Origin of the sequence: Rhodococcus sp. Leaf247 (genome assembly GCF_001426185.1) — a bacterium.
GTDB lineage: Bacteria > Actinomycetota > Actinomycetes > Mycobacteriales > Mycobacteriaceae > Rhodococcoides.
Window position 1 is genome coordinate 242 of the sequence record NZ_LMRP01000001.1, and the last position, 230686, is coordinate 230927.

The window sequence follows — 230686 nt, forward strand, 5'->3', positions numbered from 1 at the left end:
GGAAGTCAATGAAAACTAGAGAGCCAAATCCAGCAATAAAACTCACGCCAGCAATAACTCCATTGCTGACAAAAAAGAACCGGTCCCTCCCCGACGGGAAGAAGGAGAAGAACCAGCAAACCAAAACAAAATATTGGCACTGACATTCATCGACACACTGTTGAGTTCTCAAAGAACACGCACACACCACCACCACCCACACACAGCGGGARGATCCGGGGCAACCGTTCCAGCCTAACCNGACATTCATCGACACACTGTTGAGTTCTCAAAGAACACGCACACACCACCACCACCCACACACAGCGGGAGGATCCGGGGCAACCGTTCCAGCCTAACCGCGTCCGATCGCCTTGGTCAAGGACCGCGATCGGAGTACGAAGTAGGCAGTCATTCGCGTCTCGGGCTTACCATAACTCCAGGCCTTGCGGGCCTGGCTGGTGTCCGTGTCGCTCTGACTTGAAGAAAGTTACGCGACGGATAACAGTGCGTCAAATCCGCAGGTCATCCTTGCGTCGGGGTCACGAACGAGCAGGTCGGACGCATCACGGGCGCCGGCGCCCGGTCAGTCGGATCCCGGACGGCCATGTGACGCCGAACACCGGGACCCATCCGTTCAGGACAGACGCCGCACTCCTGCCATGTTCTTCTTGCCGCGTCGCACCACCAGCCACTCGCCGTGGAGAAAGTCGTCTGCGCCGGCAACCCAGTCCTCAGTGCCGATCTTCTGGTTGTTGACCGACACCCCGCCTTCCTTGACCACGCGTCGCGCAGCCCCCTTGCTGTCGCACAACTTGGTCTCGACGAGGAGGTCGACAATCGTCGGGGTCTCCCCAGCGCCGATCTCCGCGACATCGGTTTCCGACAACGCGGCAGCGAGAGTGGCAGCGTCGAGATCACGGAGCTCGCCTCGGCCGAACAACGCAGAACTGGCGAGCTCGACCGCGGTCGTGTTGGCCTCACCGTGGACGAGGGTCGTCATCTCCGCAGCGAGGCGCCGCTGGGCGAGTCGTGCCTGCGGCTTCTCGGCAGTGGCGGTCTCCAGTTCCGCGAGTTCGTCACGGTCGAGGAACGTGAACCACCGCAGGTACTTGACGACGTCGGCGTCCGCGGTATTCACGAAGTACTGGTACCAGGCGTACGGCGATGTCATCTCCGGATCCAGCCACAGGCTTCCGCCACCCGTGGACTTCCCGAACTTGGTCCCGTCGGCGGCGGTCACCAGCGGAACGGTCAATCCATGCACCGCATCACCGTCCATCCGACGGGTCAGATCGATGCCGGCGACGATGTTTCCCCACTGGTCCGACCCACCCACCTGCAGTGAGCATCCGTGCTCCCGGTGCAGATGCAGGTAGTCCTGCGCCTGGAGCAGCATGTAGCTGAACTCCGTGTAGGACATGCCGTCCGACTCGAGTCGCTTCTTCACGGTGTCCCGCGCCAGCATCACGTTGACCGAGAAGTGCTTCCCGATGTCGCGAAGGAAGTCGATGGCCGACAGCGGAGCCGTCCAGTCCAGGTTGTTGACGATGACGGCGCCCGCAGGCCCTTCGAAGTCGACGAACCGGGACAACTGACCCTTGATGCGGTCAGCCCACTCGGCGACCGTGTCGGTCGAGTTCATGACACGTTCCCCGACATCCCGAGGATCACCGATCAATCCGGTCGCTCCACCTGCGAGAACGACGGGTCGGTGGCCTGCACGTTGGAAGCGGGACAAGACCAGCAACGGCACCAGGTGGCCTGCATGCAGACTCGGGCCGGTCGGATCGAATCCCGCGTACAGCGTGATCGGGCCGTCATCGGTCGTCGCGGTCGACAACGCGTCGATGTCGGTCGACTGGGCGATCAGCCCACGCCAGGTCAGGTCCTCGATGATGCTCACCGGACGATCTTCCCGTATCCGCGCTGTCACGTGGACGGCGGCCTCGGTGTCTCGGCCCCCGGAGACTGTGCGCGTGGACTCCGCCTATACGCCGACACGGAGGGTGAATCCGGGAGCCAGAAGCGCCACGGTCTGTCGGCCGCTGTCGACACCCCGACTCGTGGGCCGGACCGGACGTCGGTCGTCACGACGTCGGGTGCGGTGAAGGTGACCTCGGACCCTGCACGGGCGACACGGCACGCATTGTCACCGAGGGAGAGCGCGAGAGTACTGCCGACGTTGCCGGGACCGCGAGCCATACCGGGGATCGGCGCAGCGGGACGGCGACCACGCGCAACAGAAAGACCGTCGATGACCTCACCTGCACGGATGAGGACAGCTCCCGCTGTTCCCTCGGGCCCGCAGACGATGTTGGCGCAGAGATGCATGCCGTAGCTGAGATAGACGTACAACCGCCCGGCCGGCCCGAACATCACAGCGTTCCGGGGCGTCGGCCCGCGGAAAGAGTGTGCGGCCGGGTCCGGCCAGGGGCCGTCGGGGTCACCGCCGTACGCCTCGACCTCGACGACTCGGATCGTGACGCCGCGTGACGTCATCACCCCACCCAGAAGCAGACGCGCAGCCGACACCGGGTCGGCCGATGCGAGTGCACTCTCGAGTGAGCTCTCCATCGCCCGTCTCCGACCGACGGTCAGTCGGCGACGGCTGCCGGTTCGACGGCCCTGGCGACGATATCGGCGTGTTCTGCCTCGTCGGCGTCCCGCGCGTCGTCGATCAGCAACACGGGAATTCCGTTCTCGATCGGGTAGACGCGCCGCAGACGCGGGTTGTAGAGCAGTTCGTCCTGGATGAGCAACAGCGGGCCCTTGTCCTGCGGGCAGGCAAGGATGCTGTGAAGGCGAGCATCGACGCTCAACGGGACTCCTCGAATCGGGGTCGGTCGAATCGACCTGACGGATGCCTGCGACCTTACTGCGGAACCGAGAACCGCTCCGCCGCCACTGCCTTGGTGAGCCGCTTGTACTCCCCCGACGACGACGCGAGATACCACGTCTTCACACCCGGCGCCGGAAGACCTGCACTGCGCAGCGCAACGTCGAGAGGACGGAACGCCCGACTGAGCGCGATGTCCTTTACCACGTGCACCAGGTCGGGCCGTTCTGCCGGATCGAGGGCCAACAGCGCCTCCGAAACGGTTGCCGCCGTGAGGTTCTCGCCGGAGCGCACGGTCACAGCACAGATCGACCACTGCGACCCGTGGTCGCCGATTCCGTAGGCGACAGCGAGATCGACCGCGGACGCATCACCCATGGCGTCGACGATCGGTTGCGGGTAGATCGGACCGCGCGCGGTCGCGACGATGGACCGCTTGTGTCCCAGCAGCCAGTAGTCCCCGCCCTCGTCGCGTCGGAACAGCAGTTCGGTGGGGGTCCACACGTCGCCGGCGCTGAAGACACCTCGCATGAAGGCACCACTGGCGTCGTCCAGGCCGGGGCGCCCGAGAAGCAGCCCCGGCTCCCCCGGTTCGCTCTGTCGCACGAAGCCACGATCGTCCACCAGGTACCGGCCGGAGACCGGGTCGTAGGCAGCGAGCGCGACGCGAGCACTTCCCGGAAGGGGTCGACCCTTGGCGCCGACCTTGGTCCCCGCGACGTTCGCCAGCACGACGTCACCCTCGGTCGAGGCATAGAACTCGAGCACGCGGGCGGGCGCGAGCCGCTCCAGGCTCCGTCGCCACAGGTTGGTCGGCATGCCCGAACCGATCAGCAGGCGGATCGCGTGCTGTCCCCGGTGGGGCAATCCCGGGTAGTCGAGCAGTTCTCGCATCATCGTCCAGGTGTAGGAGACGACGGTGACGCCGTAGCGCTGGATCTCGTCGGCGAAGCGCTCGGGTTCGAGTCCGCGGGACAACGCGATGCGCGAGCCTCCCACCAGCGCACCACCGACGGCGACCAGTAGCCCGGCCGAATGGTGCAAAGGCGCGAGGCAGTACACGGTGTCGCTACGCGACAGACCCGCGGAACCCGCGGTTCCGAAAGCCGACAATGCCCATCGGTAGTTGGTGATGAACTTGGCGTCGAGTGCATCCTCGGTGCCGCTGAACAGGACGAACGCCAGCTCACGTGCGCGACCGGGGTTGGGTACGTACCACCCTGGCAGTTCCACTGTCGACGGGTCGATCTGCTCGAGGTCGACCACAGCGTCCTCGTCGTCGATGTCGAGAGAACGGGATTCCCCGCCGCCGAGCACGAGGACATCGAGTCCGTAGGCAGCCGAGCCGGCCAGGTTGTCCGGATCGACGATCAGCAGGCTGACGCGGCCCAGCTTGATCGCCGCGGACAGATCCCCGGAGGGTTGCAACATGACGGCGACCGCGCCGATGCGTGACAACGCCGCCACCGCCGCGAGAGCGCTGGGGCGGGTCTCCATCAGCACACCGACGTGCATCGCGGGGCGCACCCCGTTGACGATCAGGCCGCGGACGACATTGTCGATGCGCTGGTCCACGGCGGAGTAGGAGTACACGCGATCGTCGAAGACGAAGCATTCGCCCTGACTCGCCCGACGTGCTTGTTCAGCGAGCAGACGACCGAGCGACACCTGTGAATGTGGTTGCAGCTGACCGAGTCTCGCGAGTCGGGGCAACGTGCGCGCCGCCTCGGACGAGATCTCCCGAGATCCACGGACAGCACCGGCGGCCGCCGAGGCGAACCCTCGGCCGAGCCCCAGACCGACCTCCGCGATGGTGGCGGCCGTGTGGACCAGTCGGTTCGCCACCGACACACCGCTTTCCGACGCAGGATGCTCGTCGTACGCCATCTCCTGCGCTTCGATCGGACGCGGCCCCAGTCCCTCGCGCCAGCGGATCCAGGCCGATGTCGTCGGCCACGTCTGCGTTGCCGCAGTGCTTCCGACCACCAGACCGAAGTGGCCCGCACGAAGACCGGCCTCGTACACCTCTGCACGCGGTGCGGCCTTGCGGATACCGCGGACGGCGAGCGGCTGACCGATGTCGTCGACCTCGCCCACGAACGCGAGAATCGGCATCGTCAGCTCGGCCAGCGACACGACCTTGCCGCGGATGGAGAATCCACCGGTCATCATGCGGTTGTGCACGACGAACTGGGTCAGAAGCTCGGCGACCGCGGGACCCGACCACGCCACCCAGCCGTCCATCGCCAGGAACCGACGCTGCGATTCACGCGGCAGCAGGGCATCCCGGTCGTGCAGTTGCAGAAGAAAGTCGATACGCGACTTGACCGTCTTCGCCGGGTCCAGGAGTTGGAAGCCCGTGCGCGCCATCCAGTCCGTCACGTCCAGACGGGTGAAGACGTGCTCCGCCAGGAACTCGGCTCCCTTCGTCGCGACGTTGGCCGGGATGCCGAGTGGCAGAGCCGCCAGTGTGTCGACGGGACTTCCGAACGTGATGATGCTGGCGATGTTGCGGCTCGATCGGTAGGCAGCCGCCTGGTAGCAGAACATCCCGCCCTGCGAGTAGCCACCGAGGTGCACGTCGCGACCCGTACGGTCGGCGACGATGTCGATGATCTCGCTGATGGCGACGATGTGGTCCGCGAGCGTGCGGTTCCACCCACCCTCTTCGGTGGCCGGAGAACCGAAGTCGACGACCCACGGATCGAGGCCGGCCTCGTGCATGATGCCGACGCCGCCCTGATCGCGGGTCACGTCGTACACGTCGGCGGACATCATCATCGGCGGTACCAGAACGACGGGTGGTCCCGTCTGGTCCGACTCCGGGAAGTAGCGCCGCAGCCGGTACATGCGGTCCCGCGCCACCACGGTGAATTCCGACGGCACGGCGTCGGTCTCGAGCCCCCCGAGTCGGATGACCTCGAGACCGTTCTGCGCCGTCGCGACGACACGTCGCAACGATGTCGCGACCGACCCGGTATCGATACCCAGCAACTGAACTCCTCGACGCGTTCCTGCTCGACCCTCGTGTCCCCCGACGAACTAGGTCGATACGGGCTTAGCGTCTCATACCCGTCCGACGCCGAGAACGGCTCGTCCGGGTACCGCGCGTCAGGCGGTCGTCCAGGTCCTCAGTTGTGCCGTGAGGCCGACGACGACCGAGATCTGTTCGGCCACTCGAACCGGTGCGGTGCCGCCCCTGCTGTCGCGAGATCCGATGGATCCGTCGACGGTCAGGACGGCGCGCACATCCGGGGTCAGCGCGGAATCGATCTCCGCGAACTCCTCGTCCGTCAGCTCGTCGAGTCCGACGCCACGAGCCTCGGCGCGGCGAACGCAGTCCCCCGCAACCTCGTGCGCGTGGCGGAACGGAACCCCCTGGCGCACCAGCCACTCGGCGATGTCCGTCGCCAACGTGAAACCGGCCGGGGCGAGCTGACGGAGCCGATCGGTGTCGAACGTCAGTGTCGAGACCAGGCCGGTGAGGGCCGGAAGGAGCATCTCGAGCTGGAGGACCGAGTCGAACACCGGCTCCTTGTCCTCCTGCAGATCCCGGTTGTACGCCAACGGCTGCGCCTTCAGCGTCGCCAACAACCCGGTGAGATTGCCGATCAGACGACCCGTCTTGCCGCGCGTGAGTTCGGCGACGTCCGGGTTCTTCTTCTGCGGCATGATCGAACTGCCGGTCGACCACGCGTCGGCAAGCGTCACGTATCCGTATTCGGGCGTACTCCACGACACGATCTCTTCCGCCAGTCGGGAGAGGTCGACCGCCGTCATCGCCAGGACGAACGCGGCTTCGGCGGCGAAGTCGCGGGAACTGGTCGCATCGATCGAGTTCTCCGCCGACCCGTTGAATCCGAGCTCGGCCGCGATCTTCTCCGGATCCAGGCCCAGAGACGACCCGGCCAGAGCCCCGGACCCGTACGGCGACACGGCCGCACGACCGTCGAAGTCACGGAACCGCTCGACGTCGCGCAGCAGCGGGTGGGTGTGTGCCAGCAGGTGATGCGCGAGCAGGACCGGCTGCGCCGCCTGGGAGTGGGTCTTCCCCGGCATCGCGGCATCCGGATGTGCGACGGCCTGCTCGGTGAGTGCGCCCACGACATCGAGAACACCGGCCGACACACGACGGACGGCATCGCGGAGCCACATGCGGAAGAGGGTCGCCACCTGGTCGTTGCGGGATCGACCCGCACGCAACCGGCCACCCAGCTCAGGTCCTACCTGCTCGATCAGTCCACGCTCGAGGGCACCGTGCACGTCCTCGTCGGACTCGGCCGGCCCGAACGCGCCGGACTCGACGTCGGCGGCGAGCCGATCGAGTCCGGCGAGCATGGCCTCGAGATCCGGGGCAGTGAGCAGTCCGGCCGAGTTCAGCACGCGAGCATGAGCTTTCGACGCCCTGATGTCGTACGGCGCCAGTACCCAGTCGAAGTGTGTCGACTTGCTCAGTGTCGCCATCGCCTCGGCCGGACCCGACGCGAAACGGCCACCCCAGAGAGCGCCGGCGTTGGTGCCGTGAGCGGGTGAGGTCACAGGTCCGACTGACCCTGCGCAGCGACGGCCCCGCGATCACGACTCGCTGCGATCTTCGCGGACAGACCGTGCAACTGCACGAAGCCCTTCGCCGACGACTGGTCGAACGTGTCACCGGCGTCGTAGGTGGCCAGGTTGAAGTCGTACAGCGACTCGCCACTGCGGCGGCCGTTGACGACGATCGTTCCTGCGTGCAGCACCAAGCGGATCTCACCGGTGACGTGCTCCTGCGTGTGCTGGACGAACGTGTCGAGCGCACCCTTCAGCGGTGAGAACCACAGGCCGTCGTACACCTGCTCGGCCCACTTCTGGTCGGTGTGGCGCTTGTACCGACCCAGCTCACGCTCGATGGTGACGTGCTCGAGTTCCTCGTGCGCACGGATGAGGACCATGGCGCCCGGAGCTTCGTACACCTCACGGCTCTTGATTCCCACCAAGCGGTCCTCGACCACGTCGAGTCGGCCGACGCCCTGCTTGCCGGCGCGCGTGTTCAGTTCCTGGATGGCCTCGAGCACCGAGACCGGACGTCCGTCGATCGCGACGGGACGCCCCTTGTCGAAGGTGAGTACCAGTTCGTCGGGTGCGTTGAAGTTGGCCGTGGGGTCCTCGGTGTAATCGTAGACGTCCTTGGTCGGCGCGTTCCACAGGTCCTCGAGGAAGCCGGTCTCGACGGCGCGTCCCCACACGTTCTGGTCGATGGAGAACGGCGACTTCTTGGTGACGTTGATCGGGATCGCGTTCTCCTCGGCGAAGGCGATGGCCTTCTCGCGCGTCCAGGCGTAGTCGCGCACGGGCGCCAGCACCTCGAGCTCGGGCGCGAGGGTGTTGAAGCCGACCTCGAACCGGACCTGGTCGTTGCCCTTGCCGGTGCAGCCGTGAGCGACGACCGTGCCGCCGTGCGAGCGGGCGTTCTCCACCAGGTGCTTGACGATCAACGGACGGGAGATCGCGGAGACCAACGGGTACCGGTCCATGTAGAGCGCGTTGGACTGGATGGTCGGGAGGCAGTACTCGTCGGCGAACTCGTCGCGCGCGTCGACGACGACGGCCTCGACGGCGCCGCAGTCGAGGGCGCGCTGACGGATGACCTCCATGTCCTCACCACCCTGACCGAGATCGATCGCGACGGCGACAACCTCCTTGCCGGTCTCGCGGCCGATCCAGCTGATGGCGACAGAGGTGTCGAGACCACCGGAGTAGGCGAGGATGACGCGTTCGGCCATGAGGTATGTGCTCCTTCGTTGTGTTCGATATATGAGCGTGCTGGATGTGGTCAGCGTGCAAGGTGTTCGATGCGGTCCGCGATGTCGCGTCCCGACATCGGTTCGCGTGCGATCACGAAGATGGTGTCATCTCCCGCGACCGTTCCCACAATCTCGGGCAGGGACGCACGATCGAGTGCGCTCGCGAGATAATGCGCCGCGCCGGGCGGCGTGCGGAGAACGGCCATGTTGGTGCTCGCATCCGTGGAGACGAGCAACTCCCCGAGAAGTCGGGACAGTCGGTCGGTGCCCCCGGACACGCCTCGGACCGGGCTCCCGTCCTCGGGGACCACGTAGACGCCCGCTCCCCCGTCCGCGGCACGGAGCTTGACGGCTCCGAGCTCGTCGAGGTCGCGGGACAGCGTCGCCTGGGTGGCGTCGATGCCCTCCGCGGCGAGGAGAGTCTGCAACTCGGGCTGGGACCGGACCTGGTGCGTCGACAACAGCACGACGATGCGGGCCTGACGCCCCGCGCGTGTGGAGGAGGTCACCGGGCCCGCAGGCTCGGATCGCACCGATCCGGCGTCGTCGACGATCACGGCGTCCGACGACCCGCACGCTCGAGAAGCCAGACCAGGACCGCTTTCTGGGCATGGAGTCGGTTCTCGGCTTCGTCCCAGACGACACTGCGGGGTCCGTCGATGACCGTGTCGCTGATCTCCTCGCCGCGGTGCGCGGGAAGGCAGTGCAACACCAGCGCCTCCGAGTCGGCGTGGTCCACCAGCGCCTCGTTCACCTGGAACGGCCGCAGCGGGCCGACGCGATCGAGGCCGTCGTTCTCCTGGCCCATCGACGTCCAGGTGTCGGTCACCAGAACGTCGGCTCCGGTTGCGGCGGCGACGGGATCGGTGGTGACGGTGACGTTCGCACCGGTCTGTTCACCGCGAGCGCGGGTCGCCGCGAGAACCGCGGCATCGGGAACGAACCCTTCCGGCGCCGCGATCGTGACGTCGATTCCGGCCGTCACGCCGCCGAGCATCAACGAATGCGCCATGTTGTTGGCGCCGTCGCCGAAGTAGGACAGGCGAAGACCCTTCAGCGACCCCTTCCGCTCGGCGAGCGTCTGCAGATCCGCGAGGATCTGACACGGATGGAAGTCGTCCGACAGCGCATTGACGATCGGCACACTGGCACCGGACGCCATCTGCTCGAGCCGCTTCTGTCCGAACGTGCGCCACACGACGGCGTCGACGTACCGCGAGAGCACCCGGCCGGTGTCCTGCAGAGTCTCCTCACGGCCGAGTTGTGTACTGCGGCCGTCGACGACGACGGCGTGTCCACCGAGCTGGGCGATACCCATCTCGAACGAGAAACGCGTTCGCGTCGAGTTCTTCTCGAAGATGACTCCGACGCCTCGGGGACCCTCGAGTGGTCGCATCGAGAACGGGGATTTCTTGAGTTCTGCTGCGAGAGCGAGGATCTCGGACTGCTCGTCCGGTGTCAGATCGTCGTCTCGCAGGAAGTGCCGCAGTGTCATGACGTTGCCTCCGTGCTGGTGGCCTGTTCCGCGGCGGTGCGAGATACGCGGTCGAGGACGGCAGGTAGTGCCTGGACGAGGGCCGATGCCTGCTCGTCGGTGATGATCAGGGGCGGGGCCAACCGGATGACGTTCGCTTGCGCGGCATTGACCAGAAAGCCCGCGTGCCGGGCCTCGGTCTCCACGTACGCCGCCACCGGTTCGGTCAGCACGATGCCGAGCAACAGTCCGGCTCCCCGGACATGGTCGACGAGGGGATGCCCGAGGGCCTCGATGTCGTTGCGCAGGTTCTTGCCCAGTCGGTCGGCCCGACTGAGCAGATCGTCCGAGGCGATGGTGCGCAGCACGGCCAACGCCGCGGCGGAGCAAACCGGATTGCCGCCGAACGTGGTGCCGTGCTTGCCGGGGGTCAGCATGCTTGCGGCGCGGCCGATTCCGATACAGGCACCGATCGGCAGGCCACCACCGAGACCCTTCGCCAACGTGATCACGTCGGGCACGATGCCGAAACGCTGATGGGCGTAGAACCATCCGGTGCGGCCGATGCCGGTCTGGACCTCGTCCAGGATCAGCAAGGCGCCGTGTCGCGCCGTGATCTCCCGCGCCGCCGTCAGATATCCCTCCGGAGGAACGACGACACCTCCCTCGCCCATGATCGGCTCGAGGAACACCGCGGCGGTGTTCTCGTCGACGGCAGCCTCCAGCGCAGCGACATCGCCGTAGGGGACATGGGACACGCCGCCGGGCATCGGTTCGAACGGTGCACGCTTGTCGGGTTGACCCGTCAGCGCCAGGGCGCCCATCGTCCTACCGTGGAACGCGTTCTCCGCGGCGATGATGTTCGGGCGTCCGGTGAGCCTCGCGATCTTGAACGCTGCCTCGTTGGCCTCGGTTCCGGAGTTGCACAGGAACACTCGCGCGTCACCACCGGCCGCATGACCGAGGTGCTCGAGCAGGTGCTCGGCCAGTTCGATCGACGGCGGGGCCGCGTACAGATTCGACGTGTGGCCCAGGGTCGACAACTGGGCGCTCACCGCGTCGATGATCGCCGGATGCGCGTGACCCAGGATGTTGACGGCGATACCGGCCAGGAAGTCGATGTACTCCTTGCCGTCCGCGTCGGTCACCACCGCGCCCGCGCCGCCGACAAGGGCGACACGGGGCACGCCGTAGTTGTTCATCAACGCATTCGAGAAGCGTTGCTGCAGCATCTCCGTGCTCGTCATGCTCGTCCTCTCGTCGCCAGTTCGTGTTCGCCCTCGTGGACCATGGTTCCGATGCCCTCGCCGGTGAAGAGTTCGAGGAGCACGGAGTGTTCGAGTCGGCCGTCGATCACGTGGGCGCTCGGAACGCCACCACGTACGGCGCGTAGGCACGCTTCCATCTTCGGCACCATTCCGGCGTCGAGCGAGGGCAGCAGCTCGTCGAGCAGGTCGGCTTCGATCTCGGACACGAGGGAACCGCGGTCCGGCCAGTTCGTGTACAGGCCTTCGACATCGGTGAGCATGACCAACTTCTGCGCGCCGAGTGCCTCGGCCAACGCCGCGGCTGCGGTGTCGGCATTGATGTTGTGCACGACACCGTCGGCGTCGGGCGCGATGGTCGAGACCACCGGAATGCGTCCGGCGGCGATCAGGTCGAGCACCGCACCGGGGTTCACACTGGTCACGTCACCCACCAGTCCGATGTCGGTGGCGACACCGTCGACCATCACCGAGCGCCGGGTGGCGGTGAACAGGTGCGCGTCCTCGCCCGAGATACCGACCGCCAACGGGCCGTGCGCGTTGATCAACCCGACGAGCTCGCGGCCCACCTGCCCGAACAGCACCATGCGGACGATGTCCATGACCTCGGGCGTCGTCACACGGAATCCGCCGCGGAACTCCCCCACGAGTCCCAGACGGGACAGCATGGCAGTGATCTGCGGCCCGCCTCCGTGTACGACGACGGGGTGGATGCCTACTGTGCGCAGAAATGCCATGTCGGCGGCGAAGGCGGCCTTGAGCCGGTCGTCGACCATCGCGTTGCCGCCGTACTTGACCACGACCACCTTGCCGGTCCACTGCTGCAACCAGGGCAAGGCACCCGCGAGAATTCGGGCGGTCTCGTGCGGATCGCCGACCGTGTCGTCCGAGCGTGTCATGACGAGTACGCCGAGTTCTCTTCGACGTAGGCGTGCGAGAGATCGGTCGTTCGAATGGATGCGGTTGCGGACCCCACACCGAGATCGACGTCGACCGTGATGTCGACGGCCGACAGATCGACGTCGCGAGCACCCGGCGCGCCCATACCGTCGACGCACACGGGACTGCCGTTGAACGAGACGACGATCCGGTCCGGGTCGAGAGCAACCGGTGCGATACCCACCGCGGCGAGTACGCGTCCCCAGTTGGGGTCGGAGCCGAAGAGAGCCGTCTTGACCAGAGAATCTCGCGCGATGGTCCGGGCAGCGACCAGAGCGTCGTGCTCGGACTCCGCTCCCCCCACCGTGATGCGGATACGTTTGGTGACGCCCTCGGCATCGGCCATCAACTGGTCGGCCAGGTCGTCGCACACGGCCAGCACGGCAGCGTCCAACTCCTCCTGCGTCGCCTCGACACCGCTGGCACCGGACGCCAGCAACAGCACCGTGTCGTTCGTCGACGTCGCACCGTCCACGTCCAGCCGGTCGAAGGACATCGCCGTGGCCGCGCGAAGTGCACGATCGAGTCGGTCCGAGGTGGCGACAGCGTCGGTGGTGACGACGCAGAGCATCGTCGCCAGCGAGGGCGCCAACATGCCTGCGCCCTTGGCCATTCCGCCGACGTTCCAGCCGTTCTCGTGATGGATCGCGGCTTGTTTGGGCTTGGTGTCGGTCGTCATGATCGCGTACGCCGCGTCGGTACCGCCCGAGATCCCGCCCGCAAGCTCGTGCACGACGGACGTCACGCCGGGCAGCAATTTGTCCATCGGGAGCCGGTCACCGATCAGTCCGGTGGAGCACACGGCGATCTCGCCGGCACCGGTCTCTGTTCCCCAGTCGCTCAGTGTGGCGGCGAGGTGCTCCGCGGTCCGGTGGGTGTCCTGGAAGCCCGGAGCGCCGGTACAGGCGTTGGCTCCGCCGGAATTCAGGACGACCGCGCGCAGGGCGCCGGACGTCAGGACCCGCTGGGACCACAGCACGGGGGCGGCTTTCACCTTGTTGGTGGTGAAGACTCCGGCCGCTGCGAGGTCGGGCCCCTCGTTCAACACCAGTGCGACATCCGGCCCGCCCTTGGCCTTGAGTCCCGCCGGGACACCTGCAGCCCGGAACCCGGCAGCCGAGGTGACACCCTGCGTCCGGACGAGGACGCCGTGACTCCGGGTGGGTTCTTCCTGCGTCATGGCGCCGTCCCTACGGTCGAGAGGCCGTCGGTCTCGGCGAGACCGAGGGCCAGGTTCATCGATTGCACAGCGGCACCGGCGGTGCCCTTGGTCAGGTTGTCGATCGCGGAGAGCACCACCAGCACGCCGGCGTCCTCGTCGACCGACACCTGGAGGTGGACGGCATTGGATCCCACCACCGAACCGGTCTGCGGCAGAAGGCCTTCCGGCAGGAGATGGAGGAACGGCTCGTCCGCGCAGAACTCCTCGTAAACCGCTCGCGCGTCGCCGGCCGTGACCGTGGTGGGCGCCGTGCACGTCGCCAGGATTCCCCGCGGCATCGGAGCCAGCACCGGGGTGAAGGAGACGACGACGTCCGTTCCGGCGATCGCCGACAGGTTCTGGCGGATCTCCGGCGTGTGCCGATGTGCGCCGGCTATCCCGTAGGCCCGCACCGACCCCATGACCTCGGAACCCAGCAGGTCGGGCTTCGGGGCCTTTCCAGCACCGGACGTACCACTGACCGCGACGACGGTGACCCTCGGCTCGACTATTCCTGCGGCAACCGCGGGTGCCATCGCGAGCGAGGCTGCGGTGGGGTAACAACCGGGCACCGCGATACGCGTGGCACCGATGAGCGCGTCCCGTGCGCCGGGGAGTTCGGGCATGCCGTACGGCCAGTGGCCCGCGTACTCGCCGCCGTACCAGCGGTCCCACGCCGACGCGTCGGTCAAGCGGAAGTCGGCACCGCAGTCGATGATCAGCGTCGACTCGGGGAGCTGCTCCGCGATCTCCGCGCTCTTACCGTGCGGGAGCCCGAGGAACACGACGTCGTGGCCGGCCAATTCCTCGCCCGTGGTGTCGACCAGAACCCGATCGGCCAACGGCACCAGATGCGGATGATGGCGGCCGAGCGTCGACCCGGCATTGCCCCCCGCGGTCAGAGCGCCGATGGTCATCCGACCGTCGACGACAGCCGGATGCGCGAGCAGCAGGCGCAGGATCTCTCCCCCTGCGTACCCACTGGCGCCTGCGACGGCGACCTTCCAGCCTGCCGATGTCGATGCACTATCCATACGATGATTATGCACGACGGTGCAAGCTCATTCGTCAGGCGGGTTCAGTGACGCAGTTCAGCTCCCACCGCGTCGGTCGCAGCGGCGACTGCAGCGTCGCGCGCAGCACTCGCTTCGGCCTCCGTGAGAGTACGGTCGGGCGCCCGGAAACGCAGAGCGAACGCGAGCGACTTCCTGCCCTCACCGACCTGCTCACCCGCGAACACGTCGAAGATGCGGATGTCCTCGAGCAGCGGACCGGCACCGGCGATCAACGCCTTCTCCACCGAGGCGGCCGGTACCGACATGTCGACCACCACGGCCACGTCCTGCAGGACAGCGGGGAACGGCGAGATCGACGGCGAGGGCAACGGCTCGATCGTGGGGACCAGATCCAGATCGATCTCGACCGCGCACGTGCGCGGCGGAAGACCCGCGCGCTCGAGGACACCCGGATGCAGTTCACCGGCCCACCCCACGACGACGTCGTCGAGAACGATCTCGGCGCACCGACCCGGGTGCCACGGAAGATGCTGTGCCGCACGGAGTTCGACCTCCACGCCCGATGCACCCGCGATGATGCGCGCGGCAGCGAAGGCGTCCCCCGCTTCGGCCGGACGACCTGCGCCCCACGGCCCGGGTGCGGTGACCGCACCTGACAGAACGACCGCGACATGCAGGGGCTGCACGGGCAGAGACTGTTTCAGCGCGGTGATCTCGTCGTCGGTCGGTCGCCGGTCGACGGCCAGGGCGTCGATGGGCCGTGTGCCCTCGCCGGGCTGCACGACCTGCGCGACGGCGAACAGTGCGAGATCGCGCTGACCACGGGAGACGTTGCGTTGCGCCGTTTCCAGAAGTCCCGGCAGCAGTGTCGTGGCGAGTTCGGGGCGATCCGCCTCGAGCGGATTGAGAACACGGGTGGTGACACGACGTGGATCGTCGGCATCGAGTCCCCACACGTCGAACACGCCGGCGGGAAGGAAGACGGGAGCGAGAACCTCGACGTGTCCCGTGTAGGCCAGTGCTCTGCCCACAGCGCGACGCCGACGCTGCGACGCGGTCAGTCCGCGTCCTGCGGGCGCCTGCGGAAGAACGGACGGGATCGACTCCAGCCCCTCGAGGCGCAGCACCTCCTCGACCAGATCAGCCGGTTGGCGCAGATCCGGACGCCATGTCGGCGGTGTGACCACCAGGACCCCGCGGCCGGATTCCGAGACGTCGACCTCCACGGTGCAACCCACCTGGGACAGGCGACGAACTGCCGTGCCGTTCGCGTACGTGACGCCGGCGACGCGATCCGGAAGATCCAGTTCCATACGGACGGGGTCCGGCGTCGAGGCGCCGCCGACGTCCGTGAGCAGCGGTTCGACGCGTCCCCCGGCGATCGACGCCAGCAGCGACGCCGCGCGGTCGAGTGCGCGGACAGGCAACGCCGAGTCGACGACGCGTTCGTATCGTCGGCTGGCCTCGCTGGGGAGTTTGTGGCGACGGGCAGTACGGAAGACCGAGAGCGGACTCCAGATCGCCGCTTCGAGCAGAATGTCCGTGGTCTCGGCACCGACCTCGGTCGACGCGCCTCCCATGACGCCGGCGAGCGAGACGACTCCGGAGTCGTCGGCGATCACGACGTCCTCGGGATCGAGCGTGCGCTCCACGTCGTCCAAGGTGCGCAGGGTCTCCCCCGCCGCGGCGCGGCGAACGACCAGTCCACCCGAGAGAGCAGCCGCGTCGAACGCGTGCAGCGGTTGGCCGAGTTCGAGCATCACGTAGTTGGTCACGTCGACAGCCGGAGAGATGGGCCGCACTCCCGACAGCAGCAGCCGCCTCTGGATGGACCACGGCGTCACTGCCGCCGGATCGATGCCGACGACGCGTCGAGCCGCGAATCGCGTCGCGCCCGAGTCGGAGTTCACCTCGACGCTCCACGCGTCACCCTCGGACGCATCTGCGGAGACGACGGGCCAGGACGCGTCGGCGGGGTCGGTGAAGTCGAGATCGAAACCGGATGCGAGTTCCCGACCGAGTCCGCGCACACTCAGCGCGTAGCCGCGGTCGGGTGTCACGTTGACGTCGAAGACGGTGTCGTCGGTACCGAGAACCGTGCGGGCATCGTCGCCCGGCCGAGCAGTTCCCTCCGGCAGCACGAGGATGCCGGAGTGGTCGGAGCCGATGCCCAACTCGGAGACCGAGCAGATCATCCCGTCGGACGTCCGTCCGTAGGTCTCCCGTGCAGCGATGGCGAACGGGCCCGGCAGAACACTGCCGGGAAGTGCGGCGACGATGAGGTCACCCTCCGCGAAGTTCCGCGCGCCGCAGACGATTCCGCGCGGCTCGGCTTCCCCCACCTCGACGAGGCAGAAGCGGATCGGCTTCTTGAACTCGGTCAGTTCCTCGATGGAACGCACACGACCGACGACGAGAGGGCCCGTGATCGGGGGCAGAGGGATGACGTCCTCGATCTCGAAGCCCACCGACACGAACCCCGCGTCGAGTTCCTCCGCGGTGACACTCCACCCGGGCGCTGCCTTCTGCACGACCTCGGTCAGCCAGGACTGGGGCACTCGCACGACTTCTCCACTCTTCTTCGCTGCTGAAACGTCTTGTGACCGACCGGAAAGGCTGGATCAGCCCTGCACACCGAACGGCAGGCTGAACCGCACATCGCCCTCGACGATGTCGCGCATATCCGGTATGTCGTTGCGGAACTGCAGCGTTCGTTCGAGACCCATCCCGAACGCGAAACCGCTGTACACCTCGGGGTCGACACCGCACGCCCGCAGGACGTTCGGATTGACCATGCCGCATCCGCCCCACTCGACCCACCCGGCGCCACCCTTCTTGCGGGGGAACCAGACGTCGACCTCCGCCGACGGTTCGGTGAACGGGAAATAGTTGGGGCGCATGCGGGTACGCGTATCCGGACCGAACAGCGCGCGCGCGAAGGCATCCAGCGTGCCGCGAAGATTGGCCAACGTCAGCCCCTTGTCCACGGCAAGTCCCTCGACCTGGTGGAAGACAGGAGTGTGCGTGGAATCCAGTTCGTCCGTGCGGAACGTGCGGCCGGGGCACACCACGTAGATGGGGAGCTCGCGTTCGAGCATCGACCGCACCTGAACCGGCGAGGTGTGGGTGCGCAGAACCTGCCGTGAGCCTTCGGGCGCGACGTGGAACGTGTCCTGCATGGTGCGGGCAGGATGATCGGGGAGGAAGTTCAGCGCGTCGAAGTTGAAGTGCTCGGTCTCCACTTCCGGCCCCTCGGCGACCTCCCACCCCATGGCGACGAACACGTCCGCGACCTGGTCCGCGATCACGGTGATGGGATGACGCGCGCCCACCGGCCGACGGACGGACGGCAGGGTGACATCGATCGCCTCCGCCACCAGGACCGCCGCGTCGCGCTCGGCCAGAAGAATCTCGCGCCGGGCGTCGAACGCAACCTTGACCTGGTCACGGGCGGTCTTGACCCGCTTACCGGCGTCCGACCTCTCGGTCTTCGGCAGTGATCCCAGGGCGCGCTGCGCCAAGGCCAGGGGCGCCTTGTTCCCGATGTGGTGGATCTTCGCCTCGTTCAGAGCGTCCACATCGGTCGCCTCGTCGAACGCGGTGCGAGCACGGCCGACGGCCGAATCCAGAGCGTCGTCCGTCAGCAGGGCCGCATCCGCTGCCGCCTGATCCGTCGGCGCTGATCCGCCGGTCACGGACTCGCCGTCGTTGCGCTCCACGTCCACACACTCCGTTTCGTCTCGATGTCGCCCGTCCCGTTCGGGGGACGACGCGTCGGTCGACAAGGTCGACTCGACAGGGCCGATCCTAGGTGATCGGCCCGACGGTTCATCACGCCTCGTGTGCGCCCGGACGCCGTCGATGGACGCGGGCACTGGTGTACAGACAGACGGCTGCGGCCGTCGCCAGGTTCAGGCTCTCCGCTCGGCCGTGGATAGGAATCCGGATGCGGTGGTCCGCGGCAGCGGACACCTCGCGGTCCAGCCCGTGGGCCTCGTTGCCGAAGAGCCATGCTGTCGGCCCGGCCAGCACCTCGTCCGCATCGTCCAGGTCCAGTTCGCCGTCCACCGTCGTCGCGACGACCGACGCGCCCGTCGCGCGAACCGCGTCCAGAACTGCCGACACCGACCGCTCCCTCGCGACGGGGAGATGGAACACGCTTCCTGCCGAGGCGCGCACACATTTGCCGTTCAGCGGATCGACGCTGTCGCCGGCGAAGACGACAGCCCCCGCCCCCGCGGCGTCGGAGACACGGAGCACGGTGCCGGCGTTGCCGGGTTCGGCGACGTCCACGGCGACCGTGATCAACGACGGTCCGGACGCCAGAGCATCCGCCACGGAGACGACGATCGACGTGCACACGGCGATCAGGCCCGGAGGAGTCACCGTGTCCGACAGCGACTTCGCAGCGCGTTCGGTGATCAGCTGCGGCATGATTCCCGACGCTGCCGCCTGCTCGAGCAGTCCTCGACGCTCGTCGAACCACCTCTCGGTGGCGTACAGCTCACGGACGACACCCGTGGAGACGGCCTCGGACACGGCGTTCTCACCCTCGGCGAGGAAGAGGCCGGTCTTCTTCCGCTCGGCACCCCGCTGGAGCTTGACAGCCGAAACGACCCGCGGAGTCCGCTCGGTGAGCGGTACCGCGGGTCGTGACGGAGAGTCGTCGAAGTGCCTGATCAGGCTGCTTCTCCAGCCGGTGCGTTGACATCGGCGGGCAGTGCTGCCTTGGCGATGGCGACCAGCGCGGTGAACGCAGCAGCATCGGACACGGCGAGCTCGGCGAGGATCTTGCGGTCCACCTCGACCTCGGCGATCTTCAAGCCCTGGACGAAACGGTTGTACGTGATGTCGTTCGCACGAGCTGCAGCGTTGATACGCGTGATCCACAGCTTGCGGAAGTCACCCTTGCGCGCACGACGGTCGCGGTAGGCGTAGGTCAGCGAGTGGAGCTGCTGCTCCTTCGCCTTGGTGTACAGACGTGAGCGCTGTCCGCGGTATCCGCTGGACGCCTCGAGAATCGAACGGCGCTTCTTCTGGGCGTTGACCGCCCTCTTTACGCGTGCCACTGGTAAATCCTGTCGATCTGGGGCTCACCGAGCCCGGGTGGGAAAGAAGTCAGATGCCGAGAAGTCGCTTGATGCGCGGCACATCGTTGGGGCTCACGACGGCGACACCGTCGAGGCGACGCGTGACGCGTGAGGACTTGTGCTCGAGCAGGTGGCGGCGGCCGGCCTTCTGGCGCAGGATCTTTCCGCTACCGGACACCTTGAAACGCTTGCTGGTGCCGCTGTGAGTCTTCGACTTGGGCATGAATCCTCAGTTCTGTGTTACTTCGGTCGGTGGAGCTTGCGGAACCGGAACGCTCAGGCGCCCGGCGTGGCTGGTGCAGACGGTGCCTGCGGTGCTGCCTCGGCAGCTTGTGCAGCGTCGACCGTCGACGGCGCGGAGGCCGGCGGCGGCACGGTGGCGCGAGGGGCGTTGGACGCCTCTGCTGCCTTCGCCCTGGTCTTGGCACCCTTGTGCGGCGCCAGGACCATCGTCATGTTGCGCCCGTCCTGCTTGGCGGAGGTCTCGACGAAGCCGTGCTCGGCGACGTCCGCACCCAAACGCTGCAGCAGTCGGTAACCCAGCTCGGGACGCGACTGCTCGCGGCCACGGAACATGATGGTCACCTTGACCTTCGACCCGGCCTCGAGGAAGCGGACGACGTGGCCCTTCTTCGTCTCGTAGTCGTGGTCGTCGATCTTCGGGCGGAGTTTCTGCTCCTTGATGACCGTGAGCGTCTGGTTCTTGCGCGACTCACGAGCCTTCTGGGCAGCTTCGTACTTGAACTTGCCGTAGTCCATGATCTTGCAGACCGGCGGACGGGCGTCGGGTGCGACCTCGACGAGGTCGAGATCGGCTTCGACAGCCAGGCGGAGTGCATCTTCAACACGCACGATGCCAACCTGTTCACCGCCAGGTCCGACGAGCCGGACCTCGGGAACTCGGATGCGATCGTTGATGCGGGTCTCAGTGCTGATGGGGCCTCCTCGGTAGTGCGGTGACGGATGGTGGTGCTTGACCCGGCGCCGCGTGCCGTCCTCTACGCACGCGATGCTGGCGCTTGTGATCTCCGACGTCCCTCGGCACCGGTTCGCAGGACGGCTGCACAGCCGCCGAGCGACGAAAACCCCGCGCCACGAACGAGTCGTGAACAGCGGGGTCCGGTACCGACCGGTGCACGAATGTCGCCATTCGCGGGCCACCACGCCGTCGGGCGAGGCGACACCACTTCCCGCGCTGGGCGGGAAGGACCGGACCGCTACACGTCGAACCGTGTGGCGGTGGGAGTCGGACTCCACTTGCTGCCTCCGGGCACCGTGTCCGCCGTACGCTGTCGAGCACACGCACATGGACACACCTGAAGGCGGTCGTTGAACAAGAATAACACCACGACCTCTCACACACCGAATCGGTGCGACGCGGGTCGATCGCTGTCGGAGCGCCGTGGCATCGTTTCGGACATGACCACGCACGACGATGCAGCAGAGTCCGGCCGCGAGCCCGACGTTCGAGAATTGGCCGAGGTTCCCGCGGTGGAGGTGATCAGCAGGGCGGCAGTGATGTTGATGAGCTCGGCGGCCGAGAAGCTGGGCCTGTCCGACGCCGATCCGTCCAGCAGCCCCCACCTCGACCTCGACGAAGCACGCCGCGTGATCACGGCACTGGCCGGACTCGTGACGGCATCCGTCGAATACCTGGGCCCGCACGCGGGACCGATCCGCGAGGGTCTGCAGGCACTGCAGAAGGCGTTCCGCGAGCAGTCCGCACACCCCGATGCGCCCGGCGCCGGGCCCGGCGAGAAGTACACCGGGCCCGTCTACTGACGGAACGTCAGGACACCGCCACCGGCTTCCGCCGTCGGGCCCGCTTCGCGGGGACCGGCGGGGCGGTGGCCGCCTGCAAGGACTCCTGCAAGAACTTGCCGGTGTAGCTCTCCGCCACGCCGGCGATCTGTTCCGGTGTTCCCTCGGCGACCATCGTGCCGCCGCCCGATCCACCCTCGGGGCCCATGTCGATGACCCAGTCCGACGTCTTGATCACGTCGAGGTTGTGCTCGATGACGATGACGGTGTTGCCCTTGTCCACCAGACCGTTGATCACCAGCAGCAGTTTGCGGATGTCCTCGAAATGCAGTCCGGTGGTCGGTTCGTCGAGGATGTAGACAGTGCGGCCCATCGACCGCTTCTGCAGCTCCGCAGCCAACTTCACCCGCTGTGCTTCACCGCCGGACAGCGTGGTCGCCGGCTGCCCCAACCGCACGTACCCCAGCCCTACCTCGTTCAGAGTCTTCAGGTAGCGGTGGATGGACGTGATCGGTTCGAAGAAGTCGGCGGCTTCCTCGATGGGCATGTCGAGAACCTCGGCGATGGTCTTGCCCTTGTAGTGCACCTCGAGAGTTTCCCGGTTGTAGCGCGCACCGTTGCAGACCTCGCACGGCACGTACACGTCGGGTAGGAAGTTCATCTCGATCTTCAGAGTGCCGTCGCCGGAGCACGCTTCGCAGCGGCCACCCTTGACGTTGAAGGAGAACCGTCCCGGCTGGTAGCCGCGGATCTTCGCCTCGGTCGTCGCGGCGAACAAGGTCCGGATCTTGTCGAAGACACCGGTGTACGTCGCCGCGTTGGATCGCGGTGTGCGACCGATGGGCGACTGATCGACGCGCACCAACTTGTCCAGCTGGTCCAGCCCGTTAACACGGGTGTGACGGCCGGGGACCTGACGGGCACCGTTGAGCTTGTTGGCCATGACGGTTGCCAGGATGTCGTTGACCAGCGTCGACTTGCCCGAGCCCGAGACGCCGGTCACCGAGGTGAGCACTCCCAACGGGAAACTGACGTCGATGTCCTGCAGGTTGTGCTCGCGGGCACCGATCACGGAGACCTTGCGCTTGGGATCGATCCGACGACGGACCTCCGGGACCTCGATGGCCGAACGACCGGACAGATACGCGCCGGTGAGGCTCTCCGGGTTGGTGAGAAGCGCCTCGTACGTACCGCTGTGCACGACGCGACCACCGCGCTCACCGGCGAGCGGGCCGATGTCGACCACCCAGTCGGACGTCCTGATGGTGTCCTCGTCGTGCTCGACGACGATGAGCGTGTTGCCCAGATTGCGAAGCCTGGTCAGGGTGTCGATGAGACGGCGGTTGTCGCGTTGATGCAGACCGATGGACGGCTCGTCGAGCACGTACAGAACGCCGACCAGACCGCTGCCGATCTGCGTGGCCAGGCGGATGCGCTGAGCTTCTCCACCGGACAGCGTTCCTGCGGCTCTCGACAGCGTGAGGTACTCGAGTCCGACGTCGAGCAGGAACCCCAGCCGGGCCTGGATCTCCTTGAGCACCTGGCCGGCAATGGCCTCCTCACGCGGACCGAGCGTGAGCGTGTTGAGGAAGTTCGAGCACTCCGAGATCGAGAGCGCGCAGACGTCGGCGATCGACTTGTCGCCGAAGTCCCCGGCGGCGATGGTGACCGACAGGATCTCCGGACGGAGGCGAGCACCCTGGCAGACCGGGCAGTCGACCTCGCGCATGTACCCGTCGTAGCGTTCCTTCATCTGCTCGGACTCGGTCTGGTCCATCCGGCGATGCAGGAACGGCATCACGCCCTCGAACTCGGCGTAGTACGAGCGAGTGCGGCCGTACCGATTCTTGTAGCGGACGTGTACCTGATGCTCACTGCCGTCGAGGACAGCTCGCTTGACCTTGGCGGGCAGCTTGCGCCACGGCATGTCGATGTCGAAGCCCATCGCGTCGGCGAGCCCGGACAGCAGCCGGCCGAAGTACTCGGACGTCTGACCCATCGACCACGGTGCGATCGCACCGTCGGCGAGGCTCAGATCCGGGTCCGGGACGACCAGCTCCGGGTCGACTTCCTTGCGGATTCCGAGACCGACGCACTCGGGGCAGGCGCCGTACGGAGAGTTGAACGAGAACGCACGGGGTTCGAGCTCGTCCACCGAGAGCGGATGTCCGTTGGGGCAGGCGAGACGCTCCGAGAAGCGGCGCTCACGGTCGGGCGCGTTCTCCTCGCGGTCGACGAAGTCCAGGACCAGGATGCCGTCGGCGAGCCGTAGAGCCGTCTCCACCGAGTCGGTGAGGCGCTGCTTGGACGACGCCTTGACCGTGAGGCGATCCACCACGACCTCGATGTCGTGCTTGTCCTGCTTCTTGAGCTTGGGCGGATCGGTGAGCTGGTGGACCGTGCCGTCCACGCGGATCCTCGAGTAGCCCTGTGTGTTCAGCTGCTCGAACAGGTCGACGAACTCACCCTTGCGGGTACGCACGACGGGCGCGAGGACCTGGAAGCGGATGCCCTCCTCCATCGCCAGCACCTGGTCGACGATCTGCTGGGGCGACTGCTTGGCGATGCGCTCGCCGCACTGCGGGCAATGGGCGGTGCCGGCACGCGCGTACAACAGTCGCAGATAGTCGTACACCTCGGTGATGGTTCCCACGGTCGAGCGCGGGTTGCGGTTGGTCGACTTCTGGTCGATGGACACCGCCGGGGACAGACCCTCGATGAAGTCCACGTCCGGCTTGTCCATCTGGCCGAGGAACTGCCGCGCGTACGCCGACAGCGACTCGACGTAGCGCCGCTGCCCCTCCGCGAAGATGGTGTCGAACGCGAGACTCGACTTGCCCGATCCGGACAGACCGGTGAACACGATGAGACTGTCCCGAGGGAGGTCGATGTCGACGCCCTTGAGATTGTGTTCACGCGCGCCCTGCACTACCAGGCGATCCGCCACGGTTGTCCTTTCCTGGTGTCACGACCCGATCGGGTCGTGAACTCGTCTGTTCACTCTTGTCGGACGTGTTCCGGCGCCGCCGAGAACTCGTGCCCACACACGGTGCGTGTGTTCACGGAGTTCGTACAAGACGGGCTACACGACCATATGCCGCACCACCGACAGGTTCGGACCGTCGCGGCGTCCGCGCTCGACCGGTGAGGCGTGGGTAATCTCACCTCATGGACTCTGCCGCACCGACCATCTCCGACGACTACACCGGTGAGGTGACCGCCGGAACGGGGTCGCAACGTCGCACGCTGTCACACGCGAGCATCGTCAAGACCTCGGTGGGCCCGATGGACAACAACGCCTATCTCGTCGTTTGTTCCTCGACCGGCAAGTCGTTGCTCATCGACGCCGCCAACGAGGCCGACACACTGCGGTCGATCGTGACGGCCGTCGCTCCCGACGTGTCGATGATCGTCACCACCCACCAGCACTTCGACCATTGGCAGGCCCTGGCGGAGGTCGCCTCGGCTACGGACGCGCCGTCCGCGGCTCATCCTCTCGACGCCGAACCTCTCCCCGTTCCGCCCACCCGCCTGCTCGAGGACGGCGATTCCGTCGAGGTCGGCGACGTCTCACTCGACATCATCCACCTCCGCGGGCACACCCCGGGATCGATCGCCCTGGCGTTGACCGACCCAGCCGACGGCCGCGTCCATCTGTTCACCGGGGACTCGTTGTTCCCCGGCGGTGTCGGAAAGACGGACGGGGACGCGAACTTCGCCTCGCTTCTCGACGACGTCGAGTCCCGGATCTTCGGCCGGTACGACGACAACACGGTCGTCTATCCCGGTCACGGCAAGGACACCACGCTCGGGGTCGAACGCCCGCACCTGCACGAATGGCGAGAGCGCGGCTGGTGACCCGTCACAACGGATGCCGGTCGGCACGTCGACCGGATTCAAGCCATGGCCGCAGGGGTATGGATACAGTTCGACCTCGGGTGCGGTGCGCCCGAGTACTTGTTCAGACCACAGCCGCAACGCAGGAGGCTCAGTGATTGTCCGCCGGATCGCCCGACCGATGCTCGCATCGATATTCATCGCAGGAGGCGTGGATGCACTGCGCAACCCCGCCGGAAGGGCCCAGGCCGCGAAGCCACTCATCGAGAAGAGCCAGGACGCTCTTCCCGACGAGGTGACGCAGAACGTTCCCACCGACCCCGAGACCCTGGTGAAGATCAACGCCGGGGTGCAGATCGGCGGAGGGCTGCTGCTCGCGACCGGTCGCGCACCGCGCCTCGCGTCGACCGTGCTCGCCGGCAGCCTCGTTCCCACGACCCTCGCGGGCCACTCGTTCTGGAACGAGACGGACCCGGCGGCCAAGGCGCTGCAGCGCACGCAGTTCATCAAGAACGTCAGCCTCCTCGGCGGCCTGCTCATCGCAGCCGTCGACACCGAGGGCAAGCCCTCCGTCGCATGGCGCGGCCGCAAGGCGGCCAAGCAGGCCAAGATCGCCGTTGCCGGCGCCCTGCCCCTGGTCTCCTCATCGGACAGCACCGAGACACTCGCCCACGCCGGCGAGCGCGCGAAGGAACTGGCCGGCGTTGCCGCCGAGCGGGCACAGCCCCTCGTGGAGATCGCGTCGCAGCGTGGATCCGAGCTGGCGGAGGTCGCGCAGGATCGCGGCGGCAAGCTGGCCGAACTGGCCAAGGAGCGCAGCTCCAAGTGGGCCGATCTGGCGGCCGCACGCGCGTCGGAGTTCGCCGACGTCGCCCAGGATCGCGGAAGCAAGTATGCCGAGATCGCTGCGGCACGCGGTGCGGAACTGGCCGAGAAGGCCAAGAGCGACGGAAGCGACCTCGTCGACAAGTACGGCAAGAAGGCTCGTAAGCAGGCCAAGAAGTCGGGCAAGGACGCTCGCAAGCAGTTCGACGCCGCTCGCAAGGATTACAAGAAGCAGTACAAGGCCACCAGCAAGGACGCTCAGAAGCAGTTGCAGCAGTCCTTGAAGGACGCCGAGAAGCGCGCGAAGGCTGCGCGCTCACAGATCGAGGGCACGGTGCATCAGTACATCTGATCCACAGTTCGGCGCAACGGCCGGTGTACCCGAGGACTCGGGTACACCGGCCGTTGTCGTCGGATGCCCGTAGACTTTTCTGGCGCTTCGATGCACCTTCTCGACGCGTGACAGTCCGCTTCACCCGCCCCACTCTCGCTCAGGAGAACATGTGCCGGATCAGGGCACCTCGACACACGCGCAGGACACCGACCTCGACGTGGAACAGCAGCGCGTCACACTGCTCTACGACCGCCTCGACGCTCTCCGCGACTACGCGAAGAACCGGTTGAGTGCGGTACTGCTGCAGACCGGTGGGACACCGCAGGCCCGCAGCGAACGTGAATCGTTCTCCGCCCTCTACAACGACGACATCGCGAAGTACGACGCCTCCGAGAACGGCCTCTGCTTCGGCCGTATCGACGTCGAAGACGACGCATCGCGGTACATCGGTCGCGTCGGCATCCTCGACGAGGACAACGACTACGAGTCCCTGCTCTACGACTGGCGTGCGCCGATGGCCCGCCCGTTCTATCTCGCGACACCCGCCGCTCCCGAAGGGGTCGTCCGCCGACGCCACATCAGGACTCGGAGCCGCCGCGTGACGGGCGTTGCGGACGAGTACCTCGACCTCACCACCGCGCAGCGGGCCGGCGTCGACACCGGGTCCGACGGAGTCGCCGGTGAGAGCGCGTTGCTGGCAGCGTTGAACGCTGCCCGGACCGGTCAGATGAACGACATCGTCGAGACGATCCAGCGCGAGCAGGACGACATCATCCGGTCCACGCACCGGAGCGTGCTGGTGGTGCAGGGCGGACCCGGTACGGGCAAGACCGCGGTGGCGCTGCATCGAGCGGCCTACCTGCTGTACACGTACCGCCAGCAGCTGGACAAGAGCGGCGTGCTGATCATCGGGCCCAACAGCACGTTCCTCGACTACATCGGGCAGGTACTTCCCTCGCTGGGTGAGACCGGCGTCCTGCTCTCCACCATCGGTGATCTGTACCCGGGCATCGACTCGAGCCGGGAGGACACGGCTCGTGCAGCCGAGCTCAAGGGCTCGCTGACGATCGTCGATGTCCTGACCGCCGCTGTGCGCGATCGTCAGGAGCTCCCCGCGGAGCCGCTCCACGTCGACTTCGACACGTACACGCTGCGCATCGACAAGAAGATGGCGACACGGGCCCGAGGTCGCGCACGGTCGTCCCGGCGACCTCACAACCTGGCTCGCCCCATCTTCGTCTCGACCATGGTCGACCTGCTGGCCGACCAGTTCGCCGCGATCGTCGGCGGCGACGTACTCGACGGGTCCAATCTGCTCAGCCGCGACGACATCGCCGACATCCGTGACGAGATGCGTGAGAACACAGAGCTGATGGCCGCGGTGGGAGGGCTGTGGCCGGAGCTGACCGCCCAGGACGTCCTGGCCGGTCTTCTCGCATCACCCGAACGATTGAGGACGGCAGCGCCTCGACTCTCGCCCGACGATCGAGCCGCGCTCGAGCGATCGGACGACGGTCGGTTCAGCGCTGCGGACGCACCACTGCTGGACGAGCTGGCGGAATTGCTCGGTATCGACGACGCGGCGGAGCGTGAACGGGAGCAGAAGAAGTGGCGCGCCCAGATCGAGGATGCGCAGGGCGCACTGGACATCTTGACGGGCTCTGCCCCGCAGGATCTCGAGGACGAGCTCGACCCGGAGATCCTGATGGCGTACGACCTCATCGATGCGGATCGACTGGCGCAGCGACAAGGTCACGGTCGGCGCCTCACCGCGGCGGAACGTGCCGCGGGCGACCGGACGTGGACCTACGGACACGTGATCGTCGACGAGGCGCAGGAGCTCTCCGAGATGGCGTGGCGAATGGTGATGCGCCGCATACCCAATCGATGGATGACCTTGGTGGGCGACGTCGCGCAGACGGGCGATCCCGCGGGAGCGTCGTCCTGGCAGGACGTCCTGGGTCCGTACGTCGCGCAGCGATGGAAACTCTCCGAGCTGACGGTGAACTATCGCACCCCGGCCGCGATCATGGAGATTGCTCACCGTGTGCTCGCGGAGCTGGATCCGACTGCGTCCATCCCCAGATCGGTACGCGACAACGGTGAGATCCCCCGCGCTGATCACGTCGCGGACAAGGATGTTCCCGCGGCTGTGCAACGACGGGTCGACGTCCATCCGCGACCGGGCATGTCCGCGGTGCTCGCGCCGGCGGAGCTGGTGCCGTCTCTCTCACATCTGGAATCGGAGTCGGTGCGCGTGTCGACGGTCCGAGATGCGAAAGGCCTCGAGTTCGACTCGGTGCTGCTGGTCGAACCGGCGCGCATCGTCTCGGAGTCGTCTCGCGGTCTGAACGACCTGTACGTCGCGCTCACCCGCGCGACTCAGCGCCTGGACATCGTCCACAGTTCGCCGCTACCCACCGTGCTCGGGCCCATCACCACGTTCGACCAGTGAGCCGTTCACTGTGCGACCTACTCGCACAGTGAACGGCTCCAAGGGGCTTCGACCGTGATCAGTGCGTGGTGTGGACGATCAGGACGTCGCAGCGCGCCTTACGCGCGGCGTCCGAGGGCACCGAGCCGAGCAGCCGACCTGTCAGCGAGTTGAGTCCCCGGTTGCCCACCACGAGCAGGTCGGCCTTCACCTCGCCGACCAGTTCGAGCAGCGAGTCGACAGGATTGCCGACCACCGGGCGCTCCTCGATGGAGGACGCTCCGGCAGCGACGGCGCGTTCCTTCGCGGTACGCAGAATCTCCTGCGTCGGAGCGGATCCCGTGATCTGGTAGGCATCCTCCTTCAACGCATCCGCATCCTGCGAGGACGACTTCGAGTCCGCAGGGTAGTAGGCACAAGCGATGTAGAGCGTCGCGTCGGAATCCCCCGCCAGCGCTGCTGCTTTCTCGACGGCCCGCAGTGACGAATCGGATCCATCGGTTCCGACGACGACGTTGCGGTAAGCGCTCATACATTCCTCCAGTAGTCATGTCCCGACTGTGATCGGGGGTCGATTCGAGACATTAGTCGCAGCGGGTACCGACCGACGCAGCTTCCGGCCGAAAGCACGTGTCGTCACCCTCGCCTACATTGAACGAATGCCACGCCTGCGAATCCGGTTGCCCGGACGTGCCTCGACGCTCGGCCGACCGGCGGTGATCGCTGTCGCCGTTCTGCTGGTCCTCGTCGTCGCGGTGGCCTCGTTCGTTCTCCTCCGTGACACGGACAGCGCTCGCGGTGCAGTGCGGACCGAGGAGTCCGTTCGTTCCCTGCCCGAAAGTCCGGGAAGCAGCGCCACCGTGGACATCGACACCACGCTCTACCTTCCCCAGACGTCGGCACCGGCCCCCGCGGTTCTGCTCGCACACGGATTCGGTGGCGACAAGAACTCCGTCGCCGACCAGGCTCGCGATCTGGCGTCACGTGGTCTCGTCGTACTCGCGTACAGCGCTCGCGGATTCGGAGCCAGCACGGGAACCATCGGACTGAACGACCCCGATCGCGAAGTGGCGGACGCACGGGGCCTCATCGACTATCTGGCCACGCGGTCGGAGGTCCAGCTCGACGCTCCCGGCGATCCCCGAGTCGGCGTCGCCGGCGGATCCTACGGTGGCGCACTGGCTTTGATGGCCGCCGGCACCGACCCCAGAATCGACGCCGATGCCGCGTCGATCACGTGGAACGACCTGAACCAGAGTCTCTTCCCGAACTACGCCGTGCCGGGCGACACGGCCGTGGACGGGTCGACTCCCGCTGTCTCCGCGGGCAGTGACGCGGGCGTCCTGAAGCGGGGATGGGCAGGCATCTTCTTCGGAGCGGGCGCCGCTCCGGCCCCCGCGGCCGAGGGAGCCCCCGAACCGACGTCGTCCCCAGCCGGAGCATGCGGACGCTTCGCGCTCCAGGTATGCCTGGCGTACGCGGACTCCGCGGTGAGCGGCCAACCGTCGGCTGCCACCAGCGAACTCCTCCGCGCTCGGTCCCCCATCTCGTTCGCATCGTCGATCACCGCACCGACGCTGTTGGTCCAGGGTCAGCGCGACACGCTGTTCGGGCTCGACCAGGCCGATGCGACGGCCCGTCAGATCGCCGCTGCCGGGGGGTCGGTACAGGTCCGTTGGTTCGACGGTGGCCACGACGCGGGCGGCACAGACGCCGTCGCGGACGGTGCAGTCGCCGACTTCCTGATGCAGCACCTCACCGGTGATCGCGATGCGGCTCCGTCCTCACCGGCTCCGTTCACCTACGCCCTGGCCGGTGACCCCACCGACCAGGGTGATCGCGCCCGCGATCTGACGGCCACCGACTACCCGGGTCTGACCCCCGACGCCGCCGAGTCGCCCACCGCTCGTGAAGATTTCGCGCTCACGTCCACGACGGGCACCGACACGCAGACGATCATCCGGCCTCCCGGCGCATCGCCGTCGGCGTTGACATCCCTGCCGGGTGTCGGATCCGCGTCCGCACTCGGCGGGGCGGCCGCCCTGGCGGGCGGCGCGGCGAGCGCCCTGCTCACCGGGGACATCCCCGGACAGACCGCGTCGTTCGCGACCGAACCGTTGACGTCCTCGTACACGATCACGGGTACATCGTCGGTCGGGGTCACCGTGGGTCCGACCGCGGCTGCCTCCGGCACCGTACTGTTCGCCAAGTTGTACGACGTGGCCGACGACGGTCGACGCACCCTTCCCGAGGGCCTGGTCTCCGCGTTCCGGGTACCGCCGTCGGACACACCGACGACGGTGCGGGTCACGTTGCCGGGCATGGCATATCAGGTAGCGGCCGGCCATCGCGTCGAGGTGGCGTTCTCCACCACCGATCAGGCCTACGCGGTTCCGCTCGATCCGGCAGCGGTGTCGGTCACCCTTGCGGACGCGACGCTGTCCCTGCCCTCGGTGCCGGCCGAGAACACCGAGTCGACGTTCCCGATCGTTCCCGTCGTGGGTATCGCTGCACTCGCACTGCTCGTCGCAGCGCTCGTGACCGCCACGTCGATCACGGCGCGCAAGCGCACCGTCGCCGAGGTGGACGAATCTCTGCGTGACGTTCCGCTGGTCATCACCGATCTGGCCAAGAGCTACGCCAACGGGTTCCGCGCTGTGGACGACGTGTCGTTCCGAGTCGGCGCGGGTCAGGTTCTTGGTCTTCTCGGTCCGAACGGTGCGGGTAAGACGACCACACTGCGCATGTTGATGGGTCTCATCACCCCGTCTGCCGGCGAGATCCGCGTGTTCGGCCATCTGGTCACCCCCGGTGCACCGGTGCTGTCCCGGCTCGGGTCGTTCGTCGAGGGATCGGGGTTCCTCCCCCACCTGTCCGGCATGGAGAACCTCGATCTGTACTGGCGAGCCACCGGCCGACCCGCGGAGGACGCTCATCTCGAGGAAGCGCTCGAGATCGCCGACCTGGGCTCGGCCATCCACCGCAAGGTCCGGTCGTACAGCCAGGGCATGCGGCAACGCCTCGCCATCGCACAGGCGATGCTCGGACTTCCCGACCTGATGGTCCTGGACGAGCCGACCAACGGGCTCGATCCGCCCCAGATCCGCACCATGCGTGACGTCCTGATCCGGTACGCACAGACGGGCAGGACGGTTCTGGTCAGTAGTCACCTGCTGGCCGAGGTCGAGCAGACGTGTACGCACGTCGTCGTCATGAACAAGGGAGTCGTGATCAGTTCCGGAACAGTGGACGACCTCATCGGCGCCAGCGGTCCCGTGGAGTTCCGCGTCGACCGGGTCACGGACACGGTGGCCCTGCTGCGAGACATCGACGGCATGGGCGAGGTCACCGAGGTCGAACCCGCGGGCACCGTCAAGGCGCAACTGGGAACACTCGATCCCGCAGTCGTGATCAGGGCCCTCGTCGACGCCGGCATCGGTGTGTCGTCCGCGGCCCGATCGACGCGTCTCGAGGACGTGTTCCTCGACCTCGTGCACGACGACACGGATCGGCTGAACGCCGCTGCACACGAAGGGGTGGGGGTATGAGCCGCGACGAGTCTCTCGCGACGTCCGGGTCGGCCGTGACGCCGGCGCACCTCGACGGCCGTGTTGTCGGCTACGACGCGTCGTCGACGTTGTCGGTCCGCACCGAGATCACCCGCCAGTTCACTCGCCGCCGGACGCAACTGGCGCTCGGGTTCTTGGCGCTGCTCCCGGTCATCATGGCGATCGCGTTCACCGTCGGCGGATCGGACTCCGCCACGGCGAGCGGCAGTCTGATCGATCTGGGGACGCAGAGCGGTGTGAACTTCCTCGTGTTCGCGCTGTTCGTATCGGTGGGATTCCTGCTCATCGTCGTGGTCGCGCTGTTCTTCGGAGACTCGATAGCCAGCGAGGCATCGTGGTCGAGTCTGCGGTACCTGCTCGCGGTCCCGGTGCCGCGTGGACGGCTGCTCCGTCAGAAGGCCGTCGTGTCGACGATCCTGTCGCTGGCCGCCTTGATGACGCTCGTCCTGGTCTCACTGATTCTGGGCAGTGTCCTGTACGGCGTGGGGTCCCTGGTGTCGCCGTTCGGCGATGCACTTTCCTTCGGATTGTCGATCGGACGGCTGGCCATCGGCGTCGTCTTCATCGCCATCAATCTGAGCTGGGTGGCCGGGCTGGCGTTGGCCCTGTCCGTCACGACGGATGCACCGCTCGGGGCGGTCGGTGGCACGGTGATGGTGTCGATCCTCGCGCAGATCCTCGATCAGATCACCGCGCTCGGTTCGCTGCGCAACTTCCTGCCCGGTCACTACTCGACATCGTGGACGGGGGTTCTGTCTCCGACGTTGGCGTGGAACGACTTGCTGGACGGCGCATTCTCGTCCCTGGCCTACGCGACGGTGTTCGGGATCATCGCGTGGCGACGCTTCGCCACGAAGGACATCACGAGCTGACACGACGAAGCCCGGTACCGATGTGTCGGTACCGGGCTTCGACGGTTCAGGACAGGCCCGCGGCGTCCATTCCGCGAAGTTCCTTCTTCAAGTCCTGGATCTCGTCGCGCAGGCGCCCGGCGAGCTCGAATTGCAGTTCGCGCGCCGCGTTCATCATCTGGTCGGTGAGCTGCTTGACCAGGTCCGCCAACTCGGCGCGGGGCATGGTCGAGACGTCGCGTCCCTCCACGACACCGCTGCTTCCGGTGCGGCCCGCCTCGCCGGGCGCACGACGTCCACGGCTGGCATTGCGGCCCGACCCGCCGATGTCGACATTCGCCTCGGTGTCCTCGGCCTCCTCGTAGACCTGGTCGAGGATGTCGGCGATCTTCTTCCGCAGCGGCTGAGGGTCGACCCCCATCTCCAGGTTGTAGGCCACCTGCTTCGCACGGCGCCGATCCGTCTCCTCGATCGCGTACTTCATCGAGTCGGTGATCTTGTCCGCGTACATGTGCACCTCGCCGGACACGTTTCGAGCCGCACGGCCGATGGTCTGCACCAAGCTGGTCCCGCTGCGCAGGAACCCTTCCTTGTCCGCGTCGAGGATTGCCACCAACGAAACCTCCGGAAGGTCGAGACCTTCACGCAGCAGGTTGATGCCGATCAACACGTCGTACTCGCCGAGTCGCAGCTGACGAAGCAGCTCTACACGACGCAGGGTGTCGATGTCCGAGTGCAGGTACCGCACACGGATGCCGAGCTCGAGGAGGTAGTCGGTCAGGTCCTCGGCCATCTTCTTGGTCAACGTCGTGACCAGGATGCGCTCGTCCTTCTCGGTGCGCTGCCTGATCTCGTGGACCAGATCGTCGATCTGGCCCTTGGTCGGCTTGACCACGATCTCCGGATCGACCAGCCCGGTCGGGCGGATGACCTGCTCGACCACCTCGCCGCCGCTCTGCCCCAGCTCGTACTTGCCGGGGGTGGCCGAGAGGTACACGGTCTGTCCGATGCGCTGCGTGAACTCCTCCCACGTCAGCGGCCGGTTGTCCGTCGCCGACGGCAGCCGGAAGCCGAACTCGACGAGATTGCGCTTGCGCGACATGTCGCCCTCGTACATGGCGCCGATCTGCGGCACCGTCACGTGGGACTCGTCGATGACCAGCAGGAAGTCGTCCGGGAAATAGTCGATCAGCGTTGCCGGCGCCGTCCCCGCGGGACGACCGTCGATGTGCCGGGAGTAGTTCTCGATGCCGGAGCAGAACCCGACCTGCTTGATCATCTCCAGGTCGTACTGGGTCCGCATACGCAGCCGCTGCGCTTCGAGCAGCTTGCCCTTGCCCTCGAGATCGGCGAGACGCTCCTCGAGTTCGGCTTCGATGTCGCGTACCGCCCGCTCCATGCGCTCGGGCCCGGCCACGTAGTGCGTCGCCGGGAAGATGCGCACGGTGTCGACCTGGCGCACCACGTCACCGGTGAGCGGATGGAGGAAGTACAGCGCTTCGATCTCGTCGCCGAAGAATTCGATCCGGACGGCAAGTTCCTCGTAGGACGGAATGATCTCGACGGTGTCGCCGCGCACTCGGAACGATCCGCGGGTGAACGCCATGTCGTTGCGGGTGTACTGCACGTCGACCAGCAGCCGCAGGAACTTGTCGCGCGGAACTTCCTGGCCCACCGCGAGGTGGACGGAGCGATCCACGTACGACTGAGGCGTGCCCAGACCGTAGATGCACGACACGGAGGCGACGACCACCACGTCACGACGTGAGAGCAGATTTGCCGTCGCGGAGTGCCGGAGCCGCTCGACGTCGTCGTTGACCGACGAGTCCTTCTCGATGTACGTGTCGGTCTGGGCGATGTACGCCTCGGGTTGGTAGTAGTCGTAGTACGAGACGAAGTACTCGACGGAGTTGTTCGGCAACATCTCCCGCAGCTCGTTGGCCAGCTGCGCCGCCAGCGTCTTGTTGGGAGCCATCAGCAGCGTCGGGCGCTGCACCTGCTCGATGAGCCATGCCGTGGTGGCCGATTTACCGGTACCCGTCGCGCCGAGAAGGACGATGTCCTTCTCCCCCGCCTTGACGCGCTTGGTGAGCTCTGCGATGGCGGTCGGCTGGTCTCCGGCCGGCGAGTATTCACTGACTACCTCGAAGGGCCGGTCACTGCGCTCGATGTCGCCCACGGGGCGGAACTCGGAATGCGCGAGGACGGGTTGTTCAGCTGCAAAAGCCATGTGTCCAGAGTAGGCCCGACCACCGACAAACTCTGCGGGCGTCGTCACTCCCCCGTCTGCGCTGTCGGACCCGAGCGCAACAATGGCCTCATGCTGCTCGCACGCGTCGTCGACACCTCGGCCGCCGTCTCCGCCACCCGCTCCCGCAAGGCCAAGGTGCTCGCCCTGTCGGCCTTGCTGTCCGAGTGCGACGTCGACGAGGTACCGCTGGTCACCCGCTATGCATCGGGGTCGTTGCGCCAGCGTCGGACCGGCCTCGGCTGGCGGAGCGTCGCCACGCTCCCGCCCGCGTCGGCCGCGCCCACGCTCGCGGTGGACGCGGTGGACGCAGCCTTCGAGGCCATCTCCTCGATGTCCGGGCCCGGATCGCAGGCCACCCGCGCGGCGGCTGTCACCGCACTGTTCGCGGCCGCGACCGACACGGAGCAGACGTGGCTGCGCGGCGTGGTCACCGGCGAGGTCCGCCAGGGCGCACTCGATGCCCTCGTCCAGGAGGCCGTGGCGTCCGCTGCGGGTGTTCCACTTCCGGCGGTCCGTCGTGCGGCCATGCTGTCCGGGTCGACCGTCGACGCGGCCACTGCGGCCTTCTCCGGCGGGGAGGAGGCCCTCGGCGCGGTAGGACTCACCGTCGGGCGGGCCGTGCTGCCCATGTTGGCCTCGAGTGCACCCACGGTGGCGGACGGTGTGGTCAAGGCTGCGGGCGCAGCTGGTGGCCCGGTCGCTCTGGACACCAAGCTCGACGGAATCCGCATCCAGGTCCACCGCCGGGAGGACGAGGTCCTGATCACCACTCGCAGCCTCGACGACATCACGGCTCGGCTGCCCGAGGTCGTCGACATCGTTCGCGCGCTGCCCGTGTCGTCGGCCGTCCTCGACGGAGAGGCCTTGGCCCTCGACCAGAACGGGCGGCCACGGGCCTTCCAGGACACCGCGTCGCGCACGGCGCAGTCCACCGGAGTCGTGGTCACGCCGTACTTCTTCGACATCCTTCATCTGGACGGCGACGACCTGCTGGATCGGCCGCTCGAGGAGCGCGTCGCCGTCCTCGACGCTCTGGTGCCGCCGGCGCACCGAGTGCCGCGTCTGGTGACCGACGACGCCGGCGCCGCGGACGACTTCGCGCGGTCGGCCGTCGCGGCGGGCCATGAAGGCGTCGTGGTCAAGAACCTGACCGCGGCGTACGACGCGGGTCGACGTGGATCGGCGTGGGTGAAGGTCAAACCCGTCCACACGCTCGATCTGGTCGTCCTGGCAGTCGAGTGGGGATCGGGCCGTAGATCCGGTCTGCTGTCCAACATCCACCTCGGTGCCGTGGATCCGGCGGGCGGTTTCGTCATGCTCGGCAAGACCTTCAAGGGCATGACCGACGAGATGCTGGCGTGGCAGACCGAGCATTTCCTCGCACTCGAGACCTCCCGGACGGCCCACGTGGTGCATGTCAGACCGGAGCAGGTGGTGGAGATCGCCATCGACGGTCTTCAGCGATCGACGCGGTACCCGGGCGGCGTCGCCCTACGCTTCGCGAGAGTCGTGCGGTACCGCGACGACAAGTCACCCGCGGAGGCCGACACCCTCGACGCCGTGCGGTCCATGTTCGCCACCGAGACCACCCCGGGGGACGATTCCGACGAGCGGTGACCGACGCGGCACCAGCGCCGACGGTAGCGTCTCCGGCATGGCTTCAGCCGGTTCGGTCCACGTCCATCCGCCCAAGGTCGAGGTGTTCGACACGCTCGGACGGACCAACACCGATCCGAAGGGTTTCGTGCGGCCCGTCGACGTCTACGAGGCGACGGACTGGGGCCTGTACATGGCGCGGCCCTCCGACCACCCGTCGTTCGACTACCTCGAATCGTGGATCATCCCGTCCCTGGGTATCCGCGCATCGGTCTTCCACTACGTACCGCGTCACCGACGCGATCAGAACTACTACGTGGACATCGGTGACTTCACGCGGGACGCGGAGACGTGGCGGTCGGTCGACCATTATCTGGACATCGTCGTCCGCACCGGGCGTGATTCGGAACTGCTGGACGTCGACGAACTGCTGGCCGCACACACCACCGGGCTGCTCGACGCCGGGACCGTGGAGACCGCGATTCGTACCGCCACGGCGGCGATCGACGGGATCGCCTCCGCCGGGCACGACCTGGACCGGTGGCTGGCGTCACTCGGGATGCCGACCCGCTGGCGCTGACCGGAGTCAGTCCGCCGACCACCCTGTCCGTGTCGCCCACGACAGAACTGTCGGATACACACCCTCGAAGTAGGGGGCCTTCGCTCGGACGTACGCATCGATAGCCGCGCTGTAGTCGTCGTGCTGCGCTGCGAGTGTCGACGCGCGCTCCTTCACCGTCAAGTACTCCTCGCGTGCCGACGCGTCGGCGCGGAGCCAATCACGGAACATGAGCGCGAACACCTGTCCGGGCCACCCGTCGACACGCACGTGGATGTTCACCGGCCGTCCGGGGTCGGCGGCACCGTGCAAGCGCTTCTCCCACAGCGCAGGGTCGGCTTCACCGGGTACCGCGGACGGCATCGGGTCGTCGGTCACGATGTGCTCGATCCGCGGGAACGTGGCAGCGGTCAGTGATTCGCGAAGTGCGTCCGCCGTGGTCAGGTCGGCGACCGTGACCTGAATGTCCAGCACGTCCTTCGCCGGGAAGTCCGGAACCGCGGTGGAGCCGATGTGGTCGACACGCAGCGCTTTGTCACCGCACGCCAGACGGATCCGGTCGGCCACCCGCCGCGCCTGCGCGGGCCACGTCGGATCGGCGGGAACGACAGCGGGCGCAGACCGAGCAACCGCGGCGGACCGCACGTTCCGGGCGAACGGTTCGAGCCGGTTCGACCACAGCTCGTGTACCGCGGATTCCAGGGCTTCCTGAGTTCCCGAATTGTCGAGCCACACATCGGCCGCGTCCCGGCGCTGCTCGTCGGTCGCCTGGGCAGCGATCCTCGAGCGGGCGTCCTTCTCGTCGAGCCCACGGGAGGCCACCAGCCGGCGCACGCGCTCCTCGGCCTCCAGATACACGACCACGACGAGGTGAAAGGCTGCGGCCGAACGGGATTCGACGAGCAACGGAATATCGTGCACCAGCACACAATCGTCCGGTGCACTCTCGATGAGTTCGGTCGTCCGCCGACCGATCAACGGATGCATGATGCCGTTGAGAGCGAGACGTGATTCCTCGTCACCGAATGCCCTGGCGGCCAACGCGGGCCGAAGGAGTGTTCCGTCCTCGGCGAGGATGTCGTCGCCGAAACGCTCGACGAGCGCTGCGAGTCCGGGTGTTCCGGGCTCGACGACCTCCCGTGCGATCTTGTCCGCATCCACTACGACGGCACCGAGACTCGCCAAGGTGCGGGACACCGTCGACTTGCCCGCACCCATTCCACCGGTCAATCCGATTCTCAACACACCCACAGTGTGACCGAGTCAGCGACCCTCCGCATCGAACACGCCGCGAATCACCAGTCTCAAATGCACCATGTTTCCCAACCTGTCGGTTATCTTCGAGGCGCACAACAGGCTTTCGTACTTTCTTCGCCGACTCCCTCGCCGGATCGGCCGAGCAAGTACTCGACAGGTAAAGGACGGGCATGAACACCATTGCGGGAGTGGGAGTCGGGCGGATGCAGCCCGGGCGGCACCGCCTGGGAATGTCCGACGGCGTGCACTGCATTCTGATTCCTCAGGTCGCCGACGCGTTGGCGGAGCACCGCCGCAACTGGTTCACCTCACTCATCAGCCCGGCACGTCACAGCTTTGCCTCCATGCGTAAGCGCAGTGCTCAGATGAGCACAGGTTGGGGTACCGCTGTAGCGAGCTGATTCGCGGCGTACCAGACACGGCCGAAGGCCCGATCCGTCATGGATCGGGCCTTCGTCGTCGGTATGTGCAGTGCCCCGCAGCGAGATGCTCGCATCACGGGAAAGGCCCCGAACCGCATGCGGTTCGGGGCCTTCTCGTGGAGCGGTAGATCAGCGGATCATGCTCCGCCGGACAGCTTCTCGCGCAGTGCGGCGAGCTGAGCGTCACTGGCGAGCGATCCGCCGGTGGACTCGGGAGCTGCTGCAGCCGGTGCACCCTGTGCAGACGGGGTACCGGTCTCGGAGGAGTAGCCGGCCGCTGCGTTGGCAGCTTCCTGCGCCTCGTCCGCGGCGGTCTTCTCCATCTGAGCGGTGTGCATCTTGTGGCGACGCTCCGCCTCGGCGTAGCGGCCTTCCCACTCTTCACGCTGCTTGTCGAAGCCCTCGAGCCATTCGTTGGTCTCGGGATCGAAGCCCTCGGGGAAGACGTAGTTGCCCTGGTCGTCGTACGAGTCGGCCATGCCGTACTTGGACGGATCGAACTCGGCGGCGTAGTCCTCGTTGGCCTGCTTCAGCGACAGCGAGATACGGCGACGCTCGAGGTCGATGTCGATGACCTTGACCAACGCGTCGTCTCCGACGGTGACGACCTGGTCCGGGACCTCGACGTGGCGCTCGGCCAGCTCCGAGATGTGGACCAAGCCCTCGATGCCCTCTTCGACCCGCACGAATGCTCCGAAGGGAACCAGCTTGGTGACCTTGCCCGGGACGATCTGGCCGATCGCGTGGGTGCGGGCGAACTGACGCCACGGGTCTTCCTGCGTTGCCTTGAGCGACAGGGAGACACGCTCGCGGTCCAGGTCGACGTCGAGAACCTCGACGGTGACCTCGGTTCCGACCTCGACGACCTCGGACGGGTGGTCGATGTGCTTCCAGGACAGCTCGGACACGTGCACCAGGCCGTCGACGCCGCCGAGATCGACGAACGCGCCGAAGTTGACGATGGAGGAGACGACGCCCTTGCGGACCTGTCCCTTCTGGAGCTGGTGCAGGAACTCGCTGCGAACCTCGGACTGTGTCTGCTCGAGCCATGCGCGGCGCGAGAGGACGACGTTGTTGCGGTTCTTGTCGAGCTCGATGATCTTGGCCTCGATCTCCTTGCCGACGTACGGCTGGAGGTCGCGGACACGACGCATCTCGACGAGCGAGGCGGGAAGGAAGCCGCGGAGGCCGATGTCGAGGATGAGACCACCCTTGACGACCTCGATGACGGTGCCCTTGACGGCCTCGTCCTTCTCCTTGAGCTCCTCGATGGTGCCCCAGGCGCGTTCGTACTGTGCGCGCTTCTTCGACAGGATCAGACGACCCTCTTTGTCCTCCTTGGTGAGGACGAGAGCTTCGACCGCATCTCCCACGGAGACGACCTCGTTGGGGTCGACGTCGTGCTTGATGGAGAGCTCGCGAGAGGGAATGACGCCCTCGGTCTTGTAACCGATGTCGAGAAGAACCTCGTCACGGTCGACCTTGACGATCGTGCCCTCGACGATGTCGCCATCGTTGAAGTACTTGATCGTTGCGTCGATCGCGGCGAGAAAATCCTCGGCGGAGCCGATGTCGTTGACGGCTACCTGCGGCGAGGTGACGGTGGATGAGGCCATGTGGTGAGTTGCTCCGGACGGGTTGGGGTCGGTGGATGGATGTTCGGTCGGACAGACTCACGTTCTCGCGGACAGGACACGCGTACTGCCGTATCTTGGGCGCTGGTTCGAGAGCCAACGACGAACGCCTCCGGACACGCACCTGCGGATCGCTGACAGCGGGACCGGTGAGTACGCACGCGCGAAGGCGGACATTCGCGTATCGAAGACTACTCGGTGCCGTGTGCGGCGAGCAAACCCGGTTACGGTGTTGCGCGTGTCCGCAGAAACCCCCGCCGATCTCGGTGACCAGACCACCGCGAGCACCGGTGAGCACGTCGATCCGCCCGCCTCCTCGCCTCGTCGTCGAGGAGTCGACTCGGTGACGTCGGAGCGCGCGTCGCGCTCCTGGTGGGACCATGATTCCGCCGAATACCACCGTACCCATGGGGAGTTCCTCGGCACCGCCAGCGCGGGGGGAGAATTCGTCTGGTGCCCGGAGGGTCTGCACGAGGGCGACGTCCATCTGCTGGGTGACGTCGAGAACCGCGACGTCCTGGAGATCGGGTGCGGATCCGCCCCCTGCGCCCGATGGCTGGCGGGACACGGCGCCCGCGCAACGGCGCTCGACATCTCCGCGGGAATGTTGGCGTACGGAGCCGAGGCGATCGCGGCGCGCGAGGCCGTGTCGCCGGGCAGTCCGGCACCCGCGCTCCTGCAGGCCTCGGCCGAGAACCTGCCGTTCGCCGATGCGTCGTTCGACATCGCGTGTTCCGCCTTCGGCGCCGTCCCCTTCGTCGCCGACTCCGCGCGCGTGATGCGAGAGGTGCATCGGGTGCTGCGGCCCGGCGCACGGTGGGTGTTCTCGGTGAACCATCCGATGCGGTGGATCTTCCCGGACGACCCGGGACCGGTCGGCCTCACCGCGACGATCCCGTACTTCGACCGCACCCCGTACGCCGAGTTCGACTCGGACGGCACGGCGACCTACGTCGAGCATCACCGCACCGTCGGCGACCGCGTCCGGGAGATCGTCGCCGCGGGACTCACGCTGGTCAACATCGTGGAACCCGACTGGCCCGAATGGCTGGACCGTGAGTGGGGTCAGTGGTCACCGCTCCGCGGTGAACTGTTCCCCGGCACCGCGATCTTCTGCTGCGTGAAGTAGCGAGATCAGGCCCCGCGGACGACGTGCGCCGTCACCGTCTCGAGGAACTCGCTAGTGGACGCGAGCCCACCGATGTCGGCCGTACCCACTCCCGACGCGATCGTCGTGTCGACGGCGCTGCGGATGCGTCCACCGACATGCGCGAACTCGGACGGTCCGTCGCCGGCCGCCAGGTGCTTTAGCATCGCCGCGACCGAGAGCAGAACCGCCGTCGGGTTCGCACGGTTGTGTCCGGCGATGTCCGGCGCCGCGCCGTGTGCCGCCTGAGCCATGACTTTCGAATCGGACGCATTGATCGACGGCGCCATACCCAGTGACCCGGACAGCTCACCGGTGAGGTCGGAGAGGATGTCGCCGAACATGTTCTCCGCCACCAGAACGTCGAAGTCTCCACCCGACCGGACGAGCTTGGCAGTCACCGCGTCGATGTGTTCGTAGGCGACGCTCACGCTCGGGTGGCGTTCGCCGACCTCGGTGCAGACGTCCTTGAACAGACCCGTGGTGAGCCGTAGGACGTTGGTCTTGTGGACGACGGTCACGTGGCGACGTCGACTCTCGGCGATCCGGAAGGCCTGCTCGGCGATACGTTCGCATGCCCTGCGCGTGAAGACGCCGACCGCGAGAGCGACGTCGGGCGTCGGCATGAACTCGCCCGATCCGACGAACATGTTGCGGTCCGCGTAGAAGCCTTCGGTGTTCTCCCGCACGACGACCAGATCCATGGTGGGCGACACTGCCTTGACTCCCTGCAACGCCTTCGCCGGCCGGATGTTGGCGTAGAGGTCGAACTCCTTCCGGATGCGCCCGCCGGGAGTGAGTCGGCCTCGCAGCTCCTCCGGGTACGAGGCGCTGTCGTGCGGTCCCAGCACCCACGCGTCGAGTTCGGCCAACGCCGCCATGGTGTGCGCGGGCACGGCATCGCCGTACTCGTCCAGGGCATCGCGGCCGAACGGCAGTCGCTGCCAGTCGATCCGAGGCGCCGACATCGATTCGACGGCCGCGTCGACGATCCTGACGGCACCGGGAACGATCTCCTTGCCGATGCCGTCTCCGTCGAGAACTCCGATGGGATGGCCACCGCGCGAGGTACCCGACACGGACCCGGAACGTCGTTCGTTCGTCATGGCCGCCATCATTGCTCATCATGGTGCAGTCGGTGGAGCTCCTCCTGGACTCCGGTAGTGACGAATCGATCCGTCGTGAATGGAATTACCTCGCGGAACTGGGACTTCCCAGCCAGGCTCGACACACGGGGTCGTCGAACCGTCCACACATCACGATCGCGGTCGCCGCGAGTATCGACGACGATGCCGAGCGGCGGCTGACCGCGCTGATCGTGGACGGACGAGAGAACGGTGCGTGGCGATTCCCCGAGGCCGTGCGGCTGGGCGGGCTGGTGATGTTCGGCGGGTCACGCGCGGTACTCGCCCGTACGGTCGTCCCGTCGCCCGAACTACTCGACCTGCACGCCCGGGTCCACAGGATCCTTGCCGACTCCCCCGGCATCCCCCCGCATCTCGAACCGGGCCGCTACACGCCGCACGTGACCCTCGCGATGCGTATGCGACCGGACGACATCGGTTCCGGGAGTTCCCATCTGATCACCGACCTCCGCGACATCGAGGCGGAGGTCTCTGCTGTCCGGCGCTGGGACGGCGACGCGCGGGAGGACTGGCTCATCGGCTGACCGTCACCACCGCGGGGGCCGCGCGACGACGCGTCGTCACCAGAACGCCGACGATGATCAGGGCCGTTCCGATCACCGCGTTCCACGTCACCGCCTCCCCCAGCACGGCGGCACCGAGGGCGATGCCCACCACCGGGCTCAGATAGGTCACCGTCGACGCTGCAGCCGGACCCCACCCCGTCACGACGTTGGTCATCCACAGGAAGGCCAGGCCGGTCCCGGCGCAACCCAGTGCCAGCATCGACGCGACCACCGGGACGTCGAGGTGCACGGCCTGTCGGGCCACGACAGGCGTCGCCACCACCATCGCGACCGCTGCGATACCGATCTGCATCGTCGCCACGGCCAAGGCCGGTACCCGCAACGGGACGACGAACTTGCGCAGGTACACGAGAGCGATGCCGTACGACGCAGTTGCTCCCAGACACGCCATCTGCGCGCCGACGCTGCCCGCGAGCCCGGCCTGCCACGGCGAGAACACGGCCAGGATGCCGACGAATCCGAGCAGGAGTCCGACCGACCGCATCGCCGTCGGACGCTCGGCAGGCAGCACCACGAATGCCAACACGGTGGTCATGAGCGGCGTCGTCGCGTTGAAGATCGCCGCCGTCGCCGAGTCGATGTCCTGCTCCGACCACGCGAAGAGCAACCACGGGACGATGCACTGGAAGACCGCTAGGAAGCACGAATGCGCCCACACGACACCGCGGCGCGGCAACCGAACGTGCATGACGCGCAACAACACTCCGAGCGTGAGTGCTCCGAGGACAAGTCTCGCGAGAACCACCTGGGGAAAGCTCAGGCCTTCGAGCCCGATCTTCATGAACAGGAAGCTGGCTCCCCAGACGAGTGCAGCAGCGACGAATTGGAGACCCAGCACGTCAGAAACGATAGTCGCCGTGCTGGGTCACCTCGTCGTGAGTGTCCGGTACCCGACCGGCCGTCGCGAGCGATGCCAGCAGCACCAGAACCACCAGGAACCCCGAGAGAAGAACGAAGAATGTCATGCGAGAAATAGTCCGCCGCAGCGCTTTCCGGGAACAGTGGCAGGAATGACATATTTCATCGTTTTTCTGCCATACTGACTGCATGTTGTCGAAGGTCGTCGTTCCCCTGCTCCCTCTGACGGAGGCGTTCGAACTGGGCGTGGCGTGCGAGGTGTTCGGATTCGACCGGTCCGACGAGGGACTGCCGGTCTACGACTTCTCTCTCGTGGCGGCGGTCCCGGATCCGATACGGACGCGCTTCGGCTACACCATCGACGTCCCGCACGACCTCGACCGACTCGACGACGCCGACCTGATCATCGTTCCCGCCGGCGGCACCTCCGTCACGTTCGACGGGTCCTTCACATGCGGCACCGAGCACACGTACGACCTGGAGCCACTCCTGAGCAAGCTCCGCGCGGCGGTCGCGCGAGGAGCACGAGTCGCCAGTTTGTGCACCGGAGCTTTCGTTCTGGGTGAGGCCGGACTCCTCGACGGACGCCGCTGCACCACACACTGGCGCCACGCCGACGCGCTCGCCGCTCGCTATCCGGATGCTGCTGTCGACCCGAACGTCCTCTACGTCGACGACGATCGGGTGCTGACCAGTGCCGGAACCGCGGCGGGTATCGACCTCTGCCTGCACATCGTCCGGTCGGCGCAGGGCAGCGCCGTCGCCAACGGCATCGCGCGGCGCATGGTCGTCCCTCCGCACCGCGACGGCGGACAGGCTCAGTACGTCGCCGTTCCCGTCCCGGTGTGCGACTCGGAGACGTTGGCACCGCTCATCGACTGGATCACCGAGAACATCCGCCTGGACCTCACCGTGGAGGTCTTGGCCGCCGAGGTCTCGATGTCGCCCCGTACGTTCGCCCGACGCTTCCAGGCCGAGACCGGAACCACGCCGGCCCGGTGGATCAGCGACCAGCGGGTCCTGGCAGCGCAACGCCTCCTGGAATCGACCGATCTCTCCATCGACGCGGTCGCCGAGTCGGTGGGGTTCGGATCGGCCGCGGTCCTGCGCCAACATTTCGTGAGGCTCCGGCGCACGACGCCACAGGCTTATCGTCGGACCTTCCGCGCGGTGCCCGTCCCTGTGTGACCGGGTAAGAATGAAAACGCGGGGAATGCCGACCGGTGTGCGTGCGTTATGCGGGGCAGAAGGAACGTGCCGGCTATCGGCACCCGCGACGAAAGGATCCTTGTGGCAACGCAGACGCTGACGCAGCAGAACTTCGACGAGACCGTGACCGGCAACGATGTCGTTCTGGTCGACTTCTGGGCCGACTGGTGCGGACCGTGCAAGCAGTTCGCCCCGACCTTCGAGAAGTCGTCGGAGCAGCACCCCGACGTGGTCTTCGGCAAGGTCGACACCGAGGCCGAGCAGGGGCTCGCCGCAGCCGCGAACATCCGGTCCATCCCCACGTTGATGGCATTCCGTGAGGGCGTTCTCGTGTTCGCCCAGCCCGGCGCACTGCCCCAGGCTGCCCTCGAAGACCTGGTCGGGCAGATCAAGGGACTCGACATGGACGACGTGCGCAAGCAGATCGCCGAGCAGCAGGCGGCCGACGCGAAGTAGCGCACACACCGACGAAAGGCGGGCACCGGGTGATCCCGGTACCCGCCTTTCGTCGTCCTGCGCCGTCGCGTCAGTGCGCGGCGTCGTCCCAGGTGCGACCCGTGCCCACGGAGACGTCGAGCGGCACGGACAACTCGATGGCATGGGCCATCTTGTCCCGCACCAACGCCTCCACCTCGACGCGTTCGGACTCGACGACCTCGAGCACCAGTTCGTCGTGAACCTGCAGAAGCATCCGAGACGTGAGCGACGACTGTGCCAACGCCCGCTGCACGTCGATCATCGCGACCTTGATGATGTCGGCTGCCGTCCCCTGGATGGGCGCGTTGAGTGCGGCGCGCTCGGCCACTTCACGACGCTGACGGTTGTCGCTGGTGAGATCCGGGAGATAGCGCCGACGACCGTAGAGGGTCGAGGTGTACCCCACCTTGCGCGCAGCCTCGACCACTTCGTGAAGATAGTCGCGGACTCCACCGAACCGGGAGAAGTACGCCTCCATCTGCTCTTTGGCCTCGTCCGTCGAAATCTTGAGCTGCTGCGACAGCCCGTAGGCGCTGAGGCCGTACGCGAGCCCGTAGGACATCGCCTTCACGCGTCGGCGCAACTCCGGGGTGACCTCGTCGATGGGAACACCGAAGGCCCGCGATCCGACGAAGCTGTGCAGGTCCTCGCCGGTGTTGAACGCTTCGATCAATCCCTCGTCACCGGATACGTGCGCCATGATGCGCATCTCGATCTGGCTGTAGTCGGCCGTCATCAGCGTGTCGTAGCCCTCGCCGACGACGAACCCCTCGCGGATCCGTCGACCCGCGGACGTCTTGACCGGGATGTTCTGCAGATTGGGTTCGGTCGAGGACAACCTGCCGGTGGCGGCGATGGTCTGATTGAACGTGGTGTGGATGCGACCGTCGTCGCTGACCGACTTCAGCAGACCGTCGACGGTGACCTTGAGTCGCGTCGCGTCGCGGTGATCGAGCAGGTGACGCAGGAACGGATGCTCGGTCTTCTCGAACATGCTCTGCAGCGCTTCGGCATCGGTCGTGTAGCCGGTCTTGGTGCGCTTGGTCTTGGGCATGTCCAATTCGTCGAAGAGCACGACCTGCAACTGCTTCGGCGAACCGAGGTTGATCTGCTTGCCGATCACCACGTACGCGGCCTCGGCGGCAACGCTGACCTCGCCGGCGAACTGACTCTGCAGATCGTGGAGATGGTCGAGATCGATGGCGATACCGGTGTTCTCCACCGTCGCCAGAACGTCCAGGAGCGGAAGTTCCATGTCGGACAGTAATGGCGCCGACTCGATCTCGGCCAGTTCACGATCGAGGGCGTCCGCGAGATCCAGAACTGCCTGCGCGCGCAGGATCTCACCCTCCGCCACGGCAGCCTGCGTCTCGTCCTCACTGTCGAGCAACGACAGCTGCGCATCCCCTGCATCCTCTACGCGCAGTTCGCGTTTGAGGTAGCGCAGCGACAGGTCGTCCAGGGCGAAGCTGCGTTGCCCCGGCCGGACCAGATACGCGGACAGGGCAGTGTCACTGGTGAGCCCGGCGACCGGCCATCCGCGGCCACGAAGCGCATGCAGGGCCCATTTGGCCTCGTGCAACGCTTTCGGCCGCGACTTGTCCGCGAACCACCGTGCGAGCGCCTGCTCGTCCTCCTCGGTGAGTCCGATCGTCTCGATGTACGCACCCTCACCGTCGGCGGCGGCGAATGCGACGGATGTGGCGTCCCCGTCGAACGGTGAGCGAGTCCCCACCACGGACAGTCCGGTCCTGACTCCGTCGCTGGTGTGCGTGTCCAACCACTCGCCCAGCTCGCCCGGCTCGAGCGCTCGACCGCTGACCTCGAAGCCCTCTTCCGCTTCGGGCTCTGTGGACGACAACGTCGCGAACAGTCGATCGCGGAGAACACGGAACTCGAGATCGTCGAACAGCGCGTGGACCCGATCCCGGTCCCACGGCGCCAGTTGCAGCTGATCGGGTGTGTACGGCAACGGGACATCGCGCACCATCTCGGTGAGCTGGCGGTTGAGGATCACGCTGGAAAGGTTGGCCCGCAGGGCGTCCCCGACCTTGCCGCGCACGGTATCGACCTTGTCGACCAGTTCGTCGAGGCTGCCGAACTCCTTGATCCACTTCGTCGCCGTCTTCTCCCCCACCCCCGGAATACCCGGCAGGTTGTCGCTCGGATCCCCGCGCAGCGCAGCGAAATCCGGGTACTGGGCAGGGGTGAGCCCGTACTTGCTCTCGACTTCGGACGGAGTGAACCGCGTCAGGTCGGAGACACCCTTGCGTGGGTACAGCACGGTCACCTGATCGTTGACCAGCTGCAGCGAATCGCGATCACCCGTGACCACGAGGACGCGATATCCGGCCGCCACTGCCTGCGTCGTCAAGGTCGCGATGATGTCGTCGGCCTCGAAGCCGGGCTCCGCCATGACCGGAATACCCAGGGCCCCGAGGACATCCTTGGTGATGTCGATCTGACCCGCGAACTCGTCGGGAGTCTTGATGCGATTGGCCTTGTACTCGGGAAACTTCTCCGCCCGGAAGGTCTGGCGTGAGACGTCGAAAGCAGCGCCCACGTGTGTGGGCGCCTCGTCGCGCAGCAGGTTGATCAGCATGGAGGTGAATCCGTAGACAGCGTTGGTGGTCTGCCCACTCGTGGTCTTGAAGTTCTCGGCGGGGAGCGCGTAGAAGGCTCGATACGCCACCGAGTGACCGTCGATCAGCATCAGCAGGGGCGAGGACTCGGTTACTGGACTCACCCCGTCAGTCTAGGGACGACGACCGACATCTCCGCCGTCGGCGCTCGCCCGCTTCGAAACAAGACCGCAACATCGAAGAAATCGAAGCGGCCGTTTTCGATACCTCCAGCCCGATAGAGTCCGACAATTGCAAGCACTGCCGAGACAACTCGGCGTTATTCGACCGTCCGAGAGGACCCCGCGTGCCCCCCTCGAGTCCTCGACGGCCCGTGCGATCCGTGGCTACCGCCACGATCGTCCGCGCGCTCGTCGTCGTTCTCCTCGGCCTCATCGCTGCTGCCACCGTCGGTGGAACAGCCCTGGCCCAGGAACCCACTCCCGCTCCTACCCCGAGCTCCAGCTCACCACCCGCGAGCAGCTCCTCGACTCCCCCGGCAGATGCGGTCGACGTCAGCGGCAGCCTGAACAATGCGGGCGAACGCCTCGTCGGTGTCGACGTTCTCGCACTCGACGGCTCCGACGCCGAAGTCGCACGCACCACGTCCGCGGAGGGAGGCCGGTGGACGCTCCCCGTCTCCCCCGGTGACTACACCTTCCGCGTCGACCCCGAAACCCTGCCCGACGGCGTGTCGGTCCAAGGCGACGTCGAACGCACCGTGGTCCAGGGCCGCGCCAACACCGTGATCTTCAGCTTCGGTGAAGAGCGCAGCGCGACCGTGGTGCCGTTCTACGAGAAGTTCCTCCGCACGACCATCGACGGACTGCGGTTCGGACTGGTCATCGCGCTCGCCGCGATCGGTCTGAGCCTGATCTTCGGCACGACCGGCCTCACCAACTTCGCCCACGGAGAACTGGTCACGCTCGGTGCGGTCGCAGCATGGGTCTTCAACCAGAAGCTCGGGATCCAGTTGATCCCGGCAACGATCCTGGCGGTGATCGTCGGTGTGGCGGTCGGCTGGGCGAACAACGCCGGACTGTGGAGACCACTGCGCAGACGTAAGACGGGTCTGATCGGCCAGCTCGTCGTGTCGATCGGCCTCGCTATCGCCCTGCGATACCTGATCCTCATCTTCTTCTCCGACCGCGCCGAGCCGTACAAGGACTACCAGGCGCAGGTGCAGCGTGAATGGGGGCCGTTCGCCATCACGGACGTCAACCTCGCCTGCATCGTCATCAGCATCGTGGTGCTCGTTCTCGTCGCTCTCATGCTGCAGAAGACCCGCATCGGCAAGGCCATGCGTGCCGTCGCGGACAACCGCGACCTCGCGGCGTCGTCGGGCATCAACGTCGAGCGTGTCGTCACGTTCGTCTGGTGCATGGGCGGCGGACTCGCTGCCCTGGGCGGCGTCCTGTTCGGGCTCTCCGAGCTCGGCGGTCGCGTCCAGTGGGAGATGGGCTTCAAGCTCCTCCTGCTCATGTTCGCCGGTATCACCCTCGGTGGACTGGGAACTGCCTACGGCGCGCTCCTGGGCTGTGTCATCGTCGGACTGCTGGTGCAGTGGTCGACGCTCGTGATCAACCCCGACCTCAAATACATCGGAGGATTGCTCGTCTTGATCGTCATCCTCATCGTCCGGCCGCAAGGCATCCTGGGCTCGCGGCAAAGGATCGGCTGACCATGGATATCGTCGGAGCAATTCAGGTATCGCTCGCCCAGCTCGTCGGGCCGTCAGCGATCTTCTACGCACTTCTCGCCATCGGCCTCAACCTGCACTTCGGCTACGCCGGACTGCTCAACTTCGGACAGATCGGCTTCGCACTCCTCGGTGGGTACGGCGTCGGCATCATGACCATCACCTACGAGCAGCCGTTGTGGCTCGGCATCATCGTCGGACTGGCCGCCGCAGGGTTGTTGGCTCTGGTTCTCGGCATCCCGACGCTGCGACTACGAGCCGACTATCTGGCCATCGTCACGATCGCGGCGTCCGAGATCCTGAGGCTCGTCTTCCGATCCACCGCGTCCAACGGTGTCACCGGATCAACCAACGGCCTCTTCGGCTTCGCCGATCCGTTCACCAATCTCAGCCCGTTCGACTCGGGCAAGCAGTACTCGTTCGCCGGCGTGAAGTTCTACGGCGACGACCTGTGGGCGATGGTCGTCGGGTGGTCGCTCGTGATCATCCTGTGCGGCCTCGTCTATCTGCTCACCCACAGCCCATGGGGACGCGTGCTCAAGGCCGTGCGTGAGGACGAGGATGCTGCGCGCTCGCTCGGCAAGAACGTCTTCGTCTACAAGATGCAGGCGCTGGTTCTCGGCGGTGTCATCGGCGGCATGGGCGGCGTGTTCAACGCCCTCCAGACCAAGTCGATCAACCCCGACTTCTACTCGACCGCGCAGACCTTCTTCGCTTTCGGAGCACTGATCCTGGGCGGCGCCGCCACGGTGTTCGGACCGGTCGTCGGAGCGATGCTGTTCTGGTTCCTGCTCTCGATCCCCGACGTCCTGCTGCGTCAGGCTGCCGCGGGCCCCGACCCGTTCATCCCCATGACCGAACAGCAGGTCGGCGCAACACGATTCGTTCTCCTCGGCATCCTCATCGCGGTGCTGATGATCTTCCGCCCGCAAGGACTGCTGGGCAACAAGCGGGAGGTACAGCTCGATGCCAAGTAACACCATCGCGGCACGCAAGCCGCTCTCCGCGGAGGTGCGCGCCGCGCTCTTCGCGGACGTCGCCAACACACCCGGCGTCGCCAAGCCCGACCCGACCATGGTCGTCGACGGTGTGTCCCGTACGTTCGGCGGCCTCAAGGCTGTCGACGTGGCGCACCTCGAGATCCAGCGTGGGTGCATCACCGGTCTGATCGGCCCGAACGGCGCCGGCAAGACGACTTTGTTCAACCTGCTCACCGGCTTCGATCAGCCGGACACCGGCACCTGGTCCATGGACGGCAAGTCTCTCGGCAAGATGACACCCCACCAGGTGGCACGCCACGGAGTGGTGCGCACCTTCCAGCTGACGAAGGCACTGTCGAAACTGACTGTGCTGGACAACGTCCGCCTCGGCGCCACGGGCCAGAAGGGTGAGCGGATCTTCAACACGCTCATGCCGTGGACGTGGAAGGCGCAGGAGCGCGAAGTCACCGAACGAGCCAACGACCTGCTGGCGCGATTCAAGCTCGACGCCAAGGCCGACGACCTCGCGGGGTCGCTATCGGGCGGTCAGCGCAAGCTCCTCGAGATGGCGCGCGCACTGATGACCGATCCGGCGGTGGTCATGCTGGACGAGCCCATGGCGGGTGTGAATCCGGCTCTGACGCAGAGCCTTCTGGGCCACATCAAGTCGCTGCGCGACGACGGCATGACCGTCGTCTTCGTCGAGCACGACATGGACGTCATCCGCGACATCAGCGACTGGGTCGTCGTCATGGCTCAGGGCAGTGTCATCGCGGAGTCCGCACCGGCACAGCTGGCGGACAACGAGGCAGTCGTCGACGCCTACCTCGGAAGCCACCACGACCAGGCCCTCGAGTTCGACGCCGACGGCAACCCCGTGGGGGCCACCGCAGAGCTGGCGGAGGCACTCGAGCAGGCCGAGGTGCAGACCCTGGAAGCGGGCGGCGACCTCTCCGAGGCCGAGCCCGAGATCGCGCTGGACAAGAGGACCACGACATGACCGAATCCGGAGCAACCACATCCGGGGAAACCGGGCTCACCGCAGCGGAATTCGCGGCGACACCGGATGAACACCGCCGCCTGGCAACCGACGCGCTCGTGCGCGCCGACGACCTGGTGGCCGGGTACATCCCCGGCGTCAACATCCTGAAGGACTGCAACTTCTACCTGAACGACGGCGAGATCGTCGGCATCATCGGACCGAACGGTGCCGGCAAGTCGACACTGCTCAAAGCGCTGTTCGGGCTCATCCCCATCCGTAGCGGCGCGGTCACCCTGCGCGGAGACAACATCACGTCCGCCGAAGCGCATGTGTTGGTGACCAAGGGCGTCGGCTACGTTCCGCAGACGCAGAACGTGTTCCCCTCGCTCACTATCGAGGAGAACCTCGAGATGGGGATCTACCTGCGGCCGAAGAAGTTCCAGGAGCGGTTCGACTTCGTCAGCGAACTGTTCCCGCTGCTCTCCGAGCGTCGAAAGATCAAGGCGGGCGCACTGTCCGGCGGTGAGCGCCAGATGGTGGCCATGGGCCGCGCCCTGATGATGGAACCGTCCGTGCTGCTGCTCGACGAGCCGTCGGCGGGTCTGTCCCCCATGTTCCAGGACGAGGTGTTCATCCGCTGCAAGAAGATCAACGCGGCAGGTGTCTCGATCATCATGGTCGAGCAGAACGCCCGTCGATGCCTGCAGATCTGCGACCGCGGTTACGTTCTCGATCAGGGCAAGAACGCGTACACCGACACGGGTACGAATCTGATGAACGATCCCAAGGTCATCGAGCTCTACCTCGGCACGCTCGCGGGGAGCAAAGAGAAGAAGTAGTACCCGCACACCGACAGGGGCGCTCCGAGTTCACTCGGGGCGCCCCTCTCGTTGTCTGCGCCCCCTCGGCGAGTACGTCCATAGTGTCGTCGACACAGCTCGATTCACGGCGTTATGGACGTACTCGCGGCCGATGCACTCTGCGCACGGCGCCGAACAGGTGCTAGCGGGTTCCCGCAACGGTTCCGGCAACCTGCAGCGGCTGCAACCGTTGCACGTTGCCGGAACCGTTGCAGGTGGCGATCGTCGGGAGGCGAGCCCCGCGACAACAGAACGGGCCCGACTCCAGTGGAGTCGGGCCCGTTCGGGGTTACTGCAGATCAGCCGCCGACGACGATGTAGTCCTCGGTGGTGAGCTTGTTGTCAGGTCCGAAGACCAGCTTGCCGTACGAACCGACTGCAGGCTCGCCGCCGTCGGTGAAGCTGAGCTGACCGGTGACACCGTCGTAGTCGATGTCGGTTCCGGCCTTGACCAGCGGCAGGCACTCCTGGAACGTCGTGCACTTCGTTCCGTCCTTGGTGACGGAGTTGATGTTCGCCGCGATGTCGACGCCGGCCGTGGACTTGGCCTGCTCGGCAGCGAGAGCGGAGATCACGACTGCGTCGTAGGACTCACCGGCGTAGTTGAAGTCGACCAGAGCCGGGTTGACGGCCTTGAGTCGATCCTGGAAGCCCGCACCCACGTCGGTGAGCGGGGTGGTTCCACGCATGGTGTCGAGCAGTCCCGCGCCGACAGCCTCGCCGAGCGCGTTGCCCATGTTGCCGTCGACACCGTAGACAGCAGTGCCGTCCGACGGTCCGATGCCGATCTCGTGCATACGGGTGATGATCTTCGCCGACTCCTCGAAGCCGATGATGGCGACCGCGTCAGGGTTGAAGTTCTTCACCTGGTCGACCTCGGCGTTGAACGACTGCGCGTTGGGGTCGTAGATGATCTTCTGGATCTGATCGGAGGCGACGCCGGCGTCCTCGAGGTTGGTGACCGTGTTGCTGGCCAGACCGGTGCCGTACGGGTCGTTCAGCGCGAGGATGGACACACGCTGTCCGCCGTCCTCGGAGATGAGCTGCGAGAGGGCCTGCGCCTGAAGCACATCGGTCGGGGCGGTACGGAAGTACTGACCCTTGTCCGGGTAGCAGACGAATTGGTCCGAGGTGTTGGCCGGCGAGATCTGGACGACGCCTGCGCTGGCGATCTTGTCGATGACCTTGAGGGACACCGAGGACGATGCCGCACCGAGGATGACGCTGGCACCGGCCGCGAGCTCGCGGTCGACGGTGCTGTTCGCGGTGTCGGTGGTGGTGTCGCCCGAGTCGCCGGGGATGAGTTCCATCGGCTGGCTCAGGACGCCGCCGGCGCCGTTGATGTCGTTGACGGCCAGCTGGACGCCGGCGACCTCGGGCGGTCCGAGGAAGGCCAGGCTGCCGGTCTCCGGAAGAAGTGTGCCGAGCTTGAGGGGGGTGGTCACCGGTGTCGCGCCGGCAGTTGCCTGTTCGGGCGTGCAGTCGGTGCTCACGGTTGCTTCCGCCGAAGCGGATGCGGAAGATCCGCCGGCAGCACTGCTCTCGCTGCCGGAACTCGAATCGTCGCTCGAGGAACAGCCGAACAGGGCGAGCGAGGCGACGCTCACCACTGCAGCCGTCCGAACGATGGTTCGTCTTGCCATCTGTCGTCTCCTAGAAATATGTGCGTCACGCACCCGATACCGCGACGCTCGTGAAGGAGAACCTATCGTTCCGGGACCGTTCGCGACCTCTGGAACAAGCCCTGTGACCTTACTGTGACGTGTTGGCAGCGAGTTTTAACGTGGCCGTAGCCTGGCACAGTCGTCACGGCCGGTTCGTGCCCCGGAATCTCACGAAGCGGGCGTATTTCCCAGCGTCTCGATGACCACGGCAGCAACCGCTTTCATGGTGGTGCGGCGGTCCATGGCGGCACGTTGGATCCACGTGAACGCGTCCGGTTCCGACAACGACTGCGACGTCATCAACAGGCCCTTCGCGCGCTCGATCAGCTTGCGGGTGTCCAAACGATCGGTGAGATCCGCGATCTCCGTCTCGAGCGCGGAGATCTCCGTGAACCGACTGGCGGCAAGTTCCACGGCCGGCACCAGGTCGGCCTTGGTGAAGGGTTTGACCAGATACGCCATCGCGCCGGCATCTCGTGCTCTCTCGACCAGCTCACGCTGACTGAACGCCGTCAGGATCACAACAGGCGCCAACCGGGCAGCGGCGATTTCCGACGCGGCGTCGATGCCGTCACGACGAGGCATCTTCACATCCATGATCACCAGATCGGGCAGCAGAGCGCGCACCAGATCGACGGCTTCCTGTCCGTCGGCCGCTTCACCGACGACGTCGTAGCCCTCTTCGCGCAGCATCTCGACCAGGTCCAGGCGGATCAACGACTCGTCCTCCGCCACGACCACGCGCTTCGCCGCCGGAGCAACCGGTGTGTTCATCGTGGACTCGTCCTCTTCTACTCACTGGCGGTTCTTCCCACCCGTCGAACACGGCCGCCCCGCAGGGCACCGTCAGGGTACCGGTGCACCGGCGTCGGCACCGATCTTCTACACTCGGTGACCGCACCATTCGCCGAGCGAGTGGTCCGCCCTCGTATCCCAATTGGCAGAGGAAACGGATTCAAAACCCGTGCAGTGTGAGTTCGAGTCTCACCGAGGGCACCACGTTCCACACGTCAGGTCATCGACCGAACATCCAGCGACAGAGCGAATCCCACGTCGTCGCGTCCTGTCGTCAGCCGCACGACATGCCTCCCGATGCGTCGACAGGTGAACGAGATCGGGAATGCGACCGCCTGCTGCTCGCCGTCGATGCGGCCGCTGACGGGCAACTCGAACACGTGGAGCGGCTCGTCCTCTCCGTCCGTGATCTGCACCTGCAGGCGACCGCCGTCGGCGTCGTCCGGGCCGCGCTGCAGGAGTACCACCAGATACGCCTCGACGGGCTGTTCCAACGACGGAAGGACGCACCAGTCCCAGATTCCTCCGAGGACGTCGAGCTTCTGGTCCGACTGCCTCGCGTAGTCCGCGAAGAATGCACTCGTGACGATCAACGGCCGGTCCTTTCCCTGCGAGCCACACGCGTCTGATTCGATGGCAGGACTGCCGCACAGAAAGGGTCCGCCGTGACCGCTCTCCTGATCGTCGCTGGACTCGGATCCGCCCTCGTGTCGGGGATTCTTCTCGCGTTCTCCCTCGCCGTGATGCCGGCATTGGCATCACAGCCCGCGTCGTCGGCCGCCGCGGTGATGAACCGCATCAACGTGGTCATCGTCGCTCCCCTCTTCATGGTTCTCCTGTTCGGCACCGCGGTGGCCACCGTCGCTGCCGCCGTGACGGCTGTCCTCGAGCCTGGCATACCCGCATCGCTCGTCGTGCTCGCAGCGGTCCTCTACGTCGGTGGATGCGTCGGTGTGACCGTCGTCGTCAACGTGCCTCTGAACAACCGCCTCGCTGCGCGCGACGACGTCTGGCCCGAATTCCTGCTCCGGTGGACGCGGTGGAACCACGTCCGCGTTCTCGCCGGGGTCGCGTCGTCGATCCTGCTGCTCGCCGCCGGGGTGGCGCAGTGACCGTCGTCCACAGTTTCGCGCCCCTCGTGGGCGCGAGTCCGCACACCCTCCTTCTCGGATCCATGCCGGGCGTGGCCTCGCTGCGCGCGGGACAGTACTACGCACACCCGCGAAATGCGTTCTGGCCGATCATGGCTCAGCTCGTGGACTTCCGCGCCGACGATCCATACGACGACCGTGTCGCGGCACTCACCGCGTCCGGTATAGCGGTGTGGGATGTTCTCGAACTCTGCACGCGCGAGGGAAGTCTGGACTCCGCCATCGACGCCGACACCGCCGTGGCCAACGACCTTGCGGGCTTCGTCACCGATCATCCGACCGTCCGCCGAATCTTTCTCAACGGTGCCGCCGCCGAGAAGCTTTTCCTCCGACATGTCCGGTTGCCCCGCGCCGTGACGTGCCGGCGGCTCCCCTCGACGAGCCCGGCGCACGCGTCGTCGACACTGGCCGAGAAGACCGAGGCGTGGCGCGTGGTCGTGGAGGTGTCCCCGTGACCACCACGTCCACCAGCCTGCGATTCGCTCTCATCGTGACGGCTGCGAGCGGATTCCTCGACGCGTACACCTTCGTCTCCCGTGGTGGCGTGTTCGCCAACGCGCAGACCGGCAACGTCATCTTCCTGGCCATCGAACTCTCGCGTACACAGTGGAGCGCGGCCGCCGATCACCTCTGGCCTCTTCTGGCGTTCGTCGTCGGAGTGGTGATCGCGAACGTCATCAAGTCCGGGCGAGCCGAACGCCACGTGCATCGGCCGATCCGATGGTCTGTCGCAGCTCAGGCCGCGATCCTCGCGGTCGTCGGTTTCGTCCCCGACACCGTTCCGAACGCGCTGGTCACCGTCCCCATTGCGTTCATCGCATCCCTGCAGTTCGCGCTGTTCCGCACGATCGGCGACCTCAACTTCATCGCCGTGGCGATGACCGGCAACCTCATGCGGTTCACCGACGCAGGCTTCGCCGCCCTCGTCGACCGTGATCCCGCCGGCAGGCGTGCCGTTCGCGTCTACAGCGCCGTCATCGCCGTCTTCGCGCTCGGTGCGCTCGCGGGCGCGGCGGCCACGGAAACGATCGGCGTGCGGGCAGCATGGATTCCCGCAGCAGTTCTGGCCGCCACGCTGATCATCTTCCTGATCGACGAGCGCGCGGAGTAGGACCGACGACGGTCCGTCAGTGCACGGTGTGATGCGACATGTCGACCGCGACGACGTCCTCGTGCGACGGCCGATCGACCAGGCGTCGACGGATGGCTGTCACCAGTTCCTCGTCCGTCAACGCCGCGGCGCTGGCAGCGAGTTCGATTCTGGCGTCGACCTCGTGCGGCGCCAGATACCGTGCGACCACCAGCGCCTCGACCGGATTACGGCCGAAGTGCCGCGCGACAGCGATGACGCGATCGGCACTCGGCGTGTTCTTCCCCAACTTCCATCTCGAGACCGACGCGGGATCCACCCCTGCTGCCCGCGCGATCTCCACTTGTGATGCTCTGTCTGTGACGCGGTTCAAGTACTCCCACCACGTCTCCCCCACCCCGGACGTCTCACCCATGGCGCGAACACTACTGACATCGACGCAACTCGAGCCAGAGTGTGTCGATTGCCGCGGCGCTATTGCGTGTGTACCTTTCGTGTCGTGCGCGCAACGAGCGCGACACGATCGATCACTGGGGGGTAATCGATGGCGAATCTCGCGCTGGATCGTGACGGCTTGGAACGACTACGTCGCTACGCGGAGATCACGACGGACGGACAGTTGGCGGAACGAATCGGGGTCGATCCCGCCACCGTCTCCCGCATTCTCAGCGGAAAATGCTTGCCCGGAACAAAATTCATCGCAGGCGTACTCGCGGAATTCGGACGTGACTGCTTCGCCGACATATTCGTCATCGTCGCCGACGACTCACCGCGTCGGAAAATGGCGGATCAGACCTTCCTGAACAACCGTCGCCACCAATTCACCACTGCGAGAGAAGAATCGACCCGTCGCCAATCCCCGTGAGCCGGCGGCTACCGGGGATTCGGTGGCGTAGAGCATCCACTCGTCGAACCGGAAGGGTCGATGGAACCAGATCGAGTGGTTGACCGTGGCCGCGACGATGCGATCCAGTCCCCAGGACAATCCGTGCGTCGTGATGATGGAGTCGAGCACAGTCGTGTCCGACGCGTACCCCATCGTCGCGACGTGCAGGTTCGGATCGTCCGGCAACGGTCCGTCGGCCTTCATCCACACGCGATTGTGGTTCAGGCGTTCCCCCGTGCCTTTCATGATCCAGGCCGGATCATTGGCGTAGCGCATGTCGATGGGTTTCAACGCGTCGACGAACATCTTCAGTCGGTCTTCGTATCCGTCGAAGTGATTGCCCAGCGGTGGAAGCAGTTCCGGGTAATCGACCTCCGGCAACTCCACGCTGTGCTCGAGTCCCCCGCGAGCGTCCTGGAACGCGGCCAGCATCACGAACAGCTCTTCGCCGTCCTGGTACGCCGTGACCTGACGGTTCGCGAAGGCTCGGCCGTCCCGGTGCCGATCGACCCGATACTCGATGTCGCGCTTGACATCTCCTCCGCGCACGAAATGAGCATTGATCGCGTGAACAGGTCTGCCGCCGGACACCGTCCGCCCCGCGGCGATCAAACCCTGTGCCACCAACTGTCCGCCGAACGTCCTACTACCGACCTCCGCCGGATGACGCCCGACGAACGTGTCCTCGCCCGTATCGGTCAGATCCAGAATGTCCAACAACACGCTCAGGTCGCGTGAGCGCCCTGTCGTGACAGTCGTCGCGTCCCCCCGACGCTCCGACAGGTCGTCTCCGACCGTCCCCCCCGCTTCGGTCACTTACCGGTCCTCTTCTCCGATTCGATGCACGTGGATCAAGTTGGTGGAGCCTACAGTGCCGGGAGGAGCACCGGCGACGATGACGACCTGGTCACCGCGGTTGTACCGATCGAGCTCGAGCAACGACTTGTCCACCTCGCGCACCATCCCGTCCGTGGTGTCGACGAAGGGAACGAGGAACGTCTCCGTTCCCCACGTCAGCGCCAGCTGGCTGCGGACCTCGGGGATGGACGTGAAAGCGAGCAGAGGCAGGCGCGAATGTAGACGAGCCATACGCCGAACGGTGTCACCGGACTGCGTGAACGCGACCAGGGCGCGCGCGTCCAGACGCTCGCCGATGTCGCGCGCCGCATAGGAGATGACGCCGCGCTTGGTACGGGGGGTGTGTGTGAGGGCGGGAACTGCATCACCCTCCATCTCGACGGTCTCGACGATGCGGGCCATGGTGCGCACCGTCTCCATCACGAACTTGCCGACGGAGGTCTCACCGGACAGCATCACCGCGTCGGTACCGTCGAGCACCGCGTTCGCGACGTCGGATGCCTCCGCGCGGGTGGGGCGGGAGTTCTCGATCATCGACTCGAGCATCTGCGTGGCGACGATGACCGGCTTGGCGTTGGCGCGCGCGATCTGGATGGCGCGCTTCTGCACCAGCGGCACCTGCTCGAGCGGGAGCTCCACGCCGAGGTCACCGCGAGCGACCATCACCGCGTCGAATGCGAGAACGATGGCTTCGAGGTTGTCGACTGCTTCGGGCTTCTCGATCTTCGCGATGACCGGCACTCGGCGGCCGACTCGATCCATGATCGCGTGCACGAGCTCGATGTCCGCCGGAGACCGCACGAAGGACAGTGCGATGAAGTCGACGCCCAGCGCGAGGGCGAACTCCAGATCCTCGGTGTCCTTCTCGGACATGGCGGGAACGGAGACGTCCATACCGGGGAGCGAGACACCCTTGTTGTTGCTGACGGGGCCACCCTCGGTCACGCGACAGAGAACATCGTTGCCCTCGACATCGGTGACGACGAGACCGACCTTGCCGTCGTCCACGAGCAGGCGATCGCCCGGCTTCGCGTCTTGCGCAAGCTCTTTGTAGGTGGTGGACACCCTGTCGTGGGTGCCTTCGCACTCCTCGACGGTGATGCGGATCAGCTCGCCGTTGGCCCAGGTGGTCTTACCCTCCTTGAAGCGGCCGAGGCGGATCTTCGGACCCTGGAGGTCGGCGAGGATGCCGACGGCTTTGCCGGTGGCGTTGGACGCCGCCCGCACTCGCGTGTAGTTCGCTTCGTGATCGGGGTAGTCACCGTGGCTGAAATTGAGTCGAGCGACATCCATTCCGCTCTCGACGAGCTCCCTGATCTTCTCGTCGGTGGCTGTCGCTGGTCCCAGAGTGCATACGATCTTCGTCCGTCGGGTCACACGTGCAAGCCTAGTCCCCGCGACACCCGATTCCTATCGAAGTGGCGGCGCTATGTCCTGACAATCGGGCTACTGGCGAGTAGTTAACCAGCCGGTCGTTCAGGGTTTGAGCAACCGGCCCTCACCGTCGCGGACCTTGCTCGCGAGCATGATGATTCCGTCGATCAGGCACCACAACCACACCGCCGCGTACAGCGGGAGACCGATGATCGCGCCGATCAGCGTGATGGTCAGAAGCACGCTCACCGCGAAGAGGACCACCTGGGCCACAGCGATCGCCGTGGTCCCGATGTAGAACCGGCCGACAGCGATGGGCAGACCGAACAGTAGGGGCGCGAGCTGCAGGATGCCCGCCGTCACCTTGGACTTGTCGCCGTACGGCTCGCCCGTCGCCATGTCCCGCCCGAACGGCGCGGAGGGATCCACGCCGTAGCCCGGACCGTTGAAGTTGTTCTGCGCGTACAGATTCTGACCGTAGGGTTGTTGTCGACCGTACTGAGGCTGCTGCCCGTACTGGGGCTGACCGTACTGGGGCACCTGGCCGTAGGGAGTCTCGGCGGACGGCGCCGCCCATGTGCTCGCCTCGGGCTCCCGGTTCCACGAGCCGTATTCGCCCACCGGGTAACCGAACGCGGCCGTGTCGCCGGCGGACGGTTCCGGGAACGTGCCGGGCGACGGATACGACGGGTACGCGCCGGCGCCCGGACCCTCGCCGAAACTGGCGTTGGTGTTCCAGCCGGGTCCGGAGCTGGACTCGGTGCCAGACGTGTCGGGATTCGCCGCGGGCTTCTTCGTCAGGTCGGGCTTCTCAGGATCGGTCACGTCCCTCGTCCTCACTCGTCGACAGCACCTTGTCGTCAGCGGCCTTCTCGTCGACGGTCTTCTCGTCGACGGTCTTCTCGTCGGCAACCGCGTCGTCCCCGGCCTTGTCGTCGGCAACCGTGTCGTCGGCAACCGTGTCGTCGGCGGTCTCGTTCTCGGTCCGCGTCGACAACGACGCGGGATCCTCGCGGCCCTTCGGTGCCAGCACCACGTAGGCCAGCGCCAACAGGAACACGATTCCGGACGTGAACGAGTTGACCCGGATGCCACCGATCAGCGTGGCGAAGTCGCTGCGCATCAGTTCCACGACGAATCGTCCCGCACAGTAGCCCGCCACGTACAGGGCGAAGATGCGACCGTGACCGAGTCGGAACCGACGGTCGATCAGCACGATCAGAACCACGATGACGATGTTCCACAGCAGTTCGTACAGGAACGTCGGATGGACGACGCGTTCGACGACGCCGGTCGAGACACCACCGAGTGTGTCGACGCGACCGTTGGCATCGACACGTTCGTAGATCTCGAGACCCCACGGGAGGGTGGTCTCCCGGCCGTACAGCTCCTGGTTGAAGTAGTTGCCGATACGACCGATCGCCTGCGCGAGCAGGATGCCGGGCGCCACGGCATCGCCGAACGCCGGCAGCGGGATTCCCCGGCGCCGGCACGCGATCCACGCACCGACACCACCGAGGAACACCGCTCCCCAGATGCCGAGCCCGCCCTGCCAGATCTTCAGCGCATCGACGGGGTTGCCGCCCTCGCCGAAGTACGTGGGTGCGTCGGTGATGACGTGATAGAGCCGGCCACCGATGAGCCCGAACGGTACGGCCCACACGGCGACGTCGAGGACTGTTCCCTTGTCGCCACCGCGAGCGACCCATCGCTTGTCTCCCCAGACGATCGCGATGACGATGCCGACGATGATGAAGAACGCGTAGGCGCGGAGAGCGAGTGGACCGACGTACCAGACTCCCTGAGGCGGACTGGGCAGGTATGCCAGAACCGCGGTGCTCGACGCGAGGGTCACGAGGCCGCCTCGGCGGACCGCACGCCCTCGGCGAGTTCCGCCGTCAACGCGGACACCGCGGAGATACCGGAGTCGACGGCCGTGACCAGAGCGGATCCGACGATGACAGCGTCGGCGTAGGCAGCGATCTCCGCCGCCTGCGCACCGGAACGCACGCCGAGGCCGATGCCGATGGGGATGTCGGAATGCACGCGGATGCGCGAGACCAGCTCGGGCGCGGCCGACGACACGGCGTCGCGGGCTCCGGTGACGCCCATCGTCGACGCGGCGTAGACGAATCCGCTACTCGACTGGACGGTGCGCGAGAGCCGTTCCTCGGTCGAGGACGGCGCGACCAGGAAGATGCGGTCGAGGTGATTGTCGTCGGAGGCCTGCAACCAGTCGCCTGCCTCGTCGGGGATGAGATCGGGCGTGATCATGCCGAGGCCACCGGCCGACGCCAGGTCGGCCGCGAACGCGGACACGCCGTACTTCATGACGGGGTTCCAGTAGGTCATGACGACGGCCTTGCCACCGGCGTCGGCGATGGCCTCGACGACCGTGAACACGTCGCGCACACGGGCACCGTTCTCGAGCGCTCGACCTGCCGCTGCCGCGATGGTGGGCCCGTCCATGACGGGATCGGAGTACGGGACGCCGACTTCGATGATGTCGCAACCACTCTCGACCAGCGCGCGGACTGCCTCGATCGATTCCGGGACGGTGGGAAAGCCTGCGGGCAGGTAGCCGACCAGCGCGGCGCGCTTCTCACCACGCGTGGTCTCGAAGACCGATGCGAGCCGTGACGGACCCGAATTCACGGGGATCGGGGTGGGTGTGACGCTCACTTGATCTTGCCCTTCTCGTCCAGGATCCCGAACCACTTCGCTGCGGTGTCGACGTCCTTGTCTCCACGTCCGGACAGATTGACCAGGATCACGGCGCCCTCGCCCAGTTCCCGGCCCAGCTTCACCGCGCCGGCGATCGCGTGCGCCGACTCGATCGCGGGGATGATGCCCTCGGTCTTGCTCAGCAGCGTGAACGCTTCCATCGCTTCGGTGTCGGTGATGGGCCGGTATTCGGCGCGCCCGATGTCGTTGAGGTACGAGTGCTCCGGTCCCACGCCGGGGTAGTCCAGACCCGCGGAGATCGAGTGCGAGTCGATCGTCTGTCCGTCGGCGTCCTGCAGCAGGTACGAGAACGCACCGTGCAGGGCACCGGGCGATCCTGCCCCGATGGTGGCGGCGTGACGGCCCGTCTCGATGCCGTCGCCGGCAGCTTCGTATCCGATGAGGCGCACGGCCGGGTCGTCGATGAACGCATGGAAGATGCCGATGGCGTTCGATCCGCCGCCGACACACGCCGCGACGGCGTCGGGAAGCCGACCGATGCTGTTCATCAGCTGAGCGCGAGCCTCCATGCCGATGATGCGCTGGAAGTCGCGCACCATCATCGGGAAGGGGTGCGGTCCGGCGACGGTGCCGAAGCAGTAGTACGTGGCGTCCGCGTTGGTGACCCAGTCACGGAGCGCTTCGTTGATGGCGTCCTTGAGAGTCCGCGATCCCGAGGTGACCGGGACGACGTCGGAGCCGAGGAGCTTCATCCGCGCGACGTTGAGCGCCTGGCGCTCGGTGTCGACCTCACCCATGTAGACGAGGCACTCGAGTCCGAGAAGTGCGCAGGCAGTGGCGGTGGCGACACCGTGCTGGCCGGCTCCGGTCTCGGCGATGACGCGGGTCTTACCCATCCGCTTCGCGAGGAGCACCTGTCCGAGCACATTGTTGATCTTGTGCGAACCGGTGTGGTTGAGGTCCTCGCGCTTGAGCAGGATGCGAGCGCCGCCGGCGTGCGTCGACAGATTCGCGGCCTCGAACACCGGGGACGGACGTCCGGTGTAGTCGCGCTGCAGACGGTCGAGCTCGTCCAGGAAAGTGCGGTCGCCGCGTGCCTTCGCGTACTCGGTGGTGACTTCTTCGATGACGCCCATGAGCGCCTCGGGAACGTATCGGCCACCGTACTTACCGAAATGCCCGCCGAGGTCCGGGTCGTGAGACGTGCGATCGGTGATGCCGTCGCTCGAGTTCGGAATATGGCTGGTAGTCACACCAAGAGTCTGCCCGATGACGCGTTGCGCCGACGAGCCGGGTGGAACTGCTCAGCGAGCCGGTTTCGGGCACGACGGGTGCGTTCCGGCGGCCACCAGATCACGCACGGCGGAGCGAGGGTCGCCACTGGTGACCAATCCCTCGCCGACGAGCACGGCGTCCGCACCCGCGCCGGCGTAGGCCAGGAGGTCGGCGGTGCCGCGGACACCGGACTCGGCGACGCGGATGATGTTCGACGGCAGGCCGGGAGCGATCCGCGAGAACGTGTCGGGGTCGACTTCCAACGTCTTCAGGTTGCGGGCGTTGACACCGATGATCTTCGCGCCGGCTTCGAGGGCCCGGTCCGCCTCTTCCTCGGTGTGCACCTCGACGAGGGGCGTCATACCGAGCGATTCGGTGCGGTCCAGCAACGACGCCAACGCGTCCTGTTCGAGGGCCGCGACGATGAGCAGGATCATGTCCGCACCGTGCGCTCGCGCCTCGTGGATCTGGTACGGCCCGACGATGAAGTCCTTGCGCAGCACCGGGATGCTGACCGCGCGGCGCACCGCATCGAGGTCGTCGAGGGACCCGCGGAACCGACGCTCCTCGGTCAGCACACTGATCACACGAGCGCCGCCTGCTTCGTAGGCGCCGGCGAGGACAGCGGGGTCCGGGATGTCTGCGAGCGTGCCCTTCGACGGGCTGGCGCGCTTGACCTCGGCGATGACGGCGATACCGGGCTCGATGAGCGCTGCGGCGGCATCGAGTGCAGGCCGAGCAGCGGCAGCGGCCTTCTTGACGGAGGCGAAATCGACGACGGATTCGCGTGCGAGTGCATCCGCACGTACTCCGTCGAGGATCGAATCGAGAACGGTCATCGGAGCCCCCGCGTCCTTTCGAAGTGCAGTCGATGTCGTCGGAGACACCGCGGTGGATGTGTGGCGCTTGTCATCCGTTCGCTCAGAGTAGAGGCCGGACGGACAAGACCGACTAGCGGGTCTCACCGTTCTCCGATCGCCCCTCGCCGGAGCGTCGTTCACGATCGAGCGTGGGGTCCAGGCCCGAGTCGAGCGCATCCCAGATGGCACGTTCACTCGGTTCCTCCGCGGGGTCGTCGGGATCGGCCAGCACTGTCTGCTCGGCGCGATCGCGTCGGACGGCGGGACTGTCGTAGCGGTCGGACAACCCGCGTGTCGAGCGGGCGGACCGGGCGACGGTCACCGCGGCGGCCAGAGCGAGAAGCGCCCCGGCGAACGCCAACGCTGCGGGTGCCCTGTTCGCCTCGGCGGAGATCACCTCGGCCCGGCCCGGCAGTTCCGCGAGAGACCCGGCACGGTCCGCGGTGGCGCCCGAGACAAGCAGCTGTACCGACGGGATCGCCGCGGCCACTGCCACCAGGGCGATGAGCCCCGCCAGCACGACGGTCCATCGACCACGGATGGCGAACAGAGCCGCTACGGCGGCGATGGCTGCGATGGCCAACGGCGTCGTGGCCGCCGCCCATGTTCCACCCACCAGACGGGTGGTCTGCTGCTCCCCCAGTCCGTCGGAGCTGATCACCGTCACCCACGTCATGCGGGACGACGCCCACAGCGCCAGAGCCGCGAGGGCGAGCAGAACCGCGGAAACACCGACGGTGGAACGGCCGCCTCTCACCGACCTGCCCCGAACGTCGTCACCGTCTCGGCGGCGGCCACCGCACCGAGTACGGCCATGGCCTTGTTGCGCGCCTCGGTGTCCTCGTACTCGGCGACCGAATCGGCCACGACCCCGGCGCCCGCCTGGACGTAGGCGGTTCCGTCCTTGATCAGGGCGGAGCGGATGCAGATGGCGGTGTCGGCGTCGCCGTCGAAGTCGAGGTAGCCGACGATCCCTCCGTACACACCCCGGCGGGTGGGCTCGAGTTCCTCGATCAGTTCCATCGCTCGGACCTTGGGCGCGCCGGACAGCGTCCCCGCGGGGAAGCAGGCGCGCACGGCGTCGAGCGCGTGTTTGCCCTCGTCGAGTCGGCCCGTCACCGTCGACACCAGGTGCATCACGTGGCTGTAGCGCTCGACGTGGCGGTACTCGGTCACCTTCACCGTGCCCGGCTCGCACACGCGGCCCAGATCGTTGCGCCCGAGGTCGACGAGCATGAGGTGTTCCGAGTTCTCTTTCTCGTCCACCAGCAGGTCTTTCTCGAGCAGGATGTCGTCCTCCTCGGTGGCGCCGCGCCAGCGGGTACCCGCGATGGGATGCGTGGTGGCGACGCCGTCGGCGACGGTGACCAACGACTCCGGGCTGGAGCCGACGATGGAGAAGGCGGTCTCACCGTCGGGGCCCGGTACGTGCATCAGGTACATGTACGGGCTGGGATTCGACGCCCGCAGCATGCGGTAGACGTCCAACGGAGTGGCGTCGGTGTCCATCTCGAAGCGTTGCGACAGCACCACCTGGAACGCCTCGCCGGCCTCGATCTCCTCCACGAGACGGCGCACGTCGGCCCCGAATCCTTCGGAGGTGCGCTGACGGCGGAACTGCGGCGCCGGGCGCGAGTACGACGCGACGGTGGAGTCGGCCGGCGAGGACAGGGCGGCGGTCATCCGATCGAGCCGGGCGACGGCGTCGTCGTACGCCTCGTCCACCCGGTTGTCGGTGCCGTCCCAGTTGACCGCGCTGGCGATCAGGGTGATCGCGCCCTCGTGATGATCGACGGCTGCCAGGTCGGTCGCCAGCAGCATGACCATCTCGGGGATCTGAAGGTCATCCTCGGTCAGCTCGGGGAGACGCTCGATGTGGCGGACCGCGTCGTACCCGAGATAGCCGACCATCCCACCGGTCAACGGCGGCAGGTTCGGCAGACGCTCCGAGCGCAGCAGTTCGATCGTTGCGCCCAGGGCGTCGAGTGGATGACCACCCGACGGTGCACCCGCGGGAGTCTCGCCCATCCAGGCCGCTTCACCGTCCAAGACCGTCAACGCGCTGGGACTGCCCGCGCCGATGAACGACCAGCGCGACCACGAGCGGCCGTTCTCCGCCGACTCGAGCAGGAACGTTCCCGGCTTGTCACCGCCCAGCTTGCGATAGGCCGACAGCGGAGTCTCGGAGTCCGCCAACACCTTCCGGATCACCGGCACTACTCGGTGCACCGCGGCGAGCTCGCGGAACTGCTCCCGGGTGGTAGTGCCGTCGCCGCCGGACTGCGTCGACGCACCGGACGCGGCCGTGTCCTTCTCAGCTTGCATGCGCCCCATCTTCCCGGGTACTTCAGGTGTGGCTCGCACGGGTGCGCCGACTCACCGGGCCTCCGCGCGGCGGAACGCAGCGTCGCGGTGGGAGACTCGAACGATCACCGACAGCGACGACGGCAGAACAGGACGATTTCGACAGCGATGGCTGATGCACAGGAACCACAGGCCACGCGATGGCTCACTCCCGAACAACAGGACGCCTGGCGGGCGCTGGTGGCATTCGTGACACGCCTGCCGGCGGCGTTGGACACCCAACTCCAGCGCGACTCGGGCATGACGCACTTCGACTACTTCGTCCTCGCCACCCTGTCGGAGGCCCCGGACCGGCGCCTGCGTCTGCGAGACCTCGCCGACTTCTCCAACGCGTCGCTGTCGCGGCTCTCCCACGTGATGACGAAACTCGAGAAAGCCGGATGGGCGCGTCGGGAAAGCATCAGCGGTGGGCGCGGATCACACGCCGTGCTGACGGACGACGGGTACGCCAAGGTGATCGAGACCGCCCCGGGGCACGTATCGACCGTTCGGTCGCTGGTCTTCGACGGCCTCGACGACGATCAGGTCTCGGAACTGCTGGCGCTGGGAACGGTGATGGTGACGAACCTCGACGCAGGAATCGCGCGCCAGACGAGTTCCGACTAGCTGTCGTCCCCGAGCAGCAGATCCGCGTCGAAGCACGTGTGGTCGCCGGTATGGCAGGCGCCGCCGGTCTGATCGACCGTCAGCAGCACGGTGTCGCCGTCGCAGTCGAGTCGCACCTCGTGCACGCGCTGCGCATGCCCGGACGACTCGCCCTTGACCCAGTACTCACGACGCGATCGGGACCAGTAGGTCCCCTTCCGCGTCTCGAGAGTCATCGCGAGGGCGGTGTCGTCCATCCAGGCCACCATCAGGACGTCTCCGGTCCCGCGTTCCTGTGCGACCGCACAGACCAGACCGTCGTCGTTGCGCTTGAGCCGCGACGCGATGGCGGGGTCGAGAACGGGAGTGCTCACCGGACCTCCACTCCGTCCGCGCGGAGAGCCGTCTTGACGTCACCGATCGTCATCTCACCGAAGTGGAAGACACTGGCTGCGAGGACGGCGTCGGCACCCGCTGCCACGGCAGGGGCGAAGTGCTCGACCGCGCCCGCTCCCCCGCTGGCGATCACCGGGACGTGCACCGCGCCGCGCACCGCCGTGATCATCGCGATGTCGAACCCGGCCTTCGTACCGTCAGCGTCCATCGAGTTCAGCAAGATTTCTCCGACGCCCAGTTCGGCGCCGCGGCGTGCCCACTCGACGGCGTCGACACCGGTACCGCGCCGACCACCGTGGGTCGTCACCTCCCAGCCGGACTCGGTGGGCTGCTCACCCTCGGGCACCGTCCGCGCATCGACCGACAGCACGATGCACTGCGACCCGAAACGAGAACTGAGCTCCCGCAACAACTCCGGCCGCGCCAGTGCAGCGGTGTTGATGGACACCTTGTCGGCGCCCGCGCGGAGCAACGTGTCCACGTCCTGCACCGTGCGGACTCCGCCGCCCACCGTGAGGGGGATGAAGACCTGCTCGGCGGTGCGGGTGACCACGTCGAGCATCGTCGCCCGGCCACCCGACGACGCGGTGACGTCGAGGAACGTCAGTTCGTCGGCGCCTTCGGCGTCGTACTTCGCGGCGAGTTCCACCGGATCCCCCGCGTCGCGGAGGTCGGCGAAATTGACGCCCTTGACCACACGGCCGGCATCGACGTCCAGGCACGGGATGACACGGACCGCGACGCTCATCTACGGGCTCCTGACCGGGTATCGGGTGTGTACGACGCGGGATCACCGACATGCGCGAGGATGTTCAGAACTTCCTCGTGCACACCGGGCGCCGCGGCCAGGACCGAGGTCGACGCCGAGGTCCACTGCTCCCCGGCCAGATCCGTGACGACGCCGCCCGCTGCGCGCACCAGCATGGCTCCCGCCGCGTTGTCCCAGGCGTGGTGTCCGAACACGATCGACGCTCCGAGTGTTCCCGCCGCGGTGTACGCGAGGTCCAGACCCGTCGAGCCGTGCATGCGGATGCGCGAGGACACCCGACTGATGTCGGACAGCAGCTGGACTCGGTACGCCCCCGGCAGCCTGCCCCGACTGTCGATGTTGAAGGCACCGAAGCCCACGACCGACGACGAAAGGGACGTGGTCGACAGACGGGGCAACGCATCGCCGTCGCGGTACACCGGACCACCGTCGACAGCCCAGAAACGCTGTCCGATCAACGGCAGCCACGTCAGGCCGATGACCGGAGTGCCGTCGACCATCAGCGCGAGCAACGTTCCCGCCGTGGGCAATCCGTACGAGTAGTTGAAGGTGCCGTCGATGGGGTCGAGGACCCACACGGTTCCGGAGTCGACGGGCGGACCGCCGAATTCCTCGCCGTGGACGGGGATCTGCGTCTGCTCCTGCAACTCCTCGACCAGTCGGCGTTCCAGTTCGAGGTCGACGGCCGTCGCGAAGTCGTCCGGGCCCTTGGCGACAGCGCTGGGAGCGCCGGCGCCGGCGACGAACCGGTCGTGGATCCCGTCGAGCAGCCCGCGGGCGGTGCCGGCGAGGCTGTCGAGATCCAGATCGCTCACGGCGTCGACGGCGCGCTGTCCGCGACCGCTGCGAGGGCCTGCGGGAGCGTGAACTTGCCGGCGTAGAGCGCCTTGCCCACGATCGAGCCCTCGACACCCTTCGGCGTCAGGGACGCGATGGCCACCAGATCGTCCACGGTGGACACGCCACCGGAGGCGATGACGGGTGCGTCGGTGACGGCGCAGACCTGTTCGAGGAGTTCGAGATTGGGGCCGGTCAAGGTGCCGTCGCGCGTGACGTCGGTGACCACGTAGCGGGTGCAACCGTCGCGATCGAGGCGCTCGAGCACCTCCCAGAGGTCTCCCCCGTCGCTGACCCACCCACGGCCGCGGAGGCGGTGCTGTCCGTCGACGATGCGCACGTCGAGTCCCACGGCGACACGGTCTCCGTACTCGCCGATGGCCCGCTTGCACCATTCCGGATCCTCGAGCGCCGCGGTACCGAGGTTGACGCGCGCGCATCCGGTGGCCAGCGCCGCGCGCAGACTCTCGTCGTCGCGGATTCCTCCCGACAGCTCGACCTTCACGTCGAGTTCGCCGACGACGCCGGCGAGCAACTCACGGTTCGATCCGCGGCCGAAAGCGGCGTCGAGATCGACGAGGTGCACCCACTCGGCTCCGTCGTTCTGCCACGCGAGGGCGGCGTCACGGGGCGAGCCGTAGGAGGTCTCACTGCCGGCCTCTCCTTGGACGAGACGAACAGCTTGACCGTCGGCGACATCGACTGCGGGAAGAAGTACCAGGCTCACGTTCGACGAGGTTACCGGCACGATCGACGGCGCTGTGCGGCAGGGCAGGGCGGTCAGTCGCTGCGGTCGGCTTCGGCGTCGTCGGTACCCACCTCGTCGAAAGACCTGCGTAGGGATTGCTTGGACACGACGGATGCGACCGCGAACGTCAGGACGAGACCGACCGCGACGACGACGAGACCGAGCGGCCCGTCGGGGCTCATCGCCCACAGCGCCACCGTCGTGAGACCGAGCATCACCGTGGCCGCACCCAGCACGAGCGCGGCGTGCCGCCCGAAGGAGAAGTCGGGTAGCTCGCTCACGAGAGCGTACGAAGCCAGTTCTCGAGCAGCACCGCGCCCGCGTCGCCCGACTTCTCCGGGTGGAACTGCGTCGCCGACAGCGGACCGTTCTCGACGGCCGCGATGAAATCACCGCCGTGGTTCGCCCACGTGAGAACGGGCGCTGCCAGGGAGTCGCTCGGTTCCATCTCCCAGGTCTGGGCGCCGTAGGAGTGCACGAAGTAGAAGCGCGTGTCGGGGCTCATCCCGGCGAACAGGACCGAGTCCTCGCCGGGACGGACCGTGTTCCACCCCATGTGCGGCAGGACCTCGGCATGCAGTTTGTCGACCGTTCCGGGCCACTGGCCACAGCCCGTCGCGGGGATGTCGAACTCGACACCACGATCGAACATGATCTGCATACCGACACAGATGCCCAGCACGGGACGGCCACCGGCCAACCGCTTGTCGACGAGCTCGTCCCCGCGGACCGACAGCAGACCGTCCATGCAGGCGCCGAACGCGCCGACGCCCGGAACCACGAGCCCGTCGGCGGCGAGGGCGACGCGGTGGTCGGAGGTCACGGTCACATCGGCACCCACACGCTCGAGAGCCCGCTGTGCAGAGTGCAAATTCCCCGAACCGTAATCGAGCAGCGCTACCGAGCTCACAGACTTCCCTTCGTCGACGGCACACCCGTGACGCGAGGGTCCGGCTCGACGGCAGCGCGGAGAGCGCGCGCGACGGCCTTGTACTCGGCCTCGGTGACGTGGTGCTGGTCGCGCCCGTACAGCACCCGGACGTGCAGGGCGATGCGAGCGTTGGACGCGATGGATTCGAAGACGTGGCGGTTGATCACCGTCGAGTACGGCGCGCCCGGATATCCCGCGATGACGGCGTGCAGCATGTGCTCCGGTTCCCCGGTGTGCACGCAGTACGGGCGGCCGGACACGTCGACCGATGCGTGAGCCAACGTCTCGTCCATCGGAATGAACGCGTCACCGAAACGGCGAATTCCCTTCTTGTCGCCGAGTGCCTGGCCCAGCGCCTGGCCGAGGACGATAGCCGTGTCCTCGACCGTGTGATGTGCCTCGATCTCGATGTCGCCCTTCGCATGCACGGTCAGGTCGAAACTGGCGTGCGTTCCCAGCGCGGTCAGCATGTGGTCGAAGAACGGGACACCGGTGGAGACGTCCACGATCCCGGTGCCGTCGAGGTTGAGCTCCACCGTGATGGACGACTCCTTCGTCGTCCGCTCGATACGCGCGATGCGGTTCGGGGTCATGATGCTGCTCACTGGGACGTCCTCTGTAGGGGGGCGATGGGGCCGGTCACCGTGTCGACGAGCGCAGCACTGACCTCGAGGAAGCGGTCGTTCTCCGCCTCCACGCCGATGGTCACCCGCAGGTGCCCGTCGATGCCGACGTCCCGTATCAGGACGCCGTGATCGAGGTACTGCTGCCACACCGCGGCCGCGTCGGCGAAGCGACCGAACAGGACGAAGTTGGCGCTGCTCGGAATGACATGGAATCCGAGTGCGGCCAGTCGACCCATCACACGGTCACGCTCCGATGCCAGTTCCGCGACGGAGGCCAGGGTGTCGTCGGCGTGCCGCAGCGCGGCGCGCGCAGCGGCCTGCGTCAGAACCGACAGGTGGTACGGGAGCCGGACCAGCAGGAGTGCGTCGACGATCGCCGGCGCGGCGACCAGATAGCCCAGCCGTCCGCCCGCGAAGGCGAACGCCTTGCTCATGGTCCGGCTGACCACCACGCGGGTCGGGAACTCGTCGATCAACTCCACCGCACTCGGCGCATCGGAGAACTCCGCGTAGGCCTCGTCGACGATGACGATTCCGCGTGTCGCCGAGATGATCCTGCGGATGTCGTCGAGCGTCAGTGTGTGTCCGGTCGGGTTGTTCGGCGTGGTCACGAAGACGACGTCGGGGTCGGTCGACTCGATGGCCGACACGGCCGCATCGATGTCGAGCGAGAAGTCCTCGCGGCGGTGCAGGTCGAGGAATTCCGTCTGCGTTCCCGCCGAGATGATCGGATGCATCGAGTACGACGGGACGAATCCCAGCGCGCGTCGCCCCGGCCCGCCGAACGCCTGGAGCACCTGCTGCAGGATCTCGTTCGAGCCGTTGGCCGCCCACAGGTTGTCGACGGTCACCGCGACCCCGGTGCGTCCCGCCACGTACGACGCCAGGTCGGTCCGCAGAGCGACCGCGTCCCGATCCGGGTACCGGTGCAGCGACGCCGCGGCTTCGCGAACCGACCGCGCCACGTCCTCGACGAGCGCCTCGGACGGCGGGTGCGGATTCTCGTTGGTGTTCAGTTGGACCGGAACCTCGAGCTGCGGGGCACCGTACGGCGACTTCCCCACCAGCGCTTCGCGTAACGGCAGGTCGGCGAGGGTGGCGCCCGAACCGGGAACGGCCGTCACGAGCGCGCCTCGAAACGCACGCTCACAGCGTCGCCGTGAGCGGGCAGATCCTCCGCATTCGCCAAGGCGACGACATGCGCCGCAACTCCTTCGAGTGCGTCCCGCGAGTAGTCGACGATGTGGATCCCACGCAGGAACGTCTGCACGGACAGACCCGACGAGAACCGGGCGCACCCTGCTGTCGGCAGGACGTGATTGGAACCCGCGCAGTAGTCACCGAGGCTCACCGGTGACCACGGGCCGACGAAGACCGCTCCGGCGCTGCGGATGCGACCGGCGACCTCCGACGCGTTCTCCGTCTGGATCTCGAGGTGCTCCGCGGCGTACGCGTCGACGGTCCTGATGCCGGCGTCGAGCGAATCGACCAGCACGATGCCGGACTGCTCGCCCGACAGCGCCGTCGCCACACGCTCGGAGTGCTTGGTGGTGAGAGTGCGCTCGGCGACCTCACGTGTGACGGCGTCTGCCAGCTCCAGGGAGGTGGTCACCAGCACGCTGGCAGCCAGGACATCGTGCTCGGCCTGGGAGATGAGGTCGGCCGCCACGTGGACCGGGTCCGCGGTGTGATCGGCGAGGATCGCGATCTCCGTCGGTCCTGCTTCGGAGTCGATGCCGACGACGCCTCGGCACAGCCGCTTGGCGGCGGTGACGTAGATGTTGCCGGGTCCGGTGATCATGTCGACCGGCTCGAGGGCCTCACCGTCGGTGTCGATGCCGCCGTAGGTGAGCAGCGCGACGCCCTGCGCCCCGCCGACAGCCCAGACCTCCTCGACGCCCAGCAGAGCCGCGGCGGCGAGAATCGTGGGGTGCGGCAGTCCGCCGAAGTCGACCTGCGGCGGCGACGCGACGACCAGGCTGCCGACGCCGGCCACCTGCGCCGGCACGACGTTCATGACGACCGACGACGGGTAGACGGCATTGCCTCCGGGCACGTACAGACCGACGCGATCGACGGGCACCCACTTCTCGGTGACCGTGCCGCCGGGTACGACCGTGGTCACCGTCTCCGAACGCCGCTGATCCTCGTGCACCGTGCGGGAGCGCTCGATGGAGACGTTCAGCGCCTCACGGACAGCGGGATCGAGGTCGGCCAGGGCCTTCTCCAGCGCGGCGGCGGGTACGCGCACCGCGTCGGGACGGACCCGGTCGAATGTCTCGCAGTAGTCGAGCGCCGCGTCGGCACCGCGCTCACGGACCGCCTCGACCACAGGAGTGACCAGATGCAGCACCGAGTTCACGTCCACTCCGCCTCGCGGGAGAACGGCCCTGAGTTCGGCCGTGGACGGGGAGCTGCCGCGTAGATCGACGCGTCTCAGCTCGGTGCGGGCGGTCATGAGTGGTCCTCTCGGGGGTCACGGCGTGGTGCGGCCGTGCGGCGCATGGCAATTATCGCGCAACGCCCACTGACCGCACCCGTCGGGGACGACTGGCCGACAGCGAGGTCAGGCGTACCGGTTGGCCAGTTGCTCGAGGGTGGCGGTGATTCCGACGACGTTCTTGTCCGTCTGCTTGGTCAGTTCGAGCATCGCCGGAGCCTTGGCGGTGCCGTAGATGAACGATTCCGTGACGTCGGTCGTCGTCGGCGAGGTCTGCGCGAACTCCCAGCGCCACTTGTGTCCCAGCGGGTGCTGCCACTCGATGACCTTGGTGTCACCGGTGTCCACGAACTCCGTCACCGTGCTGGTGATCCGGTACGGCAGGCCGAACTGCTTCATCTTCACCGAGAACTTGGCTCCGTTCGACAGAGGCGACGGGCCCTTCACGGTGTCCTTGACGGTGCCGGAGCCGTCGAGCTCGCCGTGACGATGCGGGTCGGCCACCTGTGCGAAGAGTTCGTCTGCCGATGCGTTCACGGTCACCCGTCGGGCGATCACACGGTCGCCACGGTCCACTGTCGTCACTGATGTCATGTGACCGATTGTGCCCGAGGAGCCCGACACCGAAACGTCAGCCGAAGTCGAGGCCCAGGTCGAGCACCGTCACCGAGTGCGTGAGAGCGCCCACGGCGAGGAAGTCGACGCCCGTGCCGGCGTACTCGGCGGCCGAGTCCAACGTCAGCCCTCCGGACGATTCGAGCCGCGTACCCGGAGCCGATCTGTCTCGTCTCTGCACGGCCATCTGTGTCTGCCACAGGGGGAAGTTGTCGAGCAGGACGAGGTCTACGTTCTCGGCCAACACCTCGTCGAGTTGTTCGAGCGTGTCCACCTCGACCTCGCACGCGATGTCGGGTGCCGCACGCCGCACGGCATGCAGTGCGGCGACCACGGACCCCGCCGCGACCACGTGGTTGTCCTTGATCAGCGCGGCATCTCCGAGGCCCATCCGGTGGTTGGTTCCGCCACCGGCCCGCACGGCGTACTTCTGCAGTGCGCGCAGTCCGGGGAGGGTCTTGCGACTGTCCCGGACGACACATTTCGTTCCCGCTACGGCGTCGACCCAGGCGGCGGTCGCCGTGGCGATGCCGGACAGATGGCACAGCAGGTTCAGCATCGTCCGCTCGGCCGTCAGCAGTTCACGCGTCGACGTCTCGACGGTGAGGACGACGTCACCGGGCTCGACGCGCGTGCCGTCGGCGACCCGGTGCACCGTCTCGTAGGTCCCGGCGACCTCGTCGAGGACCACGAGCGCCACGTCGACACCGGCCACGGTGCCGTAGCCGCGCGAGACCACGGATGCTCGCGTGCGCGCGTCGGCGGACACCGTCGCGAGCGTCGTCACGTCGGGTCCGTAACGCAGGTCTTCCTCGAGGGCTCTGCGCACCACGTCGAGAATCTCGTCGCGGTCGACGGGGACCAGATCATCGGTCGAGGCGGTCACGACACTCCTACGGTGGTGGTGGTCCCGAACGACGTCGTCGCCCGGGCGAAGGACGGGTCGTCGTCGTGACGGACGAGAACGATGTCGCCGTCCTCCGACAGACGGAAGGCGCGGCTGCGGCGCTGGGCCGGATCCGAGTCGACATGATCGAGTCGGGTGTGCGCCCCGCGTGTCTCGGTACGCAGTGCCGCCGCACGAACGGTGGCGGACGCGAGCATCGTCATCGCCGCGTCTTCCACATCGCGCACCGACGTGACCGGCCGCGTCTGCGCGGAATCCAGGACGGCCGATGCCCGGCGGAGACCGTCCGCATCGCGGACGACGCCGACGTCGCGCGTCATCGTCGCCTGCAGCACGTCACGATCCAGACGGCGGAGGTCGCCCAGCTCGGTGGGTTCCCCGACGACGGGAGTTCCGAGCCGTGCCCGTGCCGCTCGCGCCACACGGGTGCCGAGGACGACGCCCTCGAGCAGCGAGTTCGACGCCAGACGGTTCGCACCGTGCAGACCCGTCCGTGCCACCTCACCAGCGGCGAAGAGACCGGGTACGGATGTGCGACCGTCGGTGTCGGTCACGACTCCCCCGCAGGCGTAGTGCGCGGCCGGCGCCACCGGGATCGGCGACTCGGACGGGTCGACACCCATGTCGAGGCACGCGGCGGTGACCGTCGGAAAGCGGCGATGCATGTCGCGTACCGGTCGTGCGTCGAGCAGAACGTGGTCCGCGCCCGACGCGGCCAGTTGCCGAGCGATGGTGCGGGACACGACATCTCGTGGTGCCAGATCTCCCATCGGGTGGACACCCTGCATGATCGAGCGTCCGTCGAGGTCGGTCAGTCTCGCACCTTCGCCGCGCACTGCCTCGCTGACGAGGGGCAGACGTCCTCGCCCGCCGGGGCTGAACAACACGGTCGGGTGGAACTGCACGAATTCCACGTCGGCGATGGACGCACCGGCGCGCAGAGCGAGTGCGACACCGTCCGCCGTCGCTCCGGAGGGATTGGTGCTGGCCGCGTAGAGCATGCCGTTGCCACCGGTCGCGATCAGCACGGCGGGCGCGCGGACTATGCCCACGTCGACACCCGGTGTCGTCCCGCCGAGGGAGACGACCACACCGGCCGCACCCTCGGGGCCGACGACGACCTGCAGCGCCGTGGCACCGCCCACGGTGGCGGGCGCCGTCGACGACAGTGCTCGCTGGATCTCACGCCCGGTCGCGTCCCCGCCCGCATGCACGATGCGGCTGACGCTGTGTCCGCCCTCGCGGGTGCGCGACACCTGTCCGTCCCGACCGTGGTCGAACGTGGCGCCCAGCGCAACCAAGGTGTCGAAGGCATCCGACCCCGCGCCGACGATGGACCGCACCGCGGCCTCGTCGCACAACCCGGCACCGGCGGTCAGCGTGTCGCGGACGTGCGCCTCGACGTCGTCACCTGTCGCGATGGCGACGCCGCCCTGCGCGTACTGCGTCGACGTGCCCTCGATGTCCTTGCCGACGACGAGTACCCGCATGCCGAGGCGTGTGGCCTCGATGGCCGCGGCCAGTCCGGCCACGCCACCGCCCACGACCACGAGATCGGCGTCGGCCTCCCACGCAGGCGTGAGAGGGGTGCTCACTCGCCGCCGCCGGGGGACCCGATGGCGATCATGCGCTCCACCGACGCACGCGCTCGCTCAGCGGTGGCGAGGTCGACGTGCACCTCGTCCTTGCCCTCGGTGAGACACCGCAGCAGGGCCGCGGGAGTGATCATCTTCATGTAGGGGCAGGACGCGCGGTCGTTGACTGCCTGGAAGTCCACACCCGGCGCGGCTTTACGCAGCTGATGCAGCATGCCGATCTCCGTGGCCACCAGGACCTGCGTGGCGCGGGTGGTCCGTGCGGCGTCCAACATTCCTCCGGTGGAGAGGATCTTGACCTTCTCCTCGGGGACGAAGCCCTCTCCCGCCAGGTACAGAGCGGACGTCGCACAACCGCATTCCGGGTGGACGTAGAGCTCCGCGTCCGGGTAGGCGCGAGACCGAGCGGTCAACTCGTCCCCGTTGATGCCGGCGTGCACGTGGCACTCCCCCGCCCAGATGTGCATGTTGGTGCGCCCGGTCTGTCGGCGGACGTGGGCGCCCAGGAACTGGTCGGGAAGGAACAGCACCTCGCGGTCGCGGTCGATGGAGTTCACTACCTCGACGGCGTTGGACGACGTGCAGCAGATGTCGGTGAGGCCTTTGACCTCGGCCGTCGTGTTGACGTAGGAGACGACGACCGCGTCGGGGTGCTCGGCCTTCCACTCGCGCAGCTGCGCCGCATCGATGGAATCGGCGAGGGAGCATCCGGCGCGCTCGTCGGGAATGAGCACCGTCTTGGACGGGGCGAGGATCTTGGCGGTCTCGGCCATGAAGTGGACGCCGCAGAAGACGATGGTGTCCTCTTCGGCCTGCGCCGCGATGCGGGACAGGGCGAGGGAATCGCCGACGTGGTGTGCGATGTCCTGGATCGCGGGCAGCTGATAGTTGTGCGCGAGGATCGTGGCGTTCTTCGCTTCCGCGAGGCGCAGGATCTCCTCTGCCCACTCCGGTCCGGCCTCGACGCCGGAATACCCGCCCGGTCCGTCGACGACGGCCGAGTGTCCACCGAATCGCGTGGTCGTGATCGACATGAAGTACTCCTCGCGTGCGTTCGGCGACGGAATTCGCCGGGTGCCGATCCGCCGGAATGGACCCGGCGGGGTTTTCGACTTATGATCGAAAACGTGATTCACCGTAGCACCGCCACCGACGAGCACCCCCGGGTCGGCCTCGATCCGGCCGCAGGACCCGTTCACGAAGTCCTGTCCGTCGTCTTCCAGGTGCGCGAACAGGTTGCCCACCGGCCGGCCGAACTGTGCGTCCTGCTGTGGCAGCGAGCCCTGGCGCCGGCACGCGGAACATGGTCCCTGCCCGGTGGTCGGCTGGGCGACGACGAGAACCTCATGGATTCCGCACGACGCCAGCTCGCCGAGAAGGTCGACGTGCGGGAGGTGCGGCACCTCGAGCAACTGTCGGTGTTCTCCGAACCCGGCCGGGTTCCCGGAGAACGCCGGATCGCCTCCACGTTCCTCGGCCTGGTGCCGATCGACGGTGATCCCCGACTTCCCGTCGACACCGCGTGGCATGCGGTCGCGGATCTCCCCGACACGGCCTTCGACCACGGGACGATGGTCTCGCATGCACGGACCAGGCTGGCGGCGAAACTGTCCTACACCAACATCGCTTTCGCGTTGGCGCCCACGGAGTTCAGCATGTCGACGCTTCGCGACATCTATTGTGCCGCATTGGGTTACCAGGTCGACACGACGAATCTTCAACGCGTCCTGAATCGGCGACGAGTGATCGAATCGACCGGTCGAACCGCCCCTCCCGGCCCCACCGGCGGACGACCGGCGGCGCTCTACAAGTTCCGCGACACCGCCCTCCGTGTCACCGACGAGTTCGCTGCCCTGCGCCCACCGGGGTGACCGCTCGTCAGCTCGGGACTCTGCCGGGCCCGACGGTCGTCGACTGTTCGGGATCACGTCGGTCGAGTACGACGGTATCGCCGCCGCGGGCCTTCGCGGAGTACATGGCCCGGTCGGCATGGATCAGGAGCACCTCCGCGTCGCGCGGCGTGGCCCGCACGGGTGACGACGCGACGCCGATGCTCAGACTGGAGTCCGGGTCGGACTGTTCGAGGTAGGTGGCGCAGAGAGATGCGGCGCGCGACATCACCTCGTCGAGCGGCAGCGCGGTGATGACGGCGAACTCCTCGCCTCCCGTGCGCGCGGTGATCGACGGTGACGGGAACGCCTCGTCGATGATCGCCGCCGTCCGTCGGATCACCGCGTCACCGTGATGGTGACCGAACCGGTCGTTGATCGATTTGAAGCGGTCGATGTCGACCACGACGGCCGCGAGGTCGACGCGAAGTCCGACCAGGTCGTCCGCCGAGGCGGTGAGTCCGCGTCGATTGCGGAGACCGGTCAACGGATCGAGATAGGCCGCCGCGACGTCGCTCTTCTGGATGAACTGCAAGCGGTAGATCGAAATCGGTGCGAGAAAGAGCACCATGACGATGAGCATTGCGTAGGTCACGGCCAATCGCGTGACCTCCGTGCCGGATTCGGCGTCCGACCTCACTGCCGACGCGAACACCGCAATACAGACGGCCACCGACACGGTGTGATGCGCAGCGAACACGCGTGGCGTGTGGAACGTGGCGACGTAACTGCTGGCCACGCCGAACAGGATGGTGCAGGGCAGAAGTGCCAGCGGGTCGGACAGCGACAGGATCACCGCGGACAGCCCGATGTCCGCATATGCCACGAAGGCCAGGGACATTCTGCGCGAGGGCCAGGGACCCCGGATCCACGCGGCCCCGACCGCAGCCGTTCCCACCGCGTTGGCGAACACGATCACCGATCCCACCCCTGAAGCAGCTGTCGGCGGCGATACTCCGGCCACGACGTACAGCGCCGCGAACAACAGACACGACAACCCGATCAGAACTCGCGTCGAGGCGAGGGCGGTGTGGGTCTCGAAGTACTTCACCGTCCACCTGTAGTCGACGGGGCTGCTCAGCCAGCGTAGGACGGGATTCGCCACCCGGGACGGCCTTCCTACGCGAACGATGAGGCCCCCCACGCGGCCTTCGGAAGGCCGCCCCGTGACTGCTCAGTGAAGCAGACGAACCGGTGCTCCGAGCCCGAATGTCACGAGCTCGACATCGACTCGTCGGACGCTTCCACGGTGTCACCGCGTCGCAGATCGTCCGACGCGGACAGTGCCGCGATCAGGACGATCGTCACCGCCGCGGCCAGCGGCTGCGCGAGCAGCGCCAGCGGTGTCGACATACCGGGAGCGAGCCCGACGACATCGCCTCGTGCTGCACCCTCGGCGGAGGCGTAGCGAAGGGCACCCACGGCGAGACCGACCCCGGCGGCGACTGCGGATCCGGCGAACGCGCCGACCACGGTGTCGACCGCGAGACGCGGACCACGATCGGAGACGACGGACCAGACGCCCACTGTCGCAACCACTCCGGCCGCGGCCGTGATGCAGAGGAACAGAGCCAGTGCGTCGAATCGGTGATCGCTCTCCCCGGTCAACACGATCGCGCGACCGTCGCCGACGGCGGCGACGTGCTCCACCGGAGCCGTCAGCGCCCACAGCGCGCCGAGGACGAGACCGACCGACGCGAACGATGCGACGACGCGCAGCGAGCGTCCGATCGAGCCACCACGACGTGACGCCACCTCGGACATGTCGACTTCGTTCACACCGGCCAGCCTAGGCTGTGCGGGAACGACCGTCCGGGTCGACGGACGAGTAGCCGAGAGGACGCGCGCATGCAGTTGCGGAAGAACGACGTCGTCGACGGCGCGCTCGTGATCCTCGACGACTACGGACTCGCGGACTTGTCGATGCGCCGCCTCGCCGGGTCACTCGGCGTGGCACCGGGCGCTCTGTACTGGCACGTGGCCAACAAACAGGCACTTCTCGGTGCGGTATCGGATCGCATTCTCGGCCGGCTCGATCGATCCGTCGGCGCGGAGCAGCACCCTCTGGACGACGTACGGGCGCGGGCGCACCGCCTGCGCGACGCACTCCTCGCCCACCGCGACGGGGCCGAGGTCGTCGCGTCGAGCTTGTCGGCCCGCACGGTCACCCATCCTGTGCGGTCGACCTTCGCCGCCGATCTCATCGCCGCGGGCCTGTCCACGGGCGACGCGGACCATGCCGCGGACGCCGTCCTGTACTACGTCCTGGGAGCGACGACCGACGAGCAGTCGCGCCTGCAGATGGAGTCGGCCGGAGCTGCGCCGGTCCCGGAATCCGCGGGCACGGACCAGCACCTCGACACGGACGCCACCGCTCGGTTCGCGTTCGGCCTCGAACTCTTCGTCGACGGCATCAGGCGCCGCGTCCGTACGCTGAACGCGTGACCTCCTCGACGTCTCCCGTCACCCTGCTCGGCGCCGGAATCTCCGGCGCCGCCTGCGCTCGCGTCCTCCGCGACGCGGGCATTCCGTTCGTCGTGCGCAACCGAGGCCGCGCAGTCGGCGGGCGGATGTCCTCGCCCGAGGTCCACGGTCGCAGAGTCGATCTCGGCGCCGGCTACTTCACCGTGCGCGACGACGGCTTCCGTGATGTCGTGGCCGACTGGGCCTCTCGCGGACTCGTGCACGAGTGGACCGACACCTTCACCGTGTTGGCGAAGGGCAAGGCCCCGGAGCAGAAGCCGGGCCCGATGCGCTGGGGCTCCCCCGGCGGGCTGCGCTCCCTGGTCGAGGACTTGCTCGCAGACATCGATATCGACGCCACCGAGGCGGACGCTCTGCCCGCCGGCCACGTCGTCGTGGCGATGCCCGACCCCCAGGCCTCCCGACTCGTGGAGGTTCCGGACCCCGTCGACTACGACCCCGTGATCGCGGTGGCCCTCGGGTTGTCCGCCGACGACGCCCGTCGACTCCCGTTCGACGACGCTGCCTTCGTCTCCGACGACGCGGACATCGAGTTCCTGGCGCGCGACGGTGCACGACGCGGTGACGGGGCGCCGGTGATCGTCGCCCACACGACGTCCGCGCGCGCCCGGCGGCATCTCGAGGATCCGGCCGGCGCGGTGCCGACGGTCGTCGACGCGGTCGCGGCACTCACCGGCATCGGGGCTCCCGAGTGGACGCACACCCACCGGTGGACGTTCGCGAAACCGTCCGGTGCGCACGACCGCAGTCACGGCATCGTCGAGTCGGAGGACCGACTGATCGGTTTCGCGGGCGACCAGTGGTGTCCGGAAGGTTCACCGCGGGTCGAGAGCGCCTGGAGATCGGGCACGGATCTCGGACGCGCCCTCGTCGACCGGCTGTCCTGAGCAAGTCCTCTCACCGCTCTGATCTGCGGCCGCACTCGCCGACGCGTGACTCGGGGTTCGGCCGGGATAGGGTTTCGCACATGTCCGTCGACCATGCACACGAACCGACGATCCAGGTGTGGCCCGGCAGCGCGTACCCCCTGGGCGCAACCTACGACGGCGCCGGAACCAACTTCGCCTTGTTCTCCGAGGTGGCCGAAGCGGTCGATCTGTGTCTGATCGACACCGACGGCAGCGAGACACGAGTGCGGCTCGAGGAGGTCGACGGGTACGTCTGGCACGCCTACGTTCCGCAGGTGCAGCCCGGTCAGCGATACGGCTACCGCGTCCACGGTCCGTGGAACCCCGGCGCCGGACAACGGTGCGACGCCAGCAAGCTCCTGCTCGACCCGTACGGGAAAGCATTCGTCGGCGCCTTCGACGGCGACAGGTCGCTCTTCAGCTACGACATCGACATCCCCGAGCAGCCGACACCGGCGGTCCCAGCCGCCGACGACACGGATGCCGTGGTCCATCCGGGCGACGCCCACGACGGCGGCCCGGCCGGTTCCGCGGCCGCCTCGCGCACCGTCGACGCCACTCGGGCGAACGTTCCCACCGGCGGATCCGTCGCGCCGGCCGCGACGACTCCGGAACCCGAGGACGACGCCGACACCGACGACGGCGATTCCCATTTCCCGCAACACGACTCGTTGGGACACACGATGACCACGGTCGTCGTCAACCCGTTCTTCGACTGGCAGAACGACCGCTCTCCGCGCCGGCCCTACAACGAGACCGTCATCTACGAGGCCCACGTCAAGGGCATGACGATGACGCATCCCGACATTCCGGAAGATTTGCGCGGCACGTACGCCGGCCTGGGTCATCCGGCCGTGATCAGCCACCTGGAAAAGCTCGGCGTGACCGCTATCGAACTGATGCCGGTGCATCAGTTCATGCAGGACCAGACCCTGGTGGACAAGGGACTTCGCAACTACTGGGGTTACAACTCGTTCGGGTTCATGGCTCCGCACAACGAGTACGCGTCCTCCCCCATGGCCGGTTCGGCCGTGTCGGAGTTCAAGACGATGGTGCGCTCGTTCCACGAAGCCGGCATCGAGGTGATCCTCGACGTGGTCTACAACCACACCGCCGAGGGCAACCACATGGGCCCGACGATCGCGTTCCGCGGCATCGACAACGCCGCGTACTACCGGTTGGTCGACGACGATCCGTACTTCTACATGGACTACACGGGGACGGGCAACAGCCTGAACGTGCGTCACCCGCACACCCTGCAGCTGATCATGGACTCCCTGCGCTACTGGGTCACCGAGATGCACGTCGACGGCTTCCGCTTCGACCTGGCGTCGACACTCGCCCGCGAACTGCACGACGTGGACAAGCTGAGCGCGTTCTTCGACCTGGTCCAGCAGGACCCGGTGGTGAGTCAGGTCAAGCTGATCGCCGAGCCGTGGGACGTCGGCGAGGGCGGCTACCAGGTGGGCAACTTCCCCGGTCTGTGGACCGAATGGAACGGTATGTACCGCGACACCGTGCGCGACTACTGGCGCGGCGAGCCGGCGACGTTGGGCGAGTTCGCATCTCGACTGACCGGGTCGTCCGATCTGTACGAGGCCACCGGCCGGCGACCCGGCGCGAGCATCAACTTCGTCATCGCCCACGACGGCTTCACCATGAACGACCTGGTGTCGTACAACGACAAGCACAACGAGGCCAACGGCGAGGACAACAACGACGGCGAGAGCCACAACCGCTCGTGGAACTGCGGCGTCGAGGGTCCCACGGACGATCCCGAGGTGCTGTCGCTGCGTGCCCGTCAGATCCGGAACATGCTGGCCACGTTGATGCTGAGCCAGGGCACACCGATGCTCGCGCACGGCGACGAGATGGGCCGAACTCAGCAGGGCAACAACAACGTCTACTGCCAGGACTCGGAACTGGCGTGGATGGACTGGTCACTCGCGGAGACGAACTCCGATCTCGTCGAGTTCACCTCGCGGGTCATCGCCCTGCGCAACGACCATCCCGTTTTCCGCCGTCGCCGGTTCTTCGAAGGCCGTCCCATCCGCAAGGCGGAGCAGACTCGCGACATCGCGTGGCTCACCCCGACCGGCGAGGAGATGACCGAGGAGGACTGGGACAGCGGTTTCGGTAAATCCCTCGCCGTCTTCCTCAACGGCGAGAACATTCCCGAGCCCGACAACCGCGGCAACCGTGTCGTGGACGACACGTTCTACCTGTGCTTCAACGCGCACCACGAGCCGATCGACTTCACCACTCTGGACGGCAAGTACGCGGACGAGTGGACCGTCGCGCTGGACACCGCCAGCGCTACCGGCGCCGACGATCGCGTCATCGTTGCCGGGACGGCCGTCGAGGTGCAAGCACGATCACTGTTGGTGCTGCGGAAAACGGGGTAAGGAAGCGCTATGACCCGCGACGCGATCACCTCGACCTACCGTTTCCAGCTGCGGGGTGATCGCTTCACCCTCCGCGACGCCACGTCGCTGGTTCCCTACCTCGCCGAACTGGGTGTCTCGCACGTCTACCTCTCCCCGATCCTCACGGCCTCGGAGGGCTCGACGCACGGCTACGACGTCACGGATCCCCGCACGGTCTCGGAAGCCCTGGGTGGTCGCGCTGCCCTCGAAGAACTGGTCTCCGAAGCCCGCTCGCACGGTCTCGGCGTCGTCGTCGACATCGTTCCCAACCATCTCGGCGTCGCCACGGCCCACGAGAACCCGTTCTGGTGGGACGTTCTGAAGTTCGGTCGCGCATCTCAGTACGCGTCGTACTTCGACATCGACTGGGCAGGCGCCGAACGCGTCGCACTGCCCGTCCTCGGTGACGACGCCGATGTGAACGAGCTCAGCGTCGACAGGTCCGGCGACGAGGTCGTGCTGGCGTACTACGACAACCGGTATCCCGTGGACCCGTCGACCGACGACGGTTCCGACGACGCGAAGGCGTTGCACGACAAGCAGTCCTACGAACTGGTGGGATGGCGCTCGGGCCGCATCGGATACCGCCGATTCTTCTCCGTCAGCGACTTGGCCGGGTTGCGACAGGAGGATCCGGCAGTCTTCGATGCGACGCACGCCGAAGTCCGCAGCTGGTTCGACGACGGTCTGGTGGACGGGGTCCGCGTCGATCATCCCGACGGTTTGACGGCGCCCGCCGAGTATCTGTCGCGGCTGCGCGGCGTCGTCGGACCCGACTCGTGGCTCGTCATCGAGAAGATCCTCACGGCGGACGAACCACTGGACGTCACCCTTCCCGTCGACGGCACCACCGGCTACGACGCGCTGGCGGATCTGGGCGGTGTCTTCGTCGATCCGACAGGCGAGTCCGCGCTGACGCAGCTCTCCCTCGACACGACGGGCGAAGCCGGTGACGCATTGTGGGTGCACGGGGCGGAGCGGGCGATCAAGGAGGAGACGGCACGCACGCAGCTGGCTCCCGAGGTACGTCGCCTGGTAGCGGCCATCGCTCGCGACACCGGTCTGGAGTTCGACCACGATCTCGCGATCGACGCCGTCACCGCGGTGGTCGCACGGATGCCGGTCTACCGGTCGGACTACGCACCGCTCGCCGGAATGTTGCCGCGTCTGCTCGGCGACGTCGCCGTCGATCGACCGGACCTCGTTCCGGCGCTGGAGATCCTCGCAGCGGCGGTGTCCACCAGCGGAGAAGCGTCGGGTCGGCTCCAGCAGGTGGCCGGCGCCGTGATGGCGAAGAGCGTCGAGGACTGCATGTTCTACCGCACCTCGCGCCTGGTCTCGCTGCAGGAGGTCGGCGGAGACCCGTCGCGCTTCGGTCGCTCGGTCGCCGAGTTCCATCTCCGGTTGTCGGAGCGAGCACGGTTGTGGCCCCGCGCCATGACGACGTTGTCGACACACGACACCAAGCGCGGAGAGGACGTCCGCGCGCGCATCGGAATCCTCTCGCAGACACCCGATCTGTGGCGGAGCTGCCTCGCGGACTGGGAGGCGGAGGCGCCGTCGCCCAACGGTCCCACCGGACTCTTCCTGTGGCAGAACATCATCGGGACGTGGCCTGCAGACGGCGTCGTGACGGACGAGTACCGCGAGCGACTGCATGCCTACGCGGAGAAGGCGATCCGCGAAGCAGGGTCGTTCACCGGATGGAACGACGTCGACGAGGACTTCGAGTCGGCCGTGCACTCGTGGATCGACACCGTCCTCGACGGTCCGGTCGCATCGTCGGTGACGAGCTTCGTTTCGCAGATCGCACCGCACGCATGGACCGATGCGCTGGGCCAGAAGCTCCTCCACATCGCGGGCCCCGGAATTCCCGACATCTACCAGGGCACGGAACTCTGGGAGGACTCTCTGGTCGATCCGGACAACCGCCGCAACGTGGACTACTCCACCCGTCGGGCGTTATTGGACACCTCGGGCACACCTGCACTCGACACCACCGGGGCGGCGAAGTTCCACGTGACCCGGGCCGCCGCCCGCCTACGCCGAGAACGTCCGTCGAGCTTCGTCGGCGGCGGCTACTCCCCCGTGTTCGCCACCGGGACCGCTGCCGATCACGTCGTCGCCTTCGGTCGCGGTCCGGCCGCCGAGGACTCCGACGTCCTGGCGATCGCTACCCGCCTGTCGCTCGGCCTGGTGGAATCCGGGTGGGGTGACACCGCTCTGGAGTTACCGGATGGCACGTGGACGGACGTGCTCACCGGTCGCAGAGTCTCCGGATCCGTCGCGGTCGGCGAGCTTCTCGCCGACCTTCCGGTCGCGCTTCTCACGCGGTGACACGGTCCGCCGGAGAAGGCTCACGCCTTCTTCGGCGGGAGCGGGACGAAATAGCTGGTGCGCTGTTGGTACTCGCGGTAGCCGGGACGCTCGGCCATGTGCTGCTCGAGCAGGCGCGCGCCCGTCGCGAAGACGAGGAAGTACGTCATCGCCACCGGGGAGAGCACCGTCAGCACGCCCGGCCAGTGCGCGGCGGCGACGAGGAAGATGCCCCACCACACGCACGCGTCCCCGAAGTAGTTCGGGTGACGGGTGAATCGCCACAGGCCGCGGTCCATGATGGTGCCCTTGGACGACGGGTCGGCCTTGAAGTCGTCCATCTGCTTGTCGCCGACGGTCTCGAACGAGATGCCGACGATCCACGCCACCACACCGAGCGCGGTGATGATGCCCGCGGACCCCTGCGTCACCGCCGAGACCTGCACCGGCAGCGAGACGAACCACAACGCGAGCCCCTGCGTCAGGTAGATCTTGCGGATCGCGTACAGCGCAGGACTTCCGGGAGCCGACGAGAGCATCTTCTCGTATCGCGGATCCTCGCCCTTGCCCCGCGATCGTCGGAACATCGACACGGCGAGCCTGGTGCCCCACGCGCCCACCAGGACGAGCAGCAGCACTCGACGCCAGCCGTCGCCGGCTCCCGTCAGCGCAGCGACCAGCGCCACCGCCACGAAGCCGGCACCCCAGCTGACGTCGACCACATTGTGTCGACCGATCCGGAAACCGATCAGCGCGGTCACCGTCAGCACGACGACGACCGCCACGAGCGACGACACCGTGACCACGGCGAAGGCGCCCCAGGTCCCGGCGTCGGTGCCGACCATGCTCACCCGTGCGACCGCACGGGCGGCATGGAAGACACGCCGCGCTCGTCGGGTCGCACCGACAGGATCTGATCGACGCCCATCCGGCCGTCGCGGAAAGCCATCCCGCCGCCGACGAGGTACAGGCGCCACACCCGCGCCACCTCGTCGCCGACCAACGCCACGAGGTCGTCCCAACGGCTCTCGAAGGTCTCGTACCAGGCGTCGACGGTTCGGACGTAGTGCTCGCGCAGCGCATGTACGTCGCGCACCTCGAGGCCGGATTCCTCGATCATCGCCACCGTCGCACCGACCGGTCGCATGTACATGTCGGGCGCGATGAACGACTCGATGAACGCGCCGCCGCCGGGGTTGTCTCCCGCCTTGCGGGACATCTGCTGCACCAGCACTCGACCGCCGGCCACGACGTTGTCGTACAGCGCCTTCGCGTACACCGGGTAGTTCTTCTCGCCGACGTGCTCGCCCATCTCGATGGACGCGACGGCGTCGAACGGGCCGTCGGGCACCTCGCGGTAGTCCTGGATCCGGATCTCGACCCGGTCCTGGAGTCCGCGGTCGGCGATCCGCTTGTCGATGAACGCTTTCTGTTCGCGGGAAATGGTGACGCCCACGACCTGCGCGCCGTAGTGCTCGGCGGCGTGCAGGCTGAGCGATCCCCACCCGCAGCCGACATCGAGGAACCGCATACCGGGGCGCGTGTCGAGTCCGATCTTGCGGCAGACCAGGTCCAGCTTGTCGCGCTGCGCATCCTCGAGTCCGTACGCGGGGTCGTCCGACGTCCAGTAGCCACTGGAGTAGGCCATCTGCGGATCGAGCACCATCTCGTAGAACTCGTTCGACAGGTCGTAGTGGTGACTGATGGCAGCGCGGTCCCGGACCAGGGAGTGCAGGCGACCCTTGATGACGGCCTGCGACGCGGGGGCGGGCAGCGGTCGGCCACCGCGTCCGAGCCCGACGACACCCAGGGACGCCGCCGTGCGGATCAGGTCGACGACGGCCTTGGGGCTCGGCCGGACCGCGGTGAGGCGACGGGAGCGCACGACCTCCCACACGTGGGTCAGTGCCTCGTTCAGATCGCCCTCGACATCCAGTTCACCCGTGACGTAGGCCTGCGCCGCACCCAGCTCGCCGGGACTCCACAGCAACCGCCGCAGAACGTTCGGGCTGTAGAGGGTCACGGCGGGTGCGTCGATCGGCCCGGCGGTCGATCCGTCCCAGGCAGTCAGCCGTACCGGCAACGCACCTCCCACGAAAGGCGCCAGCAACGTCTCCAGTCGGGCTGCCACGGTGGCGTCGGTGGTCATGAGTCACTCCTTCGTTCGAGCAGGATCTGTTGGACGTCGATGTAGCCCGACCCGAATCCGGCCTCGGAGTAGCAGAGGTAGAAGTGCCACATCCGGGCGAAGACGTCGTCGAAGCCGAGCATGCGAGCTTCCTCGACGTGATCACGGAAGCGCTCGTCCCACAGTCGGAGTGTCCGTGCGTAGTGGTCACCGATGGACAGACGCTCGCGCACCCGCAGCGTCGTCTCCTTCTCGGTGATGTTCTCGATCGCACGGATCGACGGCAGGAACCCGCCCGGGAAGATGTACTTGTGCACCCAGGTGTAGGTGTTCCGCGTGGCGAGCATGCGCTCGTGCGGCATCGTGATGGCCTGGATGGCCACCTTGCCACCGGGCGCGAGGACGGAGTCGATGGTGCGGAAGTATTCGCCCCAATACTGGTGTCCCACAGCCTCGATCATCTCGACCGAGACGATCGCGTCGTACTCGCCGTCGACCAGGCGGTAGTCCAGTAGGTCCACCTGGACACGGTCGGCGAAGCCCGCTGCGTCGATGCGCTTGTATGCCAGTTCCTGTTGTTCGATCGAGAGCGTGACGGATCGGACCGTGGCCCCGCGCTCGGCCGCCCGGATGGCCAGTTCACCCCAGCCGGTGCCGATCTCGAGAACCCGTGTCCCGGCAGTGACCCCGGCTCGGTCGAGGAGACGGTCGATCTTGGCGCGCTGGGCATCCGCGAAGTCGTCCCATGTCGGCGCCGGAGTCAGCGACGGGAACAGCGCACTCGAGTACGTCATCGTCTCGTCGAGGAAGAGCTCGAACATCTCGTTCGACAGGTCGTAGTGCCGCGAGATGTTCGACCGCGTGTTGGTCGTCGTGTTCGTCTCGGTCTTCGGTTGTTTCGGGATGTAGAGCCCGCGCAGGCGCTGCAACCACTTCGGGATCAGGGTCGCCATGCGCTCGGCGAACACGCCCAGGGCGGCGGTGAGATCCGGCGCGTCCCAGTCGCCGGCCATGTAGGCCTCGCCGAATCCGATCAGGCCGCTCTCACCCACCCGCGCCGCGAAGTCGCGCGGGCGGTGGATCGTCATGACGGGTGCCGACGGATCGTTCGCGCCGCCGCCGAGAACCACACCGCCCGGCATCTCGACGCGGATGTTCAGATGCTCCGACGCTCGCCGGAACAACGCATCCGCGACGGGCGCGGCGAGACGCGCCTTGACCGTCGTCGGAGCCGTGCCGATCGACGGCCATCGGTCCGCATCGATCGTCCGTGCCGGCGCGTAAGGAGTCATCTCGGTGCTTTCTGTCAGGGTGTCGGGGGCAGGAGGAGCGGGGTGTGTGTCATCGGGTGCGGGCGGCCGCGGAACTGTGCGTAGTCCGCGCGCCCACAGCGCGATGCCCTGGCGCCGGATACGCGCACTCACCACGTGGGGAGCGAACGGGGCGCGCGCCAGAACGCGCGCGACGACCCCCGGTGTCGCCGTCCGTCCGGTACCGGACATCGTCGCGACGAAAGGTGGGTGGCCGTCCCGGATCAACGTGATCGACAGCGCCAGAGTGCCGTCGGGTTCGGGAAGTCGCATCGCGTACTCGCCACTGACGTCGTTGAACGGCGAGACGTAGAACTCCTTGGGCGTACGGGCGGCGCCACGCTCGTCGGTGTCGAGCAGGTACCGGTGCCGCTCTCCGTAGGTGTTGTGCACCTCGGCCACGACGTGCTCGACGCGTCCGGCTCGGTCGTGCAGCCAGTACACGGTCAACGGGTTGAACACGTACCCCAGGACGCGTGCGTTGGTCAGCATCGTGATGTGGCCGACGACGGGAGGGATGCCCCGCGACTGCAGGAAATCGTCGAGATTGGACCGCAGTGACGCCGCCGGATCACCGACGTGGTCCGCGGAGTCGATCGCCGCGAACGCTGCCAACGGGCCGGGAAGTGCAGGAAGGTGGTCGATGTCGACGAACCACGAGTAGCTGCGGTAGGTGAACTCGTTCTCGACGGGAGCCGTCCGGATGTGCCGGATGGACGTGTCGTAGATCGCCGGCCGAGTGTCGTGAGGCGTCCGCACCCCGCTCATGTCCAGGCTCCGCCGAGGCGTTCGGCTGCACGAAGACCCGATGCGGCGCCGTCCTCGTGGAATCCCCACCCGTGATAGGCGCCGGCGTACGCGACCTGGTCGGTGTTCAACTCGGGGAGACGCGCCTGCGCCGCCACCGATTCCGACGTGTACAGCGGGTGCTCGTATCGCATGGTCTCGACCACCGCGGACGGGTCGAGCGCGGCGCCCTCGGCGGTCGGATCGCTCTCGTCGCCGAGGGTGACGAGGTAGCGAGAGCCCGTGTCCGGGAGCCGCTGCAACCGTGACATGTCATAGGTGACGACGACCCCGCCGGGCGCAGCGCTGCACTGGGGCATCCGGTAGTTCCACGACGCGCGAGCTCTCGGCGTCCGCGGGAGAACTGTCTCGTCCGTGTGCAGCCGCGCGACGTTCGGCGAGTACGGCATGGCACCGAGGACCAGGTGCTCGGTGGAGGTCGGATCTGCCAGCATCTTCAGGGCCTGCTGGGGATGGGTCGCGACGACCACGGCGTCGTAGGTGTCCGTCGACCCCCGAGCGTCCTCGATCTCCACGCCCCGGTCGGTCCGCCGGATCGACGCCACCGGCGTACCGGTGCGAATGTCGGCGATTCTCTCCGCGACCCGATCGACGTACGTGACGGATCCGCCCGTCACCGTCCGCCAGGTCGGTGATCCGCCGACGCCCAGCATTCCGTGGTGCTCGAGGAACGAGAAGAGGTAGCGCGCAGGGTAATCCAAGGCCCGTGACGGCTCGCAGGACCACACGGCGGACACCAGCGGCGTCATGAAGTGCGACTCGAAGTACTCCGAGAACTCGTGGTGTGCGAGGAAGTCGGCGACTGTCGAATCGTCGTCGGGGGCAGCCAGCAGCGCACGAGCGCTACGGTGAAAGCGCGTGACGTCGAGCAACATTCGCAGGTAACGACCGCGCAGGAGCACCGAGGGGCTCGGGAACAGACCCGAGAATCCCTGGCCGCCGGAGTATTCGAGACCGCAACCGTCGCAGCGGATGGACATGCTCATGTCCGATTCCTGCGTGGGAACGTCGAGTTCGCGGAAGAGCCGTTGCAACGTCGGGTAGGTGCGATCGTTGTGGACGATGAAACCGGTGTCGACGGGAATCACGCCGTGCGACGTCGTCGACACGGAATGCGTGTCGGCGTGTCCGCCCAGCCGCTCGTCCGCCTCGTACACGGTCACACGAGCGTTCTTGGAGAGGACGTACGCGGCGGTGAGGCCCGCGACCCCTGCTCCGACCACGGCGACGCGCCGCTCGGTGAGGTCACCGTCCGTCATGTGTGTTCTCCCTAACGTGAAGCGACGTCTCCGGGAAGCGGAGAACCGTTCGCTGTATCACTCGGGTTTCGTAGACGAGACCTTCCGCGATTGGTCGAGAACGAACTCGCGTACCCGGCTCGACCATGCCCGCGGTGATCGAAGCATGAAATGTCCGGCTCCGCGCATCGCGACGAATGTGGCGTCCACTCCCCTGGCCGATGCCCGCTCCGTCGCCGCGCGGGACGCGACAGGATCGGTCCAGCGGTCCACCGTGCCGTGCAGGACCAGAAGCTTCTGCCCGGCACGCATCGTGTCGGTCTCGGTGCCGTCCGGCCACCACGGAGCAAGTGCGGCGACCGCGACGACGCGGGGATGGCCGGCAATGGCCGCGGCGGCGCGCCCACCCATCGAATGACCGACGACCGTGATGCTCACGTTCGGCCCGTACGCCTCGACCAGTCGGTCGCACGCCCACTGCGCATCGCGCACCGGACTGCGATCGCTTCCGTTCCACCCGCGGTACCGGTACTGCAGTTGGGTGACGACGGTGTCGTCACCCGCCGCGCGTCGCAGGTCGCGGGTGAACGGCACCATCCGGACAGCGGACAACTGCCACGGCTGCGCCCTGTCGGTGCTCGCCACCTTCCCGCCGTGCAGGACGAGAACCGCCGCGGACGCCGGGCCGCGACGCAGTCCGTGCAGATGCGGGGTGATGTTGGAGTCAGTGCTGCTCATACTCCTCATTCGCTACGCCGACCGTGGTGGATGTCGATCTGTGGCTGACACGACACCGGCCGAACACCTTCACGGTGTCCGGCCGGTGGTCGGTATTTCTGTGGAGCTGCCGGGAATCGAACCCGGGTCCTGTGTCGGTTTGCTAGGGCTTCTCCGTGCGCAGTCCGCTATGCCTCTACTTGGATCTCCAGATCTCGCAGACAAGCCTGGATGACGATCCCAGCCACTGTTTGATGTTCCACATCACTCCGCAGCCGAGTGAATAGGTGAGCCCTCTAGCTGATGCCAGTACCCGGCCCGAGGGCGAAACCGGACTGACAGACACGCAGTCGCTACTTAGGCAGCGAGTGCGTAGTCGCGCTGATTGGAATCGGCGCTTATATTTTTGCGATGACGCTTACGGTGGTCTCTCGCCTGCACCGGCACGCTTCCCCTAACTAGACGCACACAGTCGAAACCGTTCAGCCCCTTTCCCGCCCGAAGGCGATGTGTCCGCCGAACTTCTCCGGCGGCTCACCAGTCTAACGTCATCCGACGCGGGTTTCATCCCGTTTGTTGCCGGTGTCGGCCGCACGCTCCGCCTTGTGCGTGATGTTCTCGAGCATCCCCCGGAAGATGACGCCGTGGAACGGCATGATGGCGAACCAGTAGACACGTCCGCCCAGGCCACGCGGGAAGAAGATGGCGCGCTGCTCGTACCGCGACCGCCTGCCGCCGTCGAGCGGCAGCACCTTGAGCTCGAGCCAGGCTCCGCCCGGCGCCTTCATCTCCGCGCGCAACCGCAACAGCGATCCACGCTCGATCTCCTCGACACGCCACCAATCGAGAGCCTCGCCGTTGACCAGGCGGCGCGGGTCGCGTCGACCACGCTTCAAGCCCACTCCGCCGACGACCTTGTCCAGCCACCCGCGGATGACCCACGCGGCGGGGAACGAGTACCAGCCGTTCTCGCCGCCGATTCCCTCGACGACGTCCCACAGCAACTCCGGCGGGGCGTTGCAGTCCTGGGCCCGTTCGTCGACGTAGACCACCTCACCGGCCCAATCGGGGTCCGACGGCAGCGGATCCGACGGTGCGCCGTTGTCGGTAGCGTTCGACCACGTCGTCTCGACCTCGCCGTCCTCGATGCGTCGCAACGCGAGGTGGACGGAATCCGCGAAGGTGGTCAATCCGCCCTCGGGCGGAGGCACGACCGTGTCGATGTCCTGCTCGTGGGCGATGGCGTCGTACTGCAGTGATTCGATGAGCGGCATGGCCAGGCCCCTGGGGATCGGCGTGACCAGCCCGATCCAGTGACCGGCCAGCCTGGGCGTCAGCACCGGCAGCACCAACATCCGACGCTTGCGCAGGCCCGCCACGCTGGCGTATTCGTTCATCATCTCGCCGTACTGCAGAACATCCGGACCACCGATGTCCCAGGTACGGGACGTCTCGAACGGGGCTGTCGCAGACTCGATCAGGTAGTGCAACACGTCGCGGACGGCGATCGGCTGGATCTGGTTGTGCACCCACTTCGGGGTGGTCATGACGGGGAGTCGGTTGGTGAGATGGCGGATCATCTCGAACGACGCGGATCCCGACCCGATCACGACGCCGGCCTGGAGCACGACGGTGAAGACGCCGGAGTCGATGAGGATCCGACCGACCTCGGCGCGGGACTCGAGGTGCGGGGAGAGCTCGCCGTCGACCGGGTGCAGACCTCCGAGGTAGACGATGCGGCGAACTCCTGCAGCCTTCGCCGCGTCGGCGACGTTCTGCGCGCTGATCCGCTCGGCCTCGGCGAAGTGATCCGAACCGCCCATCGAGTGGACCAGGTAGTAGACGACGTCGACGTCGCGGAACGCCTCGTCGAGCGACTCGCGGTCGTTCAGGTCGCCGCGCACGACCTCGACGTTCGCGGCCCACGGAACGTCGCGGAGCTTCTGCGGCGATCGCGCGAGAACGCGAACGCGGTAACCGGCTTCCTGCAATCGCGGCGCCAATCGACCGCCGATGTATCCGGTTGCCCCGGTGACGACGACACGTGCGCCCGCTTCGGTGTTCATGTCCTCCATTCGTAGCAGAGGAGCACGTCGAGTGTGGTGCACGCCGGTTGCAGTCACCGACAGGTGGTCAGGCACCCGCGGTGATCAGCCCGACCGCACCCAGTGCGATGACCATGCCCACGATCTGCACCTTGGCGACCTTCTCTCCCAGCATCACCATGGCCAGCAACACGGTCGCGGCGGGATAGAGCGAGGCGATCACGCTGACGAGGGACAGGAGCCCACCCTGGAACGCGTAGAGCAGTGCTGCATTGGCTGCGACGTCCAGAACCGCGATCCACGCGGCCAGCTTCAGCACTCCTCCGCGGGGGAAGGAAAACATGCCCGTGCCGACGGCGACTGCCCACACGAGGGCGGTGGCCGTGACCCGATTGGCCAGCAACGGCCACAGACCTGCGTCGTCCTCCCCGGCCAGGTCGAGGAAGATGAACGTCAACGCGAACGCCAGACCGGATCCGACGGTCAGCCATGCCACGCGGGGCGTGAACCGCAGCGTCCGACCCCCGGCCACATCACCCGCCGCGTCGTCGGGAGACTCCTTGCTGACCATGATCACGGCGACCAGCGCCAGAGCGATGCCGATGTACGCCGGAACACCGGGACGCTCGCCCAGGACCAGTCCGACGCCGACGGGCACACCTGCCACCACGACTGCGGTGATCGGGGAGACGACAGCCATCGGTCCGGCGGCGAGTGCCAGATAGAACCACCACACGGCAACTCCGCCGGCCAGTCCGGACAGCGCACCCCACATCACGGACGACGCGGTCAGTGTGCCTCCGACGAACGGCATCACGGCTGCCACGATCAGAACCGAGACCGGGTACGAGACGATGACCACGCGCAGCGCGGCGACACGTCGGGACGCGACTCCTCCGACGAAGTCACTGACGCCGTAACCGAGCGCCGCGATCAGCGCGAGGACGATCGCGGTCAGCGCATTCCCTTTATCCGACGACCCAGCTCACGAGTGACCTCGCGTTCCGCCGTGCGACGGGCCAGATCCTGACGCTTGTCGTAGTCCTGCTTGCCCTTCGCCAGGGCCAGCTCGACCTTGACCTTGCCCTCGTTGAAGTACATCGACAGCGGCACCAGGGTCATGTTGCCCTCGCGGGTCTTGCCGATCAGCAGTTCGATCTCCCGCTTGTGCAGCAGCAGTTTGCGGTTGCGACGCGGCGCGTGGTTGGTCCAGCTCCCCGCCATGTACTCGGGAATGTGCAGTCCGCGTAGCCACACCTCGCCGTCGTCGACGGTCGCGAACGCGTCGGCCAAGGACGCCTTGCCGTCCCGCAGACTCTTGACCTCGGTACCGACCAACGCGACACCGGCCTCGTACACGTCGAGGATCGTGTAGTTGTGGCGCGCCTTGCGGTTGGTCGCAATGGCCTTGCGACCTTTCTCCTTCACAGCTGGAACTCCTTCGGGCGCGACTGGACATGACTTCTGACAACCATAAGGACGGTGTCCACTCGTTTGTTCCGGTGGGCGTTACTGGCGTACGTAGAGCCGGAGCGTGATGTACGAGGTGACCGTCGCCATCCCGACGCCGACGAGCAGCAGGATGGGCGAGACCAGGAGCACGTCACTGGTGGTGATCCGGGCCAGGATGTTGGCCTGGTACAGGTCGTCCAGGACCGAGTCGATGAACGCGGACTTCGCGGTGAACAGACCGGCGATGGCGAGGACGGCACCGACCAGCGACGCCACGATCGCCTCGAGCAGGAACGGCAGCTGCGTGTACCACCGTGTCGCGCCGACGAGTCGCATGATGCCGACCTCGGTTCGACGGGTGAAGGCGGCGATCTGCACCATGTTCGCGATAAGGAGGACCGCGGCGATCGCCTGGACCACGGCGACGGCGAAGGCCGCGTTGCGGACGCCGGCCAGCACACTGAACAGCCGGTCCACCAGTTCGCGCTGGTTCAGCACGCTCTGAACGCCGGGTCGAGCACCGAACTGGTCGTTGACCACGCCGAAGCGTTCCGGATCGCTCAGCTTCACCTTGAACGACGCCGGGAAGCTCTCGGGCGAGACGAGCGACGCGAGCTCCGGCTGATCCTTGAACACACGGTCGGTCGCATCCGCGACGGCGTCCTCACGGTTGAGGTACTGGACGGACACCACGGAGGGCGTGGACTCGAGGTCGGATCGCAGGCCGGAGCAGATGCCCGAGGTGCAGTCCGGGTCGCTGGTGGAGATGTCGTCGGTCAGGAAGATCTGGACCTCGACGCGGTCCAGGAAGATCTGCTGCGTCTTGCCGGCCATCTGCACCACGAGCAAGCCGCCGCCGAACAGGCCGAGCGAGATGGCCGTCGTGAGAACCATCGCGATGGTCATGGTGATGTTGCGGCGCAGACCCGTCAGGACCTCACCGAGAAGAAAACTGGCGCGCACGTTCACATACTTTCGTCGAGACGGAATCGGACAGTGGCCCGGAAAGGTCGAAGGGGCCGGGAGCGGGAATCGATCAGCGACCGACTCCGTACACGCCCCGCGCCTCGTCGCGCACCACACGGCCGTTGTCCAATTCCACGACCCGACGGCGCATCGAATCGACGATGTGGTTGTCGTGGGTCGCCATCAGGATCGTGGTGCCGGTGCGGTTGATGCGCTCGAGCAGCAGCATGATGTCCTGGCTGGTGTCGGGGTCGAGATTGCCGGTCGGCTCGTCCGCCAGCAGCACCAGGGGACGGTTCACGAATGCCCTCGCCACGGCGACGCGCTGCTGCTCACCACCGGACAGCTCCGTGGGGAGTCGATCCGCCTTGCCGGACAGTCCGACCAGTTCGAGGACCTCGGGAACGGTGCGCTCGATGACGTTGCGGGGCTTGCCGATCACCTCGAGGGCGAAGGCGACGTTCTCCGACACGGTCTTGTTCTGGAGCAGTCGGAAGTCCTGGAACACGCAGCCCATGCTCTGCCGGAGCTTCGGCACACGACGACCGGCGAGCTTGTTCACGTGGAAATCCGCGACCGTGATGTTGCCCGAGGTCGGCATCTCCTCGCGCAGGAGAAGCCTCATGAACGTCGACTTCCCCGACCCGGACGCACCGATCAGGAAGACGAACTCGCCCTTGTCGATGGATACGGTCACTTTGTCCAACGCTGGACGAGTCGACGACTTGTAGGACTTCGAGACGTTCTCCACGCTGATCACGGGTCGCCAGTGTAGCCGCGCGCCCCGACAGTGCCCCTACCGCGACGCGCGGGTCAGTTCGTTCCGGTCGGCAACGGCAAGCCCGGAATCGTCGGGAGCTGGAAGCCGGGTGCGCGCGTCGTCGTCGGCGCCACGCCGGTCGTCTGCTGCTGCCCGGACGGGACCGCGGCATCGTCACCCGGAGCAGTCGTGGTGACGGTGGGTGACGGTGTGGTCGTGCTCGGGAACACCGTCGTCGTCGGCGCGTAGGTCTGCTCCGGCTCCTCCGTCGGAGTGATCGACGTCGGGGTGGGCGGAACGTACACGGGCGAATTCTCGTTCTTCGTGGGATCGAAGCGCACGTTGTTCCACAGCACGAGCACCAGGAAGAAGACGACCACCATCACGACCGTCGTCGTCCGGAAGCCGCCGAGGATGCGCGCGGGAATCCGCGACATCCATCCAGGGCGCAGGCTTCGCCGCCATCCGACGTCCTGACCGGTGCCGGGTTCGTTCGAGGTCACTGCTCCCCTCCCACTGGTCGATCGGCGGACAGTTCGGGCGACACGGTGATGCCGTCGTTGCGCAGGGTGATCGCGATGCGGGCGCGCAACTCACGCCCCACCTCGAACTGCTTACCCGGAAGAGTGCGCGCCACGATGCGGAGGTTGACCTGGTCGACCTCGATGCTCTCGACGCCCATGACGGTCGGCTCGTCGAGCAGCAGTTCGGACAGTCGCCTGTCCTCGAAGGCGTCGACTCCGACGGATTTGAGCAGCTCCGTCACGCGGGACAGGTCGGCCGTCGGCGGGACCGGCACGTCGATGACGGCTCTCGCCCAGTCCTTGGACAGGTTGACCGCCTTGACGATCTGCCCGTTCGGGACGGTGATCACCTCACCCTCCGCCGACCGGACGCGCGTCACGCGGAGTGTGACGTCCTCGACGGTGCCGATGGCGTCCCCGGCCGTTCCGGTGATCGCGAGTTGCACCACGTCTCCGTAGCCGTACTGCCGCTCGGTGATGATGAAGAAGCCGGACAGGATGTCCTGCACGATGCGTTGCGCACCGAAGCCCAGCGCCGCACCGAGCACGGTGGCCGGAGCGACGAGGCTCGTGATGGGAAAGCCGAGTCGCTGCAGCACTCTGATCGCCACCAGCACGTAGATCATCGCGATGACGACCCAGGTCACGACCTGCGCGACCGAATGCCGATGCTTGGCCGCCTCGGTGCGGACCAGGGCGTCGGTCTGCTGGTAGGTGCGATCGATCCGGCCGGTGATCTTTCCGCCGGCCCATCCCACGGCCCGAGCGGCGAGCATGCCGCCAAGGATCCACAGGATGATCTCGAGGAAACTGTTCTGCAGCCAGAAGACGAAGTCGGGTGGTGCCAGTGAACCCACAGTGGTGTGCCTCGCCTGTTCCTACGACTCGTCGGTACGCATGCGCCAGCGGATGCCCGACTCGATGAATCCGTCGATATCGCCGTCGAGCACCGCGGACGGGTTGTTGACCTCGTACTCGGTACGCAGATCCTTCACCATCTGGTAGGGGTGCAGCACGTACGAGCGCATCTGGTTTCCCCACGAGCTGCCGCCGTCGCCCTTGAGCGCATCCATCTCCGCGCGCTCTTCCTTGCGCTTGACCTCGAGGAGCTTGGCCTGCAGAACGCGCATCGCCGACACCTTGTTCTGCAGCTGCGACTTCTCGTTCTGGCAGGTGACGACGATGCCGGTCGGAATGTGGGTCAACCGGACGGCGGAGTCCGTGGTGTTGACCGACTGGCCGCCGGGTCCGGACGACCGGTAGACGTCGACGCGGATGTCGCCCTCGGGGATCTCGATGTGATCGGTGGTCTCCACGACGGGAAGCACCTCGACCTCGGCGAACGAGGTCTGACGGCGACCCTGGTTGTCGAACGGGCTGATGCGCACCAGGCGGTGCGTTCCCTGCTCGATGGAGAGGGTGCCGTAGCTGTACGGGGCCTTGACCGCGAACGTCGCGCTCTTGATCCCCGCCTCCTCCGCATACGACGTGTCGTAGACCTCGACTCCGTAGCCGTGCTTCTCGGCCCACCGGATGTACATGCGCATGAGCATCTCGGCCCAGTCGGCGGCGTCGATGCCGCCGGCACCGGAGCGGATGTTGACCAGAGCGTCGCGCTTGTCGTACTCACCGGACAACAGGGTGCGCACCTCCAGCAACTCGATGTCGGCGTGCAGCGAGATCCGTTCGGCATCGGCCTCGGCGTGAGCCTCGGTCGCCGCGTCGCCCTCTTCCGCCTCGGCCAGTTCGTAGAGGACCGGAAGGTCGTCGAGCCTCTGACGCAGCGCTTCGACGCGGCGGAGCTCGGTCTGCGCGTGCGACAACGCGCTGGTCACCTGCTGGGCGTGGTCCTGGTCGTTCCACAGTTCGGGGTCGGCAGCCTGGTGCTCGAGCTCGTCGATCCGGCGGCGGAGTTCCTCGATGTCGAGCACCGACTCCACGGTCTTGAGGGTCGTGTCGAGTTCGGCGATGTCAGCGGATACGTCAGGATGCACGCGCCCGAGGTTACCGGCAACGGCCCGACGGCCTGTACCGCAGTAACGTCCCACCCCGTGACCGACCTCGCCGACGATCTCGCCCTCGCCCTCCGCCTTGCCGACGCCGCCGATGCCATCACCACCGCCAGGTTCCTGGCAGTGGATCTGCGCATCGAGGACAAGCCGGATCTTACCCCGGTCTCCGACGCCGACCTCGCTGTCGAGACCGAGGTCCGCCGCCTCCTGTCCGATGCTCGCCCGGCGGACGCGGTTCTCGGTGAGGAGTTCGGCGGCGACGCCGTTCTGTCGGGACGGCAGTGGGTGGTCGATCCCATCGACGGCACCAAGAGCTTCGTTCGCGGCGTTCCCATCTGGGCGACCTTGATCGCGTTGCTCGTCGACGGTGTACCCGTCGTGGGTGTCGTCAGTGCCCCGGCGTTGAAGAGGCGATGGTGGGCCGCCGACGGGCTGGGGGCACACGCGCGTTTCGACGACGGGGACGCACGAGCTCTGTCGGTGTCCTCCGTGGGCACGACAGGTTCGGCCAGCCTCGGCTTCTCCAGTCTTTCGGGGTGGAAGGACGCCGGGTTACGGGAGCAGTTCATCGATCTGACCGACGAGGTGTGGCGCATCCGCGGGTACGGCGACTTCCTCTCCTACTGCCTGGTGGCGGAAGGGTCGATCGATATCGCTGCCGAGCCCGAAGTATCACTGTGGGACCTGGCCCCTCTCGACATCCTCGTCCGCGAAGCAGGAGGACGTTTCACCGCGCTCGACGGAACTCCCGGGCCCCACGCAGGCAGCGCGGTCGCGACGAATTCACGCCTGCACGACGCGGTACTGGATCGACTGACGCGCCGAACCTACTCGACGGTAGACACGCAACTTACCGCCGAGTAAGATAGCAACCGTCCACGACCGAACACCGAGAAACAGCTGGTGATCATGACGAAGAACGACAGCGCTCCCACCACCAAGACAGAGACGTCTCGGCGCCCGGTGCGCGATACGTCCGCGGTCGGGCTCAACCCGATCAAGCGCGACGCCATCGGCACCGCCATGCGGGTTCTCACCAAGCTCTCGGGCTCCGATCTGGCCGAGAAGTACAACCTGCGCCAGACGATCGACCGGGTGACGTACGAGAGCACGAAGACCGGGTTCAAGACACTCGGCGCGGCGACGAGGACCTTCTCGAAGGTCTCCGGCACGGGCAAGCCCGCGCGGCTCCCCGAGGCGTCCACCAAGAACCTGGACTACTTCGACCTCACCCCGGACGACGAGCAGAAGATGATCGTCGAGACGGTGCTGGAGTTCGCCGAGGAGATCATGCGCCCGGCCGCACACGACGCCGACGAGGCCGCAGCCTCCCCCGGTGATCTGGTCACACGCGCCGCCGAGCTCGGCGTGACCCTGATCAACGTGCCCGAGCAGCTCGAAGGTGTGGCCAGCGAACGCGGCGCCGTCACCAACGCGCTCGTCGCGGAGGCCCTGGCCTTCGGCGACATGGGCCTCGCGCTGCCGATCCTCGCACCCAGTGGTGTCGCCGTGGCTCTCACTCAGTGGGGTACCGACGCGCAGCAGAAGACGTACCTCCCGTCGTTCACGGGCGAGAAGGTTCCCAGCGCTGCACTCGTGGTCAACGAGCCGCGTGCCCTGTTCGACCCCTTCGCGCTGCAGACCAAGGCCGTCCGCTCCCCCAGCGGCTACAAGCTGACCGGCGTCAAGAGCCTCGTGCCGTCTGCCGCTGCCTGCGAGTTATTCATCGTCGCAGCGGAACTCGACGGACGCCCGGCACTCTTCATCGTCGAGTCGGACAGCAACGGCCTGTCGGTGGAGGCAGATCCCAGCATGGGACTGCGCGCCGCCGGCATCGGACGCCTGCACCTCGACGGAGTCGCGGTCCCCGAGGCCAACCTCCTCGGCGACGGTGATGCCGACTCGCACGCATCCGACTACGCCGACGCGATCCGCCTCGCACGTCTCGGATGGGCGTCGATGGCAGCCGGCACCTCGAAGGCAGTCCTGGACTACGTGGTCCCCTACGTCAACGACCGCACCGCATTCGGTGAGCCGATCAGCCATCGTCAGGCCGTCGCCTTCATGGTGGCCAACATCGCGATCGAGCTCGACGGACTGCGTCTGGTCGTCCAGCGAGGCGCATCGCGCGCCGAGCAGGGCCTCTCGTTCGCCCGTGAGGCATCGTTGGCCCATCGTCTGGCCACCGACAAGGGCATGCAGATCGGTCTCGACGGAGTCCAGTTGCTCGGTGGGCACGGATTCACCAAGGAGCACCCGGTCGAGCGCTGGTACCGCGATCTCCGAGCCGTCGGCGTCGCCGAGGGCATCGTCCTGATCTGATCCGACACCCACCCTTTCGATAGGAAATCTCATGATCAATCTCGAACTTCCTCGCAAGCTCAGGGCGTCGGTCAACCAGGCACACCAGGTCGCCGCCGAGATCATGCGACCCGTGTCGCGCAAGTACGACCTGGCGGAGCACGCCTACCCGGTCGAGCTGGACACGATGGCCGCCATGATCGAAGGCATGAGCGACGCCGGTGGCGAGATCGGCGGCGCCAAGGGCGGCCGCGCATCCGGCACCGACGGCCCCAAGCCGAGCAAGACCGCAAATGCCAACGGCGGCAACATGTCCGCACTGGTCAACGTCATCGAGACCTGCTGGGGCGACGTCGGTCTGACGCTGTCCATCCCGTACCAGGGTCTCGGCAACTCGGCCATCGCGGCCGTCGCCACGGACGAGCAGCTCGAGCGCTTCGGTAAGGTGTGGGCCTCGATGGCCATCACCGAGCCCAGCTTCGGCTCCGACTCGGCTGCTGTCAGCACCACCGCGTTGCTGGACGGAGACGAGTGGGTTCTCAACGGCGAGAAGATCTACGTCACCGCCGGCGAGCGCTCGACGCACATCGTCGTCTGGGCCACCGTCGACAAGAGCAAGGGCCGTGCGGCGATCAAGTCGTTCGTCGTCCCGCGTGACGCACCGGGCCTGTCCGTCGCTCGCCTCGAGCACAAGCTCGGCATCAAGGCGTCCGACACCGCAGCCCTGCTGCTGGACAACTGCCGCATTCCCAAGGACAACCTCCTCGGTTCGCCCGACGTGGACACGGACAAGGGATTCGCGGGCGTCATGCAGACGTTCGACAACACCCGCCCTCTGGTCGCCGGCATGGCTATCGGTGTCGCGCGCGCTGCTCTCGAAGAGCTCCGCACGATCCTGACCGACGCCGGCGTCGAGATCGACTACGACGCTGCGACCTACAACCAGTCCGCTGCCGCGGCGGAGTACATCCGTCTCGAGTCCGACTGGGAAGCCGCGTACCTGCTGGCTCTGCGTGCGGCATGGATGGCCGACAACAAGGAGCCCAACTCGCTCCAGGCGTCGATGTCCAAGGCCAAGGCCGGTCGCAGCGCGACCGACATCACGCTGAAGGCCGTCGAACTGGCCGGCACGCTGGGCTTCTCGGAGCACCTGCTGCTCGAGAAGTGGTCGCGCGACTCGAAGATCCTCGACATCTTCGAAGGCACGCAGCAGATCCAGCAGCTGATCGTCGCCCGACGCGTTCTGGGAAAGACGTCCGCACAGCTGAAGTGATCCACTGATCCATCGACAGGCCCGGCACCCGTGGTGCCGGGCCTGTCGTCGTCCGCGGCCACCGACGACCACGCTCTGGCAAGGTGGAGCGGGACGGAGCATGCATACGAGGAGGACAACGATGTCGGACTGGGCGAAGAAGATGGAAGACAAGGCCAAGGGCCTCGTCGCGGAGGCGGAGGTGGGTCTCACCCACCTCGAGGGTGCAGACGCCGCCGATCTCGACGAGACGGACGGATCAGAGGGCAGTACGGATGCCGGCGGCGACGTCGACGAGAACGACGCACCGAGCACGGGCATGACATCGGCGGACCCCGACATCTCCCACTAGGCCTACCGCTGGGGCATCGCGCCGTCCCGTCGGGGCGGCGCGGGCAGTCCCTTCATCGGCTGCCCTGGACACAAAGCAAGAGGCCCGACAGTCTGTGACTGTCGGGCCTCTCGTGGTGGTAGCGGGGACAGGATTTGAACCTGCGACCTCTGGGTTATGAGCCCAGCGAGCTACCGAGCTGCTCCACCCCGCGTCGGCGTCAGGAGGCTTTCGACTCCGTCTGCGTGGCAAGCTGTACTGCGTTCTTGCTGAACAAGAAGTTACCGGACGGCATCGGCCAATTGCAAATCGCCTGCTGAGCAACGACATCGACCGCTTTCGAGGGGTATCGAGGTGACCGGGGTCTCATTTCTGCGGTGTTCCCCCTCACATAACGAAGCGGTCACGAAGTGAACACAGACGGGTACATATCAACCGTGACCTGCGGAGATCTCACAAAACCGCCCAGATGACGGGTTCGCACCTCACATATCGGCCAGGTGACGCGTCGTGATCGTTCCGTTACCGTCGCGCTCGGCCCACAACAAGGGCCAGGCCGACCCGCCGCTGGATTCTTCTGCCCCGCGGGATCGGAGACCCGAATCGACGGGGGCAGGGACAGAGCGGACCACGCAGGCTGCACATGCCTGCGCGCTCATGTCGACCAGCGCGGAGAGGATCTACCCCGCATGACCACTGCACGTAACTTCACCACCCGCGCACTCGGATGGGCCGCCGTCACCGGCGCGGTCGTCGCAGCACCACTCGTCCTCAGCGCAGGCACCGCCTCCGCAGCGCCCGCCCACAACTGGGACGGCGTCGCACAGTGCGAGAGCGGCGGCAACTGGGGAATCAACACCGGCAACGGCTACTACGGTGGCCTGCAGTTCTCGCAGAGCACCTGGGCAGCCAACGGTGGCTCCGGCACCGCATCCAACGCTTCCAAGGCCGAGCAGGTCCGCGTCGCCGAGAACGTCCTGGCGACCCAGGGTGTCGGCGCGTGGCCCGTCTGCGGCCAGTACCTCTCGTCCGGCACCACGTCGGCCGCCGAGGCGCCCGCACCGGCCCCCGCTCCCGCGCCTGCTGCACCGGCCGCACCGGCGCCGGTCCAGTCGGTCGTCGAGCAGGGCGCAGCCCTGGCCAACCAGTACGGCGTCGGCCAGCAGTTCCAGGACTTCGTGGCCGCCAACTCCGGCGTGCTCGCGGCACTCCCGCAGTAGCACCACCCAGCATCGCCGTAAGCGGGCGCACCCCATCGGGTGCGCCCGCTTTCGTGCGCTGTGGGTGGTGTGGTGCTGCACGGGGTGTGCGCACGTCTTGTGGTGACCGCACACCCCTGGCGGCCGACTGAAGAGGGTGTGCGGTCACCACTCGGGGTGTGCACTGGGCCAGGGCCACGGCGTCGCGTGCTGCTCGCGCCGGTGCACTGGTGCTGCACGGGGTGCGCACACCCTCAGCATGAACCGCACACCCCCAGCAGCCGACTGGACAGGGTGTGCGGTCACCCCAACGGGTGTGCTCTCCCCCGGGCTTCCTCTGTGCGACTCGTCGAGCGCCCCCGCACCCGCGTGCTGCACGGGGTGTACACACCCTCAGCATGAACCGCACACCCCCAGCAGCCGACTGGAAAGGGTGTGCAGTCACCACAACGGGTGTGCACTCGGCCAGGCCACAGTGACGCAGGCTGCTCGCACCCAGGCGGCGGTGCTGTTCGCGCCTGCGCACCCGTGCTGAAACGGGTGCACACACCCCAACTGCGAACCGCACACGCTTTGCGGCCGACTGGAGAGGGTGTGCAGTCACCACAACGGATGTGCGCTGGGCCGGGCCACGGCGCGCGTGTTGCTCGCACCGGTGCTGCACGGGGTGCGCACACCATCGATGCGAACCGCACACCCCCACCAGCCGGCTATAGAGGGTGTGCGGTCACCACAACGGGTGTGCACTGGGCCCCCGGCCACAGCGACCCGTGCTGCTCGCGCCCCGCACCCGCGTGCTGCACGGGGTGTACACACCCTCAGCGTGAACCGCACACCCCCAGCAGCCGACTGAAAAGGGTGTGCGCCCACCAGAAGGGGTGTGCGCTCCCCAGGCAGCAGCGGTGCATCTCGTCGAACCACTACGCACCGGTGCTGCACGGGGTGCGCACACCGCCACCACCAACCGCGCACCCCCAGCAGCCCACTGCAGATGGTGTGCGGTCACCACACCGGGTGCACACCCAGCCGAGCCACCACACAGCAACGCCCCGCCCTCATGAGTCGAGGGCGGGGCGTTGCTGAGGCAGGGGCGATTATCCGCCGGTGCTGTTGTACTGGTCGATCGCGCGCTGCAGGTTGTCGAACGCCGTGCCCAGCTGAGCGAAGTCGCCCGACTGCTGGGCCGTACGCACGGCGGCGAGAGCGCTGTTCAGATTGGTCACCGCTGCGTTCCTGTCGGCAGGTGCAGGCTGGGCCGGGGTGGTCGGCGCCGGAGTCGTCGAACCCTCGGTGGGCGCCGGCGTGGTCTGCGTCGACCCGTTGTCCGGCTGAGGCTCCGTAGCCTCACCACCGGGCGCGGTGGCCACCGAACCCGTGCCGGTGTCGAACACCTGCGTCAGAGCACCAGCCAGTGTTGCCGAGTATCCGACGCGCACACCGCCTCCCGCACCCGGCTCGCGATAGCTCACGAGGACACGGGACAGCTGCGGGAACGTCGAAGTGTTCGTCGTGTTGCGCTCCGTGTAGAGCGGCTCGACGTACAGGATCCCGCCGTTGGCGATGGGTAACGTCAGCAGGTTGCCGTACTGGATGCGGTTCGACTGCTGCAGCAGGGTTCTGTCCGACGCGACACGAGTGTCGGATGTCATCGAGTTCTGCGCCTGCTGAGGGCCCTGGGTCTGCGTCGCCGTGGGCAATTGCAGAACCGTGAACTGACCGTAGTTCTCCGGATCCGACCGCACGGAGATGTACGCGGACAACAACTCTCGATTGAAGCCGACCATGGCGCTGGTCAGCCTGAACGACGGTTGCCCGGTGTCCGGATCACCGATCAGCACGTAGTACGGAGGCTGGTTCAGGTTGGTGCCACCCTCGACGGTCGGGTCGCTGGGAACGGACCAGAACGCGTTGTTGGTGAAGAACTCTCCGGGATCGTTGACGTGGTACTTGGCCAACATCTCACGCTGGACCTTGAACAGGTCCTCGGGGTAACGGAAGTGCTGACGCAATTCGTCGCTGATGGCCGACTCGGGCTGCACGGCACCCGGGAAGGCGCCCATCCATGCGGCGAGGACCGGATCGTTGTCGTCGACCTGGTAGAGGTTCACCGAGCCGTCGTACGCGTCGACCGTCGCCTTGACCGAGTTGCGGATGTACGACACCTCGTCACGCGGGAGGAGTCGACCGGTGTTCGCGTCGACGCTGTCCTGCACGAGTCCCTCGAGCGAACTGCGCTGTGCGTACGGGTACTGATCGAGCGTGGTGTAAGCGTCGACGATCCAGACGATCTTGCCGCCGACCACTGCCGGGTAGGAATTGCCGTCGGCAGTCAGCCAGGGAGCGACCTTCTGGACGCGCTCACGCGGATCGCGGTTGAAGATGATCTTCGAGTCATCACCGATGGCGCCCGAGAACAGGATGTTGCGCTCGGTGTACTTCGCGGCGAAGGCCAGTCGGTTGAACCAGTTGCCGATGCCGACACCACCCGAACCGGTGTAGGTGTAGCGCGAACTGTCGGTGTCGTACTCGCGACCACCCTGGTCCTGCCCACCGCCCACGATGGCGTAGTCGGGATTGGACGACGCGATGACCTCGCCGTAGTAGATGCGAGGCTGCTCGACGGGGATGACCTGGTCGGCCGCCGCCTGCGAGGCGAGGTCGCTGACCGTGTAGATCGGGTAACCCGAGTTGCTGTTCGACTCGGTGTCGGTGCCCTCCTGCACAGCCGCGTTGACGCGGTTGGCCGGCGCAGCGACGAATCCGTTGCCGTGCGTGTACACGGTGTGGCGGTTGATCCAGTCGGTCTGGTTGCCGGTCAGGCTGTTCGGCGACAGCTCGCGAGCCGCAACGATGTAGTCCTGCAGCTGTCCGTCGATCTCGTAGCGGTCGACGTCCAGCGTCGCCGGGAACCCGTAGAAGTTCTTGAGCTGCTGCTGCTGGGTGAAGGTGCGCGAGAGAACGTTCGGGTCCAGCAGACGAGTGTTGGCGATCGTCGTCTGATCCGCCGGGACATCGCGGGGCGATGCGGTTCCGTCGCCCGAATAGTCCTCGTACGTCACCGTGTCGTCGGTGATGCCGTAGGCGGCTCGCGTCGCCTCGATGTTCCGCTCGATATACGTCCGCTCCTTGTCGGCAGCGTTGGGGCGCACCGAGAACTGTTCGACTACCAGCGGCCAGACGGCGCCGACCAGGATCGAGGACAGGACCAGCAACGCGGTTGCGAGAGCGGGAATGCGGAGGTCGCGCAGGAAGATCGCCGCGAAGAACGCACCCGCACAGATGACGGCGATGGCGAGGAGGATCAGCTTCGCCGGCAGAACGGCGTTGATGTCGGTGAAGCCGGGACCCGTGAACGTGGGTTCCTTACGACTGCTCGACAGCAACGCGTACCGGTCGAACCAGTACGCCACGGCCTTCAGGACGACGAACGTGCCTGCGAGGACGGCGAGTTCGATGCGCGCCGAGCGCGTCAGCGCACCTTCGCGGCCGCTGAGACGCAGGCCGCCGAAGATGTAGTGCGTCACCAGAGCGGCGAAGAACGCCAGGACTACGGCCACGAACAACCAGTTCAGGATGGAGCGGTAGAACGGAAGGTCGAAGGCGTAGAAGCCCACGTCGAGCCCGAACTGCGGGTCCTGCACCCCGAACGAACCACCGTGCAGGAACATCTGCACGGTGACCCAGTTGCCCTGTGCGACAAGGCCGGACAACAAACCGACGACGACCGGGATACCGATGCCGAAGATCCGCAGCCGCGTCATCACCGTCGTGCGATAACGGGCGATCGGGTCGTTGGGTCCTGCGGTGGGGACGAACACCGGACGCGACCGGTACGCCACGGTCAGGGCGGCGAACACCGTGCCGCCGACGATCACCGCGACCACGAGGAACGTGATCGACCTGGTCAGCAGAACCGTCGTGAAGACGTTCCGGAAGCCGACCTCTCCGAACCAGAGCCAGTCCGTGTAGGTGTCCACCAGCCGCGGGCCGATGAGCAACAACGCGGCGAGTACCAGCGCCAGGACCAGCAGAGTTCGACTTCGCCTCGACAACGACGGTAAGCCGGTCGGTTGCCTCATACCCACGTGCCACACTCCATGTTTCCCGCGCGTTCGCCCCGTGACACCACCGTGACGACATCGCATGTCCGTTTTCGACCACTGTACGTATGCCGCGGACGAAGACTGTCCGAGCCGTGGCGACGACCATGACTCTAGCGGTCGGTGCAAGGATGGACGCGTGAGCGGAAACAGGTATGCATCGTGACCGAAAGCGAGTGGTTCGACCCCGAATCGGGTGACGCACAGGCCGAACGTGCCCTCGTGCGCAGTGTGCGGGAAGTCGTCGACTACGTCGATGCCGGCGGGTGGGACCAGCGACCGCAGCTGTTCGCGCTCGTCCCGACGGCCGAGCTGGCCGCCGCCGAGCCCAGCCTGCTCGACCAGCTCGAGGACGGCACCGAACTCACCCCCGTTGCGCAGGAGCGCCTCCCGGCGGACGTGGCCGGCGGTTCGCACGCCCTCGACGAGTTCCTGGGGACGACGACATGGCCTGCCTCCGTGGCGGGGTGCGCTCTCGTCCAGGAGATCGTCGTGCTGCCCCCGGACGCCGAGTCCGACCTCGACAGCGCGCTCGCGCCGTTGCTCGCGGACCGTGACGCAGCGGATCAGGCAGCACGACTGGCTGCCGAGGAGCATCCCGAGCGCCGGGACGGACGCCTCATCGTCGCTGTCCTGCGGGACGGGCCGTCGATAGCTCTGCTGCAGTTACGTCCCGACGAGGAGGACGACGGCTTCGGTGATCCTCCGGAACTGCTGACCTACGAGAACCTCGCCCCCAACGTCATCGCGGCTCTGCACGCCACCCTCGACGCCGTCGAGGACGACGACTTCTGACGGTCAGGAGCAGCTCGGCGCATCCCCGCCGGACGTCAGCGAGTCGAGCGAGTCGATGGCGTCGTCGAGGCTGGTCACGCGGACCAGTCGCAGACCGTCGGGGGCGCGAGTCAGCGCTTCGGCGCAGTTGTCGGCGGGGACCAGGAAGATCGTCGCGCCGGCCTCCCGTGCAGCGACCAGCTTGTACGGGATACCGCCGATGGGTCCTACTTCTCCGTCAGCGTCGATGGTGCCGGTGCCGGCGACGAACTGTCCTCCGCTGAGGTCACCCGGACCGAGCTTGTCGACGACGGCCAGCGAGAACATCAGGCCTGCCGACGGGCCGCCCACGTCGGCCAGGTTGAACTGGACCGTGAACGGCACATCGGGGGTCTCCTCCGGCGTGATGCCCAGGTACCCGCGCTGTGCATCGTCCGGCCTGGCCGCCACCGTCACGGACTCCGTGGCGGGAGTCCCGTCGCGGGTCACGTCGATCGACACCGCCTCGCCCGGCGTGGCGGCCCCGACTGCCTTCTGGACGTCGGCCACGGTGGAGACCGGAGTGCCGTCGATCGCCGTGATGCGGTCACCCTCCCGCAGGATGCCGGTCGCCGGACCGTCGTCACCCACCTGCGAGACGGACAGGGATGTCGGGAGGCCCAGGTGGTTCAGTGCGGCAAGTTCAGCGCTGTCCTCCGACTGCGCGAAATCGGCCTGATTCGCGCTCTCGACGTCCTCCCGGCTCTGATCGGGGGGGTAGATCTGGTCGCGCGGAACGAGACCCTGACGGCCGCTGAGCCACAGGCCCAGCGCGTCGAACACGGTCAGTTCGTCCCGGACCGCGACGGTCGTCATGTTCAGGTTGCCGGAGGGCTCGTCGACACCCGTCCCGCCGACATCACCCTCGATGTCGACGACCGGCTTCCCGTCCACCTCGCCGAGGGTGTTGAACGTGGGGCCCGGGCCCAGGGCAGCGAACGGCACCGTGACAGCGGATCCGAGGACACCGAGCACGAGTACCGGGAGCAGTGCGACCAGCAGCGTCGCGATCCGTCGATTCACGTCACCACACTAGAGAACGGTTCGGACATCACCGTCACGGTGTTCGCGCTCGGCGCACCGCGCGACCCTGTAGAACCACTGCCGGGCTTGTACCGTTGAGGCATGAGTAACAGCCCTTTCGGATTCTCCAACTCCGACGACGACCCCGACAAGGACAAGGGGTCCGGTGGCGGTCCCGGTACGCCCGGGGGCGGTGGGGGCGCGTTCGGATTCGGCGCGGAAGGCTTCGACCCGGCCGCGCTGGGCCAGATGTTCACGCAGATGGGGCAGATGTTCAGCGGCATGGGGACCGGTGGCGCGAGCGGCCCCGTGAACTACGACGTCGCCCGCAAGCTGGCACTGCAGCAGATCGGATCCAGCACGCCCGTTCGTGAGGGATCCCGGACCGCCATCGTCGACGCTGCTCACCTGGCCGAGCAGTGGCTGAACGAGGCGACCATCCTCCCGGCCGGCGCGAAGCGCACCGAGGCATGGACGCCCGAGGAGTGGCTGACCAACACTCTGGACACCTGGAAGCGGTTGTGCGACCCGGTCGCCGAGCAGATCTCCGGCATGTGGACGTCCGCGCTGCCGCCGGAAGCTCAGCAGATGGTCGGCCCGATGATCGGCATGCTCGGTCAGATGGGCGGGATGGCCTTCGGCTCGCAGCTGGGGCAGGCGCTGGGTCAGCTGGCGAAAGAGGTGTTGACCTCGACCGACATCGGGCTCCCGCTCGGACCGTCCGACACCGCCGCGCTTCTCCCGTCGGCCGTAGCCGCATTCTCTGAGGGCACCGAGCTCCCCGAACGTGAAGTGCTGGTCTTCCTCGCCGCCCGCGAGGTGGCCCACCACCGTCTGTACTCCCACGTGCCGTGGTTGCGCCAGCGCGTCCTCGCCACCGTCGAGGAATATGCACGCGGCATCCGCATGGACTTCGGTGCCATCGAGGACGCTGCCCGCGGTATCGATCCGTCGGCACTCACCGATCCCAGCCAGCTGGAGAAGATCCTGTCCCAGGGTGCATTCGAGCCGCAGACCACGCCCGAACAGAAAGCCGCCCTGGAGCGTCTCGAGACGCTGCTGGCCCTCGTCGAGGGCTGGGTGGACACGGTCGTCACCGCTGCACTCGGGGAGCGACTGCCGGGCGCATCCGCGCTGTCGGAGACGATGCGGCGCCGTCGCGCATCCGGCGGCCCGGCCGAGCAGACCTTCGCCACCCTCGTCGGACTCGAGCTACGTCCCCGCAAGGTGCGCGAAGCATCGAACTTGTGGCGCACTCTGACCGAGGCCGCCGGCATCGAGGGTCGCGACGGCGTCTGGGCCCATCCCGACCTGCTCCCCGACGCCTCGGACCTGGACGAGCCCTCCTCGTTCATCGACCGGCTGGCCGGTGGCGACACCGGCACGTTCGACGATCCCATCGCTCAGCTCGAGGAATTCGAGCGCAAGCGTGCCGCCGAGAAGGCCGACGGCGACGACGAGAACGGGCCCGCGCCGGCCTGATGTCCCGACCTGGCCTTTCCGGGTGACCACATTCGGGAAGACCAGGTCACAGGGCTGCAGCCTGTGGATAACGTCGTCCGTCCGAGACGCACCGGCCGAGCCCGGCTGTCATCGTCGGGTCCATGACCGACGCTGTGGCCGAAACAGACTCGTCACCCGCGCCCGAGACGGTGACAGCACGAGCGCGCCGGGACGGTGTGCCGTTCGTGAGCGACTCCCTGACGCTCCTCCCACGACGGGACGGCACGCTGCAGGTCGGATGGCATCCCGATGCGCGTTTCGTGCTGGAGCCACCCGCCGGAGTGAGCGCGTCGGTCATGGCGTCCGTGCTGCGATCCATGGACGGACGCCGGTCGATTCCGGAGATCTACTGGTCCGCGTCCGAACTCGGCGTGGATGCGTCCGTGTTGACCGAGATCCTGGCGGAGCTCGAGAGGTTCGGCATCGTGGAACGTCGGCGTCCGTCGCCGACCCGCATCGCGGCCGTCCTGGTCCTGGGCCGCGGTCCACTTGCCGACGCCGTCGCGATAGGCCTGTCACCTGGTTGCAGGGTCGCCAGACGGCACGTGACACTCCCCCGCGACCATGCCGAGTTCGACTGCGTCGTCGTCGCCGATTCGGTGGTGTGCGCCCCGGAAGTCGCCCGAGCACTGATGACGTACGGGATCGCTCACCTTCCTGTCCGATCACGCGACGGAACCGGCGTCGTCGGACCGCTCGTCCTTCCGGGCCACACGCCGTGCCTGGAATGCGTCGAGTTGACCCGCTGCGACTACGACCGCGAGTGGCCTCACCTAGCAGCCCAACTGCTCGGCAGCATCGGGTCGGCATCGGGCCCGACCGTCACGGCGACGGCAGCGTTCGCCGCAGCACAGGTGATCCAATTCACGGAAGCTCATGCAGAATCCCCCGCGCCCGCGACGATCGGCCACAGTATCGAGGTGGACACCCGGGCGGCGACGACCCGCCGACGCCGGTGGACGAGGCACCCACTGTGCAGTTGCGGACGACGGTGAGAGACCGAATCCGATGTGAAGTGTCACGGACCGCGTCGCCCGCAGGACCGGTCGCGGCGCATCGGCGAAACGTCAGACATGATGGAGGCATGCCCGACATCCCCCGCAGGAGTTCCGCACGGACCGCCAAGATGGCAAGCATCCCCATCGGGATGGCCGGCCGCGCAGCCATGGGATTCGGGCGCAAGCTCGCGGGCGGTAATCGCGCCGAGATCGACGCCGAACTCAGCGCGAAGGCTGCGCAGCAGATGTTCGCGGTTCTCGGTGAGCTGAAGGGCGGGGCCATGAAGTTGGGGCAGGCCCTCAGCGTCATGGAAGCCGCCGTTCCGGACGAGATGGCCGAGCCCTACCGCGAAGCTCTGACCAAACTGCAGGCCGAGGCCCCGCCGATGCCCGTCTCGACAGTGCACCGCGTCATGGATCAGCAGCTTGGAACCGGGTGGCGTTCGCGCATAACCGAGTTCGACGACACCGCCACCGCATCGGCGAGCATCGGACAGGTGCACCGAGCGACATGGTCGGACGGCCGCGACGTGGCCGTGAAGATCCAGTATCCGGGGGCCGACGAGGCCCTGCGCGCGGATCTTAAGACCCTGTCCCGCTTCGTCGGCATCCTGGGCACGATCGTTCCGGGTACCGACGTCAAGGCAGTTCTGGACGAGATGTCGGCGCGGACCGAGGAAGAACTCGACTACCGCATCGAGGGCGAGAATCAGCGGGCTTTCGCGAAGGTCTACGACGGTGACGAGCGCTTCGCGGTGCCGCGCGTGGTCGCAAGTTCCCCGAAGGTCGTCATCTCCGAGTGGATGAACGGGACGTCGATGTCGTCCATCATCGCGAGCGGCACCGTCGACCAGCGCAATGCGGCGGGCGAGAACCTTGCCCGGTTCCACTTCGAATCCGCTGCCAGGGTCGGACGTATCCACGGGGACCCGCACCCCGGAAACTTCAAGCTTCTCGACGACGGTCGACTCGGTGTCATCGATTACGGTGCGTGCCTGACTCTGCCCAACGGACTCCCGCCCGAGCTGGGTCGGATGGTCAGACTGTCACGCGACGAGAAGTTCGACGAGCTCACCGAACTGCTCAAGGAGAACGGATTCGTCATTCCCGGGCGCGAGGTGACCGAGCAGGAGATCGCCGACTACCTGCGTCCGTTCACCGATCCCATCAAGACCGAGTCGTTCCACTTCACGCGGAAGTGGTTGCAGGGCACCGCCGGTAAGGCTGCCGACTTCAGCGGCCCCCAGTTCCGCACCGCGCGATCGTTGAACCTCCCTCCCCGGTACGCGGTCATCTTCCGAGTCCTGCTCGGGTCCGTCGGAATCTGCGCCCAATTGGACGCGAATGCTCCGTACATGGCCATCCTCACCGAATGGATGCCCGGTTTCGTCGAGTAGTGAAGCCCCACCCGGCCGCCGTCATGCGCAGACGACGGCCGGGGTGGGAGCTACCGCGTTCTTGCGCGGGCGTCCGCGAGAACGCTTGCGAGCGATGACAACTCCCTGATCGAAGATCTCGCCGCCCCACACACCCCAGGGCTCCGCCCGGTCGAGTGCCGCGTCGAGACACCCCGATCGGATGGGGCAGTGCGCGCAGAGCTGCTTGGCGCGTTCGAGCCTGTCCGGTGACTCAGCGAACCACAGGTCGGGATCCGCACGGCGGCAGGGCAATTGCGTGGCGAGCTCGGTGATGTCGGTACGGTCCATGGTCGGCTGATCGAGCGCGACACTGTCTGTGCGGCATGTCGTCCGAGTAGCTGCGGGTGACACGTCGTTCTCCTCTTCTACGTCGTTTCACGGTGATGATGTGTGCGGTGACTGCGAAGTCCGTGAACGTAAGTCGAAGGGTTCTCCTACGACGAAGGCCACGGATCGCGTATGCGAATCCGTGGCCTCCGGTCAGGAAAGCTGGGTGGTGCCTATCGAGATCTCTCCCGACGAGCACCGATACTCACGAATTCACTCTGCGTCCGGCGTCCTCGATGACGGCGGGCAACCGGTGCCCCACCCACAGCGGACAGAACGGGGCTGTATTCCGACGTCCAGGCGGCGAACGGCGACGCATTCTGCGGCATGCACAATGCAGCGTTCGGGGCCAGTGCTGATTTCTGGAAGATCTTCACGGGTGACACCTCCTTCGCCGGACAGTCGAATTCGATCGGGTACGAAATACACAGTAAGCGGCGACCGAATTCGGCACAACCTTTTTTCTACCTGCGGAGATGGACGTCAGTCGCTCGCCGTGAGTCGAGCGTCGACAAGGGCCAGGACGTCGGCTCCGAACCGTTCCAGCTTCTTCGCACCGATACCGGGGATGGCGACCAAACCCCTGTCATCGCGCGGACGCTGCTCCGCGATCGCGGTCAGCGTGTTGTCACTGAACACCACGTACGCCGGAACCTTCAGGGCCTTCGAGGTTTCCGATCTCCACGTCCGCAACGATTCGAGCAGCGGGATGTCCACGTCGGACGGGCAGTTCTCGCACCGACCGAGCATCGTGGCGACGGTCCCGATGACCTGCTTGCCGCACACCCGGCAGACAGGACGTTTCTTGTTCACGGTGGGGGCCGCGATGCGCGATGCCGGGGACGAATCCGGGACCAGATCCACGAGGAAGCGAGACCGCCGTCGTGATTTACGTCCGCCCTCGTTGCGCGCGAGGGCCCACGACAACTCGAGATGTTCGCGCGCACGGGTGACGCCCACGTACAGCAGGCGCCGCTCCTCCTCGACCGCTGCCTCGTCGGGAGCCGAATTACTGTCTCCGAGAGCATGACTGATCGGCAACGTGCCGTCGGTGAGACCGACCAGGAAGACGGCGTCCCACTCGAGGCCCTTCGCCGCATGCAGCGACGCGAGAGTCACGCCTTCGACCACCGGAGGGTGACGCGCCTCGGCGCGCGCGGCGAACTCCCGCAGCAGGCCGTCGAGATCCAGGTCCGGTACCTGAACGACCAGGTCCTCGGTGAGCGTGACCAGCGCCCGCAAAGCGGCCCACTTCTCCCGCGCCTGTGCACCGTTCGGTTCGGTCGCGCCGAGACCCAGCGGTGCCAGAACCGCTTCCATCAGGCGCGGCAGTCCGGCGCCCGATCGAGCGTCGTCGGGGAGGTCGTCCCTGGCCGCACTGGTGCGCACGGCGGCGATGGCCGACCGCACGTCCTGCCGCTGGAAGAAGCTCTCACCACCTCGAACCTGATACGGCACAGCCAGATCCGTCAGCGCTTTCTCGTGCGCCTCGGAGTGGGCATTGATGCGGTACAGCACCGCGATCTCCGACGGGCGCGTCCCGGTCCGGATCAGGCGCTGCACCGTCCTGGCGACGCCGGCAGCCTCGGACACCTCGTCGTCGTACTCGACGAACGTCGGCTCGGGACCCGCCGGTCGCTGGCCGATCAGTTGCAGCCGTGTACCCGCGATACGACCCTTCGCCGCACCGATGACCTTGTTGGCCAAACCGACCACCTGGGGCGTCGACCGATAGTCACGCTCGAGCCTGACGACGGTGGCATCGGGGAACCGGCGCGAGAAGTCGAGCAGGAAGCGGGGCGACGCACCGGTGAAGGAGTAGATCGTCTGGTTGGCGTCACCGACCACCGTGAGGTCGTCCCGGTCCCCCAGCCACGCATCGAGCACTCGTTGCTGGAGCGGCGTCACGTCCTGGTATTCGTCCACCACGAAGCAGCGGTAGCGCTCACGGAACTCCTGCGCCACAGCCGGACTGTTCTCGAGTGCAGCGGCCGTGTGCAGCAGGAGGTCGTCGAAGTCGAGGAGGACCGCATCGGGATCACGGTTCTTGAGTTGCTCGTACCCCTCGTACACCGCGGCCACCCGGTCCGCGTCGGTCGGGGTGTCGCGGTGCAGGCGCGCTGCCGTGGCGGCGTAGTCCTCCGGCGCGACGAGGGACGCCTTCGCCCACTCGATCTCTCCCGCGAGGTCCCGCACACTGTCCGTCGACGTCGATGCACCCGCCGCCGACGCGGCCTGCCCGACGATGCCGAACTTACGGTCGAGCAATCGCCAGTCGGTGTTGCCGACGACCTGCGGCCAGAAGTACTTGAGTTGGCGCATGGATGCAGCGTGGAACGTTCGAGCCTGGACCTGCCCCTCGGAACCGTGGATGCCCAGGCTCCGGAGACGCTCACGCATCTCGCCCGCAGCGCGGGCCGTGAACGTCACGGCGAGGACCTGGCCGGGCTTGACGTGCCCGTCGGCGATCAGATGAGCGATGCGTCGAGTGATCGTCCGGGTCTTGCCCGTACCCGCGCCGGCCAGCACGCAGACGGGACCACGGGGAGCGAGAACAGCGGCCGATTGTTCCGGGTCGAGTCCCACCACCGCGTCACTGTCCTTCACGGGTCCATCATGTCAGCCCGCACCGACACTCCCGCTGCACCCGCCGAGTCACGCCGAACACCGGCACCCCGGAACAAACCGAGCACGACTGCACGTTGACCTCGCTGTGACTACAGGACAGCAGAACGACACACACGCGCCCGCCGTGACCATGTACTCCACTACCTGGTGCGGATACTGCCGTCGACTCAAGACGCAGCTGGACGAGAACGGCATCGCCTACACCGAGATCGACATCGAGAAGGATCCGGCGTCGGCCGAGTTCGTCGGAAGCGTCAACGGGGGCAACCACGTGGTTCCCACCCTGAAGTTCGCCGACGGATCCACCGCCACCAACCCGAGCTTGGCGCAGGTCAAGAAGGCTATCGGCCTCTGACGATCCGCCAGTCGCTCGGTCCCGGGACCGCCGCGATCACGTCGCGGCGACCCAGGATTCGAGCATCGCGCGAGCGATCGAGATGGATCCGGGCAGCAGGAGCGGCGCGTCCTCGGACGCGCTCCAGTCCCCCGCAGCCAGCGCGGTACGTACTTCGTCGCGGCTGAACCATCGGGCCTCGGCGATCTCTCCGTCGTTGAACGACAGCGGTTCGTCGATGTCGGCGCGAGCGGCGAATCCGATCATCACCGATCGAGGAAAAGGCCACGGCTGACTACCGAGGTACGTGATGTCGGACACGGTGAGACCGACTTCTTCGTGCACCTCTCGCGCCACGCAGGTCTCCAAGGATTCGCCCGCCTCCACGAAGCCGGCAAGCACGGACATGCGACGCTCCGGCCACACGGGCTGTCGAGCCAACAGGACGCGGTCCGCACCGTCGTGCACGAGCACGATGATCGCCGGATCCGACCGGGGCCACTCCTCGTGTCCCGTCGATGTGCTGACGCGTGACCATCCCGCCGCGGCCGGAACTGTCGGTGAGCCGTCACGCGCACTGAACGCGGCTGCACGATGCCAATTCAGCAGCGCCACCGCGGTGACGACGAGTCCCGCGGACGATTCCGTCAGCACATCGCCGAACGACCGGAGATCGGTGACCTCGCCGGACAGTTCGGACACCGGCACCGCCCAGACGTGGCGATCGTCGACGATTCCGAGGAAAACCGCGTCCGCCGGCGACGACTCTCCCACCTCGGCTGCGGGCACCAGTGCTACGCGGCCGTTCTCGACGGGAACGCGGCCGTGGGCGTCGACGCGCAGAACAGAGGCAGTCGGCCACCCCGCGGCGAGTGCTGCATCGTCGCGGCGAAGTTCCTCGGCACGATCGATGGGTGAGCGCGACAGCATGGGTTCGGAGCGAAGTCTGAAGGACACCTCACGACCCTACTGATCGGCGACGGCCTCGCCGGACCGGGTACGAGCTCAGTTCGAGACGCGGCGGATGTAGAGCAGTCTGTCCTCTGCCTCGATGGCGTCGACCTCGGGCGTGCCGACACGGACGAGCCGTCCGTCGCGCACCACGCCCAGGACGATGTCGGACAGGTGACGCGGCGACCCGCCGACCTCGTCCCTCTCGACCTCTCGCTCGGCGATGGCGAAACCGGCCTCAGGGGTGAGCAGGTCCTCCATCATCTCGACCACGCTCGGCGTCGTCGTGGCGATTCCGAGCAGTCGTCCCGCAGTCTCCGAGGAGACCACGACGGAGTCGGCGCCGGACTGTCGCAGGAGATGCACGTTCTCCGCTTCGCGTACCGCCGCCACGATCTTCGCCTTCGGCGCGAGTTCGCGCGCTGTGAGTGTCACCAGCACGGCGGTGTCGTCACGATTGGTGGCGACGATGATCGACGCGGCGTACTGAGCGCCGGTCAGTCGCAGGACGTCCGAGCGGGTTGCCGAACCGAACACGGTGACGAGTCCGAGATTGGCGGCCGCTTCGAGCGACGACTGATCGGTGTCGACGACGACGATGTCGGATGCGGACACCCCGTCGCCCAACATGGCGGCGATCGCGGTGCGACCCTTCGTGCCGTACCCGACGACCACGGTGTGATTGCGCACGCTGCGCCTCCATCGCTGAATCTTGAACGCCTGACGTGAACGTTCGGTGAGGACTGACAGGGTGGTTCCGACGAGCAGGATCAGGAAGAAGATGCGCAGCGGTGTGATGACCAGAATGTTGACCAGGCGCGCCGACGGCGTGATGGGTGCGATGTCTCCGTACCCGGTGGTGGACAACGACACTGTCGTGTAATAGAACGCGTCCAGGAACGAGAGCTGATTGTCCTGGTTGTCGGCGTAACCGTCCCTGTCGACGTAGACAACCATGGCGGCCAGGAACAGAGTGGCCAGCGCGATCAGGATGCGCCGGTAGATCGCACGCCACGGACTCTGCTCGAATTCCGGTATGCGCAGGACACCCACCAGCGCGAAGTCCGGACGGTCGGTGAGTCCGGCGTCGGTGTTCTGCAGTCGCCTGCGCAACCGTCCCGCCATGAGTCGTCCTCGTTCGTCGTTCGTCGTCCGTCGATCCGGTCCACATCGACTGACGTGACTGTAACGGAGCGCGCGACGTGGACGCGCGGACGGCATGGTCCGCTTGGCACGGACGCCGTCGTCGTGCAGGCTGCGTCCATGACGCTCCCGAACCTGCCGCTGCTCGATTCCGTTCTGCGTTCTCCTCGCACGAAGGCAGCGGATGCTGCGGCGGCCCGCCTCGCCGTGCTCCTCGGTGGCGCCGGGGTTCTGCACTTCGTCACACCGGCGCCTTTCGATTCGCAGGTGCCGCACGTTCTTCCCGGGTCCCCCCGGACCTACACCTACGTCTCCGGTGTCGCCGAGCTCGGCTTGGCTGCGGGACTCGCCGTCCCGCGTACTCGCCGCGTCTCGGGCGCCGTCGCCGCCGCGTTCTTCGTCGCGGTGTTCCCGGCGAACGTGCAGATGGCCATGTCCTGGTTGGCGAGTGACAAGACCTCCACTGCGATGAAAGCGGGTGTCGTCGCCCGACTTCCGCTGCAGATCCCGCTGATCACGCAGGCGTGGAAGGTGTACCGGGACGCACGGTGACGCGCTGTCACGGCGCCGAGGCATCGTGGCCGGCACTCGAGATCAGCAGCGAGAGCTGCTCCGCATCGGCGAGATCGGACGGTGCGACCGTGACACCGGAACGGACGTAGTGGAACGCGGCGCGAACCTGCTCGAGCGGAACCGGAGCCCCGCGTGTCGCGGACATCAGTTCCGCCCAGGCCAGGCGGTACGCCGCGAGCTGGATCGACACCGCAGCCTCCTCGCCTGGGGTGGGTTGCGCGCCCGTCTTCCAGTCCACCACCGTCCATCCGCCGTCGGAATCGGCGAACACGGCGTCCATGCGCCCGCGAAGCACCACTCCACCCACGGACGTCTCGAAGGGCACCTCCACCTCGATCGGGCTCCGCAGCGCCCAGGGCGACGCGTCGAACGCCCGCTGGAGTTCCTCGAGATCGGCGTCGGCGGTCGATGCCCCGTCTGCGGCGCCGGGTAGCTCGTCCAGATCCAGCAGGCGGGTGGCGCCGAAGCGGCGCTCGACCCACGCGTGGAAAGCCGTACCGCGCCGGGCCAACGGATTGGGCGGATACGGGACGGGACGACGGAGCGTGGACGCGAGGGCATCGGGGTCCGCCACCAAGTTCACCACCTGGCTGACCGACATCGTGCTCGGAACGACCACGTCGGTACCCGGACGGGTCACCGCCGACCGCTCCGCGAGCAACAACTCCAGATCGTGCGCCCATCCGTCCGGATCGTCGGAAGTCGCCGACTCGTCCTGCGCCTCGACACGCGTCCGCCCGGCGGCATCGTCCGCCAACGCGTCGCGGACGGCGCGGACCCCGGCATCCACATCGGCTCGGCGTGCGCCGAGTGGATCAGCCGGCCACAGTGACACCGATCGCACTGCTGCATAGGGGTTCTCGGCGCTGTCCTCCGGCGCGGGCTGCCACTCGTCGATCCGACCGACGGCGTCCCCGGCAACGGTCGCGTGCAACTCCATGAAGAAGTCCGACGGCCCCTTGGGCGAGGACGCGCCGGGTGTCCAATGATGCGCCGACACCAGGAGCACGCGCTCGGTCCGGGTGAGAGCGACGTAGAAGAGCCTGCGGTCCTCCTCGAGACGTCGGCGTGCGAGAGCCGCCTTGTGGTCGGTGATCGCGGTGTCGATGTCGCCTCGATGGGTCACGTCACCGAGGTCGAGCACGGGGACTCCCCCGGTGTCGTCGCCCGGGATCGCCCGATCCCCGCGCAGCGACGGCGGCAGCTCGGCGACCGATCCCAACCACGACGCGGATGCTCGGGTCGACGGGAACACGGTCTCCGCGACGTGCGGGACCGCGACGATCTCCCACTCGAGCCCCTTCGCGGCATGGACCGTGAGCACCTGCACGCGATGAGGGTCGACGTCCACCTCGCCGGGAGCGAGCCCGTCCTCGACGGTGTCCGCGGCCGACAGGAAAGTCAGGAGGCCGGTGAGAGTGGCCGTCTGCTGATCGCTGTACTCGGCCACCACGTCGGCGAACGCATCGAGGTGTTCACGACCACCCGCATCACCGGACCGCCGCCGCGCCCCCGCCTCGACTCCGATGCCCAGTACGCGCTCGACGTCGGCCACGAGGTCCGGGAGTGGTTGGCCCAGGCGGGCTCTCAGCGCATGGAGCTCGCCTCCGAGTGCCGAGATGCGAGAGAAGCCAGCCGTCGAGTACCGCGACGCGTCGCCCGGATCCGCGATGGCGTCCACGAGGCCCGACTGCTCGGAACGCTCACCGGGCATTCCGTCCTCGAGAGCGCGCCCGAGTTCGTCGGCGTCCGTGACGGCACCGGTGCGGCCGCGTCCGGTATGCGCGGCGATCTCACGGGCCCGGCGCCACAACGCGCGCAGATCCGCTGCACCCAACTGCCACCTCGAACCGGTGAGGATGCGCATGGCCGCGCTGCCGGCCAGCGGGTCACTGACCAGCCGCAACATCGCGACGAGGTCGGAGACCTCCGGAGTGCGCAGCAACCCCCCGAGTCCGACGACCTCGACGGGCAGTCCCGCTCGCCGCAACATCTCCGCCATCGGTCCGGAGTCTGCGTTGCGCCGCACCAACACCGCGGTGGTCGGCGGTGTGACGCCGGCGTCTCGTGCGAGGCGATACTGCTCGACGATCGTCTCGGTGATCCAGTGCCGCTCGTCGTCGATCGTCTCCGTGAGCGCCAGGCGGACATCGCCCGCGCCGGCGCCCGGCCGCGCGCGCAGTTCGTCCACCGCGACACCTCGCATACGCAGCGGGGCGGCGACGGCGTTGGCGAGTGCCAGCGCCTCCGGCGGGTTGCGCCAACTCGTGGACAGCTGCGCGATCTCCGCCGGACGCCGCGCGGTGCGAGGAAAGTCGTGTGCGAACCTCGGCAGATTGGCGGCGGACGCACCACGCCAGCCGTAGATGGACTGCATCGGATCACCCACCGCCGTCACTGTCAGCGACGGATCCTTCGCGCCGCCGAACAGCGAGGACAGCAGGACGCGCTGAGCGTGGCCGGTGTCCTGGTACTCGTCCAGCAGAACGAGGCGGCAGCGAGAGCGTTCGTCGCGCCCGACGTCGGGATGGTCCGCCGCCACCCGCGCAGCGAGCGACATCTGGCGGCCGAAGTCGAGGAGACCGTCTCGCGTCATGACCTCGTGGAGTCGAACGACCAACGGCAGCAGGGCTATCCGGTCCTCCTGGACGGCCAGGACGTTCAGGAGCTCCTTCTTCGGTCCCCCCTGTTTCTGCCCGGGACCGGGCGGAAGATGGTGGACGAGCTTCTCGAACTCGGTGTGCGCTTCGAGGAGGTCGGACGGCTCGACCAGGTGCTCCGCCAGTTGCCCGGACAGAGCCAGAACGGATTCGGTGATCGACGCCGGAGTCCGGTCGAGCGGAATGTCACCGTCCCAGCCGGCGACGACGCGATGCGCCAACTGCCACAGTTCCGTCTCGGAGACCAGAGTGGTGGACGGTTCCAGCGGCAGAACCATCCCGTGGCGGTCGAGAAGCCTGCCCGCGTACGAGTGATAGGTGCTCACCTCGGGCTCGCCCGAGGTGACGGTACGGCGAAGCTCTCCCGACGGGTCCAGTCGACGGATCAGATCCGATCCCGCGAGTCTCGCGAGCCGCTGCCTGATCCGGGACGTCAGTTGCTGCGCAGCCTTGCGCGTGAAGGTCAGCCCCAGCACCTCCTCCGGACGGACCAGGCCGTTGGCGACCATCCAGACCACCCGCGCAGCCATCGTCTCCGTCTTGCCGGCACCCGCGCCGGCCACCACGAGCAGTGGACCGCGAGGAGCGGCGATGATGCTCGACTGCTCGTCCGTCGGCCGATTCTGACCCAGCGCGAACGCCAGCTCCGCCGGGCTGACACGAGCCCCGTCGGCATCGTCGATCGTCGTCGTACTCACCCCTCCGTGACCTGCCGTCCCTTGTCCTGAGCCGGACACGACGACGCTATCGGGCAGTGCCGACATCCGTCGTTCACGCGAGCCTCGAAGACCGGCCCACGGGTCGCGCGAGCAGCGTCGACCACCACGTCACGCCACTGCTCGAGCGTCTCGCCCGACAACGGCGGCTGCGTCCGCTGCGTGGCTCCGGTGCTGCGGTGCCCCTTCGCGACGTACACCAGGCGACCACCACCGGGATCGCCCGCCGGTTCGCCCTCGACCGCACCCGCGGCCAGCGCGATCTGGTACGTGGCCAGCTGCGCATGGTCCGCGGTCGCCGCGGCGGAGGCGGGATTCTTCCCCGTCTTCACGTCGATCACGACCGCTCGGCCGTCGGGATCGCGTTCGAGCCGATCGATGCGGCCGCGCAGATGAACGGACGGCTCGTCCGGCGTCCGGGGCGGGAGGATGCCGTCGACCGGCACCTCGACTCCGACGGCGGTCAGCTCTCCGCGAGATCGACTCATCCATTCCTGGAACGTATCGATCATCGTGGCCGTACGCGCCAATTCCTTGCGGGAGAACCAGGAAGACCCCAGATCGACTGCCACCCATGCCTTCTCGAGCTCGCGTCGCACCTCGACGGGAGGCACGCGACCGGCAACGGCCTGCACCAACGTGTGCACCAAGGTTCCGGTGACGGCGTGCACGGTGTCACCGTCGGTACCGCCACTGCGCTCGAGCGCCCACCGCAGGGGGCATGCCGTCAGCACCTCGACCGTCGACGGTGACAGCGACACGGGCCCGTCCTCCGGATCCCACAACGCCTCGTCGGTGCTGATACCGGACACCCCGTACCACTCGTCCGGGTGTGCTCCCCGAACTCCTTCCCGCGCCAGTCGCGCGAGGTGGCTCGCCGCCCTGGCGTGTCTGGCCGGATCCGCCTCGGCGACACCCTGATCACACACCACGGATCGCAGCTCGGCCACCAGCGCGGGCAACGCGAGGACACGGCCCTGCGGTGCCTCCGCAGGCACCTCGTCCGACGACGGGTCACCCACGGAGTGACGCGCGAGACCCGATGCCAGCACCTCGTCCACGAAGCGAGAGCGCACGGCGTCGGAACCGCCCGTCACCGAATCCACCGCCGTGACCAGGAGGGACGACCGGGCCCGACTGCACGCCACGAGGAACAGACGCCGCTCCTCCGCGAGCAGCGGCGCGGTGCGGGAGACCCGGTCCTCCAGGTCACGCCCACCGTCCGAGATCCCTGCCGCGAGATCGACCAGAGCCTCGACTCCGAGGAGCGATCCACGTGGCCGCAGGGCGGGCCAGAGCCCTTCCTGGACACCGGCCACTGCCACGACATCCCATTGACGACCGACGGCCGCGTGTGCGCTGATCACCCGCACGGCGTCCGGAGTCACCGCCTCCCGACGCCCGTCTCCGACAGGTATCTCCTGGTCCGTCACGTGGTCGACGAAACCCTCCAGGGTTCCGCGCGGAAGCGAATCCACGTACGACGCCGCCGCGTCGAACAGCGCGACGACGCTGTCCAGGTCGCGGTCCGCCTGGACTCCCAGCGGTCCACCACGCGCCGACGAGGCAACCCACCGACGTTCCAATGTCGTTGCGCGCCATCCCGCCCACAGAGCCTCCTCGACGCGCCGACCCGACGCGCCGACGGCCGCCGCGGTGGCGGAGACGACCGCCCGCACCCGTCGGAGCGGGGCACTCTCGACATCGGAGAGCCGACCGACGATCTCGTCGACCGAGTCACCGATCACGGCGGCGCGCAGCAGTGTCGACGAATCCCGATCGCCACCCTCGCCGACGTCGCCGCGTCGGAGACCGCGGCGCAGCCGACGGACCGCCAGCGGATCCGCAGCGCCGATGGGACCTTCCACCAATGCGAGCGCCGCGTCCTCGGAGAACACCGTCTGCGACCTCTCCGGAGCACAGCGCGACGCGGCGACAGCGCGCATCACCAGCAGCAACGCTGCGGCGCCGCGCTGGCGATGAAGAGGCAGCGCCGTCGCGGACGACACGACGGGGACGCCCGCCGCGTGCAGGGCTCGGCGGAGCGGTGGCAGCGAGCGAGGAACCGATCGGACGACCACGGCCATGTCCGACCACGCCACGCCGTCCGCGAGATGGGCGCGGCGGAACGTGTCCGCGATAGCGACGGCTTCCTTCGCCGTCGACGACGCCACCACGACTCGAACAGGTGGCACCGCTCGTGTCACGACGTCGCTGTCCGTGCCGTCCCCCTGCGGTTCGTCCCGATACGCCCCCGCGACTCGATGACCGACGCGTCCCGGAAGCATCGAGGCGACGGCGCTTGCGACCGAGCCGACGGCAGCCGACGCACGATGGTTGTGCGACAGAACGACTCGCCGAGCTCCCATCCGGTCGTCCAGATCTGCCAGGAACCGCGCGTCCGCACCGCGGAACGAGAACACCGCTTGATCGGGGTCACCCGCGACGACGGTCGACGACGCGCCCGCGGCCAACAGCCGGATCAGCTGTGCCGCCTGAGGATCGAGGTGCTGGGCATCGTCGACCAAAACGTGCCGTATGCGAGTGCGTTCCCGCACCAACAGATCCGGATCGGTCGCGAACGCGGTGAGCGCCGCGCCGACCAGTTCCGCAGCGTCGAGGCCCGGCGCCGTGGCCTCCGGCGTCTCCACGCCGACGGAGCCGCGCAGGAGCATGGCCTGCTCGTACTGGGCCGCGAACTTGCCGGCCGCGACCCACTCCGGACGTGCATGCTTGCGTCCCCATGCCACCAGGTCCTCGGGGCCGAGCCCCCGCTCGGCGGCGCGCAGGATCAGGTCGCGCAACTCGGACGCGAATCCGACCAGGCCCAGGGCCGGCCGCACACGTTCGGGCCACCGAGACGCGCCGTCCTCGACCTCGCCGCGCAGCATCTCGCGGATGACCGAGTCCTGATCGGCGTTGGTGAGCAGCCGAGGCGGCGGATTGCCGTATCCGGACGCCTGCAACCGGAGCACCGCGAAGGCGTAGGAATGCACGGTCCGGACCAACGGCTCGCGGGTCGCGCGCGGTGCGGAGTCCGCCCCCAGGAGACCTGCCGTGATCTGCTCCCGCATGTCCACCGCGGCCTGCCGCGAATGAGTCAGCACCAGCACGGACTCGGGATCACTACCCGCCGCCGTCATACGTGCCACCGCGACATCGGCGATCAGAGAAGTCTTGCCGGTTCCGGGACCACCGAGAACCTGCCACGGCCTGCCGTCTCCTGCCCCGAACAACGGCGAGCAGTCCTCGGGCCACCGACGGGGCGCCTCACGGTGCGAGGACCGCCGCACCAGCCGTATACCGCCACCGGCCGTAGCGGACGTCACCGCCCTGTCCGTCCCGACCTTGTCCATGAGCGCATTGCATCATGGACCTACGACACCCGGCCCGACCCCGCCACGACCACCGACCGGAGGCCTGATGACCACCACCGAGCCCGACGATCCGACCACCGACGTCCACGTGTTCGGGCCGTCCGACGGTCCGGTCGTGCTGGCCGTCCACGGCATGACCGGACACGGACGGCGATGGAGGCCGTGGAGCGAACACCTTCCGCATGCCCGCATCGTCGCCCCCGACCTGATCGGACACGGCCACGCCGACTGGACTCCCCCGTGGTCGATCGAACGGCAGGTCGAGCGGCTCGCGTCCGTGGTGCGACAGAACACCGACAGTCCCGCCGTCGTCGTGGGCCATTCCTACGGCGCGGCCCTGGCGATCCACCTGGCGCGCGCGGAGCCGACGCTGGTCGCCGGACTGGTGCTGCTCGATCCGGCGATCGGTCTGCCCGCCCGCACGATGCTCGAGGTGGCGGAGTCGACGGTGATGTACGACGACTACACGGACGAGGACGAAGCACGGTCGGAGAAGATCCACGGCGCCTGGTCCGACGTGGACCCGGCCCTGGTGGAGGAGGAACTGGCAGTGCATCTCGTCGACGCCGGGAACGGGCGGGTGCGGTGGCGGACGTCGACGGCGGCGATCGTGGCATCCTGGGGCGAGTTGGCCAGGCCGTTCGTCCTGCCGCCTCCCGACATCCCGGTGGTCGTGGTGCGGGCATCGAGGGTCGATCCGCCGTACGCGTCGCAGGAGTTCCGCGACGCCCTCACCGCGTCGTCGACGTCCGCCGAGCTCCTGGACTTCGACTGCGACCATATGGTTCCGCAGGCGAAGGGGCCGGAATCGGCCGCGCTGGTCGAGAAGATGCTCCGCACGATCGCCGATTCCTCGCGTCCATGAGCCGCATCACGGACGAACAGGTCGAAGCGGTGCGCGGTGTCGTCGCCGCCATCCCCGTCGGTCGTGTGAGCACCTACGGCGACATCGCGCATGCCGTCGGCCTGCCGAGCCCTCGCATCGTCGCGTGGATCATGCGGACCGACTCGTCGGACCTCCCGTGGCACCGGGTCATCCGGGCCGACGGTCGACCGGCGCCACACCTGGCGACTCGACAGCTCGCGGCATTGGCCGACGACGGTGTGTCCGCTGTCGACGGCCGTGTGTCGTTGGCGTCCGTGCGTCACAGACCGGACCCGCCGGCGCAGGCCGACCTGCTAGACGACGGCCTCGGGTAGGGCATGCGACGGCACGCTCTCGCGCGGCCCGGTATCGCGGCCGTGGCCGACCAGTTCCGCGAGGACGGCGACAGCGTCGTCGATCTCACCGGGACTGCGGGAGAACGGGATTCGTTGGTTCTCGTCGAAGGCGTAGCCGGTCCCGAAGCGGGATCCGGGTGCCAGCAACAATCCTCGTCCGCGTGCGGACTCGACCAGATCTGTCGACCGTAGCCCCTCCGGCAACGTGCACCACAGCGACAACCCGCCGCGAGGTCGATGGAAGGTCCATCCGGGAAGCGATCGAGTCACGGCCGCCATCGCCGCGTCCCGGCTGCGTCGTAGTTGCTCGCGACGATGCGCCACGACGGCATCGTGCTCCCCCATCAGCTCGATCGCCGTGTACTGGTCCATCATCGACACCGACAGTTGACGCCTGGCGTAGGTGGCCGCCACTCGCGACAGGTGTGCGGGATCGGCTCGGAGCCATCCGACCCGCAGCCCACCCCACACGGTCTTGGACATGGATCCGACCGTGATGCACGCCCGGTCCGGTAGCGGTGCTCCGAACGGCTCGATGTCGTCGTCACCGTCGAGGTTCAGATCGACCGAGACCTCGTCGACCAGTGTCACGACGCCGTGGCGGTGCAACGTCGCGGCGAGTCGGCGTCGAGCGTCCTGCGGCATCACCGATCCGGACGGGTTCGAATTATCCGGCATGAGATACGCCAGAACGGGATCGTGTTGTCGGGCAAGCTTGTCGGCCGCCTCGACGAAGCTGTCGGGATCGGCCGGGTCGATCGGTACGGGAACACACTTGCCTCCCCGTGACCGCACCATGTCGATCACCCCCGGATAGGTGGGATGTTCCGTCAGCACCCGGTTGCCAGGCTCGACGAACGTCTCGAGCACGACGTGCAGCGCGTCGCTGGCGCCGGCGGTGATCAGGATCTGCTCGGCGGTCGTCGGCAGTCCGCGGCGGGTATATCGTCGCGCGACGGCCTCTCGCAGACGGCCCACCCCTGCGGGTACGTATCCCACGTGCACCGCGAACGTTCCCAGCGCGCGGGCGGCAGCCTCGTAGGCCGGTGCCAGCAGAGCCGAGGCCGGCGGCGCCGCGTTGACGAATTCGAGGACTCCCGGCTGCGTTCCTCGCAGGATTCCGCCCCACGGCTGGGAGTCACTGCGGGGGACGACGAAGGTTCCGGCGCCGTGGACAGACACGGCCACCCCGTGCTCGCGCAGTTCGCGGTAGGCCGACGCGACCGTGACACGGGAGATGCCGAGCACGGAGGCGAGCACCCGCTCCGACGGCAGACGTGCATCGGACGGCACCATCCCCTCCTCGACGAGTCGGTGCAGTTCCTGCGCCAGGCCGAGGTACATCGACGTGGAGTCGGCGACCACGGCGCTCATGTCGATGGCCGATGCGAGCGCTCGCGCGGAAACGCTGTCGCGGAGACGGGAGGGAGTCGTCATCCATCCACTATTGCACAGTCCACTGGCATCGAGTGGACTGCTCCATCGGCCCGAAACGGCGGCCACACTACGTCCATGATCATCATTGGAGTGCTCGCGACCGTGTCCCTTCTCAGCCTCGGCTTCGGCGCGGCAGCCGTCGTCGGCGGTGGCCGCTGCGCGTCGTCCGGTCCCCCTCGCAGTCGCTAGAGTGAGAGAATGTCGGGGCGCGCTGTGCGAATGGAGGCGCTGATCCTGGCCGGGGGACGCAGTTCTCGCATGCAGGGGACGGACAAACCGTCGGCAGTGGTGGACGGCATGTCGTTGGTCGATCGTGTCGTCGAGGCAGCCTCGTTCTGCGACACCGTGGTCGTCGTCGGCCCGTCGGACGCGGCCCCTCCCCGTGGACGACCATCCGTGCTGCATGCGCGTGAGGACCCGCCGTTCGGTGGGCCGGTGTCCGCGATCGGTGCGGGACTCACTGCCGCACAGGCCGATACGAGCGACAGCACCGATATCGTCCTGGTTCTGTCGGCGGATCTCCCCTACGTGAGCGGAAGAGAACTCCGGGAACTCGTTCACGCGCTCGAGCAGGACTTCTCCCTCGACGCCGTGTTCGGTGTGGACTCGTCGGACCGCGTGCAGTACCTGGTCGGCGCCTGGCGACGCGGCGCTCTCGAACGTGGCGTCGCAACCGCCCTGAGGTCGAGCCCTCCCGGAGACGGCCGCGGTCCGTCACTTCGCCGCGTACTCCCCGACGCGGTGACGACGATGCACCTCGCCGGCATCGACGACGTGGATACGCCGGACGAGTTGGCGGACGCACGCGGAGCGTCGGTGCGGCCCACCGTTGCACGAGCTCGCTTCCTGCTGGATCGGCGGGTTCGCCCGCTCCCTCCGCGTACGGTCCGGCCGGCCGAGAGCCTCGGCGGAACGCTCGCCGCACCGATGATCGCGGCCGAACCATTCCCCGCGTTCGTGACATCGGCGATGGACGGCTACGCGGTGACCGGAGACGGGCCGTGGCGCCTCGACGACGCCGTCGTCGTGGCGGGAGACACCGCGACCGTCGCCCTCGCAGCGGGACATGCGGTCCGGATAGCCACCGGCGCAGCAGTTCCCGTCGGCGCGTCGGTCCTTCGGGACGAGTTCGCGCGGACCGACACCGCCGGCGTGCTCCATCGCCGTGACGACGCACCGGTGCGCGACGACGCCCGCCGGATCGCGGAGGACTGGGATGTCGGCACCGCACTGGCACCCGTGGGCACCGCGGTGTCCCCCGCCGTGCTGTCGGCTGCTCTGTCCGCGGGAGTAGCTCATGTGTCGGTGCGACCGGCGCCGACGGTGCGACTGGTCATCACCGGCGACGAGATAGGCGACGATCCGCATCCCGTCGCAGGCCGCATCCGCGACACCATCGGTCCCGTCATGCCGATCTATCTCCGCTGGTGCGGCTTCTCGGTGACCGAGGTCGTGCACTGCGAGGACACCGCGGCCGCCTTCGACGACGCGGTCGCGGGAACGGGATCACCCCCGCCCGACGTGGTGGTCGTCATCGGAGCGACGGGTGGGGGCGCCGCAGATCGCCTGTCCGACGCCCTCGTTCGAGCACGCGGGCGCAGAATCGTCGACGGATTGGCGTGCCGTCCGGGAGGGTCGGCATCGGTCAGCGTGCTGCCCGACGATCGGATCGTCGTCGGCGTGCCCGGCAATCCCTACGCCGCCGTCAGCACCGTCTGCCTTCTCGGGCCGGCGCTGGCCTGCGCGCTGACCGGACGGCCTGCACCGCAGCCGGTGACGGCGGAGCTCGCTGCGGACGTGACACCTGCCACCGTGACTCGCGTTCTTCCGGCCACCTACCTCGGGGGCGGCACCTGGGCGTGCCAGGACTCGGTCCGCACCGCGCACCTGGCCGCGCTGATCGGCCGGGACGGTCTGGCCGTGATCACTCCGGAGTGGAGTCCGGGCGACCGGGTCGAGATCGTGTCGCTCCCGCAGAGATAGCGTCGACACCTGCCCGGTACCGCTGCACGATCAGATCGACCACGCCGTCGGCAATTCCCAGGGGGTCGGTCACGCCGTCCGCACCGACAGCGAGCAATCGCGTGTGAAAGAGCCCCGGCGCCAGGAGGTACGACGCGACGAAGACCTTGCCCTCACCCGATTCCCGCAGCGAGGCAACGACATCGGCCGCTCGGGGTTCGCCGGTGGCCACGTACGCGACCGTCACCTCGGACGACGTGACATCGGCGAGTTGAGCTGCGGCGGTATGGACATCGTCCAACGCGCGAACGTCGGAGGATCCCGCTGCCGCGAAGACCACGCGGTCTCCGGGCTGCCAGCCGACGTCGACGAGTCGAGCGCGCAGCACATGTGCCAGACCCGTGTCGGGGCCGAGCGCGCGCGTCACGTGGACGTCGCCGTGCCCACTCTCGCTGATCTCACGCGGGACATCGGAGTGCACGTGGTAGCCCGACGCCAGGAATGCGGGAACCACGACGACAGGATCGTCGAGATCGCGCAACACCTCGGAGGGTGTCGGGCCGAGGACGTCGACGAAGGCCACGCGGACCGGACCGACGAACGGCGCGACGGCGTCGGCCAGGGCAGCGATCACCTCGACACCAGCGGGGTTACGCGTGCCGTGCGCCACCAGCAGAAGGCGGGGATCGGTCACGACATCGCTCCCGACCCGGCAGTCACCAGTTCGTCGGCACCGGCTTCGACGGCCAACCGGTATCCCCGTTTGACGACGGTCTGGATCGCCTTGGGCGCGCCGAGCGAGGACCGGAGCCTGGCCATCGCGGTTTCGACGGCATGGGTGTCCCCCCCGCCCCCGGGCAACGCGGCCAGTAAGTCTTCCCGTGAGACGACATTGCCGGGACGACGTGCGAGCGTCTTCAGCAACGCCATGCCCGCCGGCGACAGGGCCTTCGGAACACCGTCGACCACGACGCAGGCACCGAGGACACGCAACTGGTGCCCACCGGCGTGGACGATGCCGGCGCGGCGAGGAAGTTCGTCGGCGACATGCCGTGCGAGCGCTCCGACCCGCGAACGCGCCGGAGCCGTCGTCGGGACGTTCAGGACGTCGAGAGGAGCCGAGGTCACCGGTCCGACGCACACGGCCAGGACGCGGTCGCGGAAAGACTGCAGCATCGGCTCGAGCACACCGTTCTCCTTGGCGCGCATCAGCATCGAGGCCACCGCGGGTGCACTGGTGAACGTGACCGCGTCCAGATCACCGCACAGAACGGCCTCGATCATGCGGTCCATCGGCGCCGGATCGTCCGGCTGGACCCACCGGTAGACGGGGACGGGAATCACCGTGGCGCCCGCGTCGCGGAGCACCTCGCAGAAATCCGGAACCGGTTCCCACTCGGTCGTCGCGCCGTGCAGCTGGACGGCGATACGAACCCCGTCCACACCCTCGGCGAGAAGATGGTCGAGTACCTCTGCCGACGATTCCGACTCCGGAGACCACTCTTCGCGGAGACCGGCAGCGCGGATGGCGCCCTTCGCCTTGGGACCGCGGGCAAGGATGCGCGTGCGCTCGAGCGCCGACGACAACGCCTCGGCGTTGCCCCAGCCGTCGGCGGCTTCCATCCACCCTCGGAAACCGATCCCCGTCGTGGCGACCGTGATGTCAGGCGGAGAGTCGACGATCTCCCGCGTCCTGCGACCGAGTTCCGCGTCGTCGGACAGCGGGATGATCCTGATGGCGGGCGCGTGCACGACGGTGGCCCCGCGGCGGGTCAGCAACGTGGCCAGTTCGTCGGCACGGCGCGCAGCCGTGATGCCCACCGTGAAACCTGCCAGTGGGACATCCGACGAGGTCGGCTGTTCGATCACGGCGATGTCGTCTCCGTTCCACTGTCCAGTGCACCGGGTCCGCGCGAGGTCGAGCGCGGATTCGCCGACACGGCGATCAGATCATCGGCCACCGTGACGTCGTACGTCGCGAGCGACGTGGTCTCGTCGTCCAGGCATGTGCCGGTTACCAGCGAGAATACCTGCTTGAGCAACGGCGATGCCACCGTCGGCTCGCCCGCACGGTCCCCGACGAGCCCGCGAGAGATGACGGCAGCGTGCGCGAAGGGGTCGATGTTGCTCACTGCGAACAGTGCATCGTCGCTCGTACGGAACAACGCCACCTGCGCTCCGCCGGGCAACAGGACCGCCACACCGCGGCCCGGAGTCAACGCGGACAGACGGGTGGCGGTGACCCACTCGCCGTCGGCGAGGTCGTGTCGTACATCGTGCGTGTGCCGTGGTGCCGAGTCGATGACAGTCATGGTGTCCTCCCTGCGGACAGTTGTACGGGTCTGGTGTTACTCGTCCGTTACGTGCGTATTTCGGGTCTTCGCGCGACATGAGTCCAGCTCTGTCACCCCACCGGGATCGACGGCATTCCCATCAGAACGGGGACCTTGCGCTCGCCGGACTCGTCGAACGCCACGGTCGGATCTGCCTCGTCGGGCGCGTTGACGAAGGACACGAAGCGCGCCAGCTTCGCCTCGTCCTCGAGCACACCCTTCCATTCGTCCTGGTAGCCCTCGACGTGAGCAGCCATCGCCGCCTCGAGATCGGCCGCGATCCCCAGGCTGTCCTCGCACACGACGGCGCGCAGGTGGTCGAGACCGCCGTCGAGGCTCTCGACCCACGGCGCGGTGCGCTGCAAACGGTCGGCGGTGCGCACGTAGAACATGAGGTAGCGGTCGATGTACTGCACCAGCGTCGTGTCGTCGAGACCGGACGCGAGAAGCTGCGCGTGCTTCGGTGACTGCCCGCCGTTGCCTCCGACGTAGAGGTTCCATCCACTCTCGGTGGCGATGATGCCGACGTCCTTGCCGCGCGCCTCCGCACATTCGCGCGCACAGCCCGACACCCCGAACTTGATCTTGTGCGGCGACCGCAGACCGCGGTACCGCTTCTCCAGATCGACGGCCATGCCCACCGAGTCCTGGACGCCGTAACGGCACCAGGTGGAGCCGACGCAGCTCTTCACCGTGCGCAGCGACTTCCCGTACGCCTGGCCGGATTCCATGCCGGCGTCGACGAGTCGCTTCCAGATGGCGGGGAGTTGCTCGACGCGAGCACCGAACATGTCGATGCGCTGGCCGCCCGTCACCTTGGTGTACAGCCCGAAGTCGCGAGCCACCTCACCGATGACGATGAGTTGCTCCGGTGTGCACTCACCACCCGGCATGCGGGGGACGACGGAGTAGGTGCCGTTCTTCTGGATGTTCGCGAGGAAGTGATCGTTGGTGTCCTGGAGCGCGACCTGCTCGCCGTCGAGAATGTGGTCGGAGGACGTGGATGCCAGGATCGAGGCGACGACGGGCTTGCAGATGTCGCAGCCGGCCCCGCGTCCGTGGGCCGCGACGAGACCGGAGAACGTCCGGATCCCGGTGGCGGCCACGATCTCGAACAGCTCGCTCCGCGACTGGGAGAAGTGCTCGCACAGCGCTTTCGACATCACGACACCGGACGCCGCCAGCAACTGCTTGATGGTCGGAAGGCACCCGCCACACGTGGTTCCCGCGTTGGTGCAGGATTTCACCGACGCGATGTCGCAGGCACCGGCAGCGATGGCCGAGCAGATCGTGCCCTTGTCGACCGCGTTGCACGAGCACACCTCGGCATCGTCGGGAAGTGCTCCGGCGCCGAGCTTCTCGCCTGTCGGGGAGATCAGGGCAGCCGGATCGCCGGGCAGTTCGCGGCCCACGAGCGGGCGGAGGGTGGCGTACGCGGAGGCGTCGCCGATCAGAATGCCGCCGAGCAGGGTCCTCGCGTCGTCGGACAGCACCAGCTTGGCGTAGGTGCCTTTCGCGGCGTCGTTCAGCACGACTTCGAGCGCGCCCTCGGTGGCACCGAGCGCGTCGCCGAAGCTGGCGACGTCGACACCGAGCAGCTTGAGCTTGGTCGACAGGTCGGCGCCGGGGAATTCGGCGGTCCCGCCGACGAGGCGGTCGGCGACCACCTCGGCCGTCGAGTAGCCGGGGGCCACCAATCCGTAGCACCGGCCTTCGACGGCGGCGCACTCGCCGATGGCGTAGATGTCCGGATCTTCGGTGCGGCAGCCGATATCGGTCAGGATGCCGCCGCGTTCACCGACAGGCAGGCCGCTGGTGCGGGCCAGCGCGTCCTGCGGCCGGACGCCGGCGGAGAACACCAGCAGCGACGCGTCGATGACGGTTCCGTCGGCGAGCGTCACATCGATGCCGCGGCCGTTGTCGGCGATCGCGGAGGTGCCGACACCGGCGTGCACCGTGACCCCGAGGTCGGTCACGAGACGCTTCAGTAGCGCGCCGCCGCCCTCGTCGACCTGCAGCGGCATGAGTCGCGGGGCGAACTCGACGACGTGTGGTGTCATGCCCATCTGCTTCAGCGCATTGGCGGCTTCCAGACCGAGGAGCCCACCGCCGACGACCACGCCGACCGCGCCGGGACCTGCGACATCCGCGCAGGCGCGAATGCGATCGAGGTCCTCGATGGTCCGGTAGACGAAGCATCTGTCCAGGTCGTGGCCGGGAATCGGCGGCACGAAGGGGTAGGACCCGGTGGCCATGATCAGGGCGTCGTACGAGACGGCCTCACCGTCGGCGGTGGTGACGATCTTCGACGCGCGGTCGATCTCGGCGGCCCGCACTCCCGTACGGAGGGTGACCGCGGGGTCGCCGACGTAGTCGTTGCCCGCCAGCGCCAGTTCCTTGTGGTCCCAGGCTCCGACGTAGGACGACAGTCCGACTCGGTCGTACGCGGGGAGCGCTTCTTCGCACAGCACCGTGATCGACCACTCGCCGGCGGTGTCGCGGGCGCGCAGCGCTTCGACGAACCGGTGGCCGACCATGCCGTGTCCCACGACGACTGCTGTGCGGGTGGGGTCGGTCATGACGATCTCCTCGAGGTAGCGGTAACGGTGTCGCGGTGGATGTCCTGCGGGGTCGGGGTGTCGGGCGGATCGGCACGGTGGAGCCACTCGCACAGCCCGTCGACGACGCCGACGCAGCTGCCGCAGCCCGTGGTGGCCCGGGTCTTGTCGGCCATCGCCTCGGGGGTGTGCGCGCCGCCCCGCCAGGCGCCGACCAGTTGCTTCTTGGTGACGGTGTTGCAGCGACAGACGACCGCGCTGTCCGGCATCGTCGACGGGTTCGCGCTCTCGGTCGGGCCGCCGACGAGATGCCCCAGCAGGAGCGTCATCCGGTCGACCGGCACGAGCGAGCCACCGTCGAAGTACTGGCTGAGCGTGCCGACCACCTCGGGGTTGCCGAGCATCACGGCTCCGACCAGCCGGTCCTTGCGGACGACGACCTTGGCGTATCGGCCTCGCGTCGGGTCGCTCATGACGAGCACCTCGGACTCGAGGTCGTTCGGGTCGATGTCGATCTCGCCCATCGACGCCAGGTCGACGTCGTGGGCTTTGAGCCGCGTGATCTGAGCTGTGCCGTCGTACGTGGTGTTCGCGCCCGTGCCGCACAGCTGGTCGGCGACGACACCGGCCATCTCCCATGCGGGCTGGACGAGTCCGTACACCTCGCCGCGATGCTGGGCGCATTCTCCGATGGCGCGGATATGCGGGTCCGAGGTGCGCAGGTCGTCGTCGACGACGACGGCTCGGTCGACGAGAAGTCCTGCGGTCCGGGCCAACTCGACGTTCGGACGGATACCGGCGGCGACGACCACGAGATCGGCGGGGAGCGCGCTGCCGTCCGACAGCACCAGTTCACGAGTCCCGTCGGGTGCGGTCCGAACGGACTCCGCGCGCGCATTCAGTGCGACGTCCATGCCGAGTTCGCGGAGCACGCGAGTCAGGACGGCTCCGCCTCCGGCGTCCATCTGCTTCTCCATCGGGTAGCTGCGCGGATGGACGATGGTGACGTGGGAACCGCGCATCAGCGCTCCGCGAGCCGCTTCGATGCCGAGCAATCCGGCGCCGATCACGACGACGCGCGACCCCGGCCCCGTACCGGCGGTGATGGTGTCGCAGTCGGCGAGTGTGCGGAAGGCGACGATGCCGTCGGAGGGGGCGCCGTTCTCGTCCGTCATGCCCGGTGCCGGAGGCAGAAACGACCGCGAGCCGGTGGCGAGCACCAAGGTGTCGTACGTGTCGGTGCCCCCGTCGGAACGGGTGAGCGTCCGCGTCGCAGGGTCCACGGACGTGACCGCGACACCGATGTGCGTCTCCAGACCGTTCCGCTCGCACCAGTTCTCCGGTTTGATCCGAGTATCCCCCGGGGTCAGATGGCCGGCGACGACGTTGGAGAGCAGGATCCGGTTGTAGGCAGCATGATTCTCGTCGCCGTAGACCACCACCTGCACCCGCTCCGCCGTCGGGTCACGTCGGTGGATCTCCTCCTGGAGTCGGGCACCGGCAAGTCCGTTCCCGACGACGACCACGCGGTGGATCTCGCTCATGCGGGAGTCCCCGTCCGCGTCGAGACCGGTGCGAGGCGTACGGCGCAGACCTTGAACTCGGGCATCCGGCTGGTCGGATCCAGAGCCGGGTTGGTGACGAGGTTGGCACGGGCGTCGTCGGCGAAGTGGAACGGCAGGAACACCGTGTCCAGACGCATCGACGCGTCACAGACGACCCGCGCGATCACCGTTCCGCGTCGGGAGACCACGTCGGCGTCGTCGCCCGCGGCGAGGCCCGCTCGCATCGCGGTGTCGGGGTGGATCTGGACGAACATCGGTCCGGCCGCGTCGGACAAGGACGGCACGCGGCGCGTCTGCGCCCCCGATTGGTAATGCGTCAGCACCCGTCCGGTGGTGGCCAGCAAGGGATACTCGGCATCGGTGGGCTCCGCCGGTCCGATGTGGTCGACTGAGACGAATCGTGCTCGGCCGGAGGGTGTCTCGAAGCGGTCGAGGAACAGCCTCGGGGTGCCCCGGTGCGAGATCGACGTCACGGGCCAGTGCAAGGCCTCCCCTGCGTCGAGGCGGTCGTAGGTCACTCCGGAGTAGTCGGCGAGACCGCCCTCCGACGCCAGCCGCAACTCGTCGAACACGACGCGTGGGTCACGAGGGAAGCGTTCGGGCGGCTGGCCCAGCCGTTCGGCCAGATCGGCGAGAATGTCGAGTTCACCGCGAGCTCCCTCGGGCGCGTCCATGGCTTTGCGACGCCGCAGGATCCGCCCCTCGAGCGACGTCATGGTGCCTTCTTCCTCCGCCCACTGCAGCGTGGGAAGAACGACGTCGGCCATCCTCGCGGTCTCGGACAGGACGAAGTCGGTGACGACGAGCATCTCGAGCGATGCGAGTCGGTCCACGATGTGGCCGGCGCGCGGCGCGGACACGGCGATGTTCGAGCCGTGGACCATCAGCGCCCGTGGTCCACCCGGTCGTCCGAGCGCGTCGAGCAGCTCGTAGGCGCTCAGCCCGGCGCCGGGGAGCTCGGACTCGTCGATTCCCCACACCGACGCGATGTGGTGCCGTGCAGCGGGATCGGAGATCTTGCGGTATCCGGGAAGTTGGTCGGCCTTCTGTCCGTGCTCGCGGCCGCCCTGCCCGTTGCCCTGACCGGTGATGCATCCGTACCCGGTGCCGCGCCGACCGCACAGGCCGAGCGTGAGTGCGAGACCGATGACCGCGGAGACGGTGTCCGTTCCCGATGCGTGCTGCTCGGCGCCTCGCGCAGTGAGGATGTACGCGCCGGTGCCGTTGTCGCGCGAGGCGGCCAGCAGCCGGACGGTCTCGCGAAGTCGACCGACCGGCACGCCCGTGACGCGCTCGGTACGCTCCGGCCACCATGCGGCCGCCGCGGTCCAGAACTCGTCGAAACCTTCGGTGCGAGAGTCGATGTAGTCCCGGTCGGCATACCCTTCGACCACTGCGAGATGGATCAGACCCAGCGCCAGCGCGAGATCCGTTCCGGGAGCGAGCTGAAGATGCACGCCCCCTGCCGACAGTGCCCGGTCCACGGTGGCGGTGCGCCGGGGGTCGGCGACGATCAGCCCACCGGCGTCGGCGGCTGTCCGCAGGTGTTGCACGAACGGCGGCATCGTCTCCGCGACGTTGCCACCCAGTACCAGGACGGCGCGCGCGGATCCGATATCGGCGAGCGGGAACGGAAGGCCCCGGTCGAGTCCGAACGACTTGTTGCCGGCTGCCGCTGCCGAGGACATGCAGAACCGGCCGTTGTAGTCGATGTTCGAGGTACCGAGAGCGACGCGGGCGAATTTGCCGAGCATGTAGGACTTCTCGTTGGTCAGTCCCCCGGCGCCGAAGATACCGACGGCATCGGCGCCGTGGTCGCGTCGGATGCGCCGCACCGTGTCGGCGATCAGGTCGAGGGCGCGGTCCCAGGTCGTCGGGACCAACTCACCGTCCTGCCGCACGAGCGGTGTGGTGAGGCGTCCGGGAACACGGAGCACCTCGGCGGCGGTCCACCCCTTCTGGCACAGGCCGCCCTTGTTGGTGGGGAACTGTCGGGCCTCGATGCCCGCCTCCGCTGCATCCGAGCCGGTGACGGTCATCGCGCACTGCAGTCCGCAGTACGGGCAGTGGGTCGCCGTTCCTGCGTGAGCGGTCGTGCCCAAGACGGACGACGGAACGGATGCAGCGACGGTCATACGGTGATCACGCTCGCTGCCTCGGACGTCGAGCTCTTGCGGAGGTAGACGGCCCACGTGGCCGCTGCGCAGAGGACGTAGAAGATCAGGAAGACCCAGAAGGCGGACGTCGCGGACTTGGCCGTACCGGAGTACGAGGCGCGGAGAACCAGGTTGATGGCTACGCCGCCGAGTGCGCCGATGGCGCCGGCGATGCCGATGAGCGCGCCGGACATACGGCGCGACCAGGCAGCCTGCTCGTCGCTCGACATGCCGACCAGTTCGGTGGACTTCGCCGCGAAGATCGCCGGGATCATCTTGTAGACGGATCCGTTGCCCAGGCCCGACAGGACGAACAGCAGGATGAAGCCGATGACGTAGAAGATCATCATCGAGCCGGTCGCAGCTCCCGCCGTCGAGTCGTCGGACATCGACGTGGCCACCAGGATTCCGGCGGAGAAGATCATGGCGACGAAGGTGTACATCGTGATCCGCCCGCCGCCGACACGGTCGGCGAACTTGCCGCCGATGGGCCGCGAGAGGGATCCGAGCAACGGTCCGATGAAGGCGATCTGCGCGGCGTGCAGCGACGCCTGCGCCTGCATCGCCGGGGTGACCGCTCCCCCGTCGGCGAGGCCGGCCAGGAAGTTGATCTGCAGGATCTGTCCGAACGCGAAGCTGTACCCGATGAACGACCCGAACGTACCGATGTAGAGGAAGGCGATCCACCACGAGTCCGAGAAGCGGAGGACGTCGATCATGGAGCGCCCGTTGGTCTTCTGGTTGTCGAGGTTGTCCATGTACAGCGCGGCACCCACCGCGGCCAGGGCGATGAAGACGAGGTAGACGGCGCAGACGATCTCGGGTGCGGTGTTGCCGACCGTGGCGATGACGAGCAGGCCGATCAGCTGGATGACAGGGACGCCGATGTTGCCGCCGCCCGCGTTCAGGCCGAGGGCCCAGCCCTTCTCACGCTGCGGGTAGAACGCGTTGATGTTCGTCATCGACGACGCGAAGTTGCCTCCGCCCAGTCCAGCGAACGCCGCCACGATCAGATACGTCGTGTACGAGGCCGGGTTCATCATGAAGTACAAGGTCAGCACCGTCGGGATCAATAGCACCAGGGCGCTGAAGATCGTCCAGTTGCGTCCGCCGAACTTGGCCGTGGCGAAGGTGTACGGGATGCGCAGGATCGCGCCCACCAGGGTCGGGACGGCCACGAGGAAGAATTTGCCCGCGGGGTCGATCCCGTACTGAGCCATCGGCATGAAGAGGACCATGACCGACCAGATGGACCAGATCGAGAAGCCGACATGCTCGGCGACGACGGACCAGAGGAGATTGCGCTTGGCGATCTGCTTGCCGCCGGCCTCCCAGGCCTCGACGTCCTCGGCGTCCCAGTTCGAGATGTGGTGCCGACGAACCTCTGTGGCGGTACCGGTGGGCGCCGCGGCAGCGCCGGTGTCCGACAAGCTGGTCACGAGTGGCCTCCTGATCTGTGGGGAAGCCCAAAGATAGGAAAACCATGTTGCGGCGGCGCTGCACGGCGTGACCCGTGCGTGAACTTGACCTCACGGCCGTGTTTCGCCGGTGGTGAGGGCCGCGGGAGCTACCCGGCCGGGGTCACGCGGCGACGACGTCCTCGAGCATGCGCGGCCGGCACGCCGCCTTGGCGGCGACGAGGAGCACGACGACACCACCGCTGAGGAAGGCGAAGGACCACTCCCAGCCGCCCGAAAGCTCGTGCAGCACACCGAAGAGGATGGGACCGGCGCACGCGATGATGTAGCCGGCGCCCTGCGTGAAGCCCGACAACGACGCGGACCCGGCAGCCGTACGTGTCCTCAGATTGATGAGGGTCAGCGACATCGGGAAGGTGATGGGTCCTGCGCCGAGCAGGATGACCCACAGCACCGTTCCGCTCGACGGCGACCACAGCAGGCCGGCGAAACCGGCGATGTAGAGCACCGCGCACCCGATGACGATGGGGTACGGATCGATCATCCTGCTCGTCAGCGACGGCGCGATCAGCGACCCCGTCAGCCCGACGGCCGCGAACACGCCGAGCGACGCACCTGCGGCACCCTCCCCGATTCCCGCCTCGACGAGCAGCGACGGCAGCCAGGTCAGCATCGAGTACGTGACCATCGAGGTCATGGCGAACATGCCCGCCATCCCCCAGCCCAGCGATGTCTTCCAGACAGGGATCGATGCCGCCACGGGCAGCGCAGGTTCGGGTGTGGCGGGCTCCGGGCTTGCCGACGTCTCGGTCGGAGCTGCCGCTGCCGCCCGCGCGGTGCTCGTCCGCCGCGTCAGCACGACCGCCGTCCACGGCACGACCGCCGCCACGGCCGCCAGGCCCCACATCGCGAGCGACCAGCGCCACCCCAGAGCATCGGCCACCGGAACGGCGGTGAGGGTCGGAACGATGGTGCCCAACTGCAGGAGGCAGATGTAGACCGTGCTCATCATGGCCAGGCGATCCGAGAAGTATCGCTTGACCAGCGGAGGAATCACCACGTTGCCGACACCCATGCCGGCGAGGGCGACCGCGGAGAGCAGAAGGAGCGACCCGTACCCCGGCGCGAAGGAGCGCGCGAAGATGCCGATCGCCGTCAGGGCCGCCGCGGCGAGCGCAGTCCGCTCGAGCCCCAGGCGCGAGGTGACGACAGGGGTCGCCACACCGAAGACGGCGAACATCAGGGTCGGCAGCATGCCGAGGACGCCGATCGCGCCGGCACCGAAGCCGAGATCGTCGCCGATGCGCGGGAACAGCGGCGAGACGGACGTGACCGCGGCGCGGAGGGTGAACGCGGACAGGATGATCGCGGCGAACACCAGGAGCCGCCCCTGCAGGGTGGACCGCGTCCGGGACACGGCGGTAGTAGGCGCGGCAGCTGTCATGCGGGAAATCATAGGATGATCCGACTACTCGTGGCAAAGGCTCTACCATGGGACCGGTCACGACCGTCCCCCACAGGAAGAACCGACGTGCAACCTGTTCGACGACAGAGCCTGATCGGCCAGGTCACCGACCAGCTCCGCGGCGAGATCGAGTCCGGGAACTGGCCCGTCGGCGCCAGGATTCCCACCGAGCCCGAACTCACCGAACTCACCGGGACCGGGCGCAACACTGTCCGCGAGGCCGTCCAGGCCTTGGTTCACGCCGGGATGCTGGAGAGGCGACAGGGCTCCGGAACCTACGTCACCGCATCCTCCGACGTCCCGTCCGCCATGGGGAAGTACTTTTCCTCGGCGCGGCGACGCGACGTGTTCGAATTGCGCCGGGCTCTGGACACCACCGCCGCGACGCTGGCGGCCGAGCGGCGCACGGACGACGACGTCCGGATTCTCCATGACACGCTGGCCCGCCGCACGCAGTTGTGGGACGTCGACCGTACGCAGGCTCTGCATCTCGACGTCGCACTTCACCGCGCCATCGTCGCCGCGAGCCACAACAGCATCTACCTCGAGGTCTACGACTTCCTGTTGCCGAGCATCGAGGAGACCATCGTCGACCACAGCGCCGGCTCCGATCGCGCCTTCCACGACGAGCACGCGGCACTGGTCCACGCGGTCGTGGCCGGCGACGCCGATGCAGCGGCCACCGCCGCGCGATGCTTCTTCACGGTGCTGGCCGCCGACGGCGCCGACTGATCGGAGCCGTCCCGCGACTACAGGATGAGTCGGATCAGGTCCGCCGTCCGCGCCAGGCCGGGGAACGCCTCCGCGGTGGATCGTGGGTGCAGAGCGTGCACGGCGAGCCGGAACATGACGGCGCGCAACAACATCTGTGGCCATTCCGGCATATCGTCCCACCGGCCGATCAGTCCGTCGTCCGCGCCGCCCCACGACAATGCGTCGACGACGACGACCGCGGCAGCCCAGGACGCGGGACGCCAGTACGGGGTGATATCGGTGATCCCCGGCGCCTGGACGCCGTCGAACAGGACCGTGCCGAACAGATCACCGTGCACGAGCTGGTCGGGGGACTCGACGGGTCGACGCAGCGTCGCCAACTGGCCGATGATCTCGATGCTGCGGAGTCCGTCCGGCGAGGTCGGTTCGATCGCTCCTCCGGCGCGCGCCGAGCGGAACGGGACCGTCTCCCACGCCGCGCGGTCGGCGGCGGCGAACACGTCGACGTCCGTCCAGGGCGCAACCGGAGTCTGGGTCAGGAACCGAGGCTTCTCGAGCTGGGACGTCGCGACGTGCAACCGGGTCGCCAGGGACACCACCTCGTCGTGGCGTGGTTCGGGGACCCCCTCGATGTAGGTGTCCGCGCGCCACCCCGACACGACGTACCTGCCGTCGGTCGAGCGGACCGGGTGCGCCAGCCGAACACCTTCCACCGCAAGGGTTTCGCGGACCTTCGCCGACCACGCACCGCGGGCGTGGTCGGCCACCGGCGAGAGCACCACGTCACCGAGGCGCCATCCTCCGTCCCAGTCCGCACCGAGTGCCACCGGCGACACATCGCGCAGGCCGAACGTTCCGATGACGTGCTGGGGAGGTTCCGCCGAAGTCATGACGGCCACCGTACCGCCGTCGGCGGGTCGGTTTCTCTCCCCGCCGAGCGTGTCCGCCCGGTGTTCGGCACGTCCGAGCATTCAGTACGTCGGGAGCGACGGATCCACGTCGCGTGTCCATGCCTCGATGCCGCCGCGCAGATGGTGCACATCGGTCATGCCTGCCGCGCGCAGTGCGACCAATGCCTCCGCGGACCGAATGCCGGTCTTGCAGTAGAGGACGACCGGTCGATCCTGTGGGAGCGACGTCATCGCATCGCCGCGCAGGATGTCGGCGAGCGGGATCAGCGACGCGCCGTCGAGATGGACGATGTCCCACTCGACCGGGTCACGGACATCGATCAGGGAGACGGGGCCGGAGCCGTCGAGCAGCGCACGGACCTGCACAGGATCGAGATCGCCGTCGACGGACACCACCGCCGGGGCGGGGCTGATCACGCCGCAGGAGACCTCGTAGTCGGACTCCACCGCGGTGACGGGCACGCGGGACGGATCACGCCGCAGCGTCACGGTGCGGAAGGTCATCGTGCGGGCGTCGTAGATCAGGAGACGACCGAGCAGCGTGTCCCCCATGCCCGTGACCAGTTTGACGGCCTCCGTCGCCATGATCGATCCGACCACGCCGCACAGGACGCCCAACACACCCGCTTCCGAACACGACGGCACCGTCCCCGGCTCGGGGGGATCCGGATACAGGTCCCGGTAGTCCACCCCCATCCCGCCGGGAGCGGCGTCCCAGAAGACGGAGATCTGCCCGTCGAAGCGGTAGATCGACCCCCACACGTACGGCACGCCGGCCACGGCGGCGGCATCGTTCACCAGGTACCGCGTCGCGAAGTTGTCGGTGCCGTCGACCACGAGGTCGTACTGCCGGAAGATGTTGACCGCGTTGCGCGGTTCGAGTCTGACCTGATGCATCCGCACTTCGATCGTCGAATCCACCGCGGCGATGGACTCGCGGGCGCTCTGGGCCTTGGACCGCCCGATGTCCGCTTCGCCGTGGATGATCTGGCGCTGCAGGTTGGACGCATCCACCTCGTCGAATTCGACGATCCCCAGCGTGCCGACACCCGCGGACGCGAGGTAGAGCAGGACCGGGGAGCCGAGCCCGCCGGCGCCGACCACGAGGATCCGAGCGTTCCTCAGGCGGCGCTGTCCGAGGACACCCACGTCGGGGAGCAGGAGGTGACGGCTGTAGCGGGCCACCTGCTCACGGGAGAGCTCCGGTCCCGGATCGACCAGCGGGGCGAGCTCGCGGGGACGTGACGGCACGGTCACGCCCTCGGATAGGGCCACGGGTTGAAGCGACAGGTCTTGCCGTCCATCGGAACCACACCTTCGGGGTCGAGCACGGCGATGTCGTCGTTCGCCGTTCCGAACGTCTGCTGCATCATGATCGGCGCCAGACCGCCGTCCGTCTCGCACGGTTGGTGGGCCTGGTAGCCGATGGCGTGGCCGACTTCGTGGTTGATCTGGTACTGCCGGTAGGACCCGATGTCGCCTTGGAACGCCACCGCGCCGCGCACCCAGCGCGGCTCGTTGAGCACCACGCGTCCGATGCCGGGGTTGTAGCAGGACACCTCGAGCTGGATGTCGTACCCGCACGCGTCGCGGATGGTCAGCTGCGAGGTCAGGGACACGCGGAAATCGGGATCACCGGTGTCGACGCGTCGGAACGCGAACCGCTGGTCGTTGGTCCAGCTCTTGGGGTTGCCCAGGGTCTGATCGACCAGGCGGCCGAACGACTCGTCCCCGCCGAAGCCTGTCGTGTCGACGCCGTCCTCGATCTCCACGGAGTACGTGAACGTCCGCTCCGTGCCCTGACCCACCTGATCGGTGGTTCCCGGCACCACACGCCACGTCCCCGCTCCCTGCACCGCGAACTGGCCACCGTCCGGGAGCTGGCCGGACGGCACGGTCTCGGCGAAGTTGCCGTCCGCGGCGGGCGGTACGCCGATCACGCCGGTGCCGTCCGAGGTGTTGCTCAGAGCGGGGAACCCGGGAGCGGAATCGGTGGAGATCGCGGTGCCGGGATCGCGGATCGCATCGACGACGACCAGGATCGTGACCACCGCCAGGACGGGAATCGCGTACGCGCGCCATCCGTACGTGGCGGTGAAGCGGCCGAGGCGACTGCGCTTGCGCGCACTGCGCTCCGGCCGCGCGGGGCGCTGCCGGGACGGGTCCACAGCGGTGGGATCCCACTGCGCCCGCAACGGCTGATGCGACCGTCGGGCGCGGTCGTCACGCGCCTCGGACTCTCGCTGCGGCTGCCGTCGGTCGTTCACGGATCCAGGTTCTCACACGCGTCTGCGGCCCTGGCTCGGCGCGCCGGGGTATCGTCGTCACGATCTGCAGTACGACATGCCGCGTTAATTCCGATGCCTGAGTGATCCTCGTCCACCGGTACAGCGGCGGATGGGACAGAAGAACCACATGACTGACGTCACCGACCGCAGCTCCTCCGTGGGCAACTCGACAGGTGGCACTTCGGGGGGCAGTAGATCCACGAGCGGCACGCCGCCGACGAACGGTGGTCGACGCAGTGCTCGGCTCCCCCGTGATGCCCGTCGCGCCCAGCTGCTCGCCGCGGCGAGCGAGATCTTCGTCGCCCGCGGGTACCACTCCGCCGGTATGGACGAGATCGCCGAGTGCGCCGGGGTGAGCAAACCCGTTCTGTACCAGCACTTCCCCGGAAAACTGGATCTGTACGTCGCGGTTCTCCAGAACTACGTCGACAGCCTCATCTCCGGCCTGCGCCAGGCCCTGCGATCGACGACGGACAACCACAAGCGTGTGCGAGCGGCCGTCCTGGCGTTCTACGACTTCGTCGACAACGACAGCCAAGGATTCCGGCTCGTCTTCGAGTCCGACCTGATGGGTGACCCGCAGGTGCAGAGCCGCGTCGACCAGGCGACGGAAGCCTGCGTCGACGCCGTCTTCGACCTGGTCAGCCACGACTCGGGCCTGGACCCGCACCGGGCTCGCATCCTTGCCGTCGGCCTGGTGGGCACCAGCCAGTTCACCGCGCGCTACTGGCTCGAAGCCGACCGCCCCATCACCAAGGAGGAAGCGGTGGACACCACCGTGACCCTCGCCTGGGGCGGCTTGTCGCACGTCCCCCTGCAGTCCCAGTAACCCGTAGCCGGATACGCCGACGGCCCCGCACTCGCGAGTGCGGGGCCGTCCGTGCGTGAACGAGTGGCGTCAGGCGCGACCGGACGACGCGAATCCGACGCGTCGACTGTCGGACGGGCCGATCTCGACGTACGCCAGCTTCCCGGCGGGAACCAGGAACTTGCGTCCCTTCTCGTCCACCAGGGACAGAACACCCTCACCGCCGAACGCTGCGGACACGAGCGACTCGACTTCCTCGGGAGTCTGCGCGCTGTTGACCACCAGTTCCCGTGGGCTGTCCGAAATTCCGATCTTGACCTCCACGGTCGACCTCCGAAAACGTTGTCACGAACCTGCTGTCCGTTCCAGGCTAGTGCAGCACCGGCGGCCGGGGAGGCCGCGGCACACACGCCCACAGCGAACAGCGATGTGTCAGACGAGTCCGAGCGTCGCCATCCGCTCGGAGTGACGGATCTGCATGCGATCGAAGAGCGCGACGATGCCGTTGAAGTCGCCGGACGCCGTCATGACCAGCTCGGTCAGTTCCTCGCGCTGCGCCAGCACGAACTGCGCCTGCGTGATGGCCTCCCCCAGAAGCCTTCTGCCCCACAACATCAACCGATCCTTGTCGGCCGAGCTGGCTGCCACCCGCGCCAACACCTCGGTGACGACGAATTCGGAGTGGCCCGTCTCGGCGAGCACGTCACGAACCGTCGAGGCGACGTCGGACGGCAGGCTGTGCGCGATCTCGCGATAGAAGTCCGCTGCCAGACCGTCGGCGACGTAGGTCTTGACCAGGACCTCCATCCACGTCGAGGGCAGAGTCGACGCGTGATAGGCGTCGAGCGCGGCGGAGAACGGTTCGGTGACGGAGAGGACGTCGCGTCCCCGCTCGCGCAGCGCGGCCTCGAGCACCTCGAAGTGGTTCATCTCCGCGGCCGCCATGCTCGCCATCGCGATGCGGTCACCCAGTGTCGGCGCCATCCGGGCGTCGTCGACGAGACGGTAGAAGGCGGAGATCTCACCGTAGGCGAGGACGCCGAGAAGACTCACGATTCCGGGGTGGTCGGGGGGCACCGTGGTCGACGGATCGCCGGACAGCGCCGGGGCCGCCTCGGGGGTGGGGGACGGACGATCCGAGTTCACTGACATGACTGCCGAGACTACCGTCGTCGACGCATCCACGGGCGTCCGCGACGGGCCTGCGCAGAGACGATCCGAGCGCTCGGTGCCCGACCAGGTAGAATGGCCCGAGAGCTCGCTTGTCGAGGCCGATTCCGGCCCGACTCGTGGCGACGGTCGTTCGTCGCCACAGCCGCCTTCGATTCGCGGCAGCGTGCTCATGACATTGTGCGCGCACCTGATTCGTGTCTGCCGCCGATCGTGTCGCCGCATCGCCGGCCGACGCAGGCGGCAGCCTGACGGCGAATTCGAGGGCATCGGCCGTCGATCGGCCTGGCCCTCGTCGTGCGTGCGAGGCAACGGATACGAGAAAGGCCGAAACACTGAGCAAGATCACTGTCGACCATGAAGACGACGCCGTGGCAGAGACCACCGTGTCGGCGATCCTGGACACGACCCACACTCCCCCGACCTTCGCCGAGCTGGGCGTCCACCCCGAGATCGTGCGGGGTCTGAACGACATCGGCATCGAGCGCACCTTCGCCATCCAGGAGCTGACTCTTCCCCTGGCCCTGGCCGGCGACGACCTCATCGGTCAGGCGCGCACCGGTATGGGCAAGACCTTCGGCTTCGGCGTGCCGCTGCTGCACCGCCTGGCGACGGGTCCGGCCGACGGTTCGGGCACCACGACCCTCGACGGCACGCCGCGCGCGCTGGTCATCGTCCCCACCCGCGAACTCTGCGTGCAGGTCACCTCCGACCTCGAGAACGCCTCCAAGCATCTGCACTCGGCCAACGGTCGCGTGAAGGTCATGTCGATCTACGGCGGACGTCCGTACGAAGCACAGATCGCCACGCTGCAGTCCGGCGTCGACGTCGTCGTCGGCACGCCCGGCCGCCTGCTCGACCTGGCCAAGCAGGGCCACCTCGTCCTCGGCAAGGTCGGCGTCCTCGTCCTCGACGAAGCCGACGAGATGCTCGACCTGGGCTTCCTGCCGGACATCGAGCGTCTGATGAGCATGGTGCCGGACAAGCGTCAGACGATGCTGTTCTCCGCGACGATGCCGGGCCCGATCATCACCCTGGCTCGCACCTTCCTGACGCAGCCCACCCACATCCGGGCCGAGGAAGCAGAGTCCTCCGCGATCCACGAGCGCACCGCTCAGCACGTCTACCGTGCGCATGCGCTGGACAAGGCCGAGATGGTCGCCCGTGTCCTGCAGGCCGACGGCCGCGGCGCGACGATGATCTTCACCCGGACCAAGCGCACCGCCCAGAAGGTCGCCGACGATCTCGCCGAGCGTGGTTTCGCGGTGGGAGCCGTTCACGGTGACCTGGGACAGGTGGCGCGTGAGAAGTCGCTGAACTCGTTCCGCAACGGCAAGATCGACGTCCTCGTCGCCACCGACGTCGCGGCGCGCGGCATCGACATCGACGACGTCACACACGTCATCAACTACCAGTGCCCGGAGGACGAGAAGACCTACGTCCACCGCATCGGTCGTACGGGCCGCGCCGGTCGCACGGGTATCGCCGTCACGCTGGTCGACTGGGACGACATTCCTCGCTGGCAGCTGATCGACAAGGCCCTCGGCCTCGACATGCCCGATCCGGTCGAGACGTACTCGAGCTCGGATCACCTGTACTCGGAGCTGAGTATCCCCCGCGGCACCACGGGCAGCATCGCGAAGCCGAAGAAGGCCCCCGCCGCGTCGTCCGACAACGGCGCGTCGCCGACCGTCGAGTCCGGTGGCACCTCGGACGGTTCCGGGTCGACCTCGTCGTCTCGCCGTGACCGTTCGCGTCGTCGCACCCGCGGCGGCACCGCGGACGCCTCCACCTCGGCGTCGGCAACGTCGGACAGCACGTCGGCAGCGCCGAAGACCGGTCCCGACGCCTCGGACGGATCCGCCCCGTCGGACCGGCCTCGTCGTCGCCGCCGTCGCCGCTCGTCTGCCGGCTCCGCTGCGCACGCGTCGGATGCAGGCTCGTCGGCACAGGCGTCGTCGTCCGCGTCGGCCACCGACTGATTCTCCACCCCACGTGCTCGCTCCTGAACGGCGTTCCCGCGCCGACGTGATCGCCGCTGCGGTCATCCTGGTCGTCGTGGTGCTCGTCGCCACGGTGATCTGGGCTCGCAGCGATGCACGGGGAACCACGTCCGATGTGGCCGACAGCCCGCTCGCCCCACCGGCGTCGGCGCTGTCGGTCCCGGACTCGCTGTCCGAACTCTGGCGGTCGTCCGACGCAGGCCCGGGTGCGCCCGTCACCGCGGGTGGCGCCGTCGTCGTCACCGACGACCACTCCGTGCGCGGACTGGACCCTGCGACGGGCACGCAGTCGTGGGCCTACACGCGTGACGTCGAGCTGTGCTCGGTCGTCAGCGCCTGGGACGCCGCGGTGTCGGTGTTCCGGGACGACCGCGGGTGCGGCCAGGTGACCGAACTCGACGGGTCGACCGGGGCCCGCGAGGACCAGCGCACCAACGACGCCGACGATCCCGTGCGGTTGTCCTTCGACGGCACCTACGTGACCGAGCTGGGCTCCACTCGGCTCGAGGTGTGGCGTTCGGATCTGGTGCGCACCCTCGAGTACGGCCGGGTCGACGCTCCCGTCAATCCTCGCGACCAGCCGCGCGTCGGGTGCACGCTGGTCTCCAGCGCGTCCGCGAGCACCCGGATGGCCGTCCTCGAACGGTGCCCCGGTGAGAAGGGGCTGCGTCTGACGTCGATGAATCCTGCGCCGAAGGACAGCACCGTCCCCGACGTGTACGGGTCCACGATTCTCGCCGACGTTCCCGACGACGCCTCGACCGCCCGCGTCCTCGCGGTGGTGGGTGACCGGCTGGCCGTGTACCTGCCGGCGTCCGGTGCGGAGGTCGCACGCGTCGCCCTGTTCGACGGATCGGCCAACTTCACGTCCGCGCAGGCGGTCTCCGTCCCGGTCACCACACCGTCGGACGCCACCGTCTCGTCCGACGTCGTCCGCACCGGCTCGGTGATCTCGTGGTGGACCGGCGATTCGACCGTCGGTTTCACCCAGACGGATCTCACGCAACGATGGAGCATCGCGGGAACCCTCGGTGCGGGCGCCGTCATGGCCGGGCAGCTTCTCGTCCCGGTGCCGGGTGGGCTCGCCGTGGTCGATCCCGCCACCGGTGTCGCGTCACGCACTCTCGCGGTGGACCGAGCCGACTACACCGGTCCGGTGGCGATCTCCGTCGTCGGCACGCGGGTGTTCGAGCATCGCGGCTCCGAGACGGTCGCGCTCGGCTGACCTGTCACTCGTCGGCGACGTACGTCCGCAGCGCCGCACCGTCGGACCAGTGGGCAGCAAGATTGTCCGCGAGCTCCCGGTACGCCTGTGCGCCTTTGTTCTTGCGTCCTGCGATGACGGACGTGCCGGATGCGGACGCCTCGGCGAAGCGCACGGTCCGTGGGATGGGCGGGGCCAGGACCGGGATGTCGTACCGCCCGGAGACATCGGCGAGGACGTCCCTGCTGTGTGTCGTCCGAGCGTCGTAGAGCGTCGCGAGCGCTCCCAGCAGGGTCAGATCGGGGTTGGTGATCTGCTGCACCTCGCTGACCGTACGCAGCAACTGGCCCACACCGCGGTGTGCCAACGTCTCGCATTGCAACGGGATCAGTACGCTCGACGCGGCAGTCAACCCGTTGAGAGTCAACACTCCCAGCGACGGCGGGCAGTCGAGCACGACGACGTCGTAGTTCTCGAGCACCGGAGCCAGTGCCCGCTTCAGCGTGTACTCCCGACCGGGCCGCATCAGCAGCAGAGCCTCGGCGCCGGCCAGGTCGATCGTCGCCGGCAGTAGGTCGACGCCCTCGTCGGTGCTCAGAATCGCCTCGGTCACCGAGCTACCGGCGGTCAGCACCTCGTGGACCGAGGATTCGAGCTTGTCCGGGTTGTGGCCCAACGAGAACGTGAGGCTGCCCTGCGGGTCGAGATCGACCACGAGTACTCGTCGGCCCAGAGCGACGAGTGCCGCTCCCAGCGATGCCACGGTGGTCGTCTTGGCGACGCCACCCTTCTGATTGGCCACTGCCAGGATCGTCGTCACCCCACGATCTTGGCATCACCGGGTGGTTCGAGCGACGTTCGGCCCGGCGTGGCGTGATGCCGCACCGGGCCGAACCTCGTGCACGAGGGTGCCGAATCAGTGCAGCATCGCTCCGCGAGCGGCCTTGTCTCCGCTGGCTACGGCCTGGAACTTCTTGCGCGGCAACATCAGAGCCGGGATGAACGTGAACGCCACGATGATGGTGGCCACCAGGAACGTCCCACCGAACGCGTCGGCTGCCTGCGCCAGTCCGGTGTCGACCGCGCCCGGCGGAAGCTGGGCCGCGATGGCCGGATCGCTCTGCGCGGCAATGGCCGGACCGGCCGCTGCGCGATCGAGGAGCTGATTGGTCAGGACGACGGAGATGACAGCGGTACCGATCGACCCGGCCGACTGCTGGATGATGTTCATCAGCGACGACCCACGAGCGACGGACGCGTCGTCGAGCGTCTGCAGCGCAGCGGTCATGATCGGCATCATCGTCGCGCCGAGACCGAGGCCCATGACGAACAGTGCGCCGAGCAGCACCACGTAGGACGTCGAGGCGCCCACCTGCGTGAAGACGGCCATGCCCGCGGTCACGAACACCATGCCGGCGACGACGATCTTGCCGGGTCCGATCTTGTCGGCGAGCTGACCGGCGATCGGCATGGAGACCATGGCGCCCAAGCCCTGCGGGGCGAGGAGAAGCCCGGCCATCAGCGTGGTCTCGCCGCGAACCTGCAGGAAGTAGCTGGGGAAGATCAGTCCGGCGCCGAAGAATGCGATCGCGAACAGGCTCATGGCGATGACGGCGACGCTCAGATGCCGGTTGGCGAAGAGCCTCAGATCGATCAGCGGGTGCTCGGTGCGCAGGGCGTGCCGCACGAAGAGAGCCACCAGGAGCAGGCCCACGGCCGCCGAGACCAACACGCGCGCCGACATCACGGTTCCGGACTCGGGAATTGACGACACCCCGAACAAGAACAGCGCGAGACCCGGCGAGAGCAGCAGCATTCCGGTGAAGTCGAAGGACTGGGACGGCTCGGGAGCATCCTTGGGCAGGATCTTCCACGCTGCCACCAGGGCGATCGCGCCGATCGGGACGTTGATCAGGAAGATCCAGTGCCAGCTCGCGGCGTCGATGAGCCATCCGCCGAGGATCGGTCCGGCGATGGGACCCAGAAGCATGGGAACGCCGAGCACGGCCATGACGCGGCCGATCCGCTCGGGCCCTGCCGCGCGGGTCAGGATCGTCATACCCAGGGGCATCAGCATGCCGCCACCGAAGCCCTGGAGCACGCGGAACACGATCAGCGAGGTGATGTCCCACGCGATGCTGCACAGCATCGACCCGGCGACGAACAGCACCAGCGCGAGGATGTAGAGCCGCTTGGTGCCGAAGCGATCGGCCGCCCACCCGGTCAGAGGAATGACCGTGGCCAGCGCCAGCGTGTAGCCGGTCATCGTCCACGCAACGTTGGCGTAGGACGTCTGGAACTCGAAGGCGAACGTGGGCAGAGCGACGCTCACGACGGTGACGTCGAGGATGGACATGATCGCGCCGATGACGATGACGGCGGCGATCTTCAGGACGGCGGCGTCCAGACCGTTCTCCGCTACCGCGGGACCGTCCGGCGTCGGTGACGGTTCTGTGCTCTGGCTACTCATGCGATGTCTCCCGGTAGTGCTTCGTCGAACGCGGTCGCGGCGCCGGTTCGGCCGGTCCGCTCGGTCCGGTGCACGCAGGACTCGCCGCGCGCGTGACGAAACGGACCAGAGAAGTAAACACCCCGGGCGAACCCGACCACCAGTCGTTTCCGGGAGACCTCGGTCACCGGCCGGCGCACCGGGCAGAGCATGATTCGTCCATGGCTGCCACAGCGGGACCGGACTCACCGTCACCCAGGACCACACCCACCGAAGGTTCCGTGCCGGAGGCCTCCGGCACGCGGCAGCGGACGCAGGCGCGACTCGTTCTCCTGCGCCACGGACAGACGGAATGGGCAGCGAGCGGGCGTCACACGGGGTCGACGGACATCCCGCTCACGGCTCTGGGCGAGGATCAGGCTCGATCGGCCGGATCACGCATCGCCGCGCTCGGCCTGCACCGACCGTTGGTGGTCAGCAGCCCTCGCTCGCGCGCGCAGCGGACGGCGGAACTCGCCGGGCTCTCGGTCGACCGTGAATGGGACGCGCTGGTGGAATGGGACTACGGCGACTACGAGGGGCTGACCACACCCCAGATCAGGGAGACCACGCCGCACTGGACGGTGTGGACCCATCCGTGTCCCGGCGGCGAGACGATCGACGCGGTGTCGGCGCGAGCCGATCTGGTGCTGTCCGTCGTGGTTCCCACGCTCGCCGACCGGGACGTCGTCCTCGTCGGACACGGCCATTTCTCCCGCGCGGTGATCGCCCGGTGGATAGAGCAACCGGTGACCGAGGGGAAGCGTTTCGCCATGGCGCCGGCGGGGTTCAGCGTCCTCGGCTACGAACACGAGTTCCGGCAGGTGCACACGCACAACGTCGACGCCGGCAGCTGACACGGCGCACTCGTTCTCGCTCAGTCGTCGGTGTCGACGTACTCGTCGGCCAACCACCGTGTCGCCGGTCCGCTGAACAGGCACCCGAGAACGGTCAGCACGACGATTCCGAGGAGCGTCCCGAGGACGGGCCTGTCCGAATCCGTCAACAGCGACCAGACGACCGGCAGCAGCAGGAGCTGCGAGACGATGGCGATCGCGCGGCCCCACCGGTGACCGAGCACCAGCGCGACTCCCCCGGTGGTCACCGCGGCTCCGAGCGCGGCGAACCAGATGGCACTACCGAAGCCGTTGACGACGCTTTCGTCGGCGCCCGCGACACCACGAACGAGCAGCACGACGGCCACGACCACGGCGATGGCGCCCTGGACGGACACCAACAGACCGGCGACGCGGATCGGTGCCGGTACTCCGGATTCGGGTAGCGAAAGACGCACCAGGCCACCCTAGAGCACACCCGTTCGACGTCGACAGCGTCGAGCCGTCCGTTCCCGCGTCTAGTCTGGACGATCGTGCGAGCCATCCTGATCGTCAACCCCAACGCCACCTCCACCACCGCAGCAGGCCGCGACCTGGTCGCGCACGCCCTGTCGAGCAGGGTCTCGCTCAGCGTGCTGCACACGACCCATCGCGGTCACGCCAGCGAGGTCGCCACCGAGGCACGTCGTTCCGGGATCGATCTGGTGATCGTCCACGGCGGCGACGGGACGGTCAACGAAGTCGTCAACGGCCTGCTCGGCACCCCGGCGCCCACCTCCATGCAGTCGGTGACCGTGGGTCCGGTGCCGCTGCTCGCCGTGGTTCCCGGCGGGTCGGCGAACGTCTTCGCCCGGTCGCTGGGCATCTCCAAGGACCCGGTCGAGGCCACGAATCAACTGATCGACCTGATCGAGTCGGGCACCCATCGCCGGATCGGACTGGGCCACTGCGACAAGCGCTGGTTCACCTTCAACGCGGGGCTCGGGCTCGACGCCGATGTGTGCGAGGCGATCGACGACGGGCGCACGAGCGGCGACGTCGTGACGCCGGCGCGCTACGTGCGGACCGCACTTCGGACATTCTTCCGTCGCAAGAGACGCGACCCGGTCTTGACCGTGGAAACGGATACAGGAGTCGTCTCGGACGGTGTGCATTACGCCTTCGTCTCCAACTCGGACCCGTGGACATTCCTCGAGGATCGGCCCGTTCATACCAATCCGGACACCACCTTCGACGGCGGTCTCGGTGTATTCGCGATGCGGTCGACAAAAGTGGTCACATCGCTGCGAGTGGTCGCGAAGATGCTGTCGGCGTCCTCCGACCCGCGATCACCGGCCCTCCTCCGGGAGGACGACGTGGCGTGGGTCCGCGTACGGTGCTCCGAACCCACCGGTCTGCAAGTGGACGGGGACTACCTGGGGGAACGCACCGACGTCCTCTTCGCCTCGGCACCGGATGCGCTCGACGTGGTGGCTCCCGCAGGACCCGTGTGACACCCGTCCGCGAAAGTGTGTTTCACGTCTCTGGCGGCGGGTACCAGAAAGTGGTACAGGATCCAAATCGGTTCCAGTGAGCTTGACCACCCCGCCCGTGTTATCTCTTGACTTTCCGTTGGTTCGTGAAAGCATTCACAAGTAACAGTGCGGAAACAATGATTGCCGCGCACACGAACTGCACCACAACAAGCTCACGGACCGGGTCCACATCCGGCGTGAACGATTCGACAGCGCCCACGTGCGCTCAGTAAGGAGTAAGAGGATGGATTGGCGCCATAAGGCTATCTGTCGCGACGAGGATCCGGAACTGTTCTTCCCGGTGGGAAACAGCGGCCCGGCCCTTGCACAGATCGCCGATGCCAAGGTGGTGTGCAACCGGTGCCCCGTCACCGCGGATTGCCTCACCTGGGCTCTCGAATCAGGCCAGGACGCAGGAGTCTGGGGCGGGATGAGCGAGGACGAGCGTCGTGCTCTGAAGCGTCGTAACGCACGGACGCGCGCACGCTCCGCTGTCTGATTCATAGTTCGACAGACGCACGCAGGCCCGGCACCCACGAGGTGCCGGGCCTTTTGTGTGTCCGGGGACCGTCAGGAACGGCGTTCGCGGCGACCGAGGGGCACCTGCAACATCGCATCGGTACCACCACCGGGTGCCGGCACCACGGTGATCGTGCCCTTCAGTTCGACCGCCACCAAGGTCGAGACGATCTGCAGGCCGAGTCGACCGGACGACGACGGGTCGAAACCGTCCGGCACACCCTTCCCGTCGTCGCGCACCACGACGTCCAGAGTGCGAGACGACCGGGTCGACCGGATGGTCACGCACCCTGTCGATCCGGGATCGAATCCGTGTTCCAGCGAGTTCTGCACGAGCTCGGTCAACACCATGACCAGCGGAGTCGCACGCTCGGCAGGAAAAACGCCCAGGCTTCCCTCTCTCCGCACGGTCACATCGGCGGACAGAGACCCGACATCGACCATGACCGGCACCAGACGATCCACCACCTCGTCGAGATCGACGACCTCGTCCACCGCGTTCGACAGCACGTCGTGCACCAGCGCGATCGAGGTGACGCGGCGTACCGATTCTGTCAACGCGACCTTGGCCTCGTCGTTCTCCGTTCGGCGAGCCTGCAACCGCAGCAGAGCGGCGACAGTCTGCAGATTGTTCTTCACCCGGTGGTGGATCTCGCGAATGGTCGCATCCTTGCTCAGCAGCGCGCGGTCCCGTCGCTTCACTTCCGTCACGTCACGCACCAACACCAGGGCACCGACGGACCTCCCGGCAGGTTGTAACGCCAACGTCCGCATCAGCACGGTCGCACCGCGAGCGTCGACCTCCATGCGTCGTCCACCGGACGCCGTGACCGCGTCCGCGATGGTGGACGCGATCTCCTCGGCGTCGAAAGGATCCGTCACCAGAGCACGGGTGGATGCGGCGAGATCGTGCCCCGGGAGGTCGGCTGTCAATCCCATCCGGTGGTAGGCGGACACGGCGTTGGGGCTCGCGTAGGTGACGATGCCGGCCGTGTCGAGTCGGATGAAACCGTCGCCGACACGCGGACTCGAGTTGACGTCGGTCTTCTCCGACGGGGTGGGGAACGACCCCTCGGCGATCATGTCGCACAGATGGTGAGCGCAGTCGCGGTACGCCGCCTCCAGCAGGCTGGGAGGCCTCCGCGACACCGGGGCCGAATCGCGGGTCAGGACGGCGACGACACGGCCGGCCACCCGCACCGGGACCGCGTCGTGAGGCGGGCTGTGCTGATCCTGCCGACGGCCGCCCCCACGCACGATGGAGTCGGTCCGCAGGCATTCGTCGACCTCGGGATGTTCCGTCTCACCGACGACCGCGCCGACCTTGTCCACCGGGATGTACGTCGGGGCGGTCGTGGGTCGGCACTGTGCGACACACAGAATCACCGGTGCGCGACCGTCGGATCGATCCGACGGCACCCACAGCAACAGGTCGGCGAACGAGGTGTCCGCGAGAAGTTGCCATTCCCCCACTACTCGCTGCAGATGATCGACGGCCTCGCCGGGGAGCTCGGTGTGATCGGCGAGCATCTCCGACAGGGTGGACACGGCGGTAGCTCGCTACGACTCAGGAGATGACGGCGATCAGATCGCCCTGCTGGATCACGTCGCCCACGGAGACGTCGATCGACGTGATCACCCCGGCCGATTCGGCCAGGACGGGGATCTCCATCTTCATCGACTCGAGGACCACGACGGCATCCCCCTCGTTCACGTGGTCGCCCTCGGCCACCACGACCTGGAACACCGTCGACACCATCTCTGCCCGCACGTCCTCGGCCATCACGATCCCCCTCTGCGCTCGCACGCGTCGGCCGCAACCGACGCCGACCCGCGCTCGTGCACGGCCGCTGGACATACAGCCAACCACACGTGAGAAACTGGGTGGAACAGGAAGGAGATCAACCATGGGCAAGCGAGGACGTAAGAAGCGCAGTCGTAAGGGAAACAAGGCCAACCACGGCAAGCGTCCCAACGCCTGACGGCGAGTGACCGAACACGACGAGGGCCGAATCGCAGTGCGATTCGGCCCTCGTCGTGTCTGTGGTCGGACGGTGCGTCAGTCCTCCGTGGAGATGGTGACGGATCGTCGGATCTCGAGCGTCAGACGCTCTCGAAGACCGTCCGGTGCGCGCTCTCCGCCGCACTTCCGGTTGATCATCGACTTGATCTTCTCCTCGATGCCGTACTGGGCGAGGCATGATCCGCAGCTGTCCAGGTGGTGCTGAACACGCAGACGGCTGGCCTCGTCGCACTCGTTGTCCAGCAGAGTCCACACGTCGGCGATGACCGCCGAGCAGTCCAGATCCTCGAACTGATCCCCACTCATCGCACGACCTCCTCGGTGGCGACGGCCGACCGGTTGAAGCCGCGATCACGCGCGACCTCCGCCAGCTCACCGCGCAGTTGCTTGCGTCCGCGGTGCAACCGCGACATGACAGTGCCGATGGGAGTGCCCATGATCTCGGCGATCTCCTTGTACGGGAACCCCTCGACATCCGCGTAGTACACGGCCATCCGGAATTCCTCCGGGAGTGCTTGCAGAGCAGCCTTGATGTCGTCGTCCGGCAGAGCGTCCAGCGCCTCGACCTCGGCCGAGCGCAGACCGGTCGACGTGTGCTCCGCCGTAGCGGCGAGCTGCCAGTCGGTGATCTCGTCGGTGGGGTACTGCGCCGGCTGCCGCTGCTTCTTGCGGTACGAGTTGATGTAGGTGTTGGTGAGGATGCGGTAGAGCCACGCCTTGAGGTTGGTGCCCTCGCGGAAGCTCTTGAACGCCGTGTACGCCTTGACGTAGGTCTCCTGTACCAGGTCCTCGGCGTCGGACGGGTTGCGTGTCATACGCAGCGCGGCGCCGTAGAGCTGGTCCAGCATCGGGAGCGCGTCGCGCTCGAACCGTGCCGTCAGGTCCGCGGCGTTCTCGCGCGAACGGATCCCGTCCTCGGTCTCGAGGATGGCCGGATCCACCGCACCTGTCGTGGTGCCGGTCGTGGGGTGTTCGGAGTGTGGCTGATCGGTCACGCTGGCCCCTCTCGTGTCCCGTCCACGGACGGTGGCGACAGCGGCAGGTGAACCGTCGTCGGACGTCCACTTTACCGGTGGGATGATCACCACATTCGTCAGCACCGTCGAGTGACTCTCGACCCCCGGGCGCACGGGTGCAACGACGTTCACACGTCCTCCTCGCTCGACCGACGGCGTTCTCGTCCTGCCGTCCTCGTCTCCCCTGCAACCACGGCCTGCTCCGTCCTGTTCCCGGCGCCGCGCCGTCCCCCTGCACTCCCCTCGCGCACTCCCCCCGCGAGTACGTCCAGAATGCTGTGGACACGCCGCGTGCGGACGACACTTCGGACGTACTCGCGGGGGATGGCCGGGCGGCAGGGCAGGAAAGGAATCGGCGACGTGGCAGGTACGGCGACACCGGCAACGACAGCACTCACGACACTCGGGATCGAATTCGTCGTGCACACCTACACCCACGACCGCGGGTCCACCGCGTACGGCGACGAGGCCGTGGACGCTCTGTCGGCCCGGTTCGACCTCACCGCCGACCAGGTCTTCAAGACGTTGGTTGTCGCTGCCGGACCGTCGTTGGCCGTCGCAGTGGTGCCGGTGCCGAGCATGCTCGCGCCCAAGGCCGTCGCCGCCGCGCTGGGGTGGAGCAAGGTGGCCATGGCCGACCCTGTCGCCGTGCGTCGATCGACCGGGTACGTCCTCGGCGGTGTGTCACCACTGGGCCAGAAATCGGCGCTTCCGACCGTCGTGGACGCCTCCGCACTGGCCCATCCCCGAGTGTTCTGCAGTGGTGGCCGCCGCGGCCTGGAGATCGAACTCTCTCCCGAGGATCTGATCAGGGCGACCGGGGCCACTGTCGCGGACATCCGCCGACACGGGTGATGAGAGACTGAGCACGTGACGCCCTGGACTGCCCCGACCTCGCCCCACCCCGTTCGAGCGACCGTGGCGCTGCCGGGCTCGAAGTCGATCACCAACCGCGCGTTCGTCCTCGCAGCGCTGGCGAGCGGTCCGTCCACCGTCACCGGTGCACTGCGCAGCCGGGACACAGACCTCATGATCGAGGCACTCCGCACTCTCGGCACCACCGTCGAACCCACCGGCGACGACGGCACGACGGTGCTGGTCTCCCCCGGTCCACGCCGCGGCGGCGACGTCGATTGCGGCCTGGCCGGCACCGTCATGCGGTTCGTCCCCCCGCTCGCGGCGCTGTCCGTCGGCCGATCACGCTTCGACGGTGATGCGCACGCGCGCACCCGCCCGCAACAGACCATTCTCGATGCCCTGCGCGCTGTCGGAGTCGCTGTGGACGGCGATCGGCTCCCGTTCGTCGTGGACGGGACCGGGTCGGTCCGCGGAGGAACCGTCCAGCTCGACGCGTCGGGCTCCTCCCAGTTCGTCTCGGGTCTCCTGCTCTCGGCTGCACAGTTCGACGAGGGGCTCACCATCGAGCACATCGGCGCGCCGGTGCCGTCCATGCCGCACATCGACATGACCGTCGAGATGCTGCGCGAGAGCGGCATCCGTGTCGACACTCCGGCAGACAGCGGTGTCGCGAACACCTGGCGTGTGTATCCGGGAGTCGTCGCACCGGTCGACCGCGCGATCGAGCCCGATCTGTCGAACGCGACGCCGTTCCTGGCCGCCGCCGCGGTGACCGGTGGAGAGGTCCGCATCCCGCGGTGGCCGGCGCGCACCACGCAACCCGGGGACGCGTTCCGCCACATCCTGTCCGAGATGGGAGCCGAGGTGACCTTGACGGACACCGCTCTGACCGCGCGGGGACCGGCGTCCCTGCGAGGCATCGACGTCGACCTTCACGACATCGGCGAGCTCACCCCGACCGTCGCCGCGATGGCTGCGCTCGCCGACTCGCCGTCGCGTCTGCGCGGCATCGCGCACCTGCGTGGTCACGAGACGGACCGTCTGGCCGCACTCACCGCGGAACTGGGGTCACTCGGATGCGGCATCTCCGAAACCGACGACGGGCTCCGGATCGACCCGGCGCCGATGCGAGGCGGCCCGTGGCGTGCGTACGCCGATCACCGCATGGCGACGGCTGGAGCGGTAGTGGGTCTCGCCGTGGAGGGGATCACGGTGGACGACATCGATTCCACCGCCAAGACACTCCCCGACTTCGCCGGTCTGTGGGACGCCATGCTGACGGGTGATGCCCGCTGATCCGCCGGGTGTACGACGAGTCCGACGTCCGCGTCCGGCCCGGTAAGGGCACTCGTCCACGCACCAAGACCCGCCCCACGCACGCCGACGCGTCCGACGCCATGGTGGTCTCCGTGGACCGCGGTCGGTGGGGCTGCGTCATCGACAACGATCCCGACCGGCTCGTCGTCGCGATGCGAGCCCGCGAGCTGGGCAGGACGCCGATCGTGGTCGGGGACGCCGTCGGTGTCGTCGGCGACGTATCCGGCCGCGTCGACGCTCTGGCGCGCATCGTCCGGGTCGACGAACGCCGGACGGTGTTGCGGCGCACCGCCGACGACACGGACCCGTACGAGAGAGTGGTCGTCGCCAACGCCGATCAGCTTCTCATCGTCGTCGCGCTCGCGGACCCCCCGCCGCGCTCGGGTTTCGTCGAACGGGCGATGGTGGCGGCGTTCGTCGGCGGACTACGCCCCGTCCTGTGCCTGACGAAGGACGATCTCGCGCCGTCTGAGGAGTTCTCCGCGGTCTTCGCGGATCTGGATGTGCCGGTGGTGCTGGTCGGTCGTGATCGTCCCCTGGACGACCTGCTCGCCATGATCGGCGGGAACATGTCCGCGCTGATCGGCCATTCCGGCGTCGGCAAGTCGACGCTGGTCAACCGACTGGTACCGGAGGCGCATCGTGCGGTGGGCATCGTCTCGGGAGTCGGAAAAGGTCGACACACGTCGACTCAGTCCGTCTCGCTGCACCTTCCGGGCGGCGGCTGGGTGATCGACACGCCCGGCATCCGGTCCTTCGGGCTCGCCCACATCTCCCCGGAGGACGTGGTCGCGGCATTCTCGGACCTGGCCGAATCCATCGAGGACTGCCCACGCGGCTGCACCCACCTCGGCCCGCCCGCAGACCCGGAGTGCGCACTCGATGCCCTGACAGGACAGCAGGCGAACCGCGTCGCCGCGGTCCGCCTGCTGTTGGTTGCCGTGATGTCGAACGACTCCTACTGACGGAGCCCCTCTCGAACTATCAGCGGGCGAACATCTTTCGGAGGCCCTTGCCGCCCTTGCCCTGCTTGATCGCACTCAGCAGACCGGAACGACGCCCGGTCACCGGGTCGACCGTCGAGGTGACGTTGCCACCGAACTTACGTTCCGACGCCGTCTCCGGCGCGTCGTCGGCCGTGGCCTTGAGGTACTTGTCCGGAAGCGACAGCTTCGCGATGGTGCGCCAGGACTTGCCGTACTGCGCCAGGAAAGGCCCTGTCGTGTAGGGCAAGTCGTACTTCTCGCAGAGTTCCCGCACCCGCACGCTGATGGCAGCGAGACGGTTGCTGGGCAGATCGGGGAACACGTGGTGCTCGATCTGGTAGCAGAGGTTGCCCGACATGAAGGCCATGGTCGGTCCGGCGTGGAAGTTGGCGCTGCCCAACATCTGACGGAGGTACCACTGTCCCTGCGTCTCGTCCTGCAGATCGTGGCGGGTGAACTTCTCCGCACCGTCCGGGAAGTGTCCGCAGAAGATGACGGCATTGGTCCAGATGTTGCGGATGACGTTCGCCATGATGTTGGCGGTCAACGTCTTCCGGTAGGACGCGGCCGGTGACAGCGAGGTGATCGCCGGTGTGATCGCGTAGTCCTTGAGCATCTGCCGGCCGACCTTCTCGCCGACCTCACGCAGCTTGCGCTGCGTCTCTTCCTTGGGCACACGGCCTTTCACGGCCTTGCCCAGTTCGAGGTGCTGCACGGCGACGCCGTACTCGAACAGGAGCATCAGCAGCGTGTTGTAGACGAGGTTGCCGGCGTTGAACGGGACCCACTTGCGGTCACGCGTCACGCGGATGAGGCCGTAGCCCACGTCGTCATCCATGCCCAGCACGTTGGTGTACTTGTGATGGATGTAGTTGTGGGTCTGCTTCCAGTGCTCGGACGGACCGGTGTTGTCCCACTCCCACGAGGTCGAGTGGATCTCCGGATCGTTCATCCAGTCCCACTGACCGTGCATGACGTTGTGGCCGAGCTCCATGTTCTCGACGATCTTGGAGACTCCGAGCATCGCGCTGCCGGCCCACCAGGCCACGCGGTTGTTGCTCGCGAGCATGGTCGTGCGGCCGACGGCTTCGAGGGTGCGCTGGAAGCGGATGGTGTTGCGGATGTACCGCGCATCCTTCTCGCCGCGCGACTCCTCGATCTCGCGCCGCAGCGCGTCGAGTTCATGACCCAGCGCCTCGACGTCGGCCTCTGTGAGGTGGGCATATTCCTTGACATCGGAAATGGCCATGCAGATGACTCCTCGGCAGGTGGTCGATGCCCGTGCGGGCCTGACCGTTGTTACCTTACCGGAAGTTACGCATCCGTAGGTTACGCACTCGTATCTGTGACTCGCTTCACTGCCTGGCGTGCTTCGAGCCGCGCTTCGTGCAGCGCGGAGCGCAATCCACGCTTGCGTCCGGTCACGGAATCGAACCGGACCCGGTCGACGACCGACGAGCCGTCACCCTGGAATCGGCGCTCCGAGCTGGTCTCCGGCGCATCGTCCGACGTGCGTCGGAGCAGCTGGTCCGGAAGCGACAGCTTGAAGATGGTGCGCAGCGCCTTCCAGTACTGGGTGGCGAGGTGTCCCGTGGTGTACGGCAGGTCGTACTTGTCGCACAGCGCCCGCACCCGCACCGAGACCTCGGCGTACCGGTTGCTGGGCAGGTCGGGGAACAGGTGATGTTCGATCTGGTAGCAGAGGTTGCCGCTCATGAACGCCATGGTCGGGCCCGCCGTGAAGTTGGCGCTGCCCAGCATCTGGCGCAGGTACCACTCCTCGTGAGTCTCCGTCTCGAACTGGCCCATCGTGAACTTCTCCGCGCCGTCCGGGAAGTGACCGCAGAAAATCACCGCGTAGGCCCAGAGATTGCGGACGACGTTCGCCGTCAGATTCGCGCCGAGCGCACGTCGCCACGCCGGCCCGGCGAGCAGCGGGAAGAACACGAAGTCCTTGCCGACCTGCGACGCGACCTTGCGCGCGAACTCCTTGTTGGGCTCCGAGAGCAGCTGCGTCGCGGGTACGCCGGCCTCGAGCTTCGCGGCATCGAGATCGTGCAGCGCGATCCCCCACTCGAACGTGAGTGCCAGCACCAGGTTGCCCAACGGCTGGAACAGATTGCGCGGCTTCCACTTCTCGTCGCGCGTCATCCGCAGGATCCCGAAGCCCACATCGTGGTCCATGCCGACGATGTTGGTGTACGTGTGGTGCGAGTAGTTGTGGGCGCGCTTCCAGTGCGCGGACGGACCTGTCTGGTCCCACTCCCACGACGTGGAATGGATCTCCGGGTCGTTCATCCAGTCCCACTGGCCGTGGGACACGTTGTGGCCCAGTTCCATGTTCTCGATGATCTTGCTGGCAGCCAACAGGCCGGCTCCGACGAGGGAGGCGGAGCGCCACTTCGAGCCCATGATCGCCAGACGTCCGCCGACCTCGAGGGCACGCTGCAGCGCGATGGTCCGCCGGATGTACTCCGCGTCCTTGCGGCCGCGGCTCTCCTCGACGTCCCGACGGATGGAGTCGAGCTCTCGGCCGAGGGACTCGATGTCCTCGTCGGTCAGGTGTGCGAATTCCAAGATGTCCGTGATGGCCATACTGGTCTACTCCCCAAATAGGCGTGTGCCCATGCCGCACGCCGAGCAGTTCCGGCGGGGCAGGCATTTCGACAATAGCGGAACAGCCTGTGAAGCCGGTGAGTACGCCGAGCGGCCCCGATCACATTTCCAGCGTGCAATCCCCCGCCGCCGCGGAGATGCATGTCTGGATCCGCTCGCCGTGCGAATGTTCCTTACCCGACCTCAGATCGCGGACGTGTCCGTCGGTGAGCGAGACGACGCACGTCTGGCAGATGCCCATGCGGCAGCCGAAAGGCATTCGCACCCCGGCCTTCTCACCGGCTTCGAGCAACGTGGTCGCCCCGTCGACCGCTACCGAACGGTCGGACACCGAGAACGTGACGGTTCCTCCCTCGGTGGACGCACCGGTACGCACGATCTCGAACCGCTCGGTATGCAGATTGTCCGCGATGCCGGCGTTCTTCCACACGTTCTCGACGTCGTCGAGCATCGCGGCCGGGCCGCACGCCCACGTCTGGCGCTCACGCCAGTCCGGGTAGTGCTCGTCGAGAGAGGTGAGATCGAACTTCCCGTCCGAGCGGGTCAGCTGGATGTGGGACGTCACCGAGTCGTACTTCGCATCCAGAGCCGCCAGCTCCGATGCGAACATGACGTCGTCCGCAGTCGGCGCAGAGTGCACGTGAACGACGTCCGGCATGGTCCCGCGCGAGTCGAGGCTGCGCAGCATGCCGATGATCGGCGTGATCCCGCTACCCGCGGTGACGAACAGGAGCTTGCGAGGCGGGGGCTCCGGGAGCGCGAAGTTGCCCTTCGGCGCGGCCAGTCTGACGATGGTTCCCGATGGCACGCCGCCGACGAGGTGCGAGGACAGGAAGCCCTCGGGCATCGCCTTCACCGCGATGGAGATCTGCTTGTCGTTCCAGTCCGGAGCGGACGTCAACGAGTACGACCTCCAGTGCCAGCGACCGTCCACGTGCAGGCCGATGCCGATGTACTGGCCGGGCTTGTAGTCGAAGTCGAAGCCCCACCCGGGCTTGATGACGATGGTGGCGGAGTCGCCCGTGACCTTCTCGATCCGCACGATGCGTCCGCGCAGCTCGCGCGCCGACCACAGTGGGTTCGCCAGATGCAGGTAGTCGTCGGGAATGAGGGGCGTCGTGATGCGAGCGACCGCACCGCGCACGACGTTGAGCGACGGGCGCCGCGGCGACGACACGGAGGCGGCCGGCGCCTCCAGCCATTCCTTGACGCTCTTGCCCCTGAAGTTCTTCGCACTGAACTTCTTCGCATCGAAAGCCATGACCCACATCCCATTCTCGAGCCGATCTCGCTGCACGGCAACCGCTTTCACCGGCGTACAGGCCTGTACGCGCAGACGGGCGGAATTATCAGAGCAGTTCCAGGAGGAACGGTATCTCCTGAGGCGCGTACCAGGCGAGTTCGTGGTCCTCGATGTCGCCGAGAACGAATTCCGCGTCGGGGTCACCGAGGTCGGCAGCATCGACCGCCGCCACCGCCGCATCGACGGCACTCTCCGCCCCGGCGAGGTCGACGTGCACGGAGGCGACCTGCGTCAACGACAACGGCTCCGGGAGTCTCACCACCGCGTCGTCGAGGTCGGGGCGCAGGGTCACCGGATCGATGTCCGCGGTGATGACGACTCGGCGGGACATCGGAGTGGCATCGGACACCTCACCGTCCTCGGCGTCGACGTCGTCGCTGCCGGGCTCACTACCGATCAGACGGAGCGATGCGCGGGCCGCTTCCCGCAGCGCGACGTCGGCGAGTTCGTCGTCGTCACCGGCCGAGTACGCCTCGCGCAGCGCCGGGGTGACCGCGAACGCGGTGCGACTGACGGGCGAGAACTCCCCCTCGTCGATCAACGTCTGCAACATCCGCATCGTCGCCGGAACGAACACCCTCACGTGCGCCTCTTTCCTCGTCGTCGCCGGTCGACCGTGCCTACCTGACGCTCTTGCCGTCCCGCGCCGCGTCGAGCAGTTCCTCGAGCGCTTCGTGCAGCAACGTGGTGACCACGTCGATGTCGGGCATCGCCGCCCGGTCCGCGTTCACACCGTAATAGACGTTGCCGTCGTACGAGGTCAAGCCGATACTCAGGGCCTGGTTGCGTACCAGCGGGGGCACCGGATACATCTCCAGCATCCGCGCTCCGCCCGCGTACAGCGGGAACTGCGGACCCGGCGCGTTGGTGACAATGATGTTGAACATGCGCTGGGAGAGCGACGACCCCACTCGTGCACCCATGGCATGCAGCGTGGCGGGCGCGAAGCCCGACAGAGTGATCAACGTCGACGCCGTCACCCCACGGCTCGGTCCCAGGTGGGCCTCGGTCGCGTGCGAGACGTGCGAGAGGCGCACCACCGCGTTGGGCTCCCCGACGGGAAGGTCGATCAGGAACGACTCCACCTCGTTCGGCGGAACGTCCCCCGCCTGTTCCGACGCCGCGGAGTGCACGGACAGCGGAACCATCGCGCGCACCGTCGTGTACGGGCCGATCGGCTCACCGCGGGAGAGCAACCAGTTGCGCAGCGCCCCGGACACCACGGTCAGCACCACGTCGTTGACCGTCCCGCCGAACTTGGAGCGCACCAGTCGGTAGTCGTCGAGGTCCGTCTTGGCGACGGAGTAGCGACGGTTGCGGGAGATCGTCGTGTTGAGCGGACTGGTGGGGGCGGTCTGGGCCGCGCTCCGCACGACAGCGGCGAACTTGCCCGCCGCGCGCACGGCATCGCCCGCGGCTCGCGTCACGTCGCCGACCGCCCCTCGTACAGCCTCGATGCCTTCTCCCGGCCGCGACACGATCTCGGCGAGAGCCTGCGCGACCAGAGCCTTCTCGGACGGCTCCCGCGCGGGCATCCACAGTTCCTCGGCCATCGGTGTCGGCGCCTTGGTGGCGTCGAGAATGACCTGGCTGATCTCGAGGGCCTTGTCCCCGTCGACGATCGACGAGTGCGACTTGGTGAAGATGGCGAACCGATTACGGGCGAGGCCCTCGACGAGGTACATCTCCCACAGCGGGCGTGTGCGATCGAGGGGGCGCGACGTCAGGCGCGCGACCAGATCGTGCAGCTGTTCCGTCGAACCCGGCTTCGGAAGCGCGGACCGGCGGATGTGGTACGTGATGTCGAAGTCGCGGTCGTCGACCCAGACGGGACGCGCCAGACCGAGCGCCACCTCGCGCACCTTCTGTCGGTACCGCGGGACCAGGGCGAGCCGGCTCTCGACCAGGCTCAGCAACTCGTCGTAACTGAATCCCCCTCGCGGGAGCCGGAAGATTGCGAGCGACCCCACGTGCATCGGAGTCGTGCTGGCCTCGAGGAAGTAGAACGACGCGTCCTGAGTGGTGAGTCTGGTGGCCAACGCACGAATCCCCTCTGTTCGACTGCGACGACATCAGTCTCGCACGGCGTCGACCGTCGACACCGACCACGATCGCCGACGTTCGTCCCGGTGTGTCGGTTCCGGCCGACAGCCGGACATTCCCCTCCGTGCAGGAACGGTCGCTGTGAGCCGTCACCGTGTTGCCGGCATAGGACCGACTCGCATTCTCTCCGTGTGAAACTCCCACCGGACGCTCACTCCGCACGCTCCGGGAAGGATCACCCATGCCCTCCGATTCCGTCCACGTTCGGCGACTCCCCCGATCGGAACCACCCGCCGTCGGTGGGTACGAACACAGGTGCGCGGGGACGCGTGCCACCGCACCGACAGGCGGAGACGGAGCCGTTCGACGGTCCGGGTCCACCGTGTCGGCGCCGCGGACCGGCCCCCACTCGGGGCGCTCGAACGCGGCACGCACGACAGCACCCGGTGCGCCGCGCACGGGCGCCGCCGCACGCCACGTCGCGGACCGGACGTTGCGGCTGGCCCTCGAGGTGATCGACGGCCGGCGCCAGGCGGCATCGCTTCGCGCCGTCCTGGCTCCCTCGGTCGTCGGGCTGGTGAGAGCCCTGTCCACCGCGGCCGTACCCGGGCGATCACTGGGTGCCGCCGTGGTGCGGACAGTGCATGTACGACCGGTGGGCGACGACACCGACGACGTCGAGATGTTCGGCACCTACACCCGCGGCAACCGAGTGTTCGCCGTCGCGGGACGGCTCACTGCTCGGCGGTCCGCGGCGACACCCGCCTGGACGCTGACAGCCTTACGGCTGTCCTGACATCACTTGCGGCGCTTGGGCTTCGCTGCCCGCTTGACCGGCTTGGCGCTGGTCCGTGCCGCCTCGCGACGCTCGCGGCGCGTGGCGGATCCGGCATCGTTCGACCGATCGGACCCGGAGGCCGACCCTGCTCGGCGAACCGAGGTGCCGCCGCTCTCGTCGGGACCGGAGAACGTCAGCCTGCCGGTCTCGTCGTCGTCGAGTCCCTTCGCGCGCAGCGCTGCGGGTGCTGCCTTCCGCAGTTCGGGCGCCGGGGTCTCTCGGGGAGCCGCGGGCGCGGCCGTCTGCGCCGCAGGAGCAGCGGCCGGACGAGAAGCACCTGCGGAGACCGGTGACTGCAGCCCTGCACCGACCTGGAGACCGGCAGCGGCGGCGGGACTCGGCGCAGCGGCTTCGACCTGGAGGTTGAACAGGAACCCGACGGATTCCTCCTTCAGGCCCTCGAGCATCCCGGTGAACATGTCGTAGCCCTCACGCTGGTACTCCACCAGCGGGTCACGCTGCGCCATGGCACGCAGGCCGATGCCCTCCTTGAGGTAGTCCATCTCGTAGAGGTGCTCACGCCACTTCCGGTCGAGGACGGACAGCAGCACCCGACGCTCGAGTTCACGCATGCCGCCCTCACCGGCGATCTTCTCGATCTCCGTCTCACGCCGGGCGTACGACGCGCGAGCATCCTCGAGGACGGCCTCGCGCAGATCGTCGCGAGAGAGGTCGCCCTTCTCGCCGTACTCGTTCTCCGTCGTGAGATCGGTGTGCTCGATACCGACCGGGTAGAGAGTCTTCAAGGCGGTCCACAGTTGGTCCAGATCCCAGTCCTCGACGTAGCCCTCGGACGTGGCGCCGTCGACGTACGCGGTGACCACGTCGGTGATCATCTGCTCGACCTGGCCCTCCATGTCCTCACCGCGCAGGATCCGACGACGCTCCTCGTAGATGACGGTGCGCTGCTGGTTCATCACCTCGTCGTACTTGAGGACGTTCTTGCGGATCTCGAAGTTCTGCTGCTCGACCTGGGTCTGAGCGCTCTTGATGGCCTTCGAGACCATCTTCGCCTCGATCGGCACGTCGTCCGGAAGGTTGAGACGGGTCATGATCGATTCGAGGGCAGCGCCGTTGAATCGGCGCATCAACTCGTCACCGAGCGAGAGGTAGAACCGGCTCTCACCGGGGTCGCCCTGGCGTCCCGAGCGGCCGCGCAGCTGATTGTCGATGCGGCGGGAGTCGTGGCGCTCGGTTCCGAGCACGTAGAGACCGCCGGCGTCGCGGACCTTGTCGGCGTCTTCCTTGACCTGCGACTTGACCTGCTCGAGCGTCGGCTCCCACGCGGCCTCGTACTGCTCGGCCGTCTCGACCGGATCCAGACCCTGCCCACGGAGAGCGAGGTCGGCGATGATGTCCGGGTTACCGCCGAGCACGACGTCGGTACCACGGCCTGCCATGTTGGTCGCCACCGTGACGGCACCGGAGCGGCCGGCCTCGGCGATGATCGTCGCTTCCTGCTCGTGGAACTTGGCGTTCAACACGTTGTGGGCGACGCCGCGCTTGGTGAACTGCTTGGACAGGTACTCCGAGCGCTCGACGCTGGTGGTACCGATCAGAACCGGCTGGCCCTTCTCGTGCCGCTCCACGACGTCGTCGACGACGGCGCTGAACTTGGCTTCCTCGCTCTTGTAGATGAGGTCGCCGTTGTCCACACGCACCATCGGACGGTTGGTGGGGATGGGGATGACGCCGAGCGAGTAGGTCTGGTGCAGCTCCGCTGCCTCGGTCTCGGCGGTGCCGGTCATACCCGAGAGCTTGTCGTAGAGGCGGAAGTAGTTCTGCAGGGTGATCGTGGCGAGAGTCTGGTTCTCGGCCTTGATCTCCACCTTCTCCTTGGCCTCGATCGCCTGGTGCATGCCCTCGTTGTAGCGGCGTCCGACCAGGATGCGACCGGTGAACTCGTCGACGATGATGACGTCGCCGTCGCGGACGATGTAGTCCTTGTCGCGCTGGTAGAGCTCCTTGGCCTTGATGGCGTTGTTCAGGTAGCTCACCAGCGGCGAGTTGGCGGCCTCGTACAGGTTGTCGATGCCCAGCTGGTCCTCGACGAACTCGACGCCCGCCTCGTGCACACCCACGGTGCGCTTCTTGATGTCGACCTCGTAGTGGAGGTCCTTCTTCATCATCGGGGCGATGCGCGCGAATTCCGGGTACCACTTCGACGATGCGTCGGAGGGGCCGGAGATGATCAGCGGCGTCCTGGCCTCGTCGATGAGGATCGAGTCGACCTCGTCGACGACGGCGAAGTTGTGTCCACGCTGGACCAGGTCGTCCAACGAGTGCGTCATGTTGTCGCGCAGGTAGTCGAACCCGAACTCGTTGTTGGTGCCGTAGGTGATGTCGGCGGCGTAGGCGGCCCGGCGCTCGGCGGGCGACATCCCGGACAGGATGACGTCGACGCTCAGACCGAGGAAGCGGTGGACACGACCCATCCACTCGGAGTCACGCTTGGCCAGGTAGTCGTTGACCGTGACCACGTGCACGCCGTCGCCGGAGAGTGCATTGAGGTAGGCGGGAAGGACGCAGGTCAGGGTCTTGCCCTCACCGGTCTTCATCTCCGCCACGTTGCCGAAGTGGAGGGCGGCGCCGCCCATGACCTGGACGTCGAAGTGACGCTGCGACAGCACGCGCTTCGACGCCTCGCGGGCTACCGCGAATGCCTCGGGCAGCAACTCGTCGAGGGTCTCCCCGTCTGCGTGGCGCTTCTTGAATTCGTCGGTCTTGGCGCGGAGCTCGGCATCGGACAGGCTCTCCACGTCCGGCGACAGGGACGAGACGTGGTCGGCGATGTGCTTCAGCCGCTTGACCATGCGACCTTCACCGACACGGAGCAACTTGGACAACGACAACGTCGGCACGGGCTATTCGTCCTCAATATCGGGTACGTGGGGCAGTGGATCCGCATCGCCGGAACTCGGACGATGCGTCTCGACGCGGGGGGCCTCGCAGTCCCCAGCGCAACCATCGTAGGCGGCGCTCCTGACAATGTGCTGTGAGGTATGGGTACGAGTCCTCGCGCGCAACACATCGGGCGCCCGCACGAAGCGAGCGCCCGATGCGACGCGGACGAACCTGCGCGGCGTCAGGTCAGACGGAGCAGCCCGTAATCGAATGCATGGCGGCGGTAGACCACCGACGGCAGATCCGATTCCTTGTCGTGGAAGAGGAAGAAGTCGTGACCGACCAGTTCCATCTCGTAGAGCGCGTCGTCGACGGTCATCGGTACCGCCGAGTGCTCCTTGATGCGCACGACCGTGCCGGGACCCTCCACTGCGGGCTCGTCGGCGACGGGTGCGGAGTCGACGGGCGCCGTGTCGGCTTCCTCGATCAACGCTGCGGTGGCCTCGGCGACGGATACCGGACGCTTCTCGCCGTAGTGCACCTTGCGGCGGTCCTTGGTACGTCGGAGGCGACTCTCGAGCTTGGTCGTGGCGGACTCGAGCGCCGCGTAGAAGCTGTCCGCGCAGGCCTCGGCGCGGACGACGGGACCCTTACCGCGCGCGGTGATCTCGACTCGCTGGCAACTCTTGGACTGTCGACGGTTGCGTTCGTGGAACAGCTCGACGTCGAACAGGTGGATGGTGGGATCGAAGCGCTCGAGACGAGCCAGCTTCTGGGAGACGTAGAGGCGGAAGTGTTCGGGGATCTCGACGTTGCGGCCCTTGACGACGACTTCGGCCGTGGGCTCGTCGCCGGCGCTGCTGTCGGTCGTGTCGATCGTCGGCGCATCGTCGAAGTAGACGGAATCCGAAGAGGTGTCGGTGGTGTCGGTGCGGTCGGCGGCATTCTGGTCCGGGACGTTGCCGTGCGCTTCTCGTGGGTGGGCGTGCACCCGATGCGTGCTGGTGTGTGCAGTCGTCGCTGGTGACGTGGTCGTCATACGTACCTCCCGATAAGAGGCTGCGCCGAATTGTCTTCGCGCGCAGCGGAAGAACGGTGACACCGGAGCGTGGACCGCCCGGCGCCGAGTGGTGAGGCATCACCTCCCAACCCGCATCTCGTGCTCTCGGATCGCTGCATCGAACGTGGACCTGACCGTAGTCGCTCCCCCATTGCTCTGCCACCGTTCATACGATATTCACGGCACCTTTTCAGACTCGTCGTCCGCGGCGGTCGATCACCCGACGGCGGCGACGACGAGCACCGCGTCGACCCGGGCGCCGACCCGCCTCAGCGCGGCGACCGATTCCGCGGCGGTGGTACCGGTAGTCAGCACGTCGTCGACGAGAACGACCCCGGTTCGCGCCGGGTCGCCCGGCAGTGACCTCCACGCGCCGATGCGGCCACCCAGGTTCTCGGCGCGCTCCCGTGCGGACAGACCGACGGAATCCCGGACCCGCCCGTCGACACGCAGGATCGGTGCCACCGTCACCACCTCGGGAACCAACACCGCGGCAGCGGCACGGCAGAACCGTGTCACGGGGTCACCTCCGCGCAGACGCGCGGCACGGCGTCGTGACGGCGCCGGCACCAACGTCAGCGGGCTCAGTTCGTGCGGGTCGATCTCACCCTCCGAGCGGAGCCACCGCGTCGCCCCGGCGAGAGCAGTACCGAGCGGCTCCACCAGCGCCCGAGCGCCCTTCTCCTTGACCGCGACGACGGCGTGCCGACGGACACCGGAATACGGACCGAGAGCCCAGCACGGCACGCCCGGGTCGACGCGAGGGTGCACGCGCACGGGCGGATGCGCCGTCGCCGCACGACAGGCGGCGCACCACCAGGTGTCGGGACGGCCGCATCCCCCGCATTCGCGTGGCAGGACCAGATCGAGCAGCGACGTCAGCACGAGGCTCACAGTGCTCCGGGGGTACGACATCACCGCCGTGGCCGGATGCTCAGCCGGGCAGGACGGGCACCGACTTCGTCCCGGTCAGACCGGGAACCTCGCGCCAGTACCGATCGCTCGCGGGGTCGCTGTCGTCGATCTGGAACACCGCGCGGGAGTCGGCCACGAACGTGCTCGATGCCGACGCGTCGACCGCGACCACCGGTGCCGTGAGATTGCGGCTGGGGAGCCCGTCGAGGCGCGACCCGTCGACCGCGACCTGGACGATGGGGATGTCCGTCGCGGCGCGGGCCACCACGACGGTGTCACCGGTGCTCCAGTCGAGAGACAGTGCAGCACTGGCGAGTCCGCTGGCCACCGCCTCGGGTTCGCGCAGCGAGTAGCTGCCGTCCGCACGGCGGACGACCACCGCCACGTAGACCGCCCCGTCGACGATCATCGCGGCCCGGACACCGTCCCGCGAGAGTCGCAGCTCGGTGATCTGACCGCCGATCTCCGCGATCTCGGTGGAATCGACGTCCACCACCGACACCTGTCCCGTGGCCGGATCGCGTACCGCTCGCTTGACGACGGCTCCGTCCACGACCGCCCATACGGCGTCCTTGTCCGGACCCCAGGTGGGTCGCGTGATGGATCCGCCCTCGGCCACCGGGAACGCGTTTCCGCCGTAGGAGCCGATCAGCAGTGCATCGGGAGGTTGGGGAGCCGCGCGGCCCGTGTCGGATACCGCGGCGACCAGTGTCCCGTCGCTGGACAGAGCGATGGACCGCATGTTGTTGACGGTGCCGAAGTATCCGGGAACCGGTGTCACGCCGTCCGTTCCGATGCGGACCAGCCCCCCGTTGCGCAAGGCGTGCAGTCCCACGTCGGCTCCCGCCACCGCGAGCGGATCGAAGTCGGACACCTCCGCCGTGGTCCACCCGTCGGGGTAGGCGGGGTCGAGTGGCGCTCCGTCGACGAGAAGGACGTAGGGCCCGGACACTTCGGCTTCGGCGAGGGTCCAGATCATCTGTGCCGCCAGGAGTTCGCGGGTGGCGCGGTCCAGCGCACCTGCCCCGCGGAAGTCGATACGGACGCCGCCGAGGCCGATACCGACGGCACTGGTCCGGCCGTCGGCCTTGGTGATGGCGCCCGCAGTGGTGACGCCGTTCAGCACGTTGCGCACGGCCGGTTCGAGCGAGAGTCGCGGTCCCGCCTGCAGCAGTGCGGTCAGAGTCTCCGTCATGCGGTCCTGCGTGGTGTTGACCCACCGCTGGTCCGGCACCAGCGACGTTCCCGTGGGATCGACGAAGTACAGGGACTTGCGCTGGTAGGAGTTGAGGAACTGGGTGCGGTCCATGACCACGCCCGACGGCAGGTCGTCGATCCTCCACTCGCCGTCGACACGGGCCAGCGTCACCTGCGTCTCGAAGGATCCCTGTTCCGCGCGGTACTGACCGCCCTGATCCAGCTGACCCACCCGGTTGGCGCGGATCGTGTACTGGGCCGCGTCGCTCGACCGGGAATCCTCCAGCACGTCGACCTTGTCGACGACGATCGCGCTCGCACCGTCGTTCCACTCCGACGCAGCATCGGTGGTGAGGAACTGTCGCGCTCCTGCATGATCGTCCGCCGGATCGGTGCTGGCCTTGACGAAGTCCCGGACCAACAGATTGGGTTCGCGACCGGTCGCGGGAACCGGCAACTCGTCGGCGACGGGACCCCGTGCCACGGTGCCGATGGCCTGAGGCGCCGACGACGCCGGGAGCGAGGCGCAACCCGACACCAGGAGTGCCATCACGGCCGCCAGGACGAGGGCCGCGGCGGGTGCACGAGACGCCCTCATGTCGTCCGCTCCCCGGCGGAGGCTCCCACGCCCGTGGGCCGCGCGGCGGGAATGGGCTGCCCCTGGGCGTAGCGCTTGGTCGTGGGTCGCAGCGGAAGTGGGCTGGACACCACCTTGCGTCCGCGGACCCGAGGAATGGTGAAGCGGAAGTACGCTCCTCGGCCGGGTTCTCCCCACGCTTCGAGCTTGCCGTCGTGCAATCGGGCGTCCTCGAGGCTGATCGCCAGTCCCAGGCCGGTGCCGCCGGACCGCCGCACGCGCGAGGGGTCGGACCGCCAGAAACGGTTGAAGACCAGCTTCTCCTCGCCCGGCCGTAATCCGACGCCCTGGTCGCGGACGACGAACGCCACCGCGTCGTCGTCGGCCCGCAGCCGCAGTAGCACCGGCTTGCCCTCGCCGTGGTCCAGCGCGTTGGCCAGCAGGTTACGGAGGACGCGCTCGACGCGGCGTGGGTCGACCTCGGCCATGACGGCGGTGTCCGGCATGTCGATGATGACTTCCGTGCCGGTGTCCTTGGCCAGGTGGCGGACGGTCGACACCGCGGCACGCGCACACATGCGCACGTCCAACAGTTCCGACGCGAGTTCCGCGACGCCGGCGTCGTGACGGGAGATCTCGAGCAGGTCGTTGAGGAGCGTCTCGAATCGGTCGAGCTCGGCCACGAGGAGTTCGGACGACCGTTTGAGCAACGGGTCCAGACTCTCGCTCGCATCGTGGATCAGCTCGGCCGCCATCCGGACCGTCGTCAACGGAGTGCGGAGTTCGTGCGAGACGTCGGAGGTGAACTGTCGCTGCAGGTTTCCGAACTCCTCGAGCTGCGTGATCTGTTTGGACAGGCTCTCGGCCATCTCGTTGAAGGACATGGCGAGGCGAGCGATGTCGTCCTCGCCGCGCACGGGCATCCGTTCCTTCAGCCGCCCGTCCGCGAACCGGACGGCGATGCGGGACGCCGATCTGATGGGCACCACCACCTGGCGTGCCACCAGCATCGAGATCGCGGCGAGCAACACCATCAACGCGGCGCCGCCGAGCAGCAGTGTGCCGCGGACCAACGCGAGACTGCGGTCCTCGCCGGCGAGCGGGAACACCAGATACAGCTCCAGGGTGGACAGGTCCGATGCGGTCGGGCTGCCCACGATCAGCGCGGGTCCGGAGTAGCCGTCCGGCTCGGACACCGTCGCGTACTGGTAGCTCACCTGCCCTGCCTGCACGAAGGAGCGCAGGGTCAGCGGGATCTGATCCGCGGGTCCGGTCGACGACTCCCCGCGGGCCCCGTCACCGGGCACGATCAGAACGGGATCGAACGTGCCGGCGGAACTGCTGTCCGCGCCGCTCTCCGTGTCGCGGCTGGTCAGGCCGGATCGCGCCAGTTCGAGCCGGTTCGACAGCGACGTGGAGTCGTCACCCGCGAGCTGACTCTCCACGGACCCACGCGCACGGTCGAGTTCCTTGGTGGCGGCTTCGATCTTGGTGTCCAGCAGTCGGTCGGTGATCTGACTCGTCAGGACGACACCGAGGACCGTGATGACGATCAGAGACAGCGTCAGCGTCGAGACGACGACGCGCAGCTGGAGCGAGCGACGCCATGCGTGCCCGGCAGCCGCCCACACGGACCGGGACCATCTCACCAGGGGCGAGAAGGTTCCGTTGATGCGGCGGCGGGAGCGAGAGGTGAAGATCACCGACGCTCACGCCCCCGAACGTGCGGTGATCACGGCGGGCCGGCCTTGTAGCCGACGCCGCGGACCGTCAGGACTACCTCGGGATTCTCGGGGTCGGTCTCCACCTTGGCGCGCAGGCGCTGGACGTGGACGTTGACCAGCCGGGTATCGGCGGCATGGCGGTAACCCCACACCTGTTCGAGCAGCACCTCGCGGGTGAACACCTGACGGGGCTTGCGCGCGAGGGCGACCAGCAGGTCGAACTCGAGAGGGGTCAGCGAGATGAGGACACCGTCGCGCGTCACCTTGTGCGCCGGCACGTCGATCACGACGTCGCCGATCGACAGCAGCTCGGCCGGTTCTTCCTCGGTCCGTCGGAGCCGGGCTCGCACCCGTGCCACCAGCTCCTTCGGCTTGAAGGGCTTCATGATGTAGTCGTCCGCACCCGATTCGAGCCCGAGCACCACGTCGACCGTGTCGGTCTTCGCCGTCAGCATCACGATGGGAACGCCGGAGTCCGCGCGCAGAACCCGGCACACGTCGATGCCGTTCATGCCGGGAAGCATGAGGTCGAGCAGGACGAGATCGGGGCGGTTCTCGCGGACTGCGGCGAGTGCTTGCGTGCCGTCACCCACCACGAACGGCTCGAATCCCTCGCCCCGAAGGACGATGGTGAGCATCTCGGCCAGAGCCGTGTCGTCGTCGACAACCAGAATTCGTGGCTTCATGGCGACTATCGTGACATCCCGTCGTACTCAGCAGTCTGATTGAGAAGGTCGGCGGCGAGTCTCGGGGTGTCGAGCGTGTCGCCGTCGGCCTGCGCGCCGTTCACGACGAACCACGGTGACACCCACGACGCGGCCGCCAGTCCGGCGTACACGGCCGCGGTCCTCGACTGCAGACCGCTGTCGCGCTCGTACACGTCTCGCGCGCGGGACGGGTCCTGCTGCTCCCTCCCCTTCGCGCGTTCCTCCGCCACGTCGACAGGTACGTCGAGAAGTATCTGGGCGGTCGGCGTCGGCAGGAGTAACCGATCGAACTCCAGCGCCCGAACCCATTCGACTATGTCGCCGTCGGCGTCCTGGTGCATACGAGCTGCCGAGTAGGCGGCGTTCGAGGCGACGTAGCGATCGAGCAGGACAACGTCGTGCCGGTGCAGCATCCGACGGAGGTCGGATGCTGCACCGGCACGGTCCAACGCGAAGAGGACAGCCATCGAGTTCACCCCGGCGGCGAGGTCACCGTGCTCGCCGGCCAGGGCTTCCGCAGCCAGATCGGCGTGAACGGACTCGCCGTACCGCGGGAACGCGACACGGACGGCGTCGACCCCGGCGGCCTCCCAGGTACGCGTCAGCGCCGACGACAGCGTGAATTTGCCTGCGCCGTCGACACCTTCGATCGCGATGAGTACACCCATCGACCCGGTTACCGCCTGTCCTGCTCGGTGAGACGACTCAGTAGCGGTAGTGCTCGGGCTTGTACGGCCCTTCCACGTCCACACCGATGTACTCGGCCTGCTCCTTCGACAGCTTGGTCAGCTGTCCACCGAGCGCCTCGACGTGGATCTTGGCGACCTTCTCGTCGAGGTGCTTGGGAAGGCGGTAGACCTCGTTGTCGTACTCGTCCGGCTTGGTCCACAGCTCGATCTGAGCGATGACCTGGTTGGAGAAGCTGTTGCTCATGACGAAGGACGGGTGGCCGGTGGCGTTGCCCAGGTTCAGCAGACGACCCTCCGACAGCACGACGATCGACTTGCCACTGGAGAAGATCCACTGATCGACCTGCGGCTTGATGTTGATGCGCGTGGACCCGGACCGCTCGAGGCCGGCCATGTCGATCTCGTTGTCGAAGTGGCCGATGTTGCCGAGAATGGCCTTGTCCTTCATCGACCGCATGTGCTCGAGCGTGATGATGTCCTTGTTGCCCGTCGCGGTGATGACGATGTCGGCGTTGCCGATCGCCTCGTCGACCGTGACGACGTCGTAGCCGTCCATCAGCGCCTGGAGCGCGTTGATCGGATCGACCTCGGTGACCTGGACGCGGGCGCCCTGTCCGGCCAGCGACTCGGCGCTGCCCTTGCCCACGTCGCCGTAACCGCAGATGAGAACCTTCTTGCCACCGATCAGGACGTCGGTGCCGCGGTTGATGCCGTCGATCAGCGAGTGGCGGGTGCCGTAGGTGTTGTCGAACTTGCTCTTGGTGACCGAGTCGTTGACGTTGATCGCGGGGAACGTGAGCTCTCCGGCGGCAGCGAACTGGTACAGGCGCAGCACGCCCGTGGTGGTCTCCTCGGTGACACCCTTGACGGAGTCGGCGATGCTCGTCCACTTGGTGGCGTCCTGCGCGAGCGACTCACGCAGCAGGCCGAGAAACACCTTGTACTCGTCGGAGTCATGGTCCTCGTCGACGGGAGGCACGACGCCGGCCTTCTCGAACTGCGCACCGCGCAACACGAGCATCGTGGCGTCTCCACCGTCGTCGAGAATCATGTTGGCGTGGCGGGGGGTGCCGTCCTCGGCCACCGGCCAGGTCAGCATCTTCTCTGCAGCCCACCAGTACTCGGCCAGCGACTCGCCCTTCCAGGCGAAGACCGGGATTCCCTGCGGATCCTCGGGCGTGCCGTGCGGACCGACGACGATCGCGGCGGCTGCGTGATCCTGGGTCGAGAAGATGTTGCACGACGCCCAGCGGACCTCCGCTCCGAGCGAGACGAGCGTCTCAATGAGCACGGCGGTCTGGACCGTCATGTGCAAGGAACCCGACACGCGGGCGCCCTTGAGCGGTTGGACGTCGGCGTACTCACGACGCAGGGACATCAGGCCGGGCATCTCGTGCTCGGCGAGCCCGATCTCCTTGCGCCCGTACTCGGCCAGCGAAAGATCTGCGACCTTGAACTCGATGCCGCCGCGGATATCTGCCTGCGGCGCCTCGGTGGTTGTGGATGTCGTCATTATGTAATGCCACTCCTGTCGGCTGGTGATCACCGTCCAGGCTATCGGCTCACCGTCCCCGGTGCGTGTGTCGGGGGTTGGCGATCAGGCCGCGTCGGCCCTGGAGGGGACGGATGCCAGCAGTCTCTCCAGACCCGCTCGGTCGTGCGGACGGAGGTTCGCACGGGTGATGTCACCGTCGTAGTGCGCGAGGACGCGGGGATCCATGACCCGCCGCCACAGCGGAGGCACCATCGCCAGCACGACCATCGTCGCGTAGCCGGCCGGGAGCTGAGGCGACTCGTCGAACGTCCGGAGCGTCTGGAAACGGCGTCCGGGATTGGCGTGATGGTCGCTGTGTCGTTGCAGGTGGTAGAGGAAGATGTTGGTGACGATACGGTCGCTGTTCCAGCTGTGCCGGGGAGCGCATCGCTCGTAGCGGCCACGTGCCGTCCGCTCCCGGAGCAGCCCGTAGTGCTCGACGTAGTTGACCGACTCGAGAGTCAGGATGCCGACGAGTCCCTGCAGCAGCAGGAACGGCACCACCGTCGGACCGAACACGGCGACCAGTGCGGCCACGAGGACGACCGACAGGGCCCAGGCGTTCAGGACGTTGTTGCGAATCGACCACGCCCCGACGCCTTTGCGCGCGAGACGCGAGCGTTCGAGTTCCCAGGCGGACGTCACCGCACCGCTGATGCTGCGAGGGAAGAAGCGGTACAGCGACTCGCCGAGGCGCGCGCTGGCCGGATCCTCCGGGGTGGCGACGCGGGCGTGATGGCCGCGGTTGTGCTCGACGTAGAAGTGTCCGTAGAAACTCTGAGCGAGCGCGATCTTGGCCAGGCGACGCTCCCCCGTCTCCACCCGATGCCCCAGTTCGTGGGCTGCGTTGATGCCGATGCCGGCCACCAGGCCGACGCTCACGGCGTACCCGATCTTGTCCAGAGCGGACAACGACCCGAAGGCGACGAGATAGCAGGCGACGACCAGCCCCGCGTACTGCACCGGGAGGAACATGAACGTGCACCACCGGTAGAAACGGTCGCCCTGCATGTCGTGGACGTCCGCCTCCGGCGGGTTCGCACCGTCCTCACCACCGATGATGTCCATCACCGGGATGGCGACGAAGAACAGCATCGCCCCGCTCCACCAGAACGCGGAGATACCGGTATGCAGCACCAGTTGGGACGGAAGCAGTGCGGAAGCAGGGGCGAGCATTCCCAGTAGCCAGAGCAACTTCTTGGGATCGTGCCACCGCCGCGACATGCTTCACACTCCTCGACACCCGGATTCGGAACGCTTCGGGGTCGGAGGCTCGGCGCAGTCACCGACACGAACATCGGTGCGGACCGAAACAAACCTCTCGACCTGAAACCGAGTGTAGATCAAGTTCGAGGCCGGGAGTGCAGTCTCCGTTCGTGATATCGGTTCGTAATGGGCGAGTTATTTCGTGATCATCGACTGTCATCCGCGCGCTGCCGGGCTCCGAGAACGGAGTGACGACGGCTGTAGACGAAGTACACCGCGATTCCGAGCACCATCCACACGACGAACCGTAGCCACGTCTCGACCGAAAGGTTGAGCATCAGCCACAGGCACGCGAGAACCGCCAGAACAGGAACCAGGGGTACCAGCGGGACGCGGAAACCGCGCTCGAGATCCGGGCGAGTGCGCCGGAGCACGACCACGCCGATCGACACCAGGACGAACGCGAACAGAGTTCCGATGTTGACCATCTCCTCCAGCGTCCCGATGGGGAAGAAGGCCGCGAGGATTCCCACGACGACACCGACGACGACGGTGATGCGTACCGGCGTTCCGCGCTTGCCCGTCTTCGCCAGGCGGCGCGGCATCAGGCCGTCGCGGGACATGGCGAACAGCACCCGGGACTGGCCGAGCATGAGCACCATGACGACTGTTGTCAGGCCGGCCAACGCGCCGAACGAGATGATCTTCTGCGCCCAGGTGATGCCGTTGAGTTCGAAGGCGGTGGCCAATGTGGCGCTCTCACCTGCCAACTCGGTGTAGTTGACCATTCCGGTGAGCACCAGGGTGACCGCGACGTACAGGACGGTCACGATCAGCAGTGAACCCAGAATTCCGCGGGGCAGCGCCTTCTGCGGGTTCTCGGCCTCCTCGGCCGTCGTGGCCACCACGTCGAAGCCGATGAAGGCGAAGAACACCAGACTTGCCGCTGCCAGCAGTCCGTACCACCCGAAGTTGCTGCCGCCGGCGCCGGTCAGAGCGGAGAAGAGCGACTGGGTCAGGCCCGACTCCTTCTCCGCGGGCACGGCCGGGGGAATGTACGGCGAGTAGTTCGCAGCCTTGATGTAGAAGGCACCGACCACGACGATCAGCAGCACCACCCCGACCTTGACGGCGGTGATGACCAGCGACACCCGCGAGGACAGCTTCACACCCGTCGCCAACAGGACGGTGAGCACGATGACGATGAGCAGTGCACCCCAGTCGACGTCGATCCCGCCGACCGAGACCACGGGCGACGAGGTGCCGAGCACCTCACCGAGGTAGAGGGACCATCCCTTGGCGACCACGGCCGATGCGAGGGCGAACTCGAGGATGAGGTCCCACCCGATGATCCAGGCGACGAACTCCCCGAAGGTCGCGTACGAGAAGGTGTACGCGCTACCGGCGACGGGGACCGTCGACGCGAACTCCGCGTAGCAGAGGGCAGCCAGACCGCAGGCCACCGCGGCGAACACGAACGCGAGCGAGACCGACGGTCCCGCGACGTTGCCCGCGGTACGCGCGGTCAGCGTGAAGATGCCGGCGCCGACGGCGACCGCGACTCCGAAGACCGTCAGATCCCAGGACGACAGACTCTTCCGGAGTTTGGTGTCCGGCTCGTCCGTGTCGCGCATCGACTGCTCGATGGACTTGGTCCTGCGAAGGCCCGTGCGACGCGCACTGTGCGCGTCCTTGCCGTCGATACTCACCGTCGGATCTCCTCACCTCACGCCCGCGTCGATCGACGACGCTCGTCGCGCCATCGTGACACGCGAGGACTACCCGGATGCGCGCTATCGACGCGTGTCGTGCGAGGTTCGCCCGTATCAGCGACCGACGCCGGCGACGAACACTCGCGCGGAATCGCTGATCGCACACAGCGACGGATCGGGATCCGAGGCCGCGATCCACACGGCGCTCCCCCGTTCCATGATCAGAACCGTATCGCCGGAGGAGATCTGGACACGGCCGTCGACGCAGAGCACGATCCGCGGAGCCGGGTCGCCCGCGTGCCCCAGTACCCGCGGCCGTCCGCCGTCCGTCGTCGCGGTGAGTCCGATGGCGATCAGCGCGAATTCCGGTGCGGGAGTGGGGTAGAGAACTGTGCCGTCGTCCCCGGTCTCGGACTCGAGTATCGGTGATGCCAGCGGTTCGAAGTCGAGCACCCGCAGCAGTTCCGGCACATCGACGTGCTTGGGGGTCAATCCCCCACGCAGGACGTTGTCCGAGTTGGCCATGATCTCGACGGCCGTTCCGCGAAGGTAGGCGTGCAGGTTGCCCGCATCGAGATACAGGGCCTCCCCCGGCTGCAGCGTCACACGGTTGAGCAGCAGGGCCGCCAGGACACCCGCGTCCCCGGGGTAGTACTCACCGAGTTCCAGCACCGTCCGCAATTCGGGAACGAACGTCCGGTCGCCGGTGTCGTCCGCTCGCTCCAGCGCCCGCACGCAGGCGTCGATGACAGCGGGCAACAGCGTGTCCAAGGCGCGCTGCGGCAACGTGATCCACGAGGTGAACAGCGTTCGGAGCCCGCTCGCATCGGGCTGCCCGTCCAGCATGTCGGCGTACGGCCGCAGTTCGTCCGCGCCGATCAGACGGAACAACTCCACGGTCTTCGACGGAGTCCTGAAGCCCGCGAGCGCATCGAATTCGGTGAGCGCGACCACCAGTTCGGGCTTGTGGCTGGCGTCGCGGTAATTGCGCGTCGGCGCGTCCACCGGCACTCCGGCCGCGTTCTCCCGACGGAAACCCTCGCGTGCCTGATCCAGCGACGGGTGGGCCTGTAAGGACAAGGGCTCCTCGGCCGCGAGGAACTTCACCAGGAACGGCAGCCGATCGCCGAATCGGTCCACCACTGTCGGGCCGAGCAGCGAACCGGGATCCGAATCGATGGCATCGAGCAGCGACACCGCTCCGCCCGGGGTGCGCAGCTGGGCGGGATCGCCCGGGTGCGCGCCGAACCACATCTCCGCTTCGGGATGACGTGTGGGCGCCGGAACCCCGCGGAGTTCGGCGAGTGCCGTGCGCGACCCCCATGCGTAGGACCGTGCTGCTCCGTCGAGAAGGTTCACCGACCACCGCCTGTCATCCGTGGGACGTTCGATCGTCCACCCATCAGTTACCGCCGGAGAGCTGCAGATACGCCGCAGCCGCCTCGATACGTACCGCGAGGACCAGTGCGCGCCGCAGTACGGTTCCTACCGGCGTCGACGGTTCGGCCGCCGCCGGTCGCCGATCGCCGGACATCTCGTCGTCGACGCGCGCGCCCACGTCGTCGGCCCGCACCACGTCGACTTCGCCGAGAACCGCGACTCGGCGTCGGACAGAGCTGTCGTCGGCGTCGGTGGACACGGCGAAGATTCGGACCGGATCGGCCGGACGGGGCCCGTCCAGCTGGTCGTCGTGGAAGAGCGGGTCGTACTCCGCGGAGCGTTCCGTCGGCGCGTCACCACCGACTCGACCGAGATCGTGGACCACCCCGACCGCGTCCGAGAGCTCGGACGCTGCGGCCACCACACCTGCCACCCGGAGCAGAACAGCTGCCCCGTGCCGCGCGACGTCGGCTGCGACGACGTCGTCGCCGGTCAGCAACACACGTCGCCCGGCCATTCGCGACGCCAGGCCCTTGGCCGGGTTCTGGAACACCTCGACCGACGCGTGATGACGCATCGTCTCGGCGTCGACTGCATCGGCTACCGCATCGAGGTCACCGACCGACGACGCCGGATCGACCGCTGCCAGGACCGCCGCCATGACGGCGACGTAGCGGGGAAACGTGTTCCGGTCGAGAACCCGCACCCGTGGCGGCAGGGAGATCACGCGGCCGGCGCCGGCATCGGCGACCGGTCCTTCGTCGGGCGCCGCGACGACGACCTCGGCGCGCCGACGGACACCGGCGCCGATGGACACTGCCAGGGACGGGTCACCGGCGTCGTCACCCGCGACGACGACCACGTCGAGAGGCCCGACCCACGGGGGCGTCACCGGGACCCGCACGACCGGCACGCCCGCCGTGGGTGCGACGACCGTCATGATCAAGGCCGCCGCGCGACGAGCCGGACCGGATGCCGCCACGAGAACCACACTGCGTGGCCGCAATCCGTCGAGACGGACGAGCGCGCCCTCGGCGACCGCTGCCGCGGTGGCGCGGATCTGAGCGCCGGCCAGCGCGGCCGAATGGAGCGCGCCGAGTGAATCGGCGGCCAGTACCGCATCAGCGTCGTCGAGATCGACGTGTACCGACGGTGCAGTCATGGACACCTCACCTGCCTCTCGAGAACCGTCCCACCACTATGACAGTCGATCCGCATCACGCGCGGACGATGCTCAGGATCTCCGTGGTCAGGCGGTCGACATCCTCGTCCGTGCGCGCTTCCACATTGAGGCGCAGAAGGGGTTCCGTGTTCGACGAACGCAGGCTGAACCACGCTGCGTCTCCCAGATCGATCGTCACACCGTCGAGCTCGTCCACCGCGACCGTGCGATCGGCGAACGCCTCGACGACGGCCGCAGTCCGCCCCGCTGCGTCCGCGACGGTCGAATTGATCTCTCCCGACGCCGAATACACCTCGTACTTGCTCATCAGTTCCGACAGCGGCCGATCCTGCGTACCCAGCGCGGCGAGGACGTGGAGGGCGGCCAGCATGCCCGAGTCGGCACCCCAGAAGTCGCGGAAGTAGTAGTGAGCGGAGTGCTCTCCACCGAAGACCGCACCCGTCTCGGCCATGAGCGCCTTGATGAACGAATGTCCGACGCGTGTCCGCACCGCGGTGCCGCCGAGTCGCTCGACGAGCTCGGGGACCGAGCGTGAGGTGATCAGGTTGTGGATGATCGTCGATTCCGGGTGCTTCGCGAGTTCCCGCTCGGCCACCAGTGCCGTGATCGCCGACGGCGACACGGGCTCGCCGCGCTCGTCCACCACGAAGCATCGGTCGGCGTCGCCGTCGAAGGCGAGTCCGATGTCGGCGCCGGTCTCCCGCACGAACTTCTGTAGATCGACGAGGTTGGCCGGCTCGAGCGGATTGGCCTCGTGGTTGGGGAACGTGCCGTCCAGCTCGAAGAAGAGGGGATGCACCGTGACGGGCGTCGGTGTCAACACCGCCGGAACGGTGTGCCCGCCCATGCCGTTGCCCGCATCGACGGCCACCGACAGTGAGCGGATTCCGGAGATGTCGACGAGTTCGCGCACGAAGGTCGCGTAATCCTCGAGGACGTCCTGCTCGGTGACCGATCCGATGTCACCGTCGTAGGACGGCACACCGTGCACCACGCCCTCGGAGATGGTCGCCAGACCGGAATCCTGTCCGACCGGCTTCGCGCCGGCGCGGCAGAGCTTGATCCCGTTGTACTTCGCGGGGTTGTGGCTCGCCGTGAACATAGCGCCGGGGCAGTCCATGATTCCCGATGCGTAGTACAGCTGGTCCGTGGAGGCCAGACCGATGAGGACGACGTCGAGACCCTGTGCGCAGACACCCTGAGCGAATGCGGCCGACAGCGTCGGCGACGAGTCACGCATGTCGTGTCCGACGACGACGCGCCCGGACACCCCTTCCTCACGGATCAGTCGCGCGAATGCAGCGCCGACATCGGAGACGAACGCCTCGTCGATCTGTTCACCGACGACACCACGGACGTCGTACGCCTTGATGACGCTGTGAACCAGGTCAGCTGGTCTGGCCACTACACACTCCTGCAACTTCGGACGTACCGGACGGATTGGACGACGGCAGAACTGTCGTCGCCTCGTTGGAGCCTAGTGCCACAGGCTCTCTCGCGAGGTGTCGTCCGTACCCGTCGCGAGAGTCAGTTCTGCGGATCGGGCAGAACGCGCAGGTGCCCTCGGCGACCGGTACGTGCAGTCGGTGCAGAGGGGAGGTCGGAACCGGGCGCGGAGTCGGCAACCGCTCCGCGTCGCGTCGGCAGCGTGGCCGGACGCCGTCGTGAACCGGCTTCTCGAACAGCTTCGGCGAGAGCCGTCAGATCGTCGTCGTCGGGACTCGAGGGAGAGAATCCACCTTCGTAGCGCACCATTTCCCACCCCTTGGGGGCAGTGGTGGACACTCCGTGTACCTCGCACAGGTCCCACGAGTGGGGTTCCTCCACTGTGGCGAGGGGGCCGACGACGGCCGTGGAATCGGAGTAGACGTACGTCAACGTCGCAACGGCCGGTCTGTTACATCCCGGTCGGCAGCATCCCCGCACAGCTCTCACACACCGAACCTTAGCGCCCGGCGATCGGTCGGTTGCGCCGACACGCCACTGATGCTTCCGTCGCGCCCGGCCGTACCATGATCGCCGTGACGTCCACCGGATCAGCCTCGTCCCGCAACGGTAGGCCCAGCCGCCCGTCGACGTCGCGGTCCGCGGCACGACGCGGACGGGGCATGCGCGGAACCCTTCTCCCCGAGTCGGTCCCTGCCCGCAAGTCGCGTGCGGAGAAGTTCGACGCCGCTGTACTCGATGCGTTCGCCGAGATCGATCGGAAGTGGCACGACCGCCTGGTGAAACTCGACATCGCTGTCGACGACGTGCCGAAGATCCGAGCCGTCGACCCGGAATCGGTGAACTGGCCGCCGGAGGTCGTGGCCGAAGGACCGGTGCCGCTGTCGCGACTCGTCCCCGCGGGAGTGGACACGCGGGGGGCGACGACACGGGCGAGAATCGTTCTTTTCCGGCGCCCGTTGGAGCGACGGGCACACACGTCGCTGGAGCTGACGGATCTGGTACACGACGTGCTCGTGGAGCAGGTAGCGACCTACCTCGGCGTCACCCCCGAGGTCGTGGATCCCGACCCCGAGGAAAGCTGAGCGAGCGGCTCAGATGATGCCGCGCTTGAGGCGCCGACGCTCGCGCTCGGACAGGCCGCCCCAGATGCCGAAGCGCTCGTCGTGGGCCAGTGCGTAGTCGAGGCAGTCGTCCTTGACCTCGCAGCCGAGGCAGATCCGCTTGGCCTCGCGGGTGGAGCCGCCCTTCTCGGGGAAGAACGCCTCCGGATCCGTCTGAGCGCACAGTGCGCGTTCCTGCCACTGCTCCTCGAGGGAGTCCGCATCGTCGAGCACCAGGCTGAGATGCTGTGCGGGAGCGGGCATCCCGAGGCTGGTGAGCGGAGGGTCGACCTCGCGGTCGGGCCCCTCGATCGGCTCGATGGTCTCGTAGTCGGCGTCGGCATTCTCGGGGTCGTGGACCTCGAGACGGTCGACGACGGAATCCTCACGACCGAAGTCCTGGTGTTGTTCAGGCATCACTTCCGCCTCCTCACCTGTTCGAGCGCAGTTGTTGTCGGTCATTTGTGTCGATGATCGACCGTGAAGCCGGATCGAAGAGCGAGTCGCCGTGACACCCGGACGGAACGAGGATCGAGAACCCCGCCGTCGCCATGGGAACACGTGTTCGAACGATGGTTCGCTGCAAGCGATTCCGCCGTCCGAACCGGTAATGACATGACTGTGATTAGACACGCCGCGGTGTGTCGCGGTCAAGCGGACGGGACTTTCTGCAATACCATCCGATTCCCCGTTCTCCCGGAAGGCGACGTGCGTACGGTGTTTCGCGTCGGAAGCACCGTGCCGGGCCCGGCGAGGCCACGCCCGGCGAAATCCCCGGCGGTCGCCACAGCCTAGGCTCGAGAACCATGAAGGTGACTGTGGTGGTGGGCGGCGTCGGCGGCGCACGATTCCTCCAGGGCGTACGGGCATTTCTCGGCGACGACGGCGACGTGACGGCGGTGGTCAACGTCGGAGACGACGTGTGGATGCACGGCCTTCGCATCACACCGGATCTCGACACCTGCATGTACACCCTCGGCGACGGCATCGATACCGACCGCGGGTGGGGTCGTCGCAACGAGACCTGGAGTGTCAAGGAGGAACTCGCCGCGTACGGAGCTCAGCCCGACTGGTTCGGACTTGGCGACCGGGACATCGCGACCCACCTCATCCGTACTCGCATGCTCCGTACCGGGTATCCGTTGTCGGCCGTGGTCGAGGCACTCTGCGACCGATGGTCGCCGGGTGTCCGCCTCATCCCGGTCACCGACGATCGCAGTGAGACACACGTCGTCATCACCGATCCCGAGGACGGCACCGACAAGGCAGTCCATTTCCAGGAATGGTGGGTCCGTCACCGAGCCGCTGTGACCACTCACAGTTTCGCGTACGTCGGCGCCGACAAGGCGACTCCGGCAGAGGGCGTGCTCGAGGCCATCGAGACGGCCGACGTCGTGATTCTCGCGCCGTCCAACCCTGTGGTCAGCATCGGAGCCGTTCTGGCCGTGCCGGGAATCCGCTCGGCGTTGCGCACGACCTCCGCCAAGGTGGTCGGCCTCTCCCCCGTCATCGACGGCAAACCTCTCCGAGGAATGGCCGACGAATGCCTCAGCGTCATCGGTGTCGAGACGACCGCGGAAGCGATCGGTCGGCACTACGGCGCTCGGTCGGCGGCCGGCATCCTGGACGCCTGGTTGATCCACGAGACCGACACTGCCGACGTACCCGGCGTCGACGTCCGCGCGGTGCCGCTGCTGATGACGGAACCGTCCGTGACGGCGAAGATGGTCGAGGCCGCACTCGACGCGGCGGGTGTTCTGTGACGACACCCGGTGATCACGCGCCCGGAGGTTCCCTCGAGATCGTTCCCGTCGCGGGGCTGCCCGAGTTCCGTCCCGGCGACGATCTCGTCACGGCCCTGACCACGGCGGCTCCGTGGCTGGTGGACGGCGACGTCCTCGTAGTCACCAGCAAGATCCTGTCCAAGGTCGAGGGACGCCTCGTGTCCGCACCGGTGGACGCCGAGGAACGAGATGCCCTCAGGCGCACGCTGGTCGAGCAGGAGGCCGTCCGTGTCCTGGCACAGCGTGGGCGCACGCTCATCACGGAGAACAAGCTCGGCATCGTGCAAGCGGCCTCCGGCATCGACGGATCCAACGTAGCCACCTCCGAACTCGCGCTACTGCCCGAGGACCCGGACGCATCGGCGCGCGCTCTGCGCGACGGGGTCCTGCGCACCCTCGGTGTCCGCGTCGCCGTCGTCGTCACGGACACCATGGGTCGAGCCTGGCGCAACGGGCAGACCGACAACGCCATCGGATCCGCCGGCCTGCCCGTGCTGCACAAGTACGCCGGCGGCCGCGACAGCCAGGGCAACGATCTGCTGGTGACCGAGGTCGCTCTCGCCGACGAACTCGCCTCTGCCGGTGACCTGGTCAAGGGGAAGCTCGGCTCCGTTCCCGTCGCCGTGGTCCGAGGACTCGACATGGTCGACGACGGGTCGTCGGCACGTGACCTGGTCCGCCCCGGCGAGGACGATCTGTTCTGGCTCGGTACCGAGGAGGCGTGGCGTCGCGGTGCGATCGGCGCGGTGTCAGCTCGACGCTCCGTTCGCGACTTCGGTTCCACACCGGTCGATCCCGTGACCGTCGATGCGGCCGTGACCGATGCGCTCAGCGCGCCCGCACCCCACCACTCGCACCCGATGCGGTACGTCGCGGTGCGAACGCCCGCGGTGCGCACGGCACTTCTCGACGCGATGGCGGCACGGTGGCGCGAGGATCTCGAGCGGGACGGGAAGAGTGCGGAGTCCGTCGCGGCTCGGCTGGCCCGGGGCGATCTTCTGCGCGATGCCCCGGAACTACTTCTCGCGTTCGTCGTCCTCGAGGACGCGCACGACTATCCGGATGCCGAGCGCAGCGCTGCGGAGGCGACGATGTTCACGGTCGCGGCCGGGGCATCGGTCCAGGCCCTGCTGGTCTCGCTCGCCGCCCGCGGCCTCGGAAGTTGCTGGGTCGGTTCCACGATCTTCGCCGCGGATGTCGTGCGGACGCAGCTGGAACTGCCCGACGAGTGGCAGCCGGCCGGTGCGATCGCCGTCGGCCATCCTCGGACGGCGCCGGCTCCGCGCCCCTCCACCACACCCGGCGCCGCGCTCGTGGTGCTGTGACCGAGCGAACGAGCGCGCCCGGGACCCTGCACGGGTCCGCCGTGGACATCCTCCGCACGTGGGACACCGACGATCCCCACGACGACACCATGCGGCACACCATGCTCGCGTTCCTCGACAGCGCGCCGAAGGGGTGCCTTCGGGAGAACGTGGCCGGTCACATCACGGCGTCGGCTCTGGTTCTCGATCGGGACGGGTGCCACGTGCTCCTGACACTGCACCCGCGGGTCGGTCGTTGGCTGCAGCTGGGCGGCCACTGCGAACCCGAGGACGCGACCGTGCGGGACGCCGCGTTGCGGGAAGCGCGGGAAGAGAGCGGCGTCGAGGACCTGATTCTCGAACCCGAGTTGCTGTCCATCCACACGCACCCGATCACGTGTTCGCTGGGTGTACCCACCCGTCATCTCGACTTGCGGTTCGTGGTCCGCGCTGCGAACGACGCTCACATCGTGCGCAGCGCGGAATCGAACGATCTCCGCTGGTGGCCCGTCGACGACCTCCCTGACGGGGAGGAAGGCGCCGAGCGAGAGGTGTTGCGCGAGATGATCACTCGCGCCGAACGACGCCGCTAGACGTCGGTCGAGAAGCGGACGCCGCCGTCGGGAAGGGTGACTCCCGGCCACACCCGTGCACCACGCAGCAGTTCGCAGCGGGCGCCGATGTTCGCGCCGTCGCCGATGACAGCGTCGCGCACCAGTGCCCGCGGTCCGATACGAGCGCCGAAGCCGAGAATCGACCGTTCGACGACGGCCCCGGCTTCCACGCGGGCACCGTCGAACAGCACGGCGCCGTCCAAACGTGCCCCGGCACCCACCTCGGCGCCGCGGCCGACCACAGTCCCGCCGATCAACAGTGCGCCGGGCGCCACTCCTGCGCCCGGATGCACCAACGACTCACCTCGGGGGCCGTCGAGCGCAGGCGACGGCGCGATGCCGCGGACGAGGTCGGCGGATCCCTTGACGAAGTCCTCGGGCGTTCCCATGTCACGCCAGTAGGCCGCGTCGACGTGTCCGAACACGCGCTTGTCGTCGGCGAGAAGTGCGGGGAAGACTTCCCTCTCGACCGAGACGGGCCGGTCGGACGGAATGCCCTCGATGATCTCGCGCGTGAAGACGTAGCAGCCGGCATTGATCTGATCGGTGGGCGGATCCTGGGTCTTCTCCAGGAACGCGGTGACGCGTCCGTTCTCGTCCGTGGGGACGCAACCGAACGCGCGCGGGTCACCGACCCGGACGAGGTGCAGGGTCACGTCGGCCTCGGTCGTGCGATGGGTGTCCAGCACGCCGCGAAGATCCGTGCCGCCCAGGACGTCTCCGTTGAAGACCATCACGTTGTCGGCGCGCAGACGCGGAAGGACGTTCCGGATACCGCCGCCGGTTCCCATCGGCTCTTCCTCGAACACGTACTCCAGCTCGAGGCCGAGCCCGCTCCCGTCTCCGAAATACTCCTCGAAGACCTCGGCCTTGAACGACGTCCCGAGCACGACGTGATCGATTCCCGCCGACTTGATACGCGCCAACAGGTGCGTCAGGAACGGCAGACCTGCGGTGGGCAGCATGGGCTTGGGTGCGGAGAGAGTCAACGGCCGCAGTCGCGTGCCCTTTCCTCCCACCAGGACAACGGCATCTGTCGCCGAACCGGTCATCTCGTATGGCCTTCCCTGTTGACACGAACGTGGATCTTCGACCGACACATCTTGGACCGACACCGGGGTGGCGACGGCGGAGAAACGCTCAGGCGTCGTCGCGAGTGCGCAATGCAGCCGCCACGACCACCTTCGAACGCACCGCGAGACCCGCACGGAGTGTCCATCGGAGTGGAGCTTGCCACTTCCGGGGGTGGCGGTCTGCTTGAAAGCGGTACGCGCTCTCGTGGTGTGCGGGCAACATCGACTCGGGATGGCGCCCCGCCGCGTGACCCTTCGCGTGCGTCACGACGGCGCTGGGGACGTACACGTTCTGCCATCCGGCCTTGCCCAGCCGATCGCCGAGGTCGACGTCCTCCATGTACATGAAGTACCGCGAGTCGAACCCGTTCACCGAGTCGTACGCAGCGCGCCGGAGCAGCAGGCACGACCCCGACAGCCATCCGACGGATCGCTCGCTGACTTCCTCGGTGTCCTGCCTGTAGCGCTGCGTCCAGGGATTGGCGGGCCAGACGCCGCCGAGCACGGCGTGCAGTGACCCGGACGTCAGATCGGGAACGCGTCGGGCCGACGGATACCGCGAGCCGTCCGGTTCGAGGATCAGCGGACCCAGCGACCCTGCGCGGGGCCAGCGCTCCGCAGCGTCGAGGAGCGCGTCGATCGACCCCGGCGAGAACGACACGTCGGGATTGACCACCATGACGAACTCGATCGACGGATCGACCTCCGCGACAGCACGATTGGCGGCGCCGCCGTAGCCGATGTTCTCACCGGTGCGGAACAACGTGACGTTGTCGTACGCCGACGCAGCGGCCTCGGGCGTGCCGTCGGTGGAACCGTTGTCGGCGAGAATCACCGTCACCGGCCGCGTCGTCGCCGCGGTCAGGGACTCGAGGAACGTCTGCAGATGCTCACCGGGCGAATAGGTCACCGTCACGACGGCCAGGGGCGCACTCACGCCGGTCACCCTACTGGGCGAGCGACCGAGCCTCGAGCGCGGCGGACAAACCGTCACGCCACGGACGCAGCGGGGTGAGCCCCGCATCGCTCCACGCCACGGGCGACAACACCGAGTACGCGGGCCTGCGCGCGGGCCGGACATACCGGTCGCTACCGCAGGGACGGATTCTCTCGGGATCTGCTCCCACACCGGTGAACGTCGCACGCGCGAGGTCGAACCACGACGCAGTTCCCGCATTGGTCGCGTGCAGGATCGGGGGGAGATCCGATCGTCCCGCGGCCTCGAGGAGCGCGTCCGCGAGGTCGGCCGAGTAGGTGGGCGATCCCACCTGGTCGTCGACGACGTCGAGCGTGTCGTGCTCACGCTCGAGGCGGAGCATCGTCGCGACGAAGTCGGATCCCGTGCCGGTGTAGACCCACGCCGTCCGGACGACGGTCGCGGTGGGCAGCGCGGCGAGTACGGCGCGCTCCCCCGCCAGTTTGGTGCGGCCGTAGGCCGTCGTGGGCCCGGTGGCATCGGTCGGTTCGTACGGAGTGGAGGCCGCGCCGGCGAAGACGTAGTCGGTGGACACGTGGAGGAGTCGGGCTCCGACCTCCGCACAGCGTTCGGCCAGCAGTCGCGGGCCGATCTCGTTGAGCAGAGCTGCCCGGTCCTCCTCGGATTCGGCAGCATCCACCGCCGTGTGTGCGGCGCAGTTGACGACGACACTTCCCGGTGTCACGGCCGCCGCGATCGACGAGGGGTCGGTGATGTCGAGCTCGGCCGAGCCGTATCCTCGGACCTCGGCGCCCGCACGACCGACCACGTCGGCTCGGGCAAGGATCTGCCGGCCCAGCTGTCCCCCGGCCCCCGTGATCACGATTCGGGTGCCCGACTCTGCGTCTCTACTCACAGCGATCGAGTGTGGCACGCCGTGTCCGCTTGCGCCGGGCACGGCGATGCTGCCGTTAGCCTGTGAAGCGTGACGGATTCTGTGACGGGCCCCGGGACACCGCGCGATCCGTACAGCTCCCGGACATCTCGCGGTGCCGAGCGACGACCCCGCAGCGCATCCGATTCCCGCAGGAATGCCGATCCCCGCAGGTCCTCCGATCCCCGCAGAACCTCGGATCCCCGCAGGACGTCGGAACCCCGCAGCGAACGCGGGCGACGCCACGAGCGCGTTCCCACCAGTCATCGACCGACGAAGCCGCCGAGGTCGGGAGCCGCGGCGGCCGGCTCGTCGCGTGCCGGTCGCATCGCCGTGGCGTTGTTCTCGGCGGGCGCGCTGCTGGTGACGGGCGTCGCCTGGCAGAGCATCGACTCGCTGCGCAGCAATCTGGCGACGGTGTCGAATCTGGGTCTGGGCAACGGCGCCGACGGAGCGGTCGACATCCTGCTCGTCGGCACGGACAGCCGCACGGACGCACACGGGAACGCTCTGTCCCAGGGGGAACTGGACTCCCTGAGGGCCGGCGACGAGGTGGCGAACAACACCGACACGATCATCCTGATCCGAGTGCCGAACGACGGCTCCTCGGCGTCCGCCATCTCGATTCCGCGCGACTCCTACGTCGCGGTGCCGGGTATCGGCGACAGCAAGATCAACGCGGCGTACGGCGCCACCAAGGAAGAGAAGCGTCTCGAACTGGTGGAGAGCGGCGTTCCCGACGCGGAAGCCGACAGCGAGTCGACGCTGGCCGGGCGGAAGGCACTCATCGACTCGGTCGCCGGTCTGACCGGGGTCACCGTCGACCACTACGCGGAGGTGGGCCTGCTGGGATTCGTGCTGCTGACCGACGCGGTGGGCGGAGTCGACGTCTGCCTGAACGCTCCGGTGGACGAGCCCCTGTCCGGCGCTCGGTTCGCGGCCGGTCAGCAGACATTGTCCGGCGCCGACGCGTTGAGCTTCGTCCGCCAGCGGCACGATCTTCCGCGCGGCGATCTCGACAGGATCGTTCGCCAGCAGGTGTTCATGGCGTCGCTGGTCCGCAAGGTGTTGAGTGCCAGGACGCTGAGCAACCCCGGCACTCTGGGACAACTCGGGTCTGCCGTGCAGCGGTCGGTCACCATCGACGACGACTGGGATGTCCTGGACTTCGCCACCAAGCTGCAGGACGTTGCCGGCGGCGCGGTGACGTTCGACACGATCCCCGTCGCGGACATCAACGGTGTCACCGACTACGGCGAGTCCATCGTCGCGGTGAACCCGGTCGAGGTGCAGGCGTGGGTGCGAGGCCTGATCGGCGACGCGGCTCCGCCCGAGAGCACCACGACCACGCCGAGCATTCCCGACATCGATGCCTCGTCCGTGACGGTCGACGTGGCGAACGACAGCGGTGTCGACGGCTTGGCGTCGTCGGTGTCGGACACGCTGAGCTCCGAGGGATTCGTCGCCGGACAGGTCGGCAACAACGAGGGCGACAGTGTGACCGAGACAACGGTGTACGCCGGGTCGTCCGACGGTGACGCCGCGACGGCCGTCGCGGCGCGAGTGGGTGCCGACACCACGGCGACGGACGACTCCCTTCCTGCCGGCACGGTCCGAGTGGTGCTGGCGTCCGGCTACACGCCGTCGAGTTCCGGTGAGCCGTCTGCCCTGCCGGGTGTGTCCCCGGCAGGGGACACGGCCACTCCGGCACCCGCGGCGGCGAACCCGATCGACGCCGGTGCCGCCGGCCCTCAGTGCGTGAACTGACCGAGTCACTAGAGTCGACGGCATGTCTCAGATGCCGTCCCCGGGCCGCGGTGCGACCCTCACCGATCACCTGCTCGCGCCGATCCTCGCAGCCGACGCTGCCGGTCCTCGCATCACGTACTACGACGACTCGACCGGGGAACGCATCGAACTGTCGGCCGTCACCCTGGCGAACTGGGCGGCCAAGACCGCGAACCTTCTCCGCGACGAACTGGGCGTCTCGCCCGGCGACGTTGTCAGCGTCGCCCTACCCGCACACTGGCAGACCGCATCGGTGCTGCTGGGGGCATGGTGGGCCGGCGCCGACGTCGTCCTGGGATCCGATCCCGACGCGGCCGTCGCGCTCGTGACCGCCTCCGGGGTGGACGCTGCCGACGCGCGCGAGGTCGCTGCGCTGTCCCTCGATCCCTTCGGTCGGCCGATCGACGGCCTGCCTCTCGGTGTCACCGACTACGCGACGTCCGTCCGCGTGCACGGTGACCAGTTCGTTCCGGCGGGTTCGGGTCCTGCGCTGCACGGCCGTTCCGTCGAGGACGTCCTCGCGGATGCACACGGCCGGGCAGGCGCCCGGGGACTCACTGCCGAGGACCGCGTGTTGGCGACGGGCACCTGGGACGACCCCGAGGGTCTGATCGACGGGCTGCTGGCGGTGCTCGCCGCGGGTGCCTCGTTGGTTCAGGTGACGGCGCTGGACCCGGCCGCGTTGGATCGCCGCGTCGCCACGGAGAAGGTCACGACCGTCGCCGGGTGAGGTAGCCGCCGTCGCCCAGCCCGGCCTCGATCTCGAAGCGATTCGCCGCTCCGGGGTGACGGAACTCCTCGCGCAGATATCGGACGACGAACGACACGCCGTAACGCGCCCACTGGTCGGCGTGCACCGACTCGTGAGTCAGCATGGCGCGGCGTCGGCCCGGATCCCGCAACACGGTGCCGGTCAGGAACGCTGCGCCGACGCAGGTTCCGCCGCGTGCGAAGCCCCACCTCATGCCCTCGCACACCAGGAGGGACGACGGTTCGTCCAGACTGATTCTCGCTCCCCACAGACGCGCCCAACCAAGCGCGAGCCAGGTGACCGCCGTGACCTGACGACTCCCCCGTGACACCGTCCGCACCGACGGTCGAGGAGGCGTCACAGCGCCGTCACCGCCATACCCAGCGCGCAGGCTCCGACGGAGAGCCCCGCTGTGGCGGAGACGGAGACGAGGGCCGCGCGGGTACGGCCGTCCTGCACCAGACGTACCGCGTTGACCATCGCCGTGGAGAACGTCGTGAAGCCGCCGCAGAAGCCGGTCCCGACGATCGTGGTGAGCGTGTCGGGGGCACCTCGGAACAGGACCAGGCCGGCCAGCACGCCGAGCGCTGCCGACCCGGACACGTTGATCAGCGGAACGGCGAGGGGGACGCCTCGCCACCGCGTGCCGACCATCGATTCGACGACGACGCGCGTCACGGCTCCCACGGCGCCCGCGGCCGTGACGGTCAGGAGCAGAGCGAGAGACGTCATCGCTGCTCCCCTAGTCGAGAGAGTCTGTGGCCCACAATGATTCCGACGAACGCCGCGCACACACCGACCGACAGCGAGATCAGCACGTACAACGCGGCCAGTACGGGAGCGTCGGCACGTACGGAGGTCACCGTCTCGAGCGCGAGGGTGGAATACGTCGTGAAAGCCCCGCAGAAGCCGCTGCCCACCAGCAGCCTGATGCGCCGACGGACACCAGTGTCCGGGCCGGCGCCGATCAACGCCTGCAGGAGCATTCCGAGCACGACGGCGCCGACGATGTTCACGGTAAAGGTGGCCCAGGGCCATTCGCCGGCGGCCGTGGGCCATCCGCGCTCCACGCCGAATCGCGCCGCGGTTCCCGCCGCACCGCCGAGGAGGACGAGACCGAGCGCGCCGACATCTCGGTGCACGGGCCGCGTCGTCACTCGAGAAGCGACCGTCGCAGCGCGTCGTCCTTCTGCAGGACCATCTGCTCGAGTCCTCGCTGGAACTCCGACATACGTTCGCGCAGAACGGGATCGGCCGCTCCCAGAATGCGTACGGCGAGAAGGCCCGCGTTGCGCGCGCCGCCGATGGACACGGTGGCCACCGGGACACCGGCCGGCATCTGCACGATCGACAGCAGGGAATCCATGCCGTCCAGGTACTTCAGCGGAACCGGGACACCGATCACCGGCAGGGGCGTTGCCGATGCCACCATGCCGGGCAGATGTGCGGCCCCGCCGGCGCCGGCGATGATCACCTGGATGCCCCGCCCCGACGCCTCCCGCGCGTAGTCGAGCATGCGCTGCGGGGTGCGGTGGGCCGAGACGACACCGACCTCGAATCGAACCCCGAACTCGGCGACGGCTTCGGCGGCCGCCTCCATCACCGGCCAGTCGGAGTCGCTGCCCATGATGATGCCGACGCGAACGGCAGTGCTCTCAGCCATGATGCGGATCCCATCCGTCGGTCCAGATACCGTGCGACAGCCAGTGCGCGGCGCGTTCGGCGCGTTCGCGCACCTCCGCCACGTGCTCGGCACTGCTCGCCGACCCGGTGATCGGGCCGACGATGTTCACGTGACCGATCTTGCGGTCCTTGCGCTCACCCTTGTCGTAGAGGTGAACCTTGGCGTCGGGCATACGGGCGAAGAGATGGTGCACGCGCTCGTCCATCGACGACGCCGGCTGCTCCGGCGCACCAAGCACGTTGGCCATGACGGTCACCGGCGCCAGGGGCGCGCAGTCGCCCAACGGGTAGTCCAACACCGCCCTGAGGTGCTGCTCGAACTGTGAGGTCCGCGCGCCGTCCTGTGTCCAGTGGCCGGAGTTGTGAGGCCGCATCGCCAGTTCGTTGATCGACAGCGTGCCGTCGACCTTCTCGAACATCTCCACCGCCATGACGCCCACGACGCCCAGCTGTGAGGCAACCGTCAAGGCGATGTGTTCGGCCTCGGCCGCCAGATCGTCGGACAGGCCCGGAGCGGGCGCGATCACCACGGCGCACTGTCCGGACCGCTGCACGGTCTCGACCACCGGCCAGGTGGCGCCCTGCCCGAACGGGGATCGCGCGACCATCGCGGACAGTTCCCGCGCCATCTCCACGCGTTGCTCCACCATCAGCGGAACCCCGGCTGCGAGCTGCTCGGAGACCACAGCCGCGGCGTCCTGCGCCGTGTCGGGCATCCAGACACCGCGGCCGTCGTACCCGCCCCGGATGGCCTTGATCACGATGCGCCAGTTCTGCGCGGTGCCGAACTCCGCGACATCCTCGACCGACGTCACCTCGGCGAAGTCGGGAACGGGCAAGCCGAGCTCACGGAGTCGTGTGCGCATGCGCAACTTGTCCTGAGCGAAGATCAACGCGTCGGGCGGCGGTTGGACGTTGACGCCCTCGGAGACGAGGACGTCGAGGTGTTCCGTCGGAACGTGCTCGTGATCGAAGGTCAGCGCATCGGCGCCCGCTGCGACGGTGCGCAGTGCCGCGAGATCCGTGTGCTCGCCGATCACGACGTCGGCGCTGACCCGCGCCGCGGGCTCATCGGGGCCGGCGGACAGCACGCGCAGGGTCTGGCCGAGTTCGATAGCGGCCTGATGCGTCATGCGCGCCAGCTGACCTCCACCGATCATCGCGACCACCGGCATTCTCGTCGTGCGGTCCCGTGGGGGGTCCTCGCGCGGCGGTTGCACGGTGATGTCCGAATTCGGGGAATCCTCTGCTGTCACGGCGTACATGGTGTCACGAGTCCGATTAGTGTTTGTGCACTGCTCTTCGTAAAGTGACTGACCGTGCCTCTGATCGACCGTGTGGTTGCCGGTATCCCGCAGCCTTTCCGGAACATGGCTCTCCGCCATTCGGAGCTGATCAAGTTCGCCATCGTCGGTGCGACCACGATGGTGTTCGACCTCGTCATCTTCTACTCGCTGAGCCTGACGGTCCTCGAGTCGAAGCCCGTGGTCGCGAAGATCTTCTCCGGCGTCATGGCCACGATCCTGAGCTACATCCTCAACCGTGAGTGGTCGTTCAAGAACCGTGGCGGGCGCGAACGCCACCACGAGGCACTGCTGTTCTTCACCATCAGCGGTATCGGCGTCATCCTCGCGGCAGCGCCGCTCTGGATCGCGAACAATGTCTTCGACGTCCGCGAGGGTCAGGCCAGCCTGACCGCGCTCATCATCATCGACTTCGTACTGAACTACGTCATCGGCAATCTGCTGCAGATGGTCTTCCGCTTCTGGGCCCTGCGCCGGTTCGCATTTCCGGACGAGAACGGGCGCGGCATCATCGCCAACCCGCTCGACCCGCCGGACGAGGATCCCGACACCGTCGACCCGGACGACGAGCAGACCCAGTTCCTCGGCCACAGCTGACGCGGAGACGCTGCTTCTAGCGCGGCTCGGCCACGCCGGACGTGACGACCTGCGCGTCCCGCGCCGCGGGGAGGAAGACAGCGAACAGAGCCGGACGTCGTCGTTGGAGTTCGAGTCGCCCGCCGTCCGCCTCGACGAGGGCGCGCGCCAGAGCCAGGCCGACGCCGGTGGACCCGGCCCCGGAGAATCCGCGATCGAAGATGTGCGGTGCCAGTGTGTCGCTGACGCCCGACCCTTCGTCGGCGACTTCGACGCACACGGACGGACGCGCTCCGTCCCGCGAGGCGGCCCTACCCTCCCCCACGAGCCGCACCGAGACGACGCACCGTCCGTCGCCGTGATCGAGAGCGTTGTGCACCAGAACCGAGACCGCTTCCCGCAGACGTGAACCGGTCACCATCGCCGTCACCGCGGAATCTCCGCTGAGCACGAGGTCCCGGTGGGCCTCGGCGAACGGGCGTCGCCAATCGTCGATCACCGGCTCGAGTTCACCGCGCACTCGCACGGTCGACGCATCGGCGGCGCCGTCACTCCGGGACGAGCGCACCAGGTCGTCGATCGCGGTGGTCAACCGATCCACCTGCGCCATCGCCTCGTTGGCCTCGGTCACCACTTCCGGATCGGGGTGTTCGGACAGTTCGTCGAGCCTCAGCCGTACGGCCGTCAACCGACTTCGCAACTGGTGGGAGACGTCGGCGACCAACGAGTGCTCACGCTGCAGCCGACCCACGATCTCCACCGACGCCGAGTCGAGGACGTCGGAGACGCGATCGAGTTCGGCGATGCCGTATCGCGTCGGGTCCGTCCGGAAGTCGCCCTCCGCGAGTCGCGCGGCTCGACCCGCGACGTGCAGAAGTGGGTTCGCGAGCCTGCGGGCGGTCAGGACGGCGACGACGGTTCCCGACGCGATGGAGGCCAGAACGACGAGGGCCACGGCACCGACTGCCTGCTTCTGCGCGGTCCGCATCTGCGCGGACGGCACCTCGAGCAGCAGCGACCCGGAGGTTCCCATCGACAGCGACTCCTCGATCGGGTCCTCGACGGAGGGAACCCCGATGTCCATCCGCGACGCCGGGTTCTCCGGTGTGGGGTACACAACGACGAGTCGGCCACCCATCGGGACGACCAGCCTCAGTGACGCCGTGTCCAGTCCGCCGTCGACGCGGCCGTCGCCACCCTCCTGGTCGATGATTTCCGACGCCATGCGCTCGAGGCGGGTCCGCAGATCCCCGCGGGTGAAGTCCTCGACCCACAACCAGGCGGTGTACGTCAGCGGGATCCCGAGCAACATTCCCGTGAGGATGACGACCGCGAGGATCGACTGCAGGATGCGACGCCTCATGCGCGGCCGTCAGTCCGTGTTGATTCGGAAGCCGACACCGCGCACCGTGGCGATGCGACGCTCGGCGACCGTGCCCTCGTCGCCGATCTTGCGTCGCAGCCAGGACATGTGCATGTCGAGGGTCTTCGATCCGCGCAGTTCCACATCGCCCCACACCTCGCGCAGGATCGTCTCCCGGGAGACCACCTGCCCGGCGTGGTCGAGCAGAATCTTGAGCAGCTCGTACTCCTTGTTGGCCAGCGGTATCTCGTGACCGTCGAGGAGGACGCGGCGGGCGGCGGGTTCGAGTCGCAGTCCGCCGACCTCGATCACCCCGTCCTCCGACGCGGGACCTCGCCGGCGCAGCAGTGCGCGGACACGCGCCATCAGCTCGGCGACGCGGAACGGTTTGCTGACGTAGTCGTCGGCTCCGGCGTCGAGTCCGACGACGAAGTCCACTTCGTCGGTCCGCGCGGTGAGCATGAGAACGGCCAGGTCCGACCGGGTCGCGCGGATCTGACGGCATACTTCGAGGCCGTCCATTCCGGGCAGACCCAGATCGAGGATCAGCAGGTCGAACGACCCTTGCAGGGCACGTTCGAGAGCAGCGGGTCCGGTCTGCTCGACCGTCACCGTGTACCCCTCACGGCCCAGGGCACGGGACAGCGGTGTCGCGATGGCTTCATCGTCTTCGGCGAGCAGTACTTCGGTCACCGGACCACCCTACGTAGTGCGCGCCGGGCCGAAGTTCTCTCCGTCGTCGTACCCGCCGTGATTCTGGGCATCGAAGACCTGGTGGTAGAGCAACGAGTGCACCCGCTCGACGTCGGGAATGTCGTCGAACTCGAGGGGGTCGTCGGAACTGGCGACGATGACCAGAGTGCCCGTCTTGAGCATTCTGTCCACGAGACCGTGCCGGAACTGGACGTTGGACACCCGTCGGACGGGGATGTCGATGCCGGAATGGGACAGGATGCCCTGGCGGACCAGGACCCGGCGGTCGGTGACGACGAAGTGGGTCGACTTCCACCGCAGCACCGGTGTGAGTGTCCGCCACACGATCACGGCCGCCCAGAGCGCGAGCAGCGCCAGCAGTGCGGCGGTCCGAGCAGTGGACTCCAGCGACCGTTCGAGCACGCCGGCGCCGAAGCCCGCCAGGGTGGTGATCACCAGGAACGTCAGCACCGGTAGCACCAACATCTTCCAGTGCGGGTGACGGTGGAGGACGAGTTCTTCCTCGTGCCCCAGCGCGTCCTGAGGGAAAGCCATCGGTCCTCCTGCGTTGTCGTCCGTGTCAGGCCGGGTCGTCGACGGCCCGGAGGTGGGTCACGTCGCCCGCCGATACGGCGACAGGCGTGGAATCACCCGACTCCGGCACCACGACGATGCGGCCGTGCCGATCGATGTCCGTGGCACGTCCGAGCAACTCGACGTCGCCGGGCATGCTCACCCGTACGCGGCGGCCGAGGGTATCGCACCGGGTCCGGTACAGATCGGCGAGTGGTGCGGTGTCCCACCCCGTGTCCCGCCACTCGTCCATGGCCGACCCCATGGCCCGCAGGAACGCACGCACCAGCGTGCTGCGGTCGATCACGGTGGCGCCCGCGAGCTGCAAGGACGTCGCCGTGGGCACCGGCAGCTCGGCCTCGGTGAGACTGACGTTGATGCCCACACCCGACACGGCCGTCACGACAGGGTGGGTCGACGCGACCTCCACCAGGATGCCGGCGACCTTGCCCCCGCGACGCCGGGTGTCCCCCGGGGCAGCCACCGGGGTGTCGTCCTCGCGGATCAGGACGTCGTTGGGCCACTTCAGCACCGCATCCACCTCGGAGACGGATCGAACGACGTCCACGACCACGATTCCGGTGAGCAGGGGCAACCATCCCACGGACTCGGGGGCGATCCCGGGCAGCTTCAGCAGTGCCGACACGATGACCTGCGAACCCGCGGGCGCGGTGAAGGACCTCGAGTGACGGCCCCGGCCGTGGTCCTGGACGTCGGCGATCAACGCCGTGCGGTCGGCCGCGGTGGCTGCCGCTGCCAGCAGGTCCGCATTGGTGGACCCGGTGCGCCCGACGACGTCGACTCGCGACCACGACCCGCGCGGACCGTCGACGAGTGCGCGGCTGATGGCGCGCGCGTCGAGCGGAGGCCTGTCCAGGTTTTCCCACATGGGGCGAGCATAGAGAGGCACTCTCACGGCCACCCGCCGCGAAGTCTCACGAGCGGGACGCGACGAGCCGAGGCGACCCCTCCCGCATTCCGGGGGACGACGTCGATACAGTGCTGGTCTATGACGAGTGTTCAGGATGCGTCCGCGCAGGAATCAGTGGCTCGGGAAGAGACGGGGGCTGCCGCTCCCGACATCCACACCACTGCCGGCAAGCTGGCCGAGCTCGCCGCACGCCAGGCCCAGGCCGAGAAGCCGATGGGCGAGGCAGCCGTGGAGAAGGTGCACGCCAAGGGCAAGCTCACCGCCCGCGAACGCATCACCGCACTCCTCGACGAAGGCTCGTTCGTCGAACTCGACGCCCTCGCCCGCCACCGCTCCGTCAACTTCGGCCTCGCCGACAACCGCCCCTTCGGCGACGGCGTCGTCACCGGCTACGGCACCGTCGACGGCCGCGACATCTGCGTGTTCTCCCAGGACGCCACCGTCTTCGGCGGCAGCCTCGGCGAGATCTACGGCGAGAAGATCGTCAAGGTCATGGACCTCGCCCTCAAGACCGGACGCCCCCTCGTCGGCATCAACGAGGGCGCCGGCGCCCGCATCCAGGAAGGCGTTGTCTCCCTCGGCCTCTACGGCGAGATCTTCCACCGCAACGTCCGCATGTCCGGCGTCGTCCCCCAGATCTCCCTGATCATGGGACCCGCCGCCGGCGGACACGTCTACTCCCCGGCGCTGACCGACTTCGTCGTCATGGTCGACAAGACCTCCCAGATGTTCGTCACCGGACCCGACGTCATCAAGACCGTCACCGGCGAGTCCGTCACCATGGAAGACCTCGGCGGCGCCCACACCCACATGGAGAAGTCCGGCGTCGCCCACTACGTCGCCTCCGGCGAACAGGACGCCCTCGACTACGTCCGCGACCTCCTCGGTTACCTCCCCTCCAACAACCAGGCCACACCGCCCCGCCTGGCACCCTCGGACCCCATCGACGGCGCCATCGCCGACAACCTCACCGCCGAGGACCTCGAACTCGACACCCTGATCCCGGACTCGCCGAACACCCCGTACGACATGCACGAGGTCATCCGCCGCATCCTCGACGACGACGAATTCCTCGAGGTGCAGGAAGGGCGGGCCCGCAACATCATCGTCGGGTTCGGCCGCGTCGACGGGCGCAGCGTCGGCATCGTCGCCAACCAACCCACCGCGTTCGCCGGCACCCTCGACATCGACGCCTCCGAGAAGGCCGCCCGGTTCGTGCGCACCTGCGACTGCTTCAACATCCCGATCATCACCCTCGTCGACGTCCCCGGCTTCCTGCCCGGCACCGACCAGGAGTTCAACGGCATCATCCGCCGCGGCGCCAAACTGCTCTACGCCTACGGCGAGGCCACCGTCGGCAAGATCACCGTCATCACCCGCAAGGCCTACGGCGGCGCCTACGACGTCATGGGGTCCAAGCACATGGGCGCCGACCTCAACCTCGCCTGGCCCACCGCCCAGATCGCCGTCATGGGCGCCTCCGGCGCCGTCGGCTTCGTCTACCGCAAACGCCTCCTCGACGCCGCCAAGAACGGTGACGACGTCGACGCACTGCGCCTCGAACTGCAGAACGAGTACGAGGACACCCTCGTCAACCCGTACGTCGCCGCCGAACGCGGCTACGTCGACGCCGTCATCCCCCCGAGCCACACCCGCGGCCAGATCGTCACCGCACTGCGCCTGCTCGAACGCAAGATGGTCACCCTCCCCCCCAAGAAGCACGGCAACATCCCGCTCTGACCCACGGGTGTCCGCCGGGACTCACCAGAACGAGTGGTCCAGCGACCATCGAGTGAGCTCGGCGGACACCAGTGCGCGGACCGTGTAGGTGTCGCCCGCGTAGTCCGGGTGGATGCCGAACACGGTGACGGTGACCTTGTCGCCGTATTCCACGGCCCATGCCGCAATGGCGGGTCCCTGCTGTCGACGCTCGGCGGCGTCGCGGCCCTGCATGATCGCGCGGATGGCGAAGGATTCGGCGACCTGGTCGCCGAGTTCCAGTGCGCTCTGCGGAGCCGAGCCCAGGTTGCTCACCGTCGTGTCCGGACCCGGGACGGATTTCATCATCGTCCCGAGCACGCGGTCCGGCAGTAGCCGGGCAACCGGCTGCAGGTGTCGCTGAACGGAATCGTCCGCAGCAGCGTTGGCGGCGAACGCCGCTTTGCTCGACGCCCTGATCTCGCCGAGACCCCTCTCGGGTCCGATGGGACCGGGGACTCGGATCCACACTCCGCCCGAGGCGTTGGCTCGCTCGTCTCCGTCGGTTCTGTTGCTCACCGCGATGCAGATGCGCGTGCCCTCCGGCCCCATCGGGTAGCCGGTCGACCGCAGGAGACCACCGAGGATCGCAGTGAAGAGACTGTTGGGCGTTCCGCCGAGGTCGGCTGCTCGTCGGGCCCACTGCGCGCGGTCGAGGTCGACCACTGCCAGCGTCGTCTCGGAATCACGTGTGCCGACGGTCGGCTCGGTCGTCGGCGAGGCCGTCGGAACAGCGACCTCGGTCACGGCGGATCGGTCGAGCAGCGACTGTCGAAGTGCCGACGCGCCCGCGCGTACAGCGGCTCGCCCGATGACCGCGAGCGAGGTGAGCACAGCAGGAACCTGCTCGCCGACGTCACGCACGTCGTCGCGCACACCTTTCCATCCCGATACGTCCTCGGCGTCGAGAAGCGAGGACTGCACGCGACCCGCACGTGCTGCGTCGAGTGCCGCGTACACCGCCTGGCCGTCGGCGATCATGTGCGACACCAGCAAGGCCATCACGAAGCGACCCGACGTCGTGTGCGCGCACTCGACGGTGAACCCTCGGCCGGCTCTCGGATCGAGATCGACCGCCCGGAGGCGCTCATCCATCCAGTCGCCCACAGCGGCGTCGTCGATGGTGCCCGGTTCGATGCGCAACGGAGCGGGCCGGCGGGCTCGTACCCAGCGGTCGTGAGCGAGCGGAACGGACGCAGCCTTCACCTTTCGATCGAACGACCCCGCCGCGAGCGCATCGACGAGCGTCGCCACGACGTCGGCTCCGGGGTCCGCGGGAAAGATCCACATGTACTGGATCGGGGCAGTCCACCCGAACAGCCGCTCCGCCAGCGCGTAGGACTCGTCGGCGCCGGCGACCCGATCCGCGACGAGATCACCAGAACTCATGCTGCACACCCCAATCCGTCAGCTCTCCGGACAACGCGACTGTGAGGGCCCGAGCCGAGCCGACACGCGATTCGTCGAATCCCGCCACCGCGAAGGTGGCCCGGCCGTCCGATTCCAGGTACCACGACTGAACTCCTTCTCCGAAGCGCCGGGTCCCGTCCGGATCGACGTGTTGGGCCGTGCCCCGGAACGCGACCTTCGACGCCGGCACCGAGCCGATGTCGAGGAGTCCGTCGGCACGTCCGAGGTTGGATGCGACCACGTCCGGCATGCCGTTCTCCCCCGACATCACCAGTGCGGTGACCACCGACAGCGGCAGGATCTGCAGCAGCGGCTGCAGGTGGATCATGGCGGGTCGACGACCGGCGGACAGCGCGGCGAACGCGTCGCGGCACAGTCCTCGGATGTGCGTGAGTTCTCCGCCCGCGACAGGCCGCTCGGTCAACACGATCGACACGCCACCGGTCGCGTTCGCGCGGTCGTCGCCGGTGTCTCGGCGCAGGCTCATGGGTATGCCGACCTTCACCGGCAGCCCGTCGTCGGCGTAGCCGGTGGAGTAGAGCGCGCCGGCGACCACCGCCACGAACAACGAGTTCCGAGTTCCACCGTGCCGGTGCGCTGCCGCATCCCACGAGTCCAGGTCGACCGTGACGGTGGCCCAGGCGGGTTCTGCGCGAGGCGCCCTGACGTGCGCGGGTGTGCGCGTGATCGGAGGTGGCGCGGGGTCGTCGGTGGGACGGTCGTCGGTGGGACGGTCGTCGGTCGGACGGCTCCCACCGGGGCGCAGTGCGGCGACCACCGCGCGGCCGACACCCCCGGCCGCACCGACGATCTGGCCCACGGCGTCGACGACGTCGTCGACCACGAGCGGCAACCGGCGGGCCTGCGGCGGCGAGCTCTCGCGTCCGGTGATCGACACTCCCGCCGACACTGCCGCGGCCGTCATGGATCGACCGTCCGCCACCAGATGCAGACAGGTCAGTGACAGGGCCGTGCCGCCGGATCGAGTGCGCACCGACCGGACTGCCCAGCACCGTCCCTCCTCGGCATCGAGGTCCACCGTCTCGAGTTCCCGACGTGCCCACACCTCGACGGCGTCGTCGTCGATCGGCTCGTCGTCGACCCGTGCAGCGGGAGTAACGGGCGAGCGTTCCCACCTCGGCCTGGCCAGTGGTACCCGTGACCGGACGATCCTCCGATGGAGTGGGCCGGCGGACAACGCGGAGACGACAGCGTGGACGTCGTTCTCCGGCAACCCCTGCGGCCACGTCCACACGAGTTGGAGCACGACGTCCCACCCGAAGGCCTCGGACAGGAACCAGTAGGTGAAGTCCTGGTCCTGGAGTCTGGTCATGTCGAGGCTCCGGACTGCGCCTCGGTACGGCGGGTCGCCGACTCCACGAGGTCCGCAGCGCGCGCCGCGGCGACCTCCGGCGCAATCATGGCGTCCGACAGGGCGCGTGCTGCTTCCTGTGCGTCCGGCGAGAGAGCTACGCGCAGAGCACGATCCATCGTGTCGGCCGTGACGGACGACGCGGGAAGAGTGGCGCCGCACGACTGTTCGACGATGCGACGCCCCCAGAACGGTTGATCCGAGGCCACCGAGCACACGACGGTGGGCTTGCCGGCGCGGATGCCGGCGGCCGTACTCCCGGCGCCGCCGTGATGGATTACCGCTCGGCACCGTGGGAACACCGCCTCGTGGTCCAGCGAGCCGCCGACCAGGAGGTGTCCCCCGTCGTCCGTCGAGCCCGCGTCGTCGGAGAAGTCGCCCGCGTCGTTCCATCCGACGCTGACGAGCGCCCGGACTCCCGAGCGATCGCATGCCTGTCGGACGGCCGCGACCATCGCTGCGGGATCTTTCACGGGCATCGACCCGAACCCCACGTACACGGGCGGCGGACCGGCAGCGAGCCAGGTCTCGAGTTCCGCCGTCACGGTGCCGGGGTCGGCGGTCGCTCGGAGCGCGGACGGCATGTCCAGGAATCCTGCGAAGGGCCTCGTCTGCGCCCAGTCACGCTGCAGGTCCGGGCAGAACGCGGGGTCGTAGGCCTGGATCTCTATCGCCCCGTACTCCGCCATCCGACGCGGCAGAGGTGTCGACACGGTTCCGAGGCCGAGTCCGCGGCGCAGGACGTTCTCCCGATGGCACGTTGCCGCCCACAGCGCTGTGTCGACGACGGACCACGCGAGGGGTGTCACGACGCGCGGCAGGGATTCCGCACCGGGAATCGGCGAGTACCGCGAGTTCGACCGCACCGGTGCGTGATGCACCGCGACCAGCCCGGCGCCGAACCGCTGCGCGAGCGGCAACGCGATCTGCTCGGTAGTGATACCGGTCAGGAGGACGTCGGGCCGAACGGAGTCCATCACGTCGGTCAGCTCCCGCACCATCTGATCCCACCCGAAGTTCCACAATCGGGCGACCGCCCGTGCGCGGTCGGCCACGGACCCCTGCGAGACGCCGTGACGGACCAGGTCCGAGTTCATGTGTTCACGGGTGTCGTACCCGAACGGGACGGTCTCGAGACCCGCTCCGCGTGCGAAGGAGACGAGGTTGGGAGGGACGGCCATCACCACTTCGTGACCGCGCAGGGCGAGTTCCGCTCCGAGCACCACGGCGGGCTGGACATCACCCCTGGTGCCGCTGACGGCCATCACGATCTGCACTGCGCGACCCCCTCGATCATCGATCTCGTCCCTGCGTTCTCGGCGGACATGACCGGCAGATGAACACGTCGAGAATGGTTGCGCGCTCCACGGCGCGCTTGTTCGATTCCATTCGTAGCCCATGTGGGCGAGTCTGGGTAACCGACCGGTTTTCGTACCGACCACAGGATCGCACGGCTGCTCCGATCCTGCGTCACAAGTGTCGGGACATCCCTATTGGTATGTCCGACAGCCGTATTGCGTGAATCGCGAGGTCACGGTGCCGTACGTCCGTGCCATGTCCTCACCGACGCATCCGCAACTCGGAGAAGGAGACACTCGTCACCCTCGCCTGCAACTGTGGGGTGCGACGTCACGATTGGCGAGGTCCCCACATCTCTGCAATGGTCGTCCCCAGACAGTTCGCGAAGGTCATGATGTGCCGCCGAGATGCGGAGGGGGGCGCGAGAGATGAAGTTGACATTGGCCTTCCACGGAAGCAGAGGAGACGTCCAGCCCGGTATCGCACTGGGTGTGGAACTCGAAAAACGCGGCCACGACGTGGTTCTCGCCGTACCGCCCAACATGGTGGAGTTCGCGTCACGCTCGGGGCTCGACGCCCGGCCCTGCGGAGTGGACACCGCGCAACTCCTCGCGTCGCCTGTGGTCCAGCGGGACATGAACTCGCGCAACCCGATCCGTCGACTCGCCGCGATCACGGAGATGACCGTCGGCGGAGGTCGTCTCGCCCGTCGGCAACTGCTCACGTACACAGAGGATTCCGCGGCGATCATCGGCGGAAGCGTCGGGCAGGAGAGTGCGCTCGACGTGGCCGATCTCCGCGGCGTCCCGTACGTACCGGTGCATTTCTGCCCGGTGCGCCGTAACGGCAGCGTCTCGATCCTCCCCCTCCCCCGGTGGAGTCCTCCGTGGATGCACCGAGCCGGCTGGACGGCGCTGGACCGCATCCTGCGACTGGCGTCTCGACGCGCCGACAACCGACTTCGACGCGAACTCGGGCTCGCTCCGATGTCGACCAGCATCGCTGTCGGACTGGCACGTTCGGGTGTGACCGAAATACAGGCCTACGACGTCGAACTGTTCCCCGGCCTCGACAGCGAGTGGGGATCTCGTCGTCCGCTCACAGGATTTCTCGGACCCGACGAGGCCACCCGGCGTGCGATGGACAACGGTAGGGAGCCCCTGCCCGAAGATCTCCGAGCCTGGCTGCGGTCGGGACCCGCACCCGTGTACGTCGGCTTCGGCAGTATGTCCGTACCCGGCGGCCCCGCCACCGTGGACACCATCGTCTCGGCGGTGCGCCGCGCAGGACGCCGTGTCGTGATCGCCGGAGGCTGGGCCGACATCGGATCGCGCGAGTCAGCCGACGTCGTGACCATCGGAAGCGTCGACCACACGGCCCTGTTCCCCCTGTGCGAGGCCGTCGTTCATCACGGTGGAGCTGGGTCGACCGCAGCCGGGCTCCGTGCTGGCCGACCCACGCTGGTGTGCCACGTAGGCGCGGACCAGCCGATGTGGGGACGGCGTGTCGTCGCGGCCGGTGTGGGTGCCGCCGTCCCCGCGTCGGGCATCACCGACACCCGACTCGATGCAGCGCTGACCGTCGTTCTCGACCCTCGGATACGCGACACCGCAACGACTCTGGCCACGAGGTTGGTCCCCGCGGCCGACGCGGTGGACCGGTGCGCCGATCTGGTCGACCATGCCACCGCCCACACACCACGATTGCGAGTGACCTGACATGCCGAGGTCGACCTATTCCTCCCCGGGCATCGGCGACGCCGTGCCCATGTTCACCCGGTCCCTCTCCGTCGTCGTACCGGCGTTCGACGAGGCCGACTGCATCGGCCTGTGCCTCGACCTGCTGTGCGAGCAACTGGACTGCATCACCGAGATCATCGTCGTCGACAACAATTCGACGGACGACACCGGAGACATCGTCAAGCGTCGTGCAGCCGATCACCCCGAGATCCGCTACATGACGGAGACGCAGCAAGGACTGGTGTTCGCGCGCAACGCCGGGCTCGACGCCGCGTCCGGGGACATCGTCGCCCGCATCGACGCGGACACCCGGGTGCCCCCGGACTGGGCGGCCACCGTTCTGGCCTTCTTCGAGGACGACGTCGACGGCGCCTGGGCCGCAGCCTGTGGTCGCGGCGAGGCGTACGACCTGCCCTACGGCGACGCGGCAGCACGGCTGAAGAGTCGATTGTCCCCGTTGGCGCGACGCACACCGTCGACGCCCGAGGTGCGGGACGTGCCGGTCCTCTACGGCTCCAACATGATTCTGCGTCAGGAGACGTGGAAGGCGATTCGCGACGGCGTGTCCCTGCGACGCGACGTCTTCGAGGATGTCGACATGGGGCTGTGCGTCCAGGAGACCGGAGGGCGCAATGCCTTCCTGCCGTCGATCACCGTCGGTGTGTCGCCGCGACGCATGGAATCGGGAATGCGGTCCTTCGTCCGCTACATGGCCTGTCTGCCCAGAACCCTGCTCCTGCACCGCCGATATGCGCTGGCGCTGGGTGCGCTGACTCTCTACGTCCCGGCCGTGTCCGTTCTGCATGTCTGTCGCCTGATCATGATCCGCGCGTACGACAAGGACACCGGAACCTTCTCGCCGGCCGGCGTCCTGCGGCCGCGCGTCGATCGCGCGATGCCCTGACGCGAGCGTCATCTCGACCCGAACGGATGTGAGACGACCATGAAGTTCACCGAACTCGCCGACTACCCGCTTCCGCGTGGAGTGGTCACCGAATGGATTCCGGCCGTCACGTCGGCCGATCGCTGGAGCGAGGACCATCGCCCGCTCGCCTATACGCACGAGGAGCATTGCCGACACAGCCTGGCCAAAGCGGCCACCGGCACGTCGGAGGACGTCGGCGCGTCGTGGATCGGTGCGGTGTTCGAGATCCACGAGCGCTACGACCCCGTCCTGCTGCGACGTGCGCTGACGACGTGGACCTCGCGACACGAAACCTTCCGCTCGACCGTGTCCGCGGACGGTACCGAGTCCGACGGGTCGGTCCGGCTGAGCCGCTCGACCGTCGCGGCGGACGCCGTCGATGTGGTGCCGCGAGTCGTCGGACGACGGCGCTCGGGCTCCGATGTCCACGACCACGTGGTGTCCTTCTTCGGGCGCACTCTCTCGCCCTTCCGCTGGCCCCACTGCCTCGTCGCAACGGTCGACGACATCCTCGTCACCGACGAGCCGGGCGAGAAGTTCCTTCTCGTCTTCGGTGCCGACCACTCGGTCATGGATGCCTACTCGATGCTGCTGGCGGTCAGCGAGCTACGACGACTCTACGAATTCGAGGTGCACGGTCGGGATCCACGACTGACCGAGACCGCGAGCCATGTCGACTTCAGTGTGCTGGACCGTCGGACGGGCGACGGCCTCACCGTCGACCACGAGGTCGTGCAGACGTGGTCGTCCTTCCTCGGCGAGACCGGGTTTCCGCGCTTCCCGCTCGACGTTTCGACCGACAGGCCCTGCGCTGCACGCCAGAGCAGTCTGTCGACGGACATACTGTCGGCGGATCTCACCGACGACCTGGCTCGGCGCAGCCGATCCGACGGCGCATCGATGACCGCAGCGCTCGTGGCAGCCATGACTCTCGCGACGCGCGATCTGACGGGTACCCGACGCCTGCGTTTCGCCATGCCGATGCACACTCGTTTCGAGCCGCGCTTCGCAGAGTCGATCGGGTGGTACGTCGGTGTGGTCCCTGTCGACGTCCACATCGACTCACAGTCCGATTTCACCGATGCGCTGCACAGGGCCGTCGCCGGTCTGGATGCGGTGAAAGGTTATGCCCGACAGCCGTACTCGAAGGTAGCTCGACTGCTGGGTATCGATTCGGTGCCGCAGTTCGTGGTGTCCTACCTGGATCTGCGACACACTCCCGATGCCGAGTCGTGGCCGTTGTGGAACACCCGCACCCTGCGCAGCGCCACCGCCTCACGCGACGAGGTGTACCTCTGGATCCTGCGAACACCGCGAGGGCTGAACGTCTCGGCGCGTTTTCCCGGACACGAGATCGCCGTCGACCGGGTACATGCGTTCGTCTCCCGGCTGCAGGCAGTGCTTCACGACGTCGTCGGAGCCGGACCGCTGGAGCGGACAGCGCCGCAGACCGTCGTCGAGAGCGTGCGCGCATGATCATCACCGCCTTGCGCAACTGGGCACCGCAACCGGGCGCGCTGATCGAATGGCATCCGCATCCGGACGTCGTCCCGCTCGTGGAGGCAGCCGCCGTGGACCCGGTGCCCCCGTCGTTCCTGCAGGAGAACCACGTCCGCGGAGTCGAGAGCGCTGCCGACCGCGGCGCCGTCCACACCGCATACCTCGGTTCGGCCACGGAGATCTCCGGCGACCTCGACATCGACGCTCTGACACGCGCGTTCGAGGCGTTCCTGGTGCGGCACGACGCCCTCCGGACCAGCTTCGACGTGGCCGACGGATCCGTCGTCCGTCGCCGGGTCCCACTCGCCGCCGTTCGATTGCAGGCTCGGACCGTGGGTAGTTTCGCCGAGCAGGAGGAGTTCCTCGACTACGTGCGCGCCCGGTTGTCCCGGGACGCCACTCCCCTGAGCTGGCCCGCGGTGGCCTTCGGCGCTGTGACCCGCGCCGGCAGTTTCACGCTGTACTACGGCGCCGATCACGCGTTCTCCGACGGCGCGTCCCAGGTCATCGTCCTCTCGGAACTCGCGGACCTCTACCGCGCGGAGATCACCGGCACACCGGCCACCGACCTCTCGGCATGGACGGGGAGCTTCGTCGACTACGTCGGCATCGAGAACGACATCGCACGCGGTATCGGCCCGGACTCCCCGGAGTTGGCGGAGTGGACCGATGTCGTCACCTCGCACGGCGGGTCGATGCCGTCGTTCCCTCTCGACCTGGGCTTGGCGCCGGGCGAGACCGCACCTGTCGAGCCGATCGAGATGGACCTGCTCGACGCCGAAGAAGCCGCAGCGTTCGAGGACGTGTGCCGCGCCGCGGGCGGCAAGTTCGTCACCGGACTCTTCGCAGCCGTCGCCATCACCGACCACGAACTCGCGGGACGCGACGTCTACGCCGGAATCACCGTGTTGGGAACTCGGCACCTCGGCGACTTCGCCCTGTCGCAGGGATGGTTCTGCAACTTCGCACCCGTGACGTTCCCGGTGGTGGGGGCACCCGATTTCGACGCCGTGATCGGGCGGGCAGTGGAGGCGTACCGTCGTACCAAAGCCACGGCGGCAGCACCGATCGGACGGGTGCTGCAACTCCTCGTGGAATCGGGAGCAGGAGGAGCCGGCGTGGCATCGAGTCCGCACCTGTTGTCCTACATCGACTTCCGATGGTTCCCCAGCCACGGGTCGGAGGCCGACCGCTCCGCGATCCTTTTCACCGGAGAAGGCCGCACCTCGAACGCCTCGATGTGGTTCAACCGAGACGAGCGTCACTTCTACCTCGGCTCGCAGACCCCCGCGACTCCGTTCGCGCAGGAGCAGGTCTCGCGCTACCACCACCATCTGCGGACAGTTCTGCGCACGATCGCCCGTGACGGCGCGTACGTCCTCGGCGCGACACGGGAGTCCGTCCAGTGCGGGTGATCGGCATCGACGACTGGTCGCCTCGACCGGGCACGGTCATGCAGTGGACTGTGCATGCCGCCGAGCCGCCGCGTACCTCGGACGTTCCACCGTCCTTCAATCAGAGTGCTCACCTCGCCGACACCGAGGACGGAAGTACCTGGCTCGCAGCGGCGTTCGACGTGATCGGCCCCGTCGACGTCACCGCCCTCGAACGAGCACTCGCCGCCCTGATCAGCCGTCACGAGTCGCTGCGAACCGGATTCGTGCGTACCCGCGACGGTATGTCCCGCGTCGTGCACGGCCGGGACGCCCTGGGACTGCTGCGCGGGACGGACGTCGCCGTCACCACGTCGACCAGAGCGCGCGAGGTCCTGCGGAGCGCGTCGAGAGAAGCGTGCGAACCGTTCTCGGCCCCCGCGTTCACGTTCGCCGCGATCGACAGGTCCGACACGTCGACCGTCGTCGCCGCGTTCGACCACGCCCACGTCGACGCGTACTCCCTTGCCGTCGTCATCGACGAGATCCGTCGTGTGTATCTCGGGGACACCGTGGACGACCCGGAACCCGGAAGCTTCGTCGACTACTGCCTGCTCGAATCCACCTCTGCCGCGGTCCGTCTCGATGATCCGCGGGTGGTGTCCTGGGTGGAGTTCCTCCGCGCCCGCGGCGGCGCCCCACCTCAGTTCCCGCTGGATCTCGGCGTGCCGCCGGGAAGGACCGACCGCTGCGCCATCCGCGTGGACACGCTGATGTCGACGGACGAGGCCGCCTCGTTCGAAGCCTGCTGCCGGGAGGAGGGCGCGAGCCTGTACGCCGGGGTGCTCTCCGCGATGGCGCACGCAGTGCGCGATCTGGGCGGCGGTTCGACACTGCCGTTGCTCTTCCCGTTGCACACCCGCACGATCGACGCGTGGCGGTCCGCCGTCGGGTGGTTCGTCACCAACGCACCTCTCGACGTCGTCGTCGAGAACGACATGCTCGCCACCATCCGTCGGACCGGACCCGACCTACGGCGCGCGGTCGACCTGGGCGCTGTGCCGATCCCCCGCGTCGTCGAAGCCGCCGGTGGCCTGAACCGGCCGCGCAAGAACGTCTTCATGGTCTCGTACGTGGACTACCGACGGCTACCCGGCCACGAGGAGATGCGCGCGGTGGATGCCCATCACATCTCGAACGTGACGGTCGCCGACGACGCCCAGTTCTGGATCTCTCGGACCGTGGAGGGGATCGCTCTGCGATCGCGGTTCCCCGACAACCCGACGGCCCGCAGAACCGTCGAGAGCTTTCTGCGCGTCGTCCGCGAGCACATCGCGGCGTGCACCGCGAGCCTGCCCGCGCTGGCAGTGACATAAAGTCGGCACCGGACACGGACAGATCCCGAATCCGGACGACGCGAGGAGAACATCGGTGAGTGAAGCGGACGATCGGCCCGAGAACGACCGGCCCGTCACGGACGATGCGGTCGCTGCGCCGTTCCTGCGCGTCGAACGCGGCAACCCCACCGACGAGGATCTCGCGGCCTTGGTCGCCGTCCTGTCCGCCGCAGCCGCGGACAGCGGGCCCGCCGAGGTTCCCGTCCGCGACCACTGGGGTCGGCCGGAGACGATGCACCGGCCGGACACGGCCTTCTCGCCGTACGCCTTCGGTTCCGGAGTCCGCTGACCCCGATGGCCGTTCGTCTCGTTCTGGCCTCGCGATCCCCCGCACGGCTGGCCGTGCTGCGTGCTGCCGGCATGGACCCCGTCGTGCGTGTCTCCGATGTCGACGAGGATGCAGTCGCCGCCGCGCTTCCCGATTCCTCCCCGGACTCCGTCGTCGTCACCGAGCTCGCTGCTGCCAAGGCCGCTGTGATCGCCGATTCCCTGGACAGCGATCTCGCTGTCGGCACCGTCGTGATCGTCGGCTGCGATTCGATGCTGGCCATCGGCGGCGAGCTGGTCGGCAAACCCCACGACATCGAGGTCGCCCGACAACGCTGGGCCGTGATGGCGGGGAACAGCGGAAGCCTGCTGACAGGCCACTGCGTCCTGCGTGTCGACGACGGCGTGGTCACGGCCCGGAGCTCGGCGCACTGCTCCACCGTCGTGCACTTCTCGACTCCGGATCCGGCGGACCTCGAGGCATACCTGCACTCCGGTGAACCGATGACCGTCGCGGGTGCGTTCACACTCGACGGCCTCGGCGGGTGGTTCGTCGACGGCATCGAAGGCGATCCGTCGTCCGTGATCGGCATCGGACTGCCCCTGGTCCGCAGGCTGCTCGCGGAGGTCGGCGTGTCCGTGGCCGAGCTCTGGGCCGCGACGCGGGCATCGGGCGACTGACACCCGACCGGCGCGCGACCTAGGATCGGAAGCGACACCCGGCCTCGGCCGACCATCGCTGACAATCTCAGGAGTCGCACGTGCCCGTCGCGCCAGATCCCCACCCCGCCTTCGCGTCGTTCGCGCACCCCGAGCGGCTCGTCACGACGCAGTGGCTGTCCGCCAACATCGGCACACCGGGGCTCAAGGTCGTCGAATCCGACGAGGACGTCCTGCTCTACGACGTCGGCCACATCCCCGGCGCCGTCAAGATCGACTGGCACCTCGACCTCAACGACCCGGTCACTCGCGACTACGTCGACGGCGCAGCGTTCGCCGATCTGATGAACCGCAAGGGAATCTCCCGCGAGGACACCGTCGTCATCTACGGCGACAAGAGCAATTGGTGGGCCGCCTACGCCCTCTGGGTCTTCACCCTGTTCGGCCACGAGGACGTGCGGTTGCTCGACGGAGGTCGCGACGCCTGGCTGGCGGAGAACCGGGACACCACGCTCGACGTTCCCGAGACCTCCGTCTCCGGCAGCTACCCCGTCGTCGAGCGCGACGACGCAGCGATCCGCGCGTTCAAGGACGACGTCCTCGCCCACCTCGGATCGGGACCGCTGGTCGACGTCCGGTCCCCCGCCGAGTACACCGGCGAGCGCACCCACATGCCCGACTACCCGGACGAGGGTGCCTTGCGCGGCGGTCACATCCCGTCCGCAGTGAGCATCCCGTGGGCGAAGGCCGCAGCTCCCGACGGACGCTTCAAGTCCCGCGACCAGCTCGACGAGGTGTACGCCGACGTGTCGTCCGACGCCGAGGTCATCGCCTACTGCCGCATCGGCGAGCGCTCGAGCCACACCTGGTTCGTGCTCACGCACCTCCTCGGATACTCGAACGTCCGCAACTACGACGGTTCGTGGACGGAGTGGGGCAACGCGGTCCGCACACCCATCGCCCGCGGCGAGGAGCCCGGGGTACTGCAGTGACCGGCGCTCTTCCCGCTCCCCTCGCGGAGATCGTCGAGGACTTCGGTGCCGTCGAGGGTCAGGACAAGATCACTCTGCTGCTCGAGTTCAGCAACGAACTCCCCGCGCTTCCTGCCGGACTCGAGCAGGCGGCGATGGAGCCGGTGCCGGAGTGCCAGTCGCCGCTGTTCCTGTCCGTCGACTCGTCCGACCGTTCGGCGGTGCGGCTGTTCTTCAGCGCTCCGCCGGAGGCACCGACCACCCGCGGGTTCGCGTCGATCCTCGCGCAGGGGCTCGACGGCCTGCCGGCGGACGACATCCTCGGGGTACCGGACGACTTCTACACCGAGTTGGGGCTCGCCGACACTGTGAGTCCCCTACGGCTGCGCGGAATGTCGGCGATGTTGAGTCGGGTGAAGAAGCATCTTCGCGGCTGAGAGCGTCGATATGTACTGACAATCTCGGTCTCGGCGGTAGACTGAGGTACCGAGAGCGCAGTCCGTCAGGGGTCGCGCGCCGGGTGTGGGAGGGGCAGTCCCGAAAGTGGAGTTCACCGAGCTGGTCGACTACCCGATCCCGGCAGGCACCATCACCGAGTGGATTCCCAGTGTCGGACCGCATGCCTCCACCCCCGAGGACGCCGGGTGGCTCGAGGACGACCGGCCCACGTCGTTCGTTCACGAAGCCCACCTGCGGCGGACCATCGCCGATCCGTCCGCCGGCCGCGAGTCGTGGCTCGGAACGGCGTTCGACATCCCCGGCACCCTGGACAAGGCGGCGTTCCGGCGGGCCGTCCTGGCGTGGATCGACCGCCACGAGGGCATGCGCTCCAATGCCACGATCGACCCGGACAGCGGGGTTCTGTCGCGGGTCACGGCCCCCGTGGGTGCCACCGACATATGGGTGATCCAGCAGGACGAGTGCACGCGCGCCGACGAGGTGTACGAACATCTCCAGCATCTGTTCGACGAGTACACCTCGCCGCTGGTGTGGCCGTCGTACGCGTTCGTGACCCTCGAGCCCCGTTCGACCGACGACGTTCCCGACCACGTCACGGTGTTCTTCGCGGCCGACCACTCGATCATCGACGGTCTCTCCATCGTGCTCATCGCGCACGAGTTGACCCGGCTGTACGAGGAGGAGACGACCGGCGTCCACGCCGGTCTGTTCCCCACCGGCAGCTACCTCGATTTCGGTGAACTCGAACGCACCCTGTGCAGCGGCGTCGATCACACACACGACGCCGCTGTGGAGTGGTCTCGATTCCTCGCCGAGAACGGCGGGCAGTTCCCGTCGTTCCCTCTGGACATCGGCCCCGCTCCCGAGGTCCGGGTCCCGCAGAACGGGCTGTCCGCCTGGATCATGACGCCGGAGGAAGCCGAGTCGTTCACCGTCGCATGCCGTAAGACGGGGCCCGGGTTCCTCGCCGGCTTGATGGCGGCGATGGGCGCGGCGTCCTACGCCGTGTCGGGGGCACCCCGCTTCCGGACCGTCACCCCGATGCACACCCGGCACGACCCGTCGTGGGCCGCATCCCTCGGATGGTTCGTCGGGGTCGCTCCGCTCGCGTTCGACGTCGCCGACGGTGAATCGTTCGGCGACCTGGTCGTGCGCGCCGGATCGGAACTGGCCCGTACCAAACCGGTATCGAAGGTGCCGTTCGATCTGATCGCCGATGCCACCGGCGTCGACGTGCTGCCGCGGTTCGTCGTGTCGTTCATGGACGTCCGCTTCGCTCCGGACGCCCGCACGTGGCCCGACATCAACGCGCGAGCTCTCCGCAGCAAGAAGTACGACCACGACGTCTACCTGTGGATCCATCGCACGCCGCAGGGCGTCAACATCTCCTCACGGTTCGCCGGCACCGAGGTCGCTGCCGCCGCGGTGCACCGGTTCGTCGGCGAGCTGAGGGCCGTGCTGACCGCGGTCGCGAGCACGGGGACATACCTGGTGCACGCGCCGGAAACACCCCACCTAGACTCCGAAACAAGGATGTCCATCTAATCTCGTGGGCGAGAACCCGCGTATGCCCGCCGGAGCGATACCTCGCGACGGCCTATCCGACCCTCACAGGAGGCTTCGTGCCCAGCCACGCCACTGCCCGCATCAGTAAAGTTCTCGTCGCGAACCGCGGTGAGATAGCGGTTCGCGTGATCCGAGCTGCGGCCGACGCCGGCTACACCTCCGTCGCCGTCTACGCAGAACCCGACGCCGACGCACCCTTCGTCCGCCTCGCCGACGAAGCCTTCGCCCTCGGTGGTCAGACCTCCGCCGAGTCCTACCTCGCGATCGACAAGATCATCGACGCCGCCGCCAAGTCCGGCGCCGACGCCATCCACCCCGGCTACGGCTTCCTCTCCGAGAACGCCGACTTCGCCCAGGCCGTCCTCGACGCCGGCCTGATCTGGATCGGACCGTCCCCGCAGTCCATCCGCGACCTCGGCGACAAGGTCACCGCCCGCCACATCGCTACCCGCGCGAAGGCCCCCTCCGTGCCCGGCACGTCCGAGCCCGTCAAGGACGCCGACGAGATCCTGGCCTTCGCCGACGAGCACGGCCTCCCCATCGCCATCAAGGCCGCCTTCGGCGGCGGCGGACGCGGCATGAAGGTCGCCCGCACCCGCGTGGAAATCCCCGAGCTCTTCGACTCCGCCACCCGCGAAGCCGTCTCCGCCTTCGGCCGCGGCGAATGCTTCGTCGAGCGCTACCTCGACAAGCCCCGCCACGTCGAAGCGCAGGTCATCGCCGACCAGCACGGCAACGTCGTCGTCGCCGGCACCCGCGACTGCTCCCTGCAGCGCCGCTTCCAGAAGCTCGTCGAGGAAGCCCCCGCACCGTTCCTCACCGACGACCAGCGCGCCGAGATCCACGCCTCCGCCAAGGCCATCTGCAAGGAAGCCGGCTACTACGGCGCCGGCACCGTCGAATACCTCGTCGGCCAGGACGGACTCGTCTCCTTCCTCGAAGTCAACACCCGCCTGCAGGTCGAACACCCCGTCACCGAGGAGACCTCCGGCATCGACCTCGTGCTGCAGCAGTTCCGCATCGCCAACGGCGACGAACTCTCCATCACCGAGGACCCGACACCGCGCGGACACTCCTTCGAGTTCCGCATCAACGGCGAAGACGCCGGCCGCGGCTTCCTCCCCGCCCCCGGACCGGTCACCACCTTCATCGCCCCCGAGGGCCCCGGCGTGCGCGTCGACTCCGGTGTCGAGTCCGGCTCCGTCATCGGCGGCCAGTTCGACTCCATGCTCGCCAAACTCATCGTCACCGGCGCCACCCGCGAGGAAGCCCTCGCCCGCTCCCGCCGCGCCCTCGCCGAATTCCGCGTCGAGGGACTCGCCACCGTCATCCCGTTCCACCGCGCCGTCGTCTCCGACCCCGCCTTCATCGGCGACGGTCAGTCCTTCGACGTCCACACCCGGTGGATCGAGACCGAGTGGGACAACACCGTCGAACCGTTCACCGCCGGCGCCCCCATCGAGGACGACGAGAACGGACCCCGACAGAACGTCGTCGTCGAGGTCGGTGGGCGCCGTGTCGAGGTGTCCCTGCCCGGCCAGTTCTCCCTCGGCGGGGGTGGTGGTGCCGGCAACGGTGGCGCCATCCGCCGCAAGCCCAAGCCGCGCACCCGCGGCGGCGCCGGCGGCGCTGCCGCGTCCGGTGACGCCGTCACCGCACCTATGCAGGGCACCGTCGTCAAGGTCGCCGTCACCGAAGGCCAGGAAGTCGTCGCCGGAGACCTCATCGCCGTCCTCGAAGCGATGAAGATGGAAAACCCCGTCACCGCCCACAAGGACGGCGTCGTCACCGGCCTGTCCGTCGAGCCCGGATCCGCCATCACCCAGGGAACGGTCCTCGCAGAACTGAAGTGATCCACCGAGACAGCCCGCCCCCGTTAGGCTCCACTCATGGCTGACGACAGTCCTGACGTGAGAATCGGGACCGCCGAACGGGAGCGGGCTTTTTCGTTGCTCAGCGAGCATTTCGCTGCGGGACGGTTGGGCACCTCGGAGTTCGACGAACGATCGGCTGCCGTATCGGCAGCAGTGACCCGCGGGGAACTCGTGCCGCTGTTCCGCGACCTTCCGGGTGGATCCGCGATGCTGCACTCCGACCAGCCGACGTCACCCGATTCGAGCCCGGCGATCGCGTCGTCGGGACACCTACCCGCGGTGAGCGGTGGACGGGACTATCGAGCCGTGGCGATGGGCATCATGCCGCTCGCGGCGCTCGTGCTTTTCTTCGTCACCGGGTCATGGCTGTGGTTCCTGGCCGTCCCTGCCGCCGGTGCGATCCTGTATGCGGGCCGCAAGGACGACTCGTGACGGCGATCCGAGCGGCACTCTTCGACGTCTTCGGAACGGTCGTCGACTGGCGCGGCGGCATCGCATCGTCCACCCGGACCTGGCTCGACGACCACGCGCCGGACCGAACCGACATCGATACCGGAGAGTTCGCGGCTAGGTGGCGAGCGAAGTATCAGCCGTCGATGCAGCCGATCAGGGAGGGTCGGCGCGAATTCACCGCACTCGACGTCCTGCATGGGGAAAGTCTGCTGGAACTTCTTGACGAGTACGCGTTGCCCACCGATGCCGCCGAGGAGCTCAACCGTGCGTGGCACAGGCTTCCACCATGGCCCGACTCGGTGGCCGGCATCTCGGCGATCCGCGAATCCGTCATCGTGGCACCGCTGTCGAACGGCAACATCTCGCTGCTGCTCGACATGGCGAAGAATGCCGGCCTGCCGTGGGACGCGATCCTCGGGGCCGAGGTGGTGCGGGCGTACAAGCCGACGCCCGAGTCCTACCTCCGCACGGCGGCGGTCCTCGACCTGGCACCGGACCAGTGTCTGATGGTCGCCACACACAACGACGACCTCGCCGCCGCGCGTGGGTGCGGACTGCGGACCGCCTTCGTCAGGCGACCTCGTGAACACGGCCCGGAACAGTCGTCGTCCGAGCCGACCGACGACTGGAACTACGTCGTCGACGATCTACTCGAACTCGGAGTCCTACTGCGTCAGTGAATGATCCGCTCGTACACGCCCACTTCGGAGCCCGTCTCCCACTCGCCGAGCCCCGCGAAGGTGGACAGCACGCGCTCGTGGTTCCAGTCCTCGTCGACGTGGATCTCGTGCGGGTTGCCCTCGATCTCGTGCTGGGGGTAATGGACGATCGGAATGGAAAGGTACACCGCGCGGCGCGCCGCAGCAGAACACTTCTCCCACAGCGCGAGTGCGTCCGCCTCGGTCATGTGCTCGGCGACGTCACCGATGATCACCACGTCCGCAGCCGGTAGGTCGACCTTGCGTGCATCACCGATGACGATCTCGTCGTAATAGTCGTGCAGTCGGTACGTGTCGACGTACGGCTGCCAGATCTCGACGCCCGTGATGTGCGAGACCGCGGGCCCGGCAAGCAGTTTGGCGTACGTTCCCACCCCCGGCCCGATGTCGAGCACGGTCACCGGGCTGTCGGCCCCCAGCGCGGTCACTCGGTCACGGATCCAGCTCTTACCCTCTGTCGAACTCATCGGCATGGGTTCGTGTGCCCACCCCGGGCATTTCGTAACCGTCGCTGCGGTGGTCGTGGTCGCGGCCGGTCGCCAGATCGCTGCAGTCGACGAGGACGACGTCGGGATTGTCGGCCAGGAATGCCCGCGCTCCCCGGTCTCCGTCCGCTGCACCGGCCGCCTGCGGCCACCAGTGCCGCGCGAGCACGACGGGATGTCCGGGCCGGCCGTCGAACGTCGCTCGCGCCAGACCCGTGGAAAGCGACGCCTCGACGACGCGTCCGACCACGTCGCCGCCGATGTCGGGAGTGTCCACCAGGTGCAGTACGGCCTTGTCGGCGTCGGTCGTGGCGCATGCCTGCAGGCCCACCCGGACCGAGCTGCCCATGCCGGTACGCCACTCGTCGTTCATCACGGCATGCGCGCCGGCAGGCATCTCGGGTGCCGCCGCACCCACGACGACCAGCACCTCGTCGCAGCCACCCTCCCGCAGTGCACGGACGGCGAGCCTGAGCCACAGCCCCTCGTGCGCCAGGATCTTCGGTTCGCCGTAGCGGGTGCCCGCACCCGCCGCGAGCACCACGCCGATCGAGGTCATACCTGCCACTATGGCACCCCGGACGGTGGAGTTTCTGCTCCTGTCGCACCGATTGTCGACGGGATCCCGCTGCTATCGCCGCCGAGAGGAGCAGAAACTCCACCCCGGACGCCATCTACTCCAGCCGCGCCTCGAGCTCGGCGATGCGGTCGACCAGCACCTTCTCCCGCGCCGCGGCGTCACGCTCGTAGAGCGCCCCCATCCTGCTCACGTAGTCCTGGTCGTA

General features: G+C 67.5%; 208 protein-coding genes, 2 tRNA genes, 1 other RNA gene and 1 pseudogene (1 of these 212 only partly in view). 74 read left to right on the forward strand and 138 right to left on the reverse strand.

The window, feature by feature from the left end; translation table 11 throughout:
* Nucleotides 1-616: 616 nt before the first annotated feature.
* The 18 genes from tyrS to infC form a co-directional block, all read right to left on the reverse strand.
* Entirely contained in the window at nt 617-1885 is a 1269-nt protein-coding gene (gene tyrS, locus ASG64_RS00010) for a tyrosine--tRNA ligase (RefSeq protein WP_056068981.1), read from the reverse strand.
* A gap of 26 nt (nt 1886-1911) precedes the next feature.
* Entirely contained in the window at nt 1912-2556 is a 645-nt protein-coding gene (locus tag ASG64_RS00015) for a DNA-3-methyladenine glycosylase (RefSeq protein ID WP_056068984.1), read from the reverse strand.
* A 20-nt stretch (nt 2557-2576) separates the two neighbouring features.
* A complete protein-coding gene (locus ASG64_RS00020; protein WP_042573341.1) occupies nt 2577-2801 on the reverse strand; it encodes a Trm112 family protein in 225 nt (74 codons plus the stop codon).
* A gap of 53 nt (nt 2802-2854) precedes the next feature.
* Nucleotides 2855-5812, reverse strand: a complete 2958-nt coding sequence (locus ASG64_RS00025; RefSeq protein ID WP_056068987.1) for an AMP-binding protein — start codon at nt 5810-5812, stop codon at nt 2855-2857.
* A gap of 117 nt (nt 5813-5929) precedes the next feature.
* Complete coding sequence (gene argH / locus ASG64_RS00030; RefSeq protein WP_056068990.1) at nt 5930-7357, reverse strand: argininosuccinate lyase; 1428 nt, start codon at nt 7355-7357, stop codon at nt 5930-5932.
* Nucleotides 7354-8580 carry an argininosuccinate synthase gene (locus tag ASG64_RS00035; RefSeq protein ID WP_042573338.1) on the reverse strand — a complete coding sequence of 409 codons (1227 nt, stop codon included), beginning with the start codon at nt 8578-8580 and terminating at the stop codon, nt 7354-7356. The genes argH and ASG64_RS00035 overlap by 4 nt, the downstream gene beginning before the upstream one ends.
* Nucleotides 8581-8630: 50 nt before the next feature.
* On the reverse strand, nt 8631-9110 hold the full coding sequence (locus ASG64_RS00040; protein ID WP_235579446.1) for an arginine repressor: 480 nt from the start codon (nt 9108-9110) through the stop codon (nt 8631-8633).
* A gap of 44 nt (nt 9111-9154) precedes the next feature.
* Nucleotides 9155-10096: an ornithine carbamoyltransferase gene (argF, locus tag ASG64_RS00045; protein ID WP_056068993.1), complete on the reverse strand. Its 942-nt coding sequence runs from the start codon at nt 10094-10096 to the stop codon at nt 9155-9157.
* A complete protein-coding gene (locus ASG64_RS00050) occupies nt 10093-11322 on the reverse strand; it encodes an acetylornithine transaminase (protein ID WP_056068996.1) in 1230 nt (409 codons plus the stop codon). The genes argF and ASG64_RS00050 overlap by 4 nt, the downstream gene beginning before the upstream one ends.
* The gene (gene argB / locus ASG64_RS00055; RefSeq protein WP_042573335.1) at nt 11319-12239 is read right to left on the reverse strand and encodes an acetylglutamate kinase; all 921 of its coding nucleotides are present in this window, start codon (nt 12237-12239) and stop codon (nt 11319-11321) included. Before argB ends, ASG64_RS00050 begins: the two co-directional genes overlap by 4 nt.
* Nucleotides 12236-13459 (reverse strand): bifunctional glutamate N-acetyltransferase/amino-acid acetyltransferase ArgJ, encoded by a 1224-nt coding sequence (gene argJ, locus ASG64_RS00060; RefSeq protein WP_056068999.1) that lies wholly within the window; start codon nt 13457-13459, stop codon nt 12236-12238. The genes argB and argJ overlap by 4 nt, the downstream gene beginning before the upstream one ends.
* Nucleotides 13456-14514, reverse strand: a complete 1059-nt coding sequence (gene argC / locus ASG64_RS00065; protein ID WP_056069002.1) for an N-acetyl-gamma-glutamyl-phosphate reductase — start codon at nt 14512-14514, stop codon at nt 13456-13458. Before argC ends, argJ begins: the two co-directional genes overlap by 4 nt.
* 44 nt (nt 14515-14558) lie before the next feature.
* On the reverse strand, nt 14559-17060 hold the full coding sequence (gene pheT / locus ASG64_RS00070; RefSeq protein ID WP_056069004.1) for a phenylalanine--tRNA ligase subunit beta: 2502 nt from the start codon (nt 17058-17060) through the stop codon (nt 14559-14561).
* A 57-nt stretch (nt 17061-17117) separates the two neighbouring features.
* The gene (pheS, locus tag ASG64_RS00075; protein WP_156388309.1) at nt 17118-18191 is read right to left on the reverse strand and encodes a phenylalanine--tRNA ligase subunit alpha; all 1074 of its coding nucleotides are present in this window, start codon (nt 18189-18191) and stop codon (nt 17118-17120) included.
* A 136-nt stretch (nt 18192-18327) separates the two neighbouring features.
* A complete protein-coding gene (locus ASG64_RS00080) occupies nt 18328-19176 on the reverse strand; it encodes a TrmH family RNA methyltransferase (RefSeq protein WP_056072345.1) in 849 nt (282 codons plus the stop codon).
* The gene (gene rplT / locus ASG64_RS00085) at nt 19176-19565 is read right to left on the reverse strand and encodes a 50S ribosomal protein L20 (protein WP_042573331.1); all 390 of its coding nucleotides are present in this window, start codon (nt 19563-19565) and stop codon (nt 19176-19178) included. Before rplT ends, ASG64_RS00080 begins: the two co-directional genes overlap by 1 nt.
* Nucleotides 19566-19614: 49 nt before the next feature.
* Nucleotides 19615-19809, reverse strand: coding sequence for a 50S ribosomal protein L35 (gene rpmI / locus ASG64_RS00090; protein WP_042573330.1), 195 nt, complete (start codon nt 19807-19809; stop codon nt 19615-19617).
* A 53-nt stretch (nt 19810-19862) separates the two neighbouring features.
* Nucleotides 19863-20522 (reverse strand): translation initiation factor IF-3, encoded by a 660-nt coding sequence (gene infC, locus ASG64_RS00095; RefSeq protein WP_156148794.1) that lies wholly within the window; start codon nt 20520-20522, stop codon nt 19863-19865.
* Between the two features lie 483 nt (nt 20523-21005).
* Here infC and ASG64_RS00100 point away from each other — a divergent pair, with 483 nt between their 5' ends.
* Entirely contained in the window at nt 21006-21368 is a 363-nt protein-coding gene (locus ASG64_RS00100) for a DUF1844 domain-containing protein (protein ID WP_042573329.1), read from the forward strand.
* Nucleotides 21369-21375: 7 nt separating this feature from the next.
* Here the strand turns inward: ASG64_RS00100 and uvrA are convergent, their stop codons facing one another.
* A complete protein-coding gene (gene uvrA / locus ASG64_RS00105) occupies nt 21376-24294 on the reverse strand; it encodes an excinuclease ABC subunit UvrA (RefSeq protein ID WP_056069008.1) in 2919 nt (972 codons plus the stop codon).
* A 221-nt stretch (nt 24295-24515) separates the two neighbouring features.
* Between uvrA and ASG64_RS00110 the strand changes: the two genes are divergently transcribed.
* From ASG64_RS00110 to ASG64_RS00120, 3 genes are all read left to right on the forward strand, one after another.
* Nucleotides 24516-25205, forward strand: coding sequence for an MBL fold metallo-hydrolase (locus ASG64_RS00110; protein ID WP_056069011.1), 690 nt, complete (start codon nt 24516-24518; stop codon nt 25203-25205).
* 133 nt (nt 25206-25338) lie between these two features.
* On the forward strand, nt 25339-26361 hold the full coding sequence (locus tag ASG64_RS00115; protein ID WP_042573326.1) for a DoxX family protein: 1023 nt from the start codon (nt 25339-25341) through the stop codon (nt 26359-26361).
* Nucleotides 26362-26512: 151 nt separating this feature from the next.
* Nucleotides 26513-28798, forward strand: coding sequence for a HelD family protein (locus ASG64_RS00120; protein WP_056069013.1), 2286 nt, complete (start codon nt 26513-26515; stop codon nt 28796-28798).
* Nucleotides 28799-28856: 58 nt separating this feature from the next.
* On the opposite strand, the gene ASG64_RS00125 is transcribed toward ASG64_RS00120, so the two are convergent.
* Nucleotides 28857-29309, reverse strand: coding sequence for a universal stress protein (locus tag ASG64_RS00125; RefSeq protein WP_042573324.1), 453 nt, complete (start codon nt 29307-29309; stop codon nt 28857-28859).
* A 127-nt stretch (nt 29310-29436) separates the two neighbouring features.
* Here ASG64_RS00125 and ASG64_RS00130 point away from each other — a divergent pair, with 127 nt between their 5' ends.
* Nucleotides 29437-32325: an alpha/beta fold hydrolase gene (locus ASG64_RS00130; RefSeq protein ID WP_056069017.1), complete on the forward strand. Its 2889-nt coding sequence runs from the start codon at nt 29437-29439 to the stop codon at nt 32323-32325.
* Nucleotides 32322-33218, forward strand: coding sequence for an ABC transporter permease (locus ASG64_RS00135; RefSeq protein ID WP_042573322.1), 897 nt, complete (start codon nt 32322-32324; stop codon nt 33216-33218). The genes ASG64_RS00130 and ASG64_RS00135 overlap by 4 nt, the downstream gene beginning before the upstream one ends.
* 46 nt (nt 33219-33264) lie before the next feature.
* Here ASG64_RS00135 and uvrB read toward each other — a convergent pair whose 3' ends face one another.
* A complete protein-coding gene (uvrB, locus tag ASG64_RS00140) occupies nt 33265-35427 on the reverse strand; it encodes an excinuclease ABC subunit UvrB (protein ID WP_056069019.1) in 2163 nt (720 codons plus the stop codon).
* Nucleotides 35428-35517: 90 nt separating this feature from the next.
* Here uvrB and ASG64_RS00145 point away from each other — a divergent pair, with 90 nt between their 5' ends.
* Together ASG64_RS00145 and ASG64_RS00150 are read left to right on the forward strand one after the other, a co-directional pair.
* On the forward strand, nt 35518-37065 hold the full coding sequence (locus ASG64_RS00145; RefSeq protein ID WP_056069022.1) for an ATP-dependent DNA ligase: 1548 nt from the start codon (nt 35518-35520) through the stop codon (nt 37063-37065).
* Nucleotides 37066-37102: 37 nt separating this feature from the next.
* Nucleotides 37103-37624: a DUF402 domain-containing protein gene (locus ASG64_RS00150; RefSeq protein WP_042573319.1), complete on the forward strand. Its 522-nt coding sequence runs from the start codon at nt 37103-37105 to the stop codon at nt 37622-37624.
* Between the two features lie 6 nt (nt 37625-37630).
* Here ASG64_RS00150 and coaE read toward each other — a convergent pair whose 3' ends face one another.
* Entirely contained in the window at nt 37631-38848 is a 1218-nt protein-coding gene (gene coaE / locus ASG64_RS00155) for a dephospho-CoA kinase (protein WP_056072347.1), read from the reverse strand.
* 182 nt (nt 38849-39030) lie between these two features.
* Here coaE and ASG64_RS00160 point away from each other — a divergent pair, with 182 nt between their 5' ends.
* Nucleotides 39031-39261, forward strand: a complete 231-nt coding sequence (locus ASG64_RS00160; RefSeq protein ID WP_042573318.1) for a hypothetical protein — start codon at nt 39031-39033, stop codon at nt 39259-39261.
* 158 nt (nt 39262-39419) lie between these two features.
* On the opposite strand, the gene rpsA is transcribed toward ASG64_RS00160, so the two are convergent.
* Entirely contained in the window at nt 39420-40898 is a 1479-nt protein-coding gene (rpsA, locus tag ASG64_RS00165; protein ID WP_042573317.1) for a 30S ribosomal protein S1, read from the reverse strand.
* Nucleotides 40899-41259: 361 nt separating this feature from the next.
* Here rpsA and ASG64_RS00170 point away from each other — a divergent pair, with 361 nt between their 5' ends.
* Nucleotides 41260-42045, forward strand: a complete 786-nt coding sequence (locus tag ASG64_RS00170; RefSeq protein WP_056072351.1) for a class I SAM-dependent methyltransferase — start codon at nt 41260-41262, stop codon at nt 42043-42045.
* 5 nt (nt 42046-42050) lie between these two features.
* Here the strand turns inward: ASG64_RS00170 and ASG64_RS00175 are convergent, their stop codons facing one another.
* Entirely contained in the window at nt 42051-43169 is a 1119-nt protein-coding gene (locus ASG64_RS00175) for an isocitrate/isopropylmalate dehydrogenase family protein (protein ID WP_056072353.1), read from the reverse strand.
* 20 nt (nt 43170-43189) lie between these two features.
* Between ASG64_RS00175 and ASG64_RS00180 the strand changes: the two genes are divergently transcribed.
* Nucleotides 43190-43732, forward strand: coding sequence for a 2'-5' RNA ligase family protein (locus ASG64_RS00180; RefSeq protein ID WP_056072356.1), 543 nt, complete (start codon nt 43190-43192; stop codon nt 43730-43732).
* On the opposite strand, the gene ASG64_RS00185 is transcribed toward ASG64_RS00180, so the two are convergent.
* On the reverse strand, nt 43722-44612 hold the full coding sequence (locus ASG64_RS00185) for a DMT family transporter (protein ID WP_056069026.1): 891 nt from the start codon (nt 44610-44612) through the stop codon (nt 43722-43724). The two genes, ASG64_RS00180 and ASG64_RS00185, sit on opposite strands and share 11 nt — an antisense overlap.
* 1 nt (nt 44613) lies before the next feature.
* Nucleotides 44614-44739 carry a hypothetical protein gene (locus ASG64_RS22185; RefSeq protein WP_268793312.1) on the reverse strand — a complete coding sequence of 42 codons (126 nt, stop codon included), beginning with the start codon at nt 44737-44739 and terminating at the stop codon, nt 44614-44616.
* A gap of 82 nt (nt 44740-44821) precedes the next feature.
* Between ASG64_RS22185 and ASG64_RS00195 the strand changes: the two genes are divergently transcribed.
* Both ASG64_RS00195 and trxA read left to right on the forward strand, forming a co-directional pair.
* Nucleotides 44822-45820: a GlxA family transcriptional regulator gene (locus tag ASG64_RS00195; protein WP_056069028.1), complete on the forward strand. Its 999-nt coding sequence runs from the start codon at nt 44822-44824 to the stop codon at nt 45818-45820.
* Nucleotides 45821-45922: 102 nt separating this feature from the next.
* Nucleotides 45923-46297, forward strand: a complete 375-nt coding sequence (trxA, locus tag ASG64_RS00200) for a thioredoxin (RefSeq protein ID WP_042573313.1) — start codon at nt 45923-45925, stop codon at nt 46295-46297.
* Nucleotides 46298-46367: 70 nt separating this feature from the next.
* Here trxA and polA read toward each other — a convergent pair whose 3' ends face one another.
* Nucleotides 46368-49031: a DNA polymerase I gene (gene polA, locus ASG64_RS00205; protein ID WP_056069031.1), complete on the reverse strand. Its 2664-nt coding sequence runs from the start codon at nt 49029-49031 to the stop codon at nt 46368-46370.
* A gap of 242 nt (nt 49032-49273) precedes the next feature.
* Here polA and ASG64_RS00210 point away from each other — a divergent pair, with 242 nt between their 5' ends.
* Genes ASG64_RS00210 through ASG64_RS00225 form a run of 4 tightly spaced genes read left to right on the forward strand, consistent with a single transcriptional unit; the run spans nt 49274 to nt 53439 of the window.
* Nucleotides 49274-50620: a branched-chain amino acid ABC transporter permease gene (locus ASG64_RS00210; RefSeq protein WP_197074689.1), complete on the forward strand. Its 1347-nt coding sequence runs from the start codon at nt 49274-49276 to the stop codon at nt 50618-50620.
* Between the two features lie 2 nt (nt 50621-50622).
* The gene (locus tag ASG64_RS00215) at nt 50623-51615 is read left to right on the forward strand and encodes a branched-chain amino acid ABC transporter permease (RefSeq protein ID WP_042573310.1); all 993 of its coding nucleotides are present in this window, start codon (nt 50623-50625) and stop codon (nt 51613-51615) included.
* Nucleotides 51605-52618 carry an ABC transporter ATP-binding protein gene (locus ASG64_RS00220; protein ID WP_042573309.1) on the forward strand — a complete coding sequence of 338 codons (1014 nt, stop codon included), beginning with the start codon at nt 51605-51607 and terminating at the stop codon, nt 52616-52618. Before ASG64_RS00215 ends, ASG64_RS00220 begins: the two co-directional genes overlap by 11 nt.
* On the forward strand, nt 52615-53439 hold the full coding sequence (locus ASG64_RS00225) for an ABC transporter ATP-binding protein (RefSeq protein ID WP_042573308.1): 825 nt from the start codon (nt 52615-52617) through the stop codon (nt 53437-53439). The genes ASG64_RS00220 and ASG64_RS00225 overlap by 4 nt, the downstream gene beginning before the upstream one ends.
* 320 nt (nt 53440-53759) lie before the next feature.
* On the opposite strand, the gene ASG64_RS00230 is transcribed toward ASG64_RS00225, so the two are convergent.
* Both ASG64_RS00230 and ASG64_RS00235 read right to left on the reverse strand, forming a co-directional pair.
* Complete coding sequence (locus ASG64_RS00230) at nt 53760-55103, reverse strand: ABC transporter substrate-binding protein (RefSeq protein WP_042573306.1); 1344 nt, start codon at nt 55101-55103, stop codon at nt 53760-53762.
* Between the two features lie 189 nt (nt 55104-55292).
* Entirely contained in the window at nt 55293-55898 is a 606-nt protein-coding gene (locus ASG64_RS00235; protein WP_042573305.1) for an ANTAR domain-containing response regulator, read from the reverse strand.
* 148 nt (nt 55899-56046) lie between these two features.
* Here ASG64_RS00235 and ASG64_RS00240 point away from each other — a divergent pair.
* Nucleotides 56047-56123, forward strand: a tRNA-Leu gene (locus ASG64_RS00240).
* 11 nt (nt 56124-56134) lie between these two features.
* Here ASG64_RS00240 and ASG64_RS00245 read toward each other — a convergent pair.
* The gene (locus tag ASG64_RS00245; RefSeq protein WP_042573304.1) at nt 56135-56512 is read right to left on the reverse strand and encodes a hypothetical protein; all 378 of its coding nucleotides are present in this window, start codon (nt 56510-56512) and stop codon (nt 56135-56137) included.
* Between the two features lie 72 nt (nt 56513-56584).
* On the opposite strand from ASG64_RS00245, the gene ASG64_RS00250 reads away from it, so the two are divergent.
* The 3 genes from ASG64_RS00250 to ASG64_RS00260 are packed head-to-tail and all read left to right on the forward strand — an operon-like array spanning nt 56585 to nt 58181.
* Entirely contained in the window at nt 56585-57031 is a 447-nt protein-coding gene (locus ASG64_RS00250; RefSeq protein WP_056069035.1) for an anthrone oxygenase family protein, read from the forward strand.
* Nucleotides 57028-57525 (forward strand): DNA-deoxyinosine glycosylase, encoded by a 498-nt coding sequence (locus ASG64_RS00255; RefSeq protein ID WP_056069038.1) that lies wholly within the window; start codon nt 57028-57030, stop codon nt 57523-57525. The genes ASG64_RS00250 and ASG64_RS00255 overlap by 4 nt, the downstream gene beginning before the upstream one ends.
* Nucleotides 57522-58181, forward strand: a complete 660-nt coding sequence (locus ASG64_RS00260; protein ID WP_082518267.1) for a YoaK family protein — start codon at nt 57522-57524, stop codon at nt 58179-58181. Before ASG64_RS00255 ends, ASG64_RS00260 begins: the two co-directional genes overlap by 4 nt.
* Before the next feature lie 16 nt (nt 58182-58197).
* Here the strand turns inward: ASG64_RS00260 and ASG64_RS00265 are convergent, their stop codons facing one another.
* The 10 genes from ASG64_RS00265 to ASG64_RS00310 form a co-directional block, all read right to left on the reverse strand.
* Nucleotides 58198-58575, reverse strand: coding sequence for a helix-turn-helix domain-containing protein (locus ASG64_RS00265; protein ID WP_052493121.1), 378 nt, complete (start codon nt 58573-58575; stop codon nt 58198-58200).
* Between the two features lie 351 nt (nt 58576-58926).
* Nucleotides 58927-59829, reverse strand: coding sequence for an acyl-CoA thioesterase (locus ASG64_RS00270; protein WP_056072359.1), 903 nt, complete (start codon nt 59827-59829; stop codon nt 58927-58929).
* A gap of 33 nt (nt 59830-59862) precedes the next feature.
* On the reverse strand, nt 59863-61281 hold the full coding sequence (gene pyk, locus ASG64_RS00275) for a pyruvate kinase (RefSeq protein ID WP_042573300.1): 1419 nt from the start codon (nt 61279-61281) through the stop codon (nt 59863-59865).
* A gap of 99 nt (nt 61282-61380) precedes the next feature.
* Entirely contained in the window at nt 61381-62103 is a 723-nt protein-coding gene (locus ASG64_RS00280; protein WP_056069045.1) for a TM2 domain-containing protein, read from the reverse strand.
* Nucleotides 62090-63133: a prolipoprotein diacylglyceryl transferase gene (gene lgt / locus ASG64_RS00285; RefSeq protein ID WP_056069048.1), complete on the reverse strand. Its 1044-nt coding sequence runs from the start codon at nt 63131-63133 to the stop codon at nt 62090-62092. Before lgt ends, ASG64_RS00280 begins: the two co-directional genes overlap by 14 nt.
* The gene (gene trpA, locus ASG64_RS00290) at nt 63130-63933 is read right to left on the reverse strand and encodes a tryptophan synthase subunit alpha (protein ID WP_042573411.1); all 804 of its coding nucleotides are present in this window, start codon (nt 63931-63933) and stop codon (nt 63130-63132) included. The genes lgt and trpA overlap by 4 nt, the downstream gene beginning before the upstream one ends.
* Before the next feature lie 23 nt (nt 63934-63956).
* Nucleotides 63957-65216 carry a tryptophan synthase subunit beta gene (trpB, locus tag ASG64_RS00295; RefSeq protein ID WP_231568594.1) on the reverse strand — a complete coding sequence of 420 codons (1260 nt, stop codon included), beginning with the start codon at nt 65214-65216 and terminating at the stop codon, nt 63957-63959.
* A gap of 51 nt (nt 65217-65267) precedes the next feature.
* Nucleotides 65268-66077, reverse strand: a complete 810-nt coding sequence (gene trpC / locus ASG64_RS00300; protein WP_056069051.1) for an indole-3-glycerol phosphate synthase TrpC — start codon at nt 66075-66077, stop codon at nt 65268-65270.
* Nucleotides 66078-66189: 112 nt separating this feature from the next.
* A complete protein-coding gene (locus ASG64_RS00305) occupies nt 66190-66855 on the reverse strand; it encodes a TIGR02234 family membrane protein (RefSeq protein ID WP_056069054.1) in 666 nt (221 codons plus the stop codon).
* Nucleotides 66852-68423 carry an anthranilate synthase component I gene (locus ASG64_RS00310; RefSeq protein ID WP_056072362.1) on the reverse strand — a complete coding sequence of 524 codons (1572 nt, stop codon included), beginning with the start codon at nt 68421-68423 and terminating at the stop codon, nt 66852-66854. The genes ASG64_RS00305 and ASG64_RS00310 overlap by 4 nt, the downstream gene beginning before the upstream one ends.
* Nucleotides 68424-68570: 147 nt before the next feature.
* Between ASG64_RS00310 and ASG64_RS00315 the strand changes: the two genes are divergently transcribed.
* Nucleotides 68571-69068, forward strand: coding sequence for a MarR family winged helix-turn-helix transcriptional regulator (locus ASG64_RS00315; protein ID WP_042573294.1), 498 nt, complete (start codon nt 68571-68573; stop codon nt 69066-69068).
* Here ASG64_RS00315 and hisI read toward each other — a convergent pair.
* The 13 genes from hisI to nadA form a co-directional block, all read right to left on the reverse strand.
* Nucleotides 69065-69421, reverse strand: coding sequence for a phosphoribosyl-AMP cyclohydrolase (hisI, locus tag ASG64_RS00320; RefSeq protein WP_042573293.1), 357 nt, complete (start codon nt 69419-69421; stop codon nt 69065-69067). The two genes, ASG64_RS00315 and hisI, sit on opposite strands and share 4 nt — an antisense overlap.
* Nucleotides 69418-70191: an imidazole glycerol phosphate synthase subunit HisF gene (hisF, locus tag ASG64_RS00325; RefSeq protein WP_042573292.1), complete on the reverse strand. Its 774-nt coding sequence runs from the start codon at nt 70189-70191 to the stop codon at nt 69418-69420. The genes hisI and hisF overlap by 4 nt, the downstream gene beginning before the upstream one ends.
* Nucleotides 70188-71027 (reverse strand): inositol monophosphatase family protein, encoded by an 840-nt coding sequence (locus ASG64_RS00330; RefSeq protein ID WP_042573291.1) that lies wholly within the window; start codon nt 71025-71027, stop codon nt 70188-70190. The genes hisF and ASG64_RS00330 overlap by 4 nt, the downstream gene beginning before the upstream one ends.
* A complete protein-coding gene (gene priA / locus ASG64_RS00335; RefSeq protein ID WP_042573410.1) occupies nt 71024-71776 on the reverse strand; it encodes a bifunctional 1-(5-phosphoribosyl)-5-((5-phosphoribosylamino)methylideneamino)imidazole-4-carboxamide isomerase/phosphoribosylanthranilate isomerase PriA in 753 nt (250 codons plus the stop codon). Before priA ends, ASG64_RS00330 begins: the two co-directional genes overlap by 4 nt.
* Before the next feature lie 53 nt (nt 71777-71829).
* Complete coding sequence (locus ASG64_RS00340) at nt 71830-72078, reverse strand: hypothetical protein (protein WP_056069057.1); 249 nt, start codon at nt 72076-72078, stop codon at nt 71830-71832.
* Nucleotides 72075-72707 (reverse strand): imidazole glycerol phosphate synthase subunit HisH, encoded by a 633-nt coding sequence (gene hisH / locus ASG64_RS00345; protein ID WP_042573289.1) that lies wholly within the window; start codon nt 72705-72707, stop codon nt 72075-72077. Before hisH ends, ASG64_RS00340 begins: the two co-directional genes overlap by 4 nt.
* Nucleotides 72704-73321 (reverse strand): imidazoleglycerol-phosphate dehydratase HisB, encoded by a 618-nt coding sequence (gene hisB / locus ASG64_RS00350; RefSeq protein ID WP_042573409.1) that lies wholly within the window; start codon nt 73319-73321, stop codon nt 72704-72706. Before hisB ends, hisH begins: the two co-directional genes overlap by 4 nt.
* 8 nt (nt 73322-73329) lie before the next feature.
* Nucleotides 73330-74478 (reverse strand): histidinol-phosphate transaminase, encoded by a 1149-nt coding sequence (locus ASG64_RS00355; protein WP_056069060.1) that lies wholly within the window; start codon nt 74476-74478, stop codon nt 73330-73332.
* Nucleotides 74475-75812, reverse strand: coding sequence for a histidinol dehydrogenase (gene hisD, locus ASG64_RS00360; protein ID WP_056069063.1), 1338 nt, complete (start codon nt 75810-75812; stop codon nt 74475-74477). Before hisD ends, ASG64_RS00355 begins: the two co-directional genes overlap by 4 nt.
* Before the next feature lie 108 nt (nt 75813-75920).
* Complete coding sequence (locus ASG64_RS00365; protein ID WP_042573408.1) at nt 75921-76388, reverse strand: SRPBCC family protein; 468 nt, start codon at nt 76386-76388, stop codon at nt 75921-75923.
* 37 nt (nt 76389-76425) lie between these two features.
* Nucleotides 76426-77295, reverse strand: coding sequence for a carboxylating nicotinate-nucleotide diphosphorylase (gene nadC, locus ASG64_RS00370; RefSeq protein ID WP_042573286.1), 870 nt, complete (start codon nt 77293-77295; stop codon nt 76426-76428).
* The gene (locus ASG64_RS00375) at nt 77292-78911 is read right to left on the reverse strand and encodes an L-aspartate oxidase (RefSeq protein WP_082517914.1); all 1620 of its coding nucleotides are present in this window, start codon (nt 78909-78911) and stop codon (nt 77292-77294) included. The genes nadC and ASG64_RS00375 overlap by 4 nt, the downstream gene beginning before the upstream one ends.
* Complete coding sequence (gene nadA, locus ASG64_RS00380) at nt 78908-79945, reverse strand: quinolinate synthase NadA (protein WP_042573285.1); 1038 nt, start codon at nt 79943-79945, stop codon at nt 78908-78910. The genes ASG64_RS00375 and nadA overlap by 4 nt, the downstream gene beginning before the upstream one ends.
* Before the next feature lie 81 nt (nt 79946-80026).
* Between nadA and ASG64_RS00385 the strand changes: the two genes are divergently transcribed.
* Nucleotides 80027-80782 (forward strand): NrtR DNA-binding winged helix domain-containing protein, encoded by a 756-nt coding sequence (locus ASG64_RS00385; RefSeq protein ID WP_082042879.1) that lies wholly within the window; start codon nt 80027-80029, stop codon nt 80780-80782.
* 7 nt (nt 80783-80789) lie between these two features.
* Here the strand turns inward: ASG64_RS00385 and ASG64_RS00390 are convergent, their stop codons facing one another.
* A complete protein-coding gene (locus ASG64_RS00390) occupies nt 80790-81851 on the reverse strand; it encodes a GGDEF domain-containing protein (RefSeq protein ID WP_162245350.1) in 1062 nt (353 codons plus the stop codon).
* Nucleotides 81852-82012: 161 nt separating this feature from the next.
* The gene (locus tag ASG64_RS00395) at nt 82013-82579 is read right to left on the reverse strand and encodes a DUF2567 domain-containing protein (RefSeq protein WP_052493117.1); all 567 of its coding nucleotides are present in this window, start codon (nt 82577-82579) and stop codon (nt 82013-82015) included.
* Nucleotides 82580-82648: 69 nt separating this feature from the next.
* Between ASG64_RS00395 and ASG64_RS00400 the strand changes: the two genes are divergently transcribed.
* The 4 genes from ASG64_RS00400 (at nt 82649) to treY (ending at nt 88955) form a co-directional block, all read left to right on the forward strand.
* A complete protein-coding gene (locus ASG64_RS00400) occupies nt 82649-83245 on the forward strand; it encodes a TetR/AcrR family transcriptional regulator C-terminal domain-containing protein (protein WP_042573284.1) in 597 nt (198 codons plus the stop codon).
* Nucleotides 83242-84171, forward strand: a complete 930-nt coding sequence (locus ASG64_RS00405; protein ID WP_056069066.1) for an NAD(P)/FAD-dependent oxidoreductase — start codon at nt 83242-83244, stop codon at nt 84169-84171. Before ASG64_RS00400 ends, ASG64_RS00405 begins: the two co-directional genes overlap by 4 nt.
* An 80-nt stretch (nt 84172-84251) precedes the next feature.
* Nucleotides 84252-86597: a glycogen debranching protein GlgX gene (gene glgX, locus ASG64_RS00410; RefSeq protein WP_042573282.1), complete on the forward strand. Its 2346-nt coding sequence runs from the start codon at nt 84252-84254 to the stop codon at nt 86595-86597.
* Nucleotides 86598-86606: 9 nt separating this feature from the next.
* Nucleotides 86607-88955 carry a malto-oligosyltrehalose synthase gene (gene treY, locus ASG64_RS00415; protein WP_056069069.1) on the forward strand — a complete coding sequence of 783 codons (2349 nt, stop codon included), beginning with the start codon at nt 86607-86609 and terminating at the stop codon, nt 88953-88955.
* Between the two features lie 20 nt (nt 88956-88975).
* Here treY and ASG64_RS00420 read toward each other — a convergent pair whose 3' ends face one another.
* The 15 genes and pseudogenes from ASG64_RS00420 to prfB form a co-directional block, all read right to left on the reverse strand.
* Nucleotides 88976-89779 carry a DUF1295 domain-containing protein gene (locus ASG64_RS00420; RefSeq protein ID WP_042573280.1) on the reverse strand — a complete coding sequence of 268 codons (804 nt, stop codon included), beginning with the start codon at nt 89777-89779 and terminating at the stop codon, nt 88976-88978.
* A gap of 2 nt (nt 89780-89781) precedes the next feature.
* Nucleotides 89782-91083, reverse strand: coding sequence for an SAM-dependent methyltransferase (locus tag ASG64_RS00425; protein ID WP_042573279.1), 1302 nt, complete (start codon nt 91081-91083; stop codon nt 89782-89784).
* A complete protein-coding gene (locus tag ASG64_RS21810) occupies nt 91080-92354 on the reverse strand; it encodes an SAM-dependent methyltransferase (protein WP_056072365.1) in 1275 nt (424 codons plus the stop codon). The genes ASG64_RS00425 and ASG64_RS21810 overlap by 4 nt, the downstream gene beginning before the upstream one ends.
* A gap of 72 nt (nt 92355-92426) precedes the next feature.
* A pseudogene (locus ASG64_RS21815) lies at nt 92427-93140 on the reverse strand (DUF1365 domain-containing protein); the annotation flags it as partial.
* Nucleotides 93137-94438 carry an NAD(P)/FAD-dependent oxidoreductase gene (locus tag ASG64_RS00435; protein WP_056069072.1) on the reverse strand — a complete coding sequence of 434 codons (1302 nt, stop codon included), beginning with the start codon at nt 94436-94438 and terminating at the stop codon, nt 93137-93139. The pseudogene ASG64_RS21815 and the gene ASG64_RS00435, both read right to left, overlap by 4 nt.
* A 57-nt stretch (nt 94439-94495) precedes the next feature.
* On the reverse strand, nt 94496-95155 hold the full coding sequence (locus tag ASG64_RS00440) for an alpha/beta fold hydrolase (protein ID WP_056069075.1): 660 nt from the start codon (nt 95153-95155) through the stop codon (nt 94496-94498).
* 98 nt (nt 95156-95253) lie between these two features.
* Nucleotides 95254-95624: a transfer-messenger RNA gene (ssrA, locus tag ASG64_RS21060) on the reverse strand.
* A gap of 58 nt (nt 95625-95682) precedes the next feature.
* The gene (locus ASG64_RS00445; RefSeq protein WP_056072370.1) at nt 95683-97200 is read right to left on the reverse strand and encodes an SDR family oxidoreductase; all 1518 of its coding nucleotides are present in this window, start codon (nt 97198-97200) and stop codon (nt 95683-95685) included.
* 67 nt (nt 97201-97267) lie between these two features.
* Nucleotides 97268-98137 (reverse strand): DMT family transporter, encoded by an 870-nt coding sequence (locus ASG64_RS00450; RefSeq protein WP_082042877.1) that lies wholly within the window; start codon nt 98135-98137, stop codon nt 97268-97270.
* A complete protein-coding gene (smpB, locus tag ASG64_RS00455; protein WP_042573276.1) occupies nt 98134-98607 on the reverse strand; it encodes an SsrA-binding protein SmpB in 474 nt (157 codons plus the stop codon). Before smpB ends, ASG64_RS00450 begins: the two co-directional genes overlap by 4 nt.
* Nucleotides 98608-98688: 81 nt before the next feature.
* Nucleotides 98689-99594 (reverse strand): permease-like cell division protein FtsX, encoded by a 906-nt coding sequence (gene ftsX, locus ASG64_RS00460; RefSeq protein WP_042573400.1) that lies wholly within the window; start codon nt 99592-99594, stop codon nt 98689-98691.
* 73 nt (nt 99595-99667) lie between these two features.
* Entirely contained in the window at nt 99668-100357 is a 690-nt protein-coding gene (gene ftsE / locus ASG64_RS00465; RefSeq protein WP_042573275.1) for a cell division ATP-binding protein FtsE, read from the reverse strand.
* 53 nt (nt 100358-100410) lie between these two features.
* Nucleotides 100411-100860, reverse strand: a complete 450-nt coding sequence (locus tag ASG64_RS00470) for a hypothetical protein (protein ID WP_042573274.1) — start codon at nt 100858-100860, stop codon at nt 100411-100413.
* Nucleotides 100857-101657, reverse strand: coding sequence for a mechanosensitive ion channel family protein (locus ASG64_RS00475; RefSeq protein WP_082042899.1), 801 nt, complete (start codon nt 101655-101657; stop codon nt 100857-100859). Before ASG64_RS00475 ends, ASG64_RS00470 begins: the two co-directional genes overlap by 4 nt.
* A gap of 102 nt (nt 101658-101759) precedes the next feature.
* Complete coding sequence (prfB, locus tag ASG64_RS00480; RefSeq protein ID WP_056069079.1) at nt 101760-102875, reverse strand: peptide chain release factor 2; 1116 nt, start codon at nt 102873-102875, stop codon at nt 101760-101762.
* 57 nt (nt 102876-102932) lie between these two features.
* Here prfB and ASG64_RS00485 point away from each other — a divergent pair, with 57 nt between their 5' ends.
* The 4 genes from ASG64_RS00485 (at nt 102933) to ASG64_RS00500 (ending at nt 106798) form a co-directional block, all read left to right on the forward strand.
* Nucleotides 102933-103757, forward strand: coding sequence for an inositol monophosphatase family protein (locus ASG64_RS00485; RefSeq protein WP_042573271.1), 825 nt, complete (start codon nt 102933-102935; stop codon nt 103755-103757).
* A gap of 45 nt (nt 103758-103802) precedes the next feature.
* Complete coding sequence (locus tag ASG64_RS00490) at nt 103803-105215, forward strand: acyl-CoA dehydrogenase family protein (RefSeq protein ID WP_442970443.1); 1413 nt, start codon at nt 103803-103805, stop codon at nt 105213-105215.
* A gap of 31 nt (nt 105216-105246) precedes the next feature.
* Nucleotides 105247-106467 carry an acyl-CoA dehydrogenase family protein gene (locus tag ASG64_RS00495; protein ID WP_056069082.1) on the forward strand — a complete coding sequence of 407 codons (1221 nt, stop codon included), beginning with the start codon at nt 105247-105249 and terminating at the stop codon, nt 106465-106467.
* Between the two features lie 121 nt (nt 106468-106588).
* Nucleotides 106589-106798, forward strand: a complete 210-nt coding sequence (locus ASG64_RS00500) for a hypothetical protein (RefSeq protein ID WP_056069086.1) — start codon at nt 106589-106591, stop codon at nt 106796-106798.
* A 116-nt stretch (nt 106799-106914) separates the two neighbouring features.
* On the opposite strand, the gene ASG64_RS00505 is transcribed toward ASG64_RS00500, so the two are convergent.
* Nucleotides 106915-106991, reverse strand: a tRNA-Met gene (locus ASG64_RS00505).
* 475 nt (nt 106992-107466) lie between these two features.
* Between ASG64_RS00505 and ASG64_RS00510 the strand changes: the two genes are divergently transcribed.
* On the forward strand, nt 107467-107997 hold the full coding sequence (locus ASG64_RS00510; protein WP_042573267.1) for a transglycosylase family protein: 531 nt from the start codon (nt 107467-107469) through the stop codon (nt 107995-107997).
* Nucleotides 107998-109070: 1073 nt separating this feature from the next.
* Here the strand turns inward: ASG64_RS00510 and ASG64_RS00515 are convergent.
* The gene (locus tag ASG64_RS00515; RefSeq protein WP_197074682.1) at nt 109071-112061 is read right to left on the reverse strand and encodes a UPF0182 family protein; all 2991 of its coding nucleotides are present in this window, start codon (nt 112059-112061) and stop codon (nt 109071-109073) included.
* Nucleotides 112062-112238: 177 nt separating this feature from the next.
* On the opposite strand from ASG64_RS00515, the gene ASG64_RS00520 reads away from it, so the two are divergent.
* Nucleotides 112239-112871, forward strand: a complete 633-nt coding sequence (locus ASG64_RS00520) for a PPA1309 family protein (RefSeq protein WP_231568593.1) — start codon at nt 112239-112241, stop codon at nt 112869-112871.
* Nucleotides 112872-112874: 3 nt separating this feature from the next.
* Here ASG64_RS00520 and ASG64_RS00525 read toward each other — a convergent pair whose 3' ends face one another.
* Nucleotides 112875-113912 carry a YlbL family protein gene (locus tag ASG64_RS00525; RefSeq protein ID WP_056069089.1) on the reverse strand — a complete coding sequence of 346 codons (1038 nt, stop codon included), beginning with the start codon at nt 113910-113912 and terminating at the stop codon, nt 112875-112877.
* Nucleotides 113913-114014: 102 nt separating this feature from the next.
* Between ASG64_RS00525 and ASG64_RS00530 the strand changes: the two genes are divergently transcribed.
* From ASG64_RS00530 to ASG64_RS00540, 3 genes are all read left to right on the forward strand, one after another.
* Nucleotides 114015-115394, forward strand: a complete 1380-nt coding sequence (locus tag ASG64_RS00530) for a zinc-dependent metalloprotease (RefSeq protein ID WP_056069092.1) — start codon at nt 114015-114017, stop codon at nt 115392-115394.
* 122 nt (nt 115395-115516) lie between these two features.
* A complete protein-coding gene (locus tag ASG64_RS00535; RefSeq protein ID WP_056069095.1) occupies nt 115517-116410 on the forward strand; it encodes a TOMM precursor leader peptide-binding protein in 894 nt (297 codons plus the stop codon).
* An 89-nt stretch (nt 116411-116499) separates the two neighbouring features.
* The gene (locus tag ASG64_RS00540; RefSeq protein ID WP_056069098.1) at nt 116500-117810 is read left to right on the forward strand and encodes an ABC1 kinase family protein; all 1311 of its coding nucleotides are present in this window, start codon (nt 116500-116502) and stop codon (nt 117808-117810) included.
* Nucleotides 117811-117831: 21 nt separating this feature from the next.
* Here ASG64_RS00540 and ASG64_RS00545 read toward each other — a convergent pair whose 3' ends face one another.
* Nucleotides 117832-118119 (reverse strand): WhiB family transcriptional regulator, encoded by a 288-nt coding sequence (locus ASG64_RS00545; RefSeq protein WP_056069101.1) that lies wholly within the window; start codon nt 118117-118119, stop codon nt 117832-117834.
* A gap of 522 nt (nt 118120-118641) precedes the next feature.
* Nucleotides 118642-120765, reverse strand: coding sequence for an ATP-dependent DNA helicase UvrD2 (locus ASG64_RS00550; RefSeq protein ID WP_056069104.1), 2124 nt, complete (start codon nt 120763-120765; stop codon nt 118642-118644).
* Nucleotides 120766-120916: 151 nt separating this feature from the next.
* On the opposite strand from ASG64_RS00550, the gene ASG64_RS00555 reads away from it, so the two are divergent.
* On the forward strand, nt 120917-121141 hold the full coding sequence (locus ASG64_RS00555) for a mycoredoxin (RefSeq protein ID WP_042573396.1): 225 nt from the start codon (nt 120917-120919) through the stop codon (nt 121139-121141).
* Nucleotides 121142-121177: 36 nt separating this feature from the next.
* On the opposite strand, the gene nudC is transcribed toward ASG64_RS00555, so the two are convergent.
* Nucleotides 121178-122050, reverse strand: coding sequence for an NAD(+) diphosphatase (gene nudC / locus ASG64_RS00560; RefSeq protein ID WP_042573395.1), 873 nt, complete (start codon nt 122048-122050; stop codon nt 121178-121180).
* A 75-nt stretch (nt 122051-122125) separates the two neighbouring features.
* Nucleotides 122126-123196, reverse strand: coding sequence for a potassium channel family protein (locus tag ASG64_RS00565; RefSeq protein WP_042573261.1), 1071 nt, complete (start codon nt 123194-123196; stop codon nt 122126-122128).
* A gap of 138 nt (nt 123197-123334) precedes the next feature.
* Here ASG64_RS00565 and ASG64_RS00570 point away from each other — a divergent pair, with 138 nt between their 5' ends.
* Entirely contained in the window at nt 123335-123766 is a 432-nt protein-coding gene (locus ASG64_RS00570; RefSeq protein WP_056072372.1) for a DoxX family protein, read from the forward strand.
* Between the two features lie 7 nt (nt 123767-123773).
* On the opposite strand, the gene ASG64_RS00575 is transcribed toward ASG64_RS00570, so the two are convergent.
* Both ASG64_RS00575 and ASG64_RS00580 read right to left on the reverse strand, forming a co-directional pair.
* Nucleotides 123774-127211 carry an ATP-dependent helicase gene (locus ASG64_RS00575; protein WP_082517916.1) on the reverse strand — a complete coding sequence of 1146 codons (3438 nt, stop codon included), beginning with the start codon at nt 127209-127211 and terminating at the stop codon, nt 123774-123776.
* Entirely contained in the window at nt 127142-130519 is a 3378-nt protein-coding gene (locus tag ASG64_RS00580; RefSeq protein ID WP_056069108.1) for an ATP-dependent helicase, read from the reverse strand. The genes ASG64_RS00575 and ASG64_RS00580 overlap by 70 nt, the downstream gene beginning before the upstream one ends.
* A 67-nt stretch (nt 130520-130586) precedes the next feature.
* Here ASG64_RS00580 and ASG64_RS00585 point away from each other — a divergent pair, with 67 nt between their 5' ends.
* Complete coding sequence (locus ASG64_RS00585) at nt 130587-131405, forward strand: alpha/beta fold hydrolase (RefSeq protein WP_056069111.1); 819 nt, start codon at nt 130587-130589, stop codon at nt 131403-131405.
* Nucleotides 131402-131740, forward strand: coding sequence for an MGMT family protein (locus tag ASG64_RS00590; RefSeq protein WP_056069114.1), 339 nt, complete (start codon nt 131402-131404; stop codon nt 131738-131740). Before ASG64_RS00585 ends, ASG64_RS00590 begins: the two co-directional genes overlap by 4 nt.
* Here ASG64_RS00590 and yczR read toward each other — a convergent pair.
* Entirely contained in the window at nt 131720-133198 is a 1479-nt protein-coding gene (gene yczR / locus ASG64_RS00595; RefSeq protein ID WP_082517929.1) for an aminotransferase-like domain-containing protein, read from the reverse strand. The two genes, ASG64_RS00590 and yczR, sit on opposite strands and share 21 nt — an antisense overlap.
* Nucleotides 133199-133396: 198 nt before the next feature.
* Between yczR and ASG64_RS00600 the strand changes: the two genes are divergently transcribed.
* Nucleotides 133397-135181 carry an NTP transferase domain-containing protein gene (locus ASG64_RS00600; RefSeq protein ID WP_082517931.1) on the forward strand — a complete coding sequence of 595 codons (1785 nt, stop codon included), beginning with the start codon at nt 133397-133399 and terminating at the stop codon, nt 135179-135181.
* Here the strand turns inward: ASG64_RS00600 and ASG64_RS00605 are convergent.
* From ASG64_RS00605 to ASG64_RS00640, 8 genes are all read right to left on the reverse strand, one after another.
* Complete coding sequence (locus ASG64_RS00605; protein ID WP_042573256.1) at nt 135123-135854, reverse strand: sirohydrochlorin chelatase; 732 nt, start codon at nt 135852-135854, stop codon at nt 135123-135125. The genes ASG64_RS00600 and ASG64_RS00605 overlap by 59 nt on opposite strands.
* On the reverse strand, nt 135851-137029 hold the full coding sequence (locus ASG64_RS00610; protein WP_442970441.1) for a uroporphyrinogen-III synthase: 1179 nt from the start codon (nt 137027-137029) through the stop codon (nt 135851-135853). Before ASG64_RS00610 ends, ASG64_RS00605 begins: the two co-directional genes overlap by 4 nt.
* Complete coding sequence (gene nirD, locus ASG64_RS00615) at nt 137026-137472, reverse strand: nitrite reductase small subunit NirD (RefSeq protein ID WP_082517933.1); 447 nt, start codon at nt 137470-137472, stop codon at nt 137026-137028. The genes ASG64_RS00610 and nirD overlap by 4 nt, the downstream gene beginning before the upstream one ends.
* 92 nt (nt 137473-137564) lie before the next feature.
* Nucleotides 137565-140072 carry a nitrite reductase large subunit NirB gene (nirB, locus tag ASG64_RS00620; protein ID WP_056069120.1) on the reverse strand — a complete coding sequence of 836 codons (2508 nt, stop codon included), beginning with the start codon at nt 140070-140072 and terminating at the stop codon, nt 137565-137567.
* The gene (locus ASG64_RS00625; protein WP_082517935.1) at nt 140069-141595 is read right to left on the reverse strand and encodes an FAD-dependent oxidoreductase; all 1527 of its coding nucleotides are present in this window, start codon (nt 141593-141595) and stop codon (nt 140069-140071) included. The genes nirB and ASG64_RS00625 overlap by 4 nt, the downstream gene beginning before the upstream one ends.
* A complete protein-coding gene (locus tag ASG64_RS00630) occupies nt 141592-143751 on the reverse strand; it encodes a molybdopterin oxidoreductase family protein (protein WP_056069123.1) in 2160 nt (719 codons plus the stop codon). Before ASG64_RS00630 ends, ASG64_RS00625 begins: the two co-directional genes overlap by 4 nt.
* The gene (locus tag ASG64_RS00635) at nt 143748-145202 is read right to left on the reverse strand and encodes a nitrate/nitrite transporter (RefSeq protein ID WP_056069127.1); all 1455 of its coding nucleotides are present in this window, start codon (nt 145200-145202) and stop codon (nt 143748-143750) included. The genes ASG64_RS00630 and ASG64_RS00635 overlap by 4 nt, the downstream gene beginning before the upstream one ends.
* Before the next feature lie 151 nt (nt 145203-145353).
* Entirely contained in the window at nt 145354-146634 is a 1281-nt protein-coding gene (locus tag ASG64_RS00640) for an MFS transporter (RefSeq protein ID WP_056069130.1), read from the reverse strand.
* An 87-nt stretch (nt 146635-146721) separates the two neighbouring features.
* Between ASG64_RS00640 and ASG64_RS00645 the strand changes: the two genes are divergently transcribed.
* A complete protein-coding gene (locus ASG64_RS00645; RefSeq protein WP_056069133.1) occupies nt 146722-147387 on the forward strand; it encodes a FadR/GntR family transcriptional regulator in 666 nt (221 codons plus the stop codon).
* A 17-nt stretch (nt 147388-147404) separates the two neighbouring features.
* Here the strand turns inward: ASG64_RS00645 and ASG64_RS00650 are convergent, their stop codons facing one another.
* From ASG64_RS00650 to ASG64_RS00660, 3 genes are all read right to left on the reverse strand, one after another.
* On the reverse strand, nt 147405-148259 hold the full coding sequence (locus tag ASG64_RS00650; RefSeq protein ID WP_056072380.1) for a TIGR02569 family protein: 855 nt from the start codon (nt 148257-148259) through the stop codon (nt 147405-147407).
* Nucleotides 148260-148340: 81 nt separating this feature from the next.
* Nucleotides 148341-149555, reverse strand: a complete 1215-nt coding sequence (moeB, locus tag ASG64_RS00655) for a molybdopterin-synthase adenylyltransferase MoeB (RefSeq protein ID WP_235579447.1) — start codon at nt 149553-149555, stop codon at nt 148341-148343.
* Nucleotides 149534-150547, reverse strand: a complete 1014-nt coding sequence (locus ASG64_RS00660) for a DUF3152 domain-containing protein (RefSeq protein ID WP_042573250.1) — start codon at nt 150545-150547, stop codon at nt 149534-149536. Before ASG64_RS00660 ends, moeB begins: the two co-directional genes overlap by 22 nt.
* 148 nt (nt 150548-150695) lie before the next feature.
* Between ASG64_RS00660 and ASG64_RS00665 the strand changes: the two genes are divergently transcribed.
* Entirely contained in the window at nt 150696-151397 is a 702-nt protein-coding gene (locus ASG64_RS00665; protein WP_056072386.1) for a TetR/AcrR family transcriptional regulator, read from the forward strand.
* Between the two features lie 69 nt (nt 151398-151466).
* On the opposite strand, the gene ASG64_RS00670 is transcribed toward ASG64_RS00665, so the two are convergent.
* Together ASG64_RS00670 and ASG64_RS00675 are read right to left on the reverse strand one after the other, a co-directional pair.
* Entirely contained in the window at nt 151467-151700 is a 234-nt protein-coding gene (locus ASG64_RS00670) for a DUF3107 domain-containing protein (RefSeq protein WP_042573249.1), read from the reverse strand.
* A gap of 108 nt (nt 151701-151808) precedes the next feature.
* On the reverse strand, nt 151809-152528 hold the full coding sequence (locus ASG64_RS00675) for a ferritin-like fold-containing protein (RefSeq protein ID WP_082042897.1): 720 nt from the start codon (nt 152526-152528) through the stop codon (nt 151809-151811).
* Between the two features lie 389 nt (nt 152529-152917).
* On the opposite strand from ASG64_RS00675, the gene ASG64_RS00680 reads away from it, so the two are divergent.
* Both ASG64_RS00680 and ASG64_RS00685 read left to right on the forward strand, forming a co-directional pair.
* A complete protein-coding gene (locus tag ASG64_RS00680; protein WP_235579448.1) occupies nt 152918-154528 on the forward strand; it encodes a DEAD/DEAH box helicase in 1611 nt (536 codons plus the stop codon).
* Nucleotides 154529-154541: 13 nt separating this feature from the next.
* On the forward strand, nt 154542-155774 hold the full coding sequence (locus ASG64_RS00685) for an Rv3212 family protein (protein WP_056069136.1): 1233 nt from the start codon (nt 154542-154544) through the stop codon (nt 155772-155774).
* A gap of 4 nt (nt 155775-155778) precedes the next feature.
* Here the strand turns inward: ASG64_RS00685 and ASG64_RS00690 are convergent, their stop codons facing one another.
* Both ASG64_RS00690 and ASG64_RS00695 read right to left on the reverse strand, forming a co-directional pair.
* Complete coding sequence (locus tag ASG64_RS00690; protein WP_042573247.1) at nt 155779-156573, reverse strand: ParA family protein; 795 nt, start codon at nt 156571-156573, stop codon at nt 155779-155781.
* Nucleotides 156574-156669: 96 nt separating this feature from the next.
* The gene (locus ASG64_RS00695; protein ID WP_042573246.1) at nt 156670-158223 is read right to left on the reverse strand and encodes a DHA2 family efflux MFS transporter permease subunit; all 1554 of its coding nucleotides are present in this window, start codon (nt 158221-158223) and stop codon (nt 156670-156672) included.
* Between the two features lie 200 nt (nt 158224-158423).
* Between ASG64_RS00695 and ASG64_RS00705 the strand changes: the two genes are divergently transcribed.
* Entirely contained in the window at nt 158424-159098 is a 675-nt protein-coding gene (locus ASG64_RS00705; protein WP_082042870.1) for an acid phosphatase, read from the forward strand.
* Nucleotides 159099-159118: 20 nt separating this feature from the next.
* On the opposite strand, the gene ASG64_RS00710 is transcribed toward ASG64_RS00705, so the two are convergent.
* Nucleotides 159119-159538: a hypothetical protein gene (locus tag ASG64_RS00710; protein ID WP_042573245.1), complete on the reverse strand. Its 420-nt coding sequence runs from the start codon at nt 159536-159538 to the stop codon at nt 159119-159121.
* Between the two features lie 72 nt (nt 159539-159610).
* On the opposite strand from ASG64_RS00710, the gene ASG64_RS00715 reads away from it, so the two are divergent.
* Nucleotides 159611-160570 carry a diacylglycerol/lipid kinase family protein gene (locus ASG64_RS00715; protein WP_056069142.1) on the forward strand — a complete coding sequence of 320 codons (960 nt, stop codon included), beginning with the start codon at nt 159611-159613 and terminating at the stop codon, nt 160568-160570.
* Between the two features lie 265 nt (nt 160571-160835).
* On the forward strand, nt 160836-161090 hold the full coding sequence (locus ASG64_RS00720) for a WhiB family transcriptional regulator (RefSeq protein WP_042573243.1): 255 nt from the start codon (nt 160836-160838) through the stop codon (nt 161088-161090).
* Nucleotides 161091-161161: 71 nt separating this feature from the next.
* Here the strand turns inward: ASG64_RS00720 and ASG64_RS00725 are convergent, their stop codons facing one another.
* On the reverse strand, nt 161162-162658 hold the full coding sequence (locus tag ASG64_RS00725; protein ID WP_056069146.1) for a sensor histidine kinase: 1497 nt from the start codon (nt 162656-162658) through the stop codon (nt 161162-161164).
* 19 nt (nt 162659-162677) lie between these two features.
* Nucleotides 162678-162893, reverse strand: a complete 216-nt coding sequence (locus ASG64_RS00730; RefSeq protein WP_042573241.1) for a biotin/lipoyl-binding carrier protein — start codon at nt 162891-162893, stop codon at nt 162678-162680.
* 124 nt (nt 162894-163017) lie between these two features.
* Between ASG64_RS00730 and ASG64_RS22275 the strand changes: the two genes are divergently transcribed.
* The gene (locus tag ASG64_RS22275; RefSeq protein ID WP_095413260.1) at nt 163018-163092 is read left to right on the forward strand and encodes a 50S ribosomal protein bL37; all 75 of its coding nucleotides are present in this window, start codon (nt 163018-163020) and stop codon (nt 163090-163092) included.
* A gap of 77 nt (nt 163093-163169) precedes the next feature.
* Here ASG64_RS22275 and rsrA read toward each other — a convergent pair whose 3' ends face one another.
* Nucleotides 163170-163439 carry a mycothiol system anti-sigma-R factor gene (gene rsrA, locus ASG64_RS00735; RefSeq protein WP_042573240.1) on the reverse strand — a complete coding sequence of 90 codons (270 nt, stop codon included), beginning with the start codon at nt 163437-163439 and terminating at the stop codon, nt 163170-163172.
* Entirely contained in the window at nt 163436-164074 is a 639-nt protein-coding gene (locus ASG64_RS00740) for a sigma-70 family RNA polymerase sigma factor (protein WP_042573382.1), read from the reverse strand. Before ASG64_RS00740 ends, rsrA begins: the two co-directional genes overlap by 4 nt.
* A gap of 435 nt (nt 164075-164509) precedes the next feature.
* On the opposite strand from ASG64_RS00740, the gene ASG64_RS00745 reads away from it, so the two are divergent.
* From ASG64_RS00745 to rsgA, 3 genes are read left to right on the forward strand one after another with little or no spacing between them, the layout of a single operon-like run.
* A complete protein-coding gene (locus tag ASG64_RS00745) occupies nt 164510-165004 on the forward strand; it encodes an aminoacyl-tRNA deacylase (protein WP_056072392.1) in 495 nt (164 codons plus the stop codon).
* A gap of 15 nt (nt 165005-165019) precedes the next feature.
* Nucleotides 165020-166303 (forward strand): 3-phosphoshikimate 1-carboxyvinyltransferase, encoded by a 1284-nt coding sequence (gene aroA / locus ASG64_RS00750; protein ID WP_056069149.1) that lies wholly within the window; start codon nt 165020-165022, stop codon nt 166301-166303.
* 8 nt (nt 166304-166311) lie between these two features.
* Nucleotides 166312-167289, forward strand: coding sequence for a ribosome small subunit-dependent GTPase A (gene rsgA / locus ASG64_RS00755; protein WP_042573238.1), 978 nt, complete (start codon nt 166312-166314; stop codon nt 167287-167289).
* Nucleotides 167290-167308: 19 nt separating this feature from the next.
* Here the strand turns inward: rsgA and ASG64_RS00760 are convergent, their stop codons facing one another.
* From ASG64_RS00760 to ASG64_RS00780, 5 genes are all read right to left on the reverse strand, one after another.
* Nucleotides 167309-168559, reverse strand: a complete 1251-nt coding sequence (locus tag ASG64_RS00760) for a fatty acid desaturase family protein (RefSeq protein WP_042573237.1) — start codon at nt 168557-168559, stop codon at nt 167309-167311.
* An 80-nt stretch (nt 168560-168639) separates the two neighbouring features.
* Nucleotides 168640-169905, reverse strand: a complete 1266-nt coding sequence (locus tag ASG64_RS00765) for a fatty acid desaturase family protein (protein ID WP_042573236.1) — start codon at nt 169903-169905, stop codon at nt 168640-168642.
* A 121-nt stretch (nt 169906-170026) separates the two neighbouring features.
* A complete protein-coding gene (locus ASG64_RS00770) occupies nt 170027-171187 on the reverse strand; it encodes a ferredoxin reductase (protein WP_056072394.1) in 1161 nt (386 codons plus the stop codon).
* Nucleotides 171188-171275: 88 nt separating this feature from the next.
* Nucleotides 171276-171788 (reverse strand): DUF6912 family protein, encoded by a 513-nt coding sequence (locus ASG64_RS00775; RefSeq protein ID WP_200933430.1) that lies wholly within the window; start codon nt 171786-171788, stop codon nt 171276-171278.
* Between the two features lie 61 nt (nt 171789-171849).
* A complete protein-coding gene (locus ASG64_RS00780) occupies nt 171850-173268 on the reverse strand; it encodes a WS/DGAT/MGAT family O-acyltransferase (protein WP_056069155.1) in 1419 nt (472 codons plus the stop codon).
* 245 nt (nt 173269-173513) lie between these two features.
* Between ASG64_RS00780 and ASG64_RS00785 the strand changes: the two genes are divergently transcribed.
* A complete protein-coding gene (locus ASG64_RS00785; protein WP_156388222.1) occupies nt 173514-174068 on the forward strand; it encodes an Rv3235 family protein in 555 nt (184 codons plus the stop codon).
* 2 nt (nt 174069-174070) lie between these two features.
* Here ASG64_RS00785 and secA read toward each other — a convergent pair whose 3' ends face one another.
* From secA to ASG64_RS00855, 14 genes are all read right to left on the reverse strand, one after another.
* Nucleotides 174071-176971 carry a preprotein translocase subunit SecA gene (gene secA / locus ASG64_RS00790; RefSeq protein WP_042573233.1) on the reverse strand — a complete coding sequence of 967 codons (2901 nt, stop codon included), beginning with the start codon at nt 176969-176971 and terminating at the stop codon, nt 174071-174073.
* 224 nt (nt 176972-177195) lie between these two features.
* On the reverse strand, nt 177196-177993 hold the full coding sequence (hpf, locus tag ASG64_RS00795; RefSeq protein ID WP_082517939.1) for a ribosome hibernation-promoting factor, HPF/YfiA family: 798 nt from the start codon (nt 177991-177993) through the stop codon (nt 177196-177198).
* 237 nt (nt 177994-178230) lie between these two features.
* On the reverse strand, nt 178231-178929 hold the full coding sequence (locus tag ASG64_RS00800; protein WP_056069160.1) for a ComF family protein: 699 nt from the start codon (nt 178927-178929) through the stop codon (nt 178231-178233).
* A gap of 19 nt (nt 178930-178948) precedes the next feature.
* The gene (gene lpqB, locus ASG64_RS00805; protein WP_056069164.1) at nt 178949-180724 is read right to left on the reverse strand and encodes an MtrAB system accessory lipoprotein LpqB; all 1776 of its coding nucleotides are present in this window, start codon (nt 180722-180724) and stop codon (nt 178949-178951) included.
* Nucleotides 180721-182406: an MtrAB system histidine kinase MtrB gene (gene mtrB, locus ASG64_RS00810; RefSeq protein ID WP_056069166.1), complete on the reverse strand. Its 1686-nt coding sequence runs from the start codon at nt 182404-182406 to the stop codon at nt 180721-180723. Before mtrB ends, lpqB begins: the two co-directional genes overlap by 4 nt.
* Before the next feature lie 29 nt (nt 182407-182435).
* Nucleotides 182436-183113, reverse strand: coding sequence for an MtrAB system response regulator MtrA (gene mtrA / locus ASG64_RS00815; protein WP_042573229.1), 678 nt, complete (start codon nt 183111-183113; stop codon nt 182436-182438).
* 5 nt (nt 183114-183118) lie between these two features.
* A complete protein-coding gene (locus ASG64_RS00820; protein ID WP_056069169.1) occupies nt 183119-183802 on the reverse strand; it encodes a dTMP kinase in 684 nt (227 codons plus the stop codon).
* Nucleotides 183803-183839: 37 nt separating this feature from the next.
* The gene (ahcY, locus tag ASG64_RS00825) at nt 183840-185336 is read right to left on the reverse strand and encodes an adenosylhomocysteinase (RefSeq protein WP_042573227.1); all 1497 of its coding nucleotides are present in this window, start codon (nt 185334-185336) and stop codon (nt 183840-183842) included.
* Between the two features lie 84 nt (nt 185337-185420).
* Nucleotides 185421-186581, reverse strand: a complete 1161-nt coding sequence (locus ASG64_RS00830) for an alkane 1-monooxygenase (RefSeq protein ID WP_056069171.1) — start codon at nt 186579-186581, stop codon at nt 185421-185423.
* Between the two features lie 188 nt (nt 186582-186769).
* Nucleotides 186770-188197 carry an amino acid permease gene (locus ASG64_RS00835; RefSeq protein WP_156388310.1) on the reverse strand — a complete coding sequence of 476 codons (1428 nt, stop codon included), beginning with the start codon at nt 188195-188197 and terminating at the stop codon, nt 186770-186772.
* Between the two features lie 192 nt (nt 188198-188389).
* Entirely contained in the window at nt 188390-189634 is a 1245-nt protein-coding gene (gene manA / locus ASG64_RS00840; protein ID WP_056069176.1) for a mannose-6-phosphate isomerase, class I, read from the reverse strand.
* 43 nt (nt 189635-189677) lie between these two features.
* The gene (locus ASG64_RS00845) at nt 189678-190817 is read right to left on the reverse strand and encodes a hypothetical protein (RefSeq protein WP_056069179.1); all 1140 of its coding nucleotides are present in this window, start codon (nt 190815-190817) and stop codon (nt 189678-189680) included.
* Between the two features lie 55 nt (nt 190818-190872).
* Nucleotides 190873-192243: a phosphomannomutase/phosphoglucomutase gene (locus ASG64_RS00850; RefSeq protein ID WP_042573223.1), complete on the reverse strand. Its 1371-nt coding sequence runs from the start codon at nt 192241-192243 to the stop codon at nt 190873-190875.
* A 122-nt stretch (nt 192244-192365) separates the two neighbouring features.
* Entirely contained in the window at nt 192366-192773 is a 408-nt protein-coding gene (locus tag ASG64_RS00855) for a DUF3499 domain-containing protein (RefSeq protein WP_197074681.1), read from the reverse strand.
* Nucleotides 192774-192946: 173 nt separating this feature from the next.
* On the opposite strand from ASG64_RS00855, the gene ASG64_RS00860 reads away from it, so the two are divergent.
* Nucleotides 192947-193369 (forward strand): metallopeptidase family protein, encoded by a 423-nt coding sequence (locus tag ASG64_RS00860; RefSeq protein WP_231568599.1) that lies wholly within the window; start codon nt 192947-192949, stop codon nt 193367-193369.
* A 9-nt stretch (nt 193370-193378) separates the two neighbouring features.
* Here the strand turns inward: ASG64_RS00860 and ASG64_RS00865 are convergent, their stop codons facing one another.
* On the reverse strand, nt 193379-193651 hold the full coding sequence (locus ASG64_RS00865; protein WP_056072397.1) for a WhiB family transcriptional regulator: 273 nt from the start codon (nt 193649-193651) through the stop codon (nt 193379-193381).
* Nucleotides 193652-194193: 542 nt separating this feature from the next.
* Here ASG64_RS00865 and cofD point away from each other — a divergent pair.
* From cofD to ASG64_RS00880, 3 genes are read left to right on the forward strand one after another with little or no spacing between them, the layout of a single operon-like run.
* On the forward strand, nt 194194-195150 hold the full coding sequence (cofD, locus tag ASG64_RS00870) for a 2-phospho-L-lactate transferase (protein WP_042573220.1): 957 nt from the start codon (nt 194194-194196) through the stop codon (nt 195148-195150).
* A complete protein-coding gene (locus tag ASG64_RS00875; RefSeq protein WP_056069182.1) occupies nt 195147-196496 on the forward strand; it encodes a coenzyme F420-0:L-glutamate ligase in 1350 nt (449 codons plus the stop codon). The genes cofD and ASG64_RS00875 overlap by 4 nt, the downstream gene beginning before the upstream one ends.
* Nucleotides 196493-197068: an NUDIX hydrolase gene (locus tag ASG64_RS00880; protein ID WP_042573218.1), complete on the forward strand. Its 576-nt coding sequence runs from the start codon at nt 196493-196495 to the stop codon at nt 197066-197068. Before ASG64_RS00875 ends, ASG64_RS00880 begins: the two co-directional genes overlap by 4 nt.
* Here the strand turns inward: ASG64_RS00880 and ASG64_RS00885 are convergent.
* From ASG64_RS00885 to rfbD, 3 genes are all read right to left on the reverse strand, one after another.
* Entirely contained in the window at nt 197065-198141 is a 1077-nt protein-coding gene (locus ASG64_RS00885; RefSeq protein ID WP_042573217.1) for a sugar phosphate nucleotidyltransferase, read from the reverse strand. The two genes, ASG64_RS00880 and ASG64_RS00885, sit on opposite strands and share 4 nt — an antisense overlap.
* An 88-nt stretch (nt 198142-198229) precedes the next feature.
* Nucleotides 198230-199099: a glycosyltransferase family 2 protein gene (locus ASG64_RS00890; RefSeq protein ID WP_056072401.1), complete on the reverse strand. Its 870-nt coding sequence runs from the start codon at nt 199097-199099 to the stop codon at nt 198230-198232.
* 10 nt (nt 199100-199109) lie between these two features.
* Complete coding sequence (gene rfbD, locus ASG64_RS00895; protein WP_056069185.1) at nt 199110-199994, reverse strand: dTDP-4-dehydrorhamnose reductase; 885 nt, start codon at nt 199992-199994, stop codon at nt 199110-199112.
* A gap of 351 nt (nt 199995-200345) precedes the next feature.
* On the opposite strand from rfbD, the gene ASG64_RS00900 reads away from it, so the two are divergent.
* The gene (locus ASG64_RS00900) at nt 200346-201779 is read left to right on the forward strand and encodes an LCP family protein (protein ID WP_042573215.1); all 1434 of its coding nucleotides are present in this window, start codon (nt 200346-200348) and stop codon (nt 201777-201779) included.
* Nucleotides 201780-201801: 22 nt separating this feature from the next.
* Nucleotides 201802-202530, forward strand: coding sequence for a TIGR03089 family protein (locus ASG64_RS00905; RefSeq protein WP_156388223.1), 729 nt, complete (start codon nt 201802-201804; stop codon nt 202528-202530).
* Here ASG64_RS00905 and ASG64_RS00910 read toward each other — a convergent pair.
* Genes ASG64_RS00910 through ASG64_RS00930 form a run of 5 tightly spaced genes read right to left on the reverse strand, consistent with a single transcriptional unit; the run spans nt 202511 to nt 205499 of the window.
* Nucleotides 202511-202912, reverse strand: coding sequence for a hypothetical protein (locus ASG64_RS00910; protein ID WP_231568591.1), 402 nt, complete (start codon nt 202910-202912; stop codon nt 202511-202513). The genes ASG64_RS00905 and ASG64_RS00910 overlap by 20 nt on opposite strands.
* Entirely contained in the window at nt 202909-203283 is a 375-nt protein-coding gene (locus tag ASG64_RS00915; RefSeq protein ID WP_042573212.1) for a fluoride efflux transporter FluC, read from the reverse strand. The genes ASG64_RS00910 and ASG64_RS00915 overlap by 4 nt, the downstream gene beginning before the upstream one ends.
* A complete protein-coding gene (locus ASG64_RS00920; RefSeq protein ID WP_056069191.1) occupies nt 203280-203708 on the reverse strand; it encodes a fluoride efflux transporter FluC in 429 nt (142 codons plus the stop codon). Before ASG64_RS00920 ends, ASG64_RS00915 begins: the two co-directional genes overlap by 4 nt.
* On the reverse strand, nt 203705-204214 hold the full coding sequence (gene purE / locus ASG64_RS00925) for a 5-(carboxyamino)imidazole ribonucleotide mutase (RefSeq protein WP_042573210.1): 510 nt from the start codon (nt 204212-204214) through the stop codon (nt 203705-203707). Before purE ends, ASG64_RS00920 begins: the two co-directional genes overlap by 4 nt.
* Nucleotides 204207-205499 carry a 5-(carboxyamino)imidazole ribonucleotide synthase gene (locus ASG64_RS00930; protein WP_056069194.1) on the reverse strand — a complete coding sequence of 431 codons (1293 nt, stop codon included), beginning with the start codon at nt 205497-205499 and terminating at the stop codon, nt 204207-204209. Before ASG64_RS00930 ends, purE begins: the two co-directional genes overlap by 8 nt.
* A gap of 54 nt (nt 205500-205553) precedes the next feature.
* Here ASG64_RS00930 and ASG64_RS00935 point away from each other — a divergent pair, with 54 nt between their 5' ends.
* Entirely contained in the window at nt 205554-206135 is a 582-nt protein-coding gene (locus ASG64_RS00935) for a GtrA family protein (RefSeq protein ID WP_042573208.1), read from the forward strand.
* Nucleotides 206136-206151: 16 nt separating this feature from the next.
* Here the strand turns inward: ASG64_RS00935 and ASG64_RS00940 are convergent, their stop codons facing one another.
* From ASG64_RS00940 to ASG64_RS00955, 4 genes are read right to left on the reverse strand one after another with little or no spacing between them, the layout of a single operon-like run.
* Nucleotides 206152-207477, reverse strand: coding sequence for a sensor histidine kinase (locus ASG64_RS00940; RefSeq protein ID WP_056069197.1), 1326 nt, complete (start codon nt 207475-207477; stop codon nt 206152-206154).
* 9 nt (nt 207478-207486) lie between these two features.
* Nucleotides 207487-208170, reverse strand: a complete 684-nt coding sequence (locus ASG64_RS00945) for a response regulator transcription factor (RefSeq protein ID WP_042573206.1) — start codon at nt 208168-208170, stop codon at nt 207487-207489.
* A gap of 9 nt (nt 208171-208179) precedes the next feature.
* The gene (locus ASG64_RS00950; RefSeq protein ID WP_042573205.1) at nt 208180-208725 is read right to left on the reverse strand and encodes a PH domain-containing protein; all 546 of its coding nucleotides are present in this window, start codon (nt 208723-208725) and stop codon (nt 208180-208182) included.
* Between the two features lie 25 nt (nt 208726-208750).
* Nucleotides 208751-209632 carry a biotin--[acetyl-CoA-carboxylase] ligase gene (locus ASG64_RS00955; RefSeq protein ID WP_056069199.1) on the reverse strand — a complete coding sequence of 294 codons (882 nt, stop codon included), beginning with the start codon at nt 209630-209632 and terminating at the stop codon, nt 208751-208753.
* A gap of 120 nt (nt 209633-209752) precedes the next feature.
* Between ASG64_RS00955 and ASG64_RS00960 the strand changes: the two genes are divergently transcribed.
* A complete protein-coding gene (locus ASG64_RS00960) occupies nt 209753-211414 on the forward strand; it encodes an acyl-CoA carboxylase subunit beta (RefSeq protein WP_056069202.1) in 1662 nt (553 codons plus the stop codon).
* 21 nt (nt 211415-211435) lie between these two features.
* Here the strand turns inward: ASG64_RS00960 and ASG64_RS00965 are convergent, their stop codons facing one another.
* Genes ASG64_RS00965 through ASG64_RS00975 form a run of 3 tightly spaced genes read right to left on the reverse strand, consistent with a single transcriptional unit; the run spans nt 211436 to nt 215491 of the window.
* The gene (locus ASG64_RS00965) at nt 211436-212821 is read right to left on the reverse strand and encodes a hypothetical protein (RefSeq protein WP_056069206.1); all 1386 of its coding nucleotides are present in this window, start codon (nt 212819-212821) and stop codon (nt 211436-211438) included.
* Complete coding sequence (locus ASG64_RS00970; protein ID WP_056069209.1) at nt 212808-214175, reverse strand: hypothetical protein; 1368 nt, start codon at nt 214173-214175, stop codon at nt 212808-212810. Before ASG64_RS00970 ends, ASG64_RS00965 begins: the two co-directional genes overlap by 14 nt.
* Nucleotides 214172-215491, reverse strand: coding sequence for a glycosyltransferase (locus tag ASG64_RS00975; RefSeq protein ID WP_056069213.1), 1320 nt, complete (start codon nt 215489-215491; stop codon nt 214172-214174). Before ASG64_RS00975 ends, ASG64_RS00970 begins: the two co-directional genes overlap by 4 nt.
* A 450-nt stretch (nt 215492-215941) precedes the next feature.
* Here ASG64_RS00975 and ASG64_RS00980 point away from each other — a divergent pair, with 450 nt between their 5' ends.
* The 13 genes from ASG64_RS00980 to ASG64_RS01040 all read left to right on the forward strand — a co-directional run bounded on the left by ASG64_RS00980 (nt 215942) and on the right by ASG64_RS01040 (nt 229377).
* Nucleotides 215942-217231: a glycosyltransferase gene (locus ASG64_RS00980; RefSeq protein ID WP_056069216.1), complete on the forward strand. Its 1290-nt coding sequence runs from the start codon at nt 215942-215944 to the stop codon at nt 217229-217231.
* A 1-nt stretch (nt 217232) separates the two neighbouring features.
* Nucleotides 217233-218156: a glycosyltransferase gene (locus tag ASG64_RS00985; protein WP_235579449.1), complete on the forward strand. Its 924-nt coding sequence runs from the start codon at nt 217233-217235 to the stop codon at nt 218154-218156.
* A 39-nt stretch (nt 218157-218195) separates the two neighbouring features.
* Nucleotides 218196-219653, forward strand: a complete 1458-nt coding sequence (locus ASG64_RS00990; protein WP_056069219.1) for a condensation domain-containing protein — start codon at nt 218196-218198, stop codon at nt 219651-219653.
* Complete coding sequence (locus ASG64_RS00995; protein ID WP_056069222.1) at nt 219650-221092, forward strand: condensation domain-containing protein; 1443 nt, start codon at nt 219650-219652, stop codon at nt 221090-221092. Before ASG64_RS00990 ends, ASG64_RS00995 begins: the two co-directional genes overlap by 4 nt.
* Nucleotides 221089-222426 (forward strand): condensation domain-containing protein, encoded by a 1338-nt coding sequence (locus ASG64_RS01000; RefSeq protein ID WP_156389126.1) that lies wholly within the window; start codon nt 221089-221091, stop codon nt 222424-222426. Before ASG64_RS00995 ends, ASG64_RS01000 begins: the two co-directional genes overlap by 4 nt.
* A 55-nt stretch (nt 222427-222481) precedes the next feature.
* On the forward strand, nt 222482-222736 hold the full coding sequence (locus ASG64_RS01005; protein WP_052493113.1) for an acyl-CoA carboxylase subunit epsilon: 255 nt from the start codon (nt 222482-222484) through the stop codon (nt 222734-222736).
* Between the two features lie 5 nt (nt 222737-222741).
* A complete protein-coding gene (locus ASG64_RS01010) occupies nt 222742-223395 on the forward strand; it encodes a Maf family protein (RefSeq protein WP_042573194.1) in 654 nt (217 codons plus the stop codon).
* A gap of 80 nt (nt 223396-223475) precedes the next feature.
* The gene (locus tag ASG64_RS01015; protein WP_056069227.1) at nt 223476-224366 is read left to right on the forward strand and encodes a sulfurtransferase; all 891 of its coding nucleotides are present in this window, start codon (nt 223476-223478) and stop codon (nt 224364-224366) included.
* Entirely contained in the window at nt 224363-224782 is a 420-nt protein-coding gene (locus tag ASG64_RS01020) for a SufE family protein (protein WP_042573192.1), read from the forward strand. Before ASG64_RS01015 ends, ASG64_RS01020 begins: the two co-directional genes overlap by 4 nt.
* A 106-nt stretch (nt 224783-224888) precedes the next feature.
* Nucleotides 224889-226349, forward strand: a complete 1461-nt coding sequence (locus ASG64_RS01025; RefSeq protein WP_042573191.1) for a condensation domain-containing protein — start codon at nt 224889-224891, stop codon at nt 226347-226349.
* A 77-nt stretch (nt 226350-226426) separates the two neighbouring features.
* Nucleotides 226427-228223, forward strand: a complete 1797-nt coding sequence (locus tag ASG64_RS01030; protein WP_056069230.1) for an acetyl/propionyl/methylcrotonyl-CoA carboxylase subunit alpha — start codon at nt 226427-226429, stop codon at nt 228221-228223.
* A 36-nt stretch (nt 228224-228259) separates the two neighbouring features.
* A complete protein-coding gene (locus ASG64_RS01035) occupies nt 228260-228676 on the forward strand; it encodes a DUF1707 SHOCT-like domain-containing protein (RefSeq protein ID WP_056069233.1) in 417 nt (138 codons plus the stop codon).
* The gene (locus ASG64_RS01040; RefSeq protein ID WP_056069235.1) at nt 228673-229377 is read left to right on the forward strand and encodes a haloacid dehalogenase type II; all 705 of its coding nucleotides are present in this window, start codon (nt 228673-228675) and stop codon (nt 229375-229377) included. Before ASG64_RS01035 ends, ASG64_RS01040 begins: the two co-directional genes overlap by 4 nt.
* On the opposite strand, the gene ASG64_RS01045 is transcribed toward ASG64_RS01040, so the two are convergent.
* The 3 genes from ASG64_RS01045 to ASG64_RS01055 form a co-directional block, all read right to left on the reverse strand.
* A complete protein-coding gene (locus ASG64_RS01045) occupies nt 229371-229883 on the reverse strand; it encodes a class I SAM-dependent methyltransferase (RefSeq protein WP_162245352.1) in 513 nt (170 codons plus the stop codon). The two genes, ASG64_RS01040 and ASG64_RS01045, sit on opposite strands and share 7 nt — an antisense overlap.
* Nucleotides 229864-230460 (reverse strand): nucleotidyltransferase family protein, encoded by a 597-nt coding sequence (locus ASG64_RS01050; protein ID WP_056069242.1) that lies wholly within the window; start codon nt 230458-230460, stop codon nt 229864-229866. The genes ASG64_RS01045 and ASG64_RS01050 overlap by 20 nt, the downstream gene beginning before the upstream one ends.
* Nucleotides 230461-230575: 115 nt before the next feature.
* Nucleotides 230576-230686 carry the final stretch of a pyridoxamine 5'-phosphate oxidase family protein gene (locus tag ASG64_RS01055; protein ID WP_056069244.1) on the reverse strand. Its footprint extends 534 nt past the window's final position, so 111 of the gene's 645 nt are visible here — the last part of the coding sequence; the start codon falls outside the window, past its right edge — the gene reads right to left on this strand; its stop codon occupies nt 230576-230578.

Bases quoted from the DNA above. Each gene is read 5' to 3' on its own strand.
- ASG64_RS00150 (WP_042573319.1), top strand. From the start codon at position 37,103: ATGGCTTCAGCCGGTTCGGTCCACGTCCATCCGCCCAAGGTCGAGGTG.
- ASG64_RS00675 (WP_082042897.1), bottom strand. From the start codon at position 152,528: ATGTCAGTGAACTCGGATCGTCCGTCCCCCACCCCCGAGGCGGCCCCG.
- ASG64_RS00500 (WP_056069086.1), top strand. From the start codon at position 106,589: ATGTCGGACTGGGCGAAGAAGATGGAAGACAAGGCCAAGGGCCTCGTC.
- yczR (WP_082517929.1), bottom strand. From the start codon at position 133,198: ATGACGACTCCCTCCCGTCTCCGCGACAGCGTTTCCGCGCGAGCGCTC.
- ASG64_RS00235 (WP_042573305.1), bottom strand. From the start codon at position 55,898: ATGAACACACCGGTTGCTCCGGCGGCGAAGCGCGTGGTCGTGGCGGAG.
- ASG64_RS00180 (WP_056072356.1), top strand. From the start codon at position 43,190: ATGGTGCAGTCGGTGGAGCTCCTCCTGGACTCCGGTAGTGACGAATCG.
- ASG64_RS00985 (WP_235579449.1), top strand. From the start codon at position 217,233: ATGCCGAGGTCGACCTATTCCTCCCCGGGCATCGGCGACGCCGTGCCC.
- ASG64_RS00435 (WP_056069072.1), bottom strand. From the start codon at position 94,438: ATGACGGACGGTGACCTCACCGAGCGGCGCGTCGCCGTGGTCGGAGCA.
- hisB (WP_042573409.1), bottom strand. From the start codon at position 73,321: ATGACCCCGAACCGCATCGCGCGTATCGAGCGGACGACGAAGGAGTCG.
- ASG64_RS00640 (WP_056069130.1), bottom strand. From the start codon at position 146,634: ATGACAGCTGCCGCGCCTACTACCGCCGTGTCCCGGACGCGGTCCACC.
- ASG64_RS00820 (WP_056069169.1), bottom strand. From the start codon at position 183,802: ATGGGTGTACTCATCGCGATCGAAGGTGTCGACGGCGCAGGCAAATTC.
- ASG64_RS00315 (WP_042573294.1), top strand. From the start codon at position 68,571: ATGGCTGATGCACAGGAACCACAGGCCACGCGATGGCTCACTCCCGAA.
- ASG64_RS01035 (WP_056069233.1), top strand. From the start codon at position 228,260: ATGGCTGACGACAGTCCTGACGTGAGAATCGGGACCGCCGAACGGGAG.
- cofD (WP_042573220.1), top strand. From the start codon at position 194,194: ATGAAGGTGACTGTGGTGGTGGGCGGCGTCGGCGGCGCACGATTCCTC.
- ASG64_RS00160 (WP_042573318.1), top strand. From the start codon at position 39,031: ATGAACACCATTGCGGGAGTGGGAGTCGGGCGGATGCAGCCCGGGCGG.
- ASG64_RS00575 (WP_082517916.1), bottom strand. From the start codon at position 127,211: ATGTCGGCACTGCCCGATAGCGTCGTCGTGTCCGGCTCAGGACAAGGG.
- ASG64_RS00110 (WP_056069011.1), top strand. From the start codon at position 24,516: ATGGACTCTGCCGCACCGACCATCTCCGACGACTACACCGGTGAGGTG.
- mtrA (WP_042573229.1), bottom strand. From the start codon at position 183,113: ATGAAGCCACGAATTCTGGTTGTCGACGACGACACGGCTCTGGCCGAG.
- ASG64_RS01045 (WP_162245352.1), bottom strand. From the start codon at position 229,883: ATGAGTTCGACAGAGGGTAAGAGCTGGATCCGTGACCGAGTGACCGCG.
- ahcY (WP_042573227.1), bottom strand. From the start codon at position 185,336: ATGACGACATCCACAACCACCGAGGCGCCGCAGGCAGATATCCGCGGC.
- ASG64_RS00310 (WP_056072362.1), bottom strand. From the start codon at position 68,423: ATGCAAGCTGAGAAGGACACGGCCGCGTCCGGTGCGTCGACGCAGTCC.
- ASG64_RS21810 (WP_056072365.1), bottom strand. From the start codon at position 92,354: ATGACTCCTTACGCGCCGGCACGGACGATCGATGCGGACCGATGGCCG.
- ASG64_RS00220 (WP_042573309.1), top strand. From the start codon at position 51,605: ATGCCAAGTAACACCATCGCGGCACGCAAGCCGCTCTCCGCGGAGGTG.
- ASG64_RS00665 (WP_056072386.1), top strand. From the start codon at position 150,696: ATGACTGACGTCACCGACCGCAGCTCCTCCGTGGGCAACTCGACAGGT.
- ASG64_RS00970 (WP_056069209.1), bottom strand. From the start codon at position 214,175: ATGACCAGACTCCAGGACCAGGACTTCACCTACTGGTTCCTGTCCGAG.
- ASG64_RS00540 (WP_056069098.1), top strand. From the start codon at position 116,500: ATGCCCGACATCCCCCGCAGGAGTTCCGCACGGACCGCCAAGATGGCA.
- ASG64_RS00135 (WP_042573322.1), top strand. From the start codon at position 32,322: ATGAGCCGCGACGAGTCTCTCGCGACGTCCGGGTCGGCCGTGACGCCG.
- ASG64_RS00955 (WP_056069199.1), bottom strand. From the start codon at position 209,632: ATGTGGGAAAACCTGGACAGGCCTCCGCTCGACGCGCGCGCCATCAGC.
- hisF (WP_042573292.1), bottom strand. From the start codon at position 70,191: ATGAGCGTCGCGGTCCGTGTCATCCCGTGCCTGGACGTCGATGCCGGC.
- ASG64_RS00705 (WP_082042870.1), top strand. From the start codon at position 158,424: ATGGCTGCCACAGCGGGACCGGACTCACCGTCACCCAGGACCACACCC.
- rsrA (WP_042573240.1), bottom strand. From the start codon at position 163,439: ATGAGTGGGGATCAGTTCGAGGATCTGGACTGCTCGGCGGTCATCGCC.
- rpmI (WP_042573330.1), bottom strand. From the start codon at position 19,809: ATGCCCAAGTCGAAGACTCACAGCGGCACCAGCAAGCGTTTCAAGGTG.
- ASG64_RS00050 (WP_056068996.1), bottom strand. From the start codon at position 11,322: ATGACGAGCACGGAGATGCTGCAGCAACGCTTCTCGAATGCGTTGATG.
- ASG64_RS00130 (WP_056069017.1), top strand. From the start codon at position 29,437: ATGCCACGCCTGCGAATCCGGTTGCCCGGACGTGCCTCGACGCTCGGC.
- ASG64_RS00100 (WP_042573329.1), top strand. From the start codon at position 21,006: ATGACCACGCACGACGATGCAGCAGAGTCCGGCCGCGAGCCCGACGTT.
- ASG64_RS00510 (WP_042573267.1), top strand. From the start codon at position 107,467: ATGACCACTGCACGTAACTTCACCACCCGCGCACTCGGATGGGCCGCC.
- lpqB (WP_056069164.1), bottom strand. From the start codon at position 180,724: ATGAGGGCGTCTCGTGCACCCGCCGCGGCCCTCGTCCTGGCGGCCGTG.
- ASG64_RS00600 (WP_082517931.1), top strand. From the start codon at position 133,397: ATGTCGGGGCGCGCTGTGCGAATGGAGGCGCTGATCCTGGCCGGGGGA.
- ASG64_RS00845 (WP_056069179.1), bottom strand. From the start codon at position 190,817: ATGACTGCACCGTCGGTACACGTCGATCTCGACGACGCTGATGCGGTA.
- ASG64_RS00630 (WP_056069123.1), bottom strand. From the start codon at position 143,751: ATGACCGTCGCTGCATCCGTTCCGTCGTCCGTCTTGGGCACGACCGCT.
- treY (WP_056069069.1), top strand. From the start codon at position 86,607: ATGACCCGCGACGCGATCACCTCGACCTACCGTTTCCAGCTGCGGGGT.
- ASG64_RS00420 (WP_042573280.1), bottom strand. From the start codon at position 89,779: ATGGTCGGCACCGACGCCGGGACCTGGGGCGCCTTCGCCGTGGTCACG.
- ASG64_RS00580 (WP_056069108.1), bottom strand. From the start codon at position 130,519: ATGGACAAGGTCGGGACGGACAGGGCGGTGACGTCCGCTACGGCCGGT.
- ASG64_RS00830 (WP_056069171.1), bottom strand. From the start codon at position 186,581: ATGTCGCGGCGGTGGCACGATCCCAAGAAGTTGCTCTGGCTACTGGGA.
- ASG64_RS00785 (WP_156388222.1), top strand. From the start codon at position 173,514: ATGCCCTCCGATTCCGTCCACGTTCGGCGACTCCCCCGATCGGAACCA.
- nudC (WP_042573395.1), bottom strand. From the start codon at position 122,050: ATGCTGTCGCGCTCACCCATCGATCGTGCCGAGGAACTTCGCCGCGAC.
- trpC (WP_056069051.1), bottom strand. From the start codon at position 66,077: ATGACCGTTCTCGATTCGATCCTCGACGGAGTACGTGCGGATGCACTC.
- ASG64_RS00770 (WP_056072394.1), bottom strand. From the start codon at position 171,187: ATGGCTTTCGATGCGAAGAAGTTCAGTGCGAAGAACTTCAGGGGCAAG.
- nirD (WP_082517933.1), bottom strand. From the start codon at position 137,472: ATGACTGTCATCGACTCGGCACCACGGCACACGCACGATGTACGACAC.
- ASG64_RS00980 (WP_056069216.1), top strand. From the start codon at position 215,942: ATGAAGTTGACATTGGCCTTCCACGGAAGCAGAGGAGACGTCCAGCCC.
- ASG64_RS00385 (WP_082042879.1), top strand. From the start codon at position 80,027: ATGATCGAAAACGTGATTCACCGTAGCACCGCCACCGACGAGCACCCC.
- argJ (WP_056068999.1), bottom strand. From the start codon at position 13,459: ATGACGCAGGAAGAACCCACCCGGAGTCACGGCGTCCTCGTCCGGACG.
- ASG64_RS01010 (WP_042573194.1), top strand. From the start codon at position 222,742: ATGGCCGTTCGTCTCGTTCTGGCCTCGCGATCCCCCGCACGGCTGGCC.
- polA (WP_056069031.1), bottom strand. From the start codon at position 49,031: ATGCTGATCGACGGTCACTCGGTGGCGTATCGAGCCTTCTACGCGCTC.
- nadA (WP_042573285.1), bottom strand. From the start codon at position 79,945: ATGTCGATCACGACCACGCGATTCGGTGGACACTCGGCCGTCGTCGAC.
- hpf (WP_082517939.1), bottom strand. From the start codon at position 177,993: ATGACGACCACGTCACCAGCGACGACTGCACACACCAGCACGCATCGG.
- ASG64_RS00475 (WP_082042899.1), bottom strand. From the start codon at position 101,657: ATGCTCGCCGCTCGGGCCGTGGGATGGGCCGGCGGAAAGATCACCGGC.
- ASG64_RS00590 (WP_056069114.1), top strand. From the start codon at position 131,402: ATGAGCCGCATCACGGACGAACAGGTCGAAGCGGTGCGCGGTGTCGTC.
- purE (WP_042573210.1), bottom strand. From the start codon at position 204,214: ATGGCTGAGAGCACTGCCGTTCGCGTCGGCATCATCATGGGCAGCGAC.
- argB (WP_042573335.1), bottom strand. From the start codon at position 12,239: ATGACACGCTCGGACGACACGGTCGGCGATCCGCACGAGACCGCCCGA.
- ASG64_RS00015 (WP_056068984.1), bottom strand. From the start codon at position 2,556: ATGGAGAGCTCACTCGAGAGTGCACTCGCATCGGCCGACCCGGTGTCG.
- ASG64_RS00960 (WP_056069202.1), top strand. From the start codon at position 209,753: ATGACGAGTGTTCAGGATGCGTCCGCGCAGGAATCAGTGGCTCGGGAA.
- ASG64_RS00990 (WP_056069219.1), top strand. From the start codon at position 218,196: ATGAAGTTCACCGAACTCGCCGACTACCCGCTTCCGCGTGGAGTGGTC.
- ASG64_RS00950 (WP_042573205.1), bottom strand. From the start codon at position 208,725: ATGGCTTTCCCTCAGGACGCGCTGGGGCACGAGGAAGAACTCGTCCTC.
- ASG64_RS00565 (WP_042573261.1), bottom strand. From the start codon at position 123,196: ATGGCGGGACGGTTGCGCAGGCGACTGCAGAACACCGACGCCGGACTC.
- ASG64_RS00905 (WP_156388223.1), top strand. From the start codon at position 201,802: ATGTCTCAGATGCCGTCCCCGGGCCGCGGTGCGACCCTCACCGATCAC.
- ASG64_RS22185 (WP_268793312.1), bottom strand. From the start codon at position 44,739: ATGACATTCTTCGTTCTTCTCTCGGGGTTCCTGGTGGTTCTGGTGCTG.
- ASG64_RS00265 (WP_052493121.1), bottom strand. From the start codon at position 58,575: ATGGGTGAGACGTCCGGGGTGGGGGAGACGTGGTGGGAGTACTTGAAC.
- ASG64_RS00195 (WP_056069028.1), top strand. From the start codon at position 44,822: ATGTTGTCGAAGGTCGTCGTTCCCCTGCTCCCTCTGACGGAGGCGTTC.
- ASG64_RS00695 (WP_042573246.1), bottom strand. From the start codon at position 158,223: ATGAGTAGCCAGAGCACAGAACCGTCACCGACGCCGGACGGTCCCGCG.
- ASG64_RS00760 (WP_042573237.1), bottom strand. From the start codon at position 168,559: ATGGCCATTTCCGATGTCAAGGAATATGCCCACCTCACAGAGGCCGAC.
- ASG64_RS00570 (WP_056072372.1), top strand. From the start codon at position 123,335: ATGACGCTCCCGAACCTGCCGCTGCTCGATTCCGTTCTGCGTTCTCCT.
- ASG64_RS01050 (WP_056069242.1), bottom strand. From the start codon at position 230,460: ATGACCTCGATCGGCGTGGTGCTCGCGGCGGGTGCGGGCACCCGCTAC.
- ASG64_RS00965 (WP_056069206.1), bottom strand. From the start codon at position 212,821: ATGAGTTCTGGTGATCTCGTCGCGGATCGGGTCGCCGGCGCCGACGAG.
- uvrB (WP_056069019.1), bottom strand. From the start codon at position 35,427: ATGGCTTTTGCAGCTGAACAACCCGTCCTCGCGCATTCCGAGTTCCGC.
- glgX (WP_042573282.1), top strand. From the start codon at position 84,252: ATGTCCGTCGACCATGCACACGAACCGACGATCCAGGTGTGGCCCGGC.
- argF (WP_056068993.1), bottom strand. From the start codon at position 10,096: ATGACACTGCGGCACTTCCTGCGAGACGACGATCTGACACCGGACGAG.
- hisD (WP_056069063.1), bottom strand. From the start codon at position 75,812: ATGACCGCCCGCACCGAGCTGAGACGCGTCGATCTACGCGGCAGCTCC.
- ASG64_RS00215 (WP_042573310.1), top strand. From the start codon at position 50,623: ATGGATATCGTCGGAGCAATTCAGGTATCGCTCGCCCAGCTCGTCGGG.
- ASG64_RS00490 (WP_442970443.1), top strand. From the start codon at position 103,803: ATGACGAAGAACGACAGCGCTCCCACCACCAAGACAGAGACGTCTCGG.
- ASG64_RS00225 (WP_042573308.1), top strand. From the start codon at position 52,615: ATGACCGAATCCGGAGCAACCACATCCGGGGAAACCGGGCTCACCGCA.
- nirB (WP_056069120.1), bottom strand. From the start codon at position 140,072: ATGACCGACCCCACCCGCACAGCAGTCGTCGTGGGACACGGCATGGTC.
- ASG64_RS00585 (WP_056069111.1), top strand. From the start codon at position 130,587: ATGACCACCACCGAGCCCGACGATCCGACCACCGACGTCCACGTGTTC.
- ASG64_RS00440 (WP_056069075.1), bottom strand. From the start codon at position 95,155: ATGAGCAGCACTGACTCCAACATCACCCCGCATCTGCACGGACTGCGT.
- ASG64_RS00775 (WP_200933430.1), bottom strand. From the start codon at position 171,788: ATGCGGATGTTGCAGACGTTGATCGACGAGGGGGAGTTCTCGCCCGTC.
- ASG64_RS00365 (WP_042573408.1), bottom strand. From the start codon at position 76,388: ATGACATCAGTGACGACAGTGGACCGTGGCGACCGTGTGATCGCCCGA.
- ASG64_RS00930 (WP_056069194.1), bottom strand. From the start codon at position 205,499: ATGTACGCCGTGACAGCAGAGGATTCCCCGAATTCGGACATCACCGTG.
- ASG64_RS00145 (WP_056069022.1), top strand. From the start codon at position 35,518: ATGCTGCTCGCACGCGTCGTCGACACCTCGGCCGCCGTCTCCGCCACC.
- ASG64_RS00865 (WP_056072397.1), bottom strand. From the start codon at position 193,651: ATGCCCGCTCCCGCACAGCATCTCAGCCTGGTGCTCGACGATGCGGAC.
- ASG64_RS00555 (WP_042573396.1), top strand. From the start codon at position 120,917: ATGTACTCCACTACCTGGTGCGGATACTGCCGTCGACTCAAGACGCAG.
- ASG64_RS00995 (WP_056069222.1), top strand. From the start codon at position 219,650: ATGATCATCACCGCCTTGCGCAACTGGGCACCGCAACCGGGCGCGCTG.
- ASG64_RS00535 (WP_056069095.1), top strand. From the start codon at position 115,517: ATGACCGACGCTGTGGCCGAAACAGACTCGTCACCCGCGCCCGAGACG.
- ASG64_RS00530 (WP_056069092.1), top strand. From the start codon at position 114,015: ATGAGTAACAGCCCTTTCGGATTCTCCAACTCCGACGACGACCCCGAC.
- ASG64_RS00230 (WP_042573306.1), bottom strand. From the start codon at position 55,103: ATGGCAAGACGAACCATCGTTCGGACGGCTGCAGTGGTGAGCGTCGCC.
- ASG64_RS00860 (WP_231568599.1), top strand. From the start codon at position 192,947: ATGCGCGGAACCCTTCTCCCCGAGTCGGTCCCTGCCCGCAAGTCGCGT.
- ASG64_RS00495 (WP_056069082.1), top strand. From the start codon at position 105,247: ATGATCAATCTCGAACTTCCTCGCAAGCTCAGGGCGTCGGTCAACCAG.
- ASG64_RS00885 (WP_042573217.1), bottom strand. From the start codon at position 198,141: ATGACCGGTTCGGCGACAGATGCCGTTGTCCTGGTGGGAGGAAAGGGC.
- ASG64_RS00835 (WP_156388310.1), bottom strand. From the start codon at position 188,197: ATGCGCGACACGGACGAGCCGGACACCAAACTCCGGAAGAGTCTGTCG.
- ASG64_RS00650 (WP_056072380.1), bottom strand. From the start codon at position 148,259: ATGACTTCGGCGGAACCTCCCCAGCACGTCATCGGAACGTTCGGCCTG.
- ASG64_RS00765 (WP_042573236.1), bottom strand. From the start codon at position 169,905: ATGGCCATCACGGACATCTTGGAATTCGCACACCTGACCGACGAGGAC.
- ASG64_RS00400 (WP_042573284.1), top strand. From the start codon at position 82,649: ATGCAGTTGCGGAAGAACGACGTCGTCGACGGCGCGCTCGTGATCCTC.
- ASG64_RS00730 (WP_042573241.1), bottom strand. From the start codon at position 162,893: ATGGCCGAGGACGTGCGGGCAGAGATGGTGTCGACGGTGTTCCAGGTC.
- ASG64_RS00125 (WP_042573324.1), bottom strand. From the start codon at position 29,309: ATGAGCGCTTACCGCAACGTCGTCGTCGGAACCGATGGATCCGATTCG.
- ASG64_RS00445 (WP_056072370.1), bottom strand. From the start codon at position 97,200: ATGAACACCGAAGCGGGCGCACGTGTCGTCGTCACCGGGGCAACCGGA.
- ASG64_RS00545 (WP_056069101.1), bottom strand. From the start codon at position 118,119: ATGGACCGTACCGACATCACCGAGCTCGCCACGCAATTGCCCTGCCGC.
- ASG64_RS00625 (WP_082517935.1), bottom strand. From the start codon at position 141,595: ATGAGCGAGATCCACCGCGTGGTCGTCGTCGGGAACGGACTTGCCGGT.
- argC (WP_056069002.1), bottom strand. From the start codon at position 14,514: ATGGATAGTGCATCGACATCGGCAGGCTGGAAGGTCGCCGTCGCAGGC.
- ASG64_RS00800 (WP_056069160.1), bottom strand. From the start codon at position 178,929: ATGTCGTACCCCCGGAGCACTGTGAGCCTCGTGCTGACGTCGCTGCTC.
- ASG64_RS00175 (WP_056072353.1), bottom strand. From the start codon at position 43,169: ATGACGAACGAACGACGTTCCGGGTCCGTGTCGGGTACCTCGCGCGGT.
- ASG64_RS00940 (WP_056069197.1), bottom strand. From the start codon at position 207,477: ATGAGGCGTCGCATCCTGCAGTCGATCCTCGCGGTCGTCATCCTCACG.
- ASG64_RS00425 (WP_042573279.1), bottom strand. From the start codon at position 91,083: ATGACCACCGACGCCACCGTGGCAGCCCGACTGGAGACGTTGCTGGCG.
- ASG64_RS00035 (WP_042573338.1), bottom strand. From the start codon at position 8,580: ATGGCCGAACGCGTCATCCTCGCCTACTCCGGTGGTCTCGACACCTCT.
- ASG64_RS00720 (WP_042573243.1), top strand. From the start codon at position 160,836: ATGGATTGGCGCCATAAGGCTATCTGTCGCGACGAGGATCCGGAACTG.
- rpsA (WP_042573317.1), bottom strand. From the start codon at position 40,898: ATGGCCTCATCCACCGTCACCTCGCCGCAGGTAGCCGTCAACGACATC.
- ASG64_RS00915 (WP_042573212.1), bottom strand. From the start codon at position 203,283: ATGACGTCTCTCGCTCTGCTCCTGACCGTCACGGCCGCGGGCGCCGTG.